Below are 230,686 nucleotides of genomic sequence, written 5' to 3'. Positions count from 1 at the left end.
CGGGAGTCTGCCGGGAAATTACCAAGCGGAAGTCTTGCAACCGTTTTGCGAGACCCTGGCGATTGAAGTGATGCGCGCCATTCAGTTCTTTTACACTTCAACGCAATATACTGAAGTAAATTATATTTTTATAGCGGGAGGATGCGCTGTCATACCCGGATTGGATGCCATCATTGCCGCACGGACGCAGGTCAGTACGATTGTTGTGAATCCTTTTGCAAATATGGAATTATCAAGCCGAATCATTTCGCGGCAACTAAACCAAGATGCACCTTCTCTTTTGATCGCCTGCGGTCTGGCTTTGCGGAGCTTTGATCCATCATGATCCGCATCAATCTGCTGCCTCACCGTGAACTGAAGCGCAAAGCACAGCAACAACAAATCGCGATTCTGGCCGGTGTGGCCGGTTTTCTGGGGATTGCGGCTGTCTGGAGTGTTTATGCGATGATCGACGACGAAATAGAAAATCAAAATGCCCGTAATCAGTATTTGCAGAGCCGGATCGCTGTACTGGATACAGAAATTGCTGAAATCAGAAATATCAAAACGCAAACTCAGGAGCTGCTGTCGCGCAAACTGGTGGTGGAAACCTTGCAGAACAGCCGCTCTGAAGTGGTGCACTTGCTGGATCAACTGGTAAGACTGCTTCCCGATGGCGTGTATCTGCAAAGTGTGAAGCAGAACGATCAGATTATTACGCTTATCGGATATGCGCAATCCAATGCCTGGGTGTCCATGCTGATGCGTAATCTTGAATCATCGCCCTGGCTGGAATCCCCACTACTGGTAGAAATTAAGGCGATAACAGTTAATAACATCCGTCAGAACGAATTCAATATGAGAATCAAGCTCAGAAGGACATCGATTGACGATGTGCAGAATTCACCAGCCAATCCCGCTGGAAAATTGTAAGGCTAAGGTATGAATGATTTGCTTATTGAATTGCGTCAGCTTGATATCAATCAAGCAGGGAGCTGGCCGGTAGCATTTAAAATAGCTGCTCTGGTCATTTTATTCGTTGTCATCGTGATAGCCGGTCATTTCCTGGTGTGGCAAGATCAGACCGAAACGTTGGAGAAAATCCAAGCTGAGGAAGAAACATTAAAAAATACTTATCTTCTTAAAAAAAGAAGCGCGGTTAACTTACCGGCATTACGCGCGCAGCTGGAAGAAATAGAGCAATCGCTGAGTGCCATGTTGAAGCAACTGCCGGATAAATCCGAAATGGAAGCGTTGCTGGTCGATATCAATCAGGCAGGCTTAGGCCGCGGATTGCAATTTGAACTATTTAAACCGGCCGAGAAGGAAACGATCAACGCATTTTATGCCGAACTGCCGGTTTCGATCCGGGTCACAGGCGGTTATCATGATATTGGCGCTTTTGCTAGCGATATCGCGCGATTGCCGCGAATTGTCACGCTCAATGACATTACGATTGCTCCAGGTACCGATGGAAAATTGGTATTGGATGCGATTGCAAAGACCTACCGTTATTTGGATGAAGATGAAATAGCCAAGCAAGCTAAGGGTAAATGAATGATGATAAGAAACCTATGCCTGTTAGTATTACTTGCAATAGCTTTGGTGACAATGACTGCTTGCAGTCAAAATGACTATAGCGATCTGGAAGCTTTTATTCAAAGCTCTGGCGAAGGCTTGAAAGGTCAGGTCGATCCGCTTCCCGAAATTAAACCGCATCAATATTTTACTTATCAAGCTTTCGACATTCCCAGCCCCTTCGTACCCCGTAAAAATGGTCAAGTGCAGGCAGTTGCCAGTGGAATTCAGCCTGATTTAACCAGGCGCAAGGAGGTTTTGGAATCCTTTCCGCTGGAAAATTTATTGATGGTTGGAACATTGCAGCAACATGATATGATTTTCGCCCTGATTAAATCCCCGGATGGCACACTGTACCGCGTGAAAGCCGGTAATTATTTAGGACAAAATTTCGGAAAAATTAACCATATTTCGGAATCAGAAGTTAAACTATTGGAGATTGTGCAGGATGGAGCGAATGAATGGACTGAGAAAACGAGTACACTCATGCTGAAAAATTAGAAATAAAACAACCCTAAAGCTACCAATAATGATGAAAAGATATGGTCTCAACATCGTATTAGCAGCACTGTTGATTTGTTTTGCGACGGCAATTTTTGCGCAACAAACGATAACTGCGGAAACACCGCCCAATAGTATCCGTTCCATCGATATTTCCACTTTTCTGAATGGCGAGGTCATCGTCAAACTTGCCTTAGATCAACCGCTTTCCGTTCTCCCGGCGGGAGTTGCATTAGATAACCCGCATCGCATTTATTTCGATTTTCATCAGGTCGCCAATGGTTTGGGCAGAAATGTGCAAGAAGCTGCCGAGGGTGACTTACGCAGCGTCAATATTGTGCAAGTTGGGGATCGCACCCGGCTGGTGATGAATCTGGCAAGGCTCATGCGGCACGACATCCGTGCACAGGAGAACATTCTTTTTGTCCGGCTCGTGAGCGTACCAGAGAACCCGGCAACCGCCACCGTCATCCGGTTTGCGGAAGAAATGCCCAATCAGCATATGAACAGTTTGCAAGATATCGATTTCCGCCGTGGCACAAAGGGGGAAGGCCGGATTGAAGTGGATATGACAAAGTCGGGTGCGAGTGTTGATGTGCAAACCCAAGGCGATGATGTATTCGTCGAGTTTGTCGATACATTGCTGCCCGGTAGCTTGAAAAAACGCTACGACGTGGTCGATTTTGCCACTCCCGTGCAAACCATCGAAGCATCGAAGAAAGGTAATAACGTCCGGATGCATGTGAAATCCGGCGGGCGCTGGGAACATTCGGCGCGGCAAACCGGTACCCGGTTTGTTCTGGAAATCCGCGCATTGAGCGAAGATGAAGAAGAAATTGCAAAGAAGCAGCGGGCCAACGGCGGATATACTGGGGAAAGACTGTCGCTTAATTTTCAGGACGTGGAAGTGCGCGCGGTTCTGCAAGTCATTGCTGATTTTACCAATCTGAATATCATTGCCAGCGATTCCGTTGCGGGCAATCTCACGCTGCGGTTGAAAGATGTTCCGTGGGATCATGCGCTCGACATCGTGTTGCAGGCGCAAGGTCTGGATAAACGTAAGACCGGCAACGTCATTTTTGTCGCACCGCGAAAGGAAATGGCGGACAGGGAATTGCTTGATGTGGAAGCGAAGATGCAAATCGCCGATATGGAACCGCTGCGTTCGGAGATTTTCCGCTTGAATCACCGCAGGGTTAATTCCATGTCGTTTGAAAGCATGCTCAGCAAACGCGGCACGATCAATGTGGATGAAATCAGCAATACGATTACCGTTACCGATATTCCGGCTAGATTGGATGAAATTAAGAAACGTATTCAGAAACTGGATATTTTTGAAAGACAAGTCATGATCGAAGCCCGTATTGTGGAAGCAACAGACTTATTTAGCCGTAATCTGGGAGCCCGTTTCGGGATTCAGAATTCAACCAATCTGGGAAGTCAGGGGCTTGGGATCTCGGGCAATTTGAACGATTCGAGTGCTTTAGCTGGCGGCGGTTCAGCGGGAGGGGGGAGCAATCTGAATGTTAATTTGCCCGCGGCAGCTGCGACCGGATTGCTAGGTGGACCTGCAGCTCTAGGATTGAGTTTGTTAAAGATTAACAATAACCGCCTCATTAATTTGGAACTGTCCGCGCTGGAAACTGATCAGAAAGGACGGGTTATTGCGAGTCCACGCGTTGTGACCGCGCACGGTGTGGAAGCAATTATCGAACAAGGGGACCGGGTGCCGTATCAACAGGCGACCAGCAGCGGTGCCACCAGTATCCGTTTCATGGACGCTACGCTGCGGTTAAAAGTGAAACCGCTGATTACCTATAATGGCCAGATCGACATGGAGCTCAATGTCAATCAGGACAAGATCGGTACTGCAATCAACCAGTTTTTGCCGCCGCCGATCAATACCAAGCAGGTCACGACCAAGGTTCTGGTAGAAAACGGTGGAACGGTGGTGATTGGCGGTATTTTTGATCGCACTGAAAACGAAGTGGTGAACAAAGTGCCGATGCTGGGCGATATCCCGGTACTGGGCTACGTTTTCCGTAATACCACTAAAGTCGATAATAAACGTGAATTGCTGATTTTTGTAACGCCGCGCATCTTGAGCGAAAATCTCAATCTTCAGTAATTGCCGGTTATTGTCCCGACGGAAATCCAATTTGCCGCCATGCTTCATAAACCACAATGGCGACGGCGTTGGATAGATTCAGACTGCGGCTGGTTGCCACCATCGGCACCCGGATGCGTTGTTGCTCCGGAAAAGTTTCCATGATGTGAGCCGGCAAGCCGCAGCTTTCCGAACCAAACAGAAAAACATCCCCGGCGGTATACGCTATTGTGTCGTAGCGCTGTTTTCCCTTCGTAGTGATCGCAAACAGGCGCTGTCCTTGCAGATGCTGATTGCACTCGGTCCAGTCTTCATGGACTTTGATCGAAGCAAATTCATGGTAGTCCAGACCGGCGCGAATCAATTGCTTATCCTGCAGCGGGAAACCGAGTGGCTTGACCAAATGCAGTTGTGTGCCGGTATTGGCGCACAGGCGGATGATATTACCCGTATTGGGTGGAATTTCAGGTTGATGCAAAACGATATGAAACATACGGCTATCAAAGTGTGTTGATTAGAATGAAGTCAAAGGACCGGTTTGCTTTATTTCCGGCAAGGCTCTGGCAATCACCCAATTGCTGATTTCAGTAGCACCCTGCCGTTGCAATACTTTGGCCAGTTCGTTGAGTGTCGCGCCGGTTGTCATGACATCGTCAACCACCGCCACATGCTTGCCGGATAAATCCATTGTACAGCTAAAAGCCTTACGGATATTTTTCGGCCGCTCCTTCCACGGCAACCCGGCTTGCGGCAGCGTATGTTTGATGCGGCTGCAACCATCCGGCAGCAGGGTAATGCTGGTTTGCTTGGCGATGTAACGGGCGATTTCCATCGCTTGATTAAAGCCACGCTCGCGTAGCCGGATCGGGTGCAGCGGCATCGGCACGATGACATCAGGCATCGTTTCTACCGCCTCTAACCGGGCAATGAACAGATGGGCAAGAACCGGTGCGATCGCCAGATTGGTTTGATATTTTAATGCATGGATCAGTGCATCGGCAGGAAAAGTATAGCGCAGCGCTGCAATCGTGCGCGTGAATGCGGGCGGCTTTTTCAAGCAAGCGCCGCAGATTTCCCCCGCCGGTACCGGCCGTAGGCAAACAGGACAATGGTGATCGGGCAATTGCGGTAAATCGCGGTAACACGCTGCGCAGAAATCCTGAGCGCTGGCGGTGCCGCATAGCAGACAATTTTTCCGGATCCAGATCGGCATCGCATTTAATCCATTGTTTAAAAATCGGCGGTGGTAAAATAACCCGCATGAATACAATACTGGGTTTCTAAGGCTATCGGCAATGGGCGCGATCGCTGCAGCATTTAAACAGCACAATAGGTAAATTGATATGAACTTGGATTCACTGACAAGCAACGAAACACAAAACGATCTGGGCGGGATGACCGGAAAATCGCAAGACTCGGCGCACTGGAGCGTAGCGGATATTGAATCATTGCTGAATGCGCCGTTCAACGATCTGATCTATCGCGCGCAAAGCGTGCACCGGCAATATCACGACGCCAATGGCGTGCAATTATCGACACTGATTTCCGTAAAAACCGGCGGCTGCCCGGAAGATTGCGGTTATTGCCCGCAAGCGGCGCGTTATCACACCGGCGTTGAGAATCAGGACCTGCTGTCGCTGAACGAAGTGGTCTCTGCCGCGTCTGCCGCAAAAGCCAAAGGCGCGTCGCGCTTCTGTATGGGAGCTGCCTGGCGTGGCCCGAAACAGCGCGATATCGAGAAAATGACCGAGATGGTGCGCGCAGTCAAATCGCTGGGCATGGAAACCTGTGCCACGCTGGGTTTATTGAAACCGGGGCAGGCGCAGCAACTCGGTGAAGCCGGTTTGGATTATTACAACCACAACCTCGATACCGCGCCGGAATTTTATGAAGAAATCATCACCACGCGGCAGTATGAGGATCGTTTGAATACCTTGCAGGAAGTGCGTGAAGCCGGTATCAACGTGTGTTGCGGCGGCATTGTCGGCATGGGCGAGACGCGCCGTTCGCGCGCTGGATTGATCGCGCAATTGGCCAATCTGAATCCATATCCGGAATCGGTGCCGATCAATCATCTGGTACAAGTCAAGGGTACGCCGCTGTACGGTACGGAAGCGCTCGATCCGCTCGAATTCGTACGCACCATCGCCGCGGCGCGGATCACCATGCCGAAAGCGATGGTGCGGTTGTCCGCAGGACGGCAAGAAATGTCCGATGCGATTCAAGCGCTGTGCTTCCTGGCCGGTGCCAATTCCATTTTCTACGGCGACAAATTGTTGACGACCGGCAATCCCGAAACCGATCGCGACCGCATGTTATTGGATAAGCTGGGGCTGCACGCGCTGTCGTAGATGTTTGCAGATCTGGCTGAGCAACTGCGCATACGTGAACAAAAAGGTCTGCGGCGCACCCGGCAAATCGCCGATTCCTCGCAAGCAAGCCATATCACGATTGATGGGTGCGATTATCTGGCGTTCAGCAGCAACGATTACCTGGGACTTGCCAACCACCCGGAACTGATCGCATCGGCTTGTGACGGCGCCCGTCTATACGGCGTTGGCGCGGGCGCCTCACACTTGGTCAACGGTCATAGCGCCGCGCATCATGATCTCGAAGCCGCGCTGGCGGCATTTACCGGATTCCCGCAAGCGTTATTGTTTTCCACCGGCTATATGGCCAATATCGGCATGGTCACGGCGTTAGCCGGGCGCGAAGATGCGGTTTTCGCCGACAAACTGAACCATGCCTCGCTGAACGACGCGGCTTTACTGTCGCGCGCGCAATTCATCCGCTATCCGCATTGTGATCTAGCCGCGCTGGAACAACGTCTGGCCACAGTCCAAGCGCGGCGCAAGCTGGTCATTTCCGACGCCGTGTTCAGTATGGAAGGGGATATCGCACCGGTCCGGCGATTGATCGCATTGTGCGAACGCTACCATGCATGGCTGTTATTGGACGATGCGCATGGTTTTGGCGTACTGGGCGAGCAGGGGCGCGGCAGCTTATTTTTGTCGAAAAATGCGCATTCCCATTCGCCGAATCTCGTTTACATGGCGACACTCGGCAAAGCGGCCGGTGTATTCGGCGCATTCGTCGCGGCACAGCCGGAAGTGATCGAAACCCTGATTCAATCGGCACGCAGCTATATTTACACCACCGCCACACCGCCGTTGCTGGCGCACGCATTGTTGACCAGTGTGCGTTTGATCGAACAGGATGAATGGCGGCGCGAGGCGCTGCAGCGTAATATTGCGCAATTGAAACAGGGTTTGCAGACGTCACCTTGGAAACTGTTGCCTTCCATGACACCGATTCAGCCTTTGCTGATCGGTGATAGCGTTGAAGCCGTGCGCATCAGCCAAGGATTGCGTGAGCGCGGCATACTGGTTCCGGCCATTCGTCCGCCGACAGTGCCACAGGGTACGGCCCGCCTGCGCATTTCCTTATCCGCCACACATCAGCCGGACGATATTCAGCGCCTTGTCCGGGCTTTGCACGATTTGGCGCCGTCATGACGTCATTGCATATCGAAACCCTGGGGCAGGGTCCTGATCTCGTGTTGCTGCACGGTTGGGCGATGCATAGCGGCATTTGGGGCAGTGTTCGCGATGAATTAGCACAACGGTTCCGTGTGCATCTGGTCGATTTGCCCGGACATGGTTTGAGTCCCGCGAGCGAGCCCGGGACGTTGGATCATTTGGTCGGCATGGTAGCCGGAATGTTACCGGAACGCTGTATGCTCGGTGGCTGGTCGCTGGGCGGGCAAGTGGCGATGGAATTGGCGGTGCGCGAGCCGCAGCGTGTCGATAAGCTGGCGCTGATCTCGACCACACCGTGTTTTGCCAAACGCGACGACTGGGAATGGGGCATGGAGCGCAAATTGCTGCAATTGTTTCTGGAAAACTTGAAACTCAATTACTCCACCACGATCAATCGCTTTCTGACATTGCAAATGAGCGGCGATCGCGATGCCAGCAAGATTCTATCGCAATTGCGTAAAAGTTTTTTCCAGCGTGGCGAGCCCGATCCCGATGCATTGGAAAAAGGCTTGCGGATTTTGCAGCACAGCGATTTACGCGAACGCATCGTAACCATCAAACAACCGGTTTTAATCGTGCATGGTGAAAACGATGTGATTACCCACCCGGCAGCGGCCGATTGGATGCACCGGCAATTGCCGCAATCGCAGCAGGTGATGTTTGCGCACTGCGGCCACGCGCCGTTTTTATCTTACCCCGAACAATTTGTGGCTCATCTCAATGCATTCCGGACAAATTCTTGACAAGAAACAACTGCGTGCCGCGTTTGAACGCGCCTCGGCCAGTTACGACCAAGCGGCGGTGCTGCAACGCGAAATCAGCAACCGCATGCTGGCGCGCTTGGAATACATCAAATATAAGCCCGATGTGGTTCTCGACGCGGGCAGCGGTACCGGTTACGGCAGCCAGCAACTGGTCAAACGATATCCCAACAGCCAATTGATTGCGGTCGATATTGCCTGGGCGATGCTCACGCACGCGCGCCCCAACACCGCCTGGTGGCAACGTTTGCTGCCGTTGCAGCAGCGCAGCGATTACGTGTGCGGCGATATCGAGCAACTGCCGTTCAAAAACGAAAGCGTCGGACTGATCTGGTCGAACCTTGCGCTGCAATGGTGCAACGACCTGGATCGCACCTTTGCCGAAATGCACCGCATTCTGCGCGCCGATGGATTGCTGATGTTCAGTACCTTCGGTCCGGATACCTTGAAGGAACTGCGCCAGGCGTTTGCGAAGATCGACGGCTATAACCACGTCAACCGCTTTGCCGACATGCACGACATCGGCGATCTGCTGGTCAACAACCGCTTCTCCACGCCGGTGATGGACATGGAATACATCACCTTGACGTACGACGATGTGATCAGCGTGATGCGCGACCTCAAAGCCATCGGTGCGCACAACGTCATCCAGGGACGGCGGCAGGGATTGATGGGAAAAAATAAGTGGCAGCAAGTCATCGGCGAATACGAAACGCTGCGCCGCGACGGTAAGTTACCGGCCACGTTTGAAGTGGTGTACGGCCATGCCTGGAAGCCGTTCGACCCGCGTTCGATCCTGACACCGGAAACGCGGCGGCAATTGGGATTGCCGCCTTAATATGGGGCAAGGCTATTTCGTCACCGGCACCGATACCGGCATCGGCAAAACCACCGTCAGTTGCGCGTTGTTGCGTGCGTTGGCCGCGCAAGGTCACAAAGTCATCGGCATGAAACCGATCGCCGCAGGCGTCGAAAATGGAAAATGGCACGATGTCGAGCAACTGCTCGCTGCTAGCAACGTGAATGTAACGCGTCAGCAAATCAACCCGTACGCATTCGACCCGCCCATTTCGCCGCACCTTGCTGCGCAACAAGCGGGCAGGGAAATCGACCTGACGGTGATTCAACAAGCTTACCAAACACTCAGCGCCCAAGCGGATAGGGTTGTCGTCGAAGGCGTTGGTGGATTTCTGGTGCCGGTTAATCAGCATCAGACTGGCGCGGATTTAGCACGAGCACTGAATCTGCCAGTGATCTTAGTGGTTGGTATGCGTCTGGGTTGTTTGAATCACGCATTACTGACGGCTCAAGCGATCAAGGCAGCCGGTTTGACCTTGGCAGGGTGGGTGGCCAACTGCATTGATCCGCAGATGCTGGCTGTAGCGGAAAATATCGTCACGTTGGAACAACGGCTGGATGCTCCGCTGCTTGTGGTAGTGCCGTTCGATGTGGAAGTCAATGCGCCAGCAAGCGCAAAATTGCTCGATATTAATAAGCTGGAAATACTGTGATAATTCCTTGCTATTCAGGTGTTTGAATACATTTGGGAATGATAATCTGTGCTCAGTTTTCTGAGCAAGGATATGATCGATCCGCTACCTACCTGACCACTCCAATCCGGAATCAGAAAAATAAGTTGAGAGTGCGTTCACGCGTCACCTTCTGTCGCCTTGCTCAGGCATCATGATTTTCACCGGCATACCCGCCGGTCAATCAAATATGGAGGAAAATTATGAACACTCAATTGCAAAATCTGATTAACCGGCAGCGTCAGCGCATGCGCGACCTGCGCGACGATGCTCACGATCTTGCCAACACAGTAGCTGATGAAGTATGGGACAAATTCGAAGTCGAGATTGAGGAGGTAACAGCAGACGGTTTCATGTTCGACCTGGCCACGAACACGCAAATGGCTCTCTGCGGCATGCTGGCACTGAGCTACGACGAAGCTTTCGAACATCACGTGCTTGATTTGTTTGAACGGCAAGAAAATGAACTGCGAGAAGGTGGCGCCAGCGAAACAGACTTCGATAGCGCACGAATCAGTCTCACGGGCCTGCGCAAGAGTTTGAAGCTGCGCACCCATGCCGACGACCTGATCGGTCAGGCCATCGAACGCGCCAAACCGGGACTGATCGGCATGCTGCTTCTCTCCAGCGATCCATGCTCCGATGCCTGGGATCGCGAGCTAAACAACAATGCCAGCCGCTTGCGCAAAAATTTACTCGGGTTGCGCGAAAAGATCATCGAATCGATTCGCGAAGAAACCCGCACCATCATCCAGACTGCCCGGTTAGGATATGTTGACATGCTTGACACATTGTCTGGCAAAGTTGATGCATCGCAAAGCAATCCGGGTGCGGCTTGACATTATGGCTGACCGAAGTGGCGTCGCCGGTCGGCGGGCATCATAAATTGAACAGCATTTGGAAAACTGTATAACAAAACGAAAAAATAAGGATAAATCCATGAGTCGACTTGTTTCACGACAGACCACGCTGCAACGGCAACTTCAAGAGGTGCGTGACATCCATGCACGTCACCACCTCGACCAAAGCAACATCGATGAACTCTCTCCGCTCATCGAGCATTTCGAGATTCGCGTTCCGCTGATCGGCGCCTTCAGCTGCGGCAAATCCAGCCTGCTCAATGCGTTGCTGGGAGAGCGTCTGCTGGCCACTGCCGTCACGCCGGAAACCGCCGTCCCCACCGAGTTGCGTTACGGCCCCGAGCGCCACTTTGTTGGCTGCTTGCCCGATGGCCGCCGGTTTCCCCTGGAAGAAGCCGGCCTGCGGGAAAACTACCTTTCCTCGCTGGTTCCCGATGGCTGGGTCGAAGCGCAAATACCCAGTCCGGCACTGGCCTCCCGGCAACAACTGGTGCTGGTCGACCTGCCGGGATGGGATTCCGGCATTGCCGCCCACGAGCGTGTCATTGACGGCTATGTTGAACGCAGTCTCGCTTATGGCGTAATGATCGGAGTAGAAGAAGGTACCTTGCGCGACAGCTTGCGCCGCGCCTTGCTCGAACTGGCCATTGCCAAAATGCCCGTGATCTTGATTGTTTCCAAGACCGACAATCGCCCGCCAGAAGACGTGCAAGCCGTGGTTGACCATTTGCGCGATGCCGTCACCGCACTGATGGGCCGCGAACCTTTGGCCGTGGTTGTGACCTCGGCGCGCAAGAAAGACCTCGGCACACTCGAAACCGCCCTCGACAGCTTGCAAGCCCAAGCAGGCGAAATTTTCGAAACTCGCATCGTTGGCGCTTATCGGAATAATCTACAACACGCCGCGCAGCACCTCGGTTTGCTTGCCAACCAGGAAAACAAGGACGCAGACCGTATCCAGGCCGGCATCGACAAACTCGAGCAGGATATCCGCGCCTTCGATACCCGCCTGCAAAAAGAAACCGAAGCACTGCAAGCACAGATCGGCCCCATCCTTGGCACCATTCGCTTGCGCGTCGAAAGCGCCCTTTCCGATCGTCTCGAAACGCTGACGTCACATGCCTTAAACGGCCAAGACATCAGCGACGACATCCTCGGCACGGCCCGCCTGGTCATATCCGAAGCCCTGCGGCAAGAATTCGAGCCTGCCATACAACGCTATCTCGACCGCCTGGTCGATGCTCTGCCCAGCCGGCTCGATTTCAAGCTGAATCTCGGCAACATCAAAATGTCCGGTGACGCGAACAGCGACGGTGAATTCCGCTGGAAGGAGTTGGGTACACTTCTCGCTCCATTGTTACGTCAGATACCTCATCCACTTGGTAAACTGCTCGCCCCATGGTTGCCTTTACTTGCCGCGCTCTTTGATAATCACGCCGATCGACAGCGGCAAAAAATCGAGGCCGCGCGCCAGCGGGAAGAAGTCCGCAGCCGCATCCACGCCGCCTTGAGCGACGCCACCCGGCAAATCGATGCCCAACTTCGTCCGGTCTTGAGCGAACAGGTGATAAAGGCGCAAGCCGAAGTTGCTCGCAACATCGAAGCCGAACGCGCGGAAGTGAAGAAAACCCTGACCACACTTGTCGCCGCACTGCAACAAGGCGAAGCCGAAATCGCCGCTCTGCGCCAGCGCGCTCAGGCCGACCTCGATCAACTGCTCGTCATGATCGCAGAAATCACCTCCGCCACTTGAAATGGAGACCCTCATGCCACTTGAAAATATTGATCCCGCCATCCTGCAGCAACGCTACGGCCTGCTTTGCCGCGCCCTGCAAGCCACGCCGGGACTGAACGATCCCCAACCGGCGTTGGATACTGTCAGTCGGCTCGATGACCTCATCCACCGCGAACTGCTTGAACTTGCCCGGCTTGGCAGCCCGAACGACTTTGCCGACATCTATCTCGGTTTTGCCCGCGAACTTGCCCGCTTTCGTGAATTCTGCGCCGACCCGCGCCTGGCCGGAAAAACCGTCGTTGCCTTCGGCGGCCCGTTTTCCGCCGGTAAATCCAGCCTCATCAACGCCCTGACCGGCAAGAAACTGCTGGTGGTGGAAGTCGACCCCACCACAGCGCTGCCTGCCTACGTGCTGGCGGGTGAGAGCGACGCCGTGCATGCTCTCAATCTCCATCGTCTGCGCGTGCCACTTACCGATGATGAGCTCGCCAGTCTCACCCACGACGAACCCCACCGCTACGGCAGCCAGGTGTCGCGCGCGCTCGGCGCCGCCTTCATCACCCGGCAAGACTTCCCCTGGGAGAACCTTGCCTTCGTCGACACCCCCGGCTACACCGGCCGCGCCACGGCGGGCGACCGCACCGATGCCGATCTCGCCGCCACGCAACTATCCGGCGCTCACGCCATCGTCTGGGTGACTTCCATCAAACAGGGCGACCTCACCGAAGAAGACCTCGCTTTCCTCGCCCGGCTTGACCCAGCCATCCCGCGTCTCATCGTCGCCAGTCATGCCGACGAACTCACTGAAAGCGACCGCGACGCCGTGATCGAACGCATGCGCGAAACACTGGCCGCACGCAACTTACCCATACTCGGCGTATTGGCCGTTTCCGCCCGGCCGCGCCATGCCGGATTGCTCGCCCCGCTGCGTGCCCAACTCGCCGCCTGGAACCAGACGCCCCGCCGGCAGCGCTTCGCGCATCGCTTCAAGATGCTGTTCACCCGCTACCAGCGCGGGCTGGAACGCGAAGCCGCCGCCGCCCGTTGGCAACTGCACCGCATCAATCGTATCGCTACCCTGGCCGATGGCGAACTCGCCAGCGATGCGGGTGAACTCAAGACCATGATCGACGAGCGCATGGAAACGCTCAAAAAGGTGGAAGCGCGCCTGCGCGAACTGCGCGGCCGCTTCTTCGGCGAACTCAAGCGCGTCGGCGATATCGTCGGCATCCCCTTACCTGAACCGCATGAAGTGGAGTTGCTGGAACTGGGGCGCAGCAACCTGCTGGAACAACTTGTAGCGCTACGCAAGCAAGAAGGACGGGAAGAGCTTGATATCCGACGGGCACTTGTCAGCCTGCAAGCCAAAGTTGAGGCTATGAATCTTCAATCCGTTGACAATAGCAATCCTCTCTCAAATTCTTCAATATCTTTGATACTCCTTGCAAAGGGAAAAACACTTAACCAGTATTCTCTACATGATCACGCCATTGCATCATGTGACGAGCACACACGCAGACAATACGCATTATTTTTGGCTGCCGCACTGACGACACAATCGGCTATTTCCAAGTCTCAAACCCGTTTGCTTTACCTGCTGCTCAATTCTTTGAAACTTGGTGATATTCGTAGGCAACTCTTTGAGCAAGCCTATGGTCTCAAACCTGAGTCATTACTTGAGCCTATACACCTTATTCTTACTCACAAGGAAGGACTCGAGAATCGACTTTTGATCGATATGCTAGTTCTGCTACGCATTGATACTCAACTAAACGATGAAATGATTTCTGTCATAAGTGAGCTTGCATCCGCATTTGATCTAGAAGAGGCTCATTTAGAGAAACTAGGGCCTGTTAACGCTATTTGATATAATTTGGTGATGGAAATCACCGAAACTCAATATCAACAGATCGAGCACTGCCTGCCGCGTCAGCGTGGCAACGTCAGCCATTCCAATCTGCAAGTTCTCAATGCCATTCTTTACGTTGCCGAGCATGGCTGCAAGTGGCGAGGACTGCCCAAGCGATTCGGCAACTGGCATACCATCTATACCCGCATGAATCGCTGGGCAAAGAGTGGTGTACTGAGCCATGTATTTGGGCAACTTCAGCATCAGCAAATCATCCGTATCCGTATTGAAACTGTTTCGCTGGACAGCACCAGCATCAAAGTCCATCCCGACGGTACGGGTGCGTTAAAAAAAACGGCCCCCAATCCATCGGAAAATCTCGAGGTGGATGGACCACCAAAATTCATCTGGTTGCCGCAGATTCCAGAACAACCATAAGCTTTGCCCTCTCGCCCGGTCACGCCCACGATGCGCCAGAGGGCAGGCAGCTTTTGCTTTCCCTCGGTCCCGTCAATACGCCCACCTACCTGCTGATGGATCGTGCTTATGAGGGCGACCAAACCCGGCAACTGGCACTAGATTTGGGTTACATCCCGGTTGTTCCGCCCAAAGCAAATCGCTTGTCACCCTGGGAATACAACCGTGCCATGTACAAAAAACGCAACGAGATCGAACGATTGTTCAGAAGGCTCAAGGGATTTCGCCGCATCTTCTCCAGGTTCGATAAGCTCGATGTCGTCTTCATCTCCTTTATCCACTTCGCTCTCATCGTCGAAGCAATCAGATTGTGTTAACAGGCCCTAGTAGAATTTCTCGTAATTGCTTTGTTTTACTCAGTCGATATTCCTTTTTGGGATAGTGTTTGCAGTTTGACGAAGAAGTTCGATCTGAGAGCCATTGGCAAAAGCCGAACACCAGCAATCCGTATCCTGATTACCAGGTCTATCCCTAACTGTCTCACTATGACACCCCGAAGATCTTTAACACCGACCAAGGCAGCCAATTTACCAATGCGGAATTCGCCAATACCCTCAAAGCACAGATAATCCGGATCGGGACGGACAAGCGCGGACGCTGCCATGGCATCATTTTATCGAACAACTGTAGAGGGCAATCAAAAATTCGCTATTGCGAATATTTTTCGTAAACAGTAATATATTCGCAATCAGCATATCATAAGGTTAATATATGGAAAATAACGATTTTCTCTTTCGAGTGCGCACAAATATTGGTTTGAAAACAACGGATGCCGCACAATTGGTTCATGTTACGCGTCGCACTTGGGAGCTGTGGGAATCAGGAAAGGCCAAGGTGCCAGCCGCAAAACTTGATCTGCTCAAAGAAAAAATAGAGAAGCTGTGTACACCTCATAGGATCGATAATGATGAATTGGTTGTTGTGACAAAGAATGTCGATGGTTATCAGATGCCTGTTGACGTTGTTTCAAGCCGTGGTTTCTGCTCACTTGAAGAAAACGCCGACGGAACCTACACCATCAGGTCTCTCGCCATTGATCGAATCAGAAAGCAACCCTATGTGCACTGTCAAGCCTTCAGCTACGACGGGAACGAACATGTTATTCGAGTGGCTGAGAAGTGGAGGAGTGTAGTGAAATGATTTTTATTGATCAAACAGAATCTCTCGTCCGACATTACCTCAGGAAGAGGCGACTTATCATCCCCTAAAACTGATTCTTCTGGGTTCTTACATGAATCATCTCCCTGACTTTCTTTCTTCTTATTACTCCGACTTCCCCGAAGCCTTCGCCGCCCTCCACGAATGGCAGCGTAATGCCCTTGCCCGGTGCGAGCGTTTTACGCATGAACACCCGCCCCTGTCGATTGGTATCATGGGGCAGGTCAAGGCCGGGAAAAGTAGTTTTCTTAACCAATTGCTGTTCGACGGCCAGCCGCTATTGCCGGAAGCGGCCACACCCAAGACGGCCAATCTGACCCGCATCCGCCACGCCGAGAGGCCGTGCTTCACGGCTCATTTCTATGCGCCCGAATCCTGGGCAGCGCTGGAAAAATTGGCAGCCAGTGATGCGCAGGATATCGCCGCTTGCGCCGCCCGCGAGCTGGTGCAGCAGGCGCGGCGGGATCACGGCACAGCGATTACCGCCTTGTTGATACGGGGTAAGATCGAACTGCACGCCGATGACATGGGCGCATTGCTCGGGCGCATCAACGACTATGTCGGCGCCGAAGGCCTCTACACCCCGCTGGTGGAAAGCAGCGAGCTGGCGTTGCCGTTGCCGGAACTGGCCGGCGTCGAAATCGTCGACACCCCCGGCATGAACGACCCGGTGGTAAGCCGTACCGACAAAACGCGCGCTTACATGGCCAAGTGCGATGTGGTGTTCTTCCTCTCCCGCGCTAGCCAGTTTTTCGATGCCAGCGATCAGGAATTGCTGGCTGCCCAGTTGCCCGCCAAGGGGGTCAAACGTCTCGTGCTGGTGGGGTCGCAGTTCGATGCCGCCATTTTGGGCGACGGCTTCGACCGCAATAACCTAAGCGAGTGTGAAACCCGCTTGCACCAACGACTCGGTGAGCATGCGTGGCGCAATCTGGAAAAACTGGCGGCTCAACGCGAGAAACAGGGTTTTACCGATATTGCGGCGCTTTTGCGTGGCATGAGTTCACCGCTGTTTGCCAGTACCTACGCCGAGGCGCTGGCCAGCTTGCCCTCTGAGCAGTGGAGCAGGAGCCAGCGTCATCTTCACCAGCAATTTATAGAGCTAGCCGAGGATGCTTGGAATGGCATTGCGCCCACGAAACTGGATTGGCAGCGTATCGGCGGTTTTGCGGCGTTGCGCACGGCGCTGGAACAAGCCTTTGCCGACCGCGAGGCGATTCTCGCCACCCAGCGCAACAAGCTGGAGGAAGAACTCAGCCGTTCGCGCGTGCAGTTGTTCGACAATCTTCGCGTCCAGGCGAATGAGCGCATTGCCTTCTTGCGGACGCACGATATGGCTGACTTGGACGCGCACGCCAGCAAGGCCAAAAAACGCTTGCAGGCGATTGCGGACACGCTGTCCGGCTATGTGCAAGAGCAGGCCAATGCCGCCCGCGCCCAGTCCCGGCGCATGCTCAACGATCTGCAACAAGGGGCTGGCCGCGCACGCGCCTTGGAAGATCGCACCGGTTATGAAACCCGCGTCCGGAGCGTGGAGGTCAGTGATTCGAAATGGTGGAATCCGTTCTCGTGGGGAAGCTCCCATACGGAGCTCTACACGGAGACCACTACCTATCGCTATCTGGCCGTTGCGGATGCGCTGGAGAATCTGCGCATTTACTTCGAGGATTCCCGCCACCGCCTGTTGGCGCTGTATGACGAACTGATTGCTCCGGATGCTCTTTCCACCGGTTTGCGCCGCGAACTGCTGGGCGTGCTGGACACCCGCAGCGGCGATTTCGACCCACGCGGCTTGCGCGCGTTGATCGAAACCACGCTTGCCCGGCTGCCCTGGCCGCAACTGGATGTCCAATCACCCGAGCCAGGGCAGGCGCTGTCAGGCTTTTCCGGCGAATTGCGCGGCAGCGGCGAAATGGCGGCGTTGCGGGAACGGCTGGCGCAAGTTGTCGCAGATCTACAGCAAACGCTGGCCGTGCGGCTTGACGATGCCGTGAAACAGGCTTGCTCCCAGCTCGATACGCTGGCCGGCCAGTTGCAGCAAGCGCTCACCCAATCGCTCGCTGCCGATGTCGAACGTCTTCGTGCGGCGCTGGCTGACAAGGCTGGACAGGTTGAACGATTGCAGGGACTGATAGAGGAGGTCGATGCCATGATGTCTTCTTCGTTAGGAAGAATAGATTTATCGACAGATGTTACACCGCTTTGATGGTGATCGCTCACTCATAACCCGCCCAGGTTCATATGCCCATTCGATCAAATCCACTTGAAATCAGTTGTCCGCAGTGCGGTTGGCAGCAGGTGTGGCAACCCGCATCCGATGCATTGACCGTCGCTGATCTGCCGCCTGATTGCTGTCCCCGTTGCAATTACGCTGATTTGCAAGTACGAAGCGACCTTGCTGCTTCGACATTGTGGAAACGGCTTAGGCAGCGATTGAGGTCATCGTAAGCTCCATGCCCGGATCACATTCCTACGTGCTTGATAATGCGCTGCTGATTCTCGAAATCCTGCGCCGTATTCCGCGCCGTACATACACCACCAGCGTGCATCTGCGCGAGCAGATCATCGCTGCCGGTCATGATGTGAGTCTGCGCACGGTGCAGCGCCATCTGGATGCGATTTGCAGCCGCTTTGCCATTGAATGCGATACGCGCGGCAAACCTTTTGGCTACCGCTGGATGGAAGGCGCCGAGGGTTTGAAACTTCCGCTGCTCACCGCCGGCGAGGCCTTGTTGCTGCAATTGGCTAAAAGCGAGATATCGCAGTTACTGCCAGCGCGTGCGTTGGCCAGTATGGCCCCGCTTTTCTCCACCGCCCGCCGTGAGCTGGAATCCTCGCCTGCGCCACAGGTAGAACGGCGCTGGCTGAAGAAGGTGCAGCGTATTCCGGAGAGTCAACCCTTGTTGACACCAAAGATCGCCTCGGTTGTGTTCGATGCGGTGAGCGATGCTCTCTATCGTGAATGCAAGCTCAACATCCATTACCGCAATGCACAAGGGCGGCATAAGCAAGCGACAGTCTGGCCGCTAGGCTTGGTGCAACAAGGGGTAAGGTTATATCTTGTCTGCCGTTTCGAGGGTTACGACAACGAGCGTATTCTTGCGCTGCCGCGTATCGTGCAAGCCGAAGCTCGCAGCGAAGTATTTCCCTGGCCAACCGGTTTCGACCTCGCGAATTATTGCAACGATGGTGAATTCGGCATGAGTCGCGGCCGTAAGGTTCGATTGCGGTTTCATATCGATAAAACCTGTGGCCAGCATCTGCTAGAATCGCCTTTGGCCGCTGATCAAACGGCAAGCGATCTGGGCGATAAGCTGGAAATCACGGCTACCGTAGCGGACACCGAATTACTGCTCCGCTGGTTGCGTGGCTGGGGAGAAAAGATTGACGGGATAGAAATGACGCCCTTGATGCTGTAAAGGTGAATCCACAATAGGCATGGACGAGTTAGGGGTGGTGCAAAATTATTCTGTAGACACTTGGCAGCAGACTTTCAATCGTCTGGGCTTCTGTGAAAGTCATTGGATTTAGGCTGGTTGTAAGGACGAGATGAAGTTTTTAATATACATTAGGTTAGGTGTAAGAATTACTAGCGTTGTTTACAGTATTTGGGAGAATACTGTAGATGAACATACACAAACGCACCCGATTAACTTTATTAGATCGTCAGGAAATCTGGCGGCTTTATCAAACCCGGCTGTGGAAGGTGGCGCATTTGGCGGAACGCTTTCATGTCAGCCGGCCAACGATTTATGATGTACTGAAACGCGCGAGACTGCAGGAATTTACGCCGCGTGACAGCACCAATCAGCGGTTCAAGACGTTGCAATACGGTCTTAAGCGCCTGGCTAAGGTCGAACAAGCCATCCAGGAACGGCTCAAGCGTGAAGCCAAACGCTATAACAAGTCTTACCCAGGTGAGCTTGTTCACTTTGATACCAAGCGGCTTTCCTTGTTGAAAGGGCAATCCGCCAATGAACCTCGCGAGTACCTGTTTGTGGCCATCGATGATTTTTCCAGGGAGCTGTATGCCGATATTTTTCCCGATAAAACTCAACACAGCGCAGCTCGCTTTCTCATAGACACTGTCATTGCCCAATGTCCGTATCAGATCGACTGCGCTTATTCCGATAACGGCAAGGAATTTAAAGGAACTGACGGCCATGCTTTCGGCAAAGCTTGCACACAACACGGTATCGGACAGAAGTTTACCCGCATCAATCGTCCGCAAACCAATGGCAAAGCCGAACGAGTCATCCGCACCCTGATGGATATGTGGCACAGCCAGATTTCCTTTAAAGACTGCGCCGATCGGCGCATTCTGCTTTCCCGTTTCATTAACTTCTACAATACCGTCAAACCTCATAAGAGTTTGAATAATGCTACCCCTTATGAAATACTTCACGCTTATTTCAATCAACCTCTCTGTAAACAACCCTGAGATTTCTTACAGGTTAGGTATTGTGAACGCTGCTTGAAAGGATTATGCATTAAGAGATCTGCTAAATTTAATGTCTCAAAATTGGTCCCGCCATGTTACCGAAACCAGCAACGCCTTGGATCTTGAGTCCGGTGTTTTTTCGTGGGATGATCCGCGCAAAATCGCGTTGTCGTTGAAGCAGTCGGCCGATAATAGCCAGCGGCGCAAGGCGGAGCCGTTTGCGTCGGCGATGTCGATGTTGAATTTTTACATCAACCGGGCGGGGAAGCATTTGTCCGTGCAGCAGCGCGAGGTGCTGGAAAAAGCCAAGAATGAGCTGCGGGAATTGTATGGAAAACCGCGCATCCAACCATAATCTGTTTTTTAGCTTGCCAATCAGGAATAATTTTATTTAATCCCATGAGTTACTTAGATTTAACCAACAATCAATTCAATCCCACAGGTTTTTGGGACCGCCCGCTGGAAAGTTTGAATGCACCGGCAGCCCATGAGCTGGCCCTGTTCGATCAAAACGGGTACGACTTGACCGGTCTGGAACAACGCTATGCCGAGGCTAATCTGACATCTGCGCATGCGCACCGGGAACACCGGCACGCGATCAAGACGCCTTGGTTCACACAGCCGGAACGGGTGGAAGGCGCAGTGCTTAACCACAGTTTGTTATTCGAGCGCAAAGGGTATCGCGGCGAAGCACTGCAGCAACTCGAACGTTGGGCGCAAACCAATCCGCTGATTTACAAGATTATCCGCATGCGTCCCAAGTGGGGGCTGGATTTCAGCATGGATTACGCCGACCGTGCGGGTAATGTGTTTGAAGTGTTGCATTGGGAATATGACGGTTTTGATTACGCGGAAGTGGCCGAACGTAAACAGCAGCTGGAAGTTAAATTGGCCGTCACGGATTGGGACGATGCCGCTGCCAGTATCCTGAAACAGAAAGACCAATGGCATCACCTGGATTTTTTTGCGCAAAGCGATTGGAAGTGCAATTACTTCGGTATCGTCAAGGAACGCTTCAAGATGGTGATTTGGGAGTAGAAATCCATCGAATCAACGAGAAAGGTTGTTGTTCCATAGTGCAATTTTGTTAACCAATTCAGTGTCACGCTAAGGAGAAAGCATGTCGGAACTCAAAGATCCCCGGGTACTCTTTGCGGCGGAGCGGACGCTGCTGGCCTGGAACCGTACCAGTCTTGCTCTGATTGCTTTCGGTTTCTTGGTCGAACGCACCGGCCTTCTAATGAATGTCCTCGCGCCGGATCACGTGCATGCTTCCGGTATGGCGCTGACATTCTGGCTGGGATTTGCTTTTGTCCTCCTCGGCGCGGTATCTGCCATTTATTCATCCCGTCAGTATGCGGTATTCCTGAAAACTCTGAATCCAGCGGAATTTCCCGAGGGATACGGAACCCGCTGGGGCATGCTGGTGAATGTCGCAGTGGCTATCTTGGCGTTGGGACTTATTGTCGTGCTTTACATCGGGCGTTTTTGATGTGATCACTGGGAGCAAGGATGCTGTGTCGTATCTGGCGATTCCAAGTGCTCCATTCTCAAAAAAATCATGCAATCTGCTGTTGTTACACACAGAGTCGAAGGGGTACCCATACTCGTTGTTCAGCTGACACCGGCCAGTGTTTGCACCCATTTCTAAGGAGATTTTCAGCGGATATGGATCGATTGGATACCCCATAAATGGTACAACTCGACTATAAAAAAAGTAGTGCTGCCCTATGGTTTTAATATTTACAGCAAACTACTATCCCTGTGCGAAATAGGTTAAAAATAATTTTAGTCTTGAAAGGAAAGAAAATGATCAAAAATAATAAATTAGTTAGCACAGTGGCATGCATTCTAGGATTGGCGGTACTGCCATCGGTTGCATCGGCTGGATTAAGTGACCACACTTTTGCTTGGACTCACAACGTTGGCAGCGCGCAACTGGTGCTGAACGGCAGCACAACGTATACGGCGACCAATCGCGGCTGGGTTGATGCATCCGGTACCAACAATTTTGGCGGCGCGACAGGAAACTATATTGCGGGTACCTGCGGCTCATCCGACTCGTGCGGTGGAAGCGATACGTTTGCGAATAACTACTTCGCATTCGACGTGCATCGCGCTATTGGAACCACCAGTGCTGTGTTGAATTTGTATCAACCAGCCGTTGGAGAGAACGGTGGCGCGGATGGCGGCTTCTTGAGCCAATCGGCTGCACTGCTGTATACCCTGTTCGATGTTTCCGGTAATCCTCTCAGCGATACCGGACTTGGAATCTTCAATGATCTGGCATCCGGTAATGCTTACGGTTCGATTTCAGTTGACTCATCGAGTAACGGCAGTATCGTATCAATTACGTTGAATGCCACGGCCGTGGCTGCAATCGATGCGGCTTACAATAGCACCGGCATTTTCTATATTGGCGGTACGGTGAGTCCCGTACCTGAACCCGCAACCTATGGCATGTTATTAGCAGGTCTGGGTCTGTTGGGATTTATGGTGCGCCGTAAAAATCAAGTAGTCTAATATTCAATGGGATGCCGCCGGACAAGTCCGGTGGTGTCCATCCAAGATTCACCCATCACATCAGATACATTTCAAGCCAACAAAAACCGGAACCATCCCAACAGAAACACCAGCGTTGTAACCACGAAAACACCCTGATCGGGTAACCCAAAATGGCTGGTATTCTTTTTTTGCCTGATGTATCAGGTGCATCATGAATATTTTGTTCCAGACTGAACCAATCAAGTGCAATGCGCTCTTACACGATTCTGTTTTTCACAGCGCACCGCAAAAAGAAAATGTTCTACAAAGAAACTCTCAGTCTGATTGCTATTGCAGTCACTTTGGCCGCGTTCATTCCGTACATCCGGGAAATTTTCCGGGGTTCGATCAAACCGCATATTTTTTCCTGGGTGATCTGGGGTGCGACGACGTTGCTGATTTTTGTGGCGCAATTGCAGGACAAGGGCGGCGCGGGTACATGGCCGATCGGTGTTTCAGCCGGAATTACCATCGGTATTGCCTATCTGGCCTACCTGAAGCGCGCCGATGTGACGGTCACTCGAGCCGACTGGGTATTTTTTATCGCAGCGTTGTCTTCGTTGCCGCTGTGGTTCTGGACATCCGATCCGGTGTGGGCGGTGGTGCTGCTGACAGCGATCGACGTGATCGGATTCGGGCCCACGGTCAGAAAAGCCTATCAATTCCCCTATTCGGAATCACTACAATTCTTTGCATTGTTCACGTTGCGTAATGTACTGGTGATGCTGGCGCTGGAGAATTTTTCCGTGACCACGCTGTTGTTTCCGGCTGTCATGCTGGTGATTTGTGTTTTCATGGTTACGCTGATCGCGTACCGCAGGCGGGTCGTTGTGGCGTAATGCGTTTCTGATTTTATTGCGTCACAACACCGGATTTCCCGGTTGCGGTACACTAGGCCGCTGATTTGAAAAATCCCCTACATTCCAGTGAAATCAACAGGGACTTAACCATATGGCTTACAAAGAATACAAAGTGTTATACGTGACGGAAGGCGGGCTGGGAACGATTTTCCTGGGTGCGTCGGGTATTCCGATCAAGCGGCTGGAAATGACACTCAACAAGGAAGCCGCGGATGGCTGGACGCTGGTGTTCCAGTTCGTCGAACAGAAGCGGTTTTTATTGTTCTGGAAACGCGAAGCGGTGATTATCACACTGGCGCGTTGAGCGTTGCCACACATATGAAAAGCCAGGGGGCCATCCGGGAAGACGAAGAGCGCATCAGACAACGTGTGCGTGCATTGCCGGATGACAAACGGCTGCAATTTTTCACACAAGCCGAACAAGAACTGAAAGATCCCGATACCTACGCGGTGCTGAATTATCTTTTTGTCGCCGGACTGCATCATTTCTATTTGGGTAAATCGCTGCGTGGCACAATCAATCTGTGCATTTTCATTACCGGAACAGTCATGCTCTTTACCGGACTTGCCGGTTTCGGATTGCTGTTGATTATTGCGATCACGGTGGTTGAGCTGAGGGATTTGTTTAATTCGCAAAGCGTGGTTCAGGACTACAATAATGAAGTCATAGAAAGAATCTATCGTACGGTGAGTCAGGATGAGTAGATTAACGCATCATATTTTATCCGGTGTTGTTGTCACGCTACTGCTGGTATTTGCACACAATGCCAGCGCCGAGAAAATATGGAATTGGCGTTATACAAGCGGCAGCGTTGTCGCCCGAGGGACGCTTACGACCGCCGAAACTGCCGATGCGCAAGGCTTCTATCAAATTCTCAGCATTGCCGGTCACCGCAATGGTGAGCGCATTACCGGTCTGCATCCCACCGGGAAATCGATTCCGGGAAACGAACCGTTTACGCTGGATAATCTGATCCGTATCGATGCGAAGGGACAGATCACCCCGCATGGATTCGGTTTTGCCACGGCATCCGGCGGCTATGCCAATACTTTTTATGCCGAATTTCTCGCTACACCGGTTTATATGGAAGTGTTCGTTACACCGGCGAACTACAGCGAGTTGCCAATCAAATTTTCCGCCACACCGGTGATCGAGCCGGAAATTCAGATAGAAACACCCGCTGGAGCATCCGGGAAAATGGATGATTAGGGAATTTCGCGCCACATGAAAAAAACGCTTCTGCTCCTATCAATTTTGCTGCTGATGGCTTGCGTATCGCCCATGCGCAGCGATTTCGAGCGTCACCAGAAGAAATGGCAAGAAGCGAATATCACGCACTACCGCTTCGAGCTGAATATGATTTGTTTTTGTACCTTCAGAAACCGCATGCCGTTGCAGATCGAAGTGCTGAACGGCCAAATTGCCGCGATGACGGATAACACCGGCAAGTCGATTACGGCGGCAGATGCTCAATATGATTTTTTTGCCCGTTACGCGACAATCGACCGGCTGTTCTCGGAACTGCAAGCGAGCTTGAACGGCAAGGCGGATCAAATCGCGGTGGCTTATCATCCCAGCTATGGTTTTCCAACCCGGATCAACATCGATCGCATCAAAAGGGCCACGGATGACGAGCTCGGATTGGCGGTATCAGCGTTTGAGCGGTTGCCTTAAGCGTAAATCCTATCCTTTTCTAATTGGCGATGCCGCCGGTTTGATCGGCCCAGCCGGTTGCTTGTATTTTAATAGCGGTGAATTCATCCCGGCTCAAAAAACCGAGACCGGCCAAGATGGATTGAATCGCGGCATGATCGTCCTGCTCATCGGCTTCCAGCAATTTGAGTGCCTGTCCCAAGCGTCCTTCCCGTTTCATCAAAGCCTGGCACATATCGTCGGAAATACCGAGCTTGTTGACAATCTGCTGCATGTCGATGCCGAGTAATTCATCCAGTAGCGACAGAATACCGACGATAAATGCCCGCTCGTGGTGATTTTTATCGTGCGGCCGCTCGGCGGTGGCGATCAATTCCATCAGCTTGCCGCGTTCCACTGCCATTTGCATGCGAATATCCGGCGCGCCGTCTTCCGGCTGGCTGGAGGTGTACAGCAGCAGTTGTATCCATTTCAGCAATTGCTCGCGTCCCATCAACGTGATCGCGTGCTTGATCGAGTTGATTTTGCGCGGCAAGTCACCGGCGACGGAATTGACCATGCGCATCAGGTTATAACTCAAGCCCGGCTGACGTTTGAATTCCCGCTCGATTTCGTCGTGATCGTGATTATCCGTCACCAAAGTCAACAGCCTGAGCAGCGACAGCTTTCCCGGATCGGTGCGTTTCACTGACATCACCTCGGGTTTGGCGAAGTAGTAACCCTGAAACATCTGGAATCCCAGTTGTTTACAGCGTATTTCCTGTTCCCGGCTTTCCACTTTCAGCGCCAACAGCAGAACCGGCCAGCGTTTCAATGTGGTGACCAGTTTCTCCAGTTCGTCCGTTTGCAGTGCCAGCACATCGACTTTCACCACGCTGACGATCGGTAGCAATTGCTCGATTTTGCTGTCGATCGCCACAATGTTGTCCAACGCGAATTGATATCCCCTTTGCTTCAATTCGTTGCACTGCTGCAAGAATTCCGCCGTGATGCATTCCGGCACCCGGACTTCCAGCACCACATGCTTGCTCGGGAGTAGGCTGATGATGTCGCTCATGATCAAGTCGAGGTCGGCGTTGATGAAGCCGCGCTGCTGCCCGAGCACATTCTGGATACCGAAACGGCCGTACGCGTTGACGATCACGTTCGCCGATGCGGATAAGTCGTCGGTGACTTTCGCAGTCTCCTGAGTCTGCTCCTGACGGAACAGCAATTCGTACGCGACTAAGTTCTGATTACGATCCAGAATGGGTTGCCGGCCAAGAAAATAACTTTCCATTGATTCCTCCGCGATGATCGATGAATGCAACTGCTTGTTCGGGTAAATGAAGCTGGAATATACGGTAGGGTGACGGCAGCCTAAAGCGGGAACAAACGGGGTTTTCCGTTCAGCGGGAGATTTACTGCAACATGCTTTGGAGATTTCTCGCGTCCGTTGGGCACCCGGTAGACTTTGCCGCCGGTTTTACTTATGCTTGCCGCTCATCGAATCCGTGATACCCGCTATCCATGAATCCAACTGCCCGCGTTTTTATCAGTTACAGCCACGACTCGGATACGCACCGTGCATTCGTGCACAATCTGGCCAACGATTTGCGCCGGGATGGCTTGGATTGCCAGATCGATCAATACGTCAACGGTTTCCCGCCGGAAGGCTGGCAACGCTGGATGGAAAACCAGATCGAACAAGCAGATTTCGTGTTGATCGTCTGCACGCCGCTGTACTTGCAGCGCTACCGGGGAATCGATCCGGACGGCGGGCGCGGCGTCAATTTCGAAGGCGTGGTGATTTCGCAAACGCTGTACGATCATTACTACCGCAACACCAAATTCATCCCGGTTATTCCCGAACGCGGCAGTTTGAGCGATGTGCCGTTGCCGCTGAAAGGCTTTACCACCTATAAACTACCGCAAGACTACACCGCGCTGTACCGGTTGTTGACAGATCAGCACGCGACACCGGCGCCAGAGATCGGCGGCATGATTTATCTTCCGCCGGAGACCGGTAGCGGGCTTGCGTTAAACGTCAATATTGCGCAACAGGCGGTACAAGTTGCTTCGTATACCAACTTGCCCGATGCCGCAGTCCAAACGCTCGTGGCGCAATTGGAGAAACAGCTTACCGAAGAGAAACGCAATAATCACAATCTCAGAGATCTGCTCGAAAGATACCGCAGCGATGTGGCGGAATGGGAAAGCAAATACCGCGATGCACTGGTGCAAAACGCAGCCGATCTGCAAAAGAATCCCGAAAATCCGCAACTGCTGGCAGAACAGCAAGCCTTGCAGGCAGGTGAATTGGAACAGGCGGCGCAAATCCGTGAGCGCTATTATCAAAACCTGAAACGGGAAAAAACGGCAGAACTGGCGCAGGAAGCGTATACAGCCGCGGAGCGCTGGGAAAACGCTTTCAATATGCGCAAAGCATTGGCGCTGTATCAAGAGGCCGTCGTATTCCGGCGCGATTACCCCGAAGCTTGGCGCAATATCGGCAGCATCGCCAGGAGAATGGGCAACAGTACGCTGGCGCTGGAAGCCGCGCAAAATCTGCAGAAACAGCTCGATCCAGAAAAAGATCTCTGGTGGTTTGTAATCGCATTAGGTGATGAAGCGGATATTTTGCTTGCGCTGGGCGATAACCGGAAAGCATTTGAGAAATACCAGCAATGCCAATTATTGCTGGAGCAACTTGTGAAAGCGGAACCGGATAATATCGATTTACAGCGTGACCTGTCGGTGAGCTATAACAAAGTCGGCGACATGCATGTGAAAAGTGGCGACAATGCGGCGGCGCTGAAGGCGTACCAGGAATCGCTAGCGACTCGTAAGAGACTCGCGGAACTCGACTCGAAGCACACGGGTTGGCAGCGCGACCTGTCGGTGAGCTATGAGCGAGTCGGGGACATGCATGTGAAAAGCGGCGACAACGCGGCGGCGCTGAAAGTGTATCAGGATGGTCTTGCTATCGACAAGAGACTGGTGGAACTCGACCCGAAGCACACGGGTTGGCAGCGCGACCTGTCGGTGAGTCATAACAAGATCGGCGGCGTACATGAGAAAACCGGTGACAACGCGGCGGCGCTGAAGGCGTATCAGGATGGACTTGCCATCTCCAAGAGACTGGCGGAACTCGACCCGAAGCACACGCAGTGGCAGCGCGACTTATCGGTGAGTTATAACAAAGTCGGAGACATGCATGTGAAACGTGGTGACAACGCGGCGGCGCTGAAGGCGTATCAAGATGGTCTTGCCATCGCCAAGAGACTGGCGGAGCTTGACCCGACTGTGGTGCAGTGGCAAACCGATCTGGTGGTGAGCTATGTCAAGCTGTCGCAGACTCTGACCGGACAGCAAAAGGGATTGCTGGCGGATGCGTTGGAGATTTTATACCGATTGAAGCGTGAAAATCGGTTGGATCATGAGAAGCAGCAGTGGATCGGTACATTGGAGGGAATGCTGCAACCGGTTTCATCTGGCCGGGATGAGCCGTCAGCGGAAGCGGCAAAGTCTTGAACGTGTTGCCGCCCGGCTTGCTTCTCCTTTCCCGATGACGGCCGCTCTCATCCGTTTGCGCGAGTGCGGGTCTTTGCTGGACAAAGGGCTGCTGCTATTTTGCACGGTTTGGGTGGGGATTTTGATCACGCTGAACTATACGCTGGGCATTGAAAGCGGCATGATCAAAGGGCTGGATTCTCGCTGGCAGCAGTGTGTTGCGCTGTTTCTGGTGTATTGCAGCGCGTTTGTGGTTCCGTATGGGTTTGCCATGGTATTCCGCAGCCATTTGATCGCGGCTACGCCGCTATTTTGGTGGTTGCTGCTGATCGCACCGGCTTTGTTTGCGATTAAGGCGAGTGTGGCTAATCCGCTGGAAAATCAAATCGATGGGGTGTGGGGGAGTTATTGGACGATTGTCACGACGCTGCCTTTTAAGTTGCTGGTGGTGCTGGCGCCGTTGATCGTGATACAGCGGTGGTTTCCTGAGCAGCCGGGTTTTTGGGGACTGACGCTGCGCAATGTGCGCTGGTGGCCGTACGGTTTGATGCTGTTGATGATGGTGCCGCTGATTGTGTACGCCGGGACGCAACCGGATTTTCTCGCGGCGTATCCGCGCTTAAAGCAGATTGCCTTCATCGCGCTGCACACAGAGCATTTCGGCTGGTTTCAGTTGTTGTACGAGGTCAGTTACGGCATTGATTTTGTCACGATCGAACTGTTCTTCCGCGGTTTCCTGATTTTTGCGTTTGCCCGTTATGCTGGACCGGCGGCGATTCTGCCGATGGCGGTTTTTTATTGCAGTGTCCATTTCGGCAAACCGCTGCTCGAGTGCATTTCTTCCTTCTTCGGCGGGTTGATTTTGGGTGTCGTCGCGTATCAAACCCGCTCCATCGCCGGTGGTCTGGCGGTGCATCTCGGCATCGCGTGGATGATGGAGGTCAGCGCTTATATCGGGAATTTCAGGAGTGGATAAATACTAGGCGTCAAGACGCTTACCGCAGCAGTGCCAGCAGGGCAAGCCGCGGTAAGCGTGCAGTCAGGTATTTTGTGTTTTGAACCGGTCGGCGGCCCGGACCAGAGCGGATTGAATCCCCGGTTCCCACGCCGAATGCCCGGCGTCGTCGATGATGATGTATTCCGCCTGCGGCCAGACGTGATGCAGATCGTCCGCGCTGACGATAGGGCAGACGGCATCGTAGCGGCCTTGCACGATGGTGGCGGGGATGTTGTGCAGTTTGTGCACGTTATCCAGCAACGAGTTGTCCGGCAGAAAAATATTGTGCATGAAGTAATGCGCTTCCATGCGCGCCAACCCGAGCGCTACGGTATCGCTGGCAAAATAGCGGACTGTCGCTGGATTCGGCAATAACGTCGAGCATGAGCCTTCGTAGGTGCTCCAGGTGCGTGCTGCGGGCATGTGGATAGCCGGATCCGGGTTCATCAGGCGTTGATAATAGGCGGACAGGATGTCGTTGCGTTCCGCGCCGGATAAGGGCGCAACCAATTCACGCCAGGGTTCCGGGAACAAATTGCGCAATCCGTACAAAAACCAGTCGATTTCCTGTTTGCGGCACAGAAAAATGCCGCGCAGGATGAAGCCCAGACAACGTTCCGGATGCGCTTCACCATACGCCAGTGCGAGCGTGCTGCCCCACGAGCCGCCGAATACCAGCCAGCGTTCGATTCCCAAATGCTGGCGCAGTGTTTCCAAGTCGTTGATCAGATGCGGTGTTGTGTTGTCTTGTGTTTCACCCAGCGGTGTTGAGCGCCCCGCGCCCCTTTGATCGTATATGACTATGCGGTAATATGCCGGATCGAAGAAGCGCCGGTGCGCCGGTGTCGATCCCGCGCCGGGGCCGCCATGGATAAATACCACTGGTGTGCCGGAAGGATTGCCGGATTCCTCCCAGTACATGGTGTGGATGGTATCCAAGGCTAATGTGCCTTGCCGGTAGGGTTGAATTTCATGGTAAAGCGCAGCAGGGGAATGGTGGTTCATGATATGGGTACAAATGCCGATAATTAATTGGGTTTAAGAAAGATCGAAAAGAGTGGTAAACATCACAGAGTTCAGGTCTTAAATGAATTATAGTTCTGCTATATTGCTCGACAGGCTATCTACTGTATCAATGTTAAAAGGAATATCATATGCCTAATACTATCCTGAGAGAACAAGAAGTTTCCATGTTGCGCGAAGAAATGGAAATATTGATGAATGAGCGTCAAAGCCTGCTGGATGCGACTGGTGCCGCAGCTATGTTTGTAGCCAAGATGGACAGTGCGTTATTGCCGGATTCGGTCTGCCAGGCAGCCAAAATCCTGTCCAGTTCGTTAAACAATTTACCAGAAGAAACCTTACGGGATGCGCTGGAGAGGGTGAAGTCAGAGTTTGCAGTTCGTGTATGAACAGAAGAAATCATTAGACGTACCGAAAGTTGGACTTGTTCTGACCGGTGGTGGAGCGCGCGCAGCCTATCAAGTGGGTGTGTTGCGCGCAATCGCCGAATTATTACCCGATAAGACGCGTAACCCGTTCCCGATTATTTGTGGCACCTCCGCCGGTGCTATCAATGCCGCCAGTATTGCCGTTTCCGCCCACAATTTTGCCGAAGGTGTCGGACGGCTGGAAGAAGTCTGGTCGAATTTTCATGTCGATCAGATTTACCGGTCGGATCTCATGGGTGTTATTCATAACACTTTGCGCTGTATGCTCTCCTTGGTATCGAGCGAATACGGCCAGCATAATCCCATTTCCCTGCTGGATAATGCACCGCTGGAAGCTTTGCTGAAAAGCCGTTTTTCTTTCCGCACCGTTCAACACTGTATCCGCTCCGGCTCGCTGCATGCACTGGGATTGACTGCCTGGGGATACACATCGGGTCAATCGGTGACTTTCTACCAAGCGGCACGAGAAGTGTTGCCGTGGAAACGGGCGCAAAGACTGGGTCTTCCGGTCGAGATCGGGGTTGAACATTTGATGGCTTCTTCATCGATACCGTTTATTTTTCCTGCGGTGAAATTGAATCGTGAGTATTTTGGCGATGGCTCTATGCGTCAGATGGCGCCGATTAGCCCGGCGCTTCATCTGGGTGCCGACAAGGTATTGATCATCGGTGTGCGCAAGCCGGTGACCGACGAGCCCAAACGTATCAGCGCATCGGGTTATCCGCCTTTTGCACAGATTGCCGGGCATGCGTTGAACAGCATCTTTGTCGACAGCCTGGATGTGGATCTGGAACGTTTGCTGCGCATTAATGAAACACTGAAACTGATTCCGCCCGAGGCGTTTAAAGCGAATAACATATCGCTGCGTCCCATTGAGGCGATGATGATTGCACCGAGCGAGGGAATCAACGAAATTGCGCAGAAATATGCGCATACGCTGCCGTGGATCATGCGCTATTTGTACCGTGCCATCGGCGCCATGGGACCGAATGGTTCGACTTTACTCAGCTACGTATTATTTGAAGTGCCTTTCTGCCGCGATTTAATCGAGTTGGGTTATAACGATACCATGCAGCAAAAAAATGAACTATTGAAGTTTATTGGGGTTCAAGACAAGGTATAGCGCATACGGTCGTTACGTTTTTATTGGATTAAATTTTTGTCAGGAAAAGTAAATGGCTTTTGATAGTCCGCAATTTTGGCTCGCTGTATTACAGATTATCGCAATTGATATTGTGCTGGGTGGCGACAATGCCGTTGTCATCGCACTGGCTTGCCGGCGTTTGCCCGAACAGCAGCGCAAATTGGGTATTTTCTGGGGAGTGTTCGGCGCAATCCTATTGCGCGTGGTGCTGATCTTTTTTGCCTTGAGTCTGCTGACTATGCCCTATTTGAAAATTGTCGGCGCGGCTTTATTGGTTTGGATCGGTATCAAGTTGCTGCAACCCGAGCCGGAGGGCGCGCATGAGATCGATGCCAGCACGACGTTAATCGGTGCGATTAAAACGATTATCGTGGCGGATGCGGTGATGAGCCTGGACAACGTTATCGCCATCGCGGGCGCGGCCAAGGATGACATCGGTTTGGTCATTTTCGGTTTGGTCGTCAGCGTGCCGATCATCGTATGGGGCAGTCAAATGGTGATGAAGGTCATGGATCGATATCCGGTTACGATCGCGATTGGCGCTGGATTGCTGGGATGGATTGCGGGCGATATGGCGGTTACCGATGTCGTCACCAAGGAATGGGTCAGTACGCAGGCGAAGTATCTTCAGTGGATCGCGCCGGCTTCTGTAGCACTTCTGGTGATTGCGGCCGGCAAATTGCTGGCGGCCCGGAAACCGGTAAAACCTCGGCCGTTGGAAGATTTGGCCGATGAAAAAATGCCCAAATAGTCATTCACGTATAAAAATTTGAGAGATTGATCATGCTAAAAATTTTATTACCTGTCGATGGTTCTGATTATGCCAATAAAGCAATAACCGGCTTCATTGCGTTATTGGACTGGTATAAGGAAAAACCGGAGCTGCATTTGCTGAATGTGCAATATCCGCTGCGCGGCAATGTGGCATTGTTCATTAACCAGACGGATATTAAGCAATATCACCAGGAAGAAGGCCAGAAAGAATTGCAAAGCACGTGCGCTTTGCTCGATCAAGCGGGTGTTGCTTATCAATATCACATTGTGGTGGGTGATCCGGCCGAAATGATCGTCCGGTTCGCTAGTGAAAAGCAATTTGATCAGATTGTGCTGGGGCCGCGCGGAGCAGGCGGTATCCAAGGTTTGTTGTTGGGCTCGGTAACCAGCAAAGTGATGCAGTTGGCAAAAATTCCCGTATTATTGATTAAGTAATGAATTTCCGGGGCGAGTCTTTTGAAGCTCAGGATCTTAGGGTGTAGCGGAGGGATAGGAAGCGGCGAACAAACCACTGCGATGTTGCTGGACGACGATGTGCTGATCGACGCGGGAACAGGCGTGGGTAATTTGAGTTTGTCCGAGATGATCAAAATTGATCATATTCTTGTCACGCATGCACACTTGGATCATGTCGCATTTATTCCGTTTCTGGTGGATACCGCCGGTTCCATCCGCAACAAACCGATAACCATTCATGCCATCCAGCCCACGCTGGATACGTTGCGGGAGCATCTGTTCAACTGGCATCTGTGGCCGGATTTTACAAAAATTCCCAATGATATTTCCCCCTATATGCGGTACGAAACATTGTCGTTGGGGGATACCATTCTTCTCGATGGCCGTGCGATTACGCCACTACCCGCCCATCACGCCGTTCCTACGGTCGGTTTTCAGGTGGACTCAGGGTTAGCCAGTCTTGTTTTTTCCGGTGATACAACTACTAATGATGCCTTCTGGGTGGCCGTTAATAAGATTGTAAATTTGCAGTATTTGATCATTGAATGCGCCTTCTGCAATCAGAAAAGGGATATCGCGATCAGATCACGGCATTTTTGCCCCAGCTTGCTGGCGGAAGAATTAGAGAAATTGGAACGGAACGCGGAAATATTTATTACGCACCTGAAACCCGGTGAGGCTGATGTCATCATGGAAGAAATCGATCAGTGCATTGGAAAATATAATCCACGCCGCCTTGAGAACAATCAATTATTCGAATTTTAGGAAGTGAGGCTATGAGTACAGTCGCGATGATCCAACCCCAAAAGAATATTGTAAATAACAATAACGAATCGGCTTTTTCCAAAAATCTGCAGGTTATTATCAATAAAATATACGCTGCAAATGGCGTTGAAGAAATCATGCTGGAAACTAGCAAGGATATTTGCGCATTGCTCAACGCGGACCGGTTTACCATTTACTCACTGAATGAAGATAAATCTTCTTTTGTTTCGAAGGTTAAAACTGGATTTGATTCTTTTCAGGATTTGAGACTACCGGTAACGGAAAACAGTATTATCGGTTTCGCCGCTTTGCAAAAGAAGGTGGTCAATATTGCAGATGTGTACGATAAAAGTGAGTTAAAAAAATTTAATCCACTGCTGGTTTTCTCCCATGAAGTGGATAAACGCACCGGTTATCGAACCAAACAGATGTTGGCGGTACCGATTCTGAACGCTGATAGCCGGGAACTGATGGGCGTGGTTCAGGTGATTAATAATAGATCGAATGAATCATTCACTACCGCGATCATGGAAGGGGTTGTGGAAATTTGCCGCGTTCTTGCGATTGCTTTTAAACAGCGTCAGAAGCCCGCTCAATTGCTCAAATCGAAATATGATTATCTGATTCTCGATGCAATCATCTCCGCTCCCGAGCTGGAGTTGGCGACACGCTCGGCACGTAAAAAAAGCTGTGATCTGGAAGATGTGCTGGTTGACGAATTCCGCATGAGTTTGCCGCTCATCGGCAAGGCACTAGCTTCTTTTTTTCAGGTTAAGTATGAGCCTTTTAGAGCGGACAGGATTAAACCGCTTGATCTGCTTAAGAATTTAAAAAAAGATTATGTTGAAAGTAATGCCTTATTGCCGATTGATGAAACCAAAGATGGCCTGGTAATACTTACACTGGATCCCGAACGGGTTAAGTCGCAGCGTATTGCCAATGCAATTTTTCCCAAGCAAAAGATCATTTACACGGTTACTACACAAAGAGAATTTAATGCTACGGTCGAACAATTTTTTGGTGGCAGCCAGGATGAGATCGGTACCGGCGACATCAATGAAATGCTTACTAATCTTGGGACTGAAGATGTCGAAGAGACGGCGGGTGAAATAGAGGAATCCTCCGCAGCGACTGACAATGAACTGGTCAAGCTGGTGAATAAAATCATTATCGACGCCTATAAAATGGGCGCATCGGATATTCATATCGAACCCTATTCAGGGAAAGAAAAAACCAAAGTGCGCTTCCGTAAGGATGGCTCGCTGATGCCATATATCGAGGTTCCGGCAGGTTATCGCAATTCTATGATCACACGCATAAAAATTATGTGCGATATGGATATCTCCGAAAAGCGAAAACCGCAGGATGGCAAGATTAAGTTCAGGAAATTTGCGCCACTGGATATCGAATTGCGTGTCGCGACCATTCCTTCAGCCGGTGGTTTGGAAGATGTCGTGATGCGGATTCTGGCTGCCGGTGAACCGATTCCGCTGGATAAAATGGGCTTTACCGAGCACAATCTGGAGGAGCTGAAGAAAATTATCAGCAAACCGTACGGGTTGTTTTTTGTATGCGGCCCGACAGGCTCAGGTAAAACAACCACGCTGCATTCGGTATTGAAATATCTCAATCGCGACGATACCAAGATTTGGACTGCGGAAGATCCGGTTGAGATCACGCAAAGAGGATTGCGTCAGGTACAAATTAACGTCAAAGCGGGATTAACCTTTCCTGCCATCATGCGTTCTTTTCTGCGAGCAGATCCGGATATTATTATGGTGGGCGAGATGCGCGACAAGGAAACTACCAGTATCGGTATCGAAGCTTCATTAACCGGGCACTTGGTTTTGGCGACACTGCATACCAACAGCGCGCCGGAATCGGTCATTCGGTTACTGGATATGGGCATGGATCCGTTCAACTTTTCTGATGCTCTGCTGGGTGTGTTGGCGCAACGTCTGGCGAAGCGCTTATGCAAGAATTGTAAAGAATCGTATGTAGCCAGCGAACATGAAGTCGATACATTATTAGCCGAGTATTGCGCCGAGCTCAGGAATATCGACCGTTTTAAAGCCGATCCCGATGCTGCACTTCGTGAAATACGCGAACAATGGATCCAACAATATGGAGATGATCAAGGTCAAATTACCTTGTACAAGGCGGCCGGTTGTGACGATTGCGTCGGTACCGGTTATTCCGGGCGGGTAGGACTACATGAATTGATGACAGCCACCGATGCACTGAAAAAGAATATTCAAGAGCGCGTACGAGTGGCGGATATGCTGGTGACGGCCTTGGGTGATGGTATGCGGACGCTAAAGCAGGACGGCATTGAAAAGGTTTTACAGGGAATTACCGATATACATCAGGTACGAGTGGTGTGTATCAAGTAAGAACCATGTGACAAAGTAAGGTAAGAATAAAAAAACCGCCTTGGCTAAAGGCGGTTTTTAGAATTTAAGGGTTAAGAAAATTGGTTTAGTTTGATACATAACCTTGAGTTACGCAAGCACCGCTGTATGCCCAAGAGAGTCGGTCGTTGGCGGCGTTCGCGGTAGGGGTTAGAGTGCATGTATCTCCTACTACGATTCCTTTATAAGCATTGGGTGTAGCCGTAATAACGCCCGCGGCAGTTACTGCGAGAGTATTAAAAGCGCCAGTTGCACTTGCTGCTGGAGCTGCTGGAACGCCATTGGTACCATTACCACAAGCTGTGAGTGCTGCAGTATTGTTAAAGCACTCAGTAACAGCTAGTTTAAAAGGCGCCATTGCGCCAGTAACCTCTGTATAGGCTGCTTTTTTCACATAGTTCTGGTAAGCAGGTAATGCTACCGCAGCCAGAATACCGATAATTGCGACGACAATCATTAATTCAATCAGGGTAAAACCTTTTTGTACTTTTTGCATTTGTTGTTCTCCTTTGGGTTGAGTAAGGCACACCAAGTGTGTGTGAAGCATCTTAAGCAGAAATCATGCCAGAATTTTAAACCGCATAATTGGTCAATTGTTACAAATTAAAGTTCAGTTGACTTGTAAGCATTTTTGGCAATATTTTAATTTTATATTTAATGAATTAGCAGGAATTTTGATGGTATGGGCTTTCAATTGCCAAAAACTTCTTCCCATAACATCAGTACTGCCACACGATCGTCTTTTGTATGACTGCTTTCCACTCGAGTGAATTTTTGTGTTTGACCATCGTTGGGTGCGTTGCCTGCCATATCGGCATCGCTGTTTAATCGCAGGCGATGCTGAATGCGCCGGAACTCGCGATAAGCGGAACGCGCTTTTTCGGCAGTGTCTTTGGGAATGAGCATTAGTTCTCCTGCAAGTTTAAGAAGTGCGATATTGCCAATGTTTCCAGTCAATTCCGGGTAACAGCCGGCGTATCCAAGCACCAAGTATTGCACGATGAATTCGACGTCGATGATGCCGCCCCGGTCATGTTTGATGTCGAACAGCGGTGTTGGATTTGGGTGAGCCTCCAGCATTTTTTCGCGCATTTTCAATATATCCTCTTTGAGTTCAATTAAATTGCGCGGCTTGCACAAGATTTCTTTACGTGTGTTTTCAAAAATATCACCCACTCGTCGATTACCAACAACGAAACGCGCCCGGGTTAATGCCTGATGCTCCCATACCCAGGCTTGATGGTGCTGATATTGCGCAAATGCTTCCATGGAGCTGACTAGTAAGCCGGAAGCGCCATTCGGCCGCAGACGCAAGTCTGTTTCGTACAGCAGTCCTGCCGACGTATGACGGGTGAGCCAGGCATTGATGCTTTGTCCCAGCTTGGTGTAGATTTCGGCGGCATCGGGATGATCGTCGTCGTACAGAAAAATCATGTCGAGATCCGATGCGTAGCCGAGTTCCTTTCCTCCCAGTTTGCCGTAGCCGATGATCGCAAATGCGGGTTTTTCCCGGTGGCGTTTTTTTAAACCATTCCATGCCAGGTTCAGTACCGTTTCCAATATCAGATCGGCCAAGGCGGTCAGGTGATCGCTGAGGGTTTCGAGCAATAATGAACCTTCTAGATCGGTGACCAGCAACCGGAATGCCTGGGCGTGCTGAAAGTGACGCAAAACATCCATTTGCCACTCGATGACATCATCCTTGGGGTTGTTGGCATGATTCAGTTGATAGGCAAGTTCATCACTAAGAGCATGCCAATCGGGAACGGGATGAGGAGAATCCTGCCGCAGTAATTCATCTAGCAAAATAGGGTGACGCCCGAGATAATCGCTTGCCCACTGGCTGATGCTGGCGAGTTCGGCTACGCGATGCAGTGTGTGCGGGTGTTCGAGCAGGAGCGCCAGGTACGATGTTTGCGGGCTGATTTTTTCCATTAGTTGCAGCATACGCTCCAGCGTGGCTTCAACCGGAGGTAGTCCGGCCACTGCTTCAATCAACAGCGGAATTAAGGTATTAATTTGCTCACGGTTGGTTTTAGGTAGTTGCTGATAAAAACTGCCCTGATAAAACAACCGTAGCCGTTCCGAAATTTTGACCGGATTACTAAATCCGAGTGTGCTCAGTTGCATGGTGGCGGCTTCGGTTTGCGAAACGTCTTGTGTTTCGGTTTGCCACAAATTGGCCAACGTGTCGTGCGCGGATGACTTCCGTGGGGTGGCAAAAATGAGCTCAAAGTGACGCGTAACGTCATTCCGGTGAATATCGAGCTGCTCCATGAAAGCTGCATAATTGGGAAATCCCATGGCGGTGGCGATTAGCGTTTGATCGTCCACATTTAGCGGCAGCGTTTGCGTTTGCTGATCGTCGAGATATTGCAGGCGATGTTCCAGTTTGCGCAGGAAATGATACGCATCGGTGAGCTGCGTGATAACCTCTGCCGGGAGTTGTTGTTTTTTTTGTAAGCGCTGTAAAACGCCGAGTGTCGGGCGAATACACAAGTCGACATCGCGTCCGCCGCGAATCAATTGAAAAACCTGTGTGATGAATTCAATTTCACGAATACCGCCGGGCCCCAATTTAATATTGTCGTGCATTTCGCGGCGCTCGACCTCCTTGCGCAGTTGCGCATGTAAGTTGCGCATCGATTCGTACGCGCTGAAATCCAGATATTTGCGGAAAACGAAAGGTCTGACAATTTTTTCCATCAGCACCGATTCGGCGTCTGCGCTGGCATGACCGGTGATAACCCGGCCCTTGATCCAGGCATGGCGCTCCCATTCGCGTCCTTGCTTGATGAAATATTCTTCCAGCATGGAAAAGCTGATCGCTAAAGGGCTGTTTTCACCGTGCGGGCGTAACCGCATGTCAACCCGGAATACATAACCATCGATTGTCAAATCATTGAGGCTGGCGATCAGCTTGCGTCCCAGGCGGGCAAAAAATTCATGGTTTGAAATCGATTTGGCGCCATCGGTCTCGCCATCTTCGGGATAAACAAAAATCAAATCAACGTCCGATGATACATTCAGTTCACCGCCACCCAATTTGCCCATGGCTACCACCATCAGATGCTGAATGGTGTTGCTGTTTTCCCCTCTCGGCAATCCGAAACGATCCGATTGCGTCAGCCAGATTTCATGGTGTTGCAGAGCGAAATTGATCGTGACCTCGGCGAGATCGGTCATGCTGGACATTACTTCAAACAAATCGGCTTGGCCGCTGATGTCGCGCACGGCGAGCCGCAGCATGACTTGTTTACGCAGATCGCGCAGGATCTCATGCAAAGCTTCTTCATGGGTGATTTTGCCAGCTTGCGAATTAAGAAAAGTCTGCATCTCCTCTCTGCGGAAGGGCAGTTGCAGCGTTTCCTGCAGCGCGATTTTTCGCATCGGCTCGCTGTCCAATATGCGTTGTGCGTAGCGGCTGAAAGGTAATGCGGCGGCGAGGGTTGCAGCGGATGAGTGAACGGTTATGGGCATAATCGGGTGGTAAAGGCTATAGAATAGCAAAGCAATTTAGATTAAGCATAAATCAAAATAGAACGTTATCAGAGTAAATGCTAGAATCAAGCCTGTACAGCAGAGATCTTTATTTTCTATACGATAGTTAATAAAAAGAAAATCACTTAATGATCACGGTAATTTGAAAAGGGATTTGCTCACGGTGTTGATTATTGGCTGATTCATTCTAACAATCAGAACAGTCGGACAACTATGTTAAACAATACCACTAAACAGCAACAAGCAATGATGGAAAACAAAAAACATAAAGGCTTTCGTGTCGCCGCCATTCAAATGGCATCGGGTCCGAGTGTGTCTGCCAATCTGGAAGAGGCTGCACGCTTGATCGAGGATGCAGCATCTCAAAAAGCTGAGCTGGTAGTATTGCCGGAGTATTTTTGCATCATGGGAATGAAAGATACTGATAAGCTCGCGGTCCGGGAACAACCGGGCGACGGACAAATTCAGAAATTTCTCAGTGATACGGCAAAACGGCTGGGGATTTGGTTGGTGGGCGGATCAGTGCCATTGGCGTCATCCGAACCGGATAAAGTCTATAATAGCTGTTTGGTTTATGCGGATAACGGCGAACAGGTCGCGCGCTACGATAAGATTCATCTGTTTGGCCTGCAACTCGGTCATGAACATTACGCCGAGGAGAAAACCATTAAGGCGGGAAACAAAGTAGTGACGGTCGATTCGCCTTTTGGCCGTATCGGTTTATCGATATGTTACGATTTGCGGTTTCCGGAATTATTCCGCATGATGAATAATGTTGATATTATTCTGGCACCTGCGGCGTTTACCGCAATTACTGGAAAAGCACACTGGGAAGTGCTGGTGCGTGCGCGCGCAGTTGAGAATATGGCTTATGTGATTGCGCCCGGACAAGGCGGTTATCATGTCAATGGGCGTGAAACCAACGGCGATAGCATGATCGTTGACCCCTGGGGGGTTGTCATGGAACGGCTGCCGCGCGGTTCTGGAGCCGTGGTGGCGGCAATCGATCCGGAGTACCAGACCAGTTTACGCACCAATTTACCCGCGTTAGATCACCGGATCTTACAGCCTTGTTGATCAAAACGATTGATAGAACAGCATAAATGACAACCGAATATATGACAGAGTCAAAGGATTTTCTTGCGATTGCCGATCGCTGCTTGTTGTCGCCTTACGATATCGATACAAGCGGATTGCAACAGGTATTAGGGCAAATACTGACGCATAAAATCGATTATGCTGATCTTTATTTTCAGTATAGCCGGTCCGAAGGCTGGATGCTGGAAGAAGGTATTGTGAAATCGGGGAGCTTCAATATTGAGCAAGGTGTCGGTGTCCGCGCGGTCTGTGGAGAAAAAACCGGATTTGCTTATTCCGACGATATCAGCATGCCTGCACTTGTATCGGCCGCTAAGGCAACGCGGGCGATTGCCAATCAAGGCAGTATGCAACCGGCTCAAATTGGGAAACGTAATGCACTGGATCAGCGGTCACGGCTCTATTTACCCGAAGATCCGATTGCGAGCCTTAAGGACGCGGATAAGGTAGCGCTATTGGAAAGACTGGAACGCATTACCCGGCAGCTTGACCGGCGTGTGACGCAAGTGGTGGCATCACTTGCTGGCGAGTATGAAGTGATCCTGGTGACGCGCAGTGACGGATTGGTTGCGGCCGATGTAAGGCCGCTGGTTCGCTTGTCGCTGCAAGTGATCGCGGAAGAAAACGGCCGCCGTGAGCAAGGAGGGGCCGGTGGTGGCGGGCGCTTCAGTTATGCTTATTTTACCGATGAAATTTTGCACGATTATGCAAAAAAAGCTGTTCATCAAGCCACGGTCAATCTGGATGCCCGTCCGGCACCGGCTGGCACCATGACGGTAGTTTTGGGAAGCGGATGGCCAGGAATCTTGTTGCATGAAGCAATCGGTCATGGATTGGAAGGAGACTTTAACCGCAAAGGCAGCTCGGCTTTCTCAGGGCGTGTCGGTGAACGCGTCGCCGCTCCCGGTGTTACGGTTGTCGATGACGGAACGATTCCACGGCGGCGTGGGTCGTTGAATATCGATGACGAAGGTAATCCGACACAATGTACTGTATTGATAGAAGATGGCATACTGAGAGGCTATTTGCAGGATAGTCTGAATGCTCGTTTGATGGATTTGCCGGTTACCGGCAATGGCCGGCGTGAATCGTTCGCGCATATTCCTATGCCGCGCATGACGAATACGTATATGTTGAACGGTGACAAGGATCCGGCGGAAATTATCGCTTCGGTGAAACATGGTCTGTATGCGGCAAACTTTGGCGGCGGTCAGGTTGATATCACCAGCGGCAAATTTGTTTTCTCAGCTGCCGAAGCTTACATGATTGAAGATGGTAAAATCACCTATCCGGTTAAAGGGGCAACTTTGATCGGTAACGGGCCGGATGTATTGACCCGGGTTTCCATGATTGGTAACGATATGTTGCTGGATCCGGGTGTCGGGACTTGCGGGAAAGAAGGTCAGAGCGTGCCGGTGGGTGTCGGGCAGCCGACCTTGCGCATCGATGGATTGACTGTCGGTGGGACAGGAATTTGACGATGTGATGATGACAGAGAATTTTTTTATAACTTGTTGAAATTGATATTGGGATGCAAAAAGCATGAGCGTGGAATTAACCGGTGCTGAAATTACGATACGTTGTCTGCAGGAAGAAGGCGTGCAATGTATTTTCGGCTATCCTGGCGGTGCGGTGTTATTTATTTATGATGAATTGTTCAAGCAGGATAAAGTCCGGCATATTTTAGTGCGCCATGAACAGGCTGCGATACACGCCGCCGATGGCTATGCGCGCTCCAGCAACAAAGTGGGCGTGGCGCTGGTGACATCAGGCCCCGGGGTTACCAATGCGGTAACGGGTATTGCCACCGCTTATATGGACTCGATTCCGATGGTGGTGATCAGCGGGCAGGTACCGACCAGTGCGATTGGCCTTGATGCATTTCAGGAAGTTGATACAGTGGGTATCACGCGCCCCTGTGTCAAACATAATTTTCTGGTGAAAGATGTCACCGAACTGGCGCTGACCATCAAGAAAGCTTTCTATATCGCTTCTACTGGCCGCCCTGGCCCGGTGCTGGTGGATATACCCAAAGATGTTTCGCAACAAAAAACCAAGTTCGAATATCCGGACAAGATTAGCATGCGGTCCTACAATCCCGTGACCAAAGGGCATTCGCGGCAAATTAAGAAAGCGGCGGAATTGATTCTCAGCGCCAAGCGTCCGGTGGTGTATGCGGGTGGCGGGGTGATCTTAAGCGATGCTGCACCGCAGTTGACTGAATTGACGCAAATGCTGAATTTCCCGTGCACCAATACGTTGATGGGATTGGGCGGATATCCCGCGACCGATAAGCAATCGCTGGGTATGCTGGGCATGCATGGCACGTACGAAGCGAACATGGCGATGCAGTATTGCGATGTTCTGATAGCCGTGGGCGCCCGTTTTGACGATCGTGTGATCGGCAATCCGAAGCACTTTTTCAACGAAAACAGGAAGATCATTCATATCGATATTGACCCTTCTTCCATTTCAAAGCGCGTCAAAGTGGATGTGCCAATCGTAGGCGATGTTCTGGACGTGTTGAAAGAGCTGATCAAGCTACTCAAAGCCGAGAAAGAAAAGCCGGATCAAACCGCATTGAAAGAATGGTGGAAACAGATTGAGCTGTGGCGTGAACGGGATTGTCTGAAATTTGACCGTAGCAGCAAAATCATCAAACCGCAGATGGTGATTGAGAAATTATTCAATGTTACTAAGGGTGATGCATTTATTACTTCGGATGTCGGACAGCATCAGATGTGGGCCGCGCAATTTTATAAATTCGATAAACCGCGCCGCTGGATCAATTCCGGCGGGTTGGGTACGATGGGATTCGGCATGCCTGCCGCGATGGGGGTGCAGCTCGCTAATCCTAAAGGAAAAGTGGCGTGTATCACCGGTGAAGCCAGTATTCAGATGTGTATCCAGGAACTGTCAACGTGTAAACAGTACAAACTGCCGCTGAAAATCGTTAATTTGAATAATCGCTATATGGGCATGGTCAGGCAGTGGCAGGAGTTTTTCCACGGTAACCGCTATGCGGAATCCTACATGAACGCGCTACCCGATTTTGTTAAGCTGGCGGAGAGCTACGGCCATGTCGGCATGAAGATTGAAAAGCCGGAAGATGTCGAAGATGCGCTGAAAGAAGCATTTAAACTGAAAGATCAGCTGGTGTTCATGGACTTTATTACCGATCAGACCGAAAACGTATTCCCTATGGTGCCGGGTGGCAAAGGTCTTTCTGAAATGATTCTGGTGTAGAAAAATAAATGCGACATATTATTTCTTTATTGATGGAAAATGAGGCGGGTGCTTTGTCTCGTGTAGCAGGTCTGTTTTCGGCGCGCGGTTATAATATCGAATCACTTTCGGTTGCGCCTACCGAGGATCCCACCTTGTCGCGGATGACGTTGGTAACGATCGGATCGGATGAAGTCGTGGAGCAAGTGACCAAGCAGCTGAACAAACTGATTGAAGTGGTCAAAATCGTCGATTTGAATGACGGCAATCATATCGAACGCGAATTGATGCTGGTGAAAGTTCGCGCGGTAGGCTCGGAGCGCGAAGAAATCAAACGGCTGGCCGAAATTTTCCGTGGTTCTATCATCGATGTGACGGATAAGTCTTATACCATTGAGTTAACGGGTACCAGCTCGAAATTGGACGCATTTCTTGAAGCAATCGAACGCAGCGCGGTTCTTGAAACTGTCCGTACAGGCGCCTCCGGCATAGGACGCGGAGAATGGATTTTGAAGGTATAATCCGCATTTGCTGATTAATCCCCGGTCTTGAGGTTGGTAATCCAGAGTAATCAATCCGTGAAAACAGTATTCACTCTAGTGCTCGCCAGTTTCTATCCTATTTTTGTTTAAAAGGAAAATAATGAAAGTTTATTACGATAAAGATGCAGATCTCTCTCTGATTAAAGGAAAAAAAGTAACCATATTGGGCTATGGTTCGCAAGGGCATGCGCATGCTAACAATTTGAGTGAGTCCGGTGTGAAAGTGACCGTCGGTCTGCGTAAAGGCGGGTTATCCTGGGGCAAAGCGGAAAAAGCGGACTTGACGGTGATGGAAGTGGCCGAAGCCGTTAAAGATGCCGATGTCGTCATGATTTTATTGCCCGATGAGCAAATTGGAACGGTATATAAAAGAGAAATCGAACCCGGTTTGAAAAAAAATGCGACAGTGGCTTTTGCGCATGGTTTTAGCGTGCATTATGGGCAAGTGACGCCGCGTGAAGATCTTGATGTGATCATGATTGCACCCAAAGGCCCAGGCCATCTGGTGCGCTCGACTTACTTACAAGGCGGCGGTGTGCCATCACTGATCGCCGTACATCAGGATAAATCCGGTAAAGCGCGAGATCTGGCGCTTTCTTACGCAGCTGCTAACGGCGGAACTCGTGGCGGTGTAATTGAAACCAGTTTCCGCGAAGAAACCGAGACAGACTTGTTCGGAGAACAAGTGGTGCTATGTGGCGGCTTAACTGCGCTGATTCAATCTGGTTTTGAGACGCTGGTGGAAGCCGGTTATGCGCCGGAAATGGCGTATTTCGAGTGCTTGCATGAAGTTAAATTGATTGTCGATCTGATTTATGAGGGCGGCATCGCCAATATGCGCTACTCAATTTCCAATAACGCGGAATATGGTGATGTATCACGCGGACCGCGCATTATTACCGATGAGACACGTGCTGAGATGCGTAAAATTCTGCGGGAGATTCAAACCGGTGAGTATGCGCGCGAGTTCATTCTGGAAAATCAGGCTGGCGCACCGGTGCTTAAATCAAGCCGCCGTATAGCGTCGGAGCATCCGATTGAGCAAGTAGGCGCGAAGCTGCGCGATATGATGCCATGGATCAAGAAAAATAAACTGGTTGATCAAGGGAAAAACTAAAGAATCAACACATTCTTTATAATTCCGGTTTTGGTTTTTTTACTTTTTAGGTTCTTGTTGTAATAATTTATGGCTTATTATCCTCACCCTATTATTGCTCGCGAAGGTTGGCTGCATATTGTGATTGCATTCGCTGTTGCGATTGGCTCTACAGAATTGTTGGGCTGGCTTTGGGCACTCCCGTTCTGGACGATCGCATTGTTCGTTTTGCAATTTTTTCGTGACCCGCCGCGCGAAGTGCCAAAGGATCCCAATGCCATATTGGCACCGGCGGATGGTAGAATCGTCGCCGTAGAAAAAACGCAAGATCCTTATCTGGATCGTGAAGCGCTCAAAATCAGTGTATTTATGAATGTGTTTAATGTGCATTCCAACCGGAGTCCGGTTGACGGTGAGGTGCGTGACAAATGGTATTTTCCGGGTAAATTTGTCAACGCGGATTTGCCAAAGGCTTCGCTGGAGAATGAACGCAATGCGTTATGGATCAAAACCGATCGTGGTGCTGATGTGACCTGTGTACAAGTTGCCGGGTTGATTGCAAAGCGGATACTTTGTCACGTATCGCCCGGCGAGCATTTGTCGCGGGGTCAACGTTTCGGCTTCATCAGGTTTGGTTCGCGCGTGGATGTGTACCTGCCGCTGAATACAAAAATTAATGTCAATATCGGTGATAAAGTGTCGGCGACACTCACCATATTGGCGGAATTTCGTGAAGAAACCAAAGTGGTGGCTTGAAAGGAGCGCGTGTTTCATTCTTTGTACCGGCGCTCAGAATCATAACCGGTATTGAACCAGGCTTTCACGGGATTCCTGTCATTCGTTTTTGGTCGAGTGTATTCCCGTTTTCGTATTCTTATAGTTAAGTGCTCATAATGTCCGATTCTCTGCCAGAACGTACTGTACTTAAAGCCCGGTTGCGGCGGCGTGGCATCTATCTGTTGCCCAATTTATTTACAACGGCTGCACTATTCGCCGGGTTTTATGCCATCGTGCAGGCGATGAACGGAAATTTTGAATATTCGGCAATCGCGGTATTCATTGCCATGGTACTGGATGGATTGGATGGCAGAGTAGCGCGATTGACAGGTACTCAAAGTGAGTTCGGCGCCGAATACGATAGCTTGTCGGACATGGTTTCTTTTGGTGTTGCACCGGCATTGATTGTGTATGAATGGGCATTGAAGGAAATGGGGCAATGGGGTTGGATCATTGCATTCATTTATTGCGCTTGTGCCGCATTGCGGCTTGCTCGCTTCAATACCAACATCGAAGTGGTCGATAAACGTTTCTTCCAAGGTTTGCCCAGTCCGGCTGCTGCTGCATTGATTGCAGGATTGGTTTGGGTAACGATTGATTTTCAAGTGCAAGGCAGCGATATTAAGGGACTGGCTTCTATTGTGACTTTATTTGCCGGTTTGACGATGGTTAGCAATATTCCATACTATAGCGGTAAGGAGTTTAATTTGCGCCGCCGTGTGCCGTTTTTTACAGTCCTGTTATTGGTGCTGTTCTTTTTCGTTTTGATTCCGAGCCATCCGCCACTGGTCTTATTCATTTTGTTCGCGGCTTATGCATTTTCCGGTTATTTTGTGAAGTTATGGCGATTTGGCAGAAGTAAAAAAAATAGTGAGACACCCGGTACCTGAAGATTACCTATTGCATCCAAAGGAAAAACTATTTATATTCCCGTCCATCATGTTTTCTAAGCACTTTACCCAATCATTGCAATTTATTCCAGCTTCCACAGTTCTAGTGGAACTGCTGCTGCGCCTTGCGCGCTAAAATTTTCTCCCCCTATTTCCCTTTCTTCCCTATAAAATTCGCATCACGAGTTTTATTATTCATTAAGGTTTTCTTCCTCAAGCGGAGAGCATAATGCAAGAGCATTTGATTATTTTTGATACAACGTTACGTGACGGTGAGCAAAGTCCTGGCGCATCCATGACGAAAGAAGAGAAAGTGCGCATTGCCTGGCAACTGGAGCGCATGGGTGTCGATGTCATTGAAGCCGGTTTTCCCGCAGCTTCTAACGGAGATTTTGAGGCAGTCAAGGCGGTTGCCGATTCGGTTAAAGACAGTATCGTGTGTGGCTTGGCGCGGGCGATTGAAGCGGATATTCAACGTGCCGGTGATGCATTGAAAGGTGCGCAATCGGCTCGCATTCATACGTTCATTGCAACATCGCCGATTCATATGAAGAATAAGCTGCGCATGTCGCCCGATCAGGTGATCACACAGGCGGTAAAAGCGGTGCAATGGGCACGCCAATATACCGATAACGTTGAGTTTTCTCCGGAAGACGCCGGCCGGTCGGAAATTGATTTTCTCTGTCAGATATTGGAAGCGGTGATTGACGCTGGTGCAAAGACATTGAATATTCCCGATACGGTTGGTTATACGATGCCCGATCAATTCGGCAAGCTGATTCACAATCTGCGTGAACGCATACCGAATTCCGATAAAGCGATCTTTTCGGTGCATTGCCATAATGATTTGGGGTTGGCTGTGGCCAATTCATTGACCGCTGTGATGAATGGCGCGCGCCAGGTTGAATGTACGATCAACGGCCTGGGAGAACGTGCAGGCAATGCTGCGCTGGAAGAAATCGTGATGGCAGTGCGTACGCGTCAGGATTATTTTCCCTGCGATACAAAAATCGATACTACGCATATCGTATCGGCCAGTAAACTGGTGTCCGGTATTACCGGTTTTCCGGTACAGCCTAATAAAGCAATTGTGGGTGCCAATGCTTTTGCACATGAATCCGGCATTCATCAGGATGGGGTGTTGAAGCATCGTGAGACCTACGAAATCATGCGAGCGGAAGATGTCGGCTGGGGCGCGAATAAATTATTGCTGGGAAAACACTCAGGCCGTAATGCTTTTCGTAACCGTCTGATGGAACTGGGAATAGAATTGGAATCCGAAGAAATGCTCAATAATACGTTCATGCGCTTCAAGGAGCTGGCGGATAAGAAACACGAAATCTTCGATGAAGACTTGCAAGCGCTGGTTTCTGATGAGGTGTTGGTATTGCAGGAGCGTTACCGTCTTATATCGCTCACCGTACATTGTGAAACCGGTGAAGTGCCATATGCGCGCATTGTGATTTCCGATGATGGCAAGGAAATGCGTGCCGAGTCTCAAGGTAGTGGTCCCGTGGATGCCACTTTTCGCGCAATTGAAACGTTACTGGTTAGCGAAGCGAAGCTGCAACTGTTCTCGGTGAACAATATTACCAGTGGAACCGATGCGCAAGGCGAGGTGACTGTGCGGTTGCAGAAATCCGACCGCATCGTAAACGGGCATGGCTCTGATACGGATATCGTTGTTGCTTCGGCAAAGGCTTATCTAAGCGCGCTGAATAAACTGCACAGCAAGCTGGAACGAGCTCACCCGCAGGTATAGCTGACTGGGATGTTGAATAAATAAAATGGAAGCTCTGCGCAAGATGATGAAACGTAACATCACAGTATTATTTTGTTTGATTGTCTTGCTGTTGAGTTTCCCAGTGCAAGCGTTTCAATTCCAAGACACAACCGGGAAAATTCATAAGCTTGCGGATTACAAAGGGCGCTGGGTGCTGGTCAATTTCTGGGCGACGTGGTGCCCGCCCTGCCTGAAAGAAATTCCCGATTTGATTGCGCTGTATGAACAACGTAAAGACGTGATAGTGATCGGAGTCGCGATGGATGTTGATGACCCGAAAGTGGTGATGGATTTTGTGAAGTCCATGTCCATTACCTATCCCATTGTGTTAGGTGACCGGAAAATTGCGTCCCAGCTGGATGACGTTTCACTATTACCCAGCACCTATTTCTTTGATCCGGAGGGAAACCCGGCTGCGCGCCAGCAGGGAATTATTTCGCGCGAGAGTATTGAAGAGTTTATTGAGTCAAAATCAAACAAAAAAAGTGTTAATCAACAACACTGATATAACCAATTGCTTATTCCGTCCGGTCAGGATGCTGAATAGCGCCAAACCGTCTGCCATTTGTTGAACACCAATTGCGGGTAGGCGGCTTCTCCGAGACTGCCGTTGTATCGTCCCAATGCACGGAAATAGTCGCCTTTTTCCTTATTCAGATAATGGCGCAGAATGGTGCAGCCGTAGCGCAAATTCACGCGCAAATGAAACAGATTGTGATCTTGGTGACCGATGACGCCAGTCCAGAACGGCATGACTTGCATATAGCCGCGTGCACCGGCATGTGAAACGGCATATTTTTTAAAGCCGCTTTCGACTTGGATGATGCTTAACACCAGTTGCGGATCCAATCCAGCCCGCGTTGCTTCGTAATAAACCGTTCTTAGAAATTCCTCCCGCTCGATCAGATCCGGTATGTATTTTTCCAATCGGCGGCTCATACTGATCAACCAAGTTACGCTGTTAGCGACAGCGGCATACTCGACGTACGAAGCCGCTTGATCACTTTTTTCATGGAAAGTGATGGTCTGAGTGCTGGCAGACAGCTGTTCATACTGCAAATTATTGGCATGAATAAAGCTGGATGAGAATAGAAAGAAGACTGTACTGATTAGTTTTTGCATAGCTTGGCCGTTATGAATGAAAAAATTTCATCAATGTGTACCGCTTGTGAAGCTTGATCTGTTCGTCCTTGATATTCAATGGTCGATTGCTTGAGTCCTCGTTCGCCGACAACAATCCGGTGCGGAATACCAATTAATTCCATATCGGCAAACATGACACCGGGGCGCTCATCGCGATCATCCAAGAGTACCTCGATCTGTGCATCGGTGAACTGCTGATAGAGTTTTTCCACGGTATCCTTGACGAGGGCGCTTTTCTGCAGACCGATGGGTACGATCGTAAGTTGGAAAGGCGCGATGGTATCGGGAAAAATAATGCCATGCTCATCGTGATTTTGTTCGATGGCAGCGGCGACAATGCGTGAGACGCCGATACCATAGCAACCCATTTCCATATTTTGAGTTTGGCCTGATTCGTCGAGATAGTTGGCTTTCATGATTTCGGAATATTTGGTACGCAATTGAAAAATATGACCCACTTCAATACCGCGGCAAATTTCCAGTTTACCTTTGCCGTCCGGAGAATCATCGCCCGGAACAACATTGCGGATATCAAAGACATGATCGGGTAGTTTGAGGTCGCGCGCGAAGTTTACTTGTGTCAAGTGAAAGCCTTCCGCATTAGCGCCACAGACAAAATTACTCATATTCATGACCGCTTGATCGGCAATCACACGAGCCTCTATACCGACAGGGCCGATATATCCGGGCACTGTTCCAGTAGTGCGTAGAATATCCTCTTCAGTGGCCATCTGAAACCCGGATAAAAAGGGTATTTTTCTTACTTTTAATTCATTGAGCTGATGATCACCCCGTAGCAGCAAAAGGAATATTTCGTCATTGGCTTTGACGGCAAGCGTTTTGACGGTTTTTTGCAGGGGAACTTTTAAAAATTCGGCGACTTCGGCGCAGGTTTTTTTACCGGGAGTCGCTACTTTTTGCATATCGCCATCCGGTGTGTCGCGTTCTTGCTGAGCAAATAATGCGTTAGCTAATTCGATATTGGCGGCATAGTCCGAATCAGGGCAGAACGCGATGGCATCTTCCCCGGAATCCGCTAGGACATGAAACTCATGGGAGCCACTGCCTCCGATGGCGCCGGTATCGGCTGCAACGGCACGGAATTTCAATCCGAGGCGGGTGAAAATGCGGCTGTAAGTTTCATACATGAGTTGATACGTTTGCATCAAACTATTTTCATTGGTATGGAATGAATAAGCATCCTTCATGACAAATTCACGTGCACGCATGACACCGAAGCGTGGCCGGATTTCATCGCGGAATTTTGTTTGAATCTGATAAAAATTGAGTGGTAGCTGGCGGTAGCTTTTAATTTCCTTACGTGCGATGTCGGTGATGATTTCTTCGTGCGTGGGACCAAAACAAAAGTCATGCTCATGCCGATCCTTGATTTTTAGCATTTGCGGCCCAAAAACATCCCAGCGGCCGGTTTCTTGCCATAATTCCGCCGGTTGTATCGCGGGCATGAGCAATTCGATGGCGCCGCTTTTGTTCATTTCCTCCCGCACGATATTCTCTATTTTACGTAATACCCTTAAACCTAATGGCATCCAAGTATACAATCCGCTCCCCAAGCGCTTAATGAGTCCGGCGCGGAGCATGAGTTTGTGACTGATGAGCTCCGCTTCGGCAGGAGCTTCTTTAAGCGTTGAAATAAAAAATTGCGAAACGCGCATGAAGGGATTCCATTATGAAAATAAAATTGTAAGGATTTTACCTTGAAATACTTGGTTAAGTGGGAATTAGTCCCTATATGACAAATAAGTAATTTAATTGAGATTGATGAAAATGCTGGAGTGCTAGGATTTTTATTCTTCGGGCACTTTCAATCTAAAGAAAAGTATGAAAAAATCCACCCATTTGATAGGTCAAATGAGTATTCCATATGATTGACCGTAATGGATATCGCCCCAATGTCGGTATTATCCTCCTGAATTCAAAAAATGAGGTATTCTGGGGCAAACGTATTAGACAAAATTCTTGGCAATTTCCTCAAGGCGGCATTAAGTCGGGAGAAAGTCCCGAACAGGCCATGTATCGGGAATTAAGCGAAGAGATCGGGTTGCGTCCAAATCACGTAGAGATTGTCGGGCGCACTCGGGATTGGTTACGGTACGAGGTTCCTGATCGTTGGATCCGGCGGGAGTGGCGGGGGAATTACAAGGGGCAAAAGCAAATTTGGTATTTGCTGCGTTTGATCGGGCGCGATAGTGATGTTTCATTGCGCAGGAGTGCACACCCTGAATTCGATGCTTGGCGCTGGAACCAGTATTGGATTGAATTGGATTCGGTTGTTGAATTTAAACGCAAAGTATATAAGCAAGCACTCACGGAATTGTCGCGCTTGTTAAAAACGGATTCTTGCCCAAACCAAAGTATCGGAGCGGGATATGATCAAAAAATTCTACCCAAAGGATCGAGAGAGATCCTGGCTGATCGACTGGAAGTAAACGAATAGTTCGTCTGAGAGTTTTGCAGGGTTTTTAAGTTGCTCTGCAAGTAACAGGAACGCAGTTAAGCCGTTCCGCTTTTTACAAATTCCCATGTGTGGGTGTTTCATCAGGCGTGTTCGGCTGCGCCATCACAGCCGTTTTTTTATTTATTTACTTATGGAGAATACCGATGAAGATACGTGCAGTGGTTGCGTCACTGTTATCGATTGGCGCTCTTGTCACTTCGATTAATGTTTCAGCCAATGAACCTATTCAGCCCATTAAAGCCGCAAAAGTAGCAAATGCTGATGTGGTTGAACTGGGTAAAATGTTGTTTTTTGATCCTCGTTTGTCAAAGTCAGGATTTATTTCATGTAACTCTTGCCATAATTTGAGCATGGGCGGAACGGATAATATTCCAACCTCGATCGGTCATAAATGGCAGCAAGGTCCGATTAATGCCCCGACCGTTCTTAATGCCAGTATGAACTTGGCGCAATTCTGGGATGGACGCGCAAAAGATCTGAAAGAACAAGCCGGCGGTCCGATTGCCAATCCAGGTGAAATGGCTTCAACCCATAAAGTGGCTGTCGAAGTGCTGCAATCCATTCCTCAGTACCGTGCTCATTTTGCAAAAGCATTTGGTTCCGATCAGGTTGATATTGACCGGGTAACCACCGCAATCGCCGCTTTCGAAGAAACACTGGTTACACCGGGATCGCGTTTCGATAAATGGCTGGAAGGTGACAAAAAAGCATTGAATGCGCAAGAAGTCGAAGGTTATGAATTATTCAAGAGCAGCGGTTGTGCCGGTTGTCATAACGGCCCGGCAGTTGGCGGCGCGCTTTATCAAAAGTTCGGCGTGCATCATCCGTATAAAACCGCAAGCAAAGCGGAAGGAAGAAAAGCGGTCACTGGAAAAGATACCGATTTGAATGTTTTTAAAGTACCGACTTTGCGCAATATTGAATTAACCTATCCCTACTTTCACGATGGCGCGGCAGCGACTTTGGAAGATGCCGTAAAAACCATGGGTAAAATTCAGTTGGACCGTGATTTCAATAAGAAAGAAATTGATAGCATCGTTGCTTTCTTAAAAACATTAACCGGTGATCAACCTGATATTAAACTACCGGTTTTGCCGCCATCCAACAATAATACCCCAAGATCTGTGCCGTTCTAATAATGAACAGGTTGCTGAAAAATAAGCAATTTTAATATTGAAACAAAACCGGGGAATCAATATCCAGACATTCAGGTTGTCAACGCACAATCTGAATGTCTGTGAACCGCCAAATCAGGTAAGTGATGCTACGGGCAGTAGTTGATTTAGATTAATATGATGGCTCTACTGTATTAGTGCAATCAGGTATAGATTTACATTAAAAAATAAAGTAGAGTCACTATTCCGATAACCAATAATTAGAATAGGGAGTTACCCATGGGTAACAAGGGACAGTTACTGCAAGATCCGTTTTTGAATATATTACGGAAAGAGCATATTCCGGTATCGATATATCTAGTGAATGGTATTAAATTACAAGGGCAGATTGATTCATTCGATCAATATGTTGTGTTGTTGAAAAACTCGGTTACGCAAATGGTATACAAACATGCGATTTCTACGGTAGTGCCTGCAAGAGCCGTTACTATTCCCATAGAAACATTGGATACACGTGATGCCTGATGCTTGAATCAGGTATGGATAGAGCGAATGCTGCCATTGCAGCGATACTGGTCGGTATTGATTTTGGCAGTAGCACTCATGCTGATAGCTTGCAGGAATTGCAGCAACTGGCTATTAGTGCAGGACTTCAAGTTGTGGCGATTCTGGAAGGGAAGCGTTCGCGGCCTGACCCGACAACTTATATTGGTAGCGGTAAAGTCGACGAGATTGCACGGCTGAGCTCGTTAAATAACGCTACACTCGTTGTATTTAATCATGATTTGTCTCCGGCACAGCAGCGCAATTTAGCATTGCGGTTAAATTGTAACGTCATTGATCGCACCAGTCTGATTTTGGATATATTTGCTCAGCGTGCTAAAAGTCATGAAGGGAAGTTGCAAGTAGAGCTTGCACAGCTAGAACATCTGGTGACCCGTCTTGTGCGCGGCTGGACTCATCTGGAAAGGCAGAAGGGGGGGATCGGTTTGCGTGGTCCGGGTGAAACGCAATTGGAAACAGATCGCCGCTTGATCCGGAAGCGTGTTAAATTGCTCAAAGAGAAACTCGCAACTTTACAGCGCCAGCGTACTGTGCAGAGGCGATCAAGACAGCGTACCAATGTATTGTCGGTATCTATTGTTGGTTATACCAATGCAGGGAAATCTACTTTATTTAATAAGTTGATCCGCGCACAAACGTATGCCGCCGATCAATTGTTTGCCACATTAGACACGACGACACGAAAATTATTTCTTGCTGGAGGAGGGCCGGTAGTCATTTCAGACACGGTAGGATTCATTCGAGAACTACCGCATACCTTGGTGGCAGCTTTTCGTGCCACACTCGAAGAAACTGTGCAAGCTGATATCTTGTTGCATGTCATCGATGCCAGCAGTCCTAACCGGGATGAGCAAATTGAAGAAGTGAATAAGATTTTGAGAGAAATTGGCGCCGATACGATTCCGCAAATTTTAATTTTAAACAAGATTGATCTGACTGACTTAGCAGAAGCTAGTAAAGGTTGCACGCGTGATGAATATGATAGAATATCGCGCATTCGTTTAAGTGCAAAAACTGGTGACGGAATAGCACTTGTAAGACAGGCATTGACAGAAGCAGCAGTAGAAAACTCTAAGAAATTATATGAAGAATCTACAGATATTCCGAAAATAACTGGAGATTGTGCTACGGTACAAGAACTTTTTTGAACGAACAAAACAGGAATTATTATGGGATTAAATGATCCACAATGGGGAAAAAACAAAGGTGATTCTGGACCGCCGGATCTGGATGACGTACTGCGTAATGTCAACAAAAAGATCAATAATATTTTCGGGCAAAAAAAAGGCGGCGGAGGCGATGACGGCTCTGGTTCTAACACTCCAAGCCCCAAGCCGCAAAGTGGCAGTAGCATTGCAATGATTCTTGGTTTGCTTGCGGTAGTCTGGTTAGCAAGCGGATTTTATATCGTGGATGAAGGGCATAGAGGCGTTGTGTTGCGTTTCGGCCAGTATGTGGATACCGCGCCGGCAGGCTTGCGGTGGCATATACCTTACCCAGTTGAAAAAGTAGAATTAGTGAACGTCAGTCAAGTTCGTACGGTTGAAATTGGTTATCGTAACAATGTGCGCAGTAAAGTATTGCGGGAATCATTGATGTTAACCGATGATGAAAACATCATCGATATTCAATTTGCGGTGCAATTCATATTGAATAACCCGGAAAATTTCCTATTTAAGAATAGGAATCCTGACGAAGCTGTTTTGCAAGCGGCAGAAACGGCAATCCGTCAAGTAATCGGTAAAAGTAAAATGGACTATGTTCTTTACGAAGGCCGTGAGCAAGTTGCAGCTAATGCAACGCAATTAATGCAGAAGATTTTGGATCGTTATGAGATTGGTATTTCGATCAGCAGAGTGACGATGCAAAACGCGCAACCACCTGAGCAAGTTCAAGCAGCCTTTGACGATGCGGTTAAAGCCGGTCAAGACAGAGAACGGCAAAAGAACGAAGGCCAGGCTTATGCCAATGACGTGATTCCAAGAGCGGTGGGTAATGCGGCTCGGTTGATTCAGGAGTCAGAGGGTTATAAACAACGTGTGATTGTCAGTGCGGAGGGCGATGCCAGCCGTTTTGAACAGATTCTTGCTGAATATAGTAAAGCGCCGAAAGTTACGCGTGAACGTTTATATCTGGACATGATGCAGCAAGTGCTTTCTAACACCAGCAAGGTTATTGTTGATCAGAAAAGCGGTAACAATCTTTTGTACTTGCCATTGGATAAATTGATTAATATGAGCGGAGCGCCATCATCGGTTTCACCTGTAGCCGTGCAGCCTATGATGCAGGAAGCGACATCTGAGGGTAGCAGTGTGCGGGCTCGAGAATCTTTTCGCAGTCGCGAACGGGAGGCAAGATAGATGAAAAGTTTTACATCAGTATTTTCAGGTATTGTTATTGCGATTTTTTTCCTGGGTAGCTCAGCTATTTATGTTGTGGATGAGCGGCAGCAAGCCATTCTATTCCAGCTGGGGGAAGTTATCGATGTTAAAACCGAACCTGGTTTATATTTCAAAATTCCAATTGCTCATAATGTTCGTTATTTTGAGAAACGCATTCTGACAATGAATACCGAAGAACCAGAGCGTTTTATTACTTCAGAGAAAAAGAATGTTTTGGTGGATTTGTTTGTGAAGTGGCGTATTGTTGATGTAAAACAATATTACATCAGCGTGCGTGGCGATGAAGCACTGGCACAGACACGTTTGGCTCAAACTATCAATGCGAGCTTGCGCGATGAATTTGGTAATCGCACAGTTCACGATGTGGTTTCGGGCGAGCGTGATGTCATTATGGAGATTATGCGTCAGAAAGCGGATAGCGATGCGCGCTCTATTGGTGTGGAAGTGGTTGATGTCCGCTTGAAGCGTGTCGATCTTCCGCAGGAGGTCAGTGAGTCGGTATTTAGACGTATGGAAGCGGAACGTAAAAGAGTTGCTAATGAATTACGTTCTACCGGTGCGGCTGAATCAGAGAAGATTCGTGCGGATGCCGACAGACAGCGTGAAGTCATCTTAGCTGAAGCGTACCGGGAAGCGCAAAAAACGATGGGTGATGGTGATAGTCAAGCGGCAGCGACTTATGCCACCGCATTTCAGAAAGATCCGGAATTTTATGCTTTCTGGCGTAGCGTCGATGCTTATAAGCAATCATTTAAAAACAAGGGCGACATGCTGGTGTTGGAGCCTACCTCCGATTTTTTCAAGTATCTGAGAAATCCGGCAGTCAGCAAATAAGTAACGAGGGACGGTATGGATGAGAGTGTAAACGCAATTTCTGCATAGCATACCTAGGTGGTTTTATGTAACTCGATTATGTAATTACTGAGAAAGAGGTTCTGGAAATCGTAATGGTTCTTGTATATGCGATTACATCAGAGCCTCTTAATTTTTCTGTTTCTTGTAGAGAAATCAGGTTGGCACGATAAATCCGGAGTTTGTTTTGAATATGTGGGAAACTTTTCTTAATGCAATTGCATTGATGTTGATTTTAGAAGGAATGTTACCCTTTCTATCGCCGCAGACATGGCGGGAAGCATTTAGAAAACTAACAGAGATTAACGATAATCAGATCCGGTTTGTAGGTTTGACTTCGATGTTAGTCGGATTAATGGTGCTTCTTATTTTCAGTTGATGTTTTTTTCTTTTTGTTGACGGCTTTCAATCGTAAATATGCGCAATTGGTTACTTCCAGAGTTTGTTGAAGATATATTGCCTGCGGAAGCAATACATATTGAAGGTATGCGCCGCCAAGTCATAGATCTGCTGATGGTGCATGGCTATCAACAAGTGGTGCCGCCTTTATTGGAGTATGTGGAATCGTTGCTGACCGGCAGTGGCAGTGACATGGATCTGCACATGTTTAAGGTGATTGATCAGTTGAGTGGCCGCATGATGGGACTGCGTGCTGATATGACACCGCAAGTGGCAAGAATTGACGCGCACTTATTGAATTTTGAGGGTGTTACACGTTTGTGTTACGCCAATAGCGTATTGCATACCGTACCCGCAGGCGTAACTAAAACGCGCGAACCTTTACAAGTAGGTGCAGAGCTTTATGGTCATTCCGGTTTGGAGAGTGACTTGGAAGTTCAACGGCTTATGTTGCAGTGCTTGGCGGTCTCCGGTGTGAATGCAATCCATCTGGATCTTGGCCATGTTGCAGTTTTTCGTGGCCTGATTAAAGGTGCGGGTATTTCGTACGAGCTTGAGACTGAACTTTACGCGGTGCTGCAAGCGAAAGATGTATCGACTTTGCAGGAACTATGTGTGAATTTGCAAAAGCAAACGCGCGAAGCATTATTGCTATTGCCTGAGCTTTATGGCGATCACAAAGTATTGGCCGATGCTGCCAATCGATTGCCTGATTATCCGGAAATCAGATCGGCCCTGAATGAATTGAGCATTGCTAACGAGGAGATAAAACCGATTGTCGATGAGATCGCATTCGATTTAGCCGATCTACGCGGATATCATTACCATACCGGAATGGTTTTTGCTGCCTATACAAGTGGTTGCTCCAATGCGATTGCTTTAGGTGGACGTTATGATGAAATAGGCAAAGCATTCGGGCGGGCCCGCCCGGCCACAGGTTTTAGTATGGATTTAAGAGAATTGTCCAGATTGATGAAGCCGCAATCGTATCCAAAGGCAATTAGCGCCCCTTATCAGGAAAAAAGCACTGAGTTGGAAAGCAAAATCAAGCAATTGCGCAAGGAAGGGCAGATCGTTGTGGTGGAATTGCCGGGACAAACAGGCGAATCTCTCGATTGCGACAGGCAATTAATATTGCATGACGGGCAATGGATCGTTAAAGAAATTTAATCATCTGGAAACAGAATTTTTTAGAGATTAGTAATATGACTAAGAATGTTGTCGTCATTGGTACGCAATGGGGCGATGAAGGAAAAGGCAAGATCGTCGACTGGCTTACGGATCATGCGCAAGGCGTGGTGCGTTTTCAAGGCGGACATAATGCAGGTCACACATTGGTCATCGGCAACAAGAAAACCGTATTGCATCTGATTCCCTCCGGTATTCTGCGTGATACGGTGGTTTGTTATATCGGCAACGGCGTCGTGATTTCGCCGGAGGCGCTACTCAGTGAAATTGATATGTTGGAGCAAAGTGGAATTGATGTCAGCAATCGGTTGCGAATTAGTGAAGCTTGCCCGTTAATTTTACCTTGTCATATTGCTCTGGATACCGCGCGCGAGACGGCCAGGGGTGTCGGAAAAATAGGTACTACGGGACGTGGCATTGGACCGGCTTATGAAGATAAAGTCGCACGCCGGGCTATTCGCTTGCAGGATCTGTTTCACCGCGATCGTTTTGCTGCCAAGCTGGGTGAGATGCTGGATTATCATAATTTCGTGTTGAAAAATTATTTTCAAGCACCGATTATAGATTTTCAAAAAACAATGGATGATGCATTGGCCCAAGCCGAGAGAATCAAACCCATGGTAGCCGATGTTCCGCGATTGTTATTTGAGGCGAATAAAGCAGGAAATAATCTGTTGTTTGAAGGTGCGCAAGGCGCGCTACTTGATGTCGATCATGGCACATATCCATTTGTCACATCCAGCAATTGCGTCGCTGGCGCCGCAGCTCCCGGGAGTGGGGTCGGGCCGCAGATGCTGCATTACGTCTTGGGAATTACCAAAGCTTATACCACACGAGTTGGATCAGGGCCATTTCCAACAGAACTGGATGACGAAGTTGGCAAGCATCTCGCAAAGCGTGGTCATGAATTTGGATCAACTACAGGACGGCCACGTCGCTGTGGCTGGTTTGATGCGGTCGCGCTGAAGCGTTCGATACAAATCAATGGCGTGACTGGACTATGTATTACTAAACTGGATGTATTGGATGGTGTGGAAAGTTTGAATCTTGGTGTTGGTTATAAATTGAGTAATGGCAGTTGCAGCAATATTCTGCCCGTTGGTGCTGACGACCTGGATAACTGCGAGCCAATCTACGAGGAAATACCGGGTTGGTCAGAAAATACAGCTGGAATTAAGGAATTCACGCAATTACCTAAAGCGGCGCAAAACTATCTGAAGCGTCTTGAAGAGGTTTGTGAAATACCGATCGATATGATTTCTACCGGACCGGACAGAGAAGAAACGATTCTGCTGCGTCATCCATTCAAATAATGCCGCTTACTAGAAGTTAATCGTGAGCCATGCTGATGCTGTACAAATCGTAAGTTGGGAAGAAGCTGCGACTGCTCTGCGCGCAGTACGAACAGCGGTGTTTATTCGCGAACAGCAGGTTCCGGAAGAATTAGAGTGGGATCAGTTTGATGCAGCCAGCGTGCATGTGCTTGTTTTAAATAAAGCTGGGCAGCCGGTGGGCACAGCGCGATTATTACCGGATGGCCATATCGGCCGTATGGCGGTATTAAAAGAATGGCGCGGTCAAGGTTTGGGCAGTGCGTTGCTGACAACTTTATTGCAGGTATTAATAAAACGGCGTCAGTTTGAAGCGCAGTTGCATGCACAAACGAACGCTATACCATTCTATAAAAAATTTGGATTTCAAATTATGGGAGAAGAATTCATGGAGGCTGGTATTCCGCATGTCAAAATGACACTCTTCATCAGAGAATCAACTTTGACTACTTGATTTCCGATTTGCCCCATTCATTTGCTAGCGTATCGGATGCTTGTTTCCACCGGCTAGTTGCCTGTTGCATCGCAACCCTAGCTTGCTCCGATTTTCTCCTGGCTGTTTCGGCTTCGCGTTCAGCTTCAATCATTTTTTGCTTAGCTGTGGCTAGTTTTTTCTCAGCGAAAGTAACGTCTTTCATCAAAGATTCAGCAGCTTGCTTGGATTCCATCATTTTTTCATATGCCGCACTGGCATTTTTTTGTAGAAGCTCAATGGTTTCGGCACGAGCAAACGAGGCGACCAGAACACTCAGTATGCATAAAGTAGATTTTAATAGTTTTAAATTGAGATTCATTATCATGATTTATGGACTCAAAGTTTTTTGCGTTACTCTTAGCTCAATCTAAGTTCAGGTAAAATCAGTATAACAAAAAGCAGATGCTTCTGCTGATTGTTATCGATTATCAAATCATTATTAAAGATGTAAAAACAAAGTTGAGATAAAATTTTTCAGGTGGAAAAATATGACGAAAGGTGTAAGAATGTTTTTATCAGTATTTAAAATCAGTGCGAGTTTATTGCTCGGTATAGGGCTAATTGCCTATGCGACACCGATACTAGCCAATTGCGAAGGCTGTTTATGTCCTGGAGACCCTTGTAATCTTTGTCCATTGCCAGCGATGGAAAATGACCGGCCAAAACCAAATGAGCCAGCTCTTTGCGCTAGAATCAGAGAAAAGGTACCGCCAACCTCGGCTCAACCAGGATCTAATGAATATTTTCCCAATCTAGACAAATCGGTAATGGTCTGTGTCAACGAAGGCGGTGACGTTATTCGGAATAAACAGCGCAATCCGGAATATCCATCGCGTTTTTATTGTAAACCCCCACGCTCTATAAAATAGAATCAATAGGAATCTATCATCGATTTTATAATTGTAGTTTTAAAAATTATCATGATGAGCAGTAGTCATTAAAATGTTTGAGATTTTGTAGATTTACTTCAGGTTTTAGGCAGTTATGGTTGCAATATAGAAAAAAAGAAAGTAGTATCTAACCCTTTTTCTTTGAAGGAGCTGTGGATTTTTATGGCTAACAGTGCACAAGCAAGAAAGCGTGCGAGGCAAGCGGTCAAACGCAGAGAATATAACGTCAGTTTGCGGTCTAAATTACGTACTGCGATAAAATCAGTTAGAAAGGCAATTGGAACAGGAAATAAGGAATTGGCGCAAAATGCTTTCAATAGCTCCTTGGGAACTGTTGATTCAATTGCCGGTAAAGGCATCATTCATAAAAATAAGGCTGCGCGTTATAAAAGCCGATTATCTGCTGCCATCAAAATGCTAAATAGCTAAAATGGCTAAGTGAATAGTTAATTTACTTTTTTATTTTATAGCGTAAAAAATATATTAAAAAGACCTGGACAATGCGCTGGTGTCGTGCTTACAGTCCCCTTGACAGTGGTGAGGTGACTAAGTAGTCTAGAAGATGCTTACTGCCTGTGGGATGAGGAATTGTATGGGCAGAGGGAATGGATAGATAAAGGAAGTAAAAGCTCTGGATACTGGGTATATGAAGGGTATTCATGGTGGAAGAGAACAAGAAGAAGAGCAAAGTAAAGAAGAGGCAAGGAAGAAACTTATGGAAAACCAAAGGAGAGAGAGATGAAAGGCAAGCTATGGCCGAGGATAGTAGCGGTACTGTTAGGAGGGATGCTGATAGGAGCGGCCCAGGCTGACATACCGAGCGTACCGAACGAACTGTATGAAGCGTTGAAACTGGACCGTACGAAAGTAACGCCGAAGGAACTGCACGAAGCGCTGGTTAAGCGCTACAAAGATCCTGCGCAAGGAGCGGGACGCGGCACACTGGCGCAATACTGGGAACCGATCCCGTACGGAATTTACCTGGATCCGGCGACATTTTACAAATCACCGACCACGAACAAAGAAGTAGCAAGCCGTAAAGAATGCGTGGAATGCCACACCGACGAATCACCGGTATGGGTACAAGCATGGAAGAGAAGCAGCCATGCGAACCTGGACAAAGTGCGCAACCTGAAACCGGGCGAACCTACTTTTTACAAGAAAGCCAAACTGGAAGAAGTCGAAAAGAACCTTCGCTCGATGGGCAGACTGGCTGAAGGCGAGAACCTGAAAGAAGTTGGCTGTATCGACTGTCACGTAGACATTGGTGCGAAGAAAAAAGCCGACCACACCAAAGACATCAGAATGCCGACGGCCGATGTATGCGGCACCTGTCACTTGGCAGAATTTGCGGAACGTGAATCGGAACGCGACACGATGATCTGGCCGCACGACCAATGGCCGGATGGACGCCCATCGCACGCACTGGACTACAAAGCCAACGTAGAAACTACCGTATGGGCAGCGATGCCACAACGTGAAGTAGCCGAAGGCTGCTCAATGTGCCACACCAACCAAAACAAATGTGACTCATGCCACACCCGTCACGAATTCTCAGCAGCGGAATCCCGCAGACCGGAAGCCTGCGCAACCTGTCACAGCGGCGTAGACCACAACAACTGGGAAGCGTACTCCATGTCCAAGCACGGCAAAATTGTCGGCATGCTGGGCAACCAATGGAACTGGGAAGCACCGTTAAAAGACGCCTATGCAGTAGGCGGACAAAGCGCACCAACCTGCGCCGGCTGCCACATGGAATACGAAGGCGAATATAGCCACAACATGGTCAGAAAAATCCGCTGGGCGAACTACCCGTTTGTTCCTGGAATTGCGGAAAACATCAAAAGTGAATGGTCGGAAAAACGTCTGGACTCATGGGTAGTCACTTGTACCCAATGCCACTCGGAACGTTTTGCCCGCTCCTACCTCGATCTGATGGACAAAGGCACATTGGAAGGACTGGCTAAATACCAAGAAGCCAATGCAGTCGTACATCAACTGTACAAAGAAGGCCTGCTGACCGGTCAAAAAACCAACCGTCCTGCACCACCTGCACCGGAAAAAGAAGGCTACGCCTACTTTGCCCAACTGTTCTGGTCGAAAGGCAACAGCCCTGCAGCCATCGAACTGAAAGTGCTGGAAATGCATGAAAACGACCTGGCCAAGATGCACGTAGGCCTAGCGCACGTTAACCCAGGCGGCTGGACCTACACCGAAGGCTGGGGTCCGATCAACCGCGCTTATGTTGAGATTCAAGACGAAAACACCCGCATCCGTGAAATGGTTGCACTGCAAGAACGTGTTAAAAATCTTGAAACCAAGAAAACCAGCCTACTCGACTTAGACGGCACAGCAGAGAAAATCTCTCTGGGCGGTTTAGGCGGTGGCATGCTGCTAGCCGGAACACTGGCACTGGCAGGCTGGCGCAAACGTAAACAAAGCGAAGCTTGATAAGCGCTAACGCAGAAGATCGCACTGCCAAGGCAGTGCGATCGTCAGACAAGCTACTCCCGTCATTAGGAATCATCCTAGTGACGGGAGGTTTGCTTTTATTGGGCTGGTTTGCGTATTTATGGTTTAAACCGGTACCGGCCCCCTATCAATATCAACTGGTCGCGGAAGGCGACAGCCAGAAGTTCAGCAAAATGGACCTATCGGGCTGGCCCGAACTCAAGCTAAGCCAATACAAAGTACAAGCGGACGGCGTAGCCAAACCCATCGCCGAATTCATCGTTGCAAGACAAAAGGATGAAGCACCGGTACTAATTTACTGGAAGAACAGCACCAACGAAATACTCTACAACTTTGACCGCAAACCATCGGAACTTAGCACCCTGGCAGCGGCGATAGCCAAACACGCCCCGAAAGACGCCCTGATACTCTCATGGTGGGACACATCGCGGCAAATCAAACTGCTCACCGGCCACGACACACTCTTTACCAGCCACCTGAACGAACCGCTGATGATACCGGTCCCCTGGTTGGAACAAAGCGAAGCCATCCAAGCCTATGAAAAACAATTCTGGGGAAGCAAAGCCAGTCAAAAAGAACGGGAGCAATTCAAACGTTTCAGCGAAGCCCTGACGGCCCCTGCGGAAGAAGGCGTCAAGCAACTGCGGGAACTGATAGGCTCAGACCGGGAAACCTATGTCATCGTACATGTCACCGACCTGTATAAAGCAGGACTCATGCACCCCGACAGAATCGGCGTAGCGTTTCAGAACTTCCCGATGACCGGCAACATGCACGGCATGATCAACCAGATGAAAGTGCAACTGAAGGAAAACGACTTTGACACCTACACCCTGCAATCGGTCGCGGACGAAGAAATCAGAGTATTCTTCCTGAGTGACGAAAAGAGCAGCCAAACCCTACTGGCGAGGATGTTACCGTTTGTAGACAAAAAAGCCCCGACCGAACTGGACGTAGCGCAACTGATCTATCAACAAGGCGGCTACTGGGTATACCGGCTACCGTAAACGGAAACGCCAGCGAAATAGCCATTTACACAAAGCGGCGATAGCGTACAATACGAGCCATCAAAAACTTGAATTAAAAAAGCATAAAGGAGGAAGGATGAAACACCCAATAACCTATCTACTGGCTGTTCTGGCAGCAGCCGCATTTTTCTCAGGCGCAGCGATAGCGGACACTTTTGAAGGACGCGCGAAATGCAGCTCCTGCCACAAATCGCAAGCCAAAGCATGGAAAGACACCGCGCACGCCAAAGCGATGGAATCGCTGAAACCTGGCGCACGCAAAGAAGCCAAAGTTAAAGCCAAACTGGATCCGGAAAAAGACTACACCCAAGACAAAGACTGCGTAGGCTGTCACGTAGACGGCTTCGGCAAGAAAGGCGGCTATACCATAGAAGCAGCGAAGAAGCCCCTAGCGGCAGTAGGTTGTGAATCGTGCCACGGACCTGGTAAGAACTACCGTGGCGACCACCGCAAGGCAGGACAAGCATTTGAAAGCAAAGGCACCACCACACAACGTAAAGTGGTTGCTGACAAAGGCCAAGACTTCCACTTTGAAGAAGCCTGCGCAGCTTGCCATTTGAACTACGAAGGCTCACCCTGGAAAGGCGCGAAAGCCCCTTACACCCCATTCACCCCTGCAGTAGACCCTAAATACACCTTTGACTTTGACAAGATGGTCAAAGACGTCAAAGCAATGCACGAGCATTACAAACTGGACGGCACTTTCGTAGGCGAGCCAAAATTCAAGTACCATGACGAATTCCAAGCCAGCGCAAAGGAAAAGACAGGGGACAAAAAAGATAAAGGAAAAGAGTAATGACAGGCATACAAAAAGGAGCGATAGGCACGCTGCTGACAGGTGGTCTGCTGGGCATCGTACTGGTAGCGGTCGTATTTGGCGGGGAAGCAGCACTCTCGACCGAAGAATTCTGCACCAGCTGCCACTCGATGACCTATACGCAAACGGAATTAAGACAATCGACGCACTATGGTGCGTTGGGTGTCAATCCCAGCTGTAAAGATTGTCATATACCGCAAGGCTTCAAGAACTTTCATTTAGCGGTGTATAGCCACGCAGTGGATGGCGCGAGAGAACTGTATCTGGAACTGATGAATGACTACTCGACGCTGGAGAAATTTAACGAACGCCGCTTGATCATGGCGCACGATGCGCGGATGAACCTGAAGAAATGGGACAGCATCACCTGCCGTGACTGCCATAAGAACCCGAATCCACCGGGAGCTGACGCCCAAGAAGCGCACAAGAAGATGAAGACGGAAGGTGCGACGTGTATAGACTGCCATCAGAACCTGGTACATGAAGAAGTACCGAAGACCGACCTGAATGCGAGCTTGAAAGCTGGCAAGCTGGTTTTGGTGAAGGAAGAAGATGAAGGCGGTAGTGGAGAAGACGAAGACGAGGAAGAAGACGAGGGTGAAGGAGCGGCTGGAGGATCAGCTGGCAGCACAGAAGCCCAGAGTGATGATGAAGATGAAGATGAAGAGTAGTCTTCTGTGAATTTCATCTCTTCAAAGTAGTGTAAATAAAATTCTGGAGATGTTGCTATCTCCAGAATTTTTTTGTGTTAACAGAAGAAATAAAAAAGAAAAGCATAGCGAAAAGAAAAAATCATTAATGGTTGTGTTTTTGAAAGCACACTAGCGTTTCTTTTACGATAATGCTTCAACATATGAAGGGCTTGTATTTTGGCAGAAGAGTCACGCACTAAAATAACTCACGCTGGCAAACTAGGATATAGCTTTCGTCGTCATTTGCACGAAAGATTTATAGAGACTTTCTTATTCTTGTCGGCGCTACTTTCGATAGCGATCATGCTCGCAATCATTGTGATGCTGGTAAAAGAATCATTGGTTTTTTTTCAACATGTATCGATCTGGCAATTTGTAACCGATACGCAATGGACACCACTATTCGATGATGCTCACTATGGAATAATGCCACTGGTTTCCGGCACCATAGTCAGTTCATTAATTGCCTTGCTGGTTGCGCTTCCACTCGGAACAATTATCGCTATTTACCTTTCTGAGTTTGCGCCATTTACAGTGCGTGAAATGGCGAAACCTTTCTTGGAATTGCTGGGCGGCGTGCCGACAGTAGTGTATGGTTATTTTGCATTATTATTTGTTACGCCATTGTTGCAAATTATTTTCCCTGAATTGCCTGGCTTTAATTTGCTATCTGCCGGATTGGTAATGGGGATAATGATTATCCCCTATGTGAGTTCAATGACTGAGGATGCCATGCGAGCGGTTCCAATGAATCTCCGAGAAGGCTCTTACGCGATGGGCGCTACGCGCTTTCAAACGGCTATCCGAGTCGTGATGCCGGCTGCTTTTTCTGGGATAGCTGCTGCATATATTTTGGGCATATCACGTGCGGTGGGGGAAACAATGGTGGTTGCAATTGCTGCCGGGATGCAACCAAATTTAACCTGGAATCCCATGGAACCAGCTGCAACCATTACAGCATATATAGTCCAGGTTAGTTTGGGTGACTTGCCTCACGGTAGTATTGGCTATCAAACTATTTTTGCTGCCGGTTTGACTTTATTGCTGATAACGTTGTTATTTAATATTATCGGTCATGCATTGCGTAAGCGATATAGAGAAATTTATTAACAATTAACACGGTCAAAAAGTGAAAATATTTTGGGTGATTTTTTGTAATGAAGAGCGTTAATAATATAGAAGAAATCAGAAAAATCATTGGACTGCATAAGAAATGGGATCTGATTTTTATGATTACCGGAATTATTGCGCTTATGATTGCGGTATTAACCTTTATGGCTCTATTTGCTCATATGTTGATAGACGGGATGCCACGTCTGTCTTGGGAGTTCTTTACATCTTTTCCTTCACGCCGGCCTGAATCAGCGGGAATTTTATCGGCTTGGGTTGGTACAACCCTGGTGATGTTGGTAACAGCATTTGCCGCAGTGCCATTAGGTATTGGATCGGGTGTGTATTTGGAAGAATATGCACCGAAAAATTTATTAACCGAAATCATTGAGATTAATGTAACTAACTTGGCGGGTGTACCTTCTATCATCTATGGTTTGCTCGCATTAGGATTATTCGTTTACCAATTGGGTTTCGGGCAAAGCATTTTAGCTGCGGGACTTGCTTTGGCGTTGCTTATTTTGCCGGTTGTGATTGTCGCAACTCGCGAAGCAATACGATCAATTCCAGTATCAATAAGGGAAGGAGCTTATGCACTTGGCGCGACTAAGTGGCAAACGGTTTCTGATCATTTGCTACCGTATTCGTCTGCGGGAATTCTAACAGGCATTATTATCGGCTTGGCTCGAGCGATTGGCGAGACTGCGCCGATTATTACGATTGGTGCGTTAACATTTATTGCTTTTTTACCGCCTTCACCGGTGAAAAGTGAATTTCCTTATTTATCCATTGAATGGCTGACAGCACCTTTTACGGTGATGCCGATACAGATGTTTAATTGGGTATCACGGCCGGAAGAGGCATTCCAATTAAATGCTGCTGCTGCTGGGCTGGTATTGGTAGTGATGACGCTAGCAATGAATGGCTTGGCGATTTATTTGCGTTATCGCATGCGAAAAAATATTAAGTGGTAAAAGCAATGCAAATCAACTCTGAAAAACCAATAGAAACGATTCAATATAAATCAGAAGTTAAAAACCTCAGTTTTTACTATGGCGGATTTAATGCGCTGAAGAATATCGATATGGTCTTGCACGATAAGAGGATCACTGCCTTAATAGGACCCTCCGGATGCGGGAAATCGACATTTCTGCGCTGTTTCAATCGCATGCATGATCTATATCCCGGTAATCGCTATGAAGGTGAAATTATTCTTCACCCGGATGATGTCAATATTTTGGCTTCAAACGTTGATCCAATTGAAGTGCGGATGAGAATAAGCATGGTTTTTCAGAAACCGAATCCGTTTCCCAAATCCATTTATGAAAACGTTGCATATGGGCTTCGCGTGCGCGGGATTAAACAGCGCGCTATTTTGGATGAAAAGGTCGAAGCTGCATTACGCAATTCCGCGCTATGGGATGAAGTAAAAGATCGATTACACCATTTGGCCTTTAATCTTTCCGGAGGACAACAGCAAAGACTTTGCATCGCCAGAGCTTTGGCAACAGATCCTGAAATATTGCTGTTTGATGAACCGACTTCCGCGCTCGATCCCATTGCAACAGCCAGTATCGAAGAATTAATAACTGATTTAAAAAATAAGGTAACAATTCTTATCGTTACCCATAATATGCAACAAGCTGCGAGAGTTTCCGATTACACCGCCTATATGTACTTAGGGGAATTAATCGAATTTAATGTGACAGATACCATCTTTATCAAGCCGAAGAATAAACAGACCGAAGATTATATTACCGGACGATTCGGTTAAATATTGTCGATAAGTTTGAAAATCCATATACATTAATAAAGCCTGTATATGTCAGAAGTTGAAGTAATCTTGGTTAGATAGATAGTATCTTGAGTATTAATAAGGATTTGAAAGCAATTCTTTACTGTCTGTATCAGCGGACGACGATTATGGAATCATAATTGACTTAGTAAAGAATCAAATGTAGCATTCCCCCCTTTTAGGAAGTAGAGGTAAGTGGTAAAAATGCGCGAAAAGATGGTTGCGGGTAACTGGAAAATGCACGGTAGTTTAGTTGATAACAAGCAGTTGCTAGACGAGGTTGTGGCTGGAGTTAATGGGTTAAAAGAAGCTCGTCTGGCGGTTTGTGTTCCTTATCCCTATCTTTCATCAGTACAAGATGCACTGCGGAGTACCAATATTGCATGGGGCGCTCAGAATGTAAGTCAATACGAAAAAGGTGCATATACCGGAGAAATTTCAACGGCCATGCTAAAGGATTTCGGATGCCGGTATGTCATTGTTGGGCACTCGGAAAGAAGAACATTATTTAGCGAAAATAACACTATCGTTGCAGAAAAGTATTTAGCCGCGCAACGTGCAGGCATAACACCAATTTTATGTGTGGGTGAAACACTTGAGCAGCGAGAAGCTGGAATTACTGAGCAAGTAATTCAAGATCAGCTTACGGCGGTTATTCGATTGGCAGGCATAGAATCTCTGAGTCAGGCGGTCATTGCATATGAACCAATATGGGCTATAGGCACAGGCAAGACCGCATCTCCTCAACAAGCGCAAGATGTTCACTCGTATATTAGAACTGGCATTGCCAAAGAGAATGCGAGCATTGCACGGGAATTAGCCATACTTTATGGCGGCAGTGTGAAAGCTAATAATGCACTTGAATTATTCGCAATGCCGGATATCGACGGTGGTTTGATAGGTGGAGCTTCACTTATTTCAAGTGAATTCATAGCGATTTGCCGCGCTTTGCGTCACTAATTTTTAGGGAGTAGTACACATTGGAAATTATAGTTTGGGCAGCGCATGTTTTGCTGGCGATTGTATTAGTGGTTTTGGTATTATTGCAACATGGCAAAGGTGCAGATATGGGGGCGGCATTCGGTAGCGGTTCTGCGGGAAGTTTGTTTGGTGCAAGCGGGTCTGCTTCATTTTTGAGCCGCGCTACAGGTTTTGTCGCTGCAATGTTTTTTGCTACAAGCATGAGTTTAACCTATCTATCAGTAAATCAAACTGAGAGCTCAACAAGTGTGATGAGTATAATGGATCAGGCCGAAGAGTCTGGAAGTGCATCTGGGGCAGGAGCAGAGAAAAAATCAATTCCAGATCGCGATCAAAATGTGCTTGAAGTAGAGAGTAGCTCAAAGGTAAATCAGATACCAGAATAGTTTCTAAGGGATTTTTTGTAAGGCAGCCTGTTGATCATAATGTGAATTGCTTTGCTGCCGACGTGGTGGAATTGGTAGACACGCCGTCTTGAGGGGGCGGTGGCGTAAGCTGTGCGAGTTCGAGTCTCGCCGTCGGCACCACACTAAGCTGATATTCTTGAAAACTTTATTCTTATTCATGATTTAAATTCTATAAATTGGAATGATTGAATTATTTAAAAATGCTTGAAAATTATTTCCCGATCTTATTGTTTTTGATTGTTGGATTCCTGGTTGGTGTCGTTCCGATGTTATGCGGATGGTTGTTGGCGCCGAATCGTCCGGATAGTGAGAAACTTTCTCCCTATGAGTGCGGGTTTGAAGCTTTTGAAGATGCACGTATGAAATTTGACGTGCGCTACTACTTGGTTGCAATTTTATTCATTTTATTTGATCTGGAAATTGCTTTCTTGTTTCCTTGGGCGATTGTGCTTGACGAAATTGGTTTGTTTGGATTTATTGCTATGATGACATTCCTGGGTATCCTAGTCGTGGGTTTCATCTACGAATGGATGAAGGGTGCATTAGAGTGGGATTGATGTTATGAGTATTGAAGGAACACTTGAAAAAGGATTTGTCACAGCCAGTTTGGATTCGATCATAAACTGGGGGCGGACAGGCTCGATGTGGCCAATGACATTTGGTTTGGCTTGTTGTGCGGTTGAAATGATGGAGACTGGTGCATCACGCTACGATCTTGATCGTTTTGGTATTGTATTTAGACCTAGTCCACGCCAATCGGATGTAATGATTGTCGCCGGCACGCTCTGCAACAAGATGGCGCCGGCTTTACGCAAGGTTTACGATCAAATGGCAGAGCCACGCTGGGTGATATCCATGGGATCCTGTGCAAATGGTGGCGGGTATTATCACTACTCTTATTCGGTAGTTCGTGGATGTGATCGTATCGTGCCTGTTGATATTTATGTACCTGGATGTCCACCGACAGCTGAAGCCTTGCTGTATGGCATTATTCAGCTACAAAATAAAATAAACCGTACCAATACTATTGCACGCTAACCCTATGTCTACTACTCAATTAGAGAATCTTGCGGCAGCATTGAAGGATGTGTTGGGCGATAAATTGGTCAGTTTGCAAACACATTTCGGTGAGATAACGATCATAGTGCGCGCGGAAGATATCATCACTGCGTGTACAAATTTACGAGACAATTCTCAATTAAGATTTGATACATTGATAGACCTGTGTGGTATTGATTACTCAGCTTATGGCGACGAGTTGTCAGCAAGGCATGGTCTGCGTAATAAGCGATTTGCTGTGATCTATCACTTACTCTCAGTAGAAAAGAACTATCGGTTACGCATTCGGGTTTTAGCTGAGAATAATGAATTTCCGAGTGTGGATTCAGTGACTGAAATTTGGCCAACTGCTAATTGGTTTGAGCGCGAGGCGTTTGATCTCTATGGAATAGTTTTTACCGGTCATCCGGATTTGCGTCGTATATTGACCGACTATGGTTTTATAGGCAATCCGTTCCGCAAAGATTTTCCAATCACCGGTCATGTTGAAATGCGTTATGATGCTGAGCAAAAGCGTGTCATTTACCAACCTGTTACTATCGAACCGAGAGAAATCACACCGCTTGTAATTCGTGAAGAACATTATGGCGACTGTGAATCATAACGACTATTGAGTCTCTTGCATTGTATCTTATAAGAATTTTATGAAGTAGCTTATGGCCGAAATACGTAATTACACCATGAATTTTGGACCGCAGCACCCTGCAGCGCACGGCGTGTTGAGGCTTGTATTGGAATTAGATGGAGAAGTTGTAAAGCGTGCTGATCCCCATATTGGATTATTGCATCGTGCTACTGAGAAATTAGCGGAAAATAAAACATACCTCCAATCCGTACCGTATATGGATCGGCTGGATTATGTTTCGATGATGGTCAATGAACATGCGTATGTCATGGCGATCGAAAAACTGCTGCAAATCGAAGTGCCAATTAGAGCGCAATATATCCGGGTGATGTTCGATGAAATCACCCGCATACTGAATCACCTGTTATGGATCGGCGCGCATGCATTGGATGTGGGCGCAATGACAATGTTTTTGTATGCATTCCGTGAGAGAGAAGATCTGATGGATTGTTACGAAGCAGTATCGGGTGCCAGATTACATGCCGCCTATTACCGGCCCGGTGGTGTCTATCGTGACTTACCCGATACAATGCCGAAGTACCAGTCTTCTAAGATTCATAGTGAAAAAGAAACACGCATACGAAATACGAATAGAGAAGGTACGCTGTTAGATTTTATCGAAGATTTTACCAATCGTTTTCCAACATATGTTGATGAATATGAAACATTATTGACAGATAATAGAATTTGGAAACAGCGTTTGGTTGATATCGGTGTTGTTTCGCCTGAACGTGCTAAAGCATTGGGCTTTACCGGTCCTATGTTGCGCGGCTCAGGGGTCGAATGGGATCTAAGAAAGAAACAACCTTATGAAGTTTACGACCGCCTGGATTTCGATATACCTGTTGGAGTTAATGGCGACTGTTATGATCGCTATTTGGTACGTATGGAAGAGTTCCGTCAATCCAATCGCATCATTAAGCAATGTGTCGATTGGTTACGTAAAAATTCGGGACCGGTGATTACTGATAATCACAAAGTTGCGCCGCCTTCACGTGTCGGTATGAAACAAAACATGGAAGAAATGATTCATCATTTCAAATTATTTACGGAAGGATTTCATGTGCCCCCGGGTGAGGCCTACGTAGCGGTTGAGCACCCTAAAGGTGAATTCGGTATTTATTTAGTATCGAATGGTGCAAATAAACCCTACCGTTTGAAAATACGCGCACCTGGATTTGCGCATCTGGCTGCTTTGGATGAAATGTCGAGAGGTCATATGATTTCTGACGTGGTTGCTATCATTGGTACGCAAGACATAGTATTTGGTGAGATAGATAGATAACGATGTTAAGCACTGAATCCCTTAAGAGAATTGATCGAGAAATCGCGAAGTATCCGCTTGATCAAAAACAATCCGCTGTCATGTCAGCACTTGCAATTGCACAAGAAGAAAAAGGCTGGCTTGCAAACGAAACCATGAATTTCGTCGCGGAATATTTAGGTATGACACCCATCGCGGTTTATGAAGTGGCCACGTTTTACAATATGTATAACCTGGAACCCGTTGGTGAATATAAAATTACGGTATGTACCAATCTGCCTTGTGCGTTATCGGGTAGTAATGATACGGCAGCATATTTGAAGCAAAGATTAGGTATTGGTTTTAATCAAACAACACCGGATGGGAAATTCACCCTGAAAGAAGGCGAGTGTTTTGGCGCCTGTGGCGATGCGCCAGTATTACTGGTTAATAACAAACGTATGTGCAGCTTTATGTCCAATGAGATGATCGATAAATTGCTGAAGGAACTGGGCAAATGAATCAGTTTCCGCAAACATTAATGAACGGAGTGAATCCTTCCGATCCTGAAAATTGGCGGCTTAAAAGCTATGAAAAGCGTGAAGGCTATGCAGCACTTAGAAAAATACTGGCGAAAAAAATTTCTCCTGAGGAAGTGATTGAAGAAGTTAAGAAATCAGCCCTTCGTGGACGAGGCGGAGCTGGCTTTCCAACCGGATTAAAGTGGAGTTTCATGCCGAAAGGGTATGAGGGCGATAAATATATCGTATGTAATTCGGACGAGGGAGAGCCAGGCACCTTTAAGGATCGCGATATAATGCGATTTAATCCTCATCTGCTGATCGAAGGAATGATAATAGCGGCATATGCGATGGGTGTAAAAGCAGGGTATAACTATATTCATGGTGAGATATGGGAAACCTATGAGCGAATGGAAGACGCTGTTGAAGAAGCGCGAGCAGCAGGCTATTTGGGAAATAATATATTAGGCTCCTCGTTCAGTTTCCAATTGCATAATCATCACGGTTACGGTGCGTATATTTGTGGTGAAGAAACCGCGCTACTGGAATCCATAGAAGGTAAAAAAGGCCAACCTCGTTTTAAACCGCCATTTCCAGCGAATTTTGGTTTGTATGGCAAGCCAACTACGATTAATAATACTGAAACTTTTTCTTCTGTCCCTTGGATTATCCGGAATGGCGGAGAGAAATATCTTCAGCTTGGAAAGCCCAATAATGGCGGGACTAAAATTTTTTCAGTATCGGGACATGTGAATAAACCTGGTAACTATGAGATACCGCTCGGAACTCCATTTACAGAATTACTGGAACTCGCTGGTGGAATGCGTGGAGGACGGAAGTTAAAAGCCTGTATTCCAGGCGGATCTTCTATGCCAGTATTGCCTGGTGACATTATGATGCAGACGGATATGGATTACGATTCGATCGCCAAAGCTGGTTCTATGTTAGGCTCTGGTGCTGTTATCATCATGGATGATACGACATGTATGGTCAGAGCATTGGAGCGGTTGTCTTATTTTTATTTTGAAGAATCCTGCGGGCAATGTACGCCATGTCGTGAAGGAACAGGATGGCTTTATCGTATTGTCAACCGCATTGAACATGGTAAAGGCCGATTAGAAGATTTGGAATTACTGGATAACATCGCAGACAATATACAAGGCCGTACGATTTGCGCTTTAGGCGATGCGGCTGCAATGCCTGTTCGTGCGATGATTCAACATTTTCGAAGCGAGTTTGTTTACCATATAGAACATAAGCAATGTATGGTCTGATTTTAGCTGTTAAATAATCAGAGCATATCAACTTTATAATTCGTGATTAACACAAGAATTTTAGCCGATGGTCAATATAGAAATCGACGGTAAGCAAGTATCTGTTCCTAAAGGAAGCACCATCATGGATGGTGCGAAGCAGATTGGTGTTTATATTCCACATTTTTGCTACCATAAAAAATTATCCATAGCAGCCAACTGCCGTATGTGTTTGGTTCAAGTAGAGAAAGCGCCTAAACCGCTGCCTGCGTGTGCAACACCCGTTATGGATGGCATGAAGGTATATACACACTCTCAGCAAGCAGTTACTGCGCAAAAAGGCGTGATGGAATTTCTGCTGATCAATCATCCGCTCGACTGTCCGATCTGCGATCAAGGCGGTGAGTGTCAGCTGCAAGATCTTGCTGTAGGGTACGGTGCAAGCGGTTCGCGATATACCGAAGCAAAGCGAGTTGTTGTTAACAAGAATCTGGGTCCGTTGATTTCAACCGATATGACGCGCTGTATTCATTGCACGCGTTGTGTGCGCTTTGGTCAGGAAATTGCTGGAATTATGGAACTTGGAATGGCCGGACGTGGAGAGCATTCTGAAATTCTAGCTTTTGTTGGCAAAACGGTTGACTCCGAGTTGTCGGGTAATGTGATTGATCTCTGTCCAGTTGGTGCTTTGGTCAGTAAACCGTTCCGATATTCAGCGCGAACCTGGGAATTATCACGTAGAAAATCAATTAGTCCGCATTGCGGCTTAGGTTCTAATCTTGTTGTACAGGTCAAACAAAACCGTGTCATGCGGGTGCTTCCTCGAGATAATGAGGCGATTAATGAGTGTTGGTTATCTGATAAAGACCGGTTCTCTTATGAAGGTTTAAATTCGGAAGACAGATTGACGCGACCCATGATCAAGCGTGACGGGCAATGGTTTGAATGTGACTGGCAAGAAGCTTTGGAATTTACCGCGCATTCGTTACAAGCAGTCAAACAAAGACATGGTGCAAAAAGTTTAGCAGCACTCGGTTCTGCGCACAGCACATCGGAAGAGCTGTATTTGCTGCAGAAGCTGATACGCGCTATGGGTAGCGGCAACATTGATCATCGCTTGCGGCAATCTGATTTTCGTGCGGATAACAATATGCTGGGTGTTCCGTGGTTGGGTACCAGTATCGCGAATATCTCACAATTGAAGTCCGCGTTAATTATCGGTAGTACGCTACGCAAAGATCATCCGCTTATTGCGCAACGATTGCGTCAAGCTGCTAAAAATGGCATGAAGCTGAATATTGTGAATCCGGTTGATGATGACTTGTTGGTCAAGGTTGCACATAAAGTAATAGTTTCTCCGGCTTCAATAACCAGAGTTTTAGCAGAAATACTAAAAGCTGCTGCTGAGATTAAAGGAACCGAACTAACTGATGAATTAAAGCAATTTATTAATTCAATCAACATCCCTAGCACTGCTAATGCTTTCGCAATTGCTTCGAGCTTGATAGAAAATGTGCCGGCAGCGATTTATTTGGGAAATATTTCGCAACACCATCCTGATTATTCAATAATTAGCCTGCTTGCAGATTCAATTGCCCGAATAGTCGGCGCGAGTTATGGCGTATTGGGTGAATCTGCGAATAGTGTTGGTGCTTATTTGGCTGGTGCCATTCCGGGAATCGGCGCTATATCGATCGCTGCAAAACTAAATCACATTGAATCAGGATTAACCGCAGCGCAAATGCTGGGATCCGATGATGATCCGGCGAAAGAAAAATGTAAGGCATTCATATTAATGAATGTGGAACCGGAGTTTGATACTTACAATTCTCATCAAGCCCTTAAAACCATCAAATCAAGTGAATTTGTAGTATCGCTTACTACATATCAAGGTAACGGTAAAGATTATGCGGATGTATTGCTGCCGATAACCCCATTTACCGAAACTTCTGGCACTTATGTCAACACAGAAGGTAAAGTGCAAAGCTTTAACGGTGTTGTTTCGCCACAAGGAGAAGCACGGCCGGCTTGGAAAGTTTTGCGTGTATTGGGGAATTTGCTAGGGTTGGAAAAATTTGATTATGAAACGGCAGAACAAGTTCGTGAAGAAATTTTCCCTGCCGGTGTAGAAATCAATCAGTATCTGAATAATAAATCCAAGCGTTACGATACTGCGATTGCGATAAATGAAAGCCATCATATACAGCGTATTGGCGAAATCCCAATTTATCAAGCTGACCCGATTGTTCGCCGGGCAGAATCCTTGCAAGCTACGCATGATGCGGCTCCACCAAAAGCTTGGATGCCAACAGCATTGCTGGAAAATTTAGGTATTGCTGCGGGTGATCAGGTAAGAATTAAACAGGGAGAAGGATTTGTGCAGCTTGAAGCCGCTCAAGATGAGAAATTGCCGGTGAATTGTATACGCATAGCAGGTGCTCATCCTAAGACGGTTGCACTGGGTGCCTTGTTTGGTGAAATTGTGCTGGAAAAACTGTGATGGCGATGGTTGGAGTTTATTAATGGAGAACATTCAACAACAGTTTGTGGAAATATTCGGAACGGAATGGGGTTCCATGCTGTTTTCGTTAGCGACAAACATGACATTTATTTTTGCCATTGTGGTGCCCTTGCTATTGGGTGTTGCCTATTTGACATTTGCTGAACGTAAGATTATCGCTTACATGCAAATTCGCGTTGGTCCAAATAGAGTGACCTTTTTTGGCATACCTTGGTTGCGTGGATGGGGTCAGCCGATTGCTGACGCTGTAAAAGCAATCATGAAGGAAATAGTCATTCCAACGGGTGCAAACAAGTTCCTTTTTATTTTGGCTCCAGTGTTAACGATTATGCCAGCGTTGGCGGCCTGGGCGGTAATTCCTTTTTCTCCTGAATTAATCCTGGCTGATATTAATGCAGGGCTGCTTTATATTCTTGCAATGACATCAATGGGCATTTACGGCATTATCATTGCTGGTTGGGCATCGAACTCTAAGTATGCTTTTTTAGGAGCCATGCGCTCGGCGGCTCAAGTGGTTTCATATGAATTGGCGATGGGTTTTGCCTTGGTGTGTGTGTTGATGATGTCACAAAGCTTGAATCTGGGCGATATCGTGAATGGGCAACAGGGTAATAGTTTTTTGAACTGGTATTTGATTCCGCTATTCCCGATGTTTCTGGTTTATTTAATTTCGGGTGTGGCTGAAACCAACAGGGCTCCTTTTGATGTGGCTGAAGGAGAGTCAGAAATTGTGGCGGGATTCCATGTTGATTACTCAGGCATGGCCTTTACAGTATTTTTCCTGGCTGAATATTCCAACATGATATTGGTAGCCACATTGACATCCATCATGTTTCTAGGTGGGTGGTTACCTCCTGTCGATATAGCACCGTTTACACTAATACCGGGCATTATTTGGTTATTATTAAAAATTGCATTTATTCTTTTCTTTTTTCTATGGTTTCGTGCAACCTTCCCGCGCTATCGATATGATCAAATTATGCGATTGGGTTGGAAAATATTTATTCCCATTACGCTTGTTTGGATTGTTTTGTTGGGCTCGATCATGCAATTACCGGAATCGATACGGAACACATTTCCGTTGAATATTTGGTTTTAAAATAGAGAAAAATACAATGGATCGCATCAAAAAATTTTTTAGTACCTTTTTGTTATTTGAGCTATTAAAAGGTATGGCGGTTACAGGCCGGTATTTATTCAAACCAAAGATAACTGTACATTTTCCAGAGGAAAAAACACCACAATCGCCACGATTTCGTGGCCTGCATGCCCTGCGTCGCTATCCAAACGGGGAAGAGCGCTGCATTGCTTGCAAATTGTGCGAGGCTGTTTGCCCAGCGATGGCAATAACCATTGACTCAGAGCAACGTGCAGATGGCACGAGACGGACTACACGTTATGACATTGATTTAAGTAAATGTATTTTTTGTGGTTTTTGTGAAGAATCTTGTCCGGTAGATTCAATTGTAGAAACACGCATATTGGAGTATCACGGCGAAAAAAGAGGTGATCTGATCTATACCAAAGAAATGTTGTTAGCTATTGGAGATCGTTACGAAGAACAGATTGCCAAAGATCGAGAAGCTGATGCACGTTATCGCTGAATCTTGCTGGTAGATAAAAATGAATTTTCAAGATATTTTATTTTATATTTTTTCAGCCATTTTGGTTGCGTCAGCACTGGGTGTTATTACGGTGCGAAATCCAGTTAATTCGGCGTTATTATTGGTGCTGGCTTTTGTTACTTGCGCAGGCTTATGGTTGCTGCTGGAAGCAGAGTTTTTAGCAATAGCCTTGGTGCTGGTATACGTCGGCGCAGTCATGGTATTGTTTTTATTCGTGGTTATGATGCTCGATATCAATCTGGATCGATTGCGGGAAGGATTTTGGAAATGGTTTCCGTTTGGTGCGACGATTGTATTGATAATAGTCGCGGAAATATCGATGGTGTTGATGGGTAAATATTTTGGACTCGAAGAAATGCCGGTACCCAGACCGCACGATGCTGATTATAGTAACACCAGAGAACTGGGGCGCTTGATTTATACGGAATATGTTTATGCTTTTGAATTAGCGGCAGTGCTGTTATTGGTTGCGATGGTTGCGGCCATTGCACTGACATTGCGGCATCGCGAAGATAAAAGATCACCGAATCCATCCAAACAAGTCAAAGTCAGAAAAGAAGATCGGTTACGTATAGTAACAATGCCAGCTGAAAAAAAGGAATGAAGGAATCATTCCAAAAAATTTGTGACGATTTATAAAATATAAAAAAGAGGTTGTTGGTTTGATATCGTTATCTCATTATTTAGTCCTCGGAGCAATTTTGTTTGCCATTGGCTTAGTTGGCATTTTTCTTAACAGAAAGAATGTCATTATTTTACTAATGTCGATTGAATTGATGTTATTGGCTGTCAATATGAATTTTGTTGCATTTTCGCACTACCTGCAGGATATTTCGGGGCAAATCTTTGTGTTCTTCATTCTGACCGTTGCAGCAGCAGAATCAGCAATTGGATTGGCGATTCTTGTGGTGTTGTTTCGTAATATGCGGACGATTAATGTGGATGATCTGGATGAACTTAAAGGTTAAACAGGCCACGCAGAACAATTGAAGTACCTATCATTAATAGAAAATAATTGATCGAGATGCAAAAACTTTACTTACTGGTGCCGCTAGCTCCGTTGATCGGTGCAATTATAGCTGGATTATTCGGACGTTTTATAGGACCGACATGGAGTCATCGAGCAACTATCGGATTGGTTTTTGTTTCCTTAGTCGCATCGATCATTATTTTTTTAGATGTCCTGGAAGGTAACAGTTATAACGGTAGTGTTTATACTTGGTTAATTTCAGGTGAAACGCGATTTGAAGTTGGTTTTTTAATCGACCAATTAACCGCAACCATGATGGTTGTAGTCAGTTTGGTTTCTCTTATGGTGCATATCTATACCATTGGGTATATGCATGACGATCCAGGTTATCAACGTTTCTTCAGTTATATCTCATTGTTTACCTTTTCGATGATGATGCTGGTGATGTCGAATAATTTCTTACAGTTATTTTTCGGCTGGGAAGCAGTTGGCTTGGTTTCTTATTTATTAATTGGCTTTTGGTATACTCGCCCGACTGCAATTTATGCCAACTTAAAGGCTTTTTTAGTTAACCGCGTTGGTGATTTTGGCTTTCTTTTAGGGATTGCGTTGGTGTTAATGCATTTTGGCACCTTGGATTATGCATCGGTTTTTGCACAAGCACCGGGAATAGTAGACGAAAAGGTTGAATTAGTCCCCGGTATGCCATGGCTGGTGATAACGCTGATTTGTATCCTATTGTTTGTTGGTGCAATGGGTAAATCTGCGCAATTTCCACTGCATGTGTGGCTACCTGATTCTATGGAAGGCCCCACTCCAATTTCAGCATTGATCCATGCGGCTACTATGGTGACAGCAGGCATTTTCATGGTGGCGCGCATGTCCCCTCTATTTGAGTTGTCGGATATCGCACTAACCACAATTTTGATTATTGGCGGTATTACCACCTTATTTATGGCATTGGTTGCGGTGGTTCAGAATGATATCAAACGGGTTGTCGCGTATTCCACATTATCCCAGTTAGGCTATATGACGGTTGCATTGGGCGCTTCCGCTTATTCGGCTGCGATTTTCCACTTGATGACTCATGCTTTTTTTAAAGCTGTTTTATTCTTGGGCGCGGGCTCAGTCATCATAGCCATGCATCATGAGCAAAATATGCAGAAAATGGGTGGACTTAAAAGTTATATGCCTATTACTTATTTGACGATGTTTATCGCAGCATTAGCGAGTGCCGGTGTGCCCGGTTTTTCCGGCTTTTTCTCTAAGGATGCAATCATTGAGGCTGTTCATTTTGCCAATATCCCAGGTGCCGGTTTCGCGTATTTCTGTGTATTGGCAACGGTTTTTGTCACCGCATTGTACACATTCCGTTTGATATTCATGACATTTCATGGCAAACCTAGAATGGATAAGCATACCAAAGATCATCTGCATGAGTCACCTTGGGTGGTTACTTTACCATTGATGGTCCTTGCTGTACCGACAATAGCAGCCGGATGGTTTATCGGTCCGATCGTTTTTGGTGATTATTTTAATAATGTAATTCATGTCTTGCCACAACACGATGCGATCGTGAAATTAGGAGCAGAATTTACCGGAATTTTTGGCATGATGTTGCATGCTTTATCGACGATACCTTTCTGGCTGTCAGTTGCGGGTATATTCACTGCTTGGTTTTTATATAACGTGAGAACTGATATTCCTGAAAAAATTAAAGTCCGCTGTGGTTTCTTATATAACTTGCTGGATCGTAAATACTACATTGATGAATTGTATTCATGGTTATTTGCTGGCGGTTCTCGCGCTTTGGGGACAGCTTTATGGAAGTATGGCGATATTAAGGTGATTGATGGTTTCTTTGTGAACGGTGCAGCTCGAGTAGTTGCACTATCAGCAGCTTTGGTACGGCAGTATCAGACAGGTTATATCTATCATTATGCATTCACTATGATTGTCGGTATATTTGTTATCTTGACGCTATGGCTTTACTAACTTTCAAGATAGTAGTGAATCCTAAATAGCAATAATTCGAATACGTAAATAAGTACTAACAAATAAAACGGAATAAGCATGTCGTTTGAATTCCCACTATTGAGCTTGATTATTTGGCTGCCCATTGTTTTTGGTATTGCCGTTTTTGCAACTGGAAAAGACAGTAACGCGCAACTCGCTCGCTGGTTAGCGCTGGCAGGATCGATATTCGGTTTTCTGGTTGCAATCCCGCTGTATAGCAATTTTGATGTCGCCACAGGTGCAATGCAGTTTGTGGAAAATCATGTTTGGTTTGAACGATTCAATGTGAATTATCACCTGGGAGTGGATGGCATATCGATGCCACTCATTTTGTTAAACTGTTTCATCACCCCATTGGTTGTTGTCGCCGGATGGGAAGTTATTAAAGAACGTGTATCTCAATATATGGGCGCGTTCCTTGTCATGTCCGGTATTGTGAATGGTGTTTTTGCTTCGCTGGATGCTATGCTGTTTTATGTGTTTTGGGAGGCTTCGTTGATTCCAATGTTTTTGATCATTGGTATCTGGGGTGGCCCTAATCGGGTTTATGCCGCAATCAAGTTTTTCCTATATACATTGCTTGGTTCCCTGCTCATGCTGATCGCACTTATTTATTTGTATCAAGCATCGGAAGGTAGCTTCTCGATTGAGGATTATCACAAACTAGCTATTCCACTGACACCGCAGATTTTTATATTTATTGCATTTTTGCTGGCTTTTGCAGTTAAAGTACCAATGTGGCCGGTGCATACCTGGTTACCGGATGCGCACGTTGAAGCGCCAACTGGAGGATCTGTCGTTTTAGCGGCAATTCTGTTGAAGCTTGGCGGATACGGATTTCTACGTTTCTCGTTACCGATAGCGCCCGATGCCAGTCTTTATCTGGCCGACATGATGATAGCGCTGTCTTTAATAGCCGTTGTGTATATCGGTTTGATCGCACTAATGCAAGCCGACATGAAAAAACTGATTGCTTATTCATCTGTGGCGCATATGGGATTTGTGACCTTAGGTTTCTTTTTGTTGAATACCTATGGAATAGAAGGTGCCATGGTGCAAATGATTTCTCATGGCTTTATTTCTGGTGCCATGTTCCTTTGTGTCGGTGTGTTGTATGACCGGTTACATTCTCGGCAAATTGCAGATTATGGTGGGGTAGTGAATAAAATGCCTGCATTTGCAGCATTTTTTATGTTGTTTGCAATGGCGAATGCTGGATTACCTGGAACGAGCGGGTTTGTTGGGGAATTCATGGTCATCATGAGTGCCGTCAAAGTTAATTTTTGGTATGCATTCCTGGCTGCAACAACACTGATATTTGGCGCGGCTTATACATTGTGGATGTATAAACGAGTAATATTCGGTGCCATTGCAAATCCTGCAGTTGAAGGTTTGCAGGACATATCCAAACGTGAATTTGCATTATTGGCCATTTTGGCTATCACCGTATTATGGTTTGGTGTGTATCCCTACCCGCTAACTGAGGTCATGCATACGACAGTTGATCAATTGTTATCGCATGTTAACAACAGCAAACTTTAAATAAATCAATCCGAGACAGTAATAATTCCTGATATAAGTATTTCCTCATATAAGGATTAAGAATTAATGAATTTTATACCACCTGATTTTGCGCCAGCTTCTTCTGAGATATTTATGCTCATCATGGTGTGCGTCGTTATGCTGGCTGATCTTACAGCGGGTGACAGTCGACGTTATGTCGCTTATCTGTTGACGCAGGTAACGCTATTGGGTTGTGCGATACTGACCTTCGTATCATTTTCAACAGAAATTAAACACACTTTCCATGGGATGTATGTTGACGATACGATGGCTGATATCTTGAAACTGATGGTGTATGGCACTGTTTCGGCGGTACTCGTGTATTCCCATGCGTATATAAGTGATCGCGGTATGCTGCGAGGCGAATTTTTCAGCTTGATTTTGTTTGCAACCTTGGGAATGACGGTGATGATTTCCGCCAGTCATTTTCTAACATTGTATATTGGCTTAGAGTTACTTTCGTTATCGTTGTATGCATTGGTGGCATTAAGGCGCGAGTCTATCGTAGCTACGGAAGCTGCTATGAAATTCTTCGTGTTAGGCGCTTTAGCATCCGGATTTTTGCTGTATGGCATGTCGATGGTCTATGGAGCGACCGGAACCTTGCATGTTTCACAACTTGCTCAAATTATTCAAAGCGAAGCAAGTAGCAAAGAAGTATTGGTCGTTGGCTTGGTGTTCATAGTAGCCGGTATCAGTTTCAAGCTTAGTGCTGCGCCTTTTCATATGTGGGCTCCTGATGTTTATCAAGGTTCTCCCACGGCAGTAACGTTATTTATCGGTTCCGCGCCAAAATTGGCAGCGTTTGGCTTTGTAATGCGTCTGCTGGTTGAAGGTATGGGTGAAATGGTCTCGGATTGGCAAGGCATGTTAGTGATTCTGGCTGTTCTGTCGATGGCTGTGGGTAATTTAGCCGCGATCGCTCAGACCAATATCAAACGTATGCTTGCGTACTCAACCATTTCCCATATGGGCTTCTTATTGCTTGGATTTATCAGTGCAGATTCAAACGGGTATAGCTCAGCATTATTCTATGTCATTGCCTATGTATTAATGACGTTAGGCACTTTTGCCATGATCATGTTGCTTTGCCGGAGCGGATTTGAGGCTGAAAATATTGATGATTTCAAAGGACTTAGTAGAAGAAGCCCCTGGTATGCTTTCATTACGTTACTGCTGATGCTTTCGCTGGCAGGCATACCGCCGATGATTGGGTTCTATGCGAAATTTGCCGTGTTGCAAGCAGTTGTCAATGCAGGATATGTTTGGCTGGCGGTTGCAGCGGTATTGTTCTCACTGATTGGCGCATTTTACTATCTGCGTATAATTAAACTGATGTATTTTGATGAACCTGAAACAACAGAGCCGCTTGTACCTAACAGTGATGTGAAGATTTTGTTGAGCGCCAATGGTTTTGCTGTGTTAGCGCTGGGTATATTTCCTCAATCCTTGATGGGATTGAGTCTTTACGCAATCCAAAGCTCTATGTAGTAATGCAATCGATATCGGGTGTATGCAGGTGACACCTTTGTGATGATTCCACAATGACTACTCAAAGTAACGATCATAGTTAATTGAGTAGTCATTTCTTTCTAATTTTCCATTCCAGCTTTACTCTTTATTTACTGTTTTCCAAAAAATATTTTTTGGAAAACTCGCCAGATTAATTGAAAATATTAATTTGTCATCAGATCATCTTGAATTTCTCGATGTAATCCCCATAACTACGCAAAATATTTGAGGAGATAAACGTGCAAGCTGAAACAACCAAAGAACAATTAAGCTTCCAAACGGAAGCGAAACAATTGCTTAAACTCATGATTCATTCCTTATACAGTAATAAGGAAATTTTCTTGCGTGAATTGATTTCAAACGCTTCCGATGCCGCTGATAAATTGCGTTTCGAGGGGCTCACTGATGCGGCACTGTATGAAACTGATTCCGATCTTAAAATCCGTGTAAGTTACGATGCTGACGAACGAGTAATCACCATTTCCGATAATGGCATTGGGATGTCGCGGCAAGAAGTTATTGACCATATTGGAACCATCGCGAAATCGGGTACTCGCGAATTCTTTAATTCTTTAACTGGCGATCAAGCTAAAGATGCGCATTTAATCGGTCAATTCGGTGTTGGTTTTTATTCCGCATTTATCATTGCTGATAAAGTCACTCTGATCACCCGGCGTGCAGGATTGACTGCAGAGCACGGCGTGCGCTGGGAATCCAGCGGTGAGGGGGATTACACTCTGGAGACCGTCGCAAAGCCTGGACGAGGTACCGACGTCATCTTGCATCTGCGCAAGGACGAGGACGATTTTCTCAACGGCATGCGTATTCGCAATATCATTCGCAAATATTCCGACCATATTACACTGCCGATCGTAATGAAAAAGGAAGAATGGTCGCAAGAAGAGAAGAAAAATAAAATTACCGATGAAGATGAGACGATTAACCAAGCTAATGCGCTGTGGGCACGTTCCAAGAATGATATTACCATTGATCAGTACAATGAATTTTATAAGCACGTGGCGCATGATTTTGAACCACCGCTGGCGTATCTGCATGCGCGCGTAGAAGGTAAACAAGAGTACACACAGCTGTTGTATATTCCTGCGCGTGCGCCTTTTGACTTATTCGATCGCGAACGCCGGCACGGTATCAAGTTATATGTGCAGCGGGTATTTATTATGGATGACGTAGAAAAATTGCTGCCAAATTACCTGCGTTTTGTTCGTGGTGTGATTGATTCTAATAATTTACCACTAAATGTGTCTCGTGAAATCTTGCAGGAATCCAAAGACATCGACTCAATCCGAGCTGGCGTGGTTAAAAAAGTATTGGGCTTGATCGAGGATTTGTCCAAAAGTGAGGATGAAGATGGAAAAGAAAAATATAAAACTTTCTACCGGGAATTTGGCCAAGTTCTAAAAGAAGGTGTTGGAGAAGATTTTTCTAACCGTGAGCGCATTGCGAAATTGTTGCGTTTTATTACCACACAGAGCGATGTCGACGAGCCAACGATTTCGCTGGAAGCTTATGTGCAGCGCATGAAAGAAGGTCAGGAAAAGATTTATTACGTAACGGCAGATAGCCTTAAGGCAGCTAAAAATAGCCCTCACTTGGAAGTGTTTCGTAAGAAAGGCATAGAAGTGTTATTACTATCGGATCGGGTGGATGAATGGTTGGTCAGCAATCTAACTGAGTTTGAAGGTAAGCCGTTGCAGTCAGTCGCCAAAGGTGGTTTGGATCTGGGAAATCTGGAGGATGAAGTCGAAAAAGAACAACGTGAAAAAGAAACCAACGCCTTCCAGGAACTAACAGAAAAAATGAAACAAACACTCAGTGAACAAGTAAAAGATGTGCGTGTTACTTTTCGCTTGACTGAATCGCCCGCTTGTCTCGTTGCGGATACCTATGATATGAGCGGTAATTTGGAAAGATTGCTGAAATCAGCAGGACAAAATGTGCCTCATGCCAAACCGATCCTGGAAATCAATCCGCATCATCCGATGGTGCAGCGATTGAAAAACGAGGTCGAAAATTTCGAGGATTGGAGTCATTTATTATTTGATCAGGCATTGTTGGCGGAAGGTGGTCAGCTTGAAGATCCAGCCGCTTTCGTGAAAAGGCTTAACGAATTGTTGCTACTGAAATCCTAAGTTTAATTCTGCTTCTCTACTTTCGATAATCTTCCGGCGTCATCGAGTTGATGCCGGAAGATTCAAATTTCTTCTGAAACTTCTATGTATTCCAACTGTCCATTCTTGGGACACAATAAATAGTATTCAACAATTTTTCAGTTAATAGCCGGGCACACAGTGGGTAGATCAACAAGAATTCAGGTCGTTGACGATTCGATCAAATCATATCAGGCTAAACTACTCGCGCCGTTTGCTGTTCTCGGTATCCGAACAGAAGAAGATTGGCTTACGGCCATTGATTATTTGCCCGTTGACACACCACTATTAGCACCACAGACTTTGTTAGCAAGAGAAGTATGCCGGCAACTGAAAGCCTATCTCAACGAGCCCGATTTTGTTTTTGATTTAAGTTTACATATCAGCGGTACAACCCATCAACAGCGTGTCTGGCAAGCGATTCAGGCAATTCCGAGTGGAGCAACCAGCAGTTATGCTGAAATTGCAGCGCAACTCCATTCCGCACCCAGGGCAGTAGGCGGGGCATGCGGCGCTAACCGGATTCCGATTGTAATACCTTGCCATCGTGTTATTGCCAAAAATGGCGGGTTAGGAGGCTTTATGAATGCGAGCGAAGGCAACCCTTTAGAAATCAAGCGTTGGTTATTGCGCCATGAGAGCACCTGAACTAAACGCCGGTCTGCTCGACGAATTTTCCGACGCCTTATGGTTGGAAGATGGTTTGTCGCGGAACACACTGGACAGCTATCGCAATGATTTACAGTTATTTGGTGAATGGCTCAGAAAACGCAATCAAGGTAATAGTGTGCTAACCGACGCAACGCACTCCGATTTGCTTGAATTTTTGGCATCCAGAGTATCCGCCAAGATCAAGGCGAGCACTACCAGCCGGGAATTATCCAGTCTGAAGCGCTTCTATCGTTTTCTATTGCGTCAGGGAAAAATTACTACCGATCCCAGTCTCAATATCGAAACACCTAAATTGCAGCGCAGCTTGCCGGAAAGTTTGACAGAAAAAGAAGTGGACCTGTTGTTGAGTGCTCCTGACTTGCAGCATCCGCTTGGCTTGCGTGATCGTGCCATGCTGGAGGTGTTGTATGCCAGTGGATTGCGCGTATCTGAGTTGATCAATTTAAGATACTCGCAAGTGAGCATGGATATGGGGGTTTTGCGGGTCATGGGAAAGGGCAGAAAGGAGCGTCTTGCGCCGCTGGGTGAAGAGTCTCTCGAATGGCTAAGCCGATATACTAAAGAAGCCAGACCTGCACTGCTAAATGGCATTGTTACAGATACCATATTTGTCACAGCACGCGGTGCAGCTATGACGCGCCAAGCGTTCTGGTACCTTATCAAACGTTATGCGCAGATTATCGGGATAGATAAACAGTTATCTCCGCATACTTTGCGTCACGCCTTTGCCACACACCTATTGAATCATGGCGCCGATTTACGTGTTGTGCAGCTGCTATTGGGTCATGCCGATATTTCTACTACGCAGATTTACACGCATATTGCACGTGAGCGCCTGAAGCAGCTGCATGCCAAACACCATCCGCGGGGATAGTTTCCGGTTGTAATCCGGCGTTATTTTTTGGCCAATAGTACATAAAGCGCCAGAATTCCAAACCCCGCAAAAGCGATTAATGACCAATCCGGGATTGTCAGTGTTAAAAATTTCCAATCGATATTGGCGCAATCGCCATTAGCCTCAAACATTCCAGGCCACCAAGCGGCAATCGGTAAGGAATTTAGAAAAGCTTCTTCCGGACTGATGCCGCATTCAAATGCTTCCGGAAATCGTATTAACCACGCATGCCGTGCGGCAATGACTGCACCCGTCAGCGCGAATACGCTCAACAAGAAACCATAAATCCGCCGCCCGATCACTCCTGGCTTATGCAGAAACGCCATTAGTGCAGTCAATCCTAACATCCAGTAAGCAACGCGTTGTGCTACGCATAATGGACAAGGTAGTAATCCTTCCACATGCTGCAAGTATTGCGCGTAGCCTAGAAGACCGGTACAGCAAAGCAGAATAAATAAGAATAATAGTCTCATTTGTTTCTTCTCTCAATCGAATTGGTTGCTCAGTTTGTCCACAAAGTATTTGTGGATTTCAGATAGTTTGCTATGATGAACATATTCAGTTTATCGAATATTTAGAGTAGCACTGGAATTTACTTTTCATTTATTCAATCGAGGAAATTTGCCATGCGAACAAAGATATTGATTATAACGTTGATTACCTCTACTTTATTTGTCTCAAGTGCATCTATTGCAGAATTAGGGAAAATGGATAAAGCTGAAGCCCAGGCTACAACTAAATTCGATCATATCGGATTAGCTGAGATGTATGAAAAAGAAGCTAACGAAATGACTGCAAAAGCCAAGGCACAAAAAGAATTATTGGAAGAATATCGGCGTCATAGCGAGTATTACGGTCGAGAAGGTCAAGATTTCCAGGCGCACCACGAAGCTTTATTGCGGGAATATACAAAAGCAGCGGAGCGTAATACGGGAATGGCTGCTTCACACCGGAAAATGGCCAAGTAAGCAGAAATATGGGTAAATGGTCATTTCATTTTTCTTTCCAGATCGCATAAGCCAGCAATATCCAGGCGGTGAGGAATGAAACACCGCCGAAGGGTGTGATCATGCCAAGTGACCTTGTTCCGGTTACGCTCAGTGCGTAGAGACTGAAACTGAACAGCACAATGCCTGCCATCATCAACCAGCCTGACACCGGCATTAACCGGGATTTCGGGAAATGCAGCAGGAGCAGGCCGATGACAATAATTCCAAAGGCGTGATAAAAATGGTACTGCACACCGGTATGATAAACCGACAGCATATCGGCTGATAAAAACTGCTTTAAGCCATGTGCGCCGAAAGCGCCCAATGCGATGCATAAAACCGTATTCAGTATACCTAGGATCAGAAAAGTTTTTGGCATCGATAGTTTCGTCCTTGTTGTTCTTGTTAAGTGAGAGAAGTGAGAATTAAATGCCTGCGTTATGTCAGGAATCACCGGTTTTTGTGATATCCGCCTCACACGTTCCGTGCGCAAATTTTACCTGAATTCGATCGCCGTAATGAACTTGTTTGCTGTCACGAACGATGCTGCTGTTGGTGGTATACGTAATGCTGTACCCGCGTTCCAAAACCGATTGCGGATTTAAATGACATAATTGCGCTTGTACATGGTGCAGCTTAATCGCCAGGGTTTCAAAATAGCGGATAGAGGCAGCACGAAAACGTGCAATCGATTCTTTTTGCTGCTTTTCCATGTCAGTAATATTGGGGCTTGCTGCCATTAAGCGCTGATTGAATTCGAGTAATTTCCATTGTTTCCTTTCCACTTGATGCGCCCAAGTCGTACGGAAGCGGTCTTGCAGATGCTGCAAATGAATGGATTGCTGTTTGATGCGATCACCCGGATGAATTAAGCGATGCGACAGCATATCGGTACGCTGCATCGCATTTTCTATACGATGCAACGTAATACGGTACATGCGCTGGTGCAATGCATTCAGGCCCTGGCTTAATTCCTTATGATCCCGGCTAGCCAGTTCGGCGGCTGCCGTTGGCGTGGGGGCGCGAATGTCGGCAACAAAATCCGCGATGGTAAAATCAGTTTCATGCCCAATGCCACTGATAACCGGAATCTCACTGGCAGCTATGGCGGCTGCAACCATTTCTTCGTTGAATGCCCACAAATCTTCAATACTGCCGCCGCCGCGACACAGTATCAGCACATCACATTCCGCGCGCCGGTTTGCAACTGTGATGGCGTCCACAATGGTGCTGGCGGCGGTTTTACCTTGTACCAGCACCGGGTAGATGATCACCGGCAAGAATGGCATGCGGCGCCGCAATGTCGTCAGCACGTCGCGCAGTGCAGCCGTATCCGGGGAGGTGACGATACCGATGTGCTTTGGGAATGCGGGTAACGGTTTTTTCTTGACCGGATCAAACAATCCGGCTTTTTCCAGCTTGGCTTTAAGCTGCTCGAAAGCCTCAAATAATTCGCCCAATCCGGCGCGCCGGATTGTTTCAATATTGAGCTGAAAATCGCCGCGTGGTTCATAGAGGGTGACCAGAGCAAGCACTTCTACTTGCATGCCATCCTTTGGTTGCCAATCGATATATTGATTTCTGTGACTGAATAGCACACAACGGATTTGCGCATTGCTGTCCTTGAGGGAAAAATACCAATGACCGGACTGATAGCACTTCAAATTCGAGATCTCACCTTTGATCCACAGCAGCGGAATATTCTGTTCCAGGAATAGCTTGGTGCTGCTGTTCAGTTCGCTGACGGTAAGCACTTTATGCGTAAGACTGGATATTGGAAATAGATTCATCATAGAGATCGGCAATCTTCACCTGTTGATCGAAACAGAGCCGGTGTAGCGTTTAAGTCCTGGAGAATGCTATAATTTTAAAGTAAATTATTGTTTATTAATCAGTATCATTCGAGATTAAAAAATAATCAAACTAGAAAAAATGTTTGAATTGGGCAACTTAATTCTCGTATTGGTTACATACTCACAAACTTATCCACAGAAATTGTGGATAGAAAATCGGTATTTTTTTTGCAGCAAAACGGCGATCACGATACATTGCATGCCGAATCGAGCATCATTACGAAATCAATTAATCGGGTAATATAGTAAGCCACAGAATAATACCCGGATCTATATAGAGAGTGAGGAGATTATCACGTGTTATCGTTAATTCAAGCGGCCGGATGGCCAATCTGGCCGATCATCATTGCTTCTGTCGTGGCTTTGGGCATCATCGGGGAGCGCATGTGGACATTGCGGTTGCGTATTGTTTCACCAAAGGAATTGCTGCCCAGGGTGTTGAACGAATATAAACGTAATGGTGTGAATGCAGAGATGCTGGCGCGCTTACAGCAGCACTCGCCGCTGGGGCAAATTCTTGCCGCCGGGCTTAAAAATGTTAAAAGCACCCGCGAAGTGATGAAAGAATCCATTGAAGAATCGGGCCGGGTGATCGCGCACGATCTGAATCGCTATTTGACAACGCTGGGGACGATTGCGGCATTGAGTCCTTTGATGGGTTTGTTTGGAACATTGGTGGGTATGATCGAGATTTTCGGTTCGAATTCTCCAACGGGCAGCAACCCGGCGCAACTCGCATACGGAATTTCAGTCGCTTTGTATAATGCGGCTTTCGGGATACTGGTGGCGATTCCCAGCATGATTTTCTACCGTCATTTTCGCGCCAAAGTCGACGACATCGTCATTGAAATGGAATTGCAAGCTTTGAAGTTAGTCGAAATGGTTCACGGGGAACGAGAAAGCTGAGTAGTGCGTTCTTTAGCCTAGTGCACACCCTCAACAAGATTAATCCGGAGCATAAAGCATATCCGGTCAAAAACCGGAATAGCTGAGGCAGCAAAACATGATGTCAAAGTAGTAGTGTATACTTCGGCTGGATTAATTTTTGACTGGAAAAATGACACAAGAACAGGCGGGTAGCAATAGTAAATGGAGCTCGCCGTTATCAGTTGATTCAGAAGCCAGAAGTTTATTTGCTCAGATCATCCGCAGAGCGGATCAATGGTTTTTCTGCTATGAAATTTACAGGTTAATTGTTTTACACGTAAATGAATGAGAATATTCGTATCTTGAGAAATACAAATTCGATAATTAATCATAGCCGCTTAATGGTTGTTTTATTGTTTATCAGCATTGTTGCTTTGCAAGGCTGTGTATCAGCTCCAAAAAATAGCAATCAGGATTTGGATCCGGCCGACCCGCACGAAAAAATTAATCGCGCTTCCTACGATATTACCGACAAAGTGGATCGGACCGTGTTTGTGCCGATTGTGAATGCTTACATTGATTATGTTCCCAATGCTGCGCAGCGGTCGATCGGAAATTTCTACGATAATTTGTCTTATCCGAACGTTGCACTGAATTCTTTTCTGCAGGGAAAAGTGACGCAGGGTGCCTCGGATACCTTACGTTTTTTTGTGAATTCAACAGTCGGCATGTTCGGACTTTTTGATATGGCGACGCATATGGGGCTGCAAAAGCATGATGAGGATTTCGGCCAAACGCTGGGTGTCTGGGGAGTAAATCCAGGATCTTATCTGTTTATTCCGCTCGTGGGGCCCAGCAGTGAACGTGACGTCACGAATATTCCCGTCGGTATTTTCACCAATGTGCTTTTTTATGCCGGTCTTGTGGTGGGTTCCTACTTCGCGGCTCCTCTGACCATTCTGGGGGCGATCGATAAGCGCGCGCGCTTGATCGGTCCGATGCGAATTCGCGATGAAGCTGCAATCGATCCCTATTTGTTTGTGCGGGAAGCCTCGTTGCAACAACGCGAATTTCTCGTGCATGATGGCAAACTGCCATTAGATCTTTATGACTATGAGCATTTTCAGGATAATCCTTTTGAAAAAGACGGAAAAAAGCAAAAGTAACGAGCCGGTATAATCATCGTTTCATGGCTTTTGCAGCAAGGCATCGGCAGGAAGCCGCTCTTATGTAAAAATAAAATCAGTTTGGATCGCAGCAAGTGTTTTATCCATTGGGGAATTTGTAACGTACAGTGTTAGGAATATATGGACGGACTTCAGAGAGTAGCGAATCTATCGCAGCAACAAAGTGATTTTACGGTTAACGGTGAAACCCCTGAATCGGATATGGCAACAACCCTGAATCAGGATGGTATCAACACCGCCGAGCTGGAAACGAAATTTGACCAAGCTCGTACAGCCATGCTGGCATTACAAAATCCGGACGGACACTGGTGTTTTCCGCTGGAAGCGGACTGCACGATCCCGGCCGAGTATATTTTAATGATGCACTTCATGGATGAGATCGACGTGATTTTGGAAAACAAGATCGCCCGTTTTATCCGTGACAAGCAGGACATGACGCACGGCGGCTGGCCGCTCTATTATGGCGGCGCGTTTGATATCAGCTGCACGATCAAATCGTACTATGCGCTGAAGCTGGTGGGGGACTCGACTGATGCGCCGCACATGGTGCGCGCACGGGAAGCTATTTTGGAACGCGGCGGGGCAGCCAAAGCCAATGTGTTCACGCGTTTGTTGCTGGCTATGTACGATCAGATCCCGTGGCGTGGCGTGCCGGTGGTGCCATCGGAACTGGTGCTGCTGCCAAGCTGGTTTCCTTTTCATATCAGCAAAGTTTCGTACTGGTCACGTACCGTGATGATACCGCTGTCCATTCTGTGCACCATGAAAGCGCGTGCGATCAATCCGCGTAAAGTGAATATTCGCGAATTGTTTATCGTGCCGCCGGAAGAGGAAAAAAATTATTTTCCCAGAGCGGATACCGTTCTGAAGCGCGCATTTATGCTGGTTGAGCGTATTTTGTCGCGGGTGGAGCCGAAGCTGCCGCAATCAATCCGGCAATATTCGATCCGTAAAGCGGAACGCTGGACGCTTGAACGTCTGAATGGCGAGTGCGGTATCGGTGCGATTTTTCCGGCCATGGTTAATGCGCATGAAGCATTGACGCTGTTGGGCTATGCCTATGATCACCCTAATCGAGTGCAATGCCGTAACGCGCTGCGTGGATTGCTGGTCGACGAAGGCGAGCGCATTTGGTGTCAGCCCTGTACATCGCCGGTCTGGGATACGGTATTGACCAGCTTGGCATTGCAGGAAGATCCAACCACCGGTCAAGAACCGGTATTGAAAGCATTGGATTGGCTGGTTGAGCAGCAGGTTTTGGACGAGCCGGGCGATTGGCGCGACAAACGTCCTGAATTGTTGGGCGGCGGTTGGGCGTTTCAGTACGCCAATCCGCATTATCCGGATCTGGACGATACTGCCGCTGTGGCATGGGCGTTGGATCAAGGCGGCGCGGAGCGGCATCATAAATCGCTGGAGCGCGCAGCCAATTGGCTGGCAGGTATGCAATCGCGTAACGGTGGCTTTGCCGCTTTCGATATCGATAACACCCATCACTATTTGAATGAAATTCCTTTCGCCGATCATGGCGCTCTGATCGATCCGCCCACTAGCGATGTGACCGCGCGTTGTGTCGGTTTGCTGGGAAAATATGGCAGGCACCAGCTCGAAGTGTGGCGCGGCATCAGCTTTTTGTTGCGCGAACAGGAGCAAGACGGTTCCTGGTTCGGGCGCTGGGGCACTAATTATATTTATGGCACATGGTCAGTGCTGGAAGCTTTCCAACTGGCCAAGTTCGATATGCAACACCATTCCGTGCGCCGCGCCGTGAAGTGGCTGGAATCGGTGCAAAGAGCCGATGGCGGCTGGGGTGAAACCAACGATTCTTATTTGGATAAGCAACTGGCGGGGCGGTTTCCCGAAACCAGCACGGCATTCCAAACCGCTTGGGCTGTACTGGGCTTAATGGCAGCGGGTGAGGTCAACAGCGAATCGGTTCGCAAAGGAATTAATTATCTGTTGCGCAATCAATCCAGCGATCACTTGTGGGAAGATCCTTGGTTCACTGCGCCTGGCTTTCCGCGCGTGTTCTATTTGCGCTATCACGGTTATTCAAAATTCTTCCCGATATGGGCGCTGGCGCGTTACCGTGCGCTGACCAGAACAGTCGCCGCGTGCGTGTAACCGGACTGGTGACAGCCTTACGGGCTGAAGCCAGTTGCATAGTACCGGCGCGGATTCCATTCAATCGAATGGTGCAGCTGAATGACCATGCGTGCTTGTGGTTAAGCGGCATGGGCGCGCAGGCTGCGGGTGCGGCCGCCGAAGGGTTGTATCAACAGGGTGCGATGGCGCTGGTGAGCTTTGGTGTTGCCGGCGCGTTGGATTCCACCCTAAAACCAGGCGACCTGGTTTTGCCGGATGTCATTCACGCAGGTGAACAGTTGCCGGTTGATTTGGCATGGCGTGACCGGCTGCAAAGTTTACTGGCCATCGATATTACCGTCGTCAACGGCGGATTGGCGGACAGTGCTGTGCCGCTGACGGATGAAAAAGCCAAACGCAATCTGGCGCAAGTCACCGGTGCCTGTGCGGTGGATATGGAAAGCGCCGCCGTGGCGCAAGTGGCAGCAGCAGCAGGCATCCCGTTCATTGCTGTGCGCGCTATTATCGATCCGCTTCATTTCTCGCCACCGGAAGCATTGCTCAGCGCCGTGTATCCCGATGGCGGTGTGAATCCGCTACGCCTTACGGCATTGCTGCTGAAACGCGCAGTTCGTATCGGCACGTTGCTGCAAATGGGTGCCGGTATGCGTGCGGCACGCAAAACTTTATCAAAGGTTATTCAATCCGCCGGTACAGGGTTGGCCTGAATCTAAGCCGGTGCCATTGACCCGACTCTGTTTGAGCCGATCGGACATTGTCACTTGCCGCTGTCTATCAGGATTACATCCAATAACCATGCTGTGCTACAGAATAAGTCACTGATCAGAATTGTATTTATCGAATCGGATCATTCCCAGTCTTTTGGAAAAATTCTGGCAGCTTGTGTTTTTCCCTATCCAAATAATCGTTCCGATCCGGCTCTAGGTTAAGTGTGACAAATTGCCGCTGTGGCAATTTGTCACTTTCGAACCCTCTTGCGTTAAGAAGATAATGGCAATTATCTTTAGCTCAAGTCTCAAGCAAATGCCGCAAGTTACTCAAAAATCTGAGAAACGATCGACCATGATCCTCGCGTTTGGATCACTCATGCTGTTATCTTTTTTCCTGCCGCAAAACCCGGCCATGATGCTTGTCATTAGCAGTGATTGGCACGACGGTTTTCATCATCCATTGGAAGGGTGGGATCATATTCTGACCATGATTGCGGTAGGAATATGGGCCGCGCAATCGCGCGGACAAGCTGTCTGGGTATTACCCCTGGTATTTGCCAGCGTCATGAGTCTTGGCGGATTTGCCGGTGCAGTGGATATCGCACTACCCTATACGGAAAATATCATTCTTCTGTCCGTCCTGCTACTCAATGTATTCATTATCCGCAAAATTCAATTTAGCGCCCCGCTTAATATGCTGATCATCGCGCTGTTTGCTTTTTTCCATGGCTACGCGCATGGCCAGGAAATATCCGCTTCCGCCAGTCTGATTTCCTATACCTCCGGGTTCGTATTCGCCACCTTACTGTTGCATGGCACCGGCATACTGATTGCGCGTTTAGTGATATTGGCACTGACTTTTTTCGTTGGTAACAACGTGCATGCCCAAGAAACTGCTCAATTGATCAATACAACCCCCAGATCAATGACGGAAATCAAGCCTGAAGCAGGTAAAGCAAAATGGGTGGTATTTAACGAGATGCGTGTGACTGAGCGGGCCAATTCACTGATAGGCGTTGCCGATAGCGCTTCTCAAGGCAACGTGGGGCAAGCCCAGATCAAATTCCGGCCGATCACGCGTCCGGCGGAAGTGCTGGAAACCATTCCCGGCATGATCGCCACACAGCACAGCGGCGAAGGCAAAGCCAATCAGTTTTTTCTACGTGGATTCAATCTCGATCACGGCACCGATTTTCTAACCCAGATTGAAGGCGTGCCGGTCAATCAATTATCGCATTCCCACGGACAAGGCTGGATAGATACCAATTTTCTCATTCCGGAACTGATCGAAACGCTGGAATACAAAAAAGGCATGCACTATGCCGAGAATGGAGATTTTTCCAGTACCGGTTCGGCCAATATCCGCTATTTTAAAAAGCTACCGGAAACCATGGTCAGATTCACGGGAGGCAGCTTTGATTATTACCGCGGATTGATCGCCGGTTCCCGCGCATTAGGAACGGGTAATTTGTTGTATGCGGGAGAAATCGTGCACAACAATGGTCCGTGGACGGTTGGCAACGATTATTTGAAATTTAACGGTCTGTTGCGATATAGCCAGGAGTACGGCAATCATGGCTGGAGTGTAACCGCCATGGCCACTAAGTCCGATTGGAAAGCGACCGATCAGATCCCAAGGCGCGCGCTGCAGCAAGGGGTCATTGGCCGCTATGATGCGCTTGATCCTACCGATGGCGGCAGCAGCCAGCGCTATAGCCTGACTGGTGAATGGCATCACCGGGGTGAGAACAGTATTACTAAATTAATGGTTTATGGGGTGAATTCCAAGCTGGGTCTGTTCTCAAACTTCACCTATTTTCTGGATGACAATGAATACACCAACACCGTCGGCTGTGCCGGTTTAACTGGATTGGATTCAGGGAGACAATTCAATCCAGCTCTTTTTAATACGTGCGGCGATCAATTCGGGCAACCGGACGATCGTTGGACAACCGGCTTCAAGGGCAGCCACACGATTTTTCACACCATCGGTTCTGTTGATTCGGAAACCACATTCGGTTTGCAAGTGCGTAACGATAATATTCACAACGCACTGACCAGAACGCATGCACAAAGAAGAACCGGCATCACGCGCCAGGATACCATCTGGGTAACCAGCATCAGTCCGTACGCGGAAAACAAGCTGACCTGGACGGATTGGTTACGTACCAGTTTGGGGTTGCGTTTCGACGGTTTCCGCTTTGACGTGAATCACAGCAATATCAGACAGAACATGGGCGAACGCTACGATGGCTTGGTCAGTCCTAAATTTGGCATGGTTCTAGGACCGTGGGCGGATACCGAGTTTTATCTGAATGGCGGTCTTGGGTTTCATAGCAACGATGCGCGCGGCATCAACACCCGTATCGATCCGCTCAGCGGTGATTCCGTTCAGCGTGCCGATCCGCTGGTCCGTACTTATGGTGCGGAGGTTGGTGCACGCACGGTGCGGATCAAAGGATTGCAAAGCACGCTGGCGTTGTGGTGGCTGGATATTGACTCAGAGCTGCTATTTGTCGGGGATGCCGGAACGACCGAAGCCAGCCGCCCCAGCCGCCGCTACGGGCTTGAGTTTGCAAATTACTATTCACCGACGGATTGGTTGACCTTTGACGCCGATGTCAGTTTTTCCCATGCACGTTTCCGCAATAAAGTACCGGATGAAGGTAATTATGTGCCGAACTCGGTCGAGGCGGTGGTCGCAACCGGCGCAACTTTTCATCATATTTTTGGCGGTTTTTTCGGTGGCCCCCGGTTACGTTTCTTAGGGCCGCGCCCTTTAATCGAAGACAACAGTAAACGCTCGGATTCCACGATTCTGCTGTCTGCCATGCTCGGTTATGAAGTCAACAAAAAATTAAGCTTGCAGGCCGAGGTGTTCAATATGCTCGATCGTAACGATCCCGCGATCACTTATTTTTATACATCGCGGCTGCCCGGTGAATCGACTGACGGCGTGAGGGATTTTCACTTTCATCCGGTAGAACCGGTGAGTTTCCGCTTGAGCTTTACATTGAAGATTTAACTTGATCCGGGGTACCTGGAATTCATCACCAAAAGGAGAAAAACATGACCTTACGCAAAATATTTTTACTATGTGCACTCATTCTGTCATCCGGTTTTGTTTTACCGGCCAGTGCCGAGCAGGTGCAACTCAAACCTTTTATTCCCGGCAGTTATCAGAAATTGCTGGATAGCAATGCGGATAAGCCTTTCATGCTGGTGATCTGGTCGACCACCTGTTCATCCTGTATGAAGAAAATGCCACTGCTGCATGATCTGGCAAAAAGCAGACCGGAAATCAATATCGTGATGCTATCCGCCGACGATGCCTCAGCAACCGGCTTAGTTCAAACCGTATTGGCGAAAAACGAATTGACCAATCTGGAGCACTGGATTTTTGCCGAAGAAAATGCACAAAAATTGCGCCATGAGATTGATCCCAGATGGTATGGCGAGTTACCCAGAACCTACTTCATCAATAAAAATAATGAACGTCATGGCATTAGCGGCGCGTTATCCAAGGAGGACTACAACAATATTTTCAAGGTGCTGCTGAATTGAAACAGTGGATGTACGCCATTACCAATGACATGCAATCCGGAAGAAAGCGTGGATTGATTGTTTCCCTGCAATTAGTTTTAGTGATCCTCGGTTGCTCGCCGGGGCCGGTGCTAAGCACGGAAGCGCCGGAAAATACCGCACTCAATCCGGCAAACAATACCGCTTATGTGAAATCGACGCTGGGATTGTTCGATATTTCATCATTCGATGTTTATGTAGACCAAGAAATTATCCACCTCATCGCGAGCGGAAAACGCTCTGCTCAAAATCAGCATGCCTCGATTCGCTATACACGCTCTGAAGATGGCGGGCGTCAATGGAAAAATCCGGTGACTGTAAATGAGTCATTGCCGGCCGCACTGGCCAGCCGTGGAAACGATGTGCAACTGGCGGCCAACGGTAGCCATTTGGTATCACTGTGGCAGACTGAGGGCGAGTTCCCAACGATGGGACCGATGGTCAGCGCTTATTCCCCGGATGCTGGCCAAACCTGGAAAAGAGGCGCCAATCCGGCCATGGACAATGACGGCAGCCAAGCTCACATCGATGTGATTGCTGACCGGAAAGGTAATTTTCACGCGGTTTGGCTGGCGGATCCCATGGAAAATGGTTACCAAGGTTTGCACTATGCCCGGTCGATTGATCAAGGCAAACAGTGGAGTCAGCCGGTTGCTCTGGACGATTCCACGTGCTCATGCTGCTGGAACACATTGGCATTGTCACCTGACAATAAACTCGCTGTTCTTTATCGCAATACGGCGCCTCGCGACATGTCGCTGGTGCAGTCGCTCGATGCCGGATTAACCTGGCGGCACGCCAGCACAGTCGGTGATTTTCAATGGAAATTCGAGGGCTGTCCGCATGTCGGCGGCGCTTTAAAATTTGCTGGCACAGACCATATCGCTCAACTGCACAGTGTTGTTTGGACCGGCGTTGAAGACAAATCCGGTTTATATCATCTCTCTTCAAGCGATAACGGCCAAACCTGGTCGATTCCCCGGAAACTCGGGAGTATGGCAACGAATGGCGATATTGCGGCGCGCAATCGCAATGCTGTTGCGGCCATTTGGAATGAAATGGAACCGGATGGAGCGAGTATTTTTTACGCGAAATCAGAAGATGGCGGCGCGACCTGGTCAACGCCCAAACGTTTGACCGAAGCAAAGTATTCCGCAACGCAACCCAAATTAGTGGCGACAAAACATGGATTTTTAGCCGTATGGACGGAAAAAAACAAGCAGCATTCCAGTGAATTGGCTTGGTATGTTTTTGAATAATGTATAGCACTGATTCATCACGCGATCACGCCTGACGGCAGGGTGTGGGTTGCTATCACTACATTTTTACAGGAGAAACGCTATGGCACGTTGCAGTATCTTTTTTTCAATGAATCTACTGATGTGTTTGTTCTTTATTACTTTCTTAATCTTACCGGAAGCCGCTTTCGCGCATGCTGTCATGGTGAAATCGGTACCTGAAAAGGATAGCACCATCACCACGTCACCGAAGCAGGTGGATGTCTGGTTTAACGAGCATGTCAGGAGCGCTTTTAAATCGCTTGCCGTGATGAATAGTGCAGGAAAACGTGTTGATAACAAGGATATTGAACAGGAAGTGCTGGATCCCTCGCATATCTATATCAGCATTCCGCAGCTCCCTCCGGATACTTACACCGTCCGGTACCGCGTGATATCCGCGGATACACACGCGGTTTCGGGCAAATTTGACTTTACTGTTGCGGAATCCGACTAGCTTCAATACCCATATTCCTTATCGATAGGAGCGCACTACATGATGAAACCATTCACTACCAAACAGTTATTAACGATTCTATTATGCGGCACCATTTTGCTGTTACCTGCCTGCAGCAAGAAAAATGTAACCGCCCCGGTGCAATTTGACTATACCGAAACGGTGGGTTGCCTCGTCACTAATGATTTGTACGCAATTTATTTCAGTGCTTATCTGAAGCCTGAAGGTGATCTGGAGAATATAAAAGGGAAAGATAGAAATAAATTGTTACGATCTTATTGTAAAAAAATCCCCAAAACGGGCTCGCTTTACTTTACCGCAGATCTGGTTGACGAAGACGCAAGGGAAACGCCTATCAGTGTCCGCTTGGTTAAACAAGAACTGATCGGACAGGATGAGAAGAAAGTGGAAAACTTCAAGGATACCGGCACCATTTTTGAAGTACCGGCGAAGCTGTACCCGCGGGGAATGGTGGAGACACATATCGAACTGGACAAAGAAGGGTTTTACGCGCTGTACCTTTCAGTCGGGGAAGAAAATACAATAACCGAAGAAAATATACTTAGAATTCCATTGCACGTCGGTGTCGATCCTGATGCGGTATCCCCGTGGCATATTGCGCTAAGAATCCTGGCCGTTTGCTTGGGATTAATTATTCCCGTTATACTGGGATTGATTATGTTCTCTCCCATCATTCCGGCTAAGCAATGGGTTCAGGAAATCAGTAGAAGAAGTTTCTTTTTGAGTCATAAGCAAGGCATTGAAACTCAAAAATAACAGAGAATTAGTGAACGGTAACCGCTGGTGTCTTGCTAGGCTAGCTGCTGCACCGCGGAACCGGATACTGCACCGGGGGTTTACGCAACTCCCGGTAAAACGCTTCTAAAGAATCAGCGCTTTCCGGCGGTCAAATTGAATAAATGAGGCCAATATCGTGATACTCGGAAGCCGTGAGATCAGCGCAAATATCTTTCCCGGAAAAACATCAGATCAATTGTGCGAGAACATGCGCCATTAGAAACCGCAATAACGCTGGTAATCACTATTGTCAAAATGCTGGCACATCAATCAATCCACTGATACCTCCAGAAGTCCGATCGCCGCTGTAGTGCCAATGGCGTTTTTTATGTTTACAGTCTTATAGGCGTGAATCCATGCGCGTTCAATTTGCGTTGTTATGGTCATGCAAAATTCTTCCCAATCTGATGCCGGCGCGCTATCATGTTTTGATAAGGGGGGCTATCAATTGAAGATTATCGGAGTTGTTACGGCACTGAAGTCAGAAGCAAGCTGTTTGGTGGATAAACGTCGTTTTCCTCTTTATCAAGTGGTGGATATCGGGGATAGAACCTCGTTGTGTCTCAGCAGCATAGGAGGTAGCGCGGCGCGCGGGGCGGCATTGAAATTGTGCGGGCAGAACATTAATGCTTTAGTCAGTTTTGGTGTGGCTGCGGCCTTGGATGACAAGTTAATTCCCGGCGATCTGGTATTGCCCGAAGCAGTTATGATGGACGGCGAGATCCTGCCGGTGGATATGGAATGGCGCGACCGGCTGCACGGTATCATGTCAAAACACGTCACGGTTACGAACGGAATCCTGACATCTTGTGAAGCGCCGCTCACTACCCGCGCGCAAAAACTGGCGTTGGGTGAGGCTACCGGTGCTTGCGCGGCGGATATGGAATCGGCGGCCGTGGCAAAAGTGGCGGCCGATGCCGGCATTTCGTTTCTCGCTATCCGGGCGATTGTCGATCCGCTCGAATTTTCCCCGCCGGAGGCATTGATGGGCGCGGTATATCCCGATGGCAGCGTGGATGCCATTCAGCTCATTAAATTGGTGCTTAACCGGTCGGTCTCAGTCGTGACGCTGATCCACCTCGCGCTTGGAATGCACGTAGCGCGCTCCGCCTTAACGGAGGTCGTGCAAAAAACCGGACTGACTTTCGCGAGTGATTACATGCTTTATCGTGATGCCGAGTTAAGCGAGAGCAGATCAGTCGATACGAGTGACTGAAACTGCAATGCCGCCAGCCGTGCATACAGCGGACTGGATTGCAGCAATTGCGCATGTGTGCCGATCGCATCCAGCCGTCCGTGATCGAGCACGGCAATCCGGCCGGCGGATTGCACCGTAGCCAGACGATGCGCGATGACCAACGTGGTTCGATTGCGCATCAGCTGCTGCAATGCTTGTTGCACCCAATATTCGCTTTGCGCATCCAACGCGCTAGTGGCTTCGTCCAGCAGCAGAATCGGCGCATCCGCCAGAATCGCCCGGGCAATCGCCAGCCGCTGTTTCTGCCCGCCCGATAAACCCAAACCGGCATCTCCCAAATGCGTTTGATAGCCTTGCGGTAATTGACAGATAAACTCATGCGCGTAAGCCGCTTCAGCCGCTGCTTGCACATCCGCATCGCTGGCATCGGGGCGGGCATAGCGCAGATTGTCGCCGATGGTGCCGTAAAACAACGCCGGGGTTTGCGATACCAGCGCAAAGCAGCGGCGCAAGGCAAAAAGATCGAGTTGCCGGATATCGATACCTTCCAGTTTTATAGCGCCGGACTGGCTGTCAAAGAAACGCAACAGCAAATCAAACAACGTCGACTTGCCCGCTCCGGAAGGGCCGACCAGCGCCAGTGTTTCGCCTGCCCGGACTGTCAATGTCAGATTGTCGATGGCCAGCACATCGGGACGGGAAGGGTAGGCGAAGCACAGTTGATCGATGGCGATATTTCCCGATACGTTGGTTAACGGCTGAGGGGTTTCCGGTGATTGAATCAGATTCGGCGCTTGCAGCAATTCCATGGTGCGCTCGGCGGCACCGGCGGCGCGTTGCAGTTCGCCGATGACTTCCGAAATGGAAGCAACCGCCGAGCCGACAATGACACTGTAGAAAACAAACGCCGCCAGCTCGCCCGCGCTGATCCGGCCTTCGATCACATCGATACCGCCGACCCATAGCATCAATCCGACAGCGCCCATCACCAGCAAAATGACCAGGGTAATCAACAATGAACGTTGCAGGGTGCGTTGTTTGGCGACGGCGAAAGCTTCTTCAACCTGAGTGTGAAAGGTGCGCTGATCGATGGATTGATGATTGTAGGCCTGCACGGTTTTAATTTGCCCGAGCACTTCGCCGACATAGGCGCCGACCGCGGCGATTTTATCCTGGCTTTGGCGCGACAAATGCCGCACGCGGCGGCCATAAATCAAGATCGGTACTACCACCAGCGGCACGCAAATCGTCACCAGCGCGGTCAACTTCGCGTTGGTGATAAATAACCAGATGATGCCGCCAATCATCATGATTAAATTGCGCAACGCGAACGATACCGATGAGCCGATCACGGTTTGCAGTAACGTCATATCGGCAGTCAGGCGCGACTGGATTTCGAGGCTGCGGTTTTCCTCGAAAAAGCCCGGATGCAGGTGGATCAGATGATTGAATACTTTGCTTCGGATATCGGCAATCACCCGCTCGCCCAGCCAGGTAACCCAGTAATAGCGCGTAAACGTGCCGACGGCCAAGGCGATCACCAGCAGTAAAAAGATCACCACATACTGACTGAGCAGTTCCTTGGATTGCGTGGCGAATCCCTGGTCGATCATCAACCGGATACCTTGCCCGATGGACAATGTAATCGTCGCGGTAAATAACAGCGCCAGCAAACTGTAGACGACCTGGTGCCGGTACGGCGCGATAAACTGCGCTGCTTTTTTGATGCTCTGCCAGCGGGTTTGTGTGTTCTTTGGAGAATCTGTCATGAATGAATCCCGCCGGATAGCGGGCGCTACTGTGATTGCTATAAGATGGGCGGGTTAATCTTGAGAATTGGGTTTTTTCACAAATCCGGCGATGAGCAGTATCCAGGCAACGATCAACCCGATAATGGCCGGGATATGCGTGAGTTTCACAAACTGCTCCTGCCACATAGCACCGCCGCTTGCACCGGCCTGCTGCGCCGCGATTGCCAGCGATTCCGCAGTACCCCACCAGGCATTGGCGATTTCGGAAATGACGGTGAGCCACGTCAAACAAGCGGCAATCAGCATGACCAAGGCCGAGCGCGCGCTGACTTTATGTGGCAGCGTAAGAAGCGGCACCGCCATCAAGATGAACAGCATACCGTTCAGCACCGCTTGAATATGCGCGCTCAGCGCCAGCCGCGGGAAGGGCGTGTGCGGTATCACCAGTCCCCAGATGATGCCCACTAATACCAATGCCAGTCCGTGGATCAGGATTTGTCTTGCTCGGCTTTGTACATTTATGTCAATGCCTTTGATCATTTATTGTACTTTAGCGACATGTTTCCGTGAGTTTCCTTCTCTTGCAAGTTTTCCCTCGCGCATAAGTAAACCAATAATACTATATGAGAGATAATCCTTCGAACCACCACCATAATCACTCTTTAGGCCTAAAAGACTTGCAGCATCAGAATTTGAGATTCCTGATGGGTTCGCTTTAGCAAATTCGAGAACCGCATCTTTTAATAATGAGAGTCCGATTTGAGCTTTTTCTTGTGCGCCGTGAGGTACAACGATAGAAGATCTCACTTTTCCAGATAACCCGGAAGGAATGATTACATTTGTAAGAAAACCACCTGTATCAATTGTGCCAAATGCGGATATCAACTCAGCTTCAAGCTTAATTGATTGCGCTTCACTGACTGAATCAACCAATATCGTAACAAGAACCTGAGCGCCTTGGTCCATAATCTCTTGGATTAATTTACCTTTCCGGGAATTATCGGGTTTTATCAGGTGATCATAGGCTCTTACACCAGTTCCTTTCCCAATGTAAAAAGGCTTGGCTGGTGAAGAACGCGGATCTTTTAAAGCGTAGACGTAATAGGAGGTTTCTATCATTGGGAGGATTAAAGGGTTACACAAAATCAATTTTTCTATTTTTAATGATATTGTAAAAATAATGATTTAATCTTTTCTTTCTGTCACTTCCACCAAATGATAGCCAAACTGTGTTTTGACCGGGCCTTGCACTTCACCGACCGGTGCGCTGAACACGACGGTATCGAATTCCTTCACCATTTGGCCGCGGCCAAATTCGCCTAAATCACCGCCTTGCTTGCCGGAAGGACAGAGCGAATGCTGCTGCGCTATTTCGCTGAAACTGACGCCGTTTTCGATTTCGGCTTTCAGGTTGTTACATTGTTCTTCGGTTTTTACCAGAATATGACGTGCGCTGGCTCGTGCCATGAGATTCTCCTTTGGTATTTATCAAAAATAATTTGCCGTACATGGTACATTTAAGCACAGATTGGCGTGCTGATTGAAGCATTGTGCCATTTTTACGCGAAGAGGGTGAGATGAAAATTTTGTGCGGTGGCGGTGCGAATGCTTGAGTTAATGAATGTCAACAAAGCGTATGCCGAGGGACGGAAAGTGCTGACCGGTTTAAGCTATACGCTGGAAGCGGGCGAGTATGTCGCGATCATGGGCGAGTCGGGCGTGGGTAAGTCGACCTTGCTGAATCTGGTCGCCGGGTTGGATACGCCGGATTCGGGCGAGATCCGTATTAACGGCGTGGCGATTTCATCGCTGGACGACGATGCGGCGACGCGATTGCGGCGCGAGCAGTTCGGTTTTATTTTTCAGGCGTTTCATGTGCTGCCGCACCTCACCGTGTCGCAGAATGTTGCCTTGCCGCTATTGTTGAACGGTGCGGCAACGGAGCGCGTGGCACAGATGCTGGCGGATGTGGGATTGCACGATCGCGGGCATCATTTTCCGCGCCAGTTGTCCGGCGGCGAACTGCAACGCGTGGCGATTGCACGGGCGCTGGTGCATCGGCCCCAATTGGTGCTGGCGGACGAACCGACCGGCAACCTCGATCCCGATACGGCGCATGAAATTCTCCAATTGATGCGCACCGAAATCAAAGCCAATGGCGCTACCGGCATTCTCGTGACGCACTCGCATGCCGCCGCAGCGACAGCGGACCGGGTGCTGAATTTGACCAAGGACGGTTTGCATCCGGCCAAACCCGGCGAGCGCATATGAACACGGCGACGTTATCGCGCTGGCTATTGCTCGGTGAGTGGCGCGCGCATTGGGTGCAAATGATCGTGGCGCTGATCGCCATCGCGATCGGCGTGGCCATGGCGTTTTCCATTCATCTGATCAATACCGCGGCGTTCAATGAATTTTCCGCGGCCAGCAAAAGTTTGTCCGGGCAATCGGATCTACAGGTGCGCGGGCGCAAAGCGTTCTTTGACGAAGCGCTATACCCTGTGCTGGCGCGGCATGACGGTGTCGCAGTGGCGAATCCGGTGTTGGAATTCGATGTGGCGATACCCGGTAAGCAGCAAAACAGAAACGATCACAAACTGAAAATCATCGGCATCGACATGTTCCGGGCGATGCGGATTTCACCCGATCTGCTCGGATTGGTTGAAGAAGGGAAAACGCTGGACCGGTTGGCGGACGATGCGATTTTTCTTTCACCTGCGGCAATGGAATGGTTACAGGTTGAACAAGGCGATGCGCTGCAATTGAATGCCGGATTGCAAGCCGTTACGTTGCGTGTGGCGGGCGGTTTGGTGCGCGCCAGAGCGGGGCAGCGTATTGCGGTGATGGATATCGGCGCGGCGCAGTGGCGCTTTCAGCAGCTTGGCGTGTTGTCGCGCATCGAACTGAAACTGCGCGATGGTGTCAATCACGCGGCGTTTAAAGCCAAACTGGCTGAAGAATTGGGCGAAGCGTATTGGGTGACCGAAGCGGCCGATCAGGAAAAGCGGATTGCCAATATGTCGCGCGCCTACCGCATTAATTTGAACATGCTGGCGCTGGTGGCGCTGTTTACCGGCACCTTCCTGGTTTTTTCCACACAAGCATTGTCGGTCATCCGGCGTCGTCAGCAATTCGCGTTGCTGCGCGTGCTGGGTTTTACACGGCAGCAATTGCTGCGGCAGATCATGACCGAAGGCGGGATTCTGGGGGTGAGCGGTTCGTTGCTGGGATTGGCGCTGGGTTATGCGGTTGCGGTGCTGGCGATCCGTTTGCTGGGCGGCGATTTGGGCACTGATTTCTTTCCGGGTGTCAAACCGGGCATTCATTTCGATACCTGGGATGCCGGGATATTTTTTGCAGTGGGCTTGGGCGTGACGATGCTGGGGAGCATCATCCCGGCATTGGAAGCGGCACGGGCCAAACCGGCATTGGCATTGCGCTCCGGCAGTGAAGATACGGCAATGGCGAAATTATCCCCGCCGTGGTTTGCGCTGATTTGTTTGTCGGTTGCGACATTGTTTACGCAATTGCCACCGGTTTTCGAGCTGCCTGTTTTCGGTTATCTGGCCATTGTATTGCTGCTGATCGGCGGCATTGCATTAATGCCGCGTTTGACTGCAGGGTTCTTTTCAGCAGTGCTGACCAAATGGCAGCGTCATCGCAGCGGCGCTGTGTCTACGCTGGCATTGGCGCGTCTGGCGAATGCGCCGAATCAGGCGGCCATCGCGCTAGGCGGTATCCTGGCCAGTTTCAGCCTGATGGTCGCGATGGCGATCATGGTGACGAGTTTCCGTATCTCAATCGATAATTGGCTGGGGCGCGTGCTACCGGCCGATTTATATGTGCGTGCCGCAGCCAGCGGCGATCTGCAAACGGATGCGCAGAAGGCGATTGCCGGGTTGCCCGGTTTCGACCGGGTGGATTTTTTCCGTACCCAGCAATTGACGCTCGATGTCAACCGGCCGGAAATCACGCTGTTCGCCCGTCCTGTCGATAAAGCGGATGCGCGTAATACATTGCCGTTGACGGACGATATGATCGCTTCGGAAGCGTTGCCGGAAAATGTCATGCCGGTCTGGGTGTCCGAGGCGATGGTCGACCTATACGGTTACCGGGTAGGGGAGAAAGTCACATTGCCGATTGGTGCAAAGTCCAGCGAATTTTTGGTTGCCGGAGTATGGCGCGACTATGGCCGTCAATTTGGCGCAATTCAGATGCAATTGGCGGATTATCAAGCTATAACCGGCGATTTAGGTGTCAATACCGTGGCCCTATGGCTGCAACCGGGGGCAAGCCCGGATGCGGCTACTGCCGGATTGCGTCAATTGCCGTTCGGTGCCGCGCTGGAGATATCGAGATCGAGCGATATGCGCGCGTTAAGCCTGGAAATTTTTGACCGCAGTTTTGCGGTGACGTATTTGCTGGAACTGGTCGCGGTGGTGATCGGTTTGCTTGGCGTGGCGGCGAGTTTTTCCGCACAGACATTGGCGCGTGTCAAGGAATTCGGCATGCTGCGGCATATCGGCGTGATGCGCCGGCAGATTCTGGTGATGTTGGCGGCGGAAGGCAGTTTATTGACCGCGCTTGGCATGGTGCTGGGTTTTCTATTGGGGTGGAGCATCAGCCTGATTCTGGTTTTTATCGTCAATCCGCAATCGTTCCATTGGACCATGCAGCTGCATCTGCCATGGAATTGGCTTGCGCTGATTGCGCTGATCATGCTGGTTGCAGCGGCATTGACGGCATTGCTGGCCGGGCGGCGGGCGGTTTCCGGTGAAGTGATACGTGCGGTGCGGGAGGATTGGTAATGAAGCAAAACAACTGGAGCGGTGCAAGCGCTGTGATCGCCTTGGTGCTGCTGTTTCTCGCTTTACTGGGAACAGGGGCGCTGGCTGAATCGGACCGGTTAAAGCCGGTCACACCCGGTTATAAACTTATTTTTCCGCAGGATTACGGCGCGCACCAGGATTTTCGCATCGAATGGTGGTACATCACTGGCTGGCTGGAGACTGAAGATAAGAAGCCATTGGGGTTCCAGGTTACTTTTTTCCGTTATGCAACCGATCAGAATCACGATAATCCCAGCCAGTTCGCGGCGAAGTATCTGATCATCGCGCACTTGGCGTTATCCGATCCCGCCGCAGGTAAGCTGATGCACGAAGAAAAGTCGTTGCGGGAAGGTTTCAATCTGGCTTATGCCAAAGAAGGTAATACCGATGTGAGACTGGATGATTGGACGCTGGTACGCGAGGAAGATGGGCATTATCAGGTGGAAATGCAAGGCAGCGATATCGGTTTGCGCTTAGCACTGACCCCAACACAAATGGCGATGCTGCAAGATCAAAACGGTTTTTCGCGCAAGGGTCCGAAACCGGAACAGGCGAGCTATTATTACAGCGAACCGCATTTAAGCGTGACCGGCACGGTCTTCCGGGATAACAAGCCGGTTACGGTGAGTGGCCGTGCCTGGCTGGATCATGAGTGGTCAACCGCTTATCTGGATCCCGAAGCGGATGGCTGGGATTGGACGGGTGCTAATCTGGACGATGGTTCAGCGTTGATGGCTTTTCAAATACGCCGCAAAGGCGGGGGTAAAGTATGGGCGTATGCGGCATTGCGCGACGCATCCGGTAGGATGAGATTGTTTGAGCCGGAAGAAGTGGAATTCACCCCGATCCGCACTTGGCAATCGCCGCATACGGAGGCGGTTTATCCGGTTGCGATGCATATCCGTACCGCTGAGATTGAGTGGCGGCTTACGCCTTTGCTGGATGACCAGGAGCTGGATTCGCGTCAATCCACTGGTTCGGTTTACTGGGAGGGCGCGGTGACGCTGACTAAGGACAATCAGCCCGCCGGAAAGGGTTATCTTGAGTTAACCGGTTACGTGAAACCTTTAGCATTATGAAAATGATTTTTATCCCGGAGAATATTGACTCGAGGAATGAAAATAGCCTGAAAACACAAGGCGAATCAGCCGATAGCGCGCGGGATATTTTGCCGGATTGCATGGATTTTTATAGTAAAAATAGGGCATACTCAATTTCAATACTTTCAATGTTGTTAAATGTGAGTTAGAATTTGCCCACGCAGTGATCTTAATGGTGCAAGATGATTGCGAATAATGTACTCGGTTCTATAAAGAAAGGATTGCTGTCACAGTGAATCTAAGGAACAGAGATAAAGTGAAACGGTTATAAAGTTTTGTAATCGTATACGGAGGGACCGGTCACTGATCGGTTTTAATTCTTAATCAAAGGAGATTGTTATGGCCGAAATCAACAGAAGAGAAACAGATGCGCAAGTTTTAAGATTATTCTTCATTTCAACAGCTGTTTTCCTCGTTATCGGGGCAATCATTTACGGCGTATTCTAGGCTGAAATACTCACTAATGTCCTTTTGAGGTTTAAGTTTTACTAAAAAACTTATTCCATCACAGTAAGTGATAGATAGGACAGAGTCAGTCAAGTATTCCCAAAAAAATACCCATCTGACGGAGAATCCGGTAGATGGGTATTATTTATTTTAGGCAATGAGATGAGTATGTGTTGTAGCGATCTGTGTAAGATTGCTACCCCGCACCAGCGATTGATTATATAGACTTCCTCAGTCTGAATTCATACTGTCAGATCTTTACCCCTTTGGAAGCTTGATGGTTCATTGCTCGAATGAAATCCTGCTCATGCATGGGTAGATAAAAGAAATAACCCTGTATAAAATCGCAGCCATACTGTTTCAGCTCCGCTAGTTGAGCTTCGGTTTCAACACCCTCCACAATCAGTTTTAATCCTAAAGAATGCCCCAATCCGATAACTGTGCGAATCAGCACTTGTTTTTCATGCTGGCTTTCCAAATCGTCAACGAACGACTTGCTGATTTTTAATAAGTTGATGGGTAGCTGAATCAATTGCGCTAACGAAGAATAGCCGGTGCCAAATTCATCAATGGCAATTTGTAAACCGAGATCTGCCAGCCGATGAAAGACTGCTAGATTCGATTCAACATCCGGCATTAGCGCAGCCTCTGTTAACTCAACCACAATCTTAGCCGGATTGGCGCCTGTTTCTTGCAGGATTGCCGAAAAATTATTGAGTAATTGCTTATGGTTGAGCTGCCGGGCTGATAAATTGATGGATACGTAGGGTGCTTGATCCCCCCAACGCCGTTGCCAATCCGCCTGCGCTTTGCAACCTTCTCGAAAAACCCAGTCACCGATGGAAAAAACCATTCCGGTCATTTCCGCAACCGGAATGAAGATTTCCGGCGATATGGATTTTCCATTCAAATTCCAGCGCAGCAGTAATTCTGCGCCGACGATTTGCTCGGTATCTGGTGTAATGATCGGCTGATAAACTGCCGTAAGCTCGTTGTGTTCTAGTGCTCGCCGCAATCCTTGGCCGATTGAATTTTTCTGATGCGCTTGTTTCTGTAGCTGATCATTAAAGAATTGCCATCCACCCCTGCCTTTTTGTTTCATCTCGTACATGGCCGTGTCTGCCGAGCGCATCATTTCGTCCGCTGAGTACTGCTGGCCATGACCGATAATAATGCCGATACTTGCCGTTACCGATAGACTCATATCCTGGCAGGTGATGTTTTCCTTCAAAGCATCATTAATGCGCGTTGCTAAATTTGCAATTAACTCCGGTTTTTCAACTTGCTCGCATAATACGATGAACTCATCGCCGGATAGTCTGCCCACGGTATCGTCAGGGCGGATTTGAATCAGCAGACGATCAGCGATTATTTTTAATACCTCGTCGCCGGTTATGTGACCGTAGGTATCATTAATCAGCTTGAAACCATCCAGATCAATAAACAGTAACGCGACATTCAGTTTTTTTCGCAGGGAACGCTGCAGTGCGTTATTCAGCCGTTCATGAATCAATTTGCGGTTGGGTAAACCGGTCAATGCGTCGTGTGTCGACTGCCGGATTAATTCCTGCACTTGGTGCTTACGCTGTGTGATATCGGTCATGCTGACCACCAATATCCATTGGCCGCCGCTATGGAATTTGGCGATTCCCGCATCGAGCTCAATCAGCGTGCCATCCTTGCGATAGCCGATGACTGAATCGCGTTGACCCATGCGGCGCTGTGTTTCGCTGCCGAGGACAAATTGTCTCAGTGCATCAACATGCCGTTCGCGGTAACGCGGCGGCAACAGGAGATGTACCGGCATGCCGGTTAATTCTTCCGCGGTATAGCAAAATAATTCGCAAGCACTGTGATTAGCTTCGAGAATGATGCCTTCTTCGTCAGTGACAATAATAATCAGATCGACGAAAGACAGAATCTTTTGTGCTGCATCATTGATGACTTGTTTGTGTGTCATGGCCGTATTCGCCGTGACTGGATGGGATAGCGGGAATGTTCCGGCGTTATTTGCGGGATACATCCAGAATTCTCAATGTAGCTGGACGTATTGTTTGCGTTCAATAGGCCTAGGACCGGTACGATAGCGGGGCCATCAATACTCGCCGTTCCGTTTATAGCGGGAGCCATTGAATCAAACCGTATCGGTTCGATAACTACTTTCATAAAATCCCGTTTTGTTATAGTTATTGGGATAACGCAATAAGTATTTAGAATATGAAATAGAGGAAATGCCCTACAACAGTGGTAAGAATTTTACTATAACAGTAGTAAGAATTTTACTATAACTCTAATACTTATGAAAGATCTCTGATAATTCACAACAGGATGCTGATTGATTATTTTTAATCCACGACGTCAAATCCGGCATCAATGATCGTTTCTTTGAGTTGATTCAGGCTGGTGTTTTCGGGATTGAATTGAACGATGGCTTGCGCCGGATCAAGCGTAACTTCCAATTGAGCGATTCCCGGCACATTCTTGAGGACATTTTTGATGCTATTGACACAGCCCATACAGGTCATGCCTTTTATTTTAATAGTGGCGGTTTGCATTACGACGACTCCCTAACAATGATTTTATTTTTAATGATTGGCTTGCCAGCGTTTTAATAACAATGAATTACTGACAACGGATACCGAGCTCATGGCCATGGCGGCGCCGGCGATGACCGGATTGAGCATGCCCATTGCCGCCAACGGGATGCCCAGGATATTGTAGACAAAAGCAAAGAACAAATTCTGGCGGATTTTCTTGAGCGTGGCGCGCGATAAGGAAATGGCATCGGCGACGCTCATCAGATCATTGCGTATTAGAGTGATATCGGCCGCTTGAATCGCGACATCGGAACCGGCGCCGATGGCGAAACTGACATCCGCAGCAGCCAGGGCGGGTGCATCGTTGATACCGTCACCCACCATCGCGGTAAACTGTCCGCTGTTTTTCATTGTTAACACTTCAGCCGCTTTATCCTGCGGCAAAACTTCGGCACGGTATTGCGTAATGCCGGTACGTTTGGCAATAGCCGCAGCGGTCACGGCGTTATCGCCGGTCAGCATGATCACTTCAATACCCATCGATTGCAGTTGTTTGATTGCTTTAATGGATGTATCCCGCAGGCGATCCGCAATGGCTAGATAGCCGAGCAGCTGAGATATATCGCCAGCTGTGGATGCCACACCGATAGCGGTTTTTCCTTCCGCTTGCAACGCCGTAATTTGTTGCTCATCCACAGCGACACCGTGCTGTGTCAAAAATTTGGGCGAACCGAGCAGGTACTGGATGCCATTCATGCGAGCAGTGATACCGCTGCCGGCAATGGCCGAAAAATCTTCAATGGCGTGCAGCGATAGCTGTTGTTTCTGCGCGCGATCCAGAACCGCCCGCGCCAGCGGGTGTTCGGATCCTTGTTCCAGGGAAGCCGCAATGAGCAGCAAGTCTTGCGCATGCAATGATCCAGCCGGAACAATATCGGTGACCTCCGGTTGACCTTCCGTCAATGTGCCGGTTTTGTCAACAATCAGCGTTTGAATTTTTTCGGCGTGTTCCAAGGCGGCTGCATTTTTCACCAGCACCCCGGCCTGCGCGCCGCGTCCGGTGCCGACCATGATGGCGGTCGGCGTGGCGAGTCCCAATGCGCACGGACAAGCGATGACCAGTACGGCAACGGCGTTGATCAGTGCGGTAACAAATTCGTGCGTGAGCCACCAGGTGATCCCCAGCGTCAGGACGCTGATGATCACGACGACCGGAACGAAAATTCCCGAAATTGTATCCGCCATGCGTTGAATGGGCGCTTTCGAACCTTGCGCTTCCTCGACCAGATGGATAATCGCGGCCAGCTGCGTATGCGCACCCACGCTGGTGGCGCGGCATTTGAGCAAACCTTGTTGATTCAGCGTGGCAGCAAACACTTTTGCACCGGCTTGCTTGCTGACGGGGAAGCTTTCACCGGTCAGCATGGATTCGTTGACGTTGGATGAGCCTTCAACGACGACACCATCGACCGGCAAATTTTCACCCGGGCGCACGATAAAAATATCGTTGACTTGCAGGCTGCTGGCCAGTACTTCGAGAATCTCGCCATTGCGTTCGATGCGGGCTGTTTTGGGTTGCAGTCTGATCAAAGCTTCGATCGCCGCGGAAGTTTTTCCTTTGGCGCGTGCTTCCATCAATTTGCCGAGCAACACGAGGGTGATGATGGCGGCGCTGGCTTCAAAATAAACATGCTGATCCAATGCAAAGGCGGTGACCGCAGCGCTGAAGAAATACGCCATACTGGTGCCCAAGGCCACCAGTACATCCATATTGGCGCCACCGCCTCGCAGAGAATGCCACGCGCCGGTATAGAAGCGGCGGCCGATCCAGAATTGCACCGGTGTGGCCAAGAGCCATTGCAGCCAGCGCGGCAGCATGTCCATGTCGTGACCGGTGAACATGGCGCCCATTTGCAGCACCAGCGGTAAGGTAAGGGCCGCTGAAATCCAGAATAACCGCAATTCGGCCTGGTAGGCGGCAAGCCGCCGCGCTTTTTCCTCGGCATGACTGGATTCGCTGATTTCAGTGGCGTCATATCCCGCATTGACGACCGCTTCGATCAAACGATCGGCAGTCATCATGCCCGGCATGAAACTGACCCTGGCTGTTTCAGTGGCTACATTGACTGTGGCGGTGACACCGGGCAATTGATTCAAGGCTTTTTCGATGTGTCCGGCACAGGCGGCGCAGGTCATTTTGTGCAGTTGTAGTTGTACCGTGCGCGGTGCAATGTGAAAACCGGCTTTCTCGATGGCCTTAATCAACACATCCGCATTTGCCTGATTCTCGTCATAGTTCACCTGAGCTTTTTCGTTGGCGAAATTGACGGCCGCTTCGACACCCGGCAATTTGTTCAGATTCTTCTCGATGCGCGCGGCACAGGCGGCACAGGTCATGCCTTCGATGGGTAGTTCAATGTGTTTGAGGGGCGGAGAGTTCACAAATAGGATCCAATAATACCGGGGAGTGGTTGTTATGGGCGATCAGGCACCAGCACGCCGTCCACCAACCGGATTCTATCGCCTTGATGGAAATTGGCCGCATCCGGAAGCGCAATGATGGCTTGCTGGCCATCGTTCATGGTGATGCCGACCTGATATTGATCGTGCGGTTGCGCTGTGCTTCTCGCATGAGCGCCATCCACGGTGCCGGGATAGCTCGTGTCATGCGGATACGGATTCTGGCGGATGATCTCCCGCGCGACAGTTCCGGCGACGACGCCACCTGCAATGGCATTCAAACCAGGGCCTTGTCCGATTCTATTGACGAAATTGATGACACCGCAATTGATGCAACCTGATGCCGCGGGTTGCCGGGGTATGGTGCCGGCGTCTGTGCTTTTGATACTGACGCTGTTGCGGGGTGCGCCAATGGCGGTGCCAATACGATGAATGGTTCTGGGTGGCCGGTTGACGTCAGGGGGGCTTTCCGGTGGCGGCTGGGTGGTCAAGCGCTGGGATTGCTGTGGATCATTTTGCTCCGCGGCGGTTGATTGTGCGAGTACTACAGCCGGAACACAGACACTGAAAAGGATGGCTGATCCTATCAGCCGTTTTACGGTATTCAAGACGGAACGGCTACTCAACATCGCGAATCTCCTTGCAGTCAATTGCTGTAACGAATTTTTTAGATCGGGAGGAATGGCGTTGGTTTCATTATAGCGATTTCCGCCGGGTCTGATCGATTCCTCGTGCAGATCCGGTCAGTCGGTTTTTTCTGGTATATCTTTTTGTGCTGAAGCATCCTGCTTGGCAGGTGTTATATCTGTTGCATCTTCTTGCTGCTGTTTTTTGATCATCAATGCGGCGATGAAGATACCGAGTTCGTACAGAAGGCATAAAGGTACCGCCAGCATAAACTGCGAAACCACATCGGGCGGGGTGAAAATGGCGGCGATGATGAATGCGCCGACAATCACATACGGGCGTATTTCCTTGAGTTTCTCGATGGTGATGACACCTGTTCTGACCAATATGATGACAAATACCGGTACTTCAAAAGTGACCCCGAAAGCGATAAACATTGATAAAACAAAGCTTAAGTACTTGCTAATATCGGTCATTACCGCGACACCTTCCGGTGCAAAATAGGTAATGAATTCAAATACCAGCGGCAATGCGGCAAAGTAAGCGAACGACATGCCGCAAAAGAACAGCAGGCTGCTGCCGAAGACCAGCGGCAGGGCAAGGCGTTTTTCATGTGAATAAAGCCCGGGTGCGACGAAAGCCCAAATTTGATATAGCGTGTGCGGCAATGTAATGACAAAAGCCATCATCATCGCAACCTGCATCGGCACAAAGAAGGGTGTCGCGACATCGGTGGCGATCATTTGTCCGCCTTGCGGCAGTTTCTCCAGCAGCGGTTGCGCCAGCAAGGTATACAGTTCGCGCGCATAGAAAGCGCAGGGCAGGAATCCAAGCATGAGCACAGCCAGGATGCGGATCATCCGGACGCGCAATTCCACTAAATGCGACAGGAATGAGCCTTCAAGCATGGTGATCGCGGTAGCGCTGGTTATATTGAATCGGCATCGATAAACACCTTGTAGTCCGCGCCCAACGGCTACTTTCTTTCCTGACAGGAGCCATACTGTGCGGTTTCATCGTTACCGGAGATCGTTGCTTGCGGTTCTTGACCGGATTGTGGCGGCAACGAGCCGGAAGGCGGGCTGTCTTCGGGTTTTGCATCGGTCATCGTGGTTTTCAAGCGATCAACGCCTTCGTGTACCGAGTCTTCAATCGATTGCACCGTTTCTTGCACCGAGGACTGCATTTTTTTCAGCTCCTCCATGCGCATTTCGTTATGGATATCGGTTCGGATGGCATAAACAAAGTTGCGGCAGCGCCCATACAGATGACCTACAGTGCGCGCCACGGCGGGCAGGCGTTCAGGCCCGATTACGATCAGTGCTACGATCGAGATAACCAGCAACTCCATAAAACTGATATCAAACATGTTGTTGCGTAGACCGGATTCAGAGTGATGAGACGATTGATGTGAACATGACCGGATTCTCCTGCGAAAAAAAGCTTCCTAAGTCCTGGGGTGCGCTTTTTCCTTGATTTCGGCGTCTGCTGCTGCGCTATGCGCTGCGTTGGCTGTGCTGGCAGACGGTTGCGTATGATTTTCCTTGAAGGTATTCGCGGCCGATTCCTTGCTTGCCGTCACTTCAATCACATTATCATTGGCTGAATTTGTGCGGGCTGAAGCTGTATCGGTTTCCGATTCCTTCATGCCTTCCTTGAACCCCTTCAACGCTCCGCCCAGATCGCTACCGAGGTTGCGCAGTTTTTTTGTGCCGAATACCAGTACAACAATGACCAGCACGATAATCCAATGCCAGATGCTAAATGTACCCATGACTTTCTCCTGTGAGATGGAACAGTGCTGGCCTAGCCGTGGTGAATCATCCCAGGCAGACGTTCCCGGCCGCCGATGATGTGGAAATGGATATGAAATACCTCTTGTCCGCCTGCCCGCCCGGTATTGATGATCGTGCGGAAACCATCTTCGCAGCCTTGCGCTTTCGCCAGTTTAGGCGCTAATAATAGCATTTTCCCCAGTAAATCCTGATGATTATCTTGCACGTCAGCGAGTGAATCGATGTGCAGCTTGGGGATCAGCAAGAAATGCACCGGCGCGGCCGGATTGATATCGTGAAACGCGAGAATATCATCATCTTCGTAAACTGCATTGGATGGGATTTCTTTGCGTGCGATTTTGCAGAATATACAGTTATCCATGGCTAATCCGGTTTTCGAGAGGCTTTTTCTACGATGCCGGAAACGCCTTCGCGTCTTTCCAGCTCTCGCAACACATCGTCCGGCGTCAGTCCGTGGTGCGCGAGCAATATCAGGCAGTGAAACCATAAATCGGCGGTTTCATAAATCACCTGGTCGGTATTGCCATCTTTGGACGCCATCAAGGTTTCGGCAGACTCTTCCGCGATTTTCTTGAGTATCTTGTCCTGTCCGCCATGCAACAGTTTGGCGACGTATGAGCTGTTTGCATCGGCTGATTTGCGTGCTTCTATGGTTTCCGCGAGGCGGCGAAGAATGGTGGTATCGGTCATTGGGTGTAAATTTCGTCCGGATCTTTGATAATGGGGGCTACGGTAACCCATTCAGTACCTTCCAGTTTCTGGAAGAAACAGCTGTGCCGCCCGGTATGACAGGCGATTCCGCCGGTTTGCTCGACCGTGAGCAGCAATACGTCTTGGTCGCAATCCAAATAAATTTCTTTTACTTTTTGCGTGTGCCCGGATTCTTCGCCCTTGTGCCACAGTTTCTTACGCGAACGTGACCAGTATACGGCTTCACGTTTTTCGACTGTTAGCTTGAGTGCTTCGCGATTCATCCAGGCAACCATGAGGATTTTTCCGCTATCCGCTTCTTGAGCGATGACCGGTATCAGTCCGTCTTCCGACCAGTTGATTTTGCTAAGCCAAGTATCAGGAGGCATACAGTAAGCGGTACTTTCGTTCAGTTATAAATTTCACCGGAGATTCTAACATTATAATCGCACTTCGATGCCATGCTCCGCCATATACTGCTTGGCCTGCTGCACGGTAAATTCGCCATAGTGAAAAATACTGGCGGCCAACACCGCATCCGCATGCCCTTGCAAGATACCGTCGACCAGATGATCGAGATTGCCAACTCCGCCGCTGGCGATTACCGGAATATCGATGGCATCCGATATCGCGCGTGTCAAGGCAAGATCAAAACCATTTCGTGTGCCATCCCTATCCATGCTGGTGAGTAAAATTTCACCGGCACCGAACGACTGCATTTTGATGGCCCACTCAATGGCATCGATACCGGTTGCTTTACGTCCGCCGTGGGTGAAAACTTCCCAGCGCGGCGTAGCGCCGGGTGGATTGACTTGTTTGGCATCGATTGCAACCACAATACATTGCGAACCGTAATGATCGGATGCGTCGGCGACCAGCTGCGGATTCAGAACGGCCGAGGTATTGATACTGACTTTGTCGGCGCCGGCATTGAGCAGGCGGCGGACATCCGCTACCTGGCGCACACCGCCGCCAACTGTCAGCGGTATGAATACTTGTGTTGCTACAGCTTCAATGATGTGCAGAATCAGGTCGCGGTTATCCGAACTGGCGGTGATGTCGAGAAAAGTGAGTTCGTCCGCGCCTTGCTCATCGTAGCGGCGCGAGATTTCCACCGGATCGCCCGCGTCGCGCAGTTCAACAAAGTTTACACCTTTAACTACACGCCCGTTGGTTACGTCCAGGCATGGAATGATACGTTTAGCGAGGCTCATCGGATTTAAAAGCCGGTTGTGAAATTGAGAAGGAGATAATGTGTGCGGTAGTGATTGTCAGCGGGGCAGTATCAAGAGATGCCGTTATCTTTGCTGAGTTTGTCAGCCAGTACCTGCGCTTCCTTGAAATCCAGCGAACCTTCATAAATAGCGCGCCCGGTAATGGCGCCCATGATGCCTTCCGATTCGATTTCGCAAAGCTTGTGGATATCGCTGATGTTGGTGATGCCACCGCTGGCGATGACCGGTATGGTGAGCTGTCTGGCCAGTTCAACGGTCGCATGGATGTTGATGCCGTTCAGCATGCCGTCTCTGCCGATATCCGTGTAGATAACCGCCTCTACGCCATAGCTTTCAAATTTTTTCGCCAGATCGATGACATCATGTCCGGTGATCTTGGACCAACCGTCCACCGCCACTTTGCCTTCCTTGGCATCCAATCCGACCATGATCTGTCCTGGAAATGCATTGCAGGCATCCTGCAGGAATCCCGGTATTTTAATGGCTGCGGTACCGATAATGATGTAGGTGATGCCATCATCGAGATAACGTTCAATTGTGTCGAGATCGCGAATGCCGCCGCCCAATTGAATCGGAATCTGGTCACCCAGAGCGTCTACAATTTCACGGATCGCAGCTTCGTTTCTCGGTTTTCCGGCAAATGCACCGTTTAAGTCGACCAAATGAAGTCTACGCGCGCCTTGATTCAGCCAGTGCGCCGCCATTTCGCCGGGGTTCTCGGAAAACACCGTAGCGTCTTCCATAACCCCTTGTTTGAGCCGGACACAATGTCCATCTTTAAGATCTATTGCAGGAATAATCAGCATAGCTTAATCAGAGTTGATAGTTGATTAACAGAGTCAGTTTACTACTTTTGGTTTTAGAAGTGCGGTGTCCATTTGGCAAAGTTACTCAACAGGGTTAATCCTGCCAGTTGACTCTTTTCCGGATGGAACTGTACCGCGAAAATGTTATCTTTTGCAACGGCGCAAGTAAATGGGAAAGGATAATGGCTTTGCGCCGCGATCAATGCCGTATCGGGTGTTGCGACATAATAACTGTGCACGAAATAAAAGCGCGCATCCGCCGCAATGCCTTCCCATAAAGGATGTTTGACCGCCTGATATACTTGATTCCAGCCCATGTGCGGTACTTTCAGCTTCTGTCCATCCGCAGTTGTCATGGCTGAAGCCGGAAAACGCACGACTTTTCCGGGCAGGATGTTCAAGCCTTTGACATTTCCTTCCTCGCTTTCCTCGAACAGCATTTGCAAACCCAGACAGATGCCGAGAAAAGGTTTGTGCTTAGCGGCCTCAATGACGGCCTCGCGCAATCCGCGAGTTTCCAGCTCATCGATACAGTTACGCATGGCGCCTTGCCCGGGTACCACGACCCGACTGGCTTTGCGAACGATGTCAGGGTCGCTGGTGACCGTTGTTGAAACCGTTGGTGCCACATGTTCAAGTGCTTTATGAACGGAACGTAAATTTCCCATTCCATAATCAACAATTGCGATATCAGTCATACCGTGATGTATAGAAGCAAAGTGACTTACAAAGTACCTTTGGTGGATGGAATAATTCCGGCTGCCGCGGGATCGTGCTCGATCGCCATGCGCAAGGCACGCCCGAATGCTTTAAAGACGGTTTCGGCCTGGTGATGCGCATTTCTGCCGGATAAATTGTCGATATGCAGCGTCATCAAGGCATGATTCGTAAGGCCCTGGAAGAATTCATGAAACAGATCGACATCAAAATCGCCGATACGCGCGCGCGTGAAAGCGACATTGAAGACCAAGCCCGGACGGCCGGATAAATCGATGACCACACGCGATAATGCTTCATCCAATGGCACGTACGCATGCCCATAGCGGCGCAATCCTTTTTTATCGCCCACCGCTTTGGCAAATGCTTGGCCCAAAGTGATGCCGATATCTTCAACGGTATGATGGGCGTCGATATGCAAGTCGCCTTTCGCGGCAATGGCAAGATCGATCATGCCATGACGCGCGATCTGATCGAGCATATGGTCGAGAAACGCCACACCGGTTTCGAGTGTGGATTGACCGGTTCCGTCCAAATTCAGATTGACACTGATCTGGGTTTCCAACGTATTTCGTATGACTTGTGCCCGGCGCATAGATGATTAATCTTGGATGAATGCAAGGAAATTTGAAAGGATTCTAAACTGTTTCACTCAGAATGGTGCGTAATGCCGCGCAAAATTGTGAATTTTCATCGGGGGTACCCACTGTCACACGCAAGCAATTCTCTAATAAAGGATGAGTACCGTCCAGGTTTTTGATCAGTATATTATGTTGTTTGAGCGCCTGAAAAATCCGGCTGGCTGCATTGACACGAAACAAAATAAAGTTAGCATCGGACGGATATACTTCAACGCCGCGCATTGTACCAAGAAATGTGTTCATTTTCGTGCGTTCCGATTTGATGGCTTCGGCTTGCTGGGATAATACCGCAGTGTGATGCAATACCTTTTCGGCGATCAATTGCGTCATTATGCCAATATTATAAGGCAGACGCACCTTTTCTAGCTGTTTCAGCCATTCCGGCCGGCCAATCAGAAGCCCAAGCCGCAAACCGGCCAACCCCGATTTAGATAATGTTCGCATCAACAGCAAATTCGGATATTGACTAAGTTTATCGATAAAACTCGCGTCCGCAAAAGCATGATAAGCCTCATCGACGACGACAATGCCCGAAGTGGCTTGCAGGATGCGTTCAATCGCCGCGGGATCGAATAAATTGCCTGTCGGGTTATTCGGGTAAGCCAGGAAAATCACCGCCGGCCGATGTTGAGCAATCGCCACTAACATGGCATCCAGATCCAGCGAGAAATCTTTCTGTAGTGGTACTCCGGCATACTGAATATTCGCGAACGTGGCAATCATCCGGAACATCACAAATGCTGGTTCCACACTCATCAGCAGAGCACCAGGTTTGGCGACCGCCATGGCGATGATCTGAATGATTTCATCCGATCCGTTGCCCAGCAGAATATCCATGTCATCGGCAATGCCCAGAGCCTGACGTAACGTTGCTTTAAGCGGAGCGGCACTGGCATCGGGATAACGATTGACAGGCGCATTCAGCGTCAGTTGAGCGATTTCATCGCGGAGCGCAGACGGTAGCGGATAGGGATTTTCCATCGCATCCAGCTTGATCATGCCAGTTGCCGGAGGCACATGATAAGCGGATAACGCGAGAATTTCCGGACGGATAATGTCTTCTGGGTTGTAAAAATTAGGCATAGGCGCCTATTTTAACTCAATACAGGGTTTATAGTTCAAATTGTCACCGGGCATTTATTCACCGGCATTCAGCATTGATGGGTGGCGATGTCTTGTTATGCCGCCAAATCTTGCGCCAAGGTACGAAACTCGTTTTGACAGCCGCGTATTTTTTCTTGTACTGCTTTAGCTTGTATGGCATCGATTCCCAGGCATTCCATCAGTGAGAATGTATCGATATACGGGCAGCCGTCAGCTTGTGTTTGATCCTGCCGCAGGCGGTTAGCGATTGCGAGCAGTTTGACATAGGAGGCATGTTTACCCGAATAATCCGGAAAATTTTGCTCGGCAACTGCAACGGCTATTTCTTCCGGCAGATCCCACGCTTTGATCAGATACATGCCGATCGTGTCGTGGGTGATGCCGAAAACTTGCTGCTGCAATGTGCGGGCCTCCTGTTCCGGGTAGCGGGTAACCAAGTCGTTCAGATAAGCAAATTCTTTGGGATACAGGTGTCCGAACAATAAATATCCAAAATTGTGAAATAACCCGCTCAGATAAATCAGCTCGCAATTGACGAGATGCTTTTCTGTCATGATGTGACAAAGTTCGCGGCATAAGGCGGCGCATTCCAAGGTTTGATGCCAAATGCGGATACGGCCGAGTGCGCCGTGATTCGGTAGCTTGAGGCAACCGGATGAGACGATGCCCATGGCTAAATTAAGTGCAGCGTTAAAGCCGAGTACCAGCGATACGGCATGATGAACCGAATTGATCCGATTGCCGTAGCCGAAAATGGACATACGGGCATATTTCATAATAAAAGCTGCCAGACTGGGATCTTTCTCAATGACTCCCGCCAGCTGCTCCAGATTGGCTTCCGGATTGTTGCGTAACTTGAATAGTTCACGCGCAGTCTCCGGTAGCGGAGGAATTTGCCCGGCTTGCTGCAGGATACTGCGGAAGTTCTGGCTGAATTCCAGTTTGTTAATAATCAACATTGACTCGGTCTCTAAATTTTAGTTGGCAGTATTACTAACTGCTCAATTCATATTGCGCGCTTGGTATGACAAGGGACTACTAGCAGAACTACAGTGATTGCATGACAGTGAGGAAAATTTATCCGCTAGGTGAATCGGCAGGTTTCTTGTCTTCTTTACCGGAATCGCATTGTTATAATCGACGGCTCATATCGCCAGTACTAAATCCGCTCAGCGGCGCAAAAAAGTTTTTTCCAAAAGCGATCACTTTAAATAGCTCGCCCATTTCAGCCGGACTGACCAATTTCTGCACTTGACTCGATTGCGGCAAGTAATGGCTAGTATCTTCCGCGGAAGTCTGAGCAAGAATCCCAGTGATGCCGCAGTTGAGCAGAAAATAGGCTTGTGTTGTGTAGCCCAGAAGGGCCAGTCCGCCACTTTGTCCGGCCTGGGTGATGGCGCTGAAATCGACGTGGCTGGTGATATCTTGTAGTCCGGGCAGATAAAACGGGTCGTCATGCGCATGATGGCGGTAATGGCACATCAGCGTACCCTGGCTGCGTTGCGGGTGATAATATTCGCTGCGGCCAAAGCCATAGTCGATGAGCAATATGACCCCTTGTTGCAGCGTGCTTGCCAGGCTGCGCATGAAATGAACGGCGGCAAGATTGATTTCGCTGACGAAATCGATGGGTTGATTGGCCGGATTGATTGCGGGAGTTAGCTGCTGGGCGGTTGTCAGAAGCTCTTGATCTTGAATCGCACGATCTTGCCAGGCGAATTGATCGTTTTGCCAAGTAACACCGCGTTCCAGCACGGTATCGGCATGCCATCTGACGATGTGAACCGGCATTGCATCCAGCACTTCATTGGCGAGCACGACGCCGGTGAATTGACCGGGCAACTGTTCCAGCCACTCGATTCGATCCGCAAGATGAGGTATTTCTTGCATAAGGTGTGATTGTTGCCGCTCACGCAGATCGGCGCTGACTTCAAGAATGAAATATTTCTCCGGCAACGCAGCGGATTTTTCCAGTTCCAGCAAGATATCCCGCGCCAATTTGCCTGAGCCGGCGCCAAATTCAAGAATATTAAATTGGGCAAGGTGCTGTGAAATCTGCCATAGCTGTTGCGCCAGTGTGCGGCCGAATAGCGGAGAAATTTCCGGTGCCGTGACGAAGTCTCCTGCACTGCCCAGTTTGGTTGCGCCACTGCTGTAGTAACCCAGTCCTGGTGCATACAATGCAAGATTCATATAATCTTCAAAAGAAATCCAATGATGGATTGCAAGAATCTTTTCCCGGATCATCGCTTGTACCGATCGGCTATGTGCTAAAGCAATTTCACTGGGAGGTAGCATGTTTATGATCAATAATATAGGAAATAAAGTTAGAGTGGATTGTAAAGTTTATTCGTAAAATGGGCCATAGTGTATCAGTTCTTTGAAGGAGACGTACGTGCAAGGAAATGTGATTTTGGTGACTGGTGGTGCAAAGCGGGTAGGGGCGGCCATTTGCCGTCGGTTGCATGCGCAAGGCGCGCGGCTGGTTGTGCATTACCGCTCTTCATTCGACGAAGCTAAAGCGCTGCACGACGAATTGAATCAAGAACGCTCTGATTCCGTGGCTCTGGTAAAGGCGGATTTGCTCGATACGGAATTATTGCCGGACTTGGTGGAAAAAGCAGTCAGCCGTTTTGGCCAATTGGATGTATTGATTAACAACGCTTCGAGTTTTTTCCCGACCCTGCTGCAGCAGTGTACGCTGGACGATTGGCGCGATCTGGTCGGCAGCAATCTCCAAGCGCCGCTTTTTCTGGCTCAGGCGGCCGCACCCTACCTAAAGGAGCGGCACGGCTGCATCGTGAATATCGTCGACATCCATACCGAACGGCCATTAAAGAACTACGTGATCTATAACGCCGCCAAAGGCGGATTGTTATCGCTGACCAAATCGCTGGCGGTGGAAATGGCGCCCGAAGTGCGTGTCAATGGTGTTTCTCCAGGACCCATTCTGTGGCCGGAAGACGGCGAATGGACCGATGAAGCGGAACGGAATCAAATTATTGCCAGCACCTTACTTAAACGTTGCGGTGAACCGGATGATATCGCCAAAACCGTACAGTTTTTGATTACCGATGCGCCTTATATCACCGGGCAGATCATTGCGGTGGATGGCGGGCGGAGTATTCATTTATGAAGAGTGTTCATTCAGATTGAATGGTTACTCCCCAAACGCATCCTTAATCCACTCAATTTCTCGTCCACCAGTACCCGATAACAGCAGCGCATCGAAGCGGCAGGGCGGTTCGCTATTGAGTTGGGATAGATAATGCCGGGCGGTATGCAGTAATTTGGCTTGTTTCGCCGGTGTGATACTGGCGGCGGCGCCGCCGAATGATTCGTTTGCACGCATGCGGACTTCGACAAAAACCAGGGTTGCGCCGTCGCGCATGATCAAATCGATCTCACCGAAACGGCAACGGTAGTTTTGTGCCACGAGCACGAGGTTTTGCCGTTGCAGGTACGATAGCGCTATCTGTTCGGCGTCACTGCCCTTCATCTTCGGGCGAATTCTGGGGTGTTTCCGGCGTATTCGATGGTATTGTAATCAATCGTACTTTGCCGTTGTCGAATTGCGCCGCTACAGGTTCGCGGGTAAATAAGTTGGGCGGCGCGAAACGGATATTGCCGGTGACACCATCAAAAGTGATTTCTTTGGCGGATTGCTGTTGCAGCAGATTGGTCATCAAACGGAAAGCATCAATCCCCAGCGCGTAGAGACGTTCCATCTCGGTGCTCCTGGTTTTGCCGGTGTGACGATACGCCATGACGGCAGGGTGATCGGGTTGCAGTAACCACGGCATATCGAGAAACTGAATGCCATTTAAATCGCTAGCGAGCAGGAAGTTATCGGTTCCGGTAAAAATCTGTGAGGTGGCATACACCGGCGCTTCCGGATCGAGATAAGCGCGCAGGATGCGTGACTTGGCGGCATCCAGGGCCAGAAAAGCCAGCCGGTCAGTACCGGTTGTCAATTCGCGCAGTTGTTGCAATATCAACGGATTCTCGCTATAGCGCAGCGATTCAAGGGTTTTGCCATATTCATCCTGCCAGCGCTGTTTAAAGGCATTTTGCAGGCGTTTCGACAGAGCACTGTCGTCGCCGATGATAACGGCATGACTCCTGCCGCTTGCGAGCGCCAGTTTTGCGATTTGAGCGGCTTCGGTATCCGTTTGCAAACCGAATAGGTATAGTTTGGCGGGCAGGGTCTGATGGTTATCGGCCGTGTTGAGTGTCAATGTCGGTACTGCTAGTGTTTGATTGGAAGCGATGGCGGATACACCGTCGCGCGTCAACGGACCGACTACAAACGCCGCGCCGGAAGTCACGGCGTGATAATAACTCATCACGATATCGAGCGGATCGTCACTGGTCGGGTACAGACGGATTGTCAGCGGCAACGATTGTCCGCGCTGCGCGGCAGCTTCAAATCCTTCTTTGACCACATTTGCCGCTTCTGCAAACGCCGCGGATTCAAGCGGAAGCAGTAGTGCAATATGTGCAACGATCAACGGCCCGGGTACAATTTCCGGCTGCGGGGATTCTTCCGCGCCGGTGGCCATGGCTGGCGGGTTGCCGTATAGTGCCAGGAGTAATACCGCGAGAATTGTCAATAAACGTGGCATAGTGAGGATTATGCTGGAAAAAAGTGCATTATATGTGGTTGCAACCCCAATAGGAAATTTAAGCGATATCAGCTTGCGCGCGCTGGATGTATTAGCAAAAGCCGACGTAATCGCCGCCGAGCATGTGCAGAATTCCAAACATTTATTGGCGGCGCATGCTATTACGGCGAAATTGATCGCGTTGCATCAACATAACGAGGCGGCAGTCGCGGGCAAAATAGTCACTTTGCTGGAATCCGGGAAAAGCGTTGCTTTGATAACCGATGCAGGCACGCCCGGCATTTCCGATCCCGGCGCGATTGTCGTGCAGCGCGTGCGGGAAAGCGGCTACCGGGTTGTTCCGGTTCCCGGGGCGAATGCAGCAATCTGTGCCTTATCCGCAGCTGGCATCACGAATCCACATTTTTTGTTCTATGGCTTCCTGCCAACAAAAAGCGGGTTGCGCAAACGTGAGTTGATGGCATTAAAATCGCATCCCTATACATTGATATTTTATGAAGCGCCGCATCGGATTCTGGAATGCATTACGGATATGATCGATATTTTCGGCGTGCAGCGCGGGATCACTCTGGCGCGGGAATTAACCAAATTATTCGAGACCATTCATAGCGGAACATTAGTCGACGTGTTGTCTTGGTTGCAAGCGGATTCGAACCAGCAGAAAGGCGAATTTGTATTACTGTTATCCGGGGCGGAAATTGTGGATAAATCCGAGATCAGCGACGAAGCTCGGCATACATTAACCTGTCTGCTGGCTGAATTGCCTTTAAAGCAAGCGGTTAAACTCGCCACAGCGATTACCGGCGCGAACAAAAACACGCTGTATCAATTGGCGCTGGATTTAAAGGCGGGGGGAGATTCCGGATAGCATGGATGCTTGCGCTATAATGCGGCTATTTAACCCATTTGCGGATAAATCTTGACCAGCATTACCATTACCCGGCCTGACGATTGGCATTTGCATTTGCGCGATGGCGAGCAGTTGCACGCCGTGTTGCCACATACCGCCAAGCAGTTTGCGCGCGCCATCATCATGCCCAACCTGAAACCGCCGGTGGTGACAGTCGAAATGGCACTGGCCTATCGCGCTCGAATCCTGGCGGCTTTGCCGGTAGCTTTGCAGAATTATTTTGAACCGTTGATGACTTTGTATTTGACGGACAATACCCCGCCGTCGGAAATCATCCGGGCTAAGGAAAGCGGCATAATACACGGCGTGAAATTATACCCGGCGGGTGCTACAACCAATTCGGATGCCGGTGTCACCGATATCGCCAAATGCTATGCCACGCTGGCGGCGATGGAGCAGAATAATCTGCCGTTGCTGGTGCACGGCGAGGTGACGGATTCTGATGTGGATGTGTTTGATCGCGAAAAAGTTTTTATCGATCGGATACTGGCGCCGCTGACACGTCGTTTCCCAGACTTGCGCATCGTATTTGAGCATGTCACCACGCGCGATGCGGTGCAGTTTGTAACGGCAGCATCTCAGCGGATTGCTGCGACAATCACGGCGCATCACCTGTTATTGAATCGTAATGCGCTGTTTCAAGGCGGTATCCGTCCACATCATTATTGCCTGCCGGTGTTAAAACGTGAAATACACCGGCAAGCTTTGCTGGATGCGGCGACCGGCGGAAATCCTAAATTCTTTCTCGGGACCGATAGTGCGCCGCATGGGCAAACAAGTAAAGAAAATGCCTGCGGCTGCGCAGGAATCTTTACAGCGCATGCGGCCATCGAGTTATATGCGACAGCCTTTGAACAGGCGGGAGCGCTGAATAAACTGGAAGCGTTTGCCAGTTTCCATGGCGCGGATTTTTATCAACTGCCGCGCAATAAAGATTCGATTACACTGAAGAAAGAAAGCTGGATTGTCCCGGAGCAGTTTGATTTTGCCGGAGAGCAATTAATACCGCTCTATGCGGGTAATCCTGTGAATTGGAAATTGGTGTAAAGCCGGGAAATTCTTGCAAAAACGTGGGCGCAGAGAATTACCAATGTTTTAATACCCGGTTCCAGCAGTAAAGCAATTTGGCAAAGCCATTGTAGGCGAGTCGTGCCAGTGATCCGATGACCGGCAATTGCAGCAAGTTTGCCAGCCAACGCTGATTCGGAGTCTGCTGCCAAAGATAGATAAATGCATCGATACCGATATGCAACCGGCCACCATCGTCTTTTACGTGTAATCGTTCGCGCACCTGTTCCAACGGATTGCCCGTTTCTGACACCGTGGCCGGGTTGTTGTGTACATCCACCCAGTCAATGCCCTTGATCCCGCACTGTTGCATGCGCTGGCATTGATCTTTTATGCCTGCATTGCAAACAGGGCAAGCACTGTTGTAATACACTTTAATCGGCATTCCGGAGTTTGTTTCTATTTAAAAATCTATTGAGAATCAATTTTTTGCGTGCTTAGTGCAATTCTGGATGTTGATTGATGCTTGTGCGTAAGTTTTTTTGTCTGCTCTCATTTCTTTTATGCCCCAATAATTTATGGGAGCAATATACGCCTAAGCCCAGCGCTATGATAGTCAAAAGCAGCGGAATAGGTGTCGGTATTTCCAGATACCAGCGCCACCACTCCAGCCCCGCAAATATCAGGAAAATCGATGGCGCGATGATCAAAGGCAACACATCATTGTCGAGCATCCTGTGGATTTTTTCTTGCACGAAGCGGCTCGCATTGTTAAGAAAACTGTCTGTTTGAGGTGAATACATTTTTGTTTTGGGTTTAGTGACTTTTAGGCGTAATTTTGGCATAGGAATAATTCGTCAGTGTTTGATTGTGAATGTGGATTAATTGAACGAAGTCGGATCAAATTCCTGATCTTAATCTCTCAGCACTTATCGGAAGCGGACGCCAAAAGTTTATAGTTTGATAGAATGTAGTGCTGGATTCATACCGTGATAATTGTGATGAAGATTGCTCGTCAGCGCGATATATCAATCCAATCTGGTATTTTCTGATGTAACGATAGTGGATGGATTGCTGTCGAGAATGTACGTAAATCCTGTGAAACTGCGACAAAAGCGGATATTCTGGTGTCGATGGGATGAAGCTGATAAATCGGACTTCCCAGCGAGATTGGATCAGTGCTTCGGAAGCATGCCGCTGGTGTAGGTGATGCCGGATACCAATAGTTAAACGAAAACTGCCCGGTAAAATCGGGCAGTTATTTTAGGGAAGCGCTGATTAATTTAACGAACGTGATGAAGGGCGAGGCGCACGGAACGCAACAACCGAGACATATCAATCTGATAGGCGAGGAAGTGAGTACCGCGCAACGAAGCAATTCGCTCGTGCAGTCAATTAATCAGCGCTTCCTTAGGTGGTTTGATTTCTGCGGTGTATGGCTAATCCCAGCAATCCTAGACCGGCTAATAGCATCGCGTAAGTCTCAGGCTCAGGAACCGCACTGGTAAATGAGATATCGACGTTTATGCCATCTAAAGATCCAAAAGATTGTCCGGCGCTTTTTGTGAAGGCGAATGAAAGTGTATCTCCGGCAACAACGGCCAAATCATCACCGCTGATATGCCATGGATTGGTTCTGTCGCCATAAGAAGCGTTTGATATTGTGGCCGAACCCAGGAAAGATCCACCCAACGATATAGAAGCATCATTTGAGCGATTTACAATCGAATGGGCGTACCAAATATCACTGGTGAAATCGACTATGCCGTCACTGGGTGCAGTCCATACTACAAATAATGGATCTCCGCTGTTGGGGCTATGAATGATTACATCCCCAGCTAAGAAATCGGTATCGGTTTGACCTGCGCTACTACCGCTCACTGCGGTTTTAATGACGTCAGGTGTGTCGGTATTCAAATTAGGCCCGGTGCTGAAATAGCCTGCAGTAGTCGCAGGATAAAGCGGGTTGCCATTGTTCAAGGGTATTTGAGACGCCAGCAGTGTCGTCCCTTGTAAGAAAGACCAAGCTCCGTTTGGATTATTTGTGTTGCTGAAGTCACTGGGTAAATTATAACTTGTTGCTGCAGAAGCAAGCATCGGTGATGCCAGCAAGGCGCCAATTATATATTTTTGAATTTTTTTCATTGTTGTCTCCAACTGTATGAGGATAAATCTCAAAGTGTTTCGCGAAATACACTTAAGTGCTTAAAAATAAAACAATCCATTTCTAAGTGGTAACCGTAACCGGAAGCATTCCTTGATCCGGGCGCGGGTATAACATGTATTCCGGGTGATCAAGCGGCAGTTTGGATTCACCCGGACTCGCTACCGTGGGCTGATGAAGAATGCCGTTCAGGTGAACATGTTGATGGGCCTGGTCAACCTGTACCCGCTGCGCAGGCAGTTGATGATCGCTTGAGGGAAAAGTCCGTCCATCATACCCCGGCGGCGGATAATGACGCACAAACAGGGGAAATCCGGCTACAAAACACCTCTGAAAAATGAATTGCCGGGAATTCGTGTTCAAGAAACTGGCAGGATTACCGGAAAATCTGAAAATCGCTAATTGTTCAGCGCTTCCCTAATGGAAGAAGTCATATAAAGAGGTTTTTCGGGCATACACTTCTGCTTCTGGATGATTAACTTACGTACTACAATCTATAGTCACTCATCTCCTGGACTGGAACTTGTGTCGCTACGATAAATTGTACGGCAGAAGGCATATTTCTATGCGGGGAAACATAGATTTATCTAATCGTTTAGTTTTCCTTCCGTGACATTAAGCGATCCCGGACTAATTGATTTTATTAATTTACCAGGTACTCCACCAATCACGCTATTTTCTGCCACATCCGAAATGACCACAGCGTTGGCGCCAATAATAGTGTTACATCCAATTGTAATGGCTCCTAGTATTCTAGCGCCCGGGCCAATCCAAACATCGTTTCCTATTTTTGGTACTCCGCACCCAAAGTTGCCTCCTATTGTGACACCCTGACCAATCAGTACTCGATCACCGATAAGGCAATCGGGATGTAATACTACACCAATTCCGCCATGCGCAAACCAAGACCCTTGTCCAATTCTACATTTTGGAGGGATTACACTGTTATAGAGCAGGAACATAAGTAAGCGCAGCAGACCGGGAAGTAGTGGTATGTGTTTGCAGTGCAGATAATGTGCGATACGATATAGATGAATCGCATTCATAACTACTAACCATTTACGTTTGCCGGTTTATGGCAGACGATAGTAAAGATAGTCGTTTCCAGATCTTCGCGAGAATAATTGCTCCAGTCATCATGAATAGTGAGTCTCGAAATATCGCATCGCTCACGATCAATTTCTATAATTTCAAAACCCTTCTTGCGGAATAGATTTTGATAGTCATCGCCTTGCAAGACATTATGATATTGCACTATATTCTCGAATAGATATTTACGCCTAGTCAGTGAGAATTCAAGGTAATTTTTTTGCGAAGCTTGGCTATCATAGTGCGCTAGATGATCATCAATACCAATTTGGTGTATGCAGAAACCTCCCGGTTTTAGCATGCGGAACATATGGTCAATTGATTCTTCGATAGAGCCTCTGTTAACATGCTCCATGACATGGAAGCTGAAAATCAGGTCATAGTTTGTACTTGGGTAACCTGCAAGTGAACCTTCATTATCGATGGTATATTTTGCATCAAATATACGATAGAGTTCATCAAAAGAATTGACTGACAGGATAGAAGATAGTCGATTACGTTGTGTTGTATTTATACTGGTATCATGTTCCCACTGATATGATAATTTGTTAAAAGCTCCCTTCAATGCATCTAATTGACGGTTGTCCCAAACATCAAATAGATCCAAGCTGATTTTTTTATCGATATGTAGCGCTAAATATAAACCAAACCAGTGTATCCAGCCGGTACCAAGCTCAACAGCTGCTCCATCATCCTTAAATACATTATGCTTCTTAATTAACTGGACTAATAAGTCGCCACGATTTACGTACATGTCGATGTTTTGCTGTTGACGTTTTTTTTGACCAAATTTATTGCCCAGGTACCGATAACTAGAACGTGTAAATTTGTTCAGTGAAAACATTTTTAGCATTACTGCCGCTGCCAGATACTTGATCATAGATCAACTTTGTCCTGTATTTTGATAATTCGCTGAGTGACTAATAATGTTTATACCGTCATTCTGCGTTTTTTACGGTGATAGAATGTGTAGGAAAAATAGATACTTGTTTTGAAAATATACATAAAACCTGATGTGCAGTCAAATTCAGCGTTATTTTTGGGTGCTAGACTCCAATCATCGGTCTACCTAAAAACTTCTTTAGGTATGTAAGAAATCTCAGGGGTGTTTACAGAGAGATTGATTTAAATAAGATAAGCGTTGAGTATTTCATAGAGAGTGGCGTTCTAACAATACTAGAAATTCTTACAAACAAAATTGCGGAATGGTACTGGATGCTTGTCAGCTCTGACGGGATTGAGAAGCTTATTTTTTATTGGTGCCCGGGGCCGGAATCGAACCGGCACGGGTGTTTTAGGCCCGAGGGATTTTTAGTTCAGAGTTATATTTATAATAGGGTCTTAGGAAGTTAAGCACTTACGGAAGTGTGTTAACTTACTGAGATGAATGTTAAAAATAGATACTATTTCCGTTCTCGGATTGGAGAAGCTAAATTCAGACAACTTATTCGCTATTTTGTTTTGGATTTTACCGCTACAAGTACCGCGCAATTGACCGGTATTTCTATCCGATCCGTCAATACGATTTACCTCAAAGTGCGGCAAAAAATTGCCTACTGCTGCGAACTTGAATCGCCGCTTCAAGGTGCTGTGGAAGTTGATGAATCTTATTTTGGCGCGCAGCGTGTCAGAGGCAAAAAAGGTCGAGGCGCTTATGGTAAAACCATTGTCTTTGGCGTTCTGAAACGCCAAGGGAAGGTATATACGGAGATTGTTCCTGATTGCTCCAAAGCCACGTTACAAGCTATTATCCGTGGGCATGTAGCACCCGATACCATCATCCATTCTGATGGCTGGCGCGGATATGACGGGCTGGTCGATATTGGTTTTGATAAGCACTTCAGGGTTTGTCATGGCAACAATGAATTCGCCAGTGGCGAGCGGCATATCAACGGCATTGAATCTTTCTGGAGCTTTGCAAAAAGGCGTTTGGCAAAGTTCAATGGTGTTCCTGAACATACCTTTTATTTGCATTTGAAAGAAACCGAATTTCGTTTTAATCATCGCCGTGATAATCTCTATCATCAGATTCTCAAATTATTACGTTTAAACCCGCTTTAACTTCCTAAGACCCTATAATAAATAAAGGCTTATTATAAATACCGCTCCGCAAATGCTACAAAAAATAACTCTCAAGGGCCGCGCCAATCAATAGCCTATTTCAGGTTTGCGGAGCGGATTTGCGAGTTTTTGTCGGCTTTACTATATCTCCACGACGAGCTTTTACCTAGTGTTAGGTCATTGCTATAGTTGTGTGACCTAGTTGTTTTTGTGCCTCTCTGATGTCGCCGGTTAATTCGGTCGTGTCTGTAGCAGCCTTGGCCCTGAGATCACGAAATTGAAATATTTTTTGTCAATTCCGGCCGCTTCGCGCGCGCTATCAAAATGACCGCGCAAAGCGCTGGCGGTCAATTTCTGCCCATTATCATCAACAATCAGTTCTAAGCTCCGCGCTTTGTAGCCTGATTTTCTAGCTTAGATTCTTTTCATCAAGCTTTCAAGTTCATCCTCAATGATAATTCTCGCTATGGTTCCGGTTTTATTTTGCTGGACTGACAATATTCCATCACTGATGTCATGATCTGTTATTCTCAAAACATCAGAAGGGCGCTGGGTGGATCGTCAAAGAATTTGTACAGTCGCTCCAATTCCTTGAGATTGTTCTTTTGTGTTGCCGGTGATTTTAGTGGGATAACGTCTCTAATATAGCGTTCTGCCACATATCGAAACGTGATTATTTCTTGATGTGCTGGCTTTGCGTCAATCTGCAATTCTGACCATTTTTTAACGGCCATCGTGAAATCTGAGGCCTGCTGCTAGGTTCTATCGCGGATCAGGGTACAACGGGTTTACCCACCGCGTTAACGTAAAATAGTGTGCCCATCCGGCGCAGTGTGTCAATCTGGCCGAATTTTGTTTTTCTGCCGGTCAGTATGGAGACGTCTTCTGAATCAAGGAACAAACTCATGGCAATCTATTGATTCGGCATTTCTAATTTATCTGTACGTATGAGCGCGTAAGGGTCGTCATTTATCTGCTGGAGTCAGAGACCATTCAGTATCCTCTGCTGCGTAATAGTTGCACCGATGAAAATCCAGGCTGACTATTTTTCCGAGCACTTTTCCTTTGACCTTTATTACTATCAAAGTATAGTCCTCTGGGGGCATCTGTTCGCTGCATTTTATCCATTGAGTTTTGCTCATTTGGTCATAACCCCATTTAAAGATGATATCAATTATTGAATTGTTTAAATCTGAATCAGTTGCTCAGTAGTAACGCGCCAAAATCTTCCGGTAAATTTCGCTATTACAGTTCTAAGATCATGCACAAAATTTTCTGACCCTATGTTAACAACCGAACAGATCAATAATTTTTTTGCAGCTACATTGCATTTTATTAAAAACGAGGTTAACCATGAGCACCAATAATCCCAACGAATTCGAGAGCAAAACTGTCAATTCAGACGGTCCGCGACTTAGTAATAGCGATATTCTGATGTGCGTAGTTGTCGCTTTAATTGTGGTTTTCCTGCTTATTGCGGGTGGATATTATTGGTATACCAACCCGGACTGGATTAATAATTTGATTAATAATCCCTAAAGTTTCTTTAATGTCCGTCCAATACTAAATTGGCGTATCCACATATGATCTCCACGCCCGGCTGAGATTCAAAGTCCCTCACCGGGCGTTTCTATTGATATTCCGATATGAGTAAGAGCTTCTATTATTTCCTGAAATCTTTGATTATTTCTTTTATTACGATGAAAATCATCCCGGCCGAGATAACGCAGAGAATTAATGCCAATAAAGCCTTTGTCATTACAAAAAAGGTGCAAGCACTGAAAACCAGTTCACACGGCCATTCGAAAAAACTCATTTCATCCTATCCTTATACGATCTAATCTCAATAATCCTGCCTGCTTCACCGACTACGCCGCAGCCTCCATAGCTTTATCAACAATTATGCCATCCTGAATCCAATGTGGAGTTACTTCTGCGGATAGTTTTGCCGGTTTTTCTTTTAAAGTACCGAATAGCGGAACCGAGTCAATTTCATGGTTGCGAAACAATCCGATGAGCCACTTCAGACAAGCGCTGCGGCTTGATAGATCGAGCAAATCAAATTCACATCTGCCATCATAAACTTGATGTCGTCCACATGGCTGATCGCTTCAGCAATCATCACGTTTGCACGCCACTATGCGGCTGCTAAACCGCATTCATCATTTGCAACCGCGTTTTTAAACATCGATAAAGCGTGCTCATACCCAGCCATAGGCAAACTACGGGCGTAAAAAAACACGACTATCGGGCGCGTGGCTATCTGCTTTGAGAGGTGCTTTGAGCATTTGCACGAATTCTGCGTTCAGATGGTTTTGTTGGTCAAATTGATCTGTATTTTTCAGAATTGCGGAACAGAAAGGGAGATTTTTTGATAGATGAAATAAGTCTAGTTTATTGATTATTGGTGCCCGGAGCCGGAATCGAACCGGCACGGGCGTTTTAGGCCCGAGGGATTTTAAGTCCCTTGTGTCTACCAATTTCACCACCCGGGCTATGGAAATATCAGATCGGTGGAGGCGGGGGTCGGAATCGAACCGGCGTAGACGGCTTTGCAGGCCGCTGCATGACCACTCTGCCACCCCGCCATTATTGCATAACTTCTAAATGTCTTTTAATCCTACGGAAAAAAGCCGGTCAGGAGTAATTATTCGATTCCCAGCAAGTAAAATTTCAAAGAGCCATTCCACAGAAAGAATGGAGCGGGAAACGAGGCTCGAACTCGCGACCCCAACCTTGGCAAGGTTGTGCTCTACCACTGAGCTATTCCCGCAATAAGAAGTTGCTGTGTGACTGGAATCACTTCAGAAACGAAGGGTGGATTATAGAGATGCTGTACGTTTTGGTCAAGAAAATGCAGGCCAAGAATGAATAAACATTTTTACTTAGGTGTGAATGAAGATTCCGGGCGATGAACAGTGGTATCGTATGCGTATACGCTATTGACTGTTTGAGACCGACAAAAATGCAACCAACTGTGATTATCAATCGACATCGACATACTGCAATCATTGCGGGGGCGAGTGGAAAGAAGCTGCTTGTGATCAAGCTAGGAAAAGGAAAACTGACAGTGACAACGATATCGCAGCAAGAAATCAATACGCAGGGATATACGGTCAGTGATTATTCACCCGCGCTGGCGGCGCAATCTTATCTGCAACATGGGGCGGGGGTCAGTGAGAAAGCGAAAAAATTGCTGGAAAAAATAGCCGCAGGTGAATTCTCAGATCAATTAATATTTGCATCTCATTGAGCGCATTGAGGAAATATTCGCCTTACCTGTGACGGGATTCAAATACAAAGAATTCTAAGTTCCGGTACCGGCTGCGATTACATCCGTACGAATTTGCGCTTGCGTGACGTGACTTTCCGGCGGGATGCTGTGTGTCAGCCAGACATTGCCTCCGATCGTTGAGCCGCGGCCGATGGTGATACGACCGAGAATCGTAGCGCCGGCATAGATCACCACATCGTCTTCAACGATGGGATGACGCAGATTGCCTTTCACCAGAATGCCGTGTTCATCGACGGGGAAGCGCTTGGCACCGAGGGTGACAGCCTGATACAACCGCACATTGCGGCCAATGACCGTAGTCTCGCCGATCACTACGCCGGTTCCATGATCAATAAAGAAACTATCGCCTATCTGTGCGCCCGGATGGATTTCTATGCCGGTGAGTGAGTGAGCGATTTCCGACATCATGCGTGCGATCAGCGGCACGCCCAGCTGGTTCAACTCATGCGCGATGCGGTGGTGAATAATCGCAGTAATCCCCGGGTAGCACACTAATACATCGTCAATGCTACGTGCTGCCGGATCGCCTTCATAAGCTGCGCGGATGTCATTTTCCAGCAGACTGCGGATTTTGGGTAATTGCTGGGCAAATGTATTGGCAATGCTCGCAGCATGTTCACGAATCGACGGACCGGCAATTTCCTGCCCCGAGACAAAAAACAATTCGTGGTGAATCTGATCGATCAGGTCGCGTAATGTAACATCCAGGGTATGTCCTACGTAGTAATCGATTCCTTCATCGGAAATGCTGGGTGTGCCCAAACGATTCGGAAACAACGCCGCACTTAACCGTTCAATGATCGATGCCAGGACTTTTCGTGAAGGCAGTTTGGGAGGCTTGTTAAGCCGCTGACGGTGCTCCAGGGAGGCCACACGTAACGCACGTAATTGGGAAACAATATGATCGATTTCCATACGATTGATTTCCGGTTCAGTTGTGTCCTGTGTTTTGAGTTCGGTTGTCATGACTTCAATCCATTTTGTTCAATCTGTTTTTTAATGTCATGCATTAATGTTTCAATTGGCTTTGCGGATAGCTGGGGAACAAATCAAGCCGTTTGGGTTTGATAAAGACTTTCTCTCCCTTGGTGAGCTGCAATTCGCGAAAGCGCTCCTTGCTGATTTCAGCGTGCACCGGGTGCCTATCTTTGTCGTTCTCGCGTACCAGCTCCAGCCTGACAATCGGACCTACCGATAGAATATGAACAATCTGCGCCGCCAGCGCCGCTTCACCATTTTGGGTGCGCTCGACTTCGATTTCATGCGGACGGACATAAGCAATGGCGGCCAGTTCTTCCGCTTCCGCGTGCTCCGGTGCATCGACTTCCAGATCGCCGATCCAGGCACGGCCGCGATGCAAGCGGCTATGGAATAAATTAACGTTGCCAAGGAACTCGTACACGAACGGACTGGCAGGCTGCTCGTACACTTCATCCGGTGTGCCGATTTGCTCAATCCGGCCTTCGTTCATGACGACAACCCGGTCAGCGACTTCCAGTGCTTCTTCCTGATCGTGTGTGACAAATACACTGGTAATGTGCATGTCATCGTGCAATCTGCGGAGCCAGGAGCGCAGTTCCTTGCGCACCTTGGCATCCAATGCGCCGAAAGGCTCATCAAGCAATAACACTTTCGGTTCCACTGCCAGTGCCCGCGCCAAAGCAATACGCTGGCGCTGGCCGCCGGAAAGCTGGTGCGGATAGCGGTCCGCCAGCCAATCCAGCTGCACCAAATGCAATAATTTCATCACGCGGTCATGGATTTCCTCTTTGGAAGGGCGGAATTTCTTCGGACGCACATTTAAACCGAAGGCGACATTCTCGAAAATTGTCATGTTGCGGAACAAGGCATAATGCTGGAAGACGAATCCGACTTGGCGGTCACGCACATGCTGATCGGTTGCGTCTTCGCCATGAAATAATACCTGGCCGCTATCGGCGGTTTCCAGTCCGGCGATCACACGCAGCAGCGTGGTTTTGCCGGAACCCGAAGGCCCCAGTAACGCCAGCAATTCACCGGATTGCACTTGTAAACTGACATCATGCAGTGCGGTAAACGTGCCGAATTGTTTGGAGAGACTAATCACTTCAATGCTCATTCGAGACCTCGTTGTTTTTGGTGTTGTTTATTACGAAATTCAACCAGTGTTTTTAGCACCAGCGTTACCAGCGCCAGCAAGGCGAGCAGCGAAGCGACCGCGAACGCAGCGGCGAAGTTATATTCGTTATAGAGAATTTCGACGTGCAGCGGCATGGTATTGGTGCTGCCGCGAATATGGCCGGATACCACCGATACCGCGCCAAATTCACCCATCGCCCGGGCGTTACACAGAATAGCGCCGTACAGCAAACCCCATTTGATATTCGGCAGCGTCACATGATAGAAAGTCTGCCAGCCGCTGGCGCCCAGCACAACGGCCGCTTCCTCTTCCTCGGTGCCCTGTGCTTGCATCAGTGGAATCAATTCGCGTGCGATGAACGGTACCGTTACAAACACGGTGGCTAACACGATACCGGGAACGGCAAAGATAATTTTCAGATCGTGCTCCGCCAGCCACGGCCCCAGCCATCCCTGCAAGCCAAACACGAGCACGTAAATCAACCCGGAAACCACCGGCGAGACTGAGAAAGGCAGATCGATCAACGTGATCAGCAGATTCTTGCCGCGAAATTCAAACTTGGCGATGGACCAGGCCGCCGCGATACCGAATATCAGATTCAAAGGCACTGCAATGGCTGCTACCAGCAGCGTCAGTTTGATGGCGGAAACCGCATCGGGATCGGTGATCGCCGCGACGTAAACTTCCACGCCCTTTTTCAAAGCTTCGTAGAAGACCGAAATCAGCGGCACAAACAAAAAGAGGGTTAGAAATACCAGCGCCAAGCCGATCAAGGAGCGGCGCACCCAAGCAGGCTCCTGTGTGGCGCGCTGCCGGAAGGTTTTACCAGTTAAGGGGAATGTAATCGTTGTAGTCATTATGGTTCTCAAGCTTGCATGCTGCGGCGTCGGCTCCACCATTGCAATAAGTTAATAATCAATAACAGCGTGAAAGAAATCACCAGCATCACGACCGACAAGGCCGTGGCCCCGGCATAGTCATACTGTTCCAATTTGGTGATAATCAGCAGCGGTGTGATTTCGGAAATCATTGGCATATTCCCGGCGATAAAAATCACCGAGCCGTACTCGCCGATTGCGCGTGCAAAAGCCAGCGCAAAACCGGTCATTAAGGCGGGATAGAGTGCCGGGAAAATCACCCGCGTAAAGGTTTGCCAGCGGTTGGCGCCGAGCGTTGCAGCCGCTTCCTCCAGCTCGGTTTCGATATCTTCGAGCACCGGCTGCACGGTGCGTACTACAAACGGCAGACCGATAAAAGTCAACGCTACGAAAATCCCCAGTGGCGTGAAAGCCACTTTGATGCCGAGCGGCTCAAGAAACTGTCCGATCCAACCATTGCCGGCATACAGCGCTGTCAGTGCGATACCCGCTACCGCAGTCGGCAGGGCGAAGGGGAGATCCACCAAGGCATCAACTATTTTCTTGCCGGGAAAATGATAACGCACCAGCACCCACGCGACCAACAAACCGAAAAAGGCATTGACAGTGGCGGCCGCGAACGATGCGCCGAATGTCAACCGGTAAGAAGCCAGCACGCGCGGGGTGGTAACAATCGACCAGAATTCCGGCCACGTCAATTCGGCGGTACGAATGAACGCGGCCGACAACGGAATCAAAACGATCAGACTGAGATACAACAGTGTGAATCCCAATGCCAGATTGAAACCTGGCAAAATACTGTATTGCTTGAAACTGCTCAATTAAGAATTCCTTGTGTTGATTTAGATTAATCCATCATCAAAAGCTCGTGCGTCCGCTTTGGATACGGCGCAGTGCGGCGACCAGAAAATCGATATCCGCACAGGTATTGTACAGCGCCAATGACGGACGAACCGTGGTTTCCAGGCCAAAGCGGCGCAAAATCGGCTGTGCGCAGTGATGGCCGGAACGCACGGCGATACCTTCGCGGTTTAACGCTGCGCCGACTTCTTCGGAACTGAATCCCTTCAGCACAAAAGATAGCACGCCCGCTTTTTCCGCGGCAGTGCCGATCAGGCGCAAACCCGGAATCGTACTGAGGCCGCGTGTCGCATAAACCAGCAGCTGATGTTCATAGCGGCTGATGTTTTCAAGACCGATGCGCTGAACGTAATCGATCGCTGCGCCCAATCCGACGGCATCGGCGATATTGCCGGTACCGGCTTCAAAACGGGCGGGTGCCGCATGATAAATGGTTTTTTCAAAGGTGACATCCTGAATCATATTGCCCCCACCCTGCCAAGGCGGCATGGAATTGAGCAATTCTAATTTGCCGAACAGTGCGCCGATCCCGGTTGGAGCGAATACCTTATGACCGGAAAAAACGAACCAGTCGCAATCGAGCTGCTGCACATCGACGCGCATGTGTGAAACCGATTGCGCGCCGTCCAACAGCACGCGCGCGCCAACGCGGTGTGCCATCGCGATCATTTGCTGCGCCGGTGTGATCGTACCCAGCGCATTCGAGACTTGCGAGAATGCCACCAGCTTGGTGCGTGAGTTCAGCAGTTTTTGATACTCATCCAGCAATATCTGGCCGTGATCATCCACGGGCGCAACGCGCAATTTGGCGCCTTTCTCGGTACACAGCTGCTGCCACGGCACGATATTGGCGTGATGCTCCAGCCAGGAGATGACGATTTCGTCGCCTTCATTGATATGTTGTCGCCCCCAGCTTTGTGCGACGAGATTGATACCTTCGGTGGTGCCGCGGACAAAGACAATCTCATCGACGGATGACGCATTCAGGAAATGACGGACTTTCTTGCGCGCATCTTCGTAGGCATCGGTCGCGCGTGCCGCCAATTCATGCGCGGCGCGATGGATGTTGGAGTTTTCGTGTTGATAAAAGTAGCTGAGGCGGTCGATGACTGATTGCGGTTTCTGTGTCGTCGCGGCATTGTCCAGCCAAACCAGCGGACGGCCATGCACTAGTTCTTTCAGTATCGGAAAATCGCGGCGGATGGCATTCACATCGAACGGCGGATGCGCGGCCGCATAGGACGGTAGCGGCGTGCCCGTCGCTGGTGATGCGATGCTGTCGAGAAAATAGAATGACGATGCCTGGCTTGGATTGGCCGGGATGGTGGTATGTGCAAGCGTAGCTTTCTGCGCTGGTGTGAAGAGCGTGCGTAATTCTTCTTCAAACGGTAGCGGGATGACCGATGGAATAGGGGAAGTGGCCAGATTGAAATGATCCACGCTCACTGCGGAAATTTCCGGCGCTGGCAGCGGTGCAGCCGTGAGCGCTTCCGCAGAGGGAGCGCCAGCCGTTTGCGTTAGGCCGGGCACAGCGGAATAACTCTCTTTTGCCGATGAAAGCAAAGTGTTGAGTTCATCCTCGAATGGTAATGGAATGGCTGAAGCGTACACAGAACTCCCCGCACGCGGATGATCCGCGGGGAATGCGGGAATTTCCAGCGCAGACGGTGATGCGGCCGCGGATGTGCCTGCCGCAGAGGACGGTACGCCTGCGGCAGGCGTTGCATTGGGCAAAGCGGAAAACATTTCGTTGGCCATGCGGGTCAGTAACTCGACATCCGGCAGATAGCTGGATGCCGCATCCAAGCTTTCGCCTGTGGGATGATCGAGATTACTTGTACTCATGATATTTACCCACTTCGACATTTTCGAGTACGCCGAGCGCATCCTCGGTCAATACTGCCAGCGAGCAATAGAGAGAAACCAGATAAGAAGCGATCGCCTTGTGATTGATGCCCATGAAGCGCACCGACAATCCCATGCCTTGCTGGCCCGGTAAATCCGGTTGATAGAGTCCAACCACGCCTTGGCGGCTTTCACCCGTGCGCAGCAGGATGATACTGGTTTTACCACCGGTGATATTGAACTTGTTGCTCGGAATCAATGGAATGCCGCGCCAAGTCAGGAATTGTGAACCAAACAGCGTTACGGTTGGAGGCGGGACGCCGCGGCGGGTACATTCACGGCCAAACGCGGCGATCGCTTGCGGGTGCGCTAAAAAGAAAGCAGGTTCTTTCCACACGCGCGCAATCAGTTCATCCAAATCATCCGGTGTGGGTGCGCCTGTGCGTGTTTTCACCCGCATCGATTTGGCCGCATTATTGAGCAACCCATATTCTTTGTTATTGATCAGCTCGCTTTCCTGGCGTTCTTTGGCTGTTTCAATGGTTAAACGTAACTGTTCGCGGATTTGATTGTGCGGGCTGCTGTACAGATCGGAAACGCGGGTATGTACGTCCAGCACGGTATTGACCGCACTCAACACATATTCCCGTCCCCATTCTTCATAATCCACGAATGTCGCGGGTAATTCGCGTTCATCCTTGGCAGAGCAATCGACTTCCACCTGATCGGGGTCTTTCACTTTGTTCACGCGATAAATACCCGCCTCGACCGGCACCCAATGCAATAAGTGGGTTAGCCAGCGCGGCGTGATGGTTCCCATCATCGGGACAGTTTTTGTGGCATTGGCAAGCGTGCGGGCGGCTACGTCACCTAATGCGGTGTTTCCTTGATGAATATCGGTCATTGTGATTCTCCTTGGATTAAGTCAATAATGTTGCAACGTGTACTGCTTCAGGCTTGTGAAACGAGTTGAAAAGATGACGTATGGATGTTCTCCTTTTGTTTTAATTATCCGGTCTTGAAGCAGCCGTCAGCTCGGATGTTTTGATCACGGATGCCGGTTTGCCGAGCAGATTGCCTTGCAGATAATCGGCTTCGGTGCGTTTAGCGGCCGTTAACTGTTCCACTGTTTCGATGTCCCGTACCAGCAAACTTGCGCCGAAGCTATGGACGGTATCCGCCAGTCCGGAAATGGTTTCATGGCGCATCAGATCGCTGGCCGCGATTCGCACCACATCCGGATACAAACTGCCCAGTTCCGCCATCCAATCGCTGCTGCTGCCGGAATAGTTGGCGGCAATCCGGTAACCGCGCGAGCGGTAATTACCGATGACATGCTGCAGCAATTTCCAGTTGCGGTTGACGATAGCCGGAATTTCGATGACGACGCGCGAGGTTTTCACGCCGATCAGATCGAGAAAATTCTCAAATGCGCGGCCGTGATCGTCCTTGACGCTCTCCAGCAGACGCGGGTGAACTTCGACAAACAAATTGTCCGACCGGGATATATGATTGAAATAATAATTCAGTGCATGAATCGCCCGGCATAAGCGATCCAATTCGATCAATTGATCGTCTTTTGACGCCATAGCGAACACTTGCCATGGCCAGAGTGCAATTTCTTCGTTGGACTTGGAGCGCACATACGCGGCATGTGCGATGGTTTTGCCCAAATCGATGCTAAAAATGGGTTGAAAAACGCTGGTTAATTCGCATTGATAAAAATATCCGCTGATCCAGCCGTTGTCGGCGCGTTTTAAAGCGTAGTCGGTGGCGGAATTGATGAGCTCAAATTCTTCGAGAGCGGTAAATGTTTTTTGTGCTGATGAATTCATGGAATTATCTCCATAGAAATGAACTGCAATGCGCAGACAGAGAAAGCCGGTTGTTTTATTACGTGCTTAAGATATTTCTTTTTTCAAGCAGGCTGTTACAACAACCATCTTTATCAGCAAGATGAGTATATAGTAATTCTGAAACGAGCGGCAACGCGGTTGTTTCGATCGTGGAGAGTAGCTTAATTCGCACCGCGTATTGATGAAAATATCCGCTGATCCAGCCGTTGTCAGGGCGTTTTAATGCAGAGCCGGTGGCGGAATGGATAAGCTCAAATTCCTCGAAGGCTGTAAAAGTTTTTTGTGCTGCTGTATTCATGGAATTATCTTCATGGAAATGAATGCTGCTAAGCATAGACAGAGAAAACAATGGTTCTGTTACAGACTTGAGATGTTTCTATAGGCTGCAATTGAACTGGTTAGTGATATCTGTGTGTTGGATTTCTTTTTTCACCAAAACTGTTACAACAACTGTCCTTATCGGTTGGGTAGATATCCTTTAATTTGCGTTTCAATTCATTAACAGAACGATGGCAATAAACAAGCGGAATACCATTGCGATTCGCTTGCTCTTTGATCGAATTGGCAAAGTTATGATTAATGAAGTCGCAAATAACGATGATCAATTGTGTTTCATGTGGAAGCTGCCGCTTATTAAAGCCTTTTGCGCGGCCGCTCCAATGCTCGATGCGTGCATTGTGTTGCGTGGCAATCAGCTGCTTGAACGATGCCACGTAATCTCCACCCACGATAAGAACGGTCATGTTGAATCCTCTTTGTTTGTTAGCGCGCCGCAGCGCGCTATGTTGTCATTACTTCAGATAAATCTGATCGAATGTGCCGCCATCGGCGAAGTGGGCTTTGTGTGCATTTTTCCACCCGCCGAACGCCTCATCGATTTTGAATAATTCGATTTTGGGGAATTTGGCGGCATACTTTTCAGCCACGCCAGGATGCGTAGGGCGGTAAAAATGCTTGGCGGCAATTTCCTGGCCTGCTTCGGAATAGAGGTACTCCAGATAAGCTTCCGCGACTTGGCGCGTGCCGCGTTTGTCGACCACTTTATCGACGATCGCGACGGGTGGTTCGGCTAGAATGCTGAGCGATGGAATGACAATTTCGAATTTTTCCGCGCCATATTCCTTCAGCGCCAAAAAGGCTTCGTTTTCCCAGGAAATGAACACATCGCCGACACCGCGTTCGACGAATGTGGTGGTTGATCCACGCGCGCCGGAATCCAGTACCGGTACATTTTTATAAATGTTGCTGACGAATTCCTTCACTTTGCCTTCGTCGTCGAACTTGCGCTTGCCGTATTGCCATGCCGCCAGATAATTCCACTGCGCGCCACCGGATGTTTTCGGGTTCGGTGTAATCACCGCCACGCCAGGGCGGGCCAAATCATCCCAATCCTTGATGCCTTTGGGATTTCCCTTGCGCACCAGAAAGATGATGGTCGAAGTGTACGGTGTGCTGTTGAGTGCCAGCCTTGATTGCCAATTTTCCGGCAGCAATTTGGCTTTCTCGGAGATAGCGTTGATATCGTTGGCCAACGCCAGTGTCACTACATCGGCTTCAAGGCCGTCAATGACGGAACGCGCTTGCTTGCCAGAGCCGCCATGCGATTGCCGGACCGTGACTTTTTCGTTGTTTTTCGCTTGCCAGTATTTGGCGAAGGCCGCATTGAATTCTTGATAGAGCTCGCGGGTTGGATCGTAGGATACATTGAGCAAGGTTTTGTCCGCCAATGCGTTACCGCCGGCAATCAAACCGGCTGTCAAGAAGCTTACTGCGAGGCATGTTCTGATGTTCATGAGAATTTTCTCCACTAATGATTTAAAAGGGTTTATAAAAGGCTGATAAGCACTTCAAAATATAAGAAATCCGTGTTGCCTGAGCGTTGATCGGTGCAAGGGTGCTTGTGCAAGGTTGCGCAAGAAGTCGCTGCGATACGGTTTTTAACGAACTCTCCGGCGGTAAAATGGGTGTAACCCAATATGGTGCTGATTCTCGATGTGGCTTGGTAGCGTATGCGTCCTTCGAAGGCATGGCCACCGAAATCGCCGCTCTGCCCGGTGCGGTCGCGATTGAATCCAGGGTCCTTGATGGTATTACTGATGTTGCCATCGAGAATATCGAACATGCGGTCCTTGCTGCTGGCCAGCCAATAGGCGCCATAACCAACTTCAAATCCTAGTTTCTGCGTTGGGCTGAATTCAAAGCGAATTTTCGGTGCTTTCAAGTTCTCATAAATCACATAGTGATCCGCCGACCAAGGCCGCGCAAATCCAAAGAAGCGGTCAAAGCGGTTGTCGACATTGTCATTGGGATTCTTGTCGCCGCTGGCATAACCGTAAAACAGGCCAATCCGTGGTTTCCAGGCATGGTCAAATGTTTTTCCTACTTCGATGGTGTATCCATGCGCGTCCACGCGATTGGGGCCGCTGAATCCTAGCTGATGGTTATAGCTGACATCGAAATCGAGAATATCGCTCGCCTTGCCATATACACGAAACCCAGGCATATGAATTTCCCGGTCCAGCCGGTTGGTTGCTGTGAAACCATTCGGATCACCCGTTTGCTTCTGCCCCATGTAGTAAGTCTGGAGAGTAGCGATGTCAGACCATTTGCGTAAAGTGCCGATCCCGCCAAAGAACCAGAGATTATCATTTGCTTCATCAAACTTGGTTTGCAAACGCCGCACCGGCTGCATGCCGAACAGATCAAGCTCCCAATCATTGGCTTCACGACCCAGATTCAAGCGGAAACCTTCAAATGTATTGGTGGTATTGCGCCACTCATTACGCGCGATAAAACGCCGGTCGGTTGTTTCATAAGCCATCCGGCCTACGCGGAATCGAATCGGTCGATCATTACCCCGGTCATCGGCGCCAAGCGCTTTTTTGAAATACAGTTCGCCGTATGCGTTGAGCAGGTCGTACTCGTTTCTTTCCTGATCGGTCCGTACAAACCGGTTGTTATAAACCCGGGAATCTTGAAATTCGACCGCGAAGCGGAATGGATCCAGAATCTCTTTGATCCCTATCCATGCGCGTTGGCGCAAGAAAAAAGGATCGTCGTTTCCACCTTCAATACGGCGGATATCGTTGTGGCGATGCTCGTAACGCATGCGGGATTCCAGACCGATTTCCAGCCAGGTGACATCTTTAAATGCCTCAACACCGATATCGCTCAAGCGGCGCACATAGCGCGGCGGATCGGAATCCGGGTTGGTGGCGTAGCTGTTGGAACGCTGATGGTAGCTGGTTGGCTTTTTTGCCTCGGCGGTTTTTGTCTCCGGCACGATGGCGGGCAATCCTTTTCCCGCTTCAGATGGTTTACCCTGTTCCGATGCCTTGACGGCTGATGGCTTAGCCGTTTCCGGCATTTGTTGCACAACTTGCAGGATTGTTTGTTGCGTTGCTTGAAAATCAAGCGTTGTTTTTTGATCGGAAGATGCTTGAGTAGCGCTGATAGTCAGTGCGCTCAATGTCATAATTCTCGATATGTACCAAAGAAATTTCACTATATTCTCCTGAGTAAGTTCACCGGAAATTCCGTCGATCTGCTCATTTAGTTTTATGCCGGCCAGTTTTTTTGGCTGGTATTGTTAAGGGGTAGGTTGGCTTTGCTGCATTGGTGGAACTTAAAACTTAACCCATTTAAGTAGTTACGGTTTTAGCGTTTTCCGGTTTGGTCCGCCTTGGTTGACGCGAATTTTTTCCCGGCACTCAATTTGAACTACTCTGCTGCCGTGGATGATGATTTCAATCGAACCGTATTCGATGCTTGCAACCGCGCGCAAAATTTCCTGCGCGACCTCCACGGGAACCTTGTTGATTGGATCATTGTTTGCAACAATTTTGTGTTCCAAACCGGAATCGGTAGTCATTTATAGTGTTCAACACAGTAGTAAAAATTGATGGAAGCGAACGATAGCAATTTTTTTATATAAATAGAAATAATATTTTCTAATTTCTATATAAGTAAAAATCATTATGCTGTACTGTGGTAACATGATATTTCATTGCTAACCAGATGATAATCAATATAATTATGATAAAAAGTAATTTTTGAAGTATCGGATTAATTGAATGACAAGTGAGTAAATCATCGCTGTAGCGACACACCGGCGAAGCGATTCCAGTAAAATGCAGCACTAAAAAGAGGAAAATCCGGATCAGCAATGGCCGGTATTTTTTCCTCATTTGTGTCCGAAGTAATTGGATTATCGTGAATTAAACTGGCGAGATATGAATAATTTAAGAAGGTTTATGTTTTTTACGGTGCTGTTGATATTGCTATTGTCAGTTTCCGGCTGCTCTGTTTTTATGGCGGCCAAACAGCCTGAAAAGAAGGATGTCGATTTATTAAAGGAAGGCACGTCCCGAGCCATGCTGATTTCCGAGTTTGGTGCGCCGGTTATCAGCGAATTCCGCGACGGTAAGCGCTATGAAATCTTTAAGTTTGTTCAAGGGTATAGCACAGGCGCGAAAGCGAGCAGGGCCTTTCTGCATGGCGCGGCGAATGTCGTGACGCTGGGTTTATGGGAGCTGGTCGGCACGCCCACGGAAATCACCTTCAGTGGCGATGACATGGCATTTCAAGTGCGTTATGACGAAAATGACATCGTGGATGAAATCGCGCTGATTAAAAAGGAATAGCTGGTCGCGAAGCGAACAATTGGTTTTGAAGGCGTGTGCGTATCACAGGAGAATGCGGATGAAAAGCTTGCGGGTCTATTTCATGAATTGTTTTCTTGCGTGCTTTCTGGCAGGGGTGGGCATTCCGCAAGCGCTCGCCGAGGACATCGCGTGTGAGCAGACCGGCGCGGCGCACATTTGGATTTCGCCGTTAAATCCCAGAAACGGCGAACCGGTCAAGATCATGGCTGTTTCGACCGATGGCCCGCTGGCGGAATTGACGCTGACCGGCGATCAAGGCCAGCGGATAGCGCTGCAGCCGCGCCACCGCGGCGGCCCGCCCTGGAGTCTGGCTGCCAGATGGGAAGAACCCGGCGCAGGGCACTATCGCGTCGAAGCGAGCCGGGGTGTCAAGCCAGTTGCCTGCCATCAATTTACCGTGGGTGGACCCAATCCGCAGGAAAGACTCAAAGAATGGAATCTTGCCGCCGAAGCGTTTTATTCCGCCTGGATCGAAACCTTGTTTGGCGCGCCGCCCGAAGAAAATCTCAGCTTTACATCGCTGGAGCCGGTATTGCGCAACGCCGAGCGCAACTTCTTGCACAATTATCTTGGTCTGGGCGAAGACAATAAATTGCCGCTGACGCCCGACTGCGCCGATTTGCCGTATACATTGAGGGCGTATTTCGCCTGGAAGACCGGTTTGCCGGTCGCTTTCCGCGCGTGCGGACGCGGCTCGGCCAAGACGCCGCCACGTTGCAACGCGCCGACCATCGTGTCTGAATTTACCCGTGGTGTTACTTCGCAGAGCAATTTCACGAAATTCAGCCGTCGGCTGGTGGATACCGTTCACTCGGGTTCGGCACGCACCGGGCTGGCGGACGAATCAACCGATCTGTATCCGGTTCCGATGAGCCGGGAAACGCTGTGGCCGGGAACGGTCTACGCCGATCCCTATGGTCATATTCTGGTCGTGGCCGAATGGGTGCCGCAGACGGCAGATAATCCCGGCGTGCTGCTGGCCGTCGATGCGCAACCGGACAACTCGGTGACGCGCAAGCGCGTGTGGGAAGGCACCCTGTTGTTTGCCAACACCGCGAATGCAGGGCCGGGTTTCAAGGCGTTCCGTCCATTGACTCAAACTGCTCCCGGCCAATGGCGTGTTCTCAGCAATAATGAACTGAGCGGTCACCCTGAATTTACCGCTTATTCCTTGGAGCAGGATCAGCTCACGCCCGACGATTTCTACGCCAAATTAGCCAAACTGATCAATCCCGAGGGTTTTGATCCGGTGCAAGCGTACGAAGCCACACTGGCTGCGCTGGTGGAACAAATCGAGACGCGCGTCACGTCGGTGAACAACGGCGAAGCGTATTTACGCAAAAATCCGCGCAGCGTTATCCCGATGCCCAGCGGCGCGGCGATTTTTCAGACTCTCGGACCTTGGGAAGATTATTCCACGCCGTCGCGCGATATGCGTTTGATCATCGCGATCAATGTGCTCACCGGCTTGCCGGAAAAAATTCTGCGCCATCCGGAATTATTTGTTCTCGGCAACCAAAGTCCCGCGCAAGCCAAAGCCCAGATCGAACAGCATCACGCGCAACGCGTCCTGGAAAGCAGTATCCGCTACACGCGCAGCGACGGCAGCCCGTGGGAGTTGTCGGTGGCCGATGTGTTGGCGCGCAAACCGGCTTTTGAAATGGCCTACAACCCCAACGACTGCGCCGAAATCCGTTGGGGTGCCAAAGCGGATACGGAAGAATTCACCACCTGCCGCCGCCGCGCTCCGGCGGAACAACGCGTGAAAATGGAACAGTACCGGGCTTGGTTCCGGGAAACGCGCAGACCGGTACAGTGAGGAATCATGCGGCTTTTGCAGCAGCGGATGGGTGCTGGGAGTATTATTGATCGGGTCAGCTACGATTAACTCGGTTAGTGCGGCCGCTGATAGCGTCCGATCAATTCAGCTTGGCCAAGAATATGGCCTTTCATCGTATGTTCGAGCGCAGTTTTGCTTGGATGTTTTAAATCCGGCAACACGGTATCCAACGCGTACAACTTATGAAAATAACGGTGCGTGCCAATCGGCGGGCACGGGCCGCCGTAAACGGTTCGCTTCCAGTCGTTAACTCCCTGCAACGTGCCTTGCGGCAAATCTTTCTCAGCAATACCCTCGGCTAAACCGGCGGCGGATGGTGGAATGTTATACAGCACCCAATGCACCCAGGTCATTTTCGGCGCCGCCGGATCGGGTGCATCCGGATCGTCGACGATCAACATCAGACTCTTCGTGCCTTCCGGTATTCCACTCCAGTTAAGCGCGGGTGAAATGTTTTGTCCGTCGCAAGTGAAACGGGCGGGGATCATGTCGTTGTAGGCAAAGGATGTTGAGGTGAGTGTCAGGGTGGTCATCATTAAAACAGCCATGTAGAATTTTAACTCCGCAATGGATTTGGGTATTGGTTTACTAAGATATTGGTATGATATTCCACTCACTCTATATGAATTGAAATATAGTTTAGCGGATGCCGAAGGCGGTCCGCTAAAGCGAAAGATTAGGATTCTTCGCCACTGGTAAGAGTCTTTTTAAGAAGCCCTCGCCATGAATCGAAGAAGTAGCCATCCGCATTTCCAAAGAACGACTGATTCTCGGCTCTGAAGCGTGGCAGCATAAAGGCTTGCTCAAACTCGCGTAGATTAATGCTGTGGGACAACATTGCAGATGTCATGTGATACATAACCCAGCAAACTTGGTCCTCCGGCAGGATTCTTACGACTCCGATGCCTTGAGATTTTGCATAGTTGAACGCTCCTCGTTGAAGAGCGCCAGTGATAGCAAGAAGTCCTTTGACATTTTTTCCGGATATTTGATCCAGCTTCGATTTGAACTCTTCGACATCGTCTACGGGTAGAGACCCGGAATAGTCCTTGCATTCACAAATCCAGAGCATCGACCATTGAGGCGCACCTGGTAACCATAGCTCAATGGAGATATCTACGATGATATTGCCGCCTCGATCTCGCGAGTAATACCCCTTCTTCTGAAAAATTCTGCACTGCTGAGGTTGTAACCCGAGCCGTCCCTCATACACTTCATCATAGATTGCGGCAAACACTTGATCTTCGAACTTATTGCCCTTTGCAACGGAGCTCATTGAGAGAAGGTCCTAGCGCTCTTGCTTAGCTGTGGATTTACCATAGCAAAGCGAAGGCAAATACGTCGACTGAAGCCTTTTATTAGATCGCAACTCACTTGCAATACCACAATTCCGTGATTCCTGACAGGTTCATGGCAGCATACTCGTCTTCTGATTCTGTAGCAGGAATAAAGGGATAGCTTTTTGCCACGGAGGTTGGCGTGATGTCGTACAAGTGACCATCAGGTGTACGCACTGCAGAATGAGAAACGAACTTTACAAAGGGAAACGGCGCTAGATCAAAGTACAGCCATCCCCGAACTGGCTTGTAACGGCTATCATAAGTGCACAATTCAGTTACATTGAGGTGGCATTGATTAGAAAGCGGTTGCCACTCGCCAACGCTGACATTCAAGCGTTTTAGAAGCACGCCCTGACTTCGTTGCTCGTACAATCTAGCGGCATACTGCTTCTGAATTTCGTCACGTGGTTTCACGCTATAGCTCGTTTTGCGATCTAATGAAGTTACAAAGTCGTTGACTCAATGGAGTGATCAAATCAATCCGGAATAAATTTCAACACATTACCATTGATACAGTAGCGCTTATGGCTCGGTGGCGGGCCGTCGTCGAAGACGTGGCCGAGGTGGATGCCGGAGCTGGCGCTGCGGACTTCGATGCGTTTCATGCCGTGCGAATGGTCATCGTGCAGCGTCACTGAGCCTTCGACGGGATCGAAAAAGCTGGGCCAGCCGGTTCCGCTGTTGAATTTTGTCTGGCTGAGGAAAAGCGTGGCGCCGCTAATCGGGTCGACGAATTTACCGGGGCGTTTTTCGTCCAGATTGGACGCGGTAAACGGCGGTTCGGTGCCTTGCGCGAAAGCGATCTTTTGTTGTTCCGGCGTCAATAATTGAAATCCCAGCCATTTCCAGAAATTGGCTTGCTCCCCGTTATACCCGGTGTACCGGGTGACTTCCTGGCCGTTCCTGAACAGTACGATGGTCGGTGTTGCGAACAGCGGTTTTTCCAGTGTCCAACCGGCCGGTGGATTGGTGTTCATTGTCGCTACTACGGGTACGGCTGCCTGCCATTGATTGAGCACTTCCTTATCAAAAAGCTTGCAGTATTCGCAATGTTCGGCCTCAAAAATCACCAATTGTTGCGCAAAGTTCAGATCCTTGCCATCCAGCGGTTGAGTGAGGTTGCTGCCGGTAGCGGTTTGCGTTGCAGACTGGCCGGATGCCGGATATTTCACCCCCGTGCCGCCCAGGCCGCAGTAGCCGTTCGGGTTTTTCTGCAAGTAATTTTGGTGATACTCCTCGGCGGTGATGTAGTTCTTCAGCGGCAGGGTTTCGGTCGTGATCGCGCCGTATCCGGCGGTGTTCAGTGCTTGTTGATAAGCTTTCTGAGTATTCAGCGCCAGATCTTTCTGAGTTTCATCGTGATAATAAATAGCGCTGCGGTAATTGCTGCCGACATCGTTGCCCTGGCGGTCGCCTTGCGTCGGGTTATGGTTCTCCCAGAACTTCGCCAGCACGGTTTCCAGCGTGACTTTTGCCGGATCGAAAGTGACCTTGATGACTTCCGCATGGTTTCGTGCCGTTGTCCGGCCTGCGCTTAATTTCCGCTCGTGATCCAGAATCTGCTGATAACCGACGCCGGGCAAATCGCCTCCGGCATAGCCGCTTTCTACGTCGAGCACGCCCGGGATCTCGCTCATGCGTTTCTCCGCGCCCCAAAAACAACCCATTCCCAAGACAATGTAATCCTTTGTGATAGTGCTATTCCGATCGGTAGGTGTCACGTTTTTCTCCATTGCATAGGCTGTCAGAATACATAATAAGCCGGCGATTGCCGCGATAGTCTTTTTCATGATGAATCTCTAGGTGTAATTTAGACAAATTTTCGACACTGGGGGCGTCGCTGAGGTTCACCTACAGAGGATTGTGTGGATGCAAAATTGTTTGAACCTGTATGGTGCCTGGGCTTTTGTTAGTAACGTTGCCGCTGGTATAAATAATGGTCTCTCGTGCTTGGCAATTCAATCTTTCGCAATAGACGCGTGTGAAGTTGTGATTTCAACCACGCCTTCCCGGCAATTTACGAACGTAATTAATGGGTGTGGTTTGTGCCGGATCGCGAGCTTATCGAGCGATCCGGATATTGGTTAAATTTTTTGGGGCTGTAGTAGATCAGGTTAAATATGAGTCCAAGATTTCAAAATTTTTAACTGTTGTTTAGGAGTTCCATAATTGAATCTGAATTCACATTCCTTGAGAAACAATGGAAATGATCCTTTAGGAATACCATTGTATTTTCTTAAGACGCGTTTGGCCTGATTCCAAAAGTTTTCAATGCCGTTGATGTGATTCTTACCTTGTGCAAATAGTGTGGAATGGTTGATACGCTTATGGTAAAAATGATTCACGTCGAGCGCATTATAACTACGATAGCAGTCTGTATAAACTATGCTGTCAGGCGCTATCTTTCTAGTAATTAGCGGCATCAACGTTTCTGTCTTAGTATCTCCAACAACCCTCGTATAAACCTTGCCACCGCGCTTCAATATGCCAAAAACAGCAACCTTACCCGCAGCGCCGCGACCACGCTTGCCCTTACGAATACCACCAAAGTAGCTTTCATCTAATTCCACTACACCATGAAAAATTTCGTGAGATTCTTGCTCTAGATGATAAACAATCACTTCCCGTATTTTGCGATAAAACAGTGCTGCACTATTAGGTTGAATTCCCAATATATCGGCTGCTGATCGCGCTGTAACTTCCAACACAAAATATTCCAACAACCTTGATTGCGTTTTCTTTAATAATCTACAATGACTTATCTTCATTAAATTAGCTTATCAGTTAAGCTAATCTACTACAGCCCCAATTTTTTTCAAATCAATTAATTTTGACGAAACGGCCGTCTTGCTTGATCCAAAATTCATTGGTGAACGCATCGAAGATCGATTCGGCATCGGTTGTGAAGCAATCGGCGACGGTTTGGTTGGTGACGGTGTCTTTAAGCGCCAAGGTCACCGGCGGGGTGACGGTGACGCCTGGTATGCCCGTGGGCAAGCTGCCGAATGAATTGGTGATGTCGAAGCAAGTGTCGGAATTGATAATCAGATTGGTTGCTTCGGCGGGAGCGTTGACGGTGCAATGTTTGCCACTGGCGAAGCTGCTGGCGAAGGATTCAAACGGATTGGGAATGCCGGGAATCGAAATGTTGATGCCGTTGATCTTAGAGAAAGTCACGTTGGTCGATGACAGCATCGATATTCCGGATGCGGCGGTCTGTTGCGGTGTCTGGCAAAAGCTATTACTGTCCGGTATCGGAATGCACTGGCCGTTGGTGGTTACGTTGACGACATTGCCGCTTTGCGTATAGGTTAATCCGGTCGGCGCGTTGGCGGTGTTACACGCCGGAATACTGCCGTTGCCGCCGGAATTGTTGATCTGGGCGATTAAATCCGCTAATGGCGAAACGATGGTTGGATTATCGCCCCAAGGCCCACCCATGACGTAAACCTTATTGTCGCTTTTGTTCACGCCTGCATAAATACCGGTATCCGGATAAAAGCGGAACAGCCAGGGTTCAATGCTTTGCGTCGCTTGATGATTGGGAAAATACGCGGGATAGGTATTTTCGGCCCAATTCAATAAGATTTCGGTGTCGTTGCTTATCTCGGCAAAAGCAAGGTGGAAGTTACCGGACAGAATGATGGCATAAGCGCCCATTACAAATTTTTTCGAGGTATTTTTCATCGAGTAATCTCCTTTTTTTATTAAAATAATACCCCGAAGAATATCATATTCTTCGTGGGGATTGGCTCTGTAGGCGTTTCCGCAATGTTTTAGTATTTGTAATCATTGATGATTTCTCGCTGGAGATCCGGGCACGTAAAATAGTTTGTGCCCGGTCATTGGTAACCTGTTCTGAGTTTTCCTACGGCTTCCAATGTTTCACGAAAGCATCCCGGATATGTCTTACCGCAGCATCGTAACGTAACTGGTATTGTTCCAAGTACATTTTCTTGTTCGTGTATAAGATGTGTGCTTTGTCGCGGTCGTTTTCATCGACCGCGATCTCATTGTGATGCGGCAGTAATCCGCGGCCAGGAAAATCTTTCTTTTTCACGAGATCGGGCGGAATGAACGTAAGTGCTTCCGCGGGACCGTGAGTATCGCCTTTTTGCGCATAGCGGCCGGAAATGATTTGCCCTTGCCAATATTGGGCCGCATCGGCCGCTGATCCTTTGTTGAGATTGGTGTTCCGGGAAAATTTCTCAAAATCGAAGGATGATCCTGAGCCGTAATCGGGTTTCTGCGCTAGGTTGGCGTCCGGATGATCGGGGTCGAATAACTGCAAGCTGCCCTTGCTCACCGATCCGAAATGGCCATAACTGGTATGCGCGTAAAAATCGGCTATCGCATGTGCGGCGAGATGAAATGCATTGAGGTTTTTCAGGCTCTCTTTTTCAAATTGCGCCAGCCGGACTTTGACTAAATCCCAGCCATCGGTGATGTAGCCGTTATCAAAGTGATCCCTTGGATCGTAAGATCCGGGCAAGTCGACGTCATCAACGGTTAGGCTTTTCTGCCATAAAACACTGGTGAAATGCCGGTTGAGCGAATTTAAAACCCAAGGCGGGCAAATATCGGCTGAGAGCGCTTTGTTCAGTAAGCTTTTATGAACCCACCCGGCGAATTCCGGATGAAGGCTCGACCAATCGCGTTTTAAATCTTCCGATATTTTCTTTTTATACACGGAGGGTTGCTGTGTTTGCCATAAGTGCACGTCGTTGAACAGATAGAAAGGCACATACTCGGCTTTCTCCGGCAGATCTTTTTTGACTTCAGTCTGTTTTTGTATTTTTTTCGCATGAGCGGGTTCGATGACTTGCCAGTGACCGGCTTCATCCTTGTACATGACCCAGACATGATCGAAGTCATGCTGTTTTCCTTTCGTCCATGTTCTGAATTTCCCCAGCGCCACCCTGACATTGAACGAACTGATGCCGCTCGCCAGCAATAACGATGCGATCAGCAATGCGCGATCCTCGCAATCACCCGATTTAAGCGCAAGCGTTTCTTCTGGAAACTGCCACGGATCGAGACCGTTTGTCGGTGTGTATTCAATTTCCTTGGCCACGAATTCGGCAATGACATTTGCCCGGAAATCGAACGATCCCGGATCTCGAGAGCGGAAAAACTCCCAGCTGGCGTGCGGTAGTTTGGCCATGAATTTCTTAATCTCGTTTTCCAAGGTGCGGCGCATCACCACATTGCGCTCGCTTACCAAGAATTCTCGCACATCGATATCGTAATTGCCTTTGCTGTGTCCTACCGGGGGGCGCGATGAAGGAACGATGGATTCATGAACGATCCGTTCTCCGTCCCAATTCCAGTTGTGTGTCCGTGAGATCTTTGAAAATGTGAAACACATGTTTTATTCTCCTTCACGAGTAGGTGGTCTGAACGGATACCTGACTTGGCACTCTTATTATTTTCAGCATGACAGATCTGTCGCATTCATACAATCGCGAATTCGGAAATTAACCGCTAACCGATTCATTTTAATCACATTCGCTATTCCGGAACATATCGAAAGCGGTGTTTATTCCGGTGAAAAACGTATTTAACCGGCAAGAAGTGGTAGTGTATGTTTTACCTTGATCAACAATCCGTGAGGTACTTATATCATGAAAAATATTTTATCGATCTTAGCACTGGCTATTGGGGTACTTTTATTCAGTAATGGAATCAATGCCTCAGGCTATGCAAACAAGACTGAATCCGGAGGAGAAGGGGTTGATTCGATGATCCAGGCCATCAAACATGCGGAAAAAGCGAGAACGCATAAAGCGCATGCCGAGCATATTATTGAACATGCGGAGAAGAGCCTGGAGTATGCCAAGAAAGCTGAAGCGGAAGCGATTGCTGGCGGAAACGACAAGGGAAGGAGACCCATCACTGAATCCATCCGGCATTTGGTCGAAGCGATCAGCCACGCCAAACAGGGACATACCGATATCGCCGGTGAACATATTACCGATGCGCTGGAACAGATGCATCAATTTGCCACCCAGTAAGTACATTGTATTGATCACGCTATCCTGATAACACATCGAATTGATTCTGTTGGAGTAAGTTCGGTGTTGTTCAATAGGATAGCGAGAAGGTGATCAACGAATCAGGGCTGTTTTACTTTACGCAGGTAGGGTTTCAGTGTTTTCCAGCCTTCGGGATAAATCTTCTGCGCTTCTTCGTTACTGACCGAAGGCACGATAATGACATCGTCGCCTTGCTGCCAGTTCACCGGTGTTGCCACCTTGTGTTTCGCGGTTAGCTGCATGGAATCGAGCACCCGTAAGATCTCATTGAAATTACGGCCGGTCGTCATGGGGTAGGTCATCATCAGTTTGATGTTTTTATCGGGGCCGATGATAAAGATCGAACGCACGGTTGCATTCGTCAACGCGGTCCGCCCTTCCGCCGAACCCGTTTCATCCGCGGGAAACATATTGTACAGTTTGGCGACGTGCAGGTTGGTATCCGCGATCACTGGATAGCGAACCGCCGACCCGCCGACGTCTTCAACGTCTTTCAGCCATTTTTCATGATCAGTCAGCGGATCGATGCTCAGTCCGATGATTTTGGTATTCCGTTTATCAAACTCGGATTGAATACTGGCCATATAACCCAATTCCGTTGTGCACACGGGGGTGAAATCCTTAGGGTGCGAGAAGAGTACCGCCCATTTGTCTCCAATCCATTCGTGGAAATCGATTTTTCCGTGCGTGGTTTCTACCTGAAAATTGGGTGCTTGATCATTAATGCGCAATGACATGGATAACTCCTTGGTTTTAAGTTGATTAAACGTATGGATCGATGATAGTTCAATACTTAACAGGTTGCGCGGGCTGATCGGGGAGGTGCGTAAAAAAGTATCCCGGATCGCCCTCGTCATGAAGCTGAATCACAGTATATTTGAAATTGTTTGGCATGGATCATAATTTATCGATGCAGTTACCGCCAATACACGGCTAACAATTGTTACAAAAAATGCAAAATACCGATCAGCGACGCACCGCCAACCGCATAAATGAGCGGGCTATCCCAGGTATGCGGAGAGAAGGCTTCAGCCAGGGTAATCAGAACCGGCACCGTGAGCACAGCGGCGATGAATTGGACTGTGCTGAAATAGGAGTGAAAAGCTAAAATGGCGATAAAAGTTGTGATGAATACGCATGCGCTACCGGCATAACTACGAACGTATTTTTCCCGAGTAAACAGCGCATAAGTCGTATATTTTCTTTTTCCGAATTTTATCCCCACCGGTTCGGCAAGCCCGTCGCCGACGCCATTGGCAATAATGATGATCATGATGACCGGTAGCAGCGCATGACTCTCAAAGTAGGCCAGTAAGGGAATGAGTACCAAATAGCTGGCGATAAACTGGGTATAAAGCCAAGTCAGCGTTAATGGCCTGTCTTCCGGCCGGTCAAACGAGCGGAACATCACGGACAGCACTTCAACCCTATTACGCACGGGCGCTATAAAAAATGTCAGAAAAATAATGGCACAGACTAGGGCCTGTTAACGCTATTTGATATAATTTGGTGATGGAAATCACCGAAACTCAATATCAACAGATCGAGCACTGCCTGCCGCGTCAGCGTGGCAACGTCAGCCATTCCAATCTGCAAGTTCTCAATGCCATTCTTTACGTTGCCGAGCATGGCTGCAAGTGGCGAGGACTTCCCAAGCGATTCGGCAACTGGCATACCATCTATACCCGCATGAATCGCTGGGCAAAGAGTGGTGTACTGAGCCATGTATTTGGGCAACTTCAGCATCAGCAAATCATCCGTATCCGTATTGAAACTGTTTCGCTGGACAGCACCAGCATCAAAGTCCATCCCGACGGTACGGGTGCGTTAAAAAAAACGGCCCCCAATCCATCGGAAAATCTCGAGGTGGATGGACCACCAAAATTCATCTGGTTGCCGCAGATTCCAGAACAACCATAAGCTTTGCCCTCTCGCCCGGTCACGCCCACGATGCGCCAGAGGGCAGGCAGCTTTTGCTTTCCCTCGGTCCCGTCAATACGCCCACCTACCTGCTGATGGATCGTGCTTATGAGGGCGACCAAACCCGGCAACTGGCACTAGATTTGGGTTACATCCCGGTTGTTCCGCCCAAAGCAAATCGCTTGTCACCCTGGGAATACAACCGTGCCATGTACAAAAAACGCAACGAGATCGAACGATTGTTCAGAAGGCTCAAGGGATTTCGCCGCATCTTCTCCAGGTTCGATAAGCTCGATGTCGTCTTCATCTCCTTTATCCACTTCGCTCTCATCGTCGAAGCAATCAGATTGTGTTAACAGGCCCTAAATCGATGAAAAATGTTGCTGCGCTATAGGGGTAGTCAATGACCATCGGCAGCAAAGTTGGCAGGAAGAAAAAAGCAAAATGATTGATTTTTCTTGTGTAATTGACTTTGAAATTTCGATGAATGACGAGTAATCCACAAATATAGTGGATTAAAAACAGCATTGCATAAAAGATGGTGTGATGCAGCCAATATTCGGCGGGGATATTCATTTTATATTGCGAAGACTTAACATGCGCTAAGCGAGATTTCTTTCGGTATGGCCGGAAATTAACACTGATTAGCCTGAGCGGGATTTCTGTTTATCGTTAAAGCATCTGCATGCCGGGATTGTATCCCGTCTGCAAGAATTGAACAAAACCGCTTGCTTGCGCAAACGATAAGATTGTTAAAACCGTCGAGCCAGCGTTAACCCGATCAAACTGAACACCCCGGCAATGGTCAAGTAAAGACCGACCAGTGACGTACCGCCAAAGTCACTGAGCGCCTGTGCGGCGATTGGAGCGACGGCCCCGCCCAGGATGCCGCCCGCATTGAATGCCAATGAAGCGCCTGTATAGCGCACCCGTGGCGGAAACAGCGATGGCAGCCACGCGCCGAGGGGACCGTAGACAAAGCCCATGACGAATAGCGCGAGCGACAGCGCTGTCCATACCAGCCATAACGATCCTGAACCTAGAAGCGGTCCAAATACTAATCCCATGCCGATGGTTGCCGCGCATCCCCAAGTCAATACCCGCGCCGCGCTGGTTGCATCAGACCATATACCCGAGACGATGATACCGAGCGCAAGGAACAGAATGGCAGAAAGCTGGGTAGTCAGGAAAACCTCACGGCTGTATCCCAAGGCAACCGTTCCGTGCGCGAGTGCAAAAGCGGTCGAAAGGTAAAAAATCGCAAAGCAAGCGACTACCGCGAAAGTCCCGGCGAAGGTGACCAGCGCATGGTTGCGGACCAGTTCACCGATGGGCACTGGAACCGGCGGGTCCTTTGCCAACGCTTGCGCGAATTCGGGCGTTTCGTTGATCTTTAAGCGCACCCACAGACCGAGGCCGACTAAGATTGCACTGGCCAGAAACGGTATACGCCATCCCCACGCAGCAAATTCTGCTTCGCTCAACGCCATGCCGATCAGCAGGAACAGTCCATTGGCGGCGATGAATCCGATCGGCGCGCCCAGTTGTGGAATCATGCCGAACCGCGCCCGCCACCCCTCAGGGGCATTTTCAACCGCCAGTAGCGCCGCGCCGCCCCATTCCCCGCCAAGACCAAGCCCTTGCCCGAAGCGCAGGATACACAGCAGAAGAGGCGCAACCCATCCAACCATCGCGTAGGTTGGCAGGAAAGCGATCAGCAAGGTTGACACCCCCATCAACATCAATGATGCAACCAGCGTGGATTTCCGCCCGATCCGATCACCAAAATGGCCGAATAAAATCGCCCCGAAAGGGCGCGCGATGAACGCGAGACCAAAACTCAGAAATGACAGCATCAACTGCGCGGATGCAGAGCTGGCTGGAAAAAATAATGGCCCGAACACCAACGCCGCCGCTGTCGCGTAAATGTAAAAATCGTAAAACTCCACCGCCGTTCCCACCAGACTTGCGACTAGTATTCGGCGATGCTGGCGATAGGGGCTGGTCATTATCGATTTCCTTAGAATTTTCCGGGCTATCACGTCAAAGAGCGATGGCCACTTTTTTACCGAGGGGGGACGATAATAAAGAACTGAACGTTTGTCAAACCAATGATTTTATGATCAGGAATTCATGAAATTACGTTTGATTTGAAGTAGTGGTGTTGATTCGTAGATATTTTCTTCTCATCGGAATCGGAATGTTGACAGAAAAAGGCTTCGCGCAATGATGAAGCACTGTAAAGCGCTTGGAATCAGATCAAAGGTGAATTGAAAAAAATAAAAGCTTGGGCAGATGATTTTTGTGTATTAAACAGAATAATCTGAAATGGGGAAATATGCGTAACGGCTTGAAAGTACTATCCGAGTGGACCGGCTACTATGTAATTCCGGATTGCGTAGATCTTCAATGCAATCAATTTACAGTCACAAGGATTGAATACTTTCTAAGTAACTATTGAGACTTCATGATTTTTTGGCTCACCAAAACGGATAAGTCTGGTAACTGGCAAATATCCATTATTTTCTTGTAACTAAAACAATTGTAGAGTTTCTAAAGTCATTGATTCTAAGTTCGTTAACGTGTATTCCGAAGCATTGTTGCAGCAGTTTGAAAAACTTCCAGTTCATTCCAACTTACTGCATGAAAAGGCATACGACCATCTTCTTGTAAAGCACAGCGTTCAAACTCGTGATTGCGGTGCGATGAAACAGATGTCGACCATTGAACTCCACCATAGATGATGCTATAACAAGTATGCTCTTTATATTTTGTTCGATAAGCCATTGTGACTGAATGTATAATTTCTTTGGTCTTGTGATGAATGACTGCTGCGCCAAATATTGGATACTGCCAAAATTTGCCAGGATCTCGATTCAAAATCATTTGACGTAAGCTATCTTGATGCGGCCCCAGAGAAACTTCAGCAAAGTTAGGCAGACTACTGACGCTAGCGCGATATAGCACGCTAAGATGGAATAACTTAAATGAATTGTAGTCAACTGTAATCCAATAGGGCTCAGAAATGCTCCAAGGATCTGGAAGTGGATTAGGATTAGCGTTTATCCACTGAGTCTGGAATGGTTTCTCGCAATATTCATTAAAATGTTGTTCACAGCATTCACAAAATAAATATTCACGGAGCCCTTGTTGAAGGGGTTTATAGCCTTTATTGCCTTGACCATTTATAGCGGCTAAATGCCCCTTATTGTTATACAACTTCTTATGCAAAAATTCAGGAACAATATGAGAATTTCTAAGATCAAGATCTTTAAGACATAATTGGCAAATAGACATTAAAAATCCAAAATGTTAATTTTTTGAAGAAATTACCAAGATAGCGAAAGCCGACATAGATTCTCCTTACTATTGCTTACGCCAGTAACTCTCGAATACTTGCAAGTGCTCTTTATAGTAATTTGGAAAATCAGTTTTCTCCGATTCTGTGTATGCTGGATAATTTGAACATGTTTGGCGATATACGGTTTCACCGTAATCTAAAAACATCTGATTCATAAATACTTTATTTTTCTCATAAGTATGAGCTGTATCAAGTATTTGTTTTGCATATGAAGCTTCATTCCCTTTAGAAGTTTTCTTTACGATTTCATGATTATATTGTTCTATTTTATATATGAAATCCTTATATCGAGAACGCCATAAACTATATGCGATGTCATTTTGTTTTTTATATTCAGGAAACTCTATATTGCATAATTCGTTAATTATTTTTACAGAGTCAATTGCACCATAAATAGTGTAAAAATCTAATAATGGCTTACCAGTGGCACTTCTGATATCAGCAAGGGCAAACGAAGGCAAGGTCATAAGTATAAGTAGGCAAATAAACTTGTTCCACGCTGGTTTCATCGGTATGGTAATTTCTCCATTTCATTATGTTTATCTTGCTGTGTTCTATGAACCCCGTTCAAGTAACACGGGGGGCTACAAATACATACCCTTGAAAAATAAAGAACAACTATAAAGGTTCTTAGATTTTTCGACAATCAATTAAATATCATTAAAGCTGCCTGTGCGAGCAACCGGACGTGAGGACGGGCGCGCAGGCAAGGCGGCGTTGCTGGTAGCCATGAGACTCGGCAAGCGCATAAATCCATAGGGGGATACCTGTGGAGTTATGCGCGCTTGCGGCTTTGATATAACATGACGCATCAATTCTCCAACACGGAACAAGAAAAATCCGGATAGCGCTCTATGCTCGCGTTTCCACGGTCAAGCAAGCGGAAAAGGATTTATCGATACCCGATCAGTTGCGGCAAATGCGCGATTGGTGCAAGGCCAATGGTTACTCTGTAATCATGGAATACGTCGAGCCGGGTGCATCCGCAACCGATGGCAAAAGGCCGGTGTTTCAGCAAATGATTGACTGAAGCTTCACTGAAACCCAGTCCCTACGATGTGGTGGTTTTGCATAGTCTGTCATGTTTCTTTCGTTATTCGTTGGAGTTTGGCTAATATTCTGCGCTTGCTCACGTTGTGGAAGAAACAAAAAGGCGCTCTTTTGAAAGAGTGCCCAGTTTTGTACCGAATTGGCTCACCTACTAGAGCTCGAACCTGGGACCTACGGATTGGCGTGTTTTAATTAACTGTTTTTATTAATAATATACTCTCCAACATTCGCCAATGTTTGTCAGATTTGTCACGTCTTATTTGTGCCGATTTCTAAGTTCGTTAAGCAGCTAAACTATTGCATAATTTGTAAGAATTACTAGCGTTGTTTACAGTATTTGGGAGAATACTGTAGATGAACATACACAAACGCACCCGATTAACTTTATTAGATCGTCAGGAAATCTGGCGGCTTTATCAAACCCGGCTGTGGAAGGTGGCGCATTTGGCGGAACGCTTTCATGTCAGCCGGCCAACGATTTATGATGTACTGAAACGCGCGAGACTGCAGGAATTTACGCCGCGTGACAGCACCAATCAGCGGTTCAAGACGTTGCAATACGGTCTTAAGCGCCTGGCTAAGGTCGAACAAGCCATCCAGGAACGGCTCAAGCGTGAAGCCAAACGCTATAACAAGTCTTACCCAGGTGAGCTTGTTCACTTTGATACCAAGCGGCTTTCCTTGTTGAAAGGGCAATCCGCCAATGAACCTCGCGAGTACCTGTTTGTGGCCATCGATGATTTTTCCAGGGAGCTGTATGCCGATATTTTTCCCGATAAAACTCAACACAGCGCAGCTCGCTTTCTCATAGACACTGTCATTGCCCAATGTCCGTATCAGATCGACTGCGCTTATTCCGATAACGGCAAGGAATTTAAAGGAACTGACGGCCATGCTTTCGGCAAAGCTTGCACACAACACGGTATCGGACAGAAGTTTACCCGCATCAATCGTCCGCAAACCAATGGCAAAGCCGAACGAGTCATCCGCACCCTGATGGATATGTGGCACAGCCAGATTTCCTTTAAAGACTGCGCCGATCGGCGCATTCTGCTTTCCCGTTTCATTAACTTCTACAATACCGTCAAACCTCATAAGAGTTTGAATAATGCTACCCCTTATGAAATACTTCACGCTTATTTCAATCAACCTCTCTGTAAACAACCCTGAGATTTCTTACACATAATTAAATACAGTTAAATTTTAGTGGAATTGAAAATGCAATCCATAGTATGCGATGCTAAATCCAGGTTGATTAACGAATTCTTTGAACATGATTTGAATCAATTGCAGAAAATTTATCCTTCCATTCAGGAAATGAATGTTTCTAAAAAAGCTTTTCTTTACCACCAAGGTGATCGTTGTTGCAATTTATTTTGGATAAAAAGCGGTATTGTTAAGCTTTCTCATTTAGCAGAGCAAGGGAGTGAAATTACTATTGATCTGCTTAAAAGAGGGGATGTCACTGGTTGCTTTCAAAATAATTCTGCCAGTCAGGAAATAGATGAGACTGCGCAGGCATTGGATAATGTTAATTTCTATCGAATAGCCTATAGCGATTTTAAAGCAATGATGTCTCATCAAACAGAGTTGGCTTGGTATGTCATTGAAGATATGTATGCTCGGAGACAGAGAGTTGAGCGCAAGTTAAGAACTATTTTGACTCAATCCGTTGAAGTACGCGTTGTAACTACATTATTAGAATTGGCTAGGATGTTTGGAATACGATGTACGCATGGGTATACCTTGGAAATCCATTTGACCCAGCAGGAAGTGGCGGATTTGGTGGGGGCAAGCCGCTCAGTGGTGAGTACGGTTTTGAATGATTTCAGAAATCGTGGAATGCTTGATTATACGCGCGATCAGATTTGTATTAATGACGCTGCTCTTGTCGATTCTTGCAGATTCCTGCGCCCCTAAGGAAGCGCTAATTAATTCAACGAACGTGATGAAGGGAGGCGCACGGGACGCAACAACCGAGACATATCAATCTGATAGGCGAGGGAGTGAGTGCCGCGCAACGAAGCAATTCGCTCGTGCAGTCAATTAATCAGCGCTTCCCTAACAACCTAGTAAGGAATTTGTAGATTTGTTGTGTAGATAACAGACATCGATGATAGCGCTGTATTAATTTATGGGTCATGGTGACTATTGGAGTGACCAAAAATTAATACAGGAGCATTTACATGAAAGTGATCTCGCCGCGTATACATGGTTATCTTGATTTTTTGACCGTCTTTATTTTTTTACTTGCCCCTACACTTTTAGGATTAGGTCAGCTATCAGCCATACTTGCCTATAGTCTTGCTGTAGTACATTTGCTTGTCACTCTGGCTTCTGATTTTCCTTTTGGGGTAGTAAAGCTAATTCCATTTACCGTTCATGGCTGGATCGAGCGGATGGTCGGCCCCTTGTTAATAGCCATACCTTTTCTCCTTAATTTTTCAACCGAAGAAGCCGCAAGAAATTTTTACATTGCGATGGGTATTACTATTATCTTAGTTGGCATACTTACTGATTATCAAGCTGAAGCAAGCGATGGGAAAATCAAATAAAAATTGGCAGCAGTAACAGCATTTGATAATTAAGCTAATTGAAAATTAATGTATGGCTATGAAATTATCTTGCTTGTTATTTTTAGTATTAATCATGCAGCTAATTGATTAATTTCAATAATTTATTTTTGTGGAAGAAATTGTCGATCAATATCTTATAAATTGGCTTGTCTTGCTGCGTTTTGACCTCTACCGAGATAGAGGTCAAATATAAGCTTTAATTTTTCCGGCAATCAATATTTTGTGTCTGTGAGGGCGAAATATTTTTTATTTTTCGCGCAAACAGAACCCAACCTCGATGTGATTCCAATTGTGACTGCCTGGGATGCTATTCACAATCGAGCGATCGACTACATCCAGTCGAACGACATACCCGCAGGGCTTCATCTGGATGGGGTTAAGCGTATCAAGAGACCAGCCTTGTCCGCCTGGAGCCGGAGCGGGTGACGTATTCGCTAAAAATGGGTTAGGGTGGGGCTGATTCGAAGGTGTGGTGGACGTGTTAGGTTCAGTTGAAAGGCTCCATGATCCGAAATAAAGATCGTTTGCAACAAAATTACCAGTAATAGTCGAGTCTTGACTGAAATCCTTGCAATCGCCGCCTGCCGCGATATGAATATCGATGCTCGGAGGGTTAGCTGGTGGCAAGGCTGGTGCAGTATTATCGAGTTGTACACGGTACCATGGGCTGCTGCCGATAATGTTTAGATCATTGGGCGCAGTGGCGATGTCGAGCTGCATCTCCCAGAGATCATCCCTATCTGCCAACGCCAAGGAAGAGGAGGACCACACGGCGATGGTTCTTGTCACGTAGTCAATTGGATTTAGATACTTGAAGAAACCGCCCACTGCAGTTTGTGTGTCGAATGTTGGCGGGTGATTCCAACGCTCCACCTGGAAGCCGTCATCCAAAACCTTGACGATGGAGTGATCACTGGATTTTCGTACTCTTACTCGATAGAAAAAGCCAGGGTAAAATTGTGCATCCATGTAGAGAGCACCGCCAAAGGGGCACTCACGATCATGAGCATCGGCTGGCACACCAGGGTAGTGTGCGAATGCGGCGCCGACGCCAGATAGAGTTAGACCGCTGACAGTCGTATTGATAAATTCCACAGGTATGCCGCCGATATTCCGAATTTCTGGCTGCTTTGGAGAACCAGGCTCGGATGGATTGATCTGAACGTGCGTGTCCATACGATTCCCGTAGTAGTTTAGGGCGTCTGGATCGGTCGTAGATGGAGGGATATTCCAGGAGAGAACTGCTCGAATCCTGGCAATCTTAGGTTTTTTACAACTTTGGCGAAATTTGGTCAGATCGACAGGAAGAATGGCCGAATAACACAATCCCATTTTAGGAACTGATGGGATATCATGCACATTGACTTGTACGGTTCCCATGTAGGTCCACTCACATGTGTTATCAAAATCAGCCCAGAAAGCTACATATTCCTGGCTGCCAGCATGGCATAGGTCGCCAGAGTAACCCAGTGGTTGTTTAATTCGGAAAGTAGCGACTAATCTTTCAGGTGCGCCCTCGTCGAGTCCAAGGCACTCGATCTCTTCATAGTTCACATCCGAGCTAGTCTTCAGCAGCGCTCCAATAGCACTGGCAAAATCCAAACCGGCTGATGTCCATTCCGTAGTCTTCGCGGCGGCAAGTTCCTGGCTAAACACTCCGGTAGAAACGATTGAGTGAATCTCTTTTACGCCGAACCGGTGTGCAGGAACGCTCAAAGCCATGTTGGAGGTTGTTTTCTGACTGTAAAGTTTAGCTAATTGGGTAACACCGAAAGGTGCAGGATCCGGTTGCGGAATTGGTTGATACTTAACTTGTTCGAAAAGCGGAGGAATCTTGATTTTCTGAGGGAGAGAGGCACTAATCAGATCGAAAAGGCAGAACAGGTTCCACGGCCTGGGTTTAATCTGAATCTGGCAATCAAGAGAATTACCCCATACCGGAGTCCAGCTGACATTGGCGGCACCGGCTGGCGGTTGCCATTGCCAGGAAAGTATTGCATGCACCTTGGGCAATAGAGGAGAGTTGCAGCAATTAGTTTTGGGTTCCAAGCGGAGATTAGCAACATAGATAAGCGGCTTCTCGGGTTGCTCTGAACAGTCTGTCCCAGTGGGAATATCGTGAACCGTAACAGCTGTAACACCAGCATCTTCCCAACCGGAGCCATAATCGACAAAGAATCGAACGAATTCAGTGCTACCTTTGCTGCACAGATCCCCTCCGTAACCGAAAGGACGCTTAATTGCGATAGTGGCTTCCAGAAAGTTGGTTTCCGGGTTAAAACCGACGCAAGTGAGTTGCTCATAGGATATATCGGATATTTTCTTGTTTTCTGCTTTGAAATTGCTCTGCGGTAAATTTCCAAAATAATTAAGATTATTTGCGAGCATTGCTTTGAAGTTTTTTCGCAAATTTAATTCATTTGCATCATTTGATTGAGATTTTTCCTGATTAGCCATGATTGTTCTCCATTAAATTGGGAAACTATGATAATGACAATGCAAGCACTTGATTATATAAGTAAAATACATAATTCTGCCAAATATGTACTGTAGTTCCGTTGAACGGGAATACAACTTTTATAAGCCATACTTAATTAGAGATTATTCTTCGTTAGAGAAAATTAGAATAAGCAAAAACCTTAATTTTCTCTAAGATAATACTTAAAAAAGAAAAAACAGAAATTTATTAGATCAGATATATAAGGCTAAGATTTGAAGTATTACTTGAAATAATTTGTGCAGAATGAAGTGATTTCTCTGAACTGAATAACATGAGAGAAAATAAAATTCATGCGAAATGATGTTATCAAGCTTAGACAGCTCGTTGATGTGGCTGTACTTGATAGATTTGTAATAAAGCTTGCCATTGATCGACTGTATGAGGTCGTTGAGAAAGGATTTTTACCGTTGGATGCTTCATTGCATGAGCGCTCTCACAAACTGAATGCGAGAAAGCAGGAGTTATTGATTCAGGTTGCGGAATACCGACGCCAGCAGCAATTCTCCGAAATCAAGCAGAATCAGCTTGAAGCTTTCACCAAAGCACTACGAACTAAGCTACCGGACAGAAAAAGCGGATTCGGTAAGAAATATTTCAAACTGCTGGTGAGTGAAATCCGTATCAAAGACAATTAAGCGGAGATAACCGGCAGTTATTCTGCGCTTGCTCACGCTGTGGAAGAAACAAGAAAGCACTCGCTTCAAAGAGTGCCCAGTTTTGTACCGAATTGGCTCCCCGACCAGGGCTCGAACCTGGGACCTGCGGATTAACAGTCCGTCGCTCTACCGACTGAGCTATCAGGGAATTGATGAGATGCGCATGTTAACGTTTTGAAGCCTTCCGGTCAACCATCAGATTGCGTCTTGTATTGGAAATTTGCTTTGTTTTAGGGGGTGTCCTAGATTTTGTGTAAACGGTGGTTAATAATGCCGAGGCATTCTTTCGTTAAATTGAATAGTAAACCTGTTTAGTGCCGGTTTCCAATCTCTTAGTGGCATAGACCATTTTTTGGCGATATTGCTGAGAGCCAAATAGAACAATTTGATCACAGCTTCATCGTTGGGAAACGATCCACGGTTTTTGCTGACTTTGCGTAGGCTCATATTGACTGACTCAATCGCATTGGTGGTGTAAATAATGCGCCGTATCTCAGGCGGGTAGTCGAAGAATGGAATGATGCGTTGCCAGTTATTGCGCCAAGATCGGGCGATCGGTGGATAAGCATAGTTCCATTTATCTTCAAAGTCGGCTAACGCGTGTTCAGCCTCATCAATCGTGGCGGCGCTGTAGACCAAACGTAAATCAGCAGCTACTTCCTTGCGTTTATTCCAGCCGACGTAGTTGAGACTATTACGAACCATGTGCACGATACAGAGTTGTACAATGGCATGTGGATAGATGGTTTCAATCGCTTCGGGAAAGCCCTTTAAGCCATCGACACAGGCGATAAAGATATCTTGCACGCCACGATTTTTGAGTTCAGTGACAACGCTGAGCCAGAACTTGGCACCCTCGGTCTGAGCAATCCATAAGCCCAGTATTTCTTTATGGCCCTCCATGTTAATGCCGATCGCCAGGTAAATCGCTTTGGTACGAACGCTACCAGCGTCACGAACTTTGGCATGGATACAATCGAGATAGATCACAGGATACACCGCATCGAGAGGCCGGGATTGCCACTGCTTCACTTCATCCATTACGCCATCAGTGACCGTAGAAATGAGCGTAGGCGATACTTCTGTGCCATACATTTCAGTGAGGTGCTGTTGGATTTCACGCACTGTCATGCCACGGGCATACAGCGAGAGGATCTTGTCATCAAAGCCCGCCCAGCGGGTCTGATGCTTGGAAATGATCAGAGGCTCGAAGCTGCCCTCACGGTCACGGGGGATCTCGATGGGTAACTCACCGAATTCACCTTTCAGGGTCTTACGGCTTTTACCATTTCTGGTATTGCCAGTGGCATTGACTACCGTTTCGTGCTTATCGTGACCAAGATGATCGGCCATTTCTGCTTGCAAGGCACGTTCAACCAACGCTTTGGTGAGTTGCTTGAGAAGACCATGCTCACCGATTAAATCTTCTGGCTTTTTGTAATCGGCCAGCAGGCTATCAATTAAGCCGGCTGGCAGGGGTTTGGGTGTGGTCATTTTTGCTCCAAAAATATATAAACAGTTTCCTGCAATATGACCATTTACACAAAATTATTTACACCTCCGCATTTTCCTGGCCGGAACGATCGAGTACTATGAATTCGGTGCCACTGCCCATTGGCAGCTTGACCGGTTTATTGAAAAAAAGTGCTTGATAATGCTGGTACTGTTTCCGGTATCGTGGCGCGATTGGCCTATCAATCGTTAGCCCCTCGAGTTCATTCTCGCTGAAACCGAACAATTGCAGCGCTGCTGGGTTCATTAACACGATACGCCCGTCACTTTCAATTAACACCATCGCATCCGCCATAGCATCGAATAATACCTTGAAACTTAAGTTTTTTATCGCTTCGGTCACATTACGCTCCGATTGTAGAGCTCAGCTTTTTAGTTGCTGAAGTTTGTGTTCAAAATTTATTTTTCTCTATTAGATTCCATTACATAAGAGTTTACCCTTACGTGCTTACGCGTATGTTGCTATTTCTTATACATAAGTACTATTCCTTCGAAAACAGGATTCTCTGTTCAAACCATCAAAATTAAATAGGGAGAGGAAAAAGGAATGATTAGGAAAAATGCTCGGTGTGCCCGTTGGATGGCTTTAGCCGTTACCGGGTTTCTTTTAGGCAGCAATTATTTATTCGCAGCGGAAGTGGAAAAAGGGGAGACGGAGAAGACAACGAAACCATCCGTTGTCGTTCAAAACAAGACCGTAGCCAATGGAGCCAATGGCGCACCTTTCAGCGCACTGGAATCACCTGGGCGTACGCGCTTTGACTTCGATAATCTGACCAAATTGATGGAGGATCACAAAACGCCGCTTGCCGCTATGGCGCCGGATTGGCTCAATGTGGCAATCGAACACCGTACCCGTTACGACGTATACGATCACGGTTTTACCAAGAGTATTCCGGGATTCAACGATCAGATTCATCAACGTACCCGGTTCTTGTTTGAAGTCAAGAACATCATCGATCCGCTGAAGTTCACCCTCGAACTGACCGACATCCGCGCTCCACTGGCCAACTTCGGGCAAGATCATAACCCGACTATGGCCGATCATTTTGACTTCACCCAAATGCATCTCGGTCTGCACGACAAAAACTTTCTCGGCACAGGCTATGCGGCGAAATTCGAAGTCGGCCGTTTCATGATGGACTTGGGTGAAGCCCGCCTGGTAGGGGGGCACCGTTGGGGTACCTTATCACCCGCGTTTGATGGTTTGCACTTCATGATGGGCAATACCGATCAAAAATGGAGTTTGCGCGTGTTTGGCGCCCGTCCGGTGCAACGTGATCCGACATCGTTGAATTGGAACACTCCCGAAACTTACTTCTCCGGCGCTTACGTTACCAATCGCGATCTGCGTTGGGCTAACTTCGACGGTTATTTCTTGCAGTTGAACGAAAGCGATAATCTCAGACAGCGTAACTTATCGACCACCGGTTTCAGGCTGTTCGCCAAGCCGACGAAAGGCAGCATGGATTATGAAATTGAATCCATGTACCAATTCGGCGATACCCGGAACAAGAGCCTATTCGCCCATCGCCATCACGGCGAAGTCGGGTATAGCTTCAATACCTCGATGCCGTTGCGGGCGCTGTACTTATTCGACTTTGCATCGGGAGACCGCGATCCGGACAAGAACTTTGACATTTTGTATGCAAAACGCCGGGTTGAATATGGTCCGACCGGTATGTTCGGGCCGTTCTTCCCGTCCAATCTGATGTCGCCCGTCGGCTTTCGCGCCACGCTCGTTCCCACCCCCACGGTGCGCCTGATGATGTCGCACCGTGCGTACTGGCTGGCGGATAAGCGCGGCGCGTTTGTCGGCAGTGGCCTGCAAGATGCGACCGGCGGGGCCGGGGGCTTTCTCGGTCATATGCTCGATGTCAGTTTAGGCTGGGATCCGCAGTGGAGTTACATGAAACGAATGAGCTTCGACTTTGGTTATAGTCATTTATTCAAGGGCGATTACTTTGATAAGGTTCCATTCAGCCCGGGCATGAAGGACACCAATTATGGCTACACCATGGTGACCTTCAAGTTTTAGTGTCGTCAATATTTGAGAAGCAGGCGGCTCCTTAAATAACTTTAAGGAGCCGCCGGTGCATTACTTAGGGAAACGCTGATTAAATCAACGAACGTGATGAAGGGCGAGGCGCGCGGAACGCAACAACCGAGACATATCAATCTGATAGACGAGGGAGTGAGTGCCGCGCAACGAAGCAATTCGCTCGTGCAGTCAATTAATTAGCGCTTCCTTAGTGTAATGCTTGTTAGAAATTGCGTCATGGAAGGTGTGTGATCATTGCGGCGCCGTTTGTCGGGTAAAGCGGCATCATTCGCTCAACTCGCTTTCGCGTGCAATGCGCGCGAGATCCAGCAGATTATTGGCGCCAGTCTTTTGCATGATTTTGGATTTGTGGATTTCCACCGTGCGATAGCTGATGCCCAGATAAGAGCCGATTTCCTTATTGGAATGTCCTTGCACCGCGAGGAGCATGACTTCCCGCTCACGCCGGGTGAGCTTTGTCAGGCATGTGGTTATTTCCCGGTTTTGCGTGGCGTCACTCAATCGTTTTTTGGCTTCGGTAAACGCAGCACGTACGCAGATCAAGAGTTTTTCCCGGATCACCGGTTTGGTCAGGAAATCGATCGCACCGCCCTTGATCGCCCTGACACTCATGGGAATGTCGCCATGCCCAGTCAGAAAAATGACCGGTAGCAAAATCTTACGCCAAGCCAGTTCTTCCTGGAGTTGCAAACCGTCCATTCCGGGCATTTTTACGTCAATGATGACACAGCCGAAAAAATCCGGACGGTAAGCATTCAGAAAGGTTTTGGCGTTCTCGAAGGATTGCACCCGCATACCAGCCTGTTCGATCATCAATGTGAGGGAATCGCGCACGGCTGCATCGTCATCTACGATAAAAACGGTGAGTTCCTGCATGATCATGGTCCAAAGGGGAGGGTGAAATGGAATTTTGCGCCTGTTTTTGCATCGGAATCAACCCAGAGTTGACCGCCGTTGTCTTCGATCAACGCACGGCTGATCGAAAGTCCCATGCCGATGCCGGATGGCTTGGTGGTAAAAAAAGGCTCAAATATGCGCTTTGCTACCACTTGATCAAATCCCGGGCCGTTATCCTGCACGATCACAACCGCGACATCCTGATCATTGACAGTCTGCACCGTGGTGGTGATCGTCAGAACCGGGAAATCGATGTTGCGCATCGCTTCGATAGCATTTCTGAAGAGATTGACCAGCACTTTTTGTATTTGCGTGCGGTTACACTGGACTGCCGGGAGATTCTGCTGCAAATGCAGTATCGGGTGAAATCTTCCGTAGCCGTCATTGTATACAATGCTCAGCGCGCCATGAATGACATCGGTCAAGTTCGACCGTTCGGTCACCAATTCGCCTTTTTGCAGAAAAGCCAGCAGTTCGTGCAAGCTGCGTCCGGCCCGCTGGGCTTGTTCCACGCAACCTTGCAACGCACGCTTTAAATTGTCCGCGCTGAAACTGTCGTTTTGCAGTGCGTGCAGCACCACTTCGCTATAAGCGGAGATTGCCGCCAGCGGTTGATTGAGTTCATGCGCGATTGCCGAAGCCGTGCGTGCCGCTACTTGCTGCTTGAGAATATTTTCGGTTTCGTTGCGGTGCACTTGCAGTTTTTTCTGAATGTTTTTCTGTTCTGTGACGTCGCGTGTAACGCCTATCAGGCGGTGCGGGCACCCGGCCTCAAAATATACCCGGCCCCTGGCGGATATCCAGCGTTCAACGCCGTTAATGGGATTGATAATGCGGTATTGCGCTTTGAATTCGCCATTGCTGTTGGGATCCATCGCTTTATCGATAGCCGCTTGCCGCGCCTCACGATCTTCCGGATGTATTGCGGCGACGAATTCTTCGTAACTGACAGTTTTCTCGGAATGCTTGCCCCACAGCTTGCGCATCTGCCTGTCCCAATAAATGATATTGCGCTTGAAGTCGTAGTCAAAAATACCTAAGCCGGCTGCTTGCTTGGCCAAACGCAGGCGTTCCTCGCTGGAACGCAGCGCATCTTCGGTATCGAGACGCCGGTTAGCGATCGTGAATAGGATAAGAATGAAAAGTTGTTGTCCCGTTTTGATGGGGCTGAGACTGATATCCAGCAATATTTCTTTGCCATCGCGATTTAATGCGATCAATTCATTGCCAACGCTCATGGAGCGCTTTACCGGCCGGTTCAAGAACAGCCGTTGATAGTAGCGGTACTGTTTGCGATAGCGGGGTGCGATCAGCATTTCGATGGCCAGCCCTTTCATTTCATCCGCGCTGTAACCCAGCAATTCTTGTGCTGTCGGATTGGCCAAGACGATATGTCCCGTGTTTTCAGTCAACAGCATCGCATCCGCCGCTGCATCGAACACTGTCCGGAAATTCAAGTTTTTCACTGCGCTATTCACATTGTTTTCCTGCTGTTGAATTCGAGTGTGTACCGCGGTGAAGCTTACGATAAAAACCTGTAATTTTCTATCAATTTATTGATATGTAAGGGTTTGCCCTTACGTGTCAGCACGAATATTGCCCCCTGTTTTTCTCTTGTAGGATTTGCCGGGTAGGGAATATGACGCGAGTTTGCCCACCATTCCATTCCGTTTGCATCGTCTAAGTTTGCTGGTGGGCTTTTTTCAATCGTGCGGATTATTGGAGGCATTAACCGCGTTCGGCGGCGTGTTGTTTTCACTACATGATATTAACCCCTTTAACTGTTTGGAGAAACGAAATGAGTAGAAAAATAATAGCTTACGGACTTGTTCTGGCTACGCTATCCCTATTGCCGGGCAAAATATTCGCTGCCGGGCAAGCGCTGGCGGGTTGTAAAGAGAGCCCGGTCAAAGCTAACACAAGTCCCGATACGATACTCCCGGATGTAACACGTAGAGTCTCCCTCGTTTAATAACTATTCGTATAAGAGGAGTGTAACCATGTCTCTGTCCAGTCTTCTCGTACCGGCGATACTTTTTTTCGCGCTGGGTATGTTTGCTTGCCTCATCAAATCGGATCTGAAATTTCCGCCCGATATGCACAAGATGATCGTTATCTATTTGCTGATCGGTATCGGACTTCATGGCGGCAAGGCGCTTGCAGGATCTGATATGGGATCCGCGCTTCCCGCCGTATGGGCGGCACTTGCGTTTGGTTGCGGGTTGCCCATTGTGGCTTATATTATTTTGCGGGCGCTGGGAAAAATCGATCCGCTCAATGCCGCGGCCATTTCCGCGCACTATGGTTCGGTGAGCGCAGGAACCTATATGACGGCGGTTGCGTTCCTGGGGGGTATCGGCGTGACGTATGAAGCCTATCCCGTGATCATGCTGGCGATCATGGAATCACCCGCGATCATGATTGGTTTGGTGCTGGCCGGCTATTCCCGGAAAATTTTGGGCGGAGCCACCAAAGCCGACAAAGGAATGTATAAACATCTGATCATCGAAGCCTTTACCAACGGCAGTATTCTGTTGTTGTTCGGTTCGATGGCGATCGGCTGGGTGGTTTCCGATCCGAGCTACAAGAAAATTGAGCCGTTCTTTGAACTCATCTTCATGGGTGCGCTGTGTATATTCCTGTGCGATATGGGGATGGAAGCCGGGAAAAGGTTATCGGAATTTAAGACCGTCGGTGTTTTCCTAGTGGGTTTTGGCATTGCTATGCCTTTAATCGGCGCGGTATGCGGATTGTTCGTCGGTCACTTCCTCTTGGGGTACTCAATCGGTGGTATCACGTTGGTAACCGTACTCGCAGCCAGCTGCTCCTATATCGCGGTGCCCCCGGCCATGCGGCTTGCGATTCCAGAGGCGAATCCATCGTTTTATCTGACGCTGTCGCTCGGGGTGACTTTCCCATTCAACGTGGTGGTGGGTATTCCTATGTACTATGCGGCTGCCCAGTACTTGCACGAGACTTATTATCCGTGGTGATGGATATTTCCGCTGCTGGTTTGGTTACGCATGATTGAAAGCATATTGGGTATGGGGCAGCGATGCGATGATGAATCGCTGCCTGCCACGATATGGAATGTTTCAATCAAAAAAGCACCGGCTGGAATGTATCAGTGATTGAAATGACTCAGGATAGCCTCGGGAATTGATCCGGAATGTGCAGAGCCTGAGTACGACATAAACAATTTTGGGAGAGAAATGATGGTGTTAAGACCAGATATTTTAGTGACTATGAAGCGCATCGAGATCGTCATTGATGAAAAGTCGCTGGATGATATGCTGAAGCTGCTTCGGGATGCCGATGTGCGTGGCTACACAGTCATCAAGAAGGCGGGAGGGTTGGGTTCAACCGGTGAGCGCAACCCGGATGATTATGTGTTGGAAGAGCATAATGCGGTGATGGTTCTTGCCTGTGAAGAGGACCAAGCAGAGAAAGTCATTATGACGCTTCAACCGAAACTAAAGGATTTCGGCGGTATGTGCCTGATTTCCGATTGCCAATGGGTGATAGGGCCGGCCATTTCATTTTAACCGGATTACTATTACCTCTTGGACGGTTAGTCCTTGCGCATCAAACAGAATCCCGGCTGTGATCAGCCGGGATTATTCATTCAAACCTTTTCCTGGAATTGTAAAAAACTGTGCGATCAATCGTGAAAGCGCAGTTCCGGCCGATTGCTGCACTACTTCCGCCGGATGAGGCATTTCAAGCGGGCTGCCGCTCTTGTCAACACTATCTTTGCTTATACCCGTGCCGGATACCGGTCTCCGTTTTATCGCTATTATGCCCGAGCACCAAACCCTATGGCTTATAAGGGCTTACGCTTAAGTGCTCGCACAGATTTTTCAACCCGTTGTTCCCACGTAATATTCAAAACAGCTGAATAGATTGGATCGCCGTTTTGCTCGAGAAAATTACTGGAGGAGGTATAAAACCATGGCTTGGAAAAATATTATGGTCACGTGTTGGATGGTTTTTTTCATTATTGGGTGTTTTTTATGGAGCCCGCACTTATTCGCAGCGGAAGTGGAAAAAGGGGAGACGGAGATTCAAAGGCGATTACTTTGATAAGGTTCCATTCAGCCCGGGCATGAAGGACACCAATTATGGCTACACCATGGTGACCTTTAAGTCTTAATGTTGCTTGACGCGGTTTTCCTGTTTTTGTATGGCCCGGTTGCGGATGAGCCGAAATAAGACGTGATGTTTTGTTATTACAACGAAGAAGATAAACGGTATGATCTAAAGAGGAAGGGTGGTGAAGCAGTTTATCGGCGATCACCCGGTATTAGATTCTTACAGGTCTTGGAAACGGAATGGATTACAAAATTTTACTGACGGTTTTCGCCACGGTGTTTATCGCGGAACTGGGTGACAAAACGCAATTGGCTACGATGCTGTTTGCCGCCGACAAGGAAGTCAGCAAGCTGACGGTATTTGTCGGCGCATCGCTGGCGCTCATTGCGACTTCGGCGCTTGGTGTACTGGCTGGCAGCGTGATTTCCGATTATATCAGCGAAAAACATTTGCACTATATCGCAGGGGCGGGGTTTATTCTGATTGGTGCGTGGACGCTGATTAAGGCGTAGGCGGGAGCGGTCACATCCCAGGTTTTTCAAGCTCGCTATAAGTGGCGTCGTGAGTATTATTTGCTTTTCTTTAAACGCAAAGTCACGCAGAGACCGCCGTTTGGATTGTTCTCAATCAGTAGTTCTCCACCGTACACCTGCATGATATCGCGCACAATCGCCAAGCCGATGCCGTGACCGGGGGTGGATTGATCGGCGCGCACACCGCGTTCCAGGATTCTGGCGATTTCATGCGGTTGGATACCGGGGCCGTCGTCCTTGATTTGGATCACCACCTGATTTTCCTGATAACCCGCCGCTAAATGGATGCTGTTGCGGCACCATTTAAAGGCGTTGTCGACCAGATTACCGAGTAATTCCATCAAGTCGCCTTCGTCGATGCGCAGGCCGATGCTGTCATCGATGGCGACGGTTATTGCAGGCTGTTTGTTGCGGTAGGCTTTGGTGACGGTGTTGACGATCCGGTCGGCCATCGGGCGTAACAGAATCAATCCCATGCCCGGTGAGCTGCCGGCGGTTGCGGCGCGGCGCAGCTGGTACTGGATCGTGTTGTCCATGCGGTCGATTTGTTCCTGAATCGTTTTGCGCCGGATGGCTTCATCGTCTTCACTATGAATGGCGCCCTGTAGGACGGCAAGCGGTGTCTTGAGGCTGTGCGCCAGATCGGCGAGGCCGTTGCGGTAGCGTTTTTGCTGTTTGTGCTCATGCGCGATCAGAGAGTTGATGCTGTCGGTCAGCAACTGGAGTTCGCTCGGATAAACGCCTTTCAACCTTTCCTGTTGGCCGGATTCGATCGCGGCAAGCTCCACCGATACCTTGCGCAATGGCTGCAAGCCCCAGCGCAATACCAGCATTTGCGTGGCTAACAGCAAAATGGCCATGGCGCCGAGCCAACCCCATAAATCTTCGCGATAACGGTCAATTTGCGCTTCAAACAGTACGGTATCAGTGATGACATTGAAAGTCAGCGGATAATCGCCGGACGGTGTTTCCCAAGCCACGCCATAGCGGTAAATAAAATGCGACTCGTCGTTAATCATGATTTGCGCGAATTCTTTTTTGCCTTTTTCCAGCAAGGTAATGTTCGGGATCGGTTTGTTCAGCGATGATGTGGAGCGCCAGGCGATGGTGTTGGCCGGGCCGATGATGAAGGCATAAGTATCTGAGTTTACGTGACCGAGTTCGGCATCGAGTAAGTTGGTCGGCACATCCAGCTCGCCGGAATCTTCCACTTCGGCGTCACCCATCAGCATCAGTACCTTCGCAAACAGCCGGTCTTTGACGCCGACGCGGGCACTGTCATAAAAAGCGCGATCCAGCGTCCAGGCGATGCCGACGATAAAAATCAATAACACCAGCGTTGCGCTGAATAAAATGCGCCGGTTAAGCGACATCATGACGATTTGTTGCACTCCAGCGTGAAGCGATAGCCGCGGCCGCGCATGGTTTCGATCGGATTCAAGGTACCCTCGGGGTCGAGTTTGCGACGCAGCCTGCCGACCATCACTTCGAGCACGTTGCTGTCGCGATCTTCGTCGTGCGGGTAGAGATAATCAGCCAAGGTGTGTTTGGATAGCACTTCACCGTGATGACGCACCAATTCTTCCAGCAAGCGGTATTCAAACGAGGTCAGTTCGATGCTCTCTCCATTGACGGTAACGGATTGAGCCGTGACATCGAGCGTGATCGGGCCGCATTTCAGGAGGGTTTGCGGTATGCCGGTAGAGCGGCGCAACAGTGCTTTGACCCGGGCTTGCAGCTCTTCCATCTGGAATGGTTTGGTCAGGTAGTCATCCGCGCCCATTTCCAGCCCTTGTACCTTGTCCTGCCAGCTGCTGCGCGCGGTTAGAATCAGAATCGGCAGCAAACTGCCGCGTTCGCGCAATGCTTTGATAATCTCCAAACCGGATTTGCCGGGCAGGCCGATATCGATAATGGCGGCATCGAGCGGATATTCGGTGGCGAGAAACAATCCTTCATCGCCGTTGCTGCACGTGTCGACCATATAACCGGCCGCTTCCAGTTGCTGCCGGATCTGGTTTTGTAAGCGGAATTCGTCTTCAATGACCAGGATGCGCATCGTTTACTCCTGCGTACATAATAATTTGCTTGGTTGAACCATGGGATTGCAGTGCGCGTGCTAATGCGTTGAAATGACCGTGCCATCCAGCGCATTGATCAGAACCATATGGACTGTGCCTTGGTTGCTGAGAATTTTGATGCGGTAAGTATGATCGGTCTGATTGATCGCCAGCACGCGGCCTTTGAAATGCTGTTGCGCGATGGCGATTGCCCGCTGCTCCGTGATGCCAGTAGCCGGATCGTTTGGCGTGGGATGTTCATTGGCCGCACTATGCCTGCCGGCTGTCGCGGGCGTGAATGCAATGATCGCTAGCAGTGCAATGATTGAAATTTTCCACCATCTATTCATAAACAACAATCCCATACATTGGAGGTAGAAATCAGGTTGGTAACAGATACGGTATTTTCATGCCTGTTACCAGTCACAACGCGCGTCAGAAGCGTATCATAAAGTCCATATTTCCGGTATTAATGCCCATCATCATTTGCGGAGGGACAACGTATACCGGTGCTGGGTAGTAATTATAGTTATATTGCGCTGGCGGATAATATCCGCGTGGTTGGCTATAACCGTAATTATATCCGCCACCGATGAAATGCTGGTGCCGGTGATGTCCGTGGTCATGGTGATGATGATGGTGGCGATGATGACCTCTGCCTGCTTGCGCAAGCGATGGGGCGGCCAAAGTGATAGCTAAACACAAGGCAAGCATAAGACCGGATAATTTTATTTTTCTGGTTTCCATTTTATTCTCCTCTCAGTTGTTAGTTGTTCATGCAAATTGATTGCTGATGGAGCCAATCTACGCCGGTTTGTATGAACAAAAACTGAATGGAAAAAGTAGCGAGCCGAATGATGTTTGGTCTATTCGGTAATGCTCGTGAGTAGAATATTTGAACATTGTTCGCCGTCTTTTTTCATAACCGCCTTAAAACGGTAAGACGAAATCCAGCGAAAATAAAATTTGATCCTTGTTGCCTGCGAACGGCCGGTAAGCTGAGGTTTTATAGGCATCAACCCGGTCGTAGCGAATATTTGAACGGATATTCAATTTTTTGATGAAATCCCACTGGGATTTAAATGTTCTGGCTATTTTCCAGTTAATACCGGCGGTGAAGTTATAGTAGTCGGCGGGTGCGATCGTTACGCTGTTGATGTTGCCGGCGTAACTGGCGGGTATGCCATTGATATTGTTGGTGGCGGCTGCAACGCGGAACGGCGAAGGATTGCGGAAACCATCTTGATCGCGGAACCATTCGCCGCGTATGCCGACCGATACGTTATCGGTAAGGTCGTGGTATAAATGCGCAATTGCGCTGAACCATTCGGCGTCTTTGATGACGTTGTTGTATTTGAGATTATTCAGCAAAATACCGCCGGCATGGCCATGAACATGGTGTAGAACTATCTGAGTCTGCGGTGTGATCTTGTGTTGTAGCACGACATTATAAAACCCCCATATTTCGCTGCTTTGTTCCGAGGTTTTACCATAAGTGCCGGAAAGATGGAATGAAGTCGCTTTATCGTCGCTGCTCCAGGTAAAACCGGTAATGCCGTTCCAATTTTTCAACTGTTTGTCCCAACCTGCGTCCCATCCGCCGTTGGCGCTGCCGGTGAGCGGACCGCCTAGAATCAGCCAATTGGAATTGATTTTGTAATTAAAGAGCACGCCGGTGTGCGTGAACGGCTCGCCGATATTTAAAGTATACGCGCGCGTATAGAAGAAATTATCCGGCGCTGGAACGGTTTCGAAGCCGGTTGGTGTATAAAAATGACCGAGCTTGATGTTGAGGCCGTTGCCAATCGGTACATAAGTCTCCAAGAATGCCTGTGGCAAGGCAATACCGTATGTGCGCGTGGAGGCGCAGCATAAATTGAGATCCCAGTTGCTTCTTTTTAGGGGGGCGCCGGTATTGACATCGAAGGCGGGTACACCGAAGGCTTGAGTAAAAATGGCATCGGTGCCGAACATGAAATCAAAGCGTCCGCCGAAATCCCATTTATTGCCTTCCGACACCACGGGGCGGCGCATGAACAGGTTTAATTGGTTCAGTTGAAAGCGATTGGCTTGGTCTGCAAAAATGACCGGGCCGTTATAGCCGCCTGATTGACTGGGATTGAATGTGGCGCCGCCATGAATCCAGCCGCCGAATTCCAGTTTTTTATAGGTTAGAAATTTTCTCAGCTCATTAGCGTAGAGATTTTCAGTATCCATGAAAAAAACGGAAAAATAACAAGCAATGGTTAACAATAACCATTTTGAATATATCGAACGGCCTTGCATTGGGAAAATGTATGTTTAAAAATGTTTTAATCGATGGCGCGTGATTCCGAAGTCAATGGGAAGCGGTATTTCTGACACGATATTCCCGTTGCTGCTACAGCATGACAAGACTGTGGTTACTCCAATTCAGCGGGGCGCACATTATAGCCACAAAGCCCGCATCGATAAATCATAAATCGGTATAGAAAGCCGATGTCACGCAGCCGGATCGATTACTGGCGGCATGCTGCGCCGGTTGATGTTAAAGAAAGCGCAACCAGCTTTGAGGATGCCGCCATTTCAAATTGCGGTAGGCACGGCAGATGGGGTACAGAATGATCAGCGCCAGCAACGTGATCGCGTAGGTTTGTTCCAGGCTGCCGCGTTCAAACAAAGGCTTCAGTGCCGTCAGCACGGCGAAGTGGGCGAGATAGAAGAATAACGCGGTTTGCCCGAATACCAGCACGGGGCCATTGGGGTGGATGGTTTTTTTCCATGACTCCAGGCGCATCAGCAACGACAGCATGATCGCCATCAGACCCAGTTCCAGCAGCGTGTACGCCAGACTGGGCGGGTATTTGCTGACGTGCAGCCAGTGCACCAGAGTGTTGCCTTCCAGGTGCATGAATAGATTACCGTAGCCGTCCAGGCCGCGGATCACCACGAATAGCGTCAATGCAAACCAGCCGCAGGTCATCAGCAGGCGCTCCGGTTTCCATGAGTTGGATTGCCTAGCGATGAGCCGCTCACCGAATACCCAGCCGAGCATCATGATGCCGAGCCACGGCAATGCTGGGTATAACACCGAATACTTTTCGCCGAACACCGGGGCAAAGGTGATGGCGAGCCAGAAGGGAACCTCGCCACCCGGTTGCCACAATGCCATGAGCAGTAATTCACTCCCGGCGGCGATCAGAATCGCCAGCCAGAAAACAGTGCCAGCGCCGAGACGTTGCAGATGCACCATCAGCATCATGCTGATGCCGATGGCGTACAGCACTTGCAGCACCGGTTTGCCGCCAATCAGCGAGAATAGCGCGATGTCGAGTAATGCGATGAAGGCGCCGCGCAGCAGTAGCTCGCGGTCAATCGCGGCGGTGCTCATGCCTTGTTGTTGCCGCTGGAAATTGCTGATGGCGATCGAGGTGCCGGCGAGAAATATAAACGTGGGTGCACAGATATGGGTGACCCAACGGGTGAAAAACTGATCGGCTGCGAACTGAGCACCCGGTTGGTAGAGTAAAACCGAATCGGCGAAAATGCGCTGGCTGTTGAAAAACCACGAGGTATGATCGAGTGCCATCAGAATCATGACGATGCCGCGCAGCCAGTCGATGGCGGCGATGCGTTGCGCGTTTTTATCGAGTGGCATGGTTGCGGATTGGCAGTAATTACAGCAGAACCAGATTGTTCCTGTGAATCAGTTCCGGTTCGTCGACATAGCCCAGGATCGCTTCGATTTCACTGCTGGGCTGTTTCAGGATTTTTTGCGTTTCCACGGCGCTGTAGTTGATCAACCCGCGTGCGATTTCGCGGCCGTCGGAGTCCAGACAGGAAACCGTTTCACCGCGTTCGAATTCACCATTGACGTCAGTCACGCCAATCGGCAGCAAACTTTTGCCGTCATCGATCAGGGCTTTGACCGCGCCTGGGTCAAGCGTGACGTAACCGCGCACTTGCAGATAATCGGCGAGCCATTGCTTGCGCGCCGCCAGCACCGGTAATTTGGCGACAAAACGGGTACCGATGGCTTCATCCTGGCTTAGGCGCACCAGCACGTTGTCTTCGTGCCCGGAAGCAACGATTGTGTCCGCACCGCTGCGTGCCGCGCGTTTGGCCGCGATCACTTTGGTTTGCATGCCGCCGCGGCTGATGGCGCTGCCGACGCCGCCGGCCATTTTTTCCAGCGCCGGGTCGCCGGCGTGGACTTCGGGTAACAATTTCGCATCCGCATTCTTGCGCGGATCGCTGGTATACAAACCGGCTTGATCGGTCAGAATCACCAGCGCGTCGGCTTCCACCAGATTGGTAACCAGAGCCGCGAGCGTGTCGTTATCGCCAAAGCGGATTTCATCGGTGGCGACGGTATCGTTTTCGTTGATGATGGGGATGATGTTCAGTTTGAGCAGCGTGGTCAGCGTCGAGCGTGCATTCAGATAGCGTTTGCGGTTCGACAGATCCTCGTGCGTCAGCAGCACTTGCGCGGTTTGCAGACCATACTGCGAGAAGCTGGATGCGTAGGCTTGCGCCAATCCCATTTGGCCCACGGCGGCCGCTGCTTGCAATTCATACAGTGCAGTAGGGCGGCTTTCCCAGTTGAGCCGTTGCATGCCTTCGGCAATCGCGCCGGAAGAAACCAGGATGATTTCCTTGCCCATTTGCTTGAGTGTGGCGATTTGCGCCGCCCAGCCGGCCAGTGCGGCGTGGTCGAGTCCTTTGCCTTGATTGGTGACCAGGCTGCTGCCTACTTTGATGATGATGCGGCGTGCTTGCTTTAACATGGATTCGCTAGTTCGTTTTCCGGAATCGGGTTTTCAGGTTGTGGCGGTAGATGCTGCTCCAGATATTCCATGATGGCGTACGTCAGAAGCTGGCAGCCTTCGCTCGTCAATGCCGAAATGATGAAGTATTTGTCTTGCCATCCCAGTTTTTCCACAAACTGACGACAGATTTCGTCGCGTTCGTCTTCCGGCATCATGTCGGTTTTGTTCATCACCAGCCAGCGCGGTTTTTGATACAGTGCTTCGTCGTATTTTTTCAGCTCTTCAGCCAGTGCTTGGGCTTCATGCACGAGATCGGTATCTTCATTCGGCGGCATCATGTCGACCACATGCAGCAGCAGCCGGGTGCGAGTCAAATGTTTCAGGAAGCGATGCCCTAGTCCTACACCTTCGGCCGCACCTTCGATCAGCCCAGGGATATCGGCCATGACGAAACTGCGGTTCTGGTCAACGCGCACCATGCCAAGGTTCGGTTGCAAGGTGGTGAACGGATAGTCGGCTACTTTCGGGCGCGCGGCCGATACTGCGCGGATGAGCGTGGATTTTCCAGCATTCGGCATACCGAGTAAGCCGACGTCGGCGAGCACCTTGAGTTCCAGTTTCAACTCGAGTTCCTGGCCGGGCTCACCGAAGGTGAATTGCCGTGGTGCGCGATTGGTGCTGGATTTGAAGTGCAGATTGCCGATACCGCCGTTGCCGCCTTTGGCTAGAAGAATTTTTTGCTGGTCATGCACCAGATCGGCGACGACTTCACCGGTATTGATATCCTTAATCAGCGTGCCGACCGGCATACGCAGAATGATATCTTCGGCGCTTTTTCCATAGCGATCCGAGCCTTGACCGTTTTGGCCATTCTTGGCGCGGTGAATGCGGGCGAAGCGGTAATCGATCAAGGTATTGATGTTGCGGTCGGCTACGGCAAATACGCTGCCCCCTCGGCCGCCATCGCCGCCATCGGGCCCGCCCTTGGGGATATATTTCTCGCGCCGGAAGCTGGCGACGCCATCACCGCCTTTGCCCGCCAATACCTGGATAACCGCTTCGTCTATGAACTTCATAAGTAACTGGTTAATGATTCCTTGCTGTTTTTACGGCATCCTGCAAACAAAAAAGCCCCATCGGTTGCGACAGGGCTTTTTAAGTAAATCAGGTGTATTTGTTTTTTACGCAGGTATTACGCTTGCTACTTTGCGTCGTAATGCACCCTTGATACTGAAATTCACTGTTCCTGTCACTTTGGCAAATAAAGTATGATCTTTACCGATGCCGACATTCTCTCCCGGGTGAACCTGCGTGCCGCGCTGTCTGATGATAATCGATCCGGCTGAGATCAATTCACCGCCGTAGCGTTTAACACCAAGCCGTTTTGAGTGTGAATCGCGTCCGTTTCTAGAACTTCCGCCCGCTTTCTTATGTGCCATTTATTGCTCCTTAAGCCTTAAGCTGAAATACCGGTGATTTGTATTTCAGTATAATTCTGCCGGTGACCTTGATGCTTTTGGTAGTGTTTGCGACGGCGCATCTTGAAAATGCGAATTTTGTCGTGACGGCCTTGACCAAGAACCGTCGCACTGACTTTGGCGCCACTGATAAGCGGTGTGCCCACGGATACTTTGTCACCATCAGCCACCATCAATACCTGATCGATAACAAGCTCACTGCCATTTTCCACTTGCAGTTGCTCCACCTTCAGTTTCTCACCCACTTGAATTCGATACTGTTTACCGCCGGTTTTTATGACCGCATACATAATTAACTCCATGCTTCCCTTTTACAGAACCGCGAATTATACATAAATAGCCTTTGATTGTGGTGGAAAATTTCATGCAATTTATCATTATGCTTGACACTTGGGCGTCGTCATTCCTAACATAGCGTTTTCTACAAGGTATTATTGTGTCAATCGAAAATATTAGAAGCTTCATCGCGCAAGACATGAACATCGTTGACGATGTGATTCGCGCAAAATTGCATTCTCATGTCCTTCTGATTCGCCAGGTTAGTGAATATATAATTGATAGCGGAGGTAAGCGGCTACGCCCTGCATTGGTGATTTTATCGGCGGGCGCGTTTGGGTATAAGGGTAAATTTCATTACAACCTCGCAGCGGTTGTCGAGTTTATCCATACCGCAACTTTGCTGCATGATGATGTGGTCGATGAGTCGGAACTACGGCGCAATAGAGAAACCGCCAATGCATTGTTTGGCAATGCCGCCAGTGTTCTGGTAGGGGATTTTCTTTATTCCAGGGCATTCCAGATGATGGTGGAAGTCGACAACATGCGCGTAATGCAGGTCTTGGCGGACGCTACCAATACGATTGCCGAAGGGGAAGTCCTGCAGCTGCTCAATTGCCGCGATCCGCAAGTGACGGAAGAAAACTATCTGCAAGTCATTCGTTATAAAACCGCCAAATTGTTTGAAGCAGCAAGCCGGTTAGGCGCGATTCTCGGTGGTGCGACGCCGGAAGAAGAAAATGCCATGTCGATTTACGGTATGCATTTGGGCACAGCATTTCAACTTATTGACGACATGCTCGACTATACCGGCAACAATCAAGATATCGGCAAGAATCTGGGTGACGATCTGGCCGAAGGAAAACCGACATTGCCGCTTATTTATGCCATGCGTGTGGGTACCCCGGAACAAGCCGGCATTATCCGCAGGGCGATTGAAAATGGCGGGGAAGAGGGGTTTCAGCCCGTCCTTGATGTGATCCAGAAAACCGCAGCACTGGATTATGCGCGGAAATGCGCCGAGGCTGAGATTGTAACCGCGACCGCTGCGATAGCATCCTTGCCGGATTCGGAAAACAAAAAATGCCTTATGCAATTGGCGGATTTCGCCATTACCCGCAATCATTAAAAAACATGAGAAATTGTTGTGCTGATTAACTCGTGATCACCCTATGGATTTTGAAGGAAGTGTTTTTTCTCTTCTATCGATCAAGGTTGTTTCAACTACGGTATATGCAACGCAACATTTTTTTGTGTTTCCACTCCTGAGTTTTATCCGTTTTTCCATCAAAATTATTTTGATCTGATCAAATTATTATTTTATATTTCATATTCTATTGATAGGGAATAAAACCCCGGTTAATCGATCATTTGCCACGGCAAAAAATTGTTATGCTGATCCGGCTATGGCAATTAAATCCGGATTGGCAGGTTATTGATGCGCGGCAATGCGAATGCAATACACTCAATAAATCAGATTGATGCCATAAAGGAAGTATCAGAATCAATATGGGTAAATTAATTTTTTACGTACTGATCGCACTGCTGATTTATTGGATAATCAGAAGCCGCCGCCCCAAGCAGGAAAAGCATGAAGCTTCACCGGAATCTGTTGAGGATATGGTGAATTGCGCGCAATGCGGTGTTTATCTGCCGAAAAGTGAAGCTATCCATAGTCATACTAAATATTTTTGTAGTCACGAGCATTGTGACTTGTATATAAAATCTTCAACTTGAGCCGATTTTTGTGTCAACTTCACGATACCTCTCACCCCATAAACATTCATTATCTTGGCCGCTAGAATCAGGCACAACGGCGGCTGATTATACTGGTCAATACTGGCGTTCTCTCTATTATTTCAATTGCTTCCGCTTTGTGATCGGCAGTGGTCTATTGATTGTCTCATGGCAATCCGGATTCGCGAACCTTGGTTCTTATCACTATCAGCTGTTTTTATATGCCGGCATTGGCCATGTGCTTTTCAGCGGCTTGTTCATGCTGCTGATCAGGTTGCGTTTTCCTTGTTTTAACCGGCAACTGGCAATCCAGGTCATCAGCGATATCGCATTTTTCTCGCTGATGCTTTATGCCAGTGGCGGCTTACAAAGCGGTTTGGGTGTTTTATTGTTGGTATCGCTGGCTGGAGCGGGTCTTATCAGCCGCGGTCGCTTAGCGTTGTTTTTTGCTTCTATTGCGACGATCAGCCTGCTGCTGCAGGAAACGTACTCCTTATGGACGGTCGATCATTACGCTGCGCAATATTCGCAGGCTGGTTTATTGAGCATGGCGTATTTTGCCGTTGCCTGGCTGGCGCATCGATTGGCCAAATATACCTTGGCCAGTGAACAGCTGGCCAAAGAGCGCGGCATCGATCTGGCGAATATGGCGCAAGTCAATCAATTGGTTATTCAAGACTTGCATGAAGGGGTATTGGTTGTCGATCAGTACGGTTATATCCGGCAGCGTAATGCCTATGCGGAACGGTTATTTGATCTGAATGTATCTGCGGATAAAGCGGAACGGCTCAAATTATCCGATTGTATGCCCGAGTTAGCCAGCCGTCTTACCAGCTGGCAGGGTGATAGCAGTATCAGTTTCGATTTGCTGCGCCTAGCCCATAGTAACGCCCTGGTGCGGACGCGTTTTCTTCCAATACAAGCGGATTCCCGCAACGGCGTTGTTATTTTCCTCGAGGATATGGGGCGCATACAGGCGCAGTTACAGCAGTTAAAACTTGCCGCCTTAGGACGTCTGACGGCTAACATTGCCCATGAAATCCGTAATCCGCTGTCCGCCATCAATCACGCGGCTGAACTATTGGAAGAAGAGCAGCTTGAGAGCAATACAGATCCGCGCCTTGTACGCATCATTTGTGATAATACCCGGCGTTTAAACAAGATCGTCCAGGATGTGCTGCAATTAAACCGGCGTAATATTGCAAAGCCTGATTTGATTGATTTACATGAGTTTATGGGAAAATTTCTGGAGGAGTTTTGTCACGCGGAAAAAATGGACGGGAATGTGTTCGTGTTGAGAAATTCCAACCATCACTGGATAAGTTTTGATCGCGATCACTTGAATCAAGTACTCTGGAATTTATGCCGCAATGCGTGGAGACACTGCTGCAAACAGGTGGGTAGTGTTCGCATCGAGTTATCCGTAGCGGCCAATGAAAATAATGTCTGCCTGGATATCGTGGATGATGGTCCGGGTATCGATCCGCAACAGGTGAAGCAGATTTTTGAGCCGTTTTTTACCACGGCTGCCGGAGGTACCGGTCTGGGTTTATATATTGCGCGCGAATTGTGCGAAACCAATCAAGCCTCGCTGGATTACATTGAAGGTTCCAGCGGCGGACATTTCCGTATTATTTGCCAAAGTAATCAATCATGTCTGTAGATAGCGAACGATCCGTCAATTCCCATAGAAAAACCGCTTCTCCGCATATTCTGATTGTGGATGATGAACCCGATATTATCGAATTACTTGAATTGACGCTGGCTCGCATGGGAATGGATGTTTCCAGTGCGCAGTGTATTGGCGACGCCAAGCAGTTGCTGCAATCCCGGCAATTTCAGTTATGTTTGACCGATATGCGTTTGCCGGATGGAGATGGGCTGGAGCTGGTTAAATATATTGCACAGCATTGCGCGGATTTGCCGGTCGCCGTGATCACTGCGCATGGCACCACGGAAAATGCCGTGGCTGCGCTTAAAGCCGGCGCCTTTGATTATTTGCCCAAACCGGTTTCGTTAAAACAACTGCGCGATCTGGTCAAATCAGCTTTGAGCCTGCCGCCGATGCAGCCTGAATCGGCAGTGCAAGTCAGTCAGCGTGTGTTATTAGGCGAATCTCCGCCGATGCTTCAGCTGCGCGCAACGATTGATAAACTTTCCCGTAGTCAGGCTGCGGTTTACATCAGCGGTGAATCCGGTAGCGGCAAGGAACTTGCGGCCAGAATGATTCATGAGAGGAGCGCGCGTCACACACAGCCTTTTGTCGCCGTCAATTGCGGTGCGATCCCGGAGAATTTGATGGAAAGCGAGTTTTTCGGGTATAAGAAGGGCGCCTTTACCGGTGCGGAAAAAGATCATGACGGTTTTTTTCTGGCAGCGAATGGCGGTACTCTGTTTTTGGATGAAGTCGCCGATTTGCCATTGACGATGCAGGTCAAACTGCTCAGGGTGATACAGGAAAAACAAGTCAGGAGAATCGGTGAGACACAAGAAAAAAGTGTCGATGTGCGCATCATTAGCGCCACACATAAAAAACTCAACCTGTGCGTCGAGACCGGGCAATTCCGCCAGGATTTGTACTACCGGCTGAATGTGATCGAATTGAATATGCCGGCGCTACGCGAAATGCGCGAAGATATTCCGCTGATCGCAGAAGCCGTGCTGGCCAAGCTATGCCGGGAAGCGGGGCGGCCAGCTTGTGGTCTGAAGAAAGACGCGCTGGCACTGCTCAAGAGCTACGATTATCCGGGTAATGTGCGTGAGCTTGAAAATATACTGGAGCGAACACTTGCGCTGTGTTTTGACACGGAAATTGGAAAAGAGGATTTGCAGTTACCACATAAAGCAAAAGAGATTCCGCAAATTGCCACGATCAGGCTCCCCGTCGATCTGGAACAGAATCTGCCGCTGCAGGATTTTCTCGATCGACTGGAGAGAGATTCCATCGTCAAGGCATTAAATGAAAACCGGTACAACCGCACCAAAGCGGCCAAGATTCTGGGGATTACGGTCCGTTCGCTGCGTTACCGGATGGAACGTTTAGGATTAAATGACAGAGCGTAGCGGATTAAATCGTCCATCAAGTCTTTTTTCTTAATCCAGGAGACACAATTATTATCGCCGCTGTAAGGTGATTATGTATCCGTAGCTTGGGGAAGCGTTGATTAATTCAACGAACGTGATGAAGGGCGAGGCGCACGGAACGCAACAACCGAGACATATCAATCTGATAGGCGAGGAGTGAGTACCGCGCAACGAAGCAATTCGTTCGTGCAGTCAATTAATCAGCGCTTCCTTAGGAAATTTACTGATTGGACCAGTATCTGAGTATTCTATCCTTATCAAAGTACAAATAAGTTCCGGTTCCAATGCCAATGAAGTCGGATCCGACAATGATGGAGTCCGCTCCGGGAATATGGTATTCCCAGGTATCTCCGCTCGAGCTATTGCGGGTTCTATAACACCACTTGCAAGGAGATCCCCAGGAAGCAATCACTTGCTCCTGCGTCATGCCTACGGCGAGCTCCTTAAGATTGATCGCTCTGCGAATTTCTTCCGGCAGATTGTTGTCTGCTAAAACTTCCTGCTGGATGCGATTGTCTCTTACCGCGCTACATCCACTCAGTATTAGGACTGTTGCAATCACTGTAATAGCGAATCTCTTATTCATAAAGAAAATTATCCATAACTGGATCAAGTGACAGATTGGCAATTTTAGGTTTCATAGTGAAATAAGGAGCGTTTTTTTATTATATGACGACTAATGTTGAAGTCTTTTTAAATTGAATAATTAACAGTATGATAGTTTAAAAATTTCAAAGGAATATTTTTAATGATATACATAATATCCAGATTTACCTTGCTTGTTGTTCTATCATTACTTTTTTCGTTTCAAGCGCATGCGCGTGAAACAATAACTGCCGACGTTTATTTTAACAGGGCTGGCACGAAGATTCTAAGCGGTGTTGCTAATGTGGCTACCGGTTGGATGGAGTTGCCGAAAAATATCTCTTTATGGAACCAAAGAGATCAAAATGCGTTGATTGGTATTACTGAAGGATTGTTATGGGGCGTTTTTCATACGGTTGGCAGGACAGGCAATGGCGCATTGGATCTTGTGACTTTCTGGTTACCCACTTATCCGATTCCGGATCCGCTGTTTGTCTGGGATGATTTCTCAAAAGAATCGGAATATCACGGTTGGCGGATGGGCCGGTGATTTTTAACTAATGCAGATCGTTCGTTTCAGTTTGGGGAAGAAGCACCACAACACGTATCCGGATTTTTGCGCACACGATTTAGCAAACCGCTTTTCTGGTTTGATCGGATTGAGCGGTGGACTGTGGATATGTGTTTACTGATTCAACTGAAAGTACATAGGAAACAAAACGGGAGCTTAAGCTCCCGTTTTGAATTAAATCAAAATAACTACCTTACCAATTATTTTCTACGGCGTGCCGAGAATCCTAGCAGGCCTAAACCAACCAGCAACATAGCGTAGGTTTCTGGTTCTGGAACGGGCGAGACGTACCATGCAGAATTTGGCGAGAAGCTTGTGCCTTGCACATGTAAAGCCAACTCTCCGTTAATCGGGAGATGCGAGCTGCCTAATCCAAAAGCATCCCATGAAACTGTTTCGCCAGTTTTAAGCTTATCGCTTCCACGGCCAAAATCATATCTAAAATCAAAGCTGCCGCCGGGGCCGCCACCGGGGTTTTTGCTAACAGTACTCACGCCACCGCCGGGTACGACTGTTACAGAGCTAGGTGTTAAACCATCTACAGCCATTGCACCGACAAATGCACCAGAGCCAAATGCGCTTAAATTAATATTGTGAAGAAAGAATGACCAGTGTCCGCCACCCAGATCATTGATATCCAAATCTGCAAGGTGCACTGTTGTGGGGCCGCCGCCGGATAGCAGGTGCCCAAAATGATAAGTTGCTGCTTGGGCACCGCTTCCGATAACAAGAGCGCCCGCTGTGATAATGGACATTGCCAGTTTTCTTAACATCATTTTTACTACCTCCAAAAAATTCTTAAATCAGGTCTTGTGTCACTTTTATCCATCTAGCAATCAACACGTCTTCCTGCTGGTGCTAACAATAACCGCGGGAGCAATCGAAAACAATAGATCACTCCTCCCGATTTATTAGGATTCTTGTCCTAAGTAAAATCAATGCTCACTTAATAAGTGAAAGTACGGTAGTATTTTTTGACTAGGGCGCAACAGGAAGCGGTGCGTTTGTTTGCTATGTATACAAGGCATAGATGCTTGTATCAGCTTTCACAGTCAGTACTTATGAAAACAAAAAAGCACTTAGAATATACATTTCTTAAGTGCTTGATTTGTTTGGTTGCGGGGGCAGGATTTGAACCTACGACCTTCGGGTTATGAGCCCGACGAGCTGCCAGACTGCTCCACCCCGCGTCAGGAGCGGGATTATAGCACAAGCAAACACGAGCAGGTCAATGAACATTGATTACAGTCTTTTTAATTAAGAGAATTTAATTCAACATTGTGACAAATTATTATTCCATCGGGTTTGTTTATGCCGCTGCCAGGCAATTTCTTTTTTGATGGCGCTATCAATAATCTGCAGGACATTGCCAACGTTAACAGGTTTGTTTTGCTGTTTAATGGTTCCGGTTAAGCGTGCCTGAGGTAGCTTCCCGCGTTGATAGTAAGACCATATTTCCGCCGCATAGTCGGATTGTGCTAATTCCGGCGCAAAGCGGCTCAAAAATGTCGTCAGGTTATCGATGTCGCGTTTGATCATATGGCGCGCTTGGAAATTACTGGCTGCGTTAACGGCCTGGGGTAGATCAATGATTACCGGGCCATGGCTATCGACCAGCACATTGTATGGCGACAGGTCGCCGTGCACGATCCCGGCGCACAGCATGGTGACAATTTGCTCGATTAAAATTTTGTGATAGGTGCGTGCTTGCTTTGGCGTTAGTATCAGATCATTCAACCGCGGCGCTACATTTCCTCCCGCATCGGTAACCAGCTCCATCAAGAGCACGCCGGAAAAAAAGTTATAGAATTTCGGCACGCGAATACCTGCCATTCCCAGGCGGCATAGCATGTCGACTTCGGTGCTTTGCCAGGATTCTTCGCGTGCGCTGCGGCCATAATGGCTGCCGTTCTCTATTGCACGGGCGCGGCGGCTGTTTTTAGTCTTGCGCCCTTCGGTGTAGCAGGCGCGTTGATGGAAATTGCACTTGTTGCTTTCTTTGTATACTTTGGCGCAACGGATTTGCTCGCCACTGCGCACCATATAAATCATCGCTTCTTTACCGCTCATGAGCTGGCAAATTACGCTATCAATCAAACCTTCTTCAATCAGCGGTTCTAGTCGTTTGGGTATTCTCATAGGGTTTATGCCGGCGTACGTGATTAAAGTACGCTTGTCATCCTCCTGCCGGGTAATGTAAATAATGTGTTGTCCTTGCCGCGATCATCGGTATCAATCGAATTGGGATAACCACGTTGAACAAATTGTAGGAAGAATGATTTCTTTTTGGAATGTGGCATATTGTCGCGCGGCAAATTGCCACATAACAAATTGCAAAAATGGAATATGGAAAATTTCTCCCAATTCCATCAATTCAATGAAAAAACCAGCGCTACGAGTTCACGCTAAATCGTTTAAAATAGCGCGGGAATATACAGTTTGGCCGCCATATTGCGAAAATTCCGGGCGGCAGCGTCATGGTTATTGCCTTCACCATTCTCTGGGAGAAGTTTATGCAATCCGAAGAAGATTTATTTACCCACCAGGATACGCTGGCGAATTTGCATGAAAATTTCCCGTTAACCGAGAAATTGCGTTTTCTGCATCAAATCATCCGCCAGGATTTTCCCTTTGTCGACCGTTTGGCGATTGCGTTGTTCGATGAAAAAACGGAAATGCTCAAAACGTATACGCACAGTACCGAAGGCAACGATAGTCCGGTGACCACCTACGAGGCGCCGCTAAGCGGTGCGCCGTCGTTATTGGCCATCATTGAGCACCGCCGCCCGCGCTTGGTGCAGGATCTGAACCTCTTTGCCAAAGGCACGCACGAACACACCAAGCGGGTAGCCGCCACAGGTTATAAATCAAGCTATACCATGCCACTGTATCAAAGCGGCGCTTTTATCGGTTTTTTGTTCTTTAATTCGCTGCAAGAACACCCTTTTGAGCCAAAAGCGCTGCGCCAGATCGATATTTACGGTCATTTGATTGCGTTGATGGTGATCAATGAGCTTTCCGCCATACGCACCTTACTTGCCGCCGTGCGTGCGGCACGCAGCATGACGCATTACCGCGATCTTGAAACCGGTTCGCATATCGACCGGACTGCACACTACGCCCGCCTGATCGCACGTGAACTGGCGCCGAGTTATGGCATTTCCGATGAACAGATCGAACATATTTTTTTGTTTTCACCGATGCACGATGTCGGCAAAATCGGCATTCCGGATAACATCCTGCGCAAACCCAGCAGGCTGAACGAAGCGGAATTCGATATCATGAAAACGCATCCGGCGAAGGGCCGCGAGATCATTGATTCCGTGCTGGAAGATTTTGGTTTGGGCGCGTTTGGTCACACCAATATATTGCGCAATATCGCCGAATTTCATCATGAAGCGGTCGACGGCAGCGGTTACCCGAATGGTTTGAAAGGCGAGGAAATTCCGATTGAAGCGCGCATCAGCGCGGTAGCCGATGTTTTCGATGCGCTAACGTCGCGGCGGTCGTACAAGGCACCGTGGAGTAATGAAAAAGCATTCGGTATGCTGCGGCAAATGTCCAATTCCAAGCTGGATCAGGATTGTGTCGAAGCGTTGATCAATAATGCCGCGAAAGTGCTGGAAATACAGCAGCGCTTTCGCGATATCGACTTGATGTAGAGATAAAAACCGGAGAAATTTAAGTGCTGGAGCCGTCGCGTTTGATCCAGTGCTGAACCACCAGGCTTCCCACTAGATCGCCCTCAACATTCACCATGGTGCGGAAAGTGTCGAGTATCCGGTCAATCGGCAGCAATATGGCGATGGCTTCGGCCGGTAAGCCAACCGATTGCAGCACCATCACCATCGTCACCATACCGGCGCTGGGTATGCCCGGCGCGCCCATGGCTGCTAGCATTGCGGTGACAAATACGATCATCTGTTGCATCAAACTGAGTTCAACCCCCACCAGATTGGCGATGAACAAAGCGGCAATCGCTTCGTAGAGCGCCGTGCCATCCATATTGACGGTGGCTCCCAACGGAATGACGAAACCCGCGACATCGCGTTTGACATGCAAATGCTGCTCGGCGCAGCGCAACGTAACCGGTAATGTTGCTGCGCTTGAACTGGTGGCAAAAGCGGTGATCAACGCTTCACGCCCGCCCAGCCAGAATTTATACGGCGTGACACCGGTCATTGCATACAGAATCAAAGGCAACACCACCACACCGTGCAACAGCGTGGTGCCTAACACGACCGCTACAAACTTGAGCATCACCATAATCAGACCGGTATCCTGCGTGGCGACCAGTTGCAACACCAACGCCATGATACCAAATGGCGCCAGGCGCATGATCCAACCCACCAGCATCATGATCAATTCCAGAAATTCCTGCATCAGCGTCAGGATATTACGGTAGCGTTCACCACCCACCACCAGCGCGATACCGAGCAGCAACGCGAATATCACCACCGCCAGCACATTACCTTGCGCCAGCGCCGCGATTGGGTTTTGGAACAATGAATGGAGGAAATGCGCGAAGAAATCGGGCAGCGACATCTGAGTAGCCTGAAAACCTTGCATTGCATCCTGAAACATCGCGATCTGCAATTCACTGCCAGGCCGGAAAATATTGGCAGCGGCCAATCCGAGCACGACCGCGAACGCCATGGTCGACATAAAGAAAATCAACGTAACTTGCCAGACGCGATTCATTTGCTGGTGCGAGCGCAGATTGGCGACACCGACCACAATCGACGTGAAAACCAGCGGGATCAGAACCATGCGCAGTAAATCGGTAAACAAGGTGCCGGTCAGTTTTGCGGCATACAGCCCGCCTTGGCTGATCTCGGATTCCTGCCCCAGTATCGAAAACCATAAACCGAGTAGAACACCCGATAGCGCGCCGAGCAAAATCTGATTATTGAGCGATAACTTGTTCACAGACGGTTTACACCCAATCCTTGCCGATCAAAAAGTCTGAGTACAGTTTGCCTTCCGGGGTGTCCGCTGCCGGTTTCCAGTCGTAGCGCCATTTCACAATCGGCGGCAATGACATCAAAATCGATTCGGTGCGTCCGCCCGTTTGCAGCCCGAACAGCGTGCCGCGATCCCACACCAAGTTGAATTCTACATAACGCCCGCGCCGGTACGCCTGAAAATCGCGTTCGCGTTCGCCGTACGGTGTGTCCTTGCGGCGTTCCAGAATAGGGCGGTACGCGTTGAGAAAGTTCTCGCCGACGTTGCGCGTGAGTTTAAAGCAGGTATCAAAATCGGGTTGATTCAAATCATCGAAGAAAACGCCGCCGATACCGCGCGGTTCCTTACGGTGCTTTAAGAAGAAATAGTCGTCGCACCATTTTTTCAGGCGCGGATAAATATCGCCGCCAAACGGTTGCAATGCATCCTTGCAGGTTTGATGAAAGTGGATCGCATCTTCCGCGTAGCCGTAATACGGCGTCAGATCCATACCGCCGCCGAACCACCACACCGGCTCCGCGCCTTCCTTGCGCGCCTCGAAAAACCGTACATTCATATGCACCGTCGGCGCATACGGATTACGCGGATGCAGCACCAGCGAGACCCCCATCGCTTCAAACGAACGCCCGGCCAGTTCCGGGCGAGCCGCGGTAGCCGATGCGGGCAATCCCGCGCCATATACATGGGAGAAATTAACGCCGCCGCGCTCCAGCACATTGCCTTCTTCGATCACGCTGCTCATGCCGCCGCCACCTTCCGGACGATCCCATTGATCGCGCTTGAATGGCTTGCCATCGACCTGCTCTATCCCTTTGACGATGCTGTCCTGCAAACTGATAAGAAACTCTTTCACTTGGGGTGTGTTCATGCAAACTCCTGGTTCTAATGTTATGAAAATGGCTCAAAACGCGCCCATGCCGGACAATAACCGCATTTTAGCGCAGGTATAGCATGTGGATGGCATTTCATTGTTGACGCGCCTCAAGTTTGCACCTGATTGTTATCCTCGGCGGGTGGTCAGCAAATTGCCAAAAAGCAGGGGTACGTATGATAGACTCGCACAATCTTTTTTTAATACCCAAATAGCATCGTATGTCTGGCAATACACTTGGCACGCTTTTTACCGTCACTTCATTTGGCGAATCGCACGGTCCCGCAATCGGCTGCATTGTCGACGGTTGTCCGCCGGGATTAGCCATCAGCACCGAAGAGATTCAGCTTGAACTGGACCGGCGCAAACCCGGCACGTCGCGGCATGTCACGCAGCGGCGCGAATCCGATACCGTTGAGATTCTATCCGGCGTGTTTGAAGGGCAAACCACCGGTACTCCGATTGCTTTGCTGATTCGCAATGAAGATCAGCGCAGCAAGGATTACAGCAAAATCATGGATACCTTCCGTCCCGGTCATGCGGATTACACTTACTGGCAAAAATACGGCATCCGCGATTACCGCGGCGGCGGGCGTGCATCGGCGCGGGAAACGGCCGTCCGGGTTGCGGCCGGAGCGATTGCGAAGAAATGGCTGCATGAAAAATATGGCATTGTGATTCGCGGCTATATGGCGCAACTGGGTCCCATACAGATTCCTTTCAAACAATGGGACGATGTCCAGCAAAACCCGTTTTTCGTCGCTGACAGCAGCTATACCGATCAACTGGAAACATTCATGGATCAATTGCGCAAGTCCGGCGATTCGGTCGGCGCAAAAATCAGTGCAGTAGCGCAGGGTGTTCCGGTCGGCTGGGGTGAACCGGTTTATGACCGGCTCGATGCCGAAATCGCTTACGCGATGATGAACATCAACGCGGTGAAAGGCGTGGAAATCGGCGCCGGATTCGCCAGCGTGACGCAGAAAGGCACGGAGCATTCCGACGAAATGACGCCGGATGGTTTCTTGAGCAACAACGCGGGCGGTATTTTAGGCGGTATTTCCACCGGGCAGGACATCGTCGTTCATGTCGCGATCAAACCGACCTCCAGCATCCGCCTCGGACGGCATTCAATTGACAAGAATGGCATCCCGGTCATCGTCGAAACGCATGGACGGCACGATCCCTGCGTTGGCATCCGCGCCACGCCGATTGTCGAAGCCATGCTTGCTTTGGTATTGATGGATCACGCTTTGCGGCATCGCGCGCAAAATGCCGATGTGAATTGTAAAACACCGAAAATTCCCGGCAGTGTGAATGGCGCAGCAAGTGCCGCACCGGCAGTGTCAGCGCCATGCAAAGAAGACCCGGAACCGGAAGAAGATATGTAGCGGAAATCGCGCCCAGATGCAGTTTAATCTTGACAAGACCGGCCAAATACACGATCATCGCCCCCGCAAAAAGTAATTGTGATGATTGATAGAAAAATCGGCCTGGCCGATTACAGTTTGAAGGCATCGAATACAGCAGCAAAAACATAAGTTCGAATCCCGTGATTGCTTCAATCTGATATAATCTCCCGGTTGCTGAAACAAGCTGGAAGTAATTAGATTGCACAAAGCGCCCGTAGCTCAGTTGGATAGAGTACTTGGCTACGAACCAAGGGGTCGTGGGTTCGAATCCTGCCGGGCGCGCCATTCATTTCATCGAATATCTATTACAACTGCCGGTAAATGGGTTGTCCGTTTACTGTCGCTTTCCAAATGGCCAAGTAGCTCAGTCGGTAGAGCAGAGGACTGAAAATCCTTGTGTCGGTGGTTCGATTCCGCCCTTGGCCACCAATAAAACAAACACTTAGAGAATAATATCCTAAGTGTTTTTTTGTTTGTGGGTCTCGTGTAAGGCTGATATAAGGAAATCCGGTTAACACATTAAACACCGGACCTGATTTTCTAATGTGCGGGTTCGCCGCTTTTACTGGAAAATTTAAAAATCTTACGGTTGGTTGTGAATGTGCATGCCACTTCGCTGTGAAACCAGTAAATGCTTGAAAACAGCTTCAGTCTTTTCGTCAACTTCATCAGGTTCAAAGCTCTCTGGAAGACCTGTTTTCTCATCCCATAAGAAATCCTTAATTTTTATTTTGATTTCATCCCGAGTGCTTTGTTTAGCCGCAAAATTCTGAATGCGTGCTATTTCCACGTTTAGGGTCTTATATAGGCCTTCTGCAACCTTTTTAATCCGGTCAATTTCCTGCTTTGAAAGGTTGGGTTTCAGTAGCAAGTCAAACAGTGCCAGAGATTCTTCTGAGAGGCCTTCCTTCACGGCGCGCTGTTCTTCTTCGCTCAAAGCATCGACCAGCTTGAGCAAAGCTTCAAACGTGGCCTCGATTGTTACACGGTCTTTCTCGCTGTTATATTCCTCGACGATCTCTTCGTAGTGCTTTTGAAAATTGGTACGCGCCGGATTTTGCATCAACATCCTGAGAAGTTTTTTCTCGATGACTTCTTTCAAGCTCTGCACGGTCGTGTTCTTGGCGGGCGAGCGTTCAAATTCCTTTTTGAGGCGTTCAAAGTCAATTTTGCTGATGTCGTAGAGTCTCGTCGGTTCCTTCACGCCACTGACGGGCTCTATACTTTCTTCGATAATGGCGTGTAACTCACGCATAATGCCGGAGATGTCGGCTTTGTCCACATCTTCCTGCAAGCTTTTATAAATGATATTAATTGCATCGCAGGCGGTGCGGTAATTGTTGATCGCTTTGATGGTCAGGCAAGCCTTGAATTTCTTGAAGACTTCGCGGCAGATAATTTCAAAGCGCTTGCGTGTTTCGTCGTTCTGGTTGACGGCTTCTTTGGCTTTCACGATGGCCTTGTTACGTTCAAACCCTGTTTTTTCCAGCACATCTTCAAGCCGAAAGCTTTTGGCATCCAAAAATGCCCGAACTGCTTCAATGGCTTCTTCAAGATCGGCCAGCAATTCCTCTTCCGGCCTTACCGGGTCAAGCTCAGGTGGCGGGTCGCCCGTGGTATCGTCACCGCCTGTATGGCCAGCAAATGTAGCCAGCGCTTTGCGTAGATTCTTCAGAATGCCACAGTAATCGACGATCAGACCGTTGTTTTTGCCCTCGGCCACGCGGTTTGCTCGTGCGATAGCCTGCATCAGCGTGTGTGCCTTGAGTGGTTTATCCAGATACAGCGTCGACAGGGTGGGTACATCGAAGCCGGTCAGCCACATGGCGCAGACAATCGCTACACGGAATGGATGCTCTTCTTTCTTGAAAGCGCTTTCCACGTCAAGACGTTTGCCGTCTGGTGTCTCAAAGCCTTCTTTAATGAGCTTGCGGTGCGGGGTAATGTCCAGGCCCCACTTGCGGAATTTATCGACTTCGCCTTGCTCCTCGCTCACCACCACAGCCATGATGGTTTCGCGCATCCACACCAGTTTGCGCTCCCGGTCCATGACCGATTGTTCGTCGGGGAGTTTGGCAATCTGCTTTTCCAGTTCGACGATTTTGGCCTGCCATTTTTCCAAAATGATGGCGTGAATACGGACACAGGTAATCTTGTCGATGCATACCAACATGGCTTTGCCGTTTTCCCATCCGGTGCTGTAGTGCGCCACAAAATCTTCAGCGATCTGCTCAAGTCGGCTTTGCGCGGTGATGATGTGATAATCGCGCTTTAATTCCCGCTCCAAGCGTTCGGCTACGTCCTGATCTTCAATTTCTATCTCTTCCAGCTTGGCTGCGATTTTCTCGTTCAGGTCATTGGTGGCGATACCGAGCTTTTCGCCACGCGCATCGTAATAAAGCGGAACGGTGGCATGATCCTCCACGGCACGCTGGAAGTCATAGGTCGAAACGTATTCGCCAAACACGCGGCGGGTAATTTCATCGTCTTTGAACAGAGGCGTTCCGGTAAAGCCGATATAGCTGGCATTGGGCAGCGCATTGCGCAAGTTCAGGGATAGGCGGCCATATTGCGTGCGGTGCGCTTCATCAGTGATAACGATGATGTCTTCGCGGTCAGAATAGGGATTGCTCGGGTCAACGTCCTTATTAAATTTCTGCACCAGCGTGAAGACATAGGATTTATGCTGGTTCAAAAGCTCCTGCAAATGATCGCCCGATCCGGCACGGCATGGGTCTTGATCGTTATCGACAAGACCGCAACCTGCAAAGGTGTTGTAAATTTGCTTATCCAAGTCCTCCCGGTCGGTACAGATCAGGAAGGTGAAATTGCCGCCGATTTTGCGGTGTATCTTGCGGGAGAAATAAGCAATGGAATAAGACTTACCCGATCCTTGGGTGTGCCAAAATACGCCAAGTTTCCCTTTGCGTTCTGAGCGCGTCTTTACCGCTTCGACAGCACGATTGACGCCCAGAAACTGGTGGTTTCGCGCAACGATCTTGGCCAGCTTGCCCTTGCTTTCATCAAACAGGATGAAATTTTCAAACAGATCGAGAAAGTTACGCTTGTTACAAACGCCTTTGAGTAAGGTCTCCATATCCACCACGCCCGCTTCTTCCTCGGCCAAGCGCTTCCAGTCATTGAAATGCTCGAACTTGCTGGAAAGGGAGCCGATTTTCGCATCCACGCCATTGCCCAAAATCACAAAGGCGTTGTGGTGGAACAAATGCGGGATGGTGTCTTTGTAGTCGGAGAAATTCTTTTCAAAAGCATGGCGGATGTCTTTGTGAATGGTTTTGCACTCGATAAACATCAAGGGAAGGCCATTGACAAAACCAACGATGTCGGCGCGTCGGCGGTAAATATCGCCACGCACCCACAGCTCGCGCACACAAAGAAAGTGATTATTTTCGGGATTTTCGAAATCGAAAATTTTTAGGCGCTTTCTCTCCAGCTCACCCCTGGCATTGCGGAACTGCACCAATACCCCGTTTTTAACCAGCTCGTACTGTTCAAAATTGATTTGCAGCGTGTTTTCGGTGACAGGCGCTTCGGTGATCTGGCGCAGCGCATCTTGATACGCTGCATTCGGTAGACCGGGATTGAGTTTTACCAGTGCTTCGCCCAGATAGCGGGTTAGAACAACATCTTTGTCTGACTGTCGCCCGAGCGTGCCCTCGGCTCCAAAGGTCTCGTTGTTGTAGGCGTAGATGCTGTCCCAGCCGAGCTGATCTTCCAGATAGTCGGCTGTCGTGGCCTGAACCAGCGTATCTTCATTGAGTGGAGCCATTAGACAGCAATCTCCCCGCTCATGAGTTTAGGTAGTAAAACATCGCGCGCCGCAGCCAGTTGGCTGCTTTGTTCAGCAAGAATGTATACAAGCTCATAGTTAGGCTCACAATATTCTTGAAATTGATCTAGCAGAGGTCTTGGTGGCAGCAGAAGCTCAGCCCTTTCAAAGTCCTGCGGCCTTACGGCAGGGTAGCTAGCACCAGTTGTGTGGTTTACAAGATGGCTGACAAAATTGTCTGTGGTCGTAAAGTTGTAGAGAAATGAGTATGGAATACTCATCCCCGATATAACCGTAAATCCCGTTGAGAATACATCTTCGTTTTCTGGATGCAGGACAAGAGCATATGCTTTGAGGTTCGGCCTCACATTTGACCAAATAACATCGCCATGTTGTGCAATTCTTCTTGCTCTACCTGGCGCTTCCTCTGCGGGCATTCTGCTTTTAGTCTCAATTCTTCCTGTCGAAACCGAGGAAATGTCGATGTAGTTAATTTCCTCTGGTAGCTCTTTGGCTTTATGGCTCAGGGCATTTGTAATAGACACTTCTCCGAGCGTTGTTATCCTCCACCCCTCTGGCACGCCATCAATAATTTTGACGTGTTCATGGCCGGGGAAGCGGAAACGCACAAACCATTCCTTGTAAAGCTGCCGCGCAGACTCCTCTAGCAATTCAATCCGCCGCTTGTTGTTTTCGATGAGGTCGTCGTATTTTGAAATAATTTCCGTTACGGATTCTTGTCTTTCTCTGTCAGTCCATAAAATCTTCAGATTTCGCTGAGCGGTTATGCCGATATATGGCCTTGTAGACTGTTGCGCCAACGACTTCATCCGCTTTTGAAAATTAGGCTCTCTGAATGCGTAGGCTAAGTATTTATTTGAAAGTTTTTCGTTATCAGTTCTGTAATATGTGACTTGCGGGGTCAACATAATGTAAGGGGCAATACTGCCAACAATCGCGACATTTCCAATGGTTCCCTTGTGCGTGAGTAGAACATCACCCTCTACTGAAAAGCCAATACGCAATTTGGATGCAAGACTTTCTGGAATTTTGCTGCATCCCTTCAAGTCAACTGTCCCAAAATTTAGGTCGTTTGCCATCACAAAGTGGATGCCTTCCTCGACATAATCGGTAGACTTCGGGTGTTTCTCTCCGTGGTTTCCATCTTGTATAGCCAAAATTGCCTTTTCAGCTATTAGTTCCGCGATTGTTTTTTCCTGAAAGTGACTCATATCCCCAACTCCTCAAAATTCTTTTGGATTTGGGCGGCGAGTATGGCGGCTTCTTCGTTCAGGCCTTTCAGTTCGATATGAATGTCGCGCAACGTTTCCTCGAAGTCGAAATCTTCGTCTTCTTCTTCCGGCGCGACGCCGACATAGCGACCGGGCGTTAAGCTCCAGTCATTGGCTTTGATCTCGGCAACATCCACCAGCTTGACCAAACCTTCGACATCGCGCAGCTCGGCATCTGGGAAGCGCTCTTGCAGCCAGTGTGCCTGCTTGAAGATGTAGCGCACTTGCTTTAATTGCTCGACGGCGGCTTTGCGCTCATCGTCGAATTCTTTAATGAGTTTGTTCAAGCCTTTTTCGACGCTTTGTTTGGCTTGTTTATCGGCGAGTTTGTAAAGTTGGTCGATCTGTTTAATCAGATCGCGGCTGGTTTCCGCCAATGGCTCCAGCTTTTTGGCGGCGCTCAGTAAACCCGCATTGTCTCGCGGGGCTTTCTCCCAGTCTTTGTTTTCAGCCTCAATGGCTTTTTCGAAGGCCTTGATGTCACCAGCTAGCAGCTCAAAGGCCTTACTGGTTTCTTCTTCAACCTTTTCCAGCTTGCCCGCCAGTTTGCCGAACGATGCAATGAAGGCATCCATCGCGGGTTTGGCGGCTTTGGCATCCTCAAGCGTGCGTGAAAGGTAACTTTCCACCAGTGCCAAAAAGCGGTCTTTCTGGCCGCGATAGAGCCAGACAATGGAGGTCAGGTTGGTCAGTTGCTCCGGCGAGAAGTCGTAAATCTTGCGCGTGACTTTTGTATAAACGTTACGCGCATCCAACATCAGCACCTTGTCTTTCATGCCTGCGGGCTTGTTCTTGTTCAAAAACCACAGCTCGCACGGCACGGAGCGCGTATAAAAGAAGTTGGAGCGAATGGCGATCATGCCTTCGACATGCCCGCCTTCAACCAGCTTGCGGCGTACTTCGGCTTCTTGCCCTCCGGCACTGGAAGCCTGCGAGGACATAACGAAGCCCGCACGGCCTGCTTTACTCAGGTAGCTGTAGAAGTACGAAATCCACAAGTAATTGCCGTTGGAAACCGCGCCTTTCTTGTTCACACCGGGTAAGCCGAAAGGCAAGCGCGGGTCGTTTTTGATTTTCTCCGCGTCCACGTCATCGACGTTGAACGGCGGATTGGCCATGACGAAATCAGCCTTGCCGAGAAAATCATGCGGGTCTTCGTAATAGGAAATCGCCTTCTGGATTTTTCCCTCCAGACCATGCACAGCCAAATTCATCTTGGCTAAGCGGATTGTTGTCGGGTTTTTCTCCGCGCCATAGAAGGTGGCGACGTCTTGCGGGTTCTTGTGCATCTTCTCGATGAAGTGCGCGCTTTGCACAAACATACCGCCAGAGCCGCAAGCCGGGTCTATCACTGATCCATGATCGGGTTCGATAAAGTTGACGATCATCTGCACCAGTGAAACGGGCGTGAAGAACTCGCCGCCGTCGTGGGCGCTCTGATTGGCAAACTGGGTCAGGAAGTATTCGTAGATACGGCCAAAGATGTCGCCCGTGGCTTTCTTGAGTGCGGGGTCATTGAAGGTGCGCAGCAGATTGCCGAGCACGTCGTTATCCAGCTCTTGGTATTCGCTCTTGGGCAGGATGCCTTTCAGGGTTTCGTAGTCGGCCTCGATGGCCTCCATGGCGTCGATGACGGCTTGGGCACGGTCGTCCGCATCGGGCAGGTTTACCAAGGTGTCGAACTGCGCTTTCTCCTGAAGGAAGATGGCACCCTTGCTGGAGAAATCTTCTTTAGTCAGCGGCCGAGTCACGCCGCCACGGGAGGGCAGTGAAGCTTCTATGTCCGGTTTTACGGCCAGATAGCGACTGTAGGCATGACGCAGGAAAATAAGCCCCATGACAGGCATGAAGTATTCATTGCTGGCGTAGTTGCTGTTGGCGCGTAAATTATCGGCGCTGCCCCAAAGACGTTTTTCAATTGCTTCAATATTTTCTAACTGCGCCATTTAAGTGTATGTTCCAAAAAAATATCTGTTCGTTTTATTGTTCTTCTCAGATTCTATCGCCAAACTATTAGCAAATCATCCTAGTTAGTCGTAGGGTAAATGGAACGTCATGCTTTTCCTTGTTTATTGCATCCGTGGCAGCATCGTAAATTACTTTCATCTATTAATGTGGTTATGTTTATTTTTTATAGCGTGCAATCCTGTGTGCAGGTATACATTCGATTCCGGTTTGTTCCAATATTCAGGATTCATTCGCGCGGATCGCCGCCAGCCTGCATGACTTTGGGCTGTAGTCATAAAAAAACCCGCCACTGGGACGGGTGATTAATGGCGCTAAGAATTATTCTGTCATTAATACCGTTTTAATCTTCTTCTGAAACCAAGTAGCATCAATAGTCCGATAGACAGCATTGCATACGTTTCCGGTTCGGGTACAAGTGCCGCGCCGACATCGCCATCGTGAACAGCCCATGCGGGTAAAGCGGCATTTTTTGTGGTCCAGTCATAAAGACCGTATACCATACCGAAGAACCATGCATTAAGCGGAATATGCTCAAATTCCGTTGCGGTCCAGTAGCTGAAAAAATGAATATTAACGAATAGATTCGGTGAGGAAATTGAGATATCTTCTACATTGTATAAATGAATCATCTCATTAACTTCCGGCAAGCGCCAGTTACTGGTACTACCTATATTGAGGCTTGCCGCCCAAGTATTGGCATCATACCAATTCATTAAACCATCAGCATCATACCCTGATGTTTTAGCGTAATTCGCATCCGCTAACCACGTGATATTTAAATCCGTATCATATACAGCCAGACCACCCAAACGTGTCTCTAATGCCGCATTCGCATTCGCTAACAATCCAACCGAAAAAATACCGCTGCATAACAGGATTCTTAATAATTTAATCATACACTTTGCTCCCTTTTTGATGATTAAGGTTTTTGTATATAGTTCATCATAGGCTCTTCACAATAAATTGCTATAAGGTATTTGCGTAATTTTGCAATGCGGAGCGGTTGTGTGCGCTGGGTTGACATTTTTTAAACCGGAATAGTGTCATAAAATCTTCACAATTCATTCATATAAGTTTCACATTATTTGGTTAAACTTTGCCGCAGTTGTAACTACAAAGGAAAAATAATGTACTGCTTAATTAAAGAATGGCCAAACAAAATGGCAACCTTGATGACCGAAGATGGTGTTGTGCTGTGGACTTTCAGCAATATTGAGGAAGCCAGAAAAGTTTGGCATGAGTGGTGTTCCCTGCATAAAGACAGCATGGCCAATCAAATTGGAGCACTCGATTAATCAAGATTTGATCATATTATTTGATTGAAAAAGCGCTCATTCCCAGTTCTTGCATTCGCTGGCCTGTTTTAGCAACACATCTCTCGTTCTCGCCGGTTCGAACACCGCATCGAAGCACCACTACCCAAAGCCGCCTTGCTCGTTGACCGTCCTGATCCAAACCGCCATCGTCGCGCGTTCGGTGCGGTTGCGCTCGCCGCCGACGCCTTTTACTTCCAACACCAGCTTATTGCCGTTGTTTTGTTTCGATATGATGCTTTTTTTTGTGCTAACCGTGGCATTGGTGCAAGCTTTTGCTAACACGATGCATTGTGAAAAGGCTCTGACCGGTTCAGAGCCTTTTTAATGGATTGGAATGCTGCGCGGCTATTTAATCGTGATCGTGGCCGCGGCCTTTGCCGGGTTTGTACGATTCAAATTCAAAATTCATCGATTTGCCGCGTTGTCCGAGTACGACGGAAATGACGTCATCGTCATACTCGAGACAAGGGATCGTTAGCTTGCCATCATTCACCGTCGCGTAGCATGCGCTCAGATCGACAACAGAGGTGATCGGACAGCTGGTGACATCGACCAGCTTAACGTCGGTGGCCGCAAGAGTTGCGTTATACGTGGTGATTACCGCGGTGCCGTTTTTGATGACGATATCGGTCGCGGTCGTGTCCGTGCCTAAACCCAGCAGGTTGGTTCCCGCGTTGATAAGACAGGCATTCGCAGCGGCATTGGCGAGATTTTTCACCAAGATTTGCGAGCCCGGCACACTGTTATCCACAATAAAAATAGATCCGCCTTCGACAGCCACGCTTTCGGCGTGTGAAAGCGATATGCCGGATAGTGATAGTAATGTGGCCGATAATGTTGTCATAAGTATTCTGTTCATACAATTTTCCTCATTAAAATATTAAGTTATAAAACTCAGCGGCTCTAGGCGAGCTGCCAGGTTCTCATCGATGCGGGTGAAAGTTTAGCATTTTTTCGATGTGAGCCGGGTGCTGGGGGACAAGGGGGCCCCCGATATTCATGCCAGGACTCAGAAAACGAAGCACTGCATGTTGAGTGTCCGTTTTCTGCTCGGATCAATTGATTGGCTAGGTGTGTGGAAGATTAATTCAGCTTTTGCAATTGTTCGTTCAAGCTGTTGAGTTTTGAGTTGAACGCATTCAAGCGATCTTTTTCCTGTTCCACCACATTGGCTGGCGCGCGTTCGACAAAGCTCGGATTGGATAACTTGGCTTGCGCTTTGGCTATTTCCGTTTCGATGCGGGTAATTTCCTTGCTCAGGCGCTCGCGTTCCGCCGCTACATCGACTTCAATCTTCAGCATCAGTTTGAAATCGCGCACGATGGCGACCGGCGCATCCGCTTCGGGTAGTCCGCCCGGTTGGATTTCCACCCCGGACAATTTCGCCAAAGCTAGCAGATATGGCGCGTAGCCGGACAGCATGGATTGATCACCGGCAGCCAGCAACGGCACTTTGAGCGCGGGTGACACACTCATTTCGCCGCGCAGGGTGCGGCAGGCGTTGATCATTTCTTTCAGTAAACCGATAGTTTCGATGGCCTGCGGGTTAATGGCGGAAGCATTCGCAACCGGGTACGGCTGGCACATGATACTGGCGCCGGATTTTCCCGCCAGTGGCGCAACGGTTTGCCACAATTCCTCGGTAATGAATGGAATCACCGGATGCGCCAGCCGCAGCATGGCTTCCAGTACGCGCACCAGGGTGCGGCGGGTGGCTCGCTGCGCCGCGTCTTGATCCGAGTTTAATTGGACTTTGGCAAGCTCGACGTACCAGTCGCAATATTCGTCCCACACCAGTTCGTAGATTTCCCGTGCGGCCAAGTCGAAACGGTAATTGGCAAAGGCTTGTTCAACTGCTTGCTCCGCTTGCTGCAAGCGGCTGATGATCCATTGATCAGCGGCGGAGTAGGCGAGGGGCAGAGTCTCATCCAATCCGGTATCTTTGCCCTCGCAATTCATCAGCACGTAGCGTGTGGCATTCCATAACTTGTTACAGAAGTTACGGTAGCCTTCGCAGCGTTGCATGTCGAACTTGATATCGCGCCCGTGCGATGCCAGGCTGGCGAACGTGAAACGCAGGGCATCGGTGCCGAACGCCGGGATGCCGTCGGGGAAATGCTTGCGGGTGTTTTTCTCGATTGATTCGGCTTGCTTCGGATTCATCAATCCGGTGGTGCGTTTCGCGATCAAATCGGGCAGTGCGATACCGTCGATCAAATCGAGCGGATCGAGCACATTGCCTTTGGATTTGCTCATCTTCTGGCCTTCGGCATCGCGGATCAGGCCGGTGATATACACTTCCCGGAACGGTACCTGGCCGGTGAAATGCAACGACATCATGACCATGCGCGCAACCCAGAAGAATATGATGTCAAACCCGGTGATCAGCACCGAAGTCGGCAGGAAAGTTTTCAATTCCGCCGTGTCATCCGGCCAGCCCAAGGTGGAAAAGGGCCACAGCGCGGACGAAAACCAGGTATCCAGCACATCGTCGTCCTGCTTCAGATCGCGCTTGCCGGAAAGCTGTTGCGCTTCTTCCAGATTGTATGCGACCGTGACATTGCCGTCTTCGTCGTACCACGCCGGAATGCGGTGTCCCCACCACAATTGGCGCGAGATACACCAATCCTGAATATTTTCCAGCCACTGATTGTAGACATGCGTCCAGTTATCCGGCGTGAATTTCACTTTACCGTCAGCGACGACTTCCAAACCGCGCTTGGCCAAACCTTCCATGGCGACATACCATTGATCGGTCAGCATCGGTTCGATGATCGTGTTGGTGCGGTCGCCACGCGGCGCCATCAGTTTGTGCGGTTTGGTTTCGGCCAGAAAACCTTGCGCTTCCAGGTCGGCTACGATTTTTTTCCGGGCATCGAAGCGATCCATGCCTTGATAGTCAAGCGGCGCCAGATCGTTGATTTTTCCATCCAGCGTAAAGATGCTGATCGGCACCAGATGATGCCGCTGGCCAACCTGATAATCGTTAAAATCGTGCGCTGGGGTGATTTTCACGCAACCGGTGCCAAACTCCAGATCGACATACGTATCCGCGATGATGGGGATGGTGCGCTCGCACAGCGGTAAGCGCACATGGCGTCCGATCAGATGCTGATAGCGCGGATCGTCCGGATGCACAGCGACGGCGACGTCGCCGAGCATGGTTTCGGGGCGGGTGGTGGCGACGATCAACGCTTCCGTTGGTTCGGTATGCTGGCCATCGGCTTGCTCCAGCGGATAGCGGATGTGCCACAGCGAGCCGTTTTCCTCGGTCGACACCACTTCCAGATCGGATACCGCGGTTTGCAGCACCGGATCCCAGTTCACCAGCCGTTTGCCGCGATAAATGAGACCTTCACGATACAAACGCACGAATACCTCGGTCACGGCGCGCGATAATTCGGCATCCATGGTGAAACGTTCGCGCGTCCAGTCGCAGGAAGTGCCCAGACGGCGCATTTGCCGCGTGATGGTCGAGCCGGATTCTTCTTTCCATTGCCAGACACGTTCCAGAAAAGCTTCCCGTCCCATGGTGCGGCGATCGAGTTTCTGCTGATCGAGCTGGCGTTCAACCACGATCTGTGTGGCGATACCGGCATGATCGGTGCCTGGCTGCCACAAGGTGTTATCGCCCAGCATGCGGTGATAGCGCGTCAGCGCATCCATCAAAGTATGCTGGAAGGCATGTCCCATATGCAGTGTGCCCGTGACATTGGGCGGCGGCAGCATGATGCAATAAGCGGATTGACCGGTTGCCGCATCCGGTTTGAAATACCCGGCCGATTCCCAGATGGAGTACCAGCGATCTTCAATATGTTTCGGGTCAAAGCTTTTTTCGAGTTCCATGGATTTTTCGTTGTATTGAATGGCGCAAAAGATCGCCATTATAGCGGATGGGGTATTGCTGCGGACAATAAGAGCGATGACCGCTGCACAGCAACCGGAGAAGCGGATGCCACCGTAAAAGCGGTGCGGTGTGAGCGGCGGCTATTTAATTTGCTTGGACAAGCGGGTTTCCAGCGCATGCGCCAGCGCTTTCCGGTCCTGCACGTCCATGTCGATATTCGCATCTTCCAATGCGGCATCGAGAATCTGGCGGATGGGCGTTAAGCGCGCCGGTTGCGGCTGTATCACGGCGGGATGAAGAAACACGGCATCGGTCAGCAGCGGTATGGCATCCGCGCCAATCGCAGGGGCTGTTTTATCGATTTCCGGGGCTTTGCCGACGGGTGCAGTGCCTGCGATCTTGCCGTGATTCTGGTATTTGCCCAGCAAGCTGCGGAACTTGACCATGATCTCGGTATCGTCGAAATCCGCTGCGCTTTTGTCGTCACTCATAATAGGAAAATCAACGGTTGCAACGGTTTCATTTAATCATCCAGCTGGAAGTGTTGGAGCGGATAACCGGCATCTTTATAGAAACGATAGCGTTCACGCGCCACTTGCTTGTCTTCCGGCGAGTTATCCGCAATCTCGATGAGCCGGTTGAATTGATCGAAAGCGGGCGGTTGTTCCCGGTGCAGATTCAGCAGAACATCGAATGGCATATCCGCTGGTATGCGGTCGCTCAGTATCGCGGGCGTGGCGCTGACCAGCGCACTGTCTTCGCGGATATGGCAATGCGGAATGAAGCTGGCGGGCGAGAACGTCCACAGCAGTTCGTCCAATTGTTTGAGCATGGTTGCATCGGGCGTATAAATCAATATTTTCATATGTTGCTGCAACGCCTTGGCGCAAAGCCGGCAAGCCGTTTGTAACTTATTGCCCGATCCCGAATAAAAATAAATCTGTGTCATCGAATCACTGTCCGGTTGAGCACCCGATCGTGAGTTTGTTTTTTGTACGTTCCATAACGGCTGATTAATTCATGACGGAGGCGGACGGTTCAGCTTGTTCAGCGCGAGTCATAAATTAATCAGCGGTGCGGAAGACGGCTAGCTGGTTGCTTTCGCTTGCGAAATCAGGAATTGCGTCAACAGCGGCACCGGACGCCCGGTTGAGCCTTTATCTTTGCCGGATTTCCATGCCGTGCCTGCGATGTCGAGGTGCGCCCAGCGGTATTTCTTGGTAAAACGCGACAAAAAGCACGCGGCGGTGATGGTTCCTGCGGCGCGTCCGCCGATATTGGCGATATCCGCAAAGTTACTTCTCAGCAGATCTTGGTATTCATCCCACAATGGCAACTGCCAGGCACGGTCGGCAGCTTGCTCTCCGGCGGCCAGCAGTTCTTGCGCCAGCTTGTCATCGTTGCTCATCAAACCGGTGGTGAAATTGCCCAGCGCGATGACGCATGCGCCGGTCAATGTGGCGATATCGATCACCACTTTCGGGTTATAGCGCTCCGCGTAGGTGAGCGCATCGCATAGAATCAACCGTCCTTCCGCATCGGTGTTGAGAATCTCGATGGTCTGGCCGGACAGGCTGGTGACCACATCACCCGGCTTGGTTGCTTTGCCGCTGGGCATGTTTTCGGTGGCCGGGATGATCCCCACCACGTTGATGGGCAGCTTCATTTCCGCCACCGCTTGCAGGGTTCCCAAAACACTGCCTGCGCCGCTCATGTCGAACTTCATTTCATCCATTTCAGCAGCGGGCTTGAGCGAGATGCCGCCGGTATCGAAGGTCACCCCTTTACCGACCAGAACCACCGGATTGTCTTTTTTGGCCGCGCCGTGATATTCCAGCACGATCAGTTTTGCCGGTTGCTCACTGCCGCGCGCCACGGCCAGAAGAGAACCCATGCCAAGTTTCTCCATGTCTTTTTCTTCCAGCACGGAGGCTTTCAGTTTGTGTGATTTGGCAAGATCCTTGGCTTGCTTGGCGAGATACGCGGGGGTGCAAATATTCGGCGCGAGGTTGCCTAGATCCTTGGCCAGATTCATCCCGTGTGCAATCGCTATACTTTGTTGCAGGGCGGCTTCGCAAGCGGCCAGTTCGGTGCGGTTGTCGATGCACATAATCAGTTTGCGCAGGCTGCTTTGGTTATTATCCGGCTTGCTTTTCAGCTGATCGAAACGGTAACCGCTACTGATAGCGGCAATGACGGTCTGATTGACTTTCCAAGCATTGGTTTTGTCCTTGACGGGAAAATCGGATAAAAACAGCGTGGCATCGGTCACTGCGGTTTTTTGCAGCGCATTCAACGTGGTGCCGAGCGCCGACAAGAATGTTTTTTCCTTGAATTCCTGTTCCTTGCCCAGACCGATCAGCAATACTCTTTTAAACAAGGTGTCCGGCACGTTATGCAATAACAGCGAAGTATTCGCTTTACCGTCCAAGTCGCCCGATGCCAGGATATTTTTGATATACCCCTGGGTGATTTTGTCCAGAACTTTTGCTGAATCCGACAGTTTTCTTGATTCAAAAATACCGATGACTGCGCAGGCGCCGCGTTGTTTTTCCGGGGTGCCTATTTTTATTCCAAATTCCACATTAAACTCCTTCATCCAGAATGCTCTTGCGAGCCATTTGCTTATGTAACTTAATCTATGAGTACAACCGGTTATCGTGTAATCACTTTGCCCGCGATAAGCAAAATAGTGACAACACACGTCAAATAACATCATAACATCAGCTTAATGGAAAAGCTGAATAGTTGTACTGCTGCAAAGGAAATAGGCGGGAAACGCCTGCGAATTATTGCGAATGGCGTAAATTAAAATAAGTTAATATACTGTCTTTATTTTATAATCAGCAACAATTATCATATTATTCAATAATATATGATTATTATCTAACACGAAGGATAATAAGTGATTGATGATGCATTGAAAAAGCGATTGAATCATTGCACGGCGCTGCCAAGTTTACCGGCTGTGGCTGTCAAAATCATTGAAATGGCCAACGATCCCGATGCCGATATTGGTACCGTTTGCCAATATATTTCATTGGATCCGGTGCTGTCGGCAAAACTGTTGCGTACAGCAAACACACCGCTATATAAATCCCGCCGGGTGGCAACCAATATCCGTCAAGCCGTCAGTATTCTGGGTACGCACACCGTCCTTGTGATCGCCTTATCCTTTTCGCTGACCCATTCGCTGATGAAAAACCCGGCGCCGGATCAGGGCGCGGTTTTTGACAGTACGGTTTTTTGGCGCCGCTCCATCGCATCGGCGCTTGCCGCGCGCGCACTGGGAGAAAAACTCGAGCTGAATTATCTGGACGATTTATTTCTGGCCGGGCTAATTCAAGAAATCGGTATTCTGGCATTCTGGGTCATCATGCCGGAAGAATACGGCAAGGTTTTTGCGTCGACTTCGGATCACGATGTTTTGCTGAATAGCGAGCGCGAGGTATTCGGCGCGGGGCACGATGAGCTGGGTTATGCGTTGCTGAAAAGATGGCATATTCCGGATTACATCGCGTTGTCCTGCATCAATAGCCATTCGCAGCCGGAACCCAAGAGTCTGGGACCGACACTGCAATCGTGTCTGGCGGTCTCCCGCTATCTGGCCGACTACTTTCTCTATCCGCATGAGGCTGAAAAAATGACCGCGTTGAACCAAGCGGCGCAAGACTGGCTCGGATTTGACGCGAATGTGCTCATCGACGTGATTAAAATCATGGAAGTGGGATTGAATGCGGTGGAAGATTTATTTGAAATGAACATTCACGATCCAGCGGAAGTCAGTGGCATTCTCGCCGAAGCGAAAGAACTGCTGATGATTCATGATTTATCCCGGATGCGCGACCTGGAAGATAAGTCGCAGCGGGATGGTTTAACCGGCGCCTATAATCGCACTTATTTTGACGAAACGTTACGGCGCGAATTCAATCTGGCGGTGCAATACAATCTGCCGTTGACGATTGCCATCATCGACCTTGATCATTTTAAGAATGTTAACGATACGTATGGCCACGTTGCGGGAGACTCATTACTGGCCATGGTGGTCAAAACGGTTTTCGATCAAATCCGTCAGGATGACACCCTGAGCCGCTATGGGGGAGAGGAATTTGCCTTGATTCTTCCCGGCACGGCGGTGGCGGCTTCGAGAAATCTCATTGCACGGCTAAAAGATTCGATCGCGGAAATCGCGTATAAATTTGACGGCCGCAGCACCATCCGCATCACGGCATCGATCGGTGTCGCCGGATATCTGGAAAATGCGGCACAAATACGCGACCCGCGCGATCTGATCAAAGCGGCTGATTCCGCGCTCTATGCCGCCAAGCATGCGGGCCGGAATCAGATTATGGAATGGGACGGTAACGCCTGATAGTTTTTTCAACCTGAAATACTGCACTTAATACTCTTTACAACCTTATGAATTTGATTATCCAAGGATTGGATGTAAACAACAGCGATCTGCGCGAGCTGGCGAAGTTATCGCATGCCGACGCTATCGAACGGATTACCGGGCAAGCTTTCCGATTGACTCATGCTACGCATTCCGATGCGGTACCGGAATATTGCGCGCAAGCCGAGCTGGATTTTGCGTTTGTAAATGCGGCAACGAAACTTTCCGACTTCAAATTGATTGCCATGGACATGGATTCGACCTTGCTGGCGATTGAGTCGATTGACGAAATTGCCGACATGCAGCAGATCAAACCGCAAGTGGCCGCCATCACAGTGCAAACCATGCGTGGTGAGATCAGTTTTGAAGAAAGCCTGACACGGCGCACGGCTTTATTGCGTGGCGTGCACCAGGATGACTTACAGAAAGTCTACGATGAGCGTGTGAAGCTCAGTCCGGGCGCGGAAAGAATGTTACAGCTGGCAAAGCAATCCGGCATCAAGACCATGGTAATTTCCGGTGGCTTTACATTTTTCACCGAACGGATCAAGACAAAACTGCAACTCGATTTTGCCGCAGCCAATGTGCTGGAAATAGACAATGAACGGCTGACCGGAAAAGTGGTTGGAGAAATTATCGGCAGAGAAGGCAAAGCGCAAGTGCTGAAGCAAGTTTGCGCGGAACTGGGAATACAGCGTGAACAGGTCATCGCCATCGGAGACGGCGCCAATGATCTGGCGATGCTGGCCGAAGCGGGTGTTGGCATCGCTTATCGTGCTAAGCCGATTGTCAAACAACAGGCGACGTATTCAATCGATTATGTCGGATTGGACGGCGTCACCAATTTATTCGCATGAACTGTGGCGGTGCAACGGTAATGCATCGGTTTTAGTAATCCGGTTCATACATCAGCGGCCGGATATAGCTGTTCAAATCTTCCGGTAACGCCGCTTCCGCCAATCCTTCATTCATCGCCACCCGGCAAACGGCTGCCGCAATCGCGAGCGATACGTCGCGTACCCGGGTTAATGCCGGATACACCGCGCCGTTGCGGATTTCCGAATCGGTCACCGTGTTTGCCAGCACTTCGGCGGCGGCCAAAAACATGCTTTGCGTCACCAGCCGCGCAGCGCTGACGGTGACGCCCAGGCCGATACCCGGGAAAATATAGGCGTTGTTTCCTTGCGCCGGTTTGAAAACTGTATCGCCATAGCGCACCGGGTCAAATGGGCTGCCGCTGGCGAAAATAACCCGCCCGTCGCTCCACTGATAAGCTTGTTCCGCGGTGCATTCGGTATGCGAGGTCGGGTTCGATAGGGCGATGATTACCGGGCGCTCATTCACCGCCGCCATCCTGCGCACAATGGTTTCGCTGAACGTACCGGCTACACCGGTTGCGCCAATTAACACATCCGGTTTGATCTCGCCGATGGCATCGGCAAAACTGCACGCCGCATGGGCTTGAATGAACGGTTTAATGCGCGGTTTGATGTTCTCGTTCGCGGTGGTTATTAATCCTTTCCGGTCGATGAACCATAGCCGTTTCCGCGCTTCTGCATTGCTGAGTCCGGCTTTGACAAACGCATCCACGGCCAATTCCGCCGTTCCGCTGGCGGCCGATCCTGTGCCGAGAAACATGATGTTCAGATCGGCGAATTTTTTCCCAGTAATGCGGCATGAGGTGTAAATGCCCGCCAGCGTCACGGCGGCGGTACCTTGGATATCGTCGTTAAAGCAGCGCACTTGTCCGCTGTAGCGTTCCAAAAATTCAAACGCGTGGGGCGTCAGGAAATCCTCGAATTGTATGACGGCATTGGGAAAACGTAATTGCACGGCCTGGACGAATTCGTCGACCAGCGCACGGTAAGTTGCACCGTCAATGCGGGGATGGGGATAACCCAGGTAAAGCGGATCTTCGCGTAATGCTACGTTATTCGTACCGGCGTCGAGCATGACCGGCATGCATTGCGCCGGATGAATGCCGGCGCAGGCGACGTACAAAGCAACCTTGCCGATCGGTATGCCCATGCCATTCGCGCCCAAATCGCCCAAACCGAGGATGCGCTCTCCATCCGTCACGACGATGACGCGGATATCTTCTTCCGGCCAATTTTTCAGAATCGTGGCGATTTCGCCGCGATCCTCAGGGGTGATATAGAATCCCTGCGGTTTTCTGAAGATGTGTGCAAATTCCTTGCAGGCTTCGCCGACCGTGGGGGTGTAGACCAACGGCATGATTTCTTCGATGTGGTCGATCATGGTGCGGTAAAAAAGCCGTTGATTGCGTTCCAGCAAGGCATTCAGAAAGATATATTTTTCTATGGCACTGCTTTTGCAGCGCATGCTGCCTAAGACGCGTTCGATTTGTTTGTGGATGCTGGCTACTTCATAGGGCAGTAATCCCCGCAAACCGAACCGCTCCCGCTCTTCCCGCGTAAATGCCGTTGATTTTGTGAGTCCCGGATCGACCAACAACGCTTTGCCGTATAAATTTTTCATTTTGATCCCTATCTCCCTAATAGCCAGCGGGGTTTGCCATGGCTGATGCGGTACAAAACCGCTTAATTTGCTGCAAAGTTGGACAATCCGGAAAACCGAAGATAAACTAGTTTCCATCATCAGATACGCTTGACAATGGTATCTGCGGAACACAGTTACAATCCATCCCAGCCATGGATTAATTCTTTCTAATCAGCACTGAGGTAATTTCAATACATTATGAGTCAATCGCCATTTCCAATGCCGGATCCTAGTTTATATACTGAAGAAGAAATAGCAAACCTGGTTCATACATTTTACGCAAAAGCCCGGAAAGATCCCGGACTGGGGCCTATTTTCGAGGCGCATGTCATCGATTGGGATGCGCATTTTGTGCAGATGATCAATTTCTGGTCGGCGCAGTTGCGCGGCACGAGCCGGTTCCGCGGCGCGCCGATGCCTAAGCATATTGCCTTGCCCGATCTCAATGCGGCGTTGTTTGAGCGCTGGTTGCAACTGTTCAAAGAGACAACCGGGGAACTGGGCAATCCGAACCTGCAACAGCAAGCCAATGCCATTGCGACGTTTATCGCGGGGCGGTTATGGCAGGGTTATCAGATGAGCAATTACCCGGATAAACAGCCGGTTACACTTCATACAGCATAGTTTTCAATAACCTTGCGGGATTGATCTTGAAAAGCATCAAAAGCAAGATTATCGTTTTCTCCATTCTGGCTACACTGATTCCTTCATTGGGATTGGGTATATTGTCGTTTCAACAAAACGAAACGATGATCAACGAGAATGTCACCCGCGAGTTGCGTGCTTTGGCCAATTATGCCAGCCGGGAACTGGAGCTGTGGATTAAGGAACAGATTCTGACGGTCCGGGAACTGGCGACATCCAAGATTCTGATCGAGGGATTGTCGCGAGACAATCAAGCGCAAGCGCGGAAAAACAAACTCAAAGTGCAGCGGAAGGGACTGGAACTGTACCTGCAATCCGTGCATAAACGGCTGGAAACCGTGCTGGAATTAACGGTGGTCGATGTGGAAGGGGGAATACTCGCCAGCAACGTCGAATCGCCTTTCCCGGTGAAACTCTCGCCGGATTGGCCGCAAGATGCGTCGACTCAAGGAGAAGTTGTTGGGCCACCGCAGTGGAATGCGGATTATGCAACGGCCGTGCTGAGCATCGCGGTGCCCATATTGTCGGTGGACGATTTTATTTTGGGTGCGCTGATCGTGACGTTTGATTTGCGCGATATCCAGTCAAATTTAAAGGACAAGATCAAATCGCCGCCTGGCGATGTTCTGCTTCTGGACAAGGGTGGCAATGTCATGCTGGCTAGCGATGCCGCGATTGTCAATCCGGATAACCCGGTGTCGCTTGATGTGGAAGTAATAAAACGGTTGCGCGATAACCCGGGAGAATACGAGATATTCCGGGGACTGCGGCAGGAAAAAGTTGCCGGTCTGGCGTATGTGTCGGAAAAACCGCTGATTACTATTATTGCCACCAGAAGTCATCAATTGATCTATGCGTTTTGGGAACAACAGCGCAATTTATTCGTTGGTCTGATCAGTATCATCATCCTGGTGGTCGCCGCTATCGCTTTCCAAATGAGTCATGCGATTGTCGTTCCATTGCGAAGATTGATCGATGCCACCGGAAAAATTGTGCAAGGCGATCTCAACGTTGAATTGACGAGCACGCAGCGCAATGAGCTCGGGCAGCTGACACAGATGTTCAATCAGATGACAAATCAGTTGCGTCTGGATCAAGCGAAAATCGAGGAAGCGAGTGCTGCCATGCAGCAAAAGAACGCGCTCTTGGAAACGCTATCGGTTACCGACAGCCTTACGGGGTTATTTAATCGCAATAAACTGAATGCCATCATCAATGATCAATTGGCGAGATATGAGCGCAACAAGCGGCCGTTTTCCGTCCTGATGATCGATGTCGATCATTTCAAAACATTGAACGATAGCCTCGGGCATGTCGCCGGGGATGAAATCATTGCAGGGATAGCAAAAAAGATTTCGCAATCGATCCGCAACGTCGATTTTGCAGCCCGTTTTGGCGGCGACGAGTTTATTATCATTCTGGCGGATACCGCCATCAGTGAAGCGCTGAAGACTGCGGAACGCATCCGGGCGCATGCAGCAAGCGTGCATTGCGGCGCGATCAACAAGACGCTCAAAGTAACGCTCAGCATCGGCGTCATTCAAAGTGAACCGGAAGACATATCGCTGACCATTTTGTTGTCCAGGGTCGACGGCGCGTTGTATGAAGCTAAGCGCTCGGGGCGTGATCGAGTGTACAGCGTACAGCCTAAATCCGATTCAGCTACATAGACTTGCGGGCTGTTGAAAGAACGTTTTGCGTTGCCGCTGCAATGAACTACAAACGCATCATGCATTCACACGCCTAAACTGCCTTTCTGACCTGTTTTGCCCCTCGGAAATGTTTCTTAACGCCCTGCTAAGGATGGTGATTTTTGCCCGCTTCTAGACCGGTATTGAGAACCCAGCCTTGTTTCTGGTCGACTTGAACGCGTAACCATGAACCCTGACTGGCATTCGCTATGACCACGGTATTTTTTTTCAGCGTGGTCACTAATTGCGCCTTGGCGCTTGGCAATTTGCGTAAATTGATGTTTGCCTTGGTGTGTAATTTTATCGGTGTGTGAAATTCCAGCAGCGAGTTATTTTCATCAGCTGTTTTTTTGTGATTGGGGGTTGTGATCAAACTGATCAATTGCTTGGCCTGGGTAATATAATTCATGGCCGAGGCATACTGATCCTTGGCAAACAGTACCGAGGCGGTATCGACCAAATGCTTGGCTTGAATTTGCAGCACTTGGTCCGCTGGAGAAACCTTCGTTTGTTTCAGGTTTGCCAGTGCCACCTCGGTTTCCGCGATGGCAGAGGCGGTGCCGGGTTTGGTTGCGAGTCTGTGCAGCTTCACTTGCGCCCGCGTTGCTTCCTTGTTGACTTCTCGCAGTACTTGCGCCTGATTTTTCTGGCGTATTTGCTGATTCTTGATTAATTCGTCTTTTTCCGCGAGCAATTTTTCCAGGCGAGCGATTTCCTTGCGTAGATTTTCTTCCTGTGAAGCAGTGACGGGTGCTGTTTCAATAACCGGAGCGGGAAGTTGCTCCTGGGAAGCGCATCCGGTAAAACTCAGGGCAATAATGATAACAATCGGCAGATTCGATAATGAATAAGCCTCTTTACAAACACGTGGTAATGACGCTTGAAACCAAAGCTTTGTCGTCTTATTGTTCTGTAATTCTGACTGATTCAGCATACTATCTTCCCGGTAGATTTAATCGCTGTATCCGTATCGTTTCTGGCAACGAATAGTAAAATGCGATGGGGTTCAGTGGATACGAGAAAAATAAGATTCTCAGTTGATTATTTTATAATCCGGTAAATCAAGCATTCATAAAGAACGCAAAAGGTACCAAAATTAAGTGTACTGAAGAATTGGCCGGTTTTCCAGGTGTTCAGGCATACTGGGAGAAAGAAATTCGCTGTATGCATTTTTATTGTTTCAAAATACAATGCGGTACCGTCACTATCCGGGTTATGCGCAAACTTTCTCATTTTGATAAAGTATCTGAATATTACTACTTTCACGGAGGTGTCATGTATCAGCGAATTTTAGTGCCGGTTGACGGCAGTGCAACATCCGGGCGCGCATTGGCCGAAGCGGTTAAATTTGCGCAACAGCACAAGGCACGTGTGGAAGTGGTGCATGTACTGGAGGAAATCGGGTATTTTGATGAGGAGAATTATCTCAATTATGCCGAGCTGGTCGATTCGTTGAGACACAGCGGCGAGAAAATACTTGCCGAAGTGCAGATGAAATTAAAACAAGCCGGGGTGCCGGTGGAGGCAAAGTTACTCGAAGCCAATGGAGAGCGAGTCGCCCATGTGATTACCGCCGAAGCGAAAAATGCGCAAGCGGATCTGATCATTGTAGGGACCCACGGCCGGTCCGGTTTTAGCCGCCTGTTGCTGGGCAGTGTGGCTGAAGGGGTGGTGCGCACGGCGGATATCCCGATCCTTCTGATCCGTGGCGATTGATCTTCGCTATCAAGAATAAGCCTAGGTATTCATTAAGAAAATCAGATTATGGAAAATTACGAAGCATTATTAACGACGATCGCCTTGATGATGGGTGTTTCCTGGGCAAGCGGCATCAATCTGTATGCGGTTTTGCTGGTATTGGGCTGGGGTGGTTCGACCGGTCATATCGATCTGCCAGCCGAGCTGACGGTATTGGAAGATCCATTGGTGATCGGCGCCGCTGCCGTGATGTATTTCATCGAGTTTTTTATCGACAAAATACCCGGAATGGATTCCGCTTGGGATTCCATTCAAACGTTTGTGCGCATTCCGGCTGGCGCCATGCTGGCGGCTGGCGCGGTCGGCGATGTGACACCGGCGCTTGAGATTGCGGCCGGTATTCTGGGAGGCAGCTTGGCCGCTACAAGTCATGCGACCAAGGCAGGCACAAGGTTGTTGATCAATACCTCGCCCGAACCTTTTACCAACTGGTCAGCCTCGCTCACGGGGGATTTTATGGTGTTCTCAGGCATGTGGACTGCAGTGAGGCACCCGGAAATCTTTCTCATCCTGCTGGTCATTTTTATCGGTATTGCCATTTGGTTACTGCCGAAGTTATGGTACTTGATCAAAGTGGTGCTCGCCAAAATAGGAAAATTTCTTGGCTTGGTAAAAGCCGGGCCGGTTACTTCCGCTGAATTAGACACCAGCATTCCCATACAGAGACATCATCACCTGTCTGCATTGGAACGGTTACAACAACTGCGCGACCAAGGGGCTCTGACGGAACAGGAATTTGAACAGCAGAAGGAAAAGATTCTGAACGAGGGGCGCCATTGAGCTCATCCTGCCTTGGCAATATTGTGCAAAATAGCGTAACACCTTTATCAATGCGTGCCGGAAACGTGTTTTTATAATCCGGAGTCTGATGCAACGCCGCTGGGATATTTTTTGCACGGTTGTCGATAACTTTGGCGATATCGGTGTGTGTTGGCGTTTGGCAAAGCAATTGACACAGGATCGTAACCAGATGGTGCGGTTATGGGTCGACGATTTACGGTGTTTTTCCTGCATTGCACCGGACGTGAATCCGGAAATTCAACAGCAGAACGTGCAAGCTGTTGAAATCTGTCATTGGCAGAAGGCATTCCCGGAAGTCGAACCCGCCGATGTGGTGATTGAAGCATTCGCTTGCGAGCTGCCTGATATTTATATCGCCGCGATGGTGCGCAAGAACAAGCAGCCCGTCTGGATCAATCTGGAATACCTCAGTGCCGAACCTTGGGTCGCACAATATCACGGTCTGCCTTCACCGCATCCGCGCTTTCCTCTAACCAAGACATTCTTTTTTCCCGGTTTTGTGCCGGGCACAGGCGGATTGTTGCGGGAAAAGAATTTATTAGCGCAAAGAGAGGTTTTTGATTTTGCTGCGGAGCAAGCGTTTCTGGATCAAAAAGGCCTGTGTGAAC

Annotated in this window: 229 protein-coding genes, 8 tRNA genes and 2 pseudogenes (2 of these 239 only partly in view); 134 read left to right on the top strand and 105 right to left on the bottom strand. The window is 48.9% G+C overall.

The features are described 5' to 3' along the window. The 5 genes in view from R2083_RS10650 to R2083_RS10630 are tightly spaced (at most 28 nt apart) and all read left to right on the top strand, a layout consistent with a single transcriptional unit that may run on beyond the window. On the top strand, positions 1–325 hold the 3' end of the coding sequence (locus R2083_RS10650; protein ID WP_317531244.1) for a pilus assembly protein PilM. Its footprint begins 779 nt before the window's first position; the window shows 325 of its 1,104 coding nt (coding positions 780–1,104); the start codon falls outside the window, past its left edge; it ends in the stop codon at positions 323–325. Next, complete coding sequence (locus R2083_RS10645) at positions 322–912, top strand: PilN domain-containing protein (RefSeq protein ID WP_317531243.1); 591 nt, start codon at positions 322–324, stop codon at positions 910–912. Before R2083_RS10650 ends, R2083_RS10645 begins: the two co-directional genes overlap by 4 nt. A 9-nt stretch (positions 913–921) precedes the next feature. Further along, positions 922–1,536: a type 4a pilus biogenesis protein PilO gene (locus R2083_RS10640; RefSeq protein WP_317531242.1), complete on the top strand. Its 615-nt coding sequence runs from the start codon at positions 922–924 to the stop codon at positions 1,534–1,536. Then, positions 1,537–2,058 carry a pilus assembly protein PilP gene (locus R2083_RS10635; RefSeq protein ID WP_317531241.1) on the top strand — a complete coding sequence of 174 codons (522 nt, stop codon included), beginning with the start codon at positions 1,537–1,539 and terminating at the stop codon, positions 2,056–2,058. It abuts the gene before it with no gap. A gap of 28 nt (positions 2,059–2,086) precedes the next feature. Further along, the gene (locus R2083_RS10630) at positions 2,087–4,186 is read left to right on the top strand and encodes a type IV pilus secretin PilQ family protein (protein ID WP_317538428.1); all 2,100 of its coding nucleotides are present in this window, start codon (positions 2,087–2,089) and stop codon (positions 4,184–4,186) included. Positions 4,187–4,193: 7 nt separating this feature from the next. Here the strand turns inward: R2083_RS10630 and trmL are convergent, their stop codons facing one another. Both trmL and R2083_RS10620 read right to left on the bottom strand, forming a co-directional pair. Next, positions 4,194–4,658: a tRNA (uridine(34)/cytosine(34)/5-carboxymethylaminomethyluridine(34)-2'-O)-methyltransferase TrmL gene (gene trmL, locus R2083_RS10625; RefSeq protein ID WP_317538427.1), complete on the bottom strand. Its 465-nt coding sequence runs from the start codon at positions 4,656–4,658 to the stop codon at positions 4,194–4,196. A 21-nt stretch (positions 4,659–4,679) separates the two neighbouring features. Beyond that, positions 4,680–5,378 (bottom strand): ComF family protein, encoded by a 699-nt coding sequence (locus R2083_RS10620; protein ID WP_317538426.1) that lies wholly within the window; start codon positions 5,376–5,378, stop codon positions 4,680–4,682. 181 nt (positions 5,379–5,559) lie between these two features. Here R2083_RS10620 and bioB point away from each other — a divergent pair, with 181 nt between their 5' ends. The 22 genes from bioB (at position 5,560) to R2083_RS10510 (ending at position 25,593) form a co-directional block, all read left to right on the top strand. Beyond that, complete coding sequence (gene bioB / locus R2083_RS10615) at positions 5,560–6,516, top strand: biotin synthase BioB (RefSeq protein ID WP_317538998.1); 957 nt, start codon at positions 5,560–5,562, stop codon at positions 6,514–6,516. Next, positions 6,517–7,680, top strand: a complete 1,164-nt coding sequence (bioF, locus tag R2083_RS10610) for an 8-amino-7-oxononanoate synthase (RefSeq protein ID WP_317538425.1) — start codon at positions 6,517–6,519, stop codon at positions 7,678–7,680. Continuing rightward, on the top strand, positions 7,677–8,447 hold the full coding sequence (gene bioH, locus R2083_RS10605; RefSeq protein WP_317538424.1) for a pimeloyl-ACP methyl ester esterase BioH: 771 nt from the start codon (positions 7,677–7,679) through the stop codon (positions 8,445–8,447). The genes bioF and bioH overlap by 4 nt, the downstream gene beginning before the upstream one ends. Then, on the top strand, positions 8,425–9,303 hold the full coding sequence (bioC, locus tag R2083_RS10600) for a malonyl-ACP O-methyltransferase BioC (RefSeq protein ID WP_317531235.1): 879 nt from the start codon (positions 8,425–8,427) through the stop codon (positions 9,301–9,303). The genes bioH and bioC overlap by 23 nt, the downstream gene beginning before the upstream one ends. A 1-nt stretch (position 9,304) precedes the next feature. Continuing rightward, positions 9,305–9,976 (top strand): dethiobiotin synthase, encoded by a 672-nt coding sequence (bioD, locus tag R2083_RS10595; RefSeq protein ID WP_317538423.1) that lies wholly within the window; start codon positions 9,305–9,307, stop codon positions 9,974–9,976. A gap of 221 nt (positions 9,977–10,197) precedes the next feature. Next, positions 10,198–10,833, top strand: a complete 636-nt coding sequence (locus tag R2083_RS10590) for a hypothetical protein (protein ID WP_317538422.1) — start codon at positions 10,198–10,200, stop codon at positions 10,831–10,833. Between the two features lie 100 nt (positions 10,834–10,933). Then, positions 10,934–12,607 carry a dynamin family protein gene (locus R2083_RS10585; RefSeq protein WP_317538421.1) on the top strand — a complete coding sequence of 558 codons (1,674 nt, stop codon included), beginning with the start codon at positions 10,934–10,936 and terminating at the stop codon, positions 12,605–12,607. Positions 12,608–12,620: 13 nt separating this feature from the next. Continuing rightward, entirely contained in the window at positions 12,621–14,456 is a 1,836-nt protein-coding gene (locus R2083_RS10580; protein WP_317538420.1) for a dynamin family protein, read from the top strand. Between the two features lie 12 nt (positions 14,457–14,468). Continuing rightward, positions 14,469–15,232 (top strand): IS5 family transposase gene (locus tag R2083_RS10575; RefSeq protein WP_317530936.1). Its coding sequence is split into 2 segments (ribosomal slippage): positions 14,469–14,784 and positions 14,784–15,232, totalling 765 coding nucleotides; the frame shifts between segments, so codons are not numbered across the junction. Positions 15,233–15,626: 394 nt separating this feature from the next. After that, positions 15,627–16,055 carry a hypothetical protein gene (locus R2083_RS10570; protein WP_317538419.1) on the top strand — a complete coding sequence of 143 codons (429 nt, stop codon included), beginning with the start codon at positions 15,627–15,629 and terminating at the stop codon, positions 16,053–16,055. A gap of 91 nt (positions 16,056–16,146) precedes the next feature. Continuing rightward, positions 16,147–18,279, top strand: coding sequence for a dynamin family protein (locus R2083_RS10565; protein ID WP_317538418.1), 2,133 nt, complete (start codon positions 16,147–16,149; stop codon positions 18,277–18,279). Between the two features lie 247 nt (positions 18,280–18,526). Next, complete coding sequence (locus R2083_RS10560) at positions 18,527–19,492, top strand: WYL domain-containing protein (RefSeq protein WP_317538417.1); 966 nt, start codon at positions 18,527–18,529, stop codon at positions 19,490–19,492. Positions 19,493–19,698: 206 nt separating this feature from the next. Beyond that, complete coding sequence (locus R2083_RS10555) at positions 19,699–20,514, top strand: integrase core domain-containing protein (RefSeq protein ID WP_317537428.1); 816 nt, start codon at positions 19,699–19,701, stop codon at positions 20,512–20,514. 70 nt (positions 20,515–20,584) lie between these two features. Beyond that, positions 20,585–20,869 carry a DUF3175 domain-containing protein gene (locus R2083_RS10550; protein ID WP_317538416.1) on the top strand — a complete coding sequence of 95 codons (285 nt, stop codon included), beginning with the start codon at positions 20,585–20,587 and terminating at the stop codon, positions 20,867–20,869. Between the two features lie 44 nt (positions 20,870–20,913). Continuing rightward, complete coding sequence (locus tag R2083_RS10545) at positions 20,914–21,552, top strand: hypothetical protein (RefSeq protein WP_317538415.1); 639 nt, start codon at positions 20,914–20,916, stop codon at positions 21,550–21,552. Positions 21,553–21,634: 82 nt separating this feature from the next. Further along, the gene (locus R2083_RS10540) at positions 21,635–22,006 is read left to right on the top strand and encodes a DUF202 domain-containing protein (protein WP_317531230.1); all 372 of its coding nucleotides are present in this window, start codon (positions 21,635–21,637) and stop codon (positions 22,004–22,006) included. Between the two features lie 317 nt (positions 22,007–22,323). Beyond that, on the top strand, positions 22,324–23,037 hold the full coding sequence (locus R2083_RS10535; protein ID WP_317538414.1) for a PEP-CTERM sorting domain-containing protein: 714 nt from the start codon (positions 22,324–22,326) through the stop codon (positions 23,035–23,037). Positions 23,038–23,315: 278 nt separating this feature from the next. Then, positions 23,316–23,897, top strand: a complete 582-nt coding sequence (locus R2083_RS10530; protein WP_317531228.1) for a hypothetical protein — start codon at positions 23,316–23,318, stop codon at positions 23,895–23,897. Positions 23,898–24,009: 112 nt separating this feature from the next. Further along, entirely contained in the window at positions 24,010–24,222 is a 213-nt protein-coding gene (locus R2083_RS10525) for a DUF4177 domain-containing protein (RefSeq protein ID WP_108698768.1), read from the top strand. A 14-nt stretch (positions 24,223–24,236) separates the two neighbouring features. After that, on the top strand, positions 24,237–24,623 hold the full coding sequence (locus tag R2083_RS10520; protein ID WP_317538413.1) for a TM2 domain-containing protein: 387 nt from the start codon (positions 24,237–24,239) through the stop codon (positions 24,621–24,623). Beyond that, positions 24,616–25,128 carry a hypothetical protein gene (locus tag R2083_RS10515; protein WP_317538412.1) on the top strand — a complete coding sequence of 171 codons (513 nt, stop codon included), beginning with the start codon at positions 24,616–24,618 and terminating at the stop codon, positions 25,126–25,128. The genes R2083_RS10520 and R2083_RS10515 overlap by 8 nt, the downstream gene beginning before the upstream one ends. A 15-nt stretch (positions 25,129–25,143) precedes the next feature. After that, entirely contained in the window at positions 25,144–25,593 is a 450-nt protein-coding gene (locus R2083_RS10510; RefSeq protein ID WP_317538411.1) for a DUF6174 domain-containing protein, read from the top strand. A gap of 19 nt (positions 25,594–25,612) precedes the next feature. On the opposite strand, the gene R2083_RS10505 is transcribed toward R2083_RS10510, so the two are convergent. After that, a complete protein-coding gene (locus tag R2083_RS10505) occupies positions 25,613–26,851 on the bottom strand; it encodes an EAL and HDOD domain-containing protein (protein ID WP_317538410.1) in 1,239 nt (412 codons plus the stop codon). A gap of 230 nt (positions 26,852–27,081) precedes the next feature. On the opposite strand from R2083_RS10505, the gene R2083_RS10500 reads away from it, so the two are divergent. Further along, positions 27,082–29,085, top strand: a complete 2,004-nt coding sequence (locus tag R2083_RS10500) for a toll/interleukin-1 receptor domain-containing protein (RefSeq protein WP_317538409.1) — start codon at positions 27,082–27,084, stop codon at positions 29,083–29,085. Beyond that, a complete protein-coding gene (locus tag R2083_RS10495; protein ID WP_317538408.1) occupies positions 29,054–30,040 on the top strand; it encodes a CPBP family intramembrane glutamic endopeptidase in 987 nt (328 codons plus the stop codon). Before R2083_RS10500 ends, R2083_RS10495 begins: the two co-directional genes overlap by 32 nt. A gap of 63 nt (positions 30,041–30,103) precedes the next feature. Here the strand turns inward: R2083_RS10495 and pip are convergent, their stop codons facing one another. After that, complete coding sequence (pip, locus tag R2083_RS10490; protein ID WP_317538407.1) at positions 30,104–31,066, bottom strand: prolyl aminopeptidase; 963 nt, start codon at positions 31,064–31,066, stop codon at positions 30,104–30,106. 149 nt (positions 31,067–31,215) lie between these two features. Between pip and R2083_RS10485 the strand changes: the two genes are divergently transcribed. From R2083_RS10485 to R2083_RS10460, 6 genes are read left to right on the top strand one after another with little or no spacing between them, the layout of a single operon-like run. After that, a complete protein-coding gene (locus R2083_RS10485; RefSeq protein ID WP_121167743.1) occupies positions 31,216–31,473 on the top strand; it encodes a hypothetical protein in 258 nt (85 codons plus the stop codon). Then, positions 31,466–32,635: a patatin-like phospholipase family protein gene (locus tag R2083_RS10480; protein WP_317538997.1), complete on the top strand. Its 1,170-nt coding sequence runs from the start codon at positions 31,466–31,468 to the stop codon at positions 32,633–32,635. The genes R2083_RS10485 and R2083_RS10480 overlap by 8 nt, the downstream gene beginning before the upstream one ends. Positions 32,636–32,687: 52 nt before the next feature. Then, the gene (locus tag R2083_RS10475; protein WP_132427656.1) at positions 32,688–33,407 is read left to right on the top strand and encodes a TerC family protein; all 720 of its coding nucleotides are present in this window, start codon (positions 32,688–32,690) and stop codon (positions 33,405–33,407) included. A 32-nt stretch (positions 33,408–33,439) separates the two neighbouring features. Then, positions 33,440–33,865: a universal stress protein gene (locus R2083_RS10470; RefSeq protein WP_132427654.1), complete on the top strand. Its 426-nt coding sequence runs from the start codon at positions 33,440–33,442 to the stop codon at positions 33,863–33,865. Positions 33,866–33,886: 21 nt separating this feature from the next. Then, positions 33,887–34,651, top strand: a complete 765-nt coding sequence (locus R2083_RS10465; protein ID WP_317538406.1) for a 3',5'-cyclic-nucleotide phosphodiesterase — start codon at positions 33,887–33,889, stop codon at positions 34,649–34,651. 11 nt (positions 34,652–34,662) lie between these two features. Further along, positions 34,663–37,044, top strand: coding sequence for an ATPase, T2SS/T4P/T4SS family (locus tag R2083_RS10460; RefSeq protein WP_411172507.1), 2,382 nt, complete (start codon positions 34,663–34,665; stop codon positions 37,042–37,044). Between the two features lie 85 nt (positions 37,045–37,129). Here R2083_RS10460 and R2083_RS10455 read toward each other — a convergent pair whose 3' ends face one another. Then, positions 37,130–37,558, bottom strand: coding sequence for a prepilin-type N-terminal cleavage/methylation domain-containing protein (locus R2083_RS10455; RefSeq protein WP_317538405.1), 429 nt, complete (start codon positions 37,556–37,558; stop codon positions 37,130–37,132). A gap of 194 nt (positions 37,559–37,752) precedes the next feature. Beyond that, positions 37,753–40,542 (bottom strand): bifunctional [glutamate--ammonia ligase]-adenylyl-L-tyrosine phosphorylase/[glutamate--ammonia-ligase] adenylyltransferase, encoded by a 2,790-nt coding sequence (gene glnE / locus R2083_RS10450; protein WP_317538404.1) that lies wholly within the window; start codon positions 40,540–40,542, stop codon positions 37,753–37,755. Between the two features lie 267 nt (positions 40,543–40,809). On the opposite strand from glnE, the gene R2083_RS10445 reads away from it, so the two are divergent. From R2083_RS10445 to R2083_RS10405, 9 genes are all read left to right on the top strand, one after another. Beyond that, complete coding sequence (locus R2083_RS10445; protein WP_317531217.1) at positions 40,810–41,640, top strand: carbon-nitrogen hydrolase family protein; 831 nt, start codon at positions 40,810–40,812, stop codon at positions 41,638–41,640. A 26-nt stretch (positions 41,641–41,666) separates the two neighbouring features. Beyond that, positions 41,667–43,139, top strand: coding sequence for a metalloprotease TldD (gene tldD / locus R2083_RS10440; protein ID WP_317538403.1), 1,473 nt, complete (start codon positions 41,667–41,669; stop codon positions 43,137–43,139). A 64-nt stretch (positions 43,140–43,203) separates the two neighbouring features. Next, complete coding sequence (locus R2083_RS10435; protein ID WP_132427642.1) at positions 43,204–44,907, top strand: acetolactate synthase 3 catalytic subunit; 1,704 nt, start codon at positions 43,204–43,206, stop codon at positions 44,905–44,907. Between the two features lie 8 nt (positions 44,908–44,915). Next, positions 44,916–45,407, top strand: coding sequence for an acetolactate synthase small subunit (ilvN, locus tag R2083_RS10430; protein WP_317538402.1), 492 nt, complete (start codon positions 44,916–44,918; stop codon positions 45,405–45,407). 121 nt (positions 45,408–45,528) lie between these two features. Further along, positions 45,529–46,545 (top strand): ketol-acid reductoisomerase, encoded by a 1,017-nt coding sequence (gene ilvC / locus R2083_RS10425; RefSeq protein WP_317538401.1) that lies wholly within the window; start codon positions 45,529–45,531, stop codon positions 46,543–46,545. Between the two features lie 69 nt (positions 46,546–46,614). After that, positions 46,615–47,280, top strand: coding sequence for a phosphatidylserine decarboxylase (locus tag R2083_RS10420; protein WP_317538400.1), 666 nt, complete (start codon positions 46,615–46,617; stop codon positions 47,278–47,280). Positions 47,281–47,417: 137 nt separating this feature from the next. After that, entirely contained in the window at positions 47,418–48,191 is a 774-nt protein-coding gene (pssA, locus tag R2083_RS10415) for a CDP-diacylglycerol--serine O-phosphatidyltransferase (protein ID WP_317538399.1), read from the top strand. A 229-nt stretch (positions 48,192–48,420) separates the two neighbouring features. Next, positions 48,421–49,953 carry a 2-isopropylmalate synthase gene (locus R2083_RS10410; RefSeq protein ID WP_317538398.1) on the top strand — a complete coding sequence of 511 codons (1,533 nt, stop codon included), beginning with the start codon at positions 48,421–48,423 and terminating at the stop codon, positions 49,951–49,953. A gap of 25 nt (positions 49,954–49,978) precedes the next feature. Next, positions 49,979–50,479 (top strand): TlpA disulfide reductase family protein, encoded by a 501-nt coding sequence (locus tag R2083_RS10405; protein WP_317538397.1) that lies wholly within the window; start codon positions 49,979–49,981, stop codon positions 50,477–50,479. Positions 50,480–50,505: 26 nt separating this feature from the next. Here the strand turns inward: R2083_RS10405 and R2083_RS10400 are convergent, their stop codons facing one another. Beyond that, positions 50,506–51,096: a lytic transglycosylase domain-containing protein gene (locus tag R2083_RS10400; RefSeq protein WP_317531209.1), complete on the bottom strand. Its 591-nt coding sequence runs from the start codon at positions 51,094–51,096 to the stop codon at positions 50,506–50,508. Beyond that, positions 51,084–52,793 (bottom strand): proline--tRNA ligase, encoded by a 1,710-nt coding sequence (locus tag R2083_RS10395; protein WP_317538396.1) that lies wholly within the window; start codon positions 52,791–52,793, stop codon positions 51,084–51,086. The genes R2083_RS10400 and R2083_RS10395 overlap by 13 nt, the downstream gene beginning before the upstream one ends. 209 nt (positions 52,794–53,002) lie before the next feature. On the opposite strand from R2083_RS10395, the gene R2083_RS10390 reads away from it, so the two are divergent. The 10 genes from R2083_RS10390 (at position 53,003) to R2083_RS10345 (ending at position 61,901) form a co-directional block, all read left to right on the top strand. Further along, positions 53,003–53,575 carry an RNA pyrophosphohydrolase gene (locus R2083_RS10390; RefSeq protein WP_317531207.1) on the top strand — a complete coding sequence of 191 codons (573 nt, stop codon included), beginning with the start codon at positions 53,003–53,005 and terminating at the stop codon, positions 53,573–53,575. A 164-nt stretch (positions 53,576–53,739) separates the two neighbouring features. Next, positions 53,740–54,732 carry a cytochrome-c peroxidase gene (locus R2083_RS10385; protein WP_317538395.1) on the top strand — a complete coding sequence of 331 codons (993 nt, stop codon included), beginning with the start codon at positions 53,740–53,742 and terminating at the stop codon, positions 54,730–54,732. Between the two features lie 258 nt (positions 54,733–54,990). Further along, entirely contained in the window at positions 54,991–55,236 is a 246-nt protein-coding gene (hfq, locus tag R2083_RS10380) for an RNA chaperone Hfq (protein WP_108698741.1), read from the top strand. Continuing rightward, complete coding sequence (gene hflX, locus R2083_RS10375; RefSeq protein WP_317531205.1) at positions 55,236–56,423, top strand: GTPase HflX; 1,188 nt, start codon at positions 55,236–55,238, stop codon at positions 56,421–56,423. Before hfq ends, hflX begins: the two co-directional genes overlap by 1 nt. Positions 56,424–56,444: 21 nt before the next feature. Continuing rightward, positions 56,445–57,635 (top strand): FtsH protease activity modulator HflK, encoded by a 1,191-nt coding sequence (gene hflK / locus R2083_RS10370; RefSeq protein WP_317531204.1) that lies wholly within the window; start codon positions 56,445–56,447, stop codon positions 57,633–57,635. Continuing rightward, complete coding sequence (gene hflC, locus R2083_RS10365; protein WP_132427620.1) at positions 57,636–58,511, top strand: protease modulator HflC; 876 nt, start codon at positions 57,636–57,638, stop codon at positions 58,509–58,511. 211 nt (positions 58,512–58,722) lie between these two features. Beyond that, positions 58,723–58,908, top strand: a complete 186-nt coding sequence (locus R2083_RS10360) for a DUF2065 domain-containing protein (protein ID WP_317538995.1) — start codon at positions 58,723–58,725, stop codon at positions 58,906–58,908. Positions 58,909–58,946: 38 nt separating this feature from the next. Further along, positions 58,947–60,098, top strand: a complete 1,152-nt coding sequence (locus R2083_RS10355) for an ATP phosphoribosyltransferase regulatory subunit (RefSeq protein WP_317538394.1) — start codon at positions 58,947–58,949, stop codon at positions 60,096–60,098. A 35-nt stretch (positions 60,099–60,133) separates the two neighbouring features. Then, positions 60,134–61,429: an adenylosuccinate synthase gene (locus R2083_RS10350; protein WP_317538393.1), complete on the top strand. Its 1,296-nt coding sequence runs from the start codon at positions 60,134–60,136 to the stop codon at positions 61,427–61,429. Positions 61,430–61,451: 22 nt separating this feature from the next. Continuing rightward, positions 61,452–61,901 carry a GNAT family N-acetyltransferase gene (locus tag R2083_RS10345; protein ID WP_317531201.1) on the top strand — a complete coding sequence of 150 codons (450 nt, stop codon included), beginning with the start codon at positions 61,452–61,454 and terminating at the stop codon, positions 61,899–61,901. On the opposite strand, the gene R2083_RS10340 is transcribed toward R2083_RS10345, so the two are convergent. Beyond that, positions 61,894–62,247 (bottom strand): hypothetical protein, encoded by a 354-nt coding sequence (locus tag R2083_RS10340; RefSeq protein ID WP_317538392.1) that lies wholly within the window; start codon positions 62,245–62,247, stop codon positions 61,894–61,896. The two genes, R2083_RS10345 and R2083_RS10340, sit on opposite strands and share 8 nt — an antisense overlap. 163 nt (positions 62,248–62,410) lie before the next feature. On the opposite strand from R2083_RS10340, the gene R2083_RS10335 reads away from it, so the two are divergent. The 29 genes from R2083_RS10335 (at position 62,411) to xerD (ending at position 90,736) form a co-directional block, all read left to right on the top strand. Beyond that, entirely contained in the window at positions 62,411–62,791 is a 381-nt protein-coding gene (locus R2083_RS10335; protein WP_317531199.1) for a hypothetical protein, read from the top strand. Positions 62,792–62,974: 183 nt separating this feature from the next. After that, complete coding sequence (gene rpsT, locus R2083_RS10330) at positions 62,975–63,241, top strand: 30S ribosomal protein S20 (protein ID WP_090319638.1); 267 nt, start codon at positions 62,975–62,977, stop codon at positions 63,239–63,241. Between the two features lie 309 nt (positions 63,242–63,550). Next, positions 63,551–65,263, top strand: a complete 1,713-nt coding sequence (locus R2083_RS10325; RefSeq protein WP_317529993.1) for a multiheme c-type cytochrome — start codon at positions 63,551–63,553, stop codon at positions 65,261–65,263. Between the two features lie 35 nt (positions 65,264–65,298). Continuing rightward, positions 65,299–66,291 carry a hydroxylamine oxidation protein HaoB gene (gene haoB, locus R2083_RS10320; protein ID WP_317532046.1) on the top strand — a complete coding sequence of 331 codons (993 nt, stop codon included), beginning with the start codon at positions 65,299–65,301 and terminating at the stop codon, positions 66,289–66,291. Between the two features lie 97 nt (positions 66,292–66,388). Beyond that, positions 66,389–67,108 carry a cytochrome c-550 CycA gene (cycA, locus tag R2083_RS10315; protein WP_317529994.1) on the top strand — a complete coding sequence of 240 codons (720 nt, stop codon included), beginning with the start codon at positions 66,389–66,391 and terminating at the stop codon, positions 67,106–67,108. Continuing rightward, positions 67,108–67,800: a NapC/NirT family cytochrome c gene (locus R2083_RS10310; protein WP_317537410.1), complete on the top strand. Its 693-nt coding sequence runs from the start codon at positions 67,108–67,110 to the stop codon at positions 67,798–67,800. Before cycA ends, R2083_RS10310 begins: the two co-directional genes overlap by 1 nt. 198 nt (positions 67,801–67,998) lie before the next feature. Continuing rightward, positions 67,999–68,931, top strand: a complete 933-nt coding sequence (pstC, locus tag R2083_RS10305; protein ID WP_317531198.1) for a phosphate ABC transporter permease subunit PstC — start codon at positions 67,999–68,001, stop codon at positions 68,929–68,931. A 47-nt stretch (positions 68,932–68,978) separates the two neighbouring features. Continuing rightward, positions 68,979–69,905, top strand: coding sequence for a phosphate ABC transporter permease PstA (pstA, locus tag R2083_RS10300; RefSeq protein WP_317538391.1), 927 nt, complete (start codon positions 68,979–68,981; stop codon positions 69,903–69,905). A 5-nt stretch (positions 69,906–69,910) separates the two neighbouring features. After that, positions 69,911–70,705 carry a phosphate ABC transporter ATP-binding protein PstB gene (gene pstB, locus R2083_RS10295; protein ID WP_090319168.1) on the top strand — a complete coding sequence of 265 codons (795 nt, stop codon included), beginning with the start codon at positions 69,911–69,913 and terminating at the stop codon, positions 70,703–70,705. Positions 70,706–70,930: 225 nt separating this feature from the next. Beyond that, positions 70,931–71,686 carry a triose-phosphate isomerase gene (gene tpiA, locus R2083_RS10290; RefSeq protein WP_317538390.1) on the top strand — a complete coding sequence of 252 codons (756 nt, stop codon included), beginning with the start codon at positions 70,931–70,933 and terminating at the stop codon, positions 71,684–71,686. A gap of 20 nt (positions 71,687–71,706) precedes the next feature. Further along, entirely contained in the window at positions 71,707–72,093 is a 387-nt protein-coding gene (gene secG / locus R2083_RS10285; RefSeq protein WP_317531195.1) for a preprotein translocase subunit SecG, read from the top strand. A 56-nt stretch (positions 72,094–72,149) separates the two neighbouring features. Beyond that, positions 72,150–72,234: transfer RNA gene (locus tag R2083_RS10280), tRNA-Leu, on the top strand. An 80-nt stretch (positions 72,235–72,314) separates the two neighbouring features. Then, positions 72,315–72,671 carry an NADH-quinone oxidoreductase subunit A gene (locus tag R2083_RS10275; RefSeq protein WP_317531194.1) on the top strand — a complete coding sequence of 119 codons (357 nt, stop codon included), beginning with the start codon at positions 72,315–72,317 and terminating at the stop codon, positions 72,669–72,671. A gap of 4 nt (positions 72,672–72,675) precedes the next feature. Next, complete coding sequence (locus R2083_RS10270; protein WP_108698557.1) at positions 72,676–73,152, top strand: NuoB/complex I 20 kDa subunit family protein; 477 nt, start codon at positions 72,676–72,678, stop codon at positions 73,150–73,152. Between the two features lie 4 nt (positions 73,153–73,156). Beyond that, the gene (locus tag R2083_RS10265; RefSeq protein ID WP_317538389.1) at positions 73,157–73,777 is read left to right on the top strand and encodes an NADH-quinone oxidoreductase subunit C; all 621 of its coding nucleotides are present in this window, start codon (positions 73,157–73,159) and stop codon (positions 73,775–73,777) included. 52 nt (positions 73,778–73,829) lie between these two features. Further along, on the top strand, positions 73,830–75,083 hold the full coding sequence (locus R2083_RS10260; protein ID WP_317531192.1) for an NADH-quinone oxidoreductase subunit D: 1,254 nt from the start codon (positions 73,830–73,832) through the stop codon (positions 75,081–75,083). Between the two features lie 2 nt (positions 75,084–75,085). After that, complete coding sequence (nuoE, locus tag R2083_RS10255) at positions 75,086–75,562, top strand: NADH-quinone oxidoreductase subunit NuoE (protein WP_317531191.1); 477 nt, start codon at positions 75,086–75,088, stop codon at positions 75,560–75,562. Next, on the top strand, positions 75,559–76,836 hold the full coding sequence (nuoF, locus tag R2083_RS10250) for an NADH-quinone oxidoreductase subunit NuoF (RefSeq protein WP_317531190.1): 1,278 nt from the start codon (positions 75,559–75,561) through the stop codon (positions 76,834–76,836). Before nuoE ends, nuoF begins: the two co-directional genes overlap by 4 nt. Positions 76,837–76,903: 67 nt before the next feature. After that, positions 76,904–79,315, top strand: coding sequence for an NADH-quinone oxidoreductase subunit NuoG (nuoG, locus tag R2083_RS10245; protein ID WP_317538388.1), 2,412 nt, complete (start codon positions 76,904–76,906; stop codon positions 79,313–79,315). Positions 79,316–79,337: 22 nt separating this feature from the next. Continuing rightward, entirely contained in the window at positions 79,338–80,435 is a 1,098-nt protein-coding gene (gene nuoH / locus R2083_RS10240) for an NADH-quinone oxidoreductase subunit NuoH (protein WP_132429014.1), read from the top strand. Positions 80,436–80,451: 16 nt separating this feature from the next. Then, positions 80,452–80,940: an NADH-quinone oxidoreductase subunit NuoI gene (gene nuoI / locus R2083_RS10235; RefSeq protein ID WP_132429016.1), complete on the top strand. Its 489-nt coding sequence runs from the start codon at positions 80,452–80,454 to the stop codon at positions 80,938–80,940. A gap of 19 nt (positions 80,941–80,959) precedes the next feature. Then, a complete protein-coding gene (locus R2083_RS10230; RefSeq protein WP_317538387.1) occupies positions 80,960–81,565 on the top strand; it encodes an NADH-quinone oxidoreductase subunit J in 606 nt (201 codons plus the stop codon). Between the two features lie 58 nt (positions 81,566–81,623). Next, a complete protein-coding gene (gene nuoK, locus R2083_RS10225; RefSeq protein ID WP_090319128.1) occupies positions 81,624–81,929 on the top strand; it encodes an NADH-quinone oxidoreductase subunit NuoK in 306 nt (101 codons plus the stop codon). A gap of 56 nt (positions 81,930–81,985) precedes the next feature. After that, positions 81,986–83,926 (top strand): NADH-quinone oxidoreductase subunit L, encoded by a 1,941-nt coding sequence (nuoL, locus tag R2083_RS10220; RefSeq protein WP_317538386.1) that lies wholly within the window; start codon positions 81,986–81,988, stop codon positions 83,924–83,926. 78 nt (positions 83,927–84,004) lie between these two features. Next, positions 84,005–85,489 carry an NADH-quinone oxidoreductase subunit M gene (locus R2083_RS10215; protein WP_317531187.1) on the top strand — a complete coding sequence of 495 codons (1,485 nt, stop codon included), beginning with the start codon at positions 84,005–84,007 and terminating at the stop codon, positions 85,487–85,489. A gap of 66 nt (positions 85,490–85,555) precedes the next feature. Next, the gene (nuoN, locus tag R2083_RS10210) at positions 85,556–87,001 is read left to right on the top strand and encodes an NADH-quinone oxidoreductase subunit NuoN (RefSeq protein ID WP_317538385.1); all 1,446 of its coding nucleotides are present in this window, start codon (positions 85,556–85,558) and stop codon (positions 86,999–87,001) included. 260 nt (positions 87,002–87,261) lie between these two features. Then, on the top strand, positions 87,262–89,172 hold the full coding sequence (htpG, locus tag R2083_RS10205) for a molecular chaperone HtpG (protein WP_317531185.1): 1,911 nt from the start codon (positions 87,262–87,264) through the stop codon (positions 89,170–89,172). Between the two features lie 159 nt (positions 89,173–89,331). Continuing rightward, a complete protein-coding gene (locus tag R2083_RS10200; RefSeq protein WP_317538384.1) occupies positions 89,332–89,838 on the top strand; it encodes a methylated-DNA--[protein]-cysteine S-methyltransferase in 507 nt (168 codons plus the stop codon). Then, positions 89,825–90,736: a site-specific tyrosine recombinase XerD gene (gene xerD, locus R2083_RS10195; protein WP_317531183.1), complete on the top strand. Its 912-nt coding sequence runs from the start codon at positions 89,825–89,827 to the stop codon at positions 90,734–90,736. Before R2083_RS10200 ends, xerD begins: the two co-directional genes overlap by 14 nt. Before the next feature lie 20 nt (positions 90,737–90,756). Here the strand turns inward: xerD and R2083_RS10190 are convergent, their stop codons facing one another. Then, positions 90,757–91,230, bottom strand: a complete 474-nt coding sequence (locus tag R2083_RS10190; protein WP_317531182.1) for a disulfide bond formation protein B — start codon at positions 91,228–91,230, stop codon at positions 90,757–90,759. 153 nt (positions 91,231–91,383) lie between these two features. Here R2083_RS10190 and R2083_RS10185 point away from each other — a divergent pair, with 153 nt between their 5' ends. After that, a complete protein-coding gene (locus R2083_RS10185) occupies positions 91,384–91,725 on the top strand; it encodes a hypothetical protein (protein ID WP_317531181.1) in 342 nt (113 codons plus the stop codon). Positions 91,726–91,750: 25 nt separating this feature from the next. Here the strand turns inward: R2083_RS10185 and R2083_RS10180 are convergent, their stop codons facing one another. Then, positions 91,751–92,125, bottom strand: a complete 375-nt coding sequence (locus tag R2083_RS10180) for a DUF423 domain-containing protein (protein WP_317531180.1) — start codon at positions 92,123–92,125, stop codon at positions 91,751–91,753. Positions 92,126–92,189: 64 nt separating this feature from the next. Next, positions 92,190–93,536: an exodeoxyribonuclease VII large subunit gene (gene xseA / locus R2083_RS10175; RefSeq protein ID WP_317538994.1), complete on the bottom strand. Its 1,347-nt coding sequence runs from the start codon at positions 93,534–93,536 to the stop codon at positions 92,190–92,192. A gap of 360 nt (positions 93,537–93,896) precedes the next feature. On the opposite strand from xseA, the gene R2083_RS10170 reads away from it, so the two are divergent. The 10 genes from R2083_RS10170 to R2083_RS10125 all read left to right on the top strand — a co-directional run bounded on the left by R2083_RS10170 (position 93,897) and on the right by R2083_RS10125 (position 105,799). Beyond that, on the top strand, positions 93,897–94,505 hold the full coding sequence (locus R2083_RS10170; RefSeq protein ID WP_317531179.1) for a MotA/TolQ/ExbB proton channel family protein: 609 nt from the start codon (positions 93,897–93,899) through the stop codon (positions 94,503–94,505). A gap of 374 nt (positions 94,506–94,879) precedes the next feature. Then, positions 94,880–95,632, top strand: coding sequence for a VacJ family lipoprotein (locus R2083_RS10165; RefSeq protein WP_317531178.1), 753 nt, complete (start codon positions 94,880–94,882; stop codon positions 95,630–95,632). Positions 95,633–95,773: 141 nt separating this feature from the next. Further along, positions 95,774–97,777 (top strand): squalene--hopene cyclase, encoded by a 2,004-nt coding sequence (shc, locus tag R2083_RS10160; RefSeq protein WP_317538383.1) that lies wholly within the window; start codon positions 95,774–95,776, stop codon positions 97,775–97,777. After that, positions 97,768–98,466: a phosphorylase gene (locus R2083_RS10155; RefSeq protein ID WP_317538382.1), complete on the top strand. Its 699-nt coding sequence runs from the start codon at positions 97,768–97,770 to the stop codon at positions 98,464–98,466. The genes shc and R2083_RS10155 overlap by 10 nt, the downstream gene beginning before the upstream one ends. 379 nt (positions 98,467–98,845) lie before the next feature. Then, on the top strand, positions 98,846–101,494 hold the full coding sequence (locus tag R2083_RS10150) for a TonB-dependent receptor domain-containing protein (protein WP_317538381.1): 2,649 nt from the start codon (positions 98,846–98,848) through the stop codon (positions 101,492–101,494). Positions 101,495–101,538: 44 nt separating this feature from the next. Next, the gene (locus tag R2083_RS10145) at positions 101,539–102,033 is read left to right on the top strand and encodes a TlpA family protein disulfide reductase (protein ID WP_317538380.1); all 495 of its coding nucleotides are present in this window, start codon (positions 101,539–101,541) and stop codon (positions 102,031–102,033) included. Further along, positions 102,030–103,310 (top strand): exo-alpha-sialidase, encoded by a 1,281-nt coding sequence (locus R2083_RS10140; protein ID WP_317538379.1) that lies wholly within the window; start codon positions 102,030–102,032, stop codon positions 103,308–103,310. Before R2083_RS10145 ends, R2083_RS10140 begins: the two co-directional genes overlap by 4 nt. 82 nt (positions 103,311–103,392) lie before the next feature. Continuing rightward, positions 103,393–103,785 (top strand): copper resistance protein CopC, encoded by a 393-nt coding sequence (locus tag R2083_RS10135; RefSeq protein WP_317531172.1) that lies wholly within the window; start codon positions 103,393–103,395, stop codon positions 103,783–103,785. Positions 103,786–103,824: 39 nt separating this feature from the next. Continuing rightward, positions 103,825–104,562: a hypothetical protein gene (locus R2083_RS10130; RefSeq protein WP_317538378.1), complete on the top strand. Its 738-nt coding sequence runs from the start codon at positions 103,825–103,827 to the stop codon at positions 104,560–104,562. A 469-nt stretch (positions 104,563–105,031) separates the two neighbouring features. Next, a complete protein-coding gene (locus tag R2083_RS10125) occupies positions 105,032–105,799 on the top strand; it encodes a phosphorylase (protein ID WP_317538377.1) in 768 nt (255 codons plus the stop codon). Here the strand turns inward: R2083_RS10125 and R2083_RS10120 are convergent. The 4 genes from R2083_RS10120 to R2083_RS10105 form a co-directional block, all read right to left on the bottom strand. Continuing rightward, positions 105,748–107,550 (bottom strand): ABC transporter transmembrane domain-containing protein, encoded by a 1,803-nt coding sequence (locus tag R2083_RS10120; protein ID WP_317538376.1) that lies wholly within the window; start codon positions 107,548–107,550, stop codon positions 105,748–105,750. The genes R2083_RS10125 and R2083_RS10120 overlap by 52 nt on opposite strands. A 54-nt stretch (positions 107,551–107,604) precedes the next feature. After that, entirely contained in the window at positions 107,605–108,072 is a 468-nt protein-coding gene (locus R2083_RS10115; protein ID WP_317538375.1) for a hypothetical protein, read from the bottom strand. After that, positions 108,073–108,651, bottom strand: a complete 579-nt coding sequence (locus R2083_RS10110; protein WP_317531167.1) for a GIY-YIG nuclease family protein — start codon at positions 108,649–108,651, stop codon at positions 108,073–108,075. It lies immediately after the preceding gene. A gap of 66 nt (positions 108,652–108,717) precedes the next feature. Beyond that, the gene (locus R2083_RS10105; protein WP_317538374.1) at positions 108,718–108,999 is read right to left on the bottom strand and encodes a peptidylprolyl isomerase; all 282 of its coding nucleotides are present in this window, start codon (positions 108,997–108,999) and stop codon (positions 108,718–108,720) included. A gap of 138 nt (positions 109,000–109,137) precedes the next feature. On the opposite strand from R2083_RS10105, the gene R2083_RS10100 reads away from it, so the two are divergent. Genes R2083_RS10100 through R2083_RS10090 form a run of 3 tightly spaced genes read left to right on the top strand, consistent with a single transcriptional unit; the run spans position 109,138 to position 113,440 of the window. Then, a complete protein-coding gene (locus tag R2083_RS10100) occupies positions 109,138–109,803 on the top strand; it encodes an ABC transporter ATP-binding protein (RefSeq protein ID WP_317538373.1) in 666 nt (221 codons plus the stop codon). Beyond that, positions 109,800–112,340 carry an FtsX-like permease family protein gene (locus R2083_RS10095; protein WP_317538372.1) on the top strand — a complete coding sequence of 847 codons (2,541 nt, stop codon included), beginning with the start codon at positions 109,800–109,802 and terminating at the stop codon, positions 112,338–112,340. Before R2083_RS10100 ends, R2083_RS10095 begins: the two co-directional genes overlap by 4 nt. Then, positions 112,340–113,440, top strand: coding sequence for a carotenoid 1,2-hydratase (locus tag R2083_RS10090; RefSeq protein WP_317538371.1), 1,101 nt, complete (start codon positions 112,340–112,342; stop codon positions 113,438–113,440). Before R2083_RS10095 ends, R2083_RS10090 begins: the two co-directional genes overlap by 1 nt. Before the next feature lie 718 nt (positions 113,441–114,158). On the opposite strand, the gene R2083_RS10085 is transcribed toward R2083_RS10090, so the two are convergent. The 17 genes and pseudogenes from R2083_RS10085 to R2083_RS10005 all read right to left on the bottom strand — a co-directional run bounded on the left by R2083_RS10085 (position 114,159) and on the right by R2083_RS10005 (position 128,819). Beyond that, positions 114,159–115,931: a putative bifunctional diguanylate cyclase/phosphodiesterase gene (locus R2083_RS10085; protein ID WP_317538370.1), complete on the bottom strand. Its 1,773-nt coding sequence runs from the start codon at positions 115,929–115,931 to the stop codon at positions 114,159–114,161. A 322-nt stretch (positions 115,932–116,253) separates the two neighbouring features. Then, positions 116,254–116,463, bottom strand: coding sequence for a heavy-metal-associated domain-containing protein (locus tag R2083_RS10080; protein WP_317531161.1), 210 nt, complete (start codon positions 116,461–116,463; stop codon positions 116,254–116,256). Between the two features lie 30 nt (positions 116,464–116,493). Next, entirely contained in the window at positions 116,494–118,887 is a 2,394-nt protein-coding gene (locus tag R2083_RS10075) for a heavy metal translocating P-type ATPase (RefSeq protein WP_317538369.1), read from the bottom strand. Positions 118,888–118,919: 32 nt separating this feature from the next. Then, complete coding sequence (locus R2083_RS10070) at positions 118,920–119,534, bottom strand: hypothetical protein (RefSeq protein ID WP_317538368.1); 615 nt, start codon at positions 119,532–119,534, stop codon at positions 118,920–118,922. Between the two features lie 114 nt (positions 119,535–119,648). Further along, on the bottom strand, positions 119,649–120,440 hold the full coding sequence (tatC, locus tag R2083_RS10065) for a twin-arginine translocase subunit TatC (RefSeq protein ID WP_317531158.1): 792 nt from the start codon (positions 120,438–120,440) through the stop codon (positions 119,649–119,651). A gap of 68 nt (positions 120,441–120,508) precedes the next feature. After that, positions 120,509–120,901 carry a Sec-independent protein translocase protein TatB gene (gene tatB / locus R2083_RS10060; RefSeq protein ID WP_317538367.1) on the bottom strand — a complete coding sequence of 131 codons (393 nt, stop codon included), beginning with the start codon at positions 120,899–120,901 and terminating at the stop codon, positions 120,509–120,511. Positions 120,902–121,135: 234 nt separating this feature from the next. After that, positions 121,136–121,306, bottom strand: a pseudogene (gene tatA / locus R2083_RS15425) (Sec-independent protein translocase subunit TatA); the annotation flags it as partial. Positions 121,307–121,338: 32 nt separating this feature from the next. Next, positions 121,339–121,689: a histidine triad nucleotide-binding protein gene (locus R2083_RS10050; protein ID WP_107804025.1), complete on the bottom strand. Its 351-nt coding sequence runs from the start codon at positions 121,687–121,689 to the stop codon at positions 121,339–121,341. Between the two features lie 2 nt (positions 121,690–121,691). After that, positions 121,692–122,018, bottom strand: a complete 327-nt coding sequence (locus tag R2083_RS10045; RefSeq protein ID WP_132427852.1) for a phosphoribosyl-ATP diphosphatase — start codon at positions 122,016–122,018, stop codon at positions 121,692–121,694. Further along, entirely contained in the window at positions 122,015–122,407 is a 393-nt protein-coding gene (hisI, locus tag R2083_RS10040) for a phosphoribosyl-AMP cyclohydrolase (RefSeq protein WP_317538365.1), read from the bottom strand. Before hisI ends, R2083_RS10045 begins: the two co-directional genes overlap by 4 nt. A 51-nt stretch (positions 122,408–122,458) precedes the next feature. Further along, the gene (gene hisF, locus R2083_RS10035; protein WP_317538364.1) at positions 122,459–123,232 is read right to left on the bottom strand and encodes an imidazole glycerol phosphate synthase subunit HisF; all 774 of its coding nucleotides are present in this window, start codon (positions 123,230–123,232) and stop codon (positions 122,459–122,461) included. Positions 123,233–123,303: 71 nt separating this feature from the next. Next, complete coding sequence (hisA, locus tag R2083_RS10030; protein ID WP_317531153.1) at positions 123,304–124,059, bottom strand: 1-(5-phosphoribosyl)-5-[(5-phosphoribosylamino)methylideneamino]imidazole-4-carboxamide isomerase; 756 nt, start codon at positions 124,057–124,059, stop codon at positions 123,304–123,306. 53 nt (positions 124,060–124,112) lie between these two features. Then, positions 124,113–124,757, bottom strand: coding sequence for an imidazole glycerol phosphate synthase subunit HisH (gene hisH / locus R2083_RS10025; RefSeq protein WP_317531152.1), 645 nt, complete (start codon positions 124,755–124,757; stop codon positions 124,113–124,115). Between the two features lie 26 nt (positions 124,758–124,783). Continuing rightward, complete coding sequence (hisB, locus tag R2083_RS10020; RefSeq protein WP_317531151.1) at positions 124,784–125,371, bottom strand: imidazoleglycerol-phosphate dehydratase HisB; 588 nt, start codon at positions 125,369–125,371, stop codon at positions 124,784–124,786. Between the two features lie 43 nt (positions 125,372–125,414). Beyond that, a complete protein-coding gene (hisC, locus tag R2083_RS10015; RefSeq protein WP_317531150.1) occupies positions 125,415–126,500 on the bottom strand; it encodes a histidinol-phosphate transaminase in 1,086 nt (361 codons plus the stop codon). A 95-nt stretch (positions 126,501–126,595) separates the two neighbouring features. Next, positions 126,596–127,480: an HDOD domain-containing protein gene (locus tag R2083_RS10010; RefSeq protein ID WP_317531149.1), complete on the bottom strand. Its 885-nt coding sequence runs from the start codon at positions 127,478–127,480 to the stop codon at positions 126,596–126,598. A gap of 172 nt (positions 127,481–127,652) precedes the next feature. Then, on the bottom strand, positions 127,653–128,819 hold the full coding sequence (locus R2083_RS10005; RefSeq protein WP_317531148.1) for a class I SAM-dependent methyltransferase: 1,167 nt from the start codon (positions 128,817–128,819) through the stop codon (positions 127,653–127,655). Positions 128,820–128,916: 97 nt separating this feature from the next. Between R2083_RS10005 and R2083_RS10000 the strand changes: the two genes are divergently transcribed. Continuing rightward, a complete protein-coding gene (locus tag R2083_RS10000; RefSeq protein ID WP_317531147.1) occupies positions 128,917–129,657 on the top strand; it encodes a pteridine reductase in 741 nt (246 codons plus the stop codon). Positions 129,658–129,681: 24 nt separating this feature from the next. Here the strand turns inward: R2083_RS10000 and R2083_RS09995 are convergent, their stop codons facing one another. Both R2083_RS09995 and R2083_RS09990 read right to left on the bottom strand, forming a co-directional pair. Next, on the bottom strand, positions 129,682–130,020 hold the full coding sequence (locus R2083_RS09995) for a YraN family protein (protein ID WP_317531146.1): 339 nt from the start codon (positions 130,018–130,020) through the stop codon (positions 129,682–129,684). Beyond that, positions 130,007–131,146 (bottom strand): penicillin-binding protein activator, encoded by a 1,140-nt coding sequence (locus R2083_RS09990; RefSeq protein WP_317531145.1) that lies wholly within the window; start codon positions 131,144–131,146, stop codon positions 130,007–130,009. Before R2083_RS09990 ends, R2083_RS09995 begins: the two co-directional genes overlap by 14 nt. Positions 131,147–131,156: 10 nt before the next feature. On the opposite strand from R2083_RS09990, the gene rsmI reads away from it, so the two are divergent. Together rsmI and pyrC are read left to right on the top strand one after the other, a co-directional pair. Beyond that, on the top strand, positions 131,157–132,014 hold the full coding sequence (rsmI, locus tag R2083_RS09985) for a 16S rRNA (cytidine(1402)-2'-O)-methyltransferase (RefSeq protein WP_317538363.1): 858 nt from the start codon (positions 131,157–131,159) through the stop codon (positions 132,012–132,014). A 48-nt stretch (positions 132,015–132,062) separates the two neighbouring features. Continuing rightward, on the top strand, positions 132,063–133,103 hold the full coding sequence (pyrC, locus tag R2083_RS09980) for a dihydroorotase (RefSeq protein WP_317538993.1): 1,041 nt from the start codon (positions 132,063–132,065) through the stop codon (positions 133,101–133,103). 37 nt (positions 133,104–133,140) lie between these two features. Here pyrC and R2083_RS09975 read toward each other — a convergent pair whose 3' ends face one another. The 3 genes from R2083_RS09975 to R2083_RS09965 form a co-directional block, all read right to left on the bottom strand. Further along, positions 133,141–133,509: a DUF393 domain-containing protein gene (locus R2083_RS09975; RefSeq protein WP_317531143.1), complete on the bottom strand. Its 369-nt coding sequence runs from the start codon at positions 133,507–133,509 to the stop codon at positions 133,141–133,143. Between the two features lie 52 nt (positions 133,510–133,561). Then, entirely contained in the window at positions 133,562–133,909 is a 348-nt protein-coding gene (locus tag R2083_RS09970) for a hypothetical protein (protein WP_317531142.1), read from the bottom strand. A 565-nt stretch (positions 133,910–134,474) separates the two neighbouring features. Beyond that, complete coding sequence (locus tag R2083_RS09965) at positions 134,475–135,209, bottom strand: PEP-CTERM sorting domain-containing protein (RefSeq protein WP_317538362.1); 735 nt, start codon at positions 135,207–135,209, stop codon at positions 134,475–134,477. A gap of 97 nt (positions 135,210–135,306) precedes the next feature. Here R2083_RS09965 and R2083_RS09960 point away from each other — a divergent pair. Further along, positions 135,307–135,483 (top strand): annotated as a pseudogene (locus R2083_RS09960) (transposase); the annotation flags it as partial. A 332-nt stretch (positions 135,484–135,815) separates the two neighbouring features. On the opposite strand, the gene R2083_RS09955 reads toward R2083_RS09960, so the two are convergent. Together R2083_RS09955 and R2083_RS09950 are read right to left on the bottom strand one after the other, a co-directional pair. Continuing rightward, positions 135,816–136,274, bottom strand: coding sequence for a hypothetical protein (locus R2083_RS09955; RefSeq protein ID WP_317531140.1), 459 nt, complete (start codon positions 136,272–136,274; stop codon positions 135,816–135,818). 5 nt (positions 136,275–136,279) lie between these two features. Next, positions 136,280–137,197 (bottom strand): class I SAM-dependent methyltransferase, encoded by a 918-nt coding sequence (locus R2083_RS09950; protein ID WP_317538361.1) that lies wholly within the window; start codon positions 137,195–137,197, stop codon positions 136,280–136,282. 503 nt (positions 137,198–137,700) lie between these two features. On the opposite strand from R2083_RS09950, the gene R2083_RS09945 reads away from it, so the two are divergent. After that, complete coding sequence (locus tag R2083_RS09945; protein WP_317537134.1) at positions 137,701–138,378, top strand: IS1595 family transposase; 678 nt, start codon at positions 137,701–137,703, stop codon at positions 138,376–138,378. Between the two features lie 530 nt (positions 138,379–138,908). Here R2083_RS09945 and R2083_RS09940 read toward each other — a convergent pair. The 6 genes from R2083_RS09940 to R2083_RS09920 all read right to left on the bottom strand — a co-directional run bounded on the left by R2083_RS09940 (position 138,909) and on the right by R2083_RS09920 (position 141,151). Beyond that, positions 138,909–139,112 carry a hypothetical protein gene (locus tag R2083_RS09940; protein WP_317531137.1) on the bottom strand — a complete coding sequence of 68 codons (204 nt, stop codon included), beginning with the start codon at positions 139,110–139,112 and terminating at the stop codon, positions 138,909–138,911. 38 nt (positions 139,113–139,150) lie between these two features. Then, positions 139,151–139,285 (bottom strand): DUF4224 domain-containing protein, encoded by a 135-nt coding sequence (locus tag R2083_RS15420; RefSeq protein WP_411172502.1) that lies wholly within the window; start codon positions 139,283–139,285, stop codon positions 139,151–139,153. 961 nt (positions 139,286–140,246) lie between these two features. Next, on the bottom strand, positions 140,247–140,435 hold the full coding sequence (locus R2083_RS09935; RefSeq protein WP_317531136.1) for a hypothetical protein: 189 nt from the start codon (positions 140,433–140,435) through the stop codon (positions 140,247–140,249). A gap of 348 nt (positions 140,436–140,783) precedes the next feature. Then, positions 140,784–140,873: transfer RNA gene (locus R2083_RS09930), tRNA-Leu, on the bottom strand. Between the two features lie 19 nt (positions 140,874–140,892). Further along, positions 140,893–140,966 (bottom strand) — tRNA-Cys (locus R2083_RS09925). A 110-nt stretch (positions 140,967–141,076) separates the two neighbouring features. Next, positions 141,077–141,151, bottom strand: a tRNA-Gly gene (locus R2083_RS09920). A gap of 192 nt (positions 141,152–141,343) precedes the next feature. Between R2083_RS09920 and R2083_RS09915 the strand changes: the two genes are divergently transcribed. Beyond that, positions 141,344–141,631, top strand: coding sequence for a hypothetical protein (locus R2083_RS09915; protein ID WP_317538360.1), 288 nt, complete (start codon positions 141,344–141,346; stop codon positions 141,629–141,631). 54 nt (positions 141,632–141,685) lie between these two features. On the opposite strand, the gene epsC is transcribed toward R2083_RS09915, so the two are convergent. The 12 genes from epsC to R2083_RS09855 form a co-directional block, all read right to left on the bottom strand. Further along, positions 141,686–142,639 carry a serine O-acetyltransferase EpsC gene (gene epsC / locus R2083_RS09910; RefSeq protein WP_411172501.1) on the bottom strand — a complete coding sequence of 318 codons (954 nt, stop codon included), beginning with the start codon at positions 142,637–142,639 and terminating at the stop codon, positions 141,686–141,688. 43 nt (positions 142,640–142,682) lie between these two features. Continuing rightward, on the bottom strand, positions 142,683–143,771 hold the full coding sequence (locus R2083_RS09905) for a sulfate ABC transporter ATP-binding protein (RefSeq protein ID WP_317538359.1): 1,089 nt from the start codon (positions 143,769–143,771) through the stop codon (positions 142,683–142,685). Beyond that, entirely contained in the window at positions 143,768–144,649 is an 882-nt protein-coding gene (cysW, locus tag R2083_RS09900; RefSeq protein ID WP_317538358.1) for a sulfate ABC transporter permease subunit CysW, read from the bottom strand. Before cysW ends, R2083_RS09905 begins: the two co-directional genes overlap by 4 nt. A gap of 8 nt (positions 144,650–144,657) precedes the next feature. Further along, positions 144,658–145,491, bottom strand: coding sequence for a sulfate ABC transporter permease subunit CysT (cysT, locus tag R2083_RS09895; protein WP_132427806.1), 834 nt, complete (start codon positions 145,489–145,491; stop codon positions 144,658–144,660). 37 nt (positions 145,492–145,528) lie between these two features. After that, positions 145,529–147,376 (bottom strand): family 2A encapsulin nanocompartment cargo protein cysteine desulfurase, encoded by a 1,848-nt coding sequence (locus tag R2083_RS09890; RefSeq protein WP_317538357.1) that lies wholly within the window; start codon positions 147,374–147,376, stop codon positions 145,529–145,531. Continuing rightward, entirely contained in the window at positions 147,363–148,280 is a 918-nt protein-coding gene (locus R2083_RS09885) for a family 2A encapsulin nanocompartment shell protein (protein WP_317531131.1), read from the bottom strand. Before R2083_RS09885 ends, R2083_RS09890 begins: the two co-directional genes overlap by 14 nt. 100 nt (positions 148,281–148,380) lie before the next feature. Continuing rightward, entirely contained in the window at positions 148,381–149,211 is an 831-nt protein-coding gene (locus R2083_RS09880) for an EAL domain-containing protein (RefSeq protein WP_317538356.1), read from the bottom strand. Positions 149,212–149,269: 58 nt separating this feature from the next. After that, on the bottom strand, positions 149,270–149,530 hold the full coding sequence (locus R2083_RS09875; RefSeq protein ID WP_317538355.1) for a hypothetical protein: 261 nt from the start codon (positions 149,528–149,530) through the stop codon (positions 149,270–149,272). 100 nt (positions 149,531–149,630) lie between these two features. Beyond that, positions 149,631–149,975 (bottom strand): DUF2325 domain-containing protein, encoded by a 345-nt coding sequence (locus tag R2083_RS09870; RefSeq protein ID WP_317531128.1) that lies wholly within the window; start codon positions 149,973–149,975, stop codon positions 149,631–149,633. Between the two features lie 48 nt (positions 149,976–150,023). Continuing rightward, entirely contained in the window at positions 150,024–151,025 is a 1,002-nt protein-coding gene (locus tag R2083_RS09865; protein ID WP_317538354.1) for a sulfate ABC transporter substrate-binding protein, read from the bottom strand. A gap of 32 nt (positions 151,026–151,057) precedes the next feature. After that, positions 151,058–152,707 carry an alginate export family protein gene (locus tag R2083_RS09860; RefSeq protein ID WP_317538353.1) on the bottom strand — a complete coding sequence of 550 codons (1,650 nt, stop codon included), beginning with the start codon at positions 152,705–152,707 and terminating at the stop codon, positions 151,058–151,060. Between the two features lie 174 nt (positions 152,708–152,881). Beyond that, positions 152,882–153,103, bottom strand: coding sequence for a YezD family protein (locus R2083_RS09855; RefSeq protein ID WP_317531125.1), 222 nt, complete (start codon positions 153,101–153,103; stop codon positions 152,882–152,884). Positions 153,104–153,464: 361 nt separating this feature from the next. Here R2083_RS09855 and R2083_RS09850 point away from each other — a divergent pair, with 361 nt between their 5' ends. Then, positions 153,465–153,875 (top strand): hypothetical protein, encoded by a 411-nt coding sequence (locus tag R2083_RS09850; protein ID WP_317531124.1) that lies wholly within the window; start codon positions 153,465–153,467, stop codon positions 153,873–153,875. 58 nt (positions 153,876–153,933) lie between these two features. After that, the gene (locus R2083_RS09845; RefSeq protein ID WP_317538352.1) at positions 153,934–155,715 is read left to right on the top strand and encodes a hypothetical protein; all 1,782 of its coding nucleotides are present in this window, start codon (positions 153,934–153,936) and stop codon (positions 155,713–155,715) included. Between the two features lie 74 nt (positions 155,716–155,789). On the opposite strand, the gene R2083_RS09840 is transcribed toward R2083_RS09845, so the two are convergent. The 7 genes from R2083_RS09840 to R2083_RS09810 all read right to left on the bottom strand — a co-directional run bounded on the left by R2083_RS09840 (position 155,790) and on the right by R2083_RS09810 (position 162,444). After that, positions 155,790–156,272 (bottom strand): YbhB/YbcL family Raf kinase inhibitor-like protein, encoded by a 483-nt coding sequence (locus R2083_RS09840; protein WP_317538351.1) that lies wholly within the window; start codon positions 156,270–156,272, stop codon positions 155,790–155,792. A gap of 140 nt (positions 156,273–156,412) precedes the next feature. Beyond that, complete coding sequence (locus tag R2083_RS09835; protein WP_317531121.1) at positions 156,413–157,012, bottom strand: restriction endonuclease; 600 nt, start codon at positions 157,010–157,012, stop codon at positions 156,413–156,415. Positions 157,013–157,106: 94 nt separating this feature from the next. Next, positions 157,107–157,490, bottom strand: coding sequence for a hypothetical protein (locus R2083_RS09830; RefSeq protein ID WP_317531120.1), 384 nt, complete (start codon positions 157,488–157,490; stop codon positions 157,107–157,109). A gap of 62 nt (positions 157,491–157,552) precedes the next feature. Continuing rightward, positions 157,553–158,866, bottom strand: coding sequence for a peptide-methionine (S)-S-oxide reductase MsrA (msrA, locus tag R2083_RS09825; RefSeq protein WP_317531119.1), 1,314 nt, complete (start codon positions 158,864–158,866; stop codon positions 157,553–157,555). A 324-nt stretch (positions 158,867–159,190) separates the two neighbouring features. Next, on the bottom strand, positions 159,191–159,844 hold the full coding sequence (locus tag R2083_RS09820) for an IS1595 family transposase (RefSeq protein ID WP_317537191.1): 654 nt from the start codon (positions 159,842–159,844) through the stop codon (positions 159,191–159,193). A 52-nt stretch (positions 159,845–159,896) separates the two neighbouring features. After that, positions 159,897–160,763, bottom strand: a complete 867-nt coding sequence (locus R2083_RS09815; protein WP_317531118.1) for a hypothetical protein — start codon at positions 160,761–160,763, stop codon at positions 159,897–159,899. A 181-nt stretch (positions 160,764–160,944) separates the two neighbouring features. Continuing rightward, positions 160,945–162,444 (bottom strand): transglutaminase domain-containing protein, encoded by a 1,500-nt coding sequence (locus R2083_RS09810; protein WP_317538350.1) that lies wholly within the window; start codon positions 162,442–162,444, stop codon positions 160,945–160,947. A gap of 256 nt (positions 162,445–162,700) precedes the next feature. Between R2083_RS09810 and smbP the strand changes: the two genes are divergently transcribed. After that, a complete protein-coding gene (gene smbP / locus R2083_RS09805; RefSeq protein ID WP_132427781.1) occupies positions 162,701–163,090 on the top strand; it encodes a small metal-binding protein SmbP in 390 nt (129 codons plus the stop codon). A 101-nt stretch (positions 163,091–163,191) separates the two neighbouring features. On the opposite strand, the gene R2083_RS09800 is transcribed toward smbP, so the two are convergent. Beyond that, on the bottom strand, positions 163,192–163,848 hold the full coding sequence (locus R2083_RS09800) for a peroxiredoxin (RefSeq protein WP_317532077.1): 657 nt from the start codon (positions 163,846–163,848) through the stop codon (positions 163,192–163,194). Between the two features lie 206 nt (positions 163,849–164,054). Further along, positions 164,055–164,519, bottom strand: a complete 465-nt coding sequence (locus R2083_RS09795; RefSeq protein WP_317538349.1) for a hypothetical protein — start codon at positions 164,517–164,519, stop codon at positions 164,055–164,057. 104 nt (positions 164,520–164,623) lie between these two features. Here R2083_RS09795 and R2083_RS09790 point away from each other — a divergent pair. Further along, positions 164,624–165,387, top strand: a protein-coding gene (locus tag R2083_RS09790) for an IS5 family transposase (RefSeq protein WP_317530936.1) whose coding sequence is annotated in 2 segments (ribosomal slippage) — positions 164,624–164,939 and positions 164,939–165,387 — 765 coding nt in all. Because the reading frame shifts where the segments join, the coding sequence is not laid out codon by codon here. 396 nt (positions 165,388–165,783) lie between these two features. Here the strand turns inward: R2083_RS09790 and R2083_RS09785 are convergent. The 4 genes from R2083_RS09785 to R2083_RS09770 all read right to left on the bottom strand — a co-directional run bounded on the left by R2083_RS09785 (position 165,784) and on the right by R2083_RS09770 (position 169,204). After that, on the bottom strand, positions 165,784–167,040 hold the full coding sequence (locus R2083_RS09785; RefSeq protein ID WP_317538348.1) for an MFS transporter: 1,257 nt from the start codon (positions 167,038–167,040) through the stop codon (positions 165,784–165,786). Positions 167,041–167,608: 568 nt separating this feature from the next. Next, positions 167,609–168,328 carry a hypothetical protein gene (locus R2083_RS09780; protein WP_317538347.1) on the bottom strand — a complete coding sequence of 240 codons (720 nt, stop codon included), beginning with the start codon at positions 168,326–168,328 and terminating at the stop codon, positions 167,609–167,611. A 69-nt stretch (positions 168,329–168,397) separates the two neighbouring features. Continuing rightward, positions 168,398–168,901 (bottom strand): hypothetical protein, encoded by a 504-nt coding sequence (locus R2083_RS09775; protein WP_317538346.1) that lies wholly within the window; start codon positions 168,899–168,901, stop codon positions 168,398–168,400. A 141-nt stretch (positions 168,902–169,042) separates the two neighbouring features. Beyond that, entirely contained in the window at positions 169,043–169,204 is a 162-nt protein-coding gene (locus tag R2083_RS09770; protein ID WP_317538345.1) for a hypothetical protein, read from the bottom strand. A gap of 2 nt (positions 169,205–169,206) precedes the next feature. Between R2083_RS09770 and R2083_RS15415 the strand changes: the two genes are divergently transcribed. The 4 genes from R2083_RS15415 to R2083_RS09755 all read left to right on the top strand — a co-directional run bounded on the left by R2083_RS15415 (position 169,207) and on the right by R2083_RS09755 (position 171,997). Beyond that, positions 169,207–169,422 carry a recombinase family protein gene (locus R2083_RS15415; protein ID WP_411172543.1) on the top strand — a complete coding sequence of 72 codons (216 nt, stop codon included), beginning with the start codon at positions 169,207–169,209 and terminating at the stop codon, positions 169,420–169,422. Between the two features lie 374 nt (positions 169,423–169,796). Further along, positions 169,797–170,612, top strand: coding sequence for an integrase core domain-containing protein (locus tag R2083_RS09765; RefSeq protein ID WP_317537428.1), 816 nt, complete (start codon positions 169,797–169,799; stop codon positions 170,610–170,612). A 48-nt stretch (positions 170,613–170,660) separates the two neighbouring features. After that, positions 170,661–171,362, top strand: a complete 702-nt coding sequence (locus tag R2083_RS09760; RefSeq protein ID WP_317538344.1) for a Crp/Fnr family transcriptional regulator — start codon at positions 170,661–170,663, stop codon at positions 171,360–171,362. 266 nt (positions 171,363–171,628) lie between these two features. Continuing rightward, positions 171,629–171,997 (top strand): hypothetical protein, encoded by a 369-nt coding sequence (locus R2083_RS09755; RefSeq protein ID WP_317538343.1) that lies wholly within the window; start codon positions 171,629–171,631, stop codon positions 171,995–171,997. Positions 171,998–172,264: 267 nt separating this feature from the next. Here the strand turns inward: R2083_RS09755 and R2083_RS09750 are convergent, their stop codons facing one another. Beyond that, the gene (locus tag R2083_RS09750; protein ID WP_317538342.1) at positions 172,265–174,475 is read right to left on the bottom strand and encodes a hypothetical protein; all 2,211 of its coding nucleotides are present in this window, start codon (positions 174,473–174,475) and stop codon (positions 172,265–172,267) included. 333 nt (positions 174,476–174,808) lie between these two features. On the opposite strand from R2083_RS09750, the gene R2083_RS09745 reads away from it, so the two are divergent. Then, positions 174,809–175,153, top strand: coding sequence for a hypothetical protein (locus R2083_RS09745; RefSeq protein WP_317538341.1), 345 nt, complete (start codon positions 174,809–174,811; stop codon positions 175,151–175,153). A gap of 93 nt (positions 175,154–175,246) precedes the next feature. On the opposite strand, the gene R2083_RS09740 is transcribed toward R2083_RS09745, so the two are convergent. From R2083_RS09740 to R2083_RS09730, 3 genes are all read right to left on the bottom strand, one after another. Continuing rightward, positions 175,247–175,322 (bottom strand) — tRNA-Asn (locus R2083_RS09740). A 116-nt stretch (positions 175,323–175,438) separates the two neighbouring features. Then, positions 175,439–176,668 carry an IS256 family transposase gene (locus R2083_RS09735; protein WP_317537414.1) on the bottom strand — a complete coding sequence of 410 codons (1,230 nt, stop codon included), beginning with the start codon at positions 176,666–176,668 and terminating at the stop codon, positions 175,439–175,441. 58 nt (positions 176,669–176,726) lie between these two features. After that, positions 176,727–177,029, bottom strand: a complete 303-nt coding sequence (locus tag R2083_RS09730) for a PAS domain S-box protein (RefSeq protein WP_317538340.1) — start codon at positions 177,027–177,029, stop codon at positions 176,727–176,729. Positions 177,030–177,266: 237 nt separating this feature from the next. Here R2083_RS09730 and R2083_RS09725 point away from each other — a divergent pair, with 237 nt between their 5' ends. Next, on the top strand, positions 177,267–178,724 hold the full coding sequence (locus R2083_RS09725; RefSeq protein WP_317538339.1) for an alginate export family protein: 1,458 nt from the start codon (positions 177,267–177,269) through the stop codon (positions 178,722–178,724). 288 nt (positions 178,725–179,012) lie between these two features. Here R2083_RS09725 and R2083_RS09720 read toward each other — a convergent pair whose 3' ends face one another. Both R2083_RS09720 and R2083_RS09715 read right to left on the bottom strand, forming a co-directional pair. Then, on the bottom strand, positions 179,013–179,624 hold the full coding sequence (locus R2083_RS09720) for a response regulator transcription factor (protein WP_317530346.1): 612 nt from the start codon (positions 179,622–179,624) through the stop codon (positions 179,013–179,015). Positions 179,625–179,626: 2 nt separating this feature from the next. Further along, the gene (locus R2083_RS09715; protein ID WP_317538338.1) at positions 179,627–181,123 is read right to left on the bottom strand and encodes a PAS domain S-box protein; all 1,497 of its coding nucleotides are present in this window, start codon (positions 181,121–181,123) and stop codon (positions 179,627–179,629) included. Between the two features lie 320 nt (positions 181,124–181,443). On the opposite strand from R2083_RS09715, the gene R2083_RS09710 reads away from it, so the two are divergent. The 4 genes from R2083_RS09710 (at position 181,444) to R2083_RS09695 (ending at position 184,249) form a co-directional block, all read left to right on the top strand. Further along, complete coding sequence (locus tag R2083_RS09710) at positions 181,444–181,617, top strand: hypothetical protein (protein WP_317530348.1); 174 nt, start codon at positions 181,444–181,446, stop codon at positions 181,615–181,617. A 28-nt stretch (positions 181,618–181,645) separates the two neighbouring features. Beyond that, a complete protein-coding gene (locus R2083_RS09705) occupies positions 181,646–182,638 on the top strand; it encodes a sodium-dependent bicarbonate transport family permease (protein ID WP_108699179.1) in 993 nt (330 codons plus the stop codon). A gap of 219 nt (positions 182,639–182,857) precedes the next feature. Then, positions 182,858–183,190, top strand: coding sequence for a P-II family nitrogen regulator (locus tag R2083_RS09700; protein ID WP_317530349.1), 333 nt, complete (start codon positions 182,858–182,860; stop codon positions 183,188–183,190). A 786-nt stretch (positions 183,191–183,976) separates the two neighbouring features. After that, positions 183,977–184,249 carry a TMEM165/GDT1 family protein gene (locus R2083_RS09695; protein WP_317530350.1) on the top strand — a complete coding sequence of 91 codons (273 nt, stop codon included), beginning with the start codon at positions 183,977–183,979 and terminating at the stop codon, positions 184,247–184,249. 56 nt (positions 184,250–184,305) lie between these two features. On the opposite strand, the gene R2083_RS09690 is transcribed toward R2083_RS09695, so the two are convergent. From R2083_RS09690 to rplU, 10 genes are all read right to left on the bottom strand, one after another. Next, a complete protein-coding gene (locus R2083_RS09690) occupies positions 184,306–185,646 on the bottom strand; it encodes an ATP-binding protein (protein WP_317538337.1) in 1,341 nt (446 codons plus the stop codon). After that, positions 185,643–186,329, bottom strand: coding sequence for a response regulator transcription factor (locus tag R2083_RS09685; protein WP_317530352.1), 687 nt, complete (start codon positions 186,327–186,329; stop codon positions 185,643–185,645). The genes R2083_RS09690 and R2083_RS09685 overlap by 4 nt, the downstream gene beginning before the upstream one ends. 60 nt (positions 186,330–186,389) lie before the next feature. After that, positions 186,390–186,680 (bottom strand): PepSY domain-containing protein, encoded by a 291-nt coding sequence (locus R2083_RS09680; RefSeq protein WP_317530353.1) that lies wholly within the window; start codon positions 186,678–186,680, stop codon positions 186,390–186,392. A gap of 85 nt (positions 186,681–186,765) precedes the next feature. Beyond that, the gene (locus R2083_RS09675) at positions 186,766–187,077 is read right to left on the bottom strand and encodes a hypothetical protein (RefSeq protein WP_317538336.1); all 312 of its coding nucleotides are present in this window, start codon (positions 187,075–187,077) and stop codon (positions 186,766–186,768) included. A gap of 183 nt (positions 187,078–187,260) precedes the next feature. Next, positions 187,261–188,547, bottom strand: coding sequence for a porin (locus tag R2083_RS09670; RefSeq protein WP_317538335.1), 1,287 nt, complete (start codon positions 188,545–188,547; stop codon positions 187,261–187,263). Between the two features lie 310 nt (positions 188,548–188,857). Then, positions 188,858–189,967 (bottom strand): DUF1624 domain-containing protein, encoded by a 1,110-nt coding sequence (locus tag R2083_RS09665; protein ID WP_317538334.1) that lies wholly within the window; start codon positions 189,965–189,967, stop codon positions 188,858–188,860. Positions 189,968–189,986: 19 nt separating this feature from the next. Next, the gene (gene proB / locus R2083_RS09660; protein ID WP_317538333.1) at positions 189,987–191,096 is read right to left on the bottom strand and encodes a glutamate 5-kinase; all 1,110 of its coding nucleotides are present in this window, start codon (positions 191,094–191,096) and stop codon (positions 189,987–189,989) included. After that, positions 191,090–192,154, bottom strand: coding sequence for an Obg family GTPase CgtA (gene cgtA / locus R2083_RS09655; protein WP_317530358.1), 1,065 nt, complete (start codon positions 192,152–192,154; stop codon positions 191,090–191,092). Before cgtA ends, proB begins: the two co-directional genes overlap by 7 nt. A 105-nt stretch (positions 192,155–192,259) precedes the next feature. Further along, complete coding sequence (rpmA, locus tag R2083_RS09650; protein ID WP_090320750.1) at positions 192,260–192,517, bottom strand: 50S ribosomal protein L27; 258 nt, start codon at positions 192,515–192,517, stop codon at positions 192,260–192,262. Between the two features lie 17 nt (positions 192,518–192,534). Next, entirely contained in the window at positions 192,535–192,846 is a 312-nt protein-coding gene (gene rplU / locus R2083_RS09645; protein ID WP_317530359.1) for a 50S ribosomal protein L21, read from the bottom strand. A gap of 146 nt (positions 192,847–192,992) precedes the next feature. On the opposite strand from rplU, the gene ispB reads away from it, so the two are divergent. The 4 genes from ispB (at position 192,993) to R2083_RS09625 (ending at position 197,632) form a co-directional block, all read left to right on the top strand. Beyond that, the gene (gene ispB / locus R2083_RS09640; RefSeq protein ID WP_317530360.1) at positions 192,993–193,961 is read left to right on the top strand and encodes an octaprenyl diphosphate synthase; all 969 of its coding nucleotides are present in this window, start codon (positions 192,993–192,995) and stop codon (positions 193,959–193,961) included. Between the two features lie 380 nt (positions 193,962–194,341). Continuing rightward, positions 194,342–194,569, top strand: a complete 228-nt coding sequence (locus R2083_RS09635; protein ID WP_132426674.1) for a PP0621 family protein — start codon at positions 194,342–194,344, stop codon at positions 194,567–194,569. Positions 194,570–194,726: 157 nt separating this feature from the next. Further along, positions 194,727–196,232, top strand: coding sequence for a two-component system sensor histidine kinase NtrB (locus R2083_RS09630; protein WP_317538332.1), 1,506 nt, complete (start codon positions 194,727–194,729; stop codon positions 196,230–196,232). Then, complete coding sequence (locus R2083_RS09625) at positions 196,223–197,632, top strand: sigma-54 dependent transcriptional regulator (RefSeq protein WP_317538331.1); 1,410 nt, start codon at positions 196,223–196,225, stop codon at positions 197,630–197,632. Before R2083_RS09630 ends, R2083_RS09625 begins: the two co-directional genes overlap by 10 nt. Positions 197,633–197,873: 241 nt before the next feature. On the opposite strand, the gene R2083_RS09620 is transcribed toward R2083_RS09625, so the two are convergent. Continuing rightward, positions 197,874–198,239 carry a hypothetical protein gene (locus tag R2083_RS09620; protein WP_317538330.1) on the bottom strand — a complete coding sequence of 122 codons (366 nt, stop codon included), beginning with the start codon at positions 198,237–198,239 and terminating at the stop codon, positions 197,874–197,876. Positions 198,240–198,401: 162 nt separating this feature from the next. Here R2083_RS09620 and R2083_RS09615 point away from each other — a divergent pair, with 162 nt between their 5' ends. Continuing rightward, positions 198,402–198,788, top strand: coding sequence for an exosortase system-associated protein, TIGR04073 family (locus tag R2083_RS09615; protein WP_317530364.1), 387 nt, complete (start codon positions 198,402–198,404; stop codon positions 198,786–198,788). 221 nt (positions 198,789–199,009) lie between these two features. Here the strand turns inward: R2083_RS09615 and R2083_RS09610 are convergent, their stop codons facing one another. The 3 genes from R2083_RS09610 to R2083_RS09600 form a co-directional block, all read right to left on the bottom strand. Beyond that, positions 199,010–199,585, bottom strand: a complete 576-nt coding sequence (locus tag R2083_RS09610; protein WP_317538329.1) for an FxDxF family PEP-CTERM protein — start codon at positions 199,583–199,585, stop codon at positions 199,010–199,012. Between the two features lie 337 nt (positions 199,586–199,922). Beyond that, a tRNA-Met gene (locus R2083_RS09605) sits at positions 199,923–199,999 on the bottom strand. A gap of 82 nt (positions 200,000–200,081) precedes the next feature. Further along, positions 200,082–200,948, bottom strand: coding sequence for a PA4780 family RIO1-like protein kinase (locus R2083_RS09600; RefSeq protein WP_317530414.1), 867 nt, complete (start codon positions 200,946–200,948; stop codon positions 200,082–200,084). A 374-nt stretch (positions 200,949–201,322) separates the two neighbouring features. Between R2083_RS09600 and R2083_RS09595 the strand changes: the two genes are divergently transcribed. Next, the gene (locus R2083_RS09595; protein ID WP_317530415.1) at positions 201,323–202,471 is read left to right on the top strand and encodes an HD-GYP domain-containing protein; all 1,149 of its coding nucleotides are present in this window, start codon (positions 201,323–201,325) and stop codon (positions 202,469–202,471) included. Between the two features lie 19 nt (positions 202,472–202,490). Here R2083_RS09595 and R2083_RS09590 read toward each other — a convergent pair whose 3' ends face one another. Both R2083_RS09590 and hemF read right to left on the bottom strand, forming a co-directional pair. Next, the gene (locus tag R2083_RS09590; protein ID WP_317538328.1) at positions 202,491–203,738 is read right to left on the bottom strand and encodes a dicarboxylate/amino acid:cation symporter; all 1,248 of its coding nucleotides are present in this window, start codon (positions 203,736–203,738) and stop codon (positions 202,491–202,493) included. 7 nt (positions 203,739–203,745) lie between these two features. After that, the gene (gene hemF / locus R2083_RS09585) at positions 203,746–204,642 is read right to left on the bottom strand and encodes an oxygen-dependent coproporphyrinogen oxidase (RefSeq protein ID WP_317538327.1); all 897 of its coding nucleotides are present in this window, start codon (positions 204,640–204,642) and stop codon (positions 203,746–203,748) included. Between the two features lie 224 nt (positions 204,643–204,866). Between hemF and aroC the strand changes: the two genes are divergently transcribed. The 3 genes from aroC to R2083_RS09570 all read left to right on the top strand — a co-directional run bounded on the left by aroC (position 204,867) and on the right by R2083_RS09570 (position 206,486). Continuing rightward, entirely contained in the window at positions 204,867–206,036 is a 1,170-nt protein-coding gene (gene aroC / locus R2083_RS09580) for a chorismate synthase (protein WP_317538326.1), read from the top strand. Between the two features lie 229 nt (positions 206,037–206,265). Then, positions 206,266–206,342, top strand: a tRNA-Arg gene (locus R2083_RS09575). A gap of 68 nt (positions 206,343–206,410) precedes the next feature. Next, positions 206,411–206,486: transfer RNA gene (locus R2083_RS09570), tRNA-Phe, on the top strand. Between the two features lie 154 nt (positions 206,487–206,640). Here the strand turns inward: R2083_RS09570 and R2083_RS09565 are convergent. The 4 genes from R2083_RS09565 to R2083_RS09550 form a co-directional block, all read right to left on the bottom strand. Beyond that, complete coding sequence (locus R2083_RS09565; RefSeq protein WP_317538325.1) at positions 206,641–209,847, bottom strand: type I restriction endonuclease subunit R; 3,207 nt, start codon at positions 209,845–209,847, stop codon at positions 206,641–206,643. Then, positions 209,847–211,079, bottom strand: coding sequence for a restriction endonuclease subunit S (locus R2083_RS09560; protein ID WP_317538324.1), 1,233 nt, complete (start codon positions 211,077–211,079; stop codon positions 209,847–209,849). Before R2083_RS09560 ends, R2083_RS09565 begins: the two co-directional genes overlap by 1 nt. Next, complete coding sequence (locus tag R2083_RS09555; protein WP_317538323.1) at positions 211,076–213,085, bottom strand: N-6 DNA methylase; 2,010 nt, start codon at positions 213,083–213,085, stop codon at positions 211,076–211,078. The genes R2083_RS09560 and R2083_RS09555 overlap by 4 nt, the downstream gene beginning before the upstream one ends. A 351-nt stretch (positions 213,086–213,436) precedes the next feature. Further along, positions 213,437–214,003, bottom strand: coding sequence for a DUF1566 domain-containing protein (locus R2083_RS09550; RefSeq protein WP_317538322.1), 567 nt, complete (start codon positions 214,001–214,003; stop codon positions 213,437–213,439). A gap of 231 nt (positions 214,004–214,234) precedes the next feature. On the opposite strand from R2083_RS09550, the gene R2083_RS09545 reads away from it, so the two are divergent. Continuing rightward, positions 214,235–214,402, top strand: coding sequence for a hypothetical protein (locus tag R2083_RS09545; RefSeq protein ID WP_317530421.1), 168 nt, complete (start codon positions 214,235–214,237; stop codon positions 214,400–214,402). A 120-nt stretch (positions 214,403–214,522) separates the two neighbouring features. Here R2083_RS09545 and R2083_RS09540 read toward each other — a convergent pair whose 3' ends face one another. The 6 genes from R2083_RS09540 to R2083_RS09515 all read right to left on the bottom strand — a co-directional run bounded on the left by R2083_RS09540 (position 214,523) and on the right by R2083_RS09515 (position 220,854). Continuing rightward, positions 214,523–214,705 carry a hypothetical protein gene (locus R2083_RS09540; RefSeq protein WP_317538321.1) on the bottom strand — a complete coding sequence of 61 codons (183 nt, stop codon included), beginning with the start codon at positions 214,703–214,705 and terminating at the stop codon, positions 214,523–214,525. Positions 214,706–214,772: 67 nt separating this feature from the next. Further along, entirely contained in the window at positions 214,773–215,282 is a 510-nt protein-coding gene (locus tag R2083_RS09535) for a hypothetical protein (protein WP_317538320.1), read from the bottom strand. A 224-nt stretch (positions 215,283–215,506) separates the two neighbouring features. After that, on the bottom strand, positions 215,507–218,269 hold the full coding sequence (locus R2083_RS09530) for a valine--tRNA ligase (RefSeq protein ID WP_317538319.1): 2,763 nt from the start codon (positions 218,267–218,269) through the stop codon (positions 215,507–215,509). Positions 218,270–218,410: 141 nt separating this feature from the next. Next, complete coding sequence (locus R2083_RS09525; RefSeq protein ID WP_317538318.1) at positions 218,411–218,761, bottom strand: hypothetical protein; 351 nt, start codon at positions 218,759–218,761, stop codon at positions 218,411–218,413. A 32-nt stretch (positions 218,762–218,793) separates the two neighbouring features. Beyond that, positions 218,794–219,219 (bottom strand): DNA polymerase III subunit chi, encoded by a 426-nt coding sequence (locus R2083_RS09520; RefSeq protein WP_317538317.1) that lies wholly within the window; start codon positions 219,217–219,219, stop codon positions 218,794–218,796. A gap of 138 nt (positions 219,220–219,357) precedes the next feature. Continuing rightward, complete coding sequence (locus tag R2083_RS09515; protein WP_317538316.1) at positions 219,358–220,854, bottom strand: leucyl aminopeptidase; 1,497 nt, start codon at positions 220,852–220,854, stop codon at positions 219,358–219,360. A 321-nt stretch (positions 220,855–221,175) separates the two neighbouring features. Here R2083_RS09515 and R2083_RS09510 point away from each other — a divergent pair, with 321 nt between their 5' ends. Both R2083_RS09510 and serB read left to right on the top strand, forming a co-directional pair. Next, positions 221,176–222,642, top strand: a complete 1,467-nt coding sequence (locus R2083_RS09510; protein ID WP_317538315.1) for a GGDEF domain-containing protein — start codon at positions 221,176–221,178, stop codon at positions 222,640–222,642. A 47-nt stretch (positions 222,643–222,689) separates the two neighbouring features. After that, a complete protein-coding gene (serB, locus tag R2083_RS09505) occupies positions 222,690–223,520 on the top strand; it encodes a phosphoserine phosphatase SerB (RefSeq protein ID WP_317538314.1) in 831 nt (276 codons plus the stop codon). A 31-nt stretch (positions 223,521–223,551) separates the two neighbouring features. Here the strand turns inward: serB and R2083_RS09500 are convergent, their stop codons facing one another. Then, positions 223,552–225,162 (bottom strand): NAD-dependent malic enzyme, encoded by a 1,611-nt coding sequence (locus R2083_RS09500; RefSeq protein ID WP_317538313.1) that lies wholly within the window; start codon positions 225,160–225,162, stop codon positions 223,552–223,554. A 240-nt stretch (positions 225,163–225,402) separates the two neighbouring features. On the opposite strand from R2083_RS09500, the gene R2083_RS09495 reads away from it, so the two are divergent. Then, on the top strand, positions 225,403–225,807 hold the full coding sequence (locus tag R2083_RS09495) for a group III truncated hemoglobin (RefSeq protein ID WP_317530432.1): 405 nt from the start codon (positions 225,403–225,405) through the stop codon (positions 225,805–225,807). A gap of 26 nt (positions 225,808–225,833) precedes the next feature. Then, positions 225,834–227,498: a diguanylate cyclase gene (locus R2083_RS09490; RefSeq protein WP_317538312.1), complete on the top strand. Its 1,665-nt coding sequence runs from the start codon at positions 225,834–225,836 to the stop codon at positions 227,496–227,498. Positions 227,499–227,625: 127 nt separating this feature from the next. Here the strand turns inward: R2083_RS09490 and R2083_RS09485 are convergent, their stop codons facing one another. Then, positions 227,626–228,453: an SH3 domain-containing protein gene (locus R2083_RS09485; RefSeq protein WP_317530434.1), complete on the bottom strand. Its 828-nt coding sequence runs from the start codon at positions 228,451–228,453 to the stop codon at positions 227,626–227,628. Between the two features lie 341 nt (positions 228,454–228,794). Between R2083_RS09485 and R2083_RS09480 the strand changes: the two genes are divergently transcribed. The 3 genes from R2083_RS09480 to earP form a co-directional block, all read left to right on the top strand. Then, entirely contained in the window at positions 228,795–229,235 is a 441-nt protein-coding gene (locus R2083_RS09480) for a universal stress protein (protein ID WP_317538311.1), read from the top strand. 48 nt (positions 229,236–229,283) lie between these two features. After that, positions 229,284–230,057 carry a DUF4126 family protein gene (locus tag R2083_RS09475; RefSeq protein ID WP_317538310.1) on the top strand — a complete coding sequence of 258 codons (774 nt, stop codon included), beginning with the start codon at positions 229,284–229,286 and terminating at the stop codon, positions 230,055–230,057. 88 nt (positions 230,058–230,145) lie between these two features. Next, positions 230,146–230,686: the 5' end (the start) of an elongation factor P maturation arginine rhamnosyltransferase EarP gene (gene earP, locus R2083_RS09470; RefSeq protein WP_317538309.1), read on the top strand. Its footprint extends 596 nt past the window's final position; 541 of the gene's 1,137 nt are visible here — the first part of the coding sequence; its start codon is at positions 230,146–230,148; its stop codon lies off the right edge, out of view.

It is taken from the genome of Nitrosomonas sp. Is35 (assembly GCF_033063295.1).
In the GTDB taxonomy this organism is placed as follows: Bacteria; Pseudomonadota; Gammaproteobacteria; order Burkholderiales; family Nitrosomonadaceae; genus Nitrosomonas.
The sequence above is the reverse complement of the archived record's forward strand: the minus strand, read 5'-3'. Positions and strand labels throughout refer to the sequence as shown.

Excerpts from the sequence above, each read along its gene's own strand:
- R2083_RS10645 (WP_317531243.1), top strand. The coding sequence starts at position 322 with ATGATCCGCATCAATCTGCTGCCTCACCGTGAACTGAAGCGCAAAGCA.
- R2083_RS10640 (WP_317531242.1), top strand. The coding sequence starts at position 922 with ATGAATGATTTGCTTATTGAATTGCGTCAGCTTGATATCAATCAAGCA.
- R2083_RS10635 (WP_317531241.1), top strand. The coding sequence starts at position 1,537 with ATGATGATAAGAAACCTATGCCTGTTAGTATTACTTGCAATAGCTTTG.
- R2083_RS10630 (WP_317538428.1), top strand. The coding sequence starts at position 2,087 with ATGATGAAAAGATATGGTCTCAACATCGTATTAGCAGCACTGTTGATT.
- trmL (WP_317538427.1), bottom strand. The coding sequence starts at position 4,658 with ATGTTTCATATCGTTTTGCATCAACCTGAAATTCCACCCAATACGGGT.
- R2083_RS10620 (WP_317538426.1), bottom strand. The coding sequence starts at position 5,378 with ATGCCGATCTGGATCCGGAAAAATTGTCTGCTATGCGGCACCGCCAGC.
- bioB (WP_317538998.1), top strand. The coding sequence starts at position 5,560 with ATGACCGGAAAATCGCAAGACTCGGCGCACTGGAGCGTAGCGGATATT.
- bioF (WP_317538425.1), top strand. The coding sequence starts at position 6,517 with ATGTTTGCAGATCTGGCTGAGCAACTGCGCATACGTGAACAAAAAGGT.
- bioH (WP_317538424.1), top strand. The coding sequence starts at position 7,677 with ATGACGTCATTGCATATCGAAACCCTGGGGCAGGGTCCTGATCTCGTG.
- bioC (WP_317531235.1), top strand. The coding sequence starts at position 8,425 with ATGCATTCCGGACAAATTCTTGACAAGAAACAACTGCGTGCCGCGTTT.
- bioD (WP_317538423.1), top strand. The coding sequence starts at position 9,305 with ATGGGGCAAGGCTATTTCGTCACCGGCACCGATACCGGCATCGGCAAA.
- R2083_RS10590 (WP_317538422.1), top strand. The coding sequence starts at position 10,198 with ATGAACACTCAATTGCAAAATCTGATTAACCGGCAGCGTCAGCGCATG.
- R2083_RS10585 (WP_317538421.1), top strand. The coding sequence starts at position 10,934 with ATGAGTCGACTTGTTTCACGACAGACCACGCTGCAACGGCAACTTCAA.
- R2083_RS10580 (WP_317538420.1), top strand. The coding sequence starts at position 12,621 with ATGCCACTTGAAAATATTGATCCCGCCATCCTGCAGCAACGCTACGGC.
- R2083_RS10570 (WP_317538419.1), top strand. The coding sequence starts at position 15,627 with ATGGAAAATAACGATTTTCTCTTTCGAGTGCGCACAAATATTGGTTTG.
- R2083_RS10565 (WP_317538418.1), top strand. The coding sequence starts at position 16,147 with ATGAATCATCTCCCTGACTTTCTTTCTTCTTATTACTCCGACTTCCCC.
- R2083_RS10560 (WP_317538417.1), top strand. The coding sequence starts at position 18,527 with ATGCCCGGATCACATTCCTACGTGCTTGATAATGCGCTGCTGATTCTC.
- R2083_RS10555 (WP_317537428.1), top strand. The coding sequence starts at position 19,699 with ATGAACATACACAAACGCACCCGATTAACTTTATTAGATCGTCAGGAA.
- R2083_RS10550 (WP_317538416.1), top strand. The coding sequence starts at position 20,585 with ATGTCTCAAAATTGGTCCCGCCATGTTACCGAAACCAGCAACGCCTTG.
- R2083_RS10545 (WP_317538415.1), top strand. The coding sequence starts at position 20,914 with ATGAGTTACTTAGATTTAACCAACAATCAATTCAATCCCACAGGTTTT.
- R2083_RS10540 (WP_317531230.1), top strand. The coding sequence starts at position 21,635 with ATGTCGGAACTCAAAGATCCCCGGGTACTCTTTGCGGCGGAGCGGACG.
- R2083_RS10535 (WP_317538414.1), top strand. The coding sequence starts at position 22,324 with ATGATCAAAAATAATAAATTAGTTAGCACAGTGGCATGCATTCTAGGA.
- R2083_RS10530 (WP_317531228.1), top strand. The coding sequence starts at position 23,316 with ATGTTCTACAAAGAAACTCTCAGTCTGATTGCTATTGCAGTCACTTTG.
- R2083_RS10525 (WP_108698768.1), top strand. The coding sequence starts at position 24,010 with ATGGCTTACAAAGAATACAAAGTGTTATACGTGACGGAAGGCGGGCTG.
- R2083_RS10520 (WP_317538413.1), top strand. The coding sequence starts at position 24,237 with ATGAAAAGCCAGGGGGCCATCCGGGAAGACGAAGAGCGCATCAGACAA.
- R2083_RS10515 (WP_317538412.1), top strand. The coding sequence starts at position 24,616 with ATGAGTAGATTAACGCATCATATTTTATCCGGTGTTGTTGTCACGCTA.
- R2083_RS10510 (WP_317538411.1), top strand. The coding sequence starts at position 25,144 with ATGAAAAAAACGCTTCTGCTCCTATCAATTTTGCTGCTGATGGCTTGC.
- R2083_RS10505 (WP_317538410.1), bottom strand. The coding sequence starts at position 26,851 with ATGGAAAGTTATTTTCTTGGCCGGCAACCCATTCTGGATCGTAATCAG.
- R2083_RS10500 (WP_317538409.1), top strand. The coding sequence starts at position 27,082 with ATGAATCCAACTGCCCGCGTTTTTATCAGTTACAGCCACGACTCGGAT.
- R2083_RS10495 (WP_317538408.1), top strand. The coding sequence starts at position 29,054 with ATGAGCCGTCAGCGGAAGCGGCAAAGTCTTGAACGTGTTGCCGCCCGG.
- pip (WP_317538407.1), bottom strand. The coding sequence starts at position 31,066 with ATGAACCACCATTCCCCTGCTGCGCTTTACCATGAAATTCAACCCTAC.
- R2083_RS10485 (WP_121167743.1), top strand. The coding sequence starts at position 31,216 with ATGCCTAATACTATCCTGAGAGAACAAGAAGTTTCCATGTTGCGCGAA.
- R2083_RS10475 (WP_132427656.1), top strand. The coding sequence starts at position 32,688 with ATGGCTTTTGATAGTCCGCAATTTTGGCTCGCTGTATTACAGATTATC.
- R2083_RS10470 (WP_132427654.1), top strand. The coding sequence starts at position 33,440 with ATGCTAAAAATTTTATTACCTGTCGATGGTTCTGATTATGCCAATAAA.
- R2083_RS10460 (WP_411172507.1), top strand. The coding sequence starts at position 34,663 with ATGAGTACAGTCGCGATGATCCAACCCCAAAAGAATATTGTAAATAAC.
- R2083_RS10455 (WP_317538405.1), bottom strand. The coding sequence starts at position 37,558 with ATGCAAAAAGTACAAAAAGGTTTTACCCTGATTGAATTAATGATTGTC.
- glnE (WP_317538404.1), bottom strand. The coding sequence starts at position 40,542 with ATGCCCATAACCGTTCACTCATCCGCTGCAACCCTCGCCGCCGCATTA.
- R2083_RS10445 (WP_317531217.1), top strand. The coding sequence starts at position 40,810 with ATGATGGAAAACAAAAAACATAAAGGCTTTCGTGTCGCCGCCATTCAA.
- tldD (WP_317538403.1), top strand. The coding sequence starts at position 41,667 with ATGACAACCGAATATATGACAGAGTCAAAGGATTTTCTTGCGATTGCC.
- R2083_RS10435 (WP_132427642.1), top strand. The coding sequence starts at position 43,204 with ATGAGCGTGGAATTAACCGGTGCTGAAATTACGATACGTTGTCTGCAG.
- ilvN (WP_317538402.1), top strand. The coding sequence starts at position 44,916 with ATGCGACATATTATTTCTTTATTGATGGAAAATGAGGCGGGTGCTTTG.
- ilvC (WP_317538401.1), top strand. The coding sequence starts at position 45,529 with ATGAAAGTTTATTACGATAAAGATGCAGATCTCTCTCTGATTAAAGGA.
- R2083_RS10420 (WP_317538400.1), top strand. The coding sequence starts at position 46,615 with ATGGCTTATTATCCTCACCCTATTATTGCTCGCGAAGGTTGGCTGCAT.
- pssA (WP_317538399.1), top strand. The coding sequence starts at position 47,418 with ATGTCCGATTCTCTGCCAGAACGTACTGTACTTAAAGCCCGGTTGCGG.
- R2083_RS10410 (WP_317538398.1), top strand. The coding sequence starts at position 48,421 with ATGCAAGAGCATTTGATTATTTTTGATACAACGTTACGTGACGGTGAG.
- R2083_RS10405 (WP_317538397.1), top strand. The coding sequence starts at position 49,979 with ATGGAAGCTCTGCGCAAGATGATGAAACGTAACATCACAGTATTATTT.
- R2083_RS10400 (WP_317531209.1), bottom strand. The coding sequence starts at position 51,096 with ATGCAAAAACTAATCAGTACAGTCTTCTTTCTATTCTCATCCAGCTTT.
- R2083_RS10395 (WP_317538396.1), bottom strand. The coding sequence starts at position 52,793 with ATGCGCGTTTCGCAATTTTTTATTTCAACGCTTAAAGAAGCTCCTGCC.
- R2083_RS10390 (WP_317531207.1), top strand. The coding sequence starts at position 53,003 with ATGATTGACCGTAATGGATATCGCCCCAATGTCGGTATTATCCTCCTG.
- R2083_RS10385 (WP_317538395.1), top strand. The coding sequence starts at position 53,740 with ATGAAGATACGTGCAGTGGTTGCGTCACTGTTATCGATTGGCGCTCTT.
- hfq (WP_108698741.1), top strand. The coding sequence starts at position 54,991 with ATGGGTAACAAGGGACAGTTACTGCAAGATCCGTTTTTGAATATATTA.
- hflX (WP_317531205.1), top strand. The coding sequence starts at position 55,236 with ATGCTTGAATCAGGTATGGATAGAGCGAATGCTGCCATTGCAGCGATA.
- hflK (WP_317531204.1), top strand. The coding sequence starts at position 56,445 with ATGGGATTAAATGATCCACAATGGGGAAAAAACAAAGGTGATTCTGGA.
- hflC (WP_132427620.1), top strand. The coding sequence starts at position 57,636 with ATGAAAAGTTTTACATCAGTATTTTCAGGTATTGTTATTGCGATTTTT.
- R2083_RS10360 (WP_317538995.1), top strand. The coding sequence starts at position 58,723 with ATGTGGGAAACTTTTCTTAATGCAATTGCATTGATGTTGATTTTAGAA.
- R2083_RS10355 (WP_317538394.1), top strand. The coding sequence starts at position 58,947 with ATGCGCAATTGGTTACTTCCAGAGTTTGTTGAAGATATATTGCCTGCG.
- R2083_RS10350 (WP_317538393.1), top strand. The coding sequence starts at position 60,134 with ATGACTAAGAATGTTGTCGTCATTGGTACGCAATGGGGCGATGAAGGA.
- R2083_RS10340 (WP_317538392.1), bottom strand. The coding sequence starts at position 62,247 with ATGATAATGAATCTCAATTTAAAACTATTAAAATCTACTTTATGCATA.
- R2083_RS10335 (WP_317531199.1), top strand. The coding sequence starts at position 62,411 with ATGACGAAAGGTGTAAGAATGTTTTTATCAGTATTTAAAATCAGTGCG.
- rpsT (WP_090319638.1), top strand. The coding sequence starts at position 62,975 with ATGGCTAACAGTGCACAAGCAAGAAAGCGTGCGAGGCAAGCGGTCAAA.
- R2083_RS10325 (WP_317529993.1), top strand. The coding sequence starts at position 63,551 with ATGAAAGGCAAGCTATGGCCGAGGATAGTAGCGGTACTGTTAGGAGGG.
- cycA (WP_317529994.1), top strand. The coding sequence starts at position 66,389 with ATGAAACACCCAATAACCTATCTACTGGCTGTTCTGGCAGCAGCCGCA.
- R2083_RS10310 (WP_317537410.1), top strand. The coding sequence starts at position 67,108 with ATGACAGGCATACAAAAAGGAGCGATAGGCACGCTGCTGACAGGTGGT.
- pstA (WP_317538391.1), top strand. The coding sequence starts at position 68,979 with ATGAAGAGCGTTAATAATATAGAAGAAATCAGAAAAATCATTGGACTG.
- pstB (WP_090319168.1), top strand. The coding sequence starts at position 69,911 with ATGCAAATCAACTCTGAAAAACCAATAGAAACGATTCAATATAAATCA.
- tpiA (WP_317538390.1), top strand. The coding sequence starts at position 70,931 with ATGCGCGAAAAGATGGTTGCGGGTAACTGGAAAATGCACGGTAGTTTA.
- R2083_RS10275 (WP_317531194.1), top strand. The coding sequence starts at position 72,315 with ATGCTTGAAAATTATTTCCCGATCTTATTGTTTTTGATTGTTGGATTC.
- R2083_RS10270 (WP_108698557.1), top strand. The coding sequence starts at position 72,676 with ATGAGTATTGAAGGAACACTTGAAAAAGGATTTGTCACAGCCAGTTTG.
- R2083_RS10265 (WP_317538389.1), top strand. The coding sequence starts at position 73,157 with ATGTCTACTACTCAATTAGAGAATCTTGCGGCAGCATTGAAGGATGTG.
- R2083_RS10260 (WP_317531192.1), top strand. The coding sequence starts at position 73,830 with ATGGCCGAAATACGTAATTACACCATGAATTTTGGACCGCAGCACCCT.
- nuoE (WP_317531191.1), top strand. The coding sequence starts at position 75,086 with ATGTTAAGCACTGAATCCCTTAAGAGAATTGATCGAGAAATCGCGAAG.
- nuoF (WP_317531190.1), top strand. The coding sequence starts at position 75,559 with ATGAATCAGTTTCCGCAAACATTAATGAACGGAGTGAATCCTTCCGAT.
- nuoG (WP_317538388.1), top strand. The coding sequence starts at position 76,904 with ATGGTCAATATAGAAATCGACGGTAAGCAAGTATCTGTTCCTAAAGGA.
- nuoH (WP_132429014.1), top strand. The coding sequence starts at position 79,338 with ATGGAGAACATTCAACAACAGTTTGTGGAAATATTCGGAACGGAATGG.
- nuoI (WP_132429016.1), top strand. The coding sequence starts at position 80,452 with ATGGATCGCATCAAAAAATTTTTTAGTACCTTTTTGTTATTTGAGCTA.
- R2083_RS10230 (WP_317538387.1), top strand. The coding sequence starts at position 80,960 with ATGAATTTTCAAGATATTTTATTTTATATTTTTTCAGCCATTTTGGTT.
- nuoL (WP_317538386.1), top strand. The coding sequence starts at position 81,986 with ATGCAAAAACTTTACTTACTGGTGCCGCTAGCTCCGTTGATCGGTGCA.
- R2083_RS10215 (WP_317531187.1), top strand. The coding sequence starts at position 84,005 with ATGTCGTTTGAATTCCCACTATTGAGCTTGATTATTTGGCTGCCCATT.
- nuoN (WP_317538385.1), top strand. The coding sequence starts at position 85,556 with ATGAATTTTATACCACCTGATTTTGCGCCAGCTTCTTCTGAGATATTT.
- xerD (WP_317531183.1), top strand. The coding sequence starts at position 89,825 with ATGAGAGCACCTGAACTAAACGCCGGTCTGCTCGACGAATTTTCCGAC.
- R2083_RS10190 (WP_317531182.1), bottom strand. The coding sequence starts at position 91,230 with ATGAGACTATTATTCTTATTTATTCTGCTTTGCTGTACCGGTCTTCTA.
- R2083_RS10185 (WP_317531181.1), top strand. The coding sequence starts at position 91,384 with ATGCGAACAAAGATATTGATTATAACGTTGATTACCTCTACTTTATTT.
- R2083_RS10180 (WP_317531180.1), bottom strand. The coding sequence starts at position 92,125 with ATGCCAAAAACTTTTCTGATCCTAGGTATACTGAATACGGTTTTATGC.
- xseA (WP_317538994.1), bottom strand. The coding sequence starts at position 93,536 with ATGAATCTATTTCCAATATCCAGTCTTACGCATAAAGTGCTTACCGTC.
- shc (WP_317538383.1), top strand. The coding sequence starts at position 95,774 with ATGGACGGACTTCAGAGAGTAGCGAATCTATCGCAGCAACAAAGTGAT.
- R2083_RS10150 (WP_317538381.1), top strand. The coding sequence starts at position 98,846 with ATGCTGTTATCTTTTTTCCTGCCGCAAAACCCGGCCATGATGCTTGTC.
- R2083_RS10145 (WP_317538380.1), top strand. The coding sequence starts at position 101,539 with ATGACCTTACGCAAAATATTTTTACTATGTGCACTCATTCTGTCATCC.
- R2083_RS10135 (WP_317531172.1), top strand. The coding sequence starts at position 103,393 with ATGGCACGTTGCAGTATCTTTTTTTCAATGAATCTACTGATGTGTTTG.
- R2083_RS10130 (WP_317538378.1), top strand. The coding sequence starts at position 103,825 with ATGATGAAACCATTCACTACCAAACAGTTATTAACGATTCTATTATGC.
- R2083_RS10120 (WP_317538376.1), bottom strand. The coding sequence starts at position 107,550 with ATGACAGATTCTCCAAAGAACACACAAACCCGCTGGCAGAGCATCAAA.
- R2083_RS10115 (WP_317538375.1), bottom strand. The coding sequence starts at position 108,072 with ATGATCAAAGGCATTGACATAAATGTACAAAGCCGAGCAAGACAAATC.
- R2083_RS10110 (WP_317531167.1), bottom strand. The coding sequence starts at position 108,651 with ATGATAGAAACCTCCTATTACGTCTACGCTTTAAAAGATCCGCGTTCT.
- R2083_RS10105 (WP_317538374.1), bottom strand. The coding sequence starts at position 108,999 with ATGGCACGAGCCAGCGCACGTCATATTCTGGTAAAAACCGAAGAACAA.
- R2083_RS10100 (WP_317538373.1), top strand. The coding sequence starts at position 109,138 with ATGCTTGAGTTAATGAATGTCAACAAAGCGTATGCCGAGGGACGGAAA.
- R2083_RS10095 (WP_317538372.1), top strand. The coding sequence starts at position 109,800 with ATGAACACGGCGACGTTATCGCGCTGGCTATTGCTCGGTGAGTGGCGC.
- R2083_RS10090 (WP_317538371.1), top strand. The coding sequence starts at position 112,340 with ATGAAGCAAAACAACTGGAGCGGTGCAAGCGCTGTGATCGCCTTGGTG.
- R2083_RS10085 (WP_317538370.1), bottom strand. The coding sequence starts at position 115,931 with ATGTATCCCGCAAATAACGCCGGAACATTCCCGCTATCCCATCCAGTC.
- R2083_RS10080 (WP_317531161.1), bottom strand. The coding sequence starts at position 116,463 with ATGCAAACCGCCACTATTAAAATAAAAGGCATGACCTGTATGGGCTGT.
- R2083_RS10070 (WP_317538368.1), bottom strand. The coding sequence starts at position 119,534 with ATGTTGAGTAGCCGTTCCGTCTTGAATACCGTAAAACGGCTGATAGGA.
- tatC (WP_317531158.1), bottom strand. The coding sequence starts at position 120,440 with ATGCTTGAAGGCTCATTCCTGTCGCATTTAGTGGAATTGCGCGTCCGG.
- tatB (WP_317538367.1), bottom strand. The coding sequence starts at position 120,901 with ATGTTTGATATCAGTTTTATGGAGTTGCTGGTTATCTCGATCGTAGCA.
- R2083_RS10050 (WP_107804025.1), bottom strand. The coding sequence starts at position 121,689 with ATGGATAACTGTATATTCTGCAAAATCGCACGCAAAGAAATCCCATCC.
- R2083_RS10045 (WP_132427852.1), bottom strand. The coding sequence starts at position 122,018 with ATGACCGATACCACCATTCTTCGCCGCCTCGCGGAAACCATAGAAGCA.
- hisI (WP_317538365.1), bottom strand. The coding sequence starts at position 122,407 with ATGCCTCCTGATACTTGGCTTAGCAAAATCAACTGGTCGGAAGACGGA.
- hisF (WP_317538364.1), bottom strand. The coding sequence starts at position 123,232 with ATGAGCCTCGCTAAACGTATCATTCCATGCCTGGACGTAACCAACGGG.
- hisA (WP_317531153.1), bottom strand. The coding sequence starts at position 124,059 with ATGCTGATTATTCCTGCAATAGATCTTAAAGATGGACATTGTGTCCGG.
- hisH (WP_317531152.1), bottom strand. The coding sequence starts at position 124,757 with ATGACTGATATCGCAATTGTTGATTATGGAATGGGAAATTTACGTTCC.
- hisB (WP_317531151.1), bottom strand. The coding sequence starts at position 125,371 with ATGCGCCGGGCACAAGTCATACGAAATACGTTGGAAACCCAGATCAGT.
- hisC (WP_317531150.1), bottom strand. The coding sequence starts at position 126,500 with ATGCCTAATTTTTACAACCCAGAAGACATTATCCGTCCGGAAATTCTC.
- R2083_RS10010 (WP_317531149.1), bottom strand. The coding sequence starts at position 127,480 with ATGTTGATTATTAACAAACTGGAATTCAGCCAGAACTTCCGCAGTATC.
- R2083_RS10005 (WP_317531148.1), bottom strand. The coding sequence starts at position 128,819 with ATGCTACCTCCCAGTGAAATTGCTTTAGCACATAGCCGATCGGTACAA.
- R2083_RS09995 (WP_317531146.1), bottom strand. The coding sequence starts at position 130,020 with ATGAAGGGCAGTGACGCCGAACAGATAGCGCTATCGTACCTGCAACGG.
- R2083_RS09990 (WP_317531145.1), bottom strand. The coding sequence starts at position 131,146 with ATGCCACGTTTATTGACAATTCTCGCGGTATTACTCCTGGCACTATAC.
- rsmI (WP_317538363.1), top strand. The coding sequence starts at position 131,157 with ATGCTGGAAAAAAGTGCATTATATGTGGTTGCAACCCCAATAGGAAAT.
- R2083_RS09975 (WP_317531143.1), bottom strand. The coding sequence starts at position 133,509 with ATGCCGATTAAAGTGTATTACAACAGTGCTTGCCCTGTTTGCAATGCA.
- R2083_RS09970 (WP_317531142.1), bottom strand. The coding sequence starts at position 133,909 with ATGCCAAAATTACGCCTAAAAGTCACTAAACCCAAAACAAAAATGTAT.
- R2083_RS09965 (WP_317538362.1), bottom strand. The coding sequence starts at position 135,209 with ATGAAAAAAATTCAAAAATATATAATTGGCGCCTTGCTGGCATCACCG.
- R2083_RS09955 (WP_317531140.1), bottom strand. The coding sequence starts at position 136,274 with ATGAATGCGATTCATCTATATCGTATCGCACATTATCTGCACTGCAAA.
- R2083_RS09950 (WP_317538361.1), bottom strand. The coding sequence starts at position 137,197 with ATGATCAAGTATCTGGCAGCGGCAGTAATGCTAAAAATGTTTTCACTG.
- R2083_RS09945 (WP_317537134.1), top strand. The coding sequence starts at position 137,701 with ATGAATGTTAAAAATAGATACTATTTCCGTTCTCGGATTGGAGAAGCT.
- R2083_RS09940 (WP_317531137.1), bottom strand. The coding sequence starts at position 139,112 with ATGGCCGTTAAAAAATGGTCAGAATTGCAGATTGACGCAAAGCCAGCA.
- R2083_RS15420 (WP_411172502.1), bottom strand. The coding sequence starts at position 139,285 with ATGAGTTTGTTCCTTGATTCAGAAGACGTCTCCATACTGACCGGCAGA.
- R2083_RS09915 (WP_317538360.1), top strand. The coding sequence starts at position 141,344 with ATGCAACCAACTGTGATTATCAATCGACATCGACATACTGCAATCATT.
- epsC (WP_411172501.1), bottom strand. The coding sequence starts at position 142,639 with ATGACAACCGAACTCAAAACACAGGACACAACTGAACCGGAAATCAAT.
- R2083_RS09905 (WP_317538359.1), bottom strand. The coding sequence starts at position 143,771 with ATGAGCATTGAAGTGATTAGTCTCTCCAAACAATTCGGCACGTTTACC.
- cysW (WP_317538358.1), bottom strand. The coding sequence starts at position 144,649 with ATGACTACAACGATTACATTCCCCTTAACTGGTAAAACCTTCCGGCAG.
- R2083_RS09890 (WP_317538357.1), bottom strand. The coding sequence starts at position 147,376 with ATGAGTACAAGTAATCTCGATCATCCCACAGGCGAAAGCTTGGATGCG.
- R2083_RS09885 (WP_317531131.1), bottom strand. The coding sequence starts at position 148,280 with ATGACCGATATTCATCAAGGAAACACCGCATTAGGTGACGTAGCCGCC.
- R2083_RS09880 (WP_317538356.1), bottom strand. The coding sequence starts at position 149,211 with ATGAATTCATCAGCACAAAAAACATTTACCGCTCTCGAAGAATTTGAG.
- R2083_RS09875 (WP_317538355.1), bottom strand. The coding sequence starts at position 149,530 with ATGAATACAGCAGCACAAAAAACTTTTACAGCCTTCGAGGAATTTGAG.
- R2083_RS09870 (WP_317531128.1), bottom strand. The coding sequence starts at position 149,975 with ATGACCGTTCTTATCGTGGGTGGAGATTACGTGGCATCGTTCAAGCAG.
- R2083_RS09865 (WP_317538354.1), bottom strand. The coding sequence starts at position 151,025 with ATGAACATCAGAACATGCCTCGCAGTAAGCTTCTTGACAGCCGGTTTG.
- R2083_RS09860 (WP_317538353.1), bottom strand. The coding sequence starts at position 152,707 with ATGACATTGAGCGCACTGACTATCAGCGCTACTCAAGCATCTTCCGAT.
- R2083_RS09855 (WP_317531125.1), bottom strand. The coding sequence starts at position 153,103 with ATGACTACCGATTCCGGTTTGGAACACAAAATTGTTGCAAACAATGAT.
- R2083_RS09850 (WP_317531124.1), top strand. The coding sequence starts at position 153,465 with ATGAATAATTTAAGAAGGTTTATGTTTTTTACGGTGCTGTTGATATTG.
- R2083_RS09845 (WP_317538352.1), top strand. The coding sequence starts at position 153,934 with ATGAAAAGCTTGCGGGTCTATTTCATGAATTGTTTTCTTGCGTGCTTT.
- R2083_RS09840 (WP_317538351.1), bottom strand. The coding sequence starts at position 156,272 with ATGATGACCACCCTGACACTCACCTCAACATCCTTTGCCTACAACGAC.
- R2083_RS09835 (WP_317531121.1), bottom strand. The coding sequence starts at position 157,012 with ATGAGCTCCGTTGCAAAGGGCAATAAGTTCGAAGATCAAGTGTTTGCC.
- msrA (WP_317531119.1), bottom strand. The coding sequence starts at position 158,866 with ATGAAAAAGACTATCGCGGCAATCGCCGGCTTATTATGTATTCTGACA.
- R2083_RS09820 (WP_317537191.1), bottom strand. The coding sequence starts at position 159,844 with ATGAAGATAAGTCATTGTAGATTATTAAAGAAAACGCAATCAAGGTTG.
- R2083_RS09815 (WP_317531118.1), bottom strand. The coding sequence starts at position 160,763 with ATGAAAAATACCTCGAAAAAATTTGTAATGGGCGCTTATGCCATCATT.
- R2083_RS09810 (WP_317538350.1), bottom strand. The coding sequence starts at position 162,444 with ATGTGTTTCACATTTTCAAAGATCTCACGGACACACAACTGGAATTGG.
- smbP (WP_132427781.1), top strand. The coding sequence starts at position 162,701 with ATGAAAAATATTTTATCGATCTTAGCACTGGCTATTGGGGTACTTTTA.
- R2083_RS09800 (WP_317532077.1), bottom strand. The coding sequence starts at position 163,848 with ATGTCATTGCGCATTAATGATCAAGCACCCAATTTTCAGGTAGAAACC.
- R2083_RS09795 (WP_317538349.1), bottom strand. The coding sequence starts at position 164,519 with ATGTTCCGCTCGTTTGACCGGCCGGAAGACAGGCCATTAACGCTGACT.
- R2083_RS09785 (WP_317538348.1), bottom strand. The coding sequence starts at position 167,040 with ATGACCAGCCCCTATCGCCAGCATCGCCGAATACTAGTCGCAAGTCTG.
- R2083_RS09780 (WP_317538347.1), bottom strand. The coding sequence starts at position 168,328 with ATGTCTATTTGCCAATTATGTCTTAAAGATCTTGATCTTAGAAATTCT.
- R2083_RS09775 (WP_317538346.1), bottom strand. The coding sequence starts at position 168,901 with ATGAAACCAGCGTGGAACAAGTTTATTTGCCTACTTATACTTATGACC.
- R2083_RS09770 (WP_317538345.1), bottom strand. The coding sequence starts at position 169,204 with ATGCGTCATGTTATATCAAAGCCGCAAGCGCGCATAACTCCACAGGTA.
- R2083_RS09765 (WP_317537428.1), top strand. The coding sequence starts at position 169,797 with ATGAACATACACAAACGCACCCGATTAACTTTATTAGATCGTCAGGAA.
- R2083_RS09760 (WP_317538344.1), top strand. The coding sequence starts at position 170,661 with ATGCAATCCATAGTATGCGATGCTAAATCCAGGTTGATTAACGAATTC.
- R2083_RS09755 (WP_317538343.1), top strand. The coding sequence starts at position 171,629 with ATGAAAGTGATCTCGCCGCGTATACATGGTTATCTTGATTTTTTGACC.
- R2083_RS09750 (WP_317538342.1), bottom strand. The coding sequence starts at position 174,475 with ATGGCTAATCAGGAAAAATCTCAATCAAATGATGCAAATGAATTAAAT.
- R2083_RS09745 (WP_317538341.1), top strand. The coding sequence starts at position 174,809 with ATGCGAAATGATGTTATCAAGCTTAGACAGCTCGTTGATGTGGCTGTA.
- R2083_RS09735 (WP_317537414.1), bottom strand. The coding sequence starts at position 176,668 with ATGACCACACCCAAACCCCTGCCAGCCGGCTTAATTGATAGCCTGCTG.
- R2083_RS09725 (WP_317538339.1), top strand. The coding sequence starts at position 177,267 with ATGGCTTTAGCCGTTACCGGGTTTCTTTTAGGCAGCAATTATTTATTC.
- R2083_RS09720 (WP_317530346.1), bottom strand. The coding sequence starts at position 179,624 with ATGCAGGAACTCACCGTTTTTATCGTAGATGACGATGCAGCCGTGCGC.
- R2083_RS09710 (WP_317530348.1), top strand. The coding sequence starts at position 181,444 with ATGAGTAGAAAAATAATAGCTTACGGACTTGTTCTGGCTACGCTATCC.
- R2083_RS09705 (WP_108699179.1), top strand. The coding sequence starts at position 181,646 with ATGTCTCTGTCCAGTCTTCTCGTACCGGCGATACTTTTTTTCGCGCTG.
- R2083_RS09700 (WP_317530349.1), top strand. The coding sequence starts at position 182,858 with ATGATGGTGTTAAGACCAGATATTTTAGTGACTATGAAGCGCATCGAG.
- R2083_RS09695 (WP_317530350.1), top strand. The coding sequence starts at position 183,977 with ATGGATTACAAAATTTTACTGACGGTTTTCGCCACGGTGTTTATCGCG.
- R2083_RS09690 (WP_317538337.1), bottom strand. The coding sequence starts at position 185,646 with ATGATGTCGCTTAACCGGCGCATTTTATTCAGCGCAACGCTGGTGTTA.
- R2083_RS09685 (WP_317530352.1), bottom strand. The coding sequence starts at position 186,329 with ATGCGCATCCTGGTCATTGAAGACGAATTCCGCTTACAAAACCAGATC.
- R2083_RS09680 (WP_317530353.1), bottom strand. The coding sequence starts at position 186,680 with ATGAATAGATGGTGGAAAATTTCAATCATTGCACTGCTAGCGATCATT.
- R2083_RS09675 (WP_317538336.1), bottom strand. The coding sequence starts at position 187,077 with ATGGAAACCAGAAAAATAAAATTATCCGGTCTTATGCTTGCCTTGTGT.
- R2083_RS09670 (WP_317538335.1), bottom strand. The coding sequence starts at position 188,547 with ATGGATACTGAAAATCTCTACGCTAATGAGCTGAGAAAATTTCTAACC.
- R2083_RS09665 (WP_317538334.1), bottom strand. The coding sequence starts at position 189,967 with ATGCCACTCGATAAAAACGCGCAACGCATCGCCGCCATCGACTGGCTG.
- proB (WP_317538333.1), bottom strand. The coding sequence starts at position 191,096 with ATGTTAAAGCAAGCACGCCGCATCATCATCAAAGTAGGCAGCAGCCTG.
- cgtA (WP_317530358.1), bottom strand. The coding sequence starts at position 192,154 with ATGAAGTTCATAGACGAAGCGGTTATCCAGGTATTGGCGGGCAAAGGC.
- rpmA (WP_090320750.1), bottom strand. The coding sequence starts at position 192,517 with ATGGCACATAAGAAAGCGGGCGGAAGTTCTAGAAACGGACGCGATTCA.
- rplU (WP_317530359.1), bottom strand. The coding sequence starts at position 192,846 with ATGTATGCGGTCATAAAAACCGGCGGTAAACAGTATCGAATTCAAGTG.
- R2083_RS09635 (WP_132426674.1), top strand. The coding sequence starts at position 194,342 with ATGGGTAAATTAATTTTTTACGTACTGATCGCACTGCTGATTTATTGG.
- R2083_RS09625 (WP_317538331.1), top strand. The coding sequence starts at position 196,223 with ATGTCTGTAGATAGCGAACGATCCGTCAATTCCCATAGAAAAACCGCT.
- R2083_RS09620 (WP_317538330.1), bottom strand. The coding sequence starts at position 198,239 with ATGAATAAGAGATTCGCTATTACAGTGATTGCAACAGTCCTAATACTG.
- R2083_RS09615 (WP_317530364.1), top strand. The coding sequence starts at position 198,402 with ATGATATACATAATATCCAGATTTACCTTGCTTGTTGTTCTATCATTA.
- R2083_RS09610 (WP_317538329.1), bottom strand. The coding sequence starts at position 199,585 with ATGATGTTAAGAAAACTGGCAATGTCCATTATCACAGCGGGCGCTCTT.
- R2083_RS09600 (WP_317530414.1), bottom strand. The coding sequence starts at position 200,948 with ATGAGAATACCCAAACGACTAGAACCGCTGATTGAAGAAGGTTTGATT.
- R2083_RS09595 (WP_317530415.1), top strand. The coding sequence starts at position 201,323 with ATGCAATCCGAAGAAGATTTATTTACCCACCAGGATACGCTGGCGAAT.
- hemF (WP_317538327.1), bottom strand. The coding sequence starts at position 204,642 with ATGAACACACCCCAAGTGAAAGAGTTTCTTATCAGTTTGCAGGACAGC.
- aroC (WP_317538326.1), top strand. The coding sequence starts at position 204,867 with ATGTCTGGCAATACACTTGGCACGCTTTTTACCGTCACTTCATTTGGC.
- R2083_RS09565 (WP_317538325.1), bottom strand. The coding sequence starts at position 209,847 with ATGGCTCCACTCAATGAAGATACGCTGGTTCAGGCCACGACAGCCGAC.
- R2083_RS09560 (WP_317538324.1), bottom strand. The coding sequence starts at position 211,079 with ATGAGTCACTTTCAGGAAAAAACAATCGCGGAACTAATAGCTGAAAAG.
- R2083_RS09555 (WP_317538323.1), bottom strand. The coding sequence starts at position 213,085 with ATGGCGCAGTTAGAAAATATTGAAGCAATTGAAAAACGTCTTTGGGGC.
- R2083_RS09550 (WP_317538322.1), bottom strand. The coding sequence starts at position 214,003 with ATGATTAAATTATTAAGAATCCTGTTATGCAGCGGTATTTTTTCGGTT.
- R2083_RS09545 (WP_317530421.1), top strand. The coding sequence starts at position 214,235 with ATGTACTGCTTAATTAAAGAATGGCCAAACAAAATGGCAACCTTGATG.
- R2083_RS09535 (WP_317538320.1), bottom strand. The coding sequence starts at position 215,282 with ATGAACAGAATACTTATGACAACATTATCGGCCACATTACTATCACTA.
- R2083_RS09530 (WP_317538319.1), bottom strand. The coding sequence starts at position 218,269 with ATGGAACTCGAAAAAAGCTTTGACCCGAAACATATTGAAGATCGCTGG.
- R2083_RS09525 (WP_317538318.1), bottom strand. The coding sequence starts at position 218,761 with ATGAGTGACGACAAAAGCGCAGCGGATTTCGACGATACCGAGATCATG.
- R2083_RS09520 (WP_317538317.1), bottom strand. The coding sequence starts at position 219,219 with ATGACACAGATTTATTTTTATTCGGGATCGGGCAATAAGTTACAAACG.
- serB (WP_317538314.1), top strand. The coding sequence starts at position 222,690 with ATGAATTTGATTATCCAAGGATTGGATGTAAACAACAGCGATCTGCGC.
- R2083_RS09500 (WP_317538313.1), bottom strand. The coding sequence starts at position 225,162 with ATGAAAAATTTATACGGCAAAGCGTTGTTGGTCGATCCGGGACTCACA.
- R2083_RS09495 (WP_317530432.1), top strand. The coding sequence starts at position 225,403 with ATGCCGGATCCTAGTTTATATACTGAAGAAGAAATAGCAAACCTGGTT.
- R2083_RS09485 (WP_317530434.1), bottom strand. The coding sequence starts at position 228,453 with ATGCTGAATCAGTCAGAATTACAGAACAATAAGACGACAAAGCTTTGG.
- R2083_RS09480 (WP_317538311.1), top strand. The coding sequence starts at position 228,795 with ATGTATCAGCGAATTTTAGTGCCGGTTGACGGCAGTGCAACATCCGGG.
- R2083_RS09475 (WP_317538310.1), top strand. The coding sequence starts at position 229,284 with ATGGAAAATTACGAAGCATTATTAACGACGATCGCCTTGATGATGGGT.